153 protein-coding genes and 9 pseudogenes (2 of these 162 cut by a window edge) are annotated in these 230686 nt (G+C 61.3%); 76 read left to right on the top strand and 86 right to left on the bottom strand.

All coding sequences use genetic code 11. The features are described 5' to 3' along the window. The 4 genes from NUH87_RS01595 to NUH87_RS01580 form a co-directional block, all read right to left on the bottom strand. Nucleotides 1-13067: the 5' portion of an amino acid adenylation domain-containing protein gene (locus tag NUH87_RS01595; RefSeq protein ID WP_338527047.1), read on the bottom strand. 3406 nt of this gene lie to the left of the window's left edge; the window shows 13067 of its 16473 coding nt (coding positions 1-13067); it begins with the start codon at nt 13065-13067; its stop codon lies beyond the left edge, outside the window. 38 nt (nt 13068-13105) lie between these two features. Next, a complete protein-coding gene (sypA, locus tag NUH87_RS01590; RefSeq protein WP_422393966.1) occupies nt 13106-29173 on the bottom strand; it encodes a syringopeptin non-ribosomal peptide synthetase SypA in 16068 nt (5355 codons plus the stop codon). A gap of 187 nt (nt 29174-29360) precedes the next feature. Next, a complete protein-coding gene (locus tag NUH87_RS01585) occupies nt 29361-31067 on the bottom strand; it encodes a cyclic peptide export ABC transporter (protein WP_338524411.1) in 1707 nt (568 codons plus the stop codon). A 76-nt stretch (nt 31068-31143) separates the two neighbouring features. Further along, nucleotides 31144-32205 (bottom strand): TauD/TfdA family dioxygenase, encoded by a 1062-nt coding sequence (locus NUH87_RS01580; RefSeq protein ID WP_338524410.1) that lies wholly within the window; start codon nt 32203-32205, stop codon nt 31144-31146. 346 nt (nt 32206-32551) lie between these two features. On the opposite strand from NUH87_RS01580, the gene NUH87_RS01575 reads away from it, so the two are divergent. Genes NUH87_RS01575 through syrC form a run of 3 tightly spaced genes read left to right on the top strand, consistent with a single transcriptional unit; the run spans nt 32552 to nt 36836 of the window. Beyond that, complete coding sequence (locus NUH87_RS01575) at nt 32552-34615, top strand: amino acid adenylation domain-containing protein (protein WP_338524409.1); 2064 nt, start codon at nt 32552-32554, stop codon at nt 34613-34615. Nucleotides 34616-34632: 17 nt separating this feature from the next. Next, nucleotides 34633-35568, top strand: coding sequence for a syringomycin E biosynthesis L-threonyl-[L-threonyl-carrier protein] 4-chlorinase SyrB2 (gene syrB2, locus NUH87_RS01570; RefSeq protein WP_338524408.1), 936 nt, complete (start codon nt 34633-34635; stop codon nt 35566-35568). A 56-nt stretch (nt 35569-35624) separates the two neighbouring features. Then, on the top strand, nt 35625-36836 hold the full coding sequence (gene syrC / locus NUH87_RS01565; protein ID WP_338524407.1) for a syringomycin E biosynthesis aminoacyltransferase SyrC: 1212 nt from the start codon (nt 35625-35627) through the stop codon (nt 36834-36836). A 79-nt stretch (nt 36837-36915) separates the two neighbouring features. Here syrC and NUH87_RS01560 read toward each other — a convergent pair whose 3' ends face one another. The 3 genes from NUH87_RS01560 to NUH87_RS01550 all read right to left on the bottom strand — a co-directional run bounded on the left by NUH87_RS01560 (nt 36916) and on the right by NUH87_RS01550 (nt 40064). After that, on the bottom strand, nt 36916-37527 hold the full coding sequence (locus tag NUH87_RS01560) for an aspartyl/asparaginyl beta-hydroxylase domain-containing protein (RefSeq protein ID WP_040069805.1): 612 nt from the start codon (nt 37525-37527) through the stop codon (nt 36916-36918). Between the two features lie 165 nt (nt 37528-37692). Beyond that, a complete protein-coding gene (locus NUH87_RS01555) occupies nt 37693-39063 on the bottom strand; it encodes an MFS transporter (RefSeq protein WP_338524406.1) in 1371 nt (456 codons plus the stop codon). Continuing rightward, on the bottom strand, nt 39060-40064 hold the full coding sequence (locus tag NUH87_RS01550; protein WP_338524405.1) for a cupin-like domain-containing protein: 1005 nt from the start codon (nt 40062-40064) through the stop codon (nt 39060-39062). Before NUH87_RS01550 ends, NUH87_RS01555 begins: the two co-directional genes overlap by 4 nt. Before the next feature lie 246 nt (nt 40065-40310). Here NUH87_RS01550 and NUH87_RS01545 point away from each other — a divergent pair, with 246 nt between their 5' ends. From NUH87_RS01545 to NUH87_RS01525, 5 genes are all read left to right on the top strand, one after another. After that, the gene (locus NUH87_RS01545; protein WP_338524404.1) at nt 40311-56450 is read left to right on the top strand and encodes an amino acid adenylation domain-containing protein; all 16140 of its coding nucleotides are present in this window, start codon (nt 40311-40313) and stop codon (nt 56448-56450) included. Between the two features lie 4 nt (nt 56451-56454). Continuing rightward, a complete protein-coding gene (locus NUH87_RS01540; RefSeq protein WP_338524403.1) occupies nt 56455-70056 on the top strand; it encodes an amino acid adenylation domain-containing protein in 13602 nt (4533 codons plus the stop codon). A 283-nt stretch (nt 70057-70339) separates the two neighbouring features. After that, nucleotides 70340-71170, top strand: a complete 831-nt coding sequence (locus NUH87_RS01535) for a helix-turn-helix transcriptional regulator (RefSeq protein ID WP_040066384.1) — start codon at nt 70340-70342, stop codon at nt 71168-71170. Further along, nucleotides 71167-72585 carry an AdeC/AdeK/OprM family multidrug efflux complex outer membrane factor gene (gene adeC, locus NUH87_RS01530; protein WP_338524402.1) on the top strand — a complete coding sequence of 473 codons (1419 nt, stop codon included), beginning with the start codon at nt 71167-71169 and terminating at the stop codon, nt 72583-72585. The genes NUH87_RS01535 and adeC overlap by 4 nt, the downstream gene beginning before the upstream one ends. A gap of 11 nt (nt 72586-72596) precedes the next feature. After that, the gene (locus NUH87_RS01525) at nt 72597-72806 is read left to right on the top strand and encodes a hypothetical protein (RefSeq protein ID WP_338524401.1); all 210 of its coding nucleotides are present in this window, start codon (nt 72597-72599) and stop codon (nt 72804-72806) included. Between the two features lie 19 nt (nt 72807-72825). On the opposite strand, the pseudogene NUH87_RS01520 reads toward NUH87_RS01525, so the two are convergent. The 3 genes and pseudogenes from NUH87_RS01520 to NUH87_RS01510 form a co-directional block, all read right to left on the bottom strand. After that, nucleotides 72826-74165 (bottom strand): annotated as a pseudogene (locus tag NUH87_RS01520) (MFS transporter). A 41-nt stretch (nt 74166-74206) separates the two neighbouring features. Further along, nucleotides 74207-75748, bottom strand: a complete 1542-nt coding sequence (locus NUH87_RS01515; RefSeq protein ID WP_338524400.1) for a class I adenylate-forming enzyme family protein — start codon at nt 75746-75748, stop codon at nt 74207-74209. A gap of 2 nt (nt 75749-75750) precedes the next feature. Next, nucleotides 75751-76929 (bottom strand): acetyl-CoA acetyltransferase, encoded by a 1179-nt coding sequence (locus NUH87_RS01510; protein WP_338524399.1) that lies wholly within the window; start codon nt 76927-76929, stop codon nt 75751-75753. A 149-nt stretch (nt 76930-77078) separates the two neighbouring features. On the opposite strand from NUH87_RS01510, the gene NUH87_RS01505 reads away from it, so the two are divergent. Next, complete coding sequence (locus tag NUH87_RS01505; protein WP_338524398.1) at nt 77079-77651, top strand: LuxR C-terminal-related transcriptional regulator; 573 nt, start codon at nt 77079-77081, stop codon at nt 77649-77651. Nucleotides 77652-77668: 17 nt separating this feature from the next. On the opposite strand, the gene NUH87_RS01500 is transcribed toward NUH87_RS01505, so the two are convergent. The 10 genes from NUH87_RS01500 to NUH87_RS01455 form a co-directional block, all read right to left on the bottom strand. Beyond that, a complete protein-coding gene (locus tag NUH87_RS01500) occupies nt 77669-78475 on the bottom strand; it encodes a class I SAM-dependent methyltransferase (protein ID WP_338524397.1) in 807 nt (268 codons plus the stop codon). 331 nt (nt 78476-78806) lie between these two features. Next, a complete protein-coding gene (locus NUH87_RS01495) occupies nt 78807-79250 on the bottom strand; it encodes a hypothetical protein (RefSeq protein WP_338524396.1) in 444 nt (147 codons plus the stop codon). Between the two features lie 520 nt (nt 79251-79770). Further along, a complete protein-coding gene (locus NUH87_RS01490) occupies nt 79771-80292 on the bottom strand; it encodes a DUF2846 domain-containing protein (protein WP_338524395.1) in 522 nt (173 codons plus the stop codon). A 73-nt stretch (nt 80293-80365) separates the two neighbouring features. Continuing rightward, on the bottom strand, nt 80366-80968 hold the full coding sequence (locus tag NUH87_RS01485) for a hypothetical protein (RefSeq protein WP_338524394.1): 603 nt from the start codon (nt 80966-80968) through the stop codon (nt 80366-80368). Nucleotides 80969-81308: 340 nt separating this feature from the next. Beyond that, on the bottom strand, nt 81309-81806 hold the full coding sequence (locus NUH87_RS01480) for a contact-dependent growth inhibition system immunity protein (protein WP_338524393.1): 498 nt from the start codon (nt 81804-81806) through the stop codon (nt 81309-81311). Then, a complete protein-coding gene (locus NUH87_RS01475; protein WP_338524392.1) occupies nt 81807-82181 on the bottom strand; it encodes a hypothetical protein in 375 nt (124 codons plus the stop codon). A gap of 83 nt (nt 82182-82264) precedes the next feature. After that, nucleotides 82265-82747 (bottom strand): DUF6985 domain-containing protein, encoded by a 483-nt coding sequence (locus NUH87_RS01470; RefSeq protein WP_338524391.1) that lies wholly within the window; start codon nt 82745-82747, stop codon nt 82265-82267. Continuing rightward, nucleotides 82744-83082, bottom strand: coding sequence for an HNH endonuclease (locus NUH87_RS01465; protein ID WP_338524390.1), 339 nt, complete (start codon nt 83080-83082; stop codon nt 82744-82746). Before NUH87_RS01465 ends, NUH87_RS01470 begins: the two co-directional genes overlap by 4 nt. Before the next feature lie 990 nt (nt 83083-84072). Then, nucleotides 84073-85170: a site-specific tyrosine recombinase XerC gene (gene xerC, locus NUH87_RS01460; protein WP_338524387.1), complete on the bottom strand. Its 1098-nt coding sequence runs from the start codon at nt 85168-85170 to the stop codon at nt 84073-84075. Nucleotides 85171-85182: 12 nt separating this feature from the next. Then, nucleotides 85183-88242 (bottom strand): CHC2 zinc finger domain-containing protein, encoded by a 3060-nt coding sequence (locus tag NUH87_RS01455; protein ID WP_338524386.1) that lies wholly within the window; start codon nt 88240-88242, stop codon nt 85183-85185. Nucleotides 88243-88352: 110 nt separating this feature from the next. On the opposite strand from NUH87_RS01455, the gene NUH87_RS01450 reads away from it, so the two are divergent. Then, complete coding sequence (locus tag NUH87_RS01450) at nt 88353-88787, top strand: helix-turn-helix transcriptional regulator (RefSeq protein ID WP_338524385.1); 435 nt, start codon at nt 88353-88355, stop codon at nt 88785-88787. 156 nt (nt 88788-88943) lie between these two features. Here the strand turns inward: NUH87_RS01450 and NUH87_RS01445 are convergent, their stop codons facing one another. The 4 genes from NUH87_RS01445 to NUH87_RS01430 all read right to left on the bottom strand — a co-directional run bounded on the left by NUH87_RS01445 (nt 88944) and on the right by NUH87_RS01430 (nt 94699). Beyond that, nucleotides 88944-89243: a hypothetical protein gene (locus NUH87_RS01445; protein WP_338524389.1), complete on the bottom strand. Its 300-nt coding sequence runs from the start codon at nt 89241-89243 to the stop codon at nt 88944-88946. 8 nt (nt 89244-89251) lie between these two features. Then, nucleotides 89252-89611: a hypothetical protein gene (locus tag NUH87_RS01440; RefSeq protein ID WP_338524388.1), complete on the bottom strand. Its 360-nt coding sequence runs from the start codon at nt 89609-89611 to the stop codon at nt 89252-89254. A gap of 918 nt (nt 89612-90529) precedes the next feature. After that, a complete protein-coding gene (gene xerC, locus NUH87_RS01435; protein WP_338524387.1) occupies nt 90530-91627 on the bottom strand; it encodes a site-specific tyrosine recombinase XerC in 1098 nt (365 codons plus the stop codon). A 12-nt stretch (nt 91628-91639) separates the two neighbouring features. Further along, nucleotides 91640-94699 carry a CHC2 zinc finger domain-containing protein gene (locus tag NUH87_RS01430; protein WP_338524386.1) on the bottom strand — a complete coding sequence of 1020 codons (3060 nt, stop codon included), beginning with the start codon at nt 94697-94699 and terminating at the stop codon, nt 91640-91642. A gap of 110 nt (nt 94700-94809) precedes the next feature. Between NUH87_RS01430 and NUH87_RS01425 the strand changes: the two genes are divergently transcribed. Further along, complete coding sequence (locus NUH87_RS01425; protein ID WP_338524385.1) at nt 94810-95244, top strand: helix-turn-helix transcriptional regulator; 435 nt, start codon at nt 94810-94812, stop codon at nt 95242-95244. A 49-nt stretch (nt 95245-95293) separates the two neighbouring features. On the opposite strand, the gene NUH87_RS01420 is transcribed toward NUH87_RS01425, so the two are convergent. Both NUH87_RS01420 and NUH87_RS01415 read right to left on the bottom strand, forming a co-directional pair. Continuing rightward, entirely contained in the window at nt 95294-95701 is a 408-nt protein-coding gene (locus NUH87_RS01420) for a hypothetical protein (protein WP_338524384.1), read from the bottom strand. 8 nt (nt 95702-95709) lie between these two features. Then, nucleotides 95710-109581 (bottom strand): filamentous hemagglutinin N-terminal domain-containing protein, encoded by a 13872-nt coding sequence (locus NUH87_RS01415; protein ID WP_338524383.1) that lies wholly within the window; start codon nt 109579-109581, stop codon nt 95710-95712. A 275-nt stretch (nt 109582-109856) separates the two neighbouring features. Between NUH87_RS01415 and pnuC the strand changes: the two genes are divergently transcribed. The 6 genes from pnuC (at nt 109857) to NUH87_RS01385 (ending at nt 115290) form a co-directional block, all read left to right on the top strand. Further along, nucleotides 109857-110468 (top strand): nicotinamide riboside transporter PnuC, encoded by a 612-nt coding sequence (gene pnuC, locus NUH87_RS01410; RefSeq protein ID WP_338524382.1) that lies wholly within the window; start codon nt 109857-109859, stop codon nt 110466-110468. A gap of 164 nt (nt 110469-110632) precedes the next feature. Then, on the top strand, nt 110633-112216 hold the full coding sequence (locus NUH87_RS01405; protein ID WP_338524381.1) for a lactate dehydrogenase: 1584 nt from the start codon (nt 110633-110635) through the stop codon (nt 112214-112216). 506 nt (nt 112217-112722) lie between these two features. After that, nucleotides 112723-113073, top strand: coding sequence for a hypothetical protein (locus NUH87_RS01400; protein ID WP_338524380.1), 351 nt, complete (start codon nt 112723-112725; stop codon nt 113071-113073). A 96-nt stretch (nt 113074-113169) separates the two neighbouring features. Further along, nucleotides 113170-113655, top strand: coding sequence for a Spy/CpxP family protein refolding chaperone (locus NUH87_RS01395; protein WP_338524379.1), 486 nt, complete (start codon nt 113170-113172; stop codon nt 113653-113655). 114 nt (nt 113656-113769) lie between these two features. After that, nucleotides 113770-114330, top strand: a complete 561-nt coding sequence (locus NUH87_RS01390; protein WP_338524378.1) for a YSC84-related protein — start codon at nt 113770-113772, stop codon at nt 114328-114330. Between the two features lie 510 nt (nt 114331-114840). Next, complete coding sequence (locus NUH87_RS01385; RefSeq protein ID WP_040068701.1) at nt 114841-115290, top strand: hypothetical protein; 450 nt, start codon at nt 114841-114843, stop codon at nt 115288-115290. A gap of 24 nt (nt 115291-115314) precedes the next feature. Here the strand turns inward: NUH87_RS01385 and NUH87_RS01380 are convergent, their stop codons facing one another. The 5 genes from NUH87_RS01380 to NUH87_RS01360 form a co-directional block, all read right to left on the bottom strand. Next, nucleotides 115315-116046, bottom strand: a complete 732-nt coding sequence (locus NUH87_RS01380) for a Crp/Fnr family transcriptional regulator (RefSeq protein WP_338524377.1) — start codon at nt 116044-116046, stop codon at nt 115315-115317. Nucleotides 116047-116184: 138 nt separating this feature from the next. Continuing rightward, complete coding sequence (locus NUH87_RS01375; protein ID WP_338524376.1) at nt 116185-117768, bottom strand: MFS transporter; 1584 nt, start codon at nt 117766-117768, stop codon at nt 116185-116187. Nucleotides 117769-117786: 18 nt separating this feature from the next. After that, nucleotides 117787-118215, bottom strand: a complete 429-nt coding sequence (locus NUH87_RS01370) for a DoxX family protein (RefSeq protein ID WP_338524375.1) — start codon at nt 118213-118215, stop codon at nt 117787-117789. Nucleotides 118216-118283: 68 nt separating this feature from the next. Continuing rightward, entirely contained in the window at nt 118284-118937 is a 654-nt protein-coding gene (locus NUH87_RS01365) for a hydrolase (RefSeq protein ID WP_338524374.1), read from the bottom strand. 177 nt (nt 118938-119114) lie between these two features. Next, nucleotides 119115-120011 (bottom strand): LysR family transcriptional regulator, encoded by an 897-nt coding sequence (locus tag NUH87_RS01360; protein ID WP_338524373.1) that lies wholly within the window; start codon nt 120009-120011, stop codon nt 119115-119117. 160 nt (nt 120012-120171) lie between these two features. Here NUH87_RS01360 and NUH87_RS01355 point away from each other — a divergent pair, with 160 nt between their 5' ends. Then, the gene (locus NUH87_RS01355; protein ID WP_338524372.1) at nt 120172-121188 is read left to right on the top strand and encodes an alpha/beta hydrolase; all 1017 of its coding nucleotides are present in this window, start codon (nt 120172-120174) and stop codon (nt 121186-121188) included. Nucleotides 121189-121321: 133 nt separating this feature from the next. Here NUH87_RS01355 and ycaC read toward each other — a convergent pair whose 3' ends face one another. The 4 genes from ycaC to NUH87_RS01335 form a co-directional block, all read right to left on the bottom strand. Further along, entirely contained in the window at nt 121322-121948 is a 627-nt protein-coding gene (ycaC, locus tag NUH87_RS01350) for an isochorismate family cysteine hydrolase YcaC (protein ID WP_338524371.1), read from the bottom strand. Between the two features lie 67 nt (nt 121949-122015). Next, nucleotides 122016-123854, bottom strand: coding sequence for an amidohydrolase (locus tag NUH87_RS01345; RefSeq protein WP_338524370.1), 1839 nt, complete (start codon nt 123852-123854; stop codon nt 122016-122018). Next, the gene (locus tag NUH87_RS01340) at nt 123851-124486 is read right to left on the bottom strand and encodes an antibiotic biosynthesis monooxygenase (RefSeq protein WP_338524369.1); all 636 of its coding nucleotides are present in this window, start codon (nt 124484-124486) and stop codon (nt 123851-123853) included. The genes NUH87_RS01345 and NUH87_RS01340 overlap by 4 nt, the downstream gene beginning before the upstream one ends. 202 nt (nt 124487-124688) lie before the next feature. Further along, nucleotides 124689-125612, bottom strand: a complete 924-nt coding sequence (locus NUH87_RS01335) for a LysR substrate-binding domain-containing protein (RefSeq protein ID WP_338524368.1) — start codon at nt 125610-125612, stop codon at nt 124689-124691. A 213-nt stretch (nt 125613-125825) separates the two neighbouring features. Here NUH87_RS01335 and NUH87_RS01330 point away from each other — a divergent pair, with 213 nt between their 5' ends. Continuing rightward, complete coding sequence (locus NUH87_RS01330) at nt 125826-126266, top strand: AraC family transcriptional regulator (RefSeq protein WP_338524367.1); 441 nt, start codon at nt 125826-125828, stop codon at nt 126264-126266. Between the two features lie 122 nt (nt 126267-126388). Here the strand turns inward: NUH87_RS01330 and NUH87_RS01325 are convergent, their stop codons facing one another. Both NUH87_RS01325 and NUH87_RS01320 read right to left on the bottom strand, forming a co-directional pair. Next, entirely contained in the window at nt 126389-127213 is an 825-nt protein-coding gene (locus NUH87_RS01325; protein ID WP_338524366.1) for an alpha/beta hydrolase, read from the bottom strand. Nucleotides 127214-127256: 43 nt separating this feature from the next. Then, nucleotides 127257-127829 carry a flavodoxin family protein gene (locus tag NUH87_RS01320; protein WP_338524365.1) on the bottom strand — a complete coding sequence of 191 codons (573 nt, stop codon included), beginning with the start codon at nt 127827-127829 and terminating at the stop codon, nt 127257-127259. A gap of 334 nt (nt 127830-128163) precedes the next feature. Here NUH87_RS01320 and NUH87_RS01315 point away from each other — a divergent pair, with 334 nt between their 5' ends. Continuing rightward, a complete protein-coding gene (locus NUH87_RS01315; RefSeq protein ID WP_338524364.1) occupies nt 128164-130959 on the top strand; it encodes an ATP-binding protein in 2796 nt (931 codons plus the stop codon). Here NUH87_RS01315 and NUH87_RS01310 read toward each other — a convergent pair. Both NUH87_RS01310 and NUH87_RS01305 read right to left on the bottom strand, forming a co-directional pair. After that, complete coding sequence (locus NUH87_RS01310; RefSeq protein ID WP_338524363.1) at nt 130924-132402, bottom strand: ATP-binding protein; 1479 nt, start codon at nt 132400-132402, stop codon at nt 130924-130926. The genes NUH87_RS01315 and NUH87_RS01310 overlap by 36 nt on opposite strands. Nucleotides 132403-132588: 186 nt before the next feature. After that, entirely contained in the window at nt 132589-133539 is a 951-nt protein-coding gene (locus tag NUH87_RS01305; RefSeq protein WP_338524362.1) for a GlxA family transcriptional regulator, read from the bottom strand. Between the two features lie 223 nt (nt 133540-133762). Here NUH87_RS01305 and NUH87_RS01300 point away from each other — a divergent pair, with 223 nt between their 5' ends. Beyond that, nucleotides 133763-134485 carry a pirin family protein gene (locus tag NUH87_RS01300; protein WP_338524361.1) on the top strand — a complete coding sequence of 241 codons (723 nt, stop codon included), beginning with the start codon at nt 133763-133765 and terminating at the stop codon, nt 134483-134485. Nucleotides 134486-134542: 57 nt separating this feature from the next. Here NUH87_RS01300 and NUH87_RS01295 read toward each other — a convergent pair whose 3' ends face one another. Further along, on the bottom strand, nt 134543-135445 hold the full coding sequence (locus NUH87_RS01295) for a LysR family transcriptional regulator (RefSeq protein WP_338524360.1): 903 nt from the start codon (nt 135443-135445) through the stop codon (nt 134543-134545). Between the two features lie 106 nt (nt 135446-135551). Between NUH87_RS01295 and NUH87_RS01290 the strand changes: the two genes are divergently transcribed. The 4 genes from NUH87_RS01290 to NUH87_RS01275 all read left to right on the top strand — a co-directional run bounded on the left by NUH87_RS01290 (nt 135552) and on the right by NUH87_RS01275 (nt 142628). Beyond that, nucleotides 135552-136535, top strand: a complete 984-nt coding sequence (locus NUH87_RS01290) for an aldo/keto reductase (RefSeq protein ID WP_338524359.1) — start codon at nt 135552-135554, stop codon at nt 136533-136535. A 351-nt stretch (nt 136536-136886) separates the two neighbouring features. Next, a complete protein-coding gene (locus tag NUH87_RS01285) occupies nt 136887-138335 on the top strand; it encodes an efflux transporter outer membrane subunit (RefSeq protein ID WP_338524358.1) in 1449 nt (482 codons plus the stop codon). A 17-nt stretch (nt 138336-138352) separates the two neighbouring features. Next, the gene (locus NUH87_RS01280) at nt 138353-139543 is read left to right on the top strand and encodes an efflux RND transporter periplasmic adaptor subunit (protein ID WP_338524357.1); all 1191 of its coding nucleotides are present in this window, start codon (nt 138353-138355) and stop codon (nt 139541-139543) included. A gap of 13 nt (nt 139544-139556) precedes the next feature. Beyond that, nucleotides 139557-142628, top strand: a complete 3072-nt coding sequence (locus tag NUH87_RS01275; RefSeq protein ID WP_338524356.1) for an efflux RND transporter permease subunit — start codon at nt 139557-139559, stop codon at nt 142626-142628. Here the strand turns inward: NUH87_RS01275 and NUH87_RS01270 are convergent. Next, entirely contained in the window at nt 142597-143466 is an 870-nt protein-coding gene (locus tag NUH87_RS01270) for a LysR family transcriptional regulator (protein ID WP_338524355.1), read from the bottom strand. The genes NUH87_RS01275 and NUH87_RS01270 overlap by 32 nt on opposite strands. Before the next feature lie 105 nt (nt 143467-143571). Here NUH87_RS01270 and NUH87_RS01265 point away from each other — a divergent pair, with 105 nt between their 5' ends. Then, nucleotides 143572-144633 (top strand): alkene reductase, encoded by a 1062-nt coding sequence (locus NUH87_RS01265; protein ID WP_338524354.1) that lies wholly within the window; start codon nt 143572-143574, stop codon nt 144631-144633. 110 nt (nt 144634-144743) lie between these two features. Here the strand turns inward: NUH87_RS01265 and NUH87_RS01260 are convergent, their stop codons facing one another. After that, on the bottom strand, nt 144744-146234 hold the full coding sequence (locus tag NUH87_RS01260) for a PLP-dependent aminotransferase family protein (RefSeq protein ID WP_338524353.1): 1491 nt from the start codon (nt 146232-146234) through the stop codon (nt 144744-144746). Nucleotides 146235-146354: 120 nt separating this feature from the next. Between NUH87_RS01260 and NUH87_RS01255 the strand changes: the two genes are divergently transcribed. From NUH87_RS01255 to NUH87_RS01245, 3 genes are all read left to right on the top strand, one after another. Next, complete coding sequence (locus NUH87_RS01255) at nt 146355-147452, top strand: flavin reductase family protein (protein ID WP_338524352.1); 1098 nt, start codon at nt 146355-146357, stop codon at nt 147450-147452. A gap of 95 nt (nt 147453-147547) precedes the next feature. After that, on the top strand, nt 147548-148177 hold the full coding sequence (locus tag NUH87_RS01250) for a M24 family metallopeptidase (RefSeq protein WP_338524351.1): 630 nt from the start codon (nt 147548-147550) through the stop codon (nt 148175-148177). An 89-nt stretch (nt 148178-148266) separates the two neighbouring features. Then, nucleotides 148267-148962 (top strand): type 1 glutamine amidotransferase, encoded by a 696-nt coding sequence (locus NUH87_RS01245; protein ID WP_338524350.1) that lies wholly within the window; start codon nt 148267-148269, stop codon nt 148960-148962. A 31-nt stretch (nt 148963-148993) separates the two neighbouring features. Here NUH87_RS01245 and NUH87_RS01240 read toward each other — a convergent pair whose 3' ends face one another. The 4 genes from NUH87_RS01240 to NUH87_RS01225 all read right to left on the bottom strand — a co-directional run bounded on the left by NUH87_RS01240 (nt 148994) and on the right by NUH87_RS01225 (nt 152105). Then, nucleotides 148994-149869: a DNA/RNA non-specific endonuclease gene (locus NUH87_RS01240; RefSeq protein WP_338524349.1), complete on the bottom strand. Its 876-nt coding sequence runs from the start codon at nt 149867-149869 to the stop codon at nt 148994-148996. A gap of 136 nt (nt 149870-150005) precedes the next feature. Next, on the bottom strand, nt 150006-150566 hold the full coding sequence (locus NUH87_RS01235) for a DUF4123 domain-containing protein (protein WP_338524348.1): 561 nt from the start codon (nt 150564-150566) through the stop codon (nt 150006-150008). Further along, nucleotides 150563-151030: a hypothetical protein gene (locus NUH87_RS01230; protein WP_338524347.1), complete on the bottom strand. Its 468-nt coding sequence runs from the start codon at nt 151028-151030 to the stop codon at nt 150563-150565. Before NUH87_RS01230 ends, NUH87_RS01235 begins: the two co-directional genes overlap by 4 nt. Before the next feature lie 229 nt (nt 151031-151259). Then, complete coding sequence (locus tag NUH87_RS01225; RefSeq protein ID WP_338524346.1) at nt 151260-152105, bottom strand: alpha/beta hydrolase; 846 nt, start codon at nt 152103-152105, stop codon at nt 151260-151262. A 79-nt stretch (nt 152106-152184) separates the two neighbouring features. Here NUH87_RS01225 and NUH87_RS01220 point away from each other — a divergent pair, with 79 nt between their 5' ends. Further along, nucleotides 152185-152787, top strand: coding sequence for a CGNR zinc finger domain-containing protein (locus NUH87_RS01220; RefSeq protein ID WP_338524345.1), 603 nt, complete (start codon nt 152185-152187; stop codon nt 152785-152787). Nucleotides 152788-152838: 51 nt separating this feature from the next. Here the strand turns inward: NUH87_RS01220 and NUH87_RS01215 are convergent, their stop codons facing one another. From NUH87_RS01215 to NUH87_RS01165, 11 genes are all read right to left on the bottom strand, one after another. Further along, entirely contained in the window at nt 152839-153138 is a 300-nt protein-coding gene (locus tag NUH87_RS01215) for a Dabb family protein (protein ID WP_338524344.1), read from the bottom strand. Nucleotides 153139-153174: 36 nt separating this feature from the next. Continuing rightward, nucleotides 153175-154368 (bottom strand): multiple monosaccharide ABC transporter permease, encoded by a 1194-nt coding sequence (gene mmsB / locus NUH87_RS01210; protein WP_338524343.1) that lies wholly within the window; start codon nt 154366-154368, stop codon nt 153175-153177. After that, complete coding sequence (gene mmsA / locus NUH87_RS01205; RefSeq protein WP_338524342.1) at nt 154365-155900, bottom strand: multiple monosaccharide ABC transporter ATP-binding protein; 1536 nt, start codon at nt 155898-155900, stop codon at nt 154365-154367. Before mmsA ends, mmsB begins: the two co-directional genes overlap by 4 nt. A gap of 60 nt (nt 155901-155960) precedes the next feature. After that, on the bottom strand, nt 155961-157031 hold the full coding sequence (chvE, locus tag NUH87_RS01200) for a multiple monosaccharide ABC transporter substrate-binding protein (RefSeq protein WP_338524341.1): 1071 nt from the start codon (nt 157029-157031) through the stop codon (nt 155961-155963). A gap of 107 nt (nt 157032-157138) precedes the next feature. Further along, nucleotides 157139-158230 (bottom strand): Gfo/Idh/MocA family oxidoreductase, encoded by a 1092-nt coding sequence (locus tag NUH87_RS01195; RefSeq protein WP_338524340.1) that lies wholly within the window; start codon nt 158228-158230, stop codon nt 157139-157141. 50 nt (nt 158231-158280) lie between these two features. Then, the gene (gene iolG, locus NUH87_RS01190; RefSeq protein WP_338524339.1) at nt 158281-159276 is read right to left on the bottom strand and encodes an inositol 2-dehydrogenase; all 996 of its coding nucleotides are present in this window, start codon (nt 159274-159276) and stop codon (nt 158281-158283) included. Between the two features lie 63 nt (nt 159277-159339). Continuing rightward, nucleotides 159340-160212 (bottom strand): sugar phosphate isomerase/epimerase family protein, encoded by an 873-nt coding sequence (locus NUH87_RS01185; protein ID WP_338524338.1) that lies wholly within the window; start codon nt 160210-160212, stop codon nt 159340-159342. A 40-nt stretch (nt 160213-160252) separates the two neighbouring features. Next, nucleotides 160253-161149, bottom strand: a complete 897-nt coding sequence (locus NUH87_RS01180; protein WP_338524337.1) for an intradiol ring-cleavage dioxygenase — start codon at nt 161147-161149, stop codon at nt 160253-160255. 71 nt (nt 161150-161220) lie between these two features. Then, nucleotides 161221-162654, bottom strand: coding sequence for a sugar porter family MFS transporter (locus NUH87_RS01175; RefSeq protein ID WP_338524336.1), 1434 nt, complete (start codon nt 162652-162654; stop codon nt 161221-161223). A 167-nt stretch (nt 162655-162821) separates the two neighbouring features. Beyond that, nucleotides 162822-164159, bottom strand: coding sequence for a carbohydrate porin (locus tag NUH87_RS01170; protein ID WP_338524335.1), 1338 nt, complete (start codon nt 164157-164159; stop codon nt 162822-162824). 216 nt (nt 164160-164375) lie between these two features. Then, nucleotides 164376-165290, bottom strand: coding sequence for a LysR family transcriptional regulator (locus NUH87_RS01165; RefSeq protein WP_338524334.1), 915 nt, complete (start codon nt 165288-165290; stop codon nt 164376-164378). 170 nt (nt 165291-165460) lie between these two features. Here NUH87_RS01165 and NUH87_RS01160 point away from each other — a divergent pair, with 170 nt between their 5' ends. The 3 genes from NUH87_RS01160 to NUH87_RS01150 are packed head-to-tail and all read left to right on the top strand — an operon-like array spanning nt 165461 to nt 167802. Next, nucleotides 165461-166285 (top strand): dioxygenase, encoded by an 825-nt coding sequence (locus NUH87_RS01160; protein ID WP_338524333.1) that lies wholly within the window; start codon nt 165461-165463, stop codon nt 166283-166285. A 31-nt stretch (nt 166286-166316) separates the two neighbouring features. Next, nucleotides 166317-166760 carry a nuclear transport factor 2 family protein gene (locus tag NUH87_RS01155; protein ID WP_338524332.1) on the top strand — a complete coding sequence of 148 codons (444 nt, stop codon included), beginning with the start codon at nt 166317-166319 and terminating at the stop codon, nt 166758-166760. After that, nucleotides 166735-167802 (top strand): maleylacetate reductase, encoded by a 1068-nt coding sequence (locus NUH87_RS01150; protein WP_338524331.1) that lies wholly within the window; start codon nt 166735-166737, stop codon nt 167800-167802. The genes NUH87_RS01155 and NUH87_RS01150 overlap by 26 nt, the downstream gene beginning before the upstream one ends. A 25-nt stretch (nt 167803-167827) precedes the next feature. Here NUH87_RS01150 and NUH87_RS01145 read toward each other — a convergent pair. Beyond that, nucleotides 167828-168040, bottom strand: a pseudogene (locus NUH87_RS01145) (LacI family transcriptional regulator); the annotation flags it as partial. A gap of 2 nt (nt 168041-168042) precedes the next feature. On the opposite strand from NUH87_RS01145, the pseudogene NUH87_RS01140 reads away from it, so the two are divergent. Beyond that, nucleotides 168043-168405 (top strand): annotated as a pseudogene (locus tag NUH87_RS01140) (phytanoyl-CoA dioxygenase family protein); the annotation flags it as partial. A 13-nt stretch (nt 168406-168418) separates the two neighbouring features. Here NUH87_RS01140 and NUH87_RS01135 read toward each other — a convergent pair. Continuing rightward, entirely contained in the window at nt 168419-168889 is a 471-nt protein-coding gene (locus tag NUH87_RS01135; RefSeq protein ID WP_338524330.1) for an Lrp/AsnC family transcriptional regulator, read from the bottom strand. Between the two features lie 176 nt (nt 168890-169065). On the opposite strand from NUH87_RS01135, the gene NUH87_RS01130 reads away from it, so the two are divergent. After that, nucleotides 169066-170322: a Zn-dependent hydrolase gene (locus tag NUH87_RS01130; RefSeq protein ID WP_338524329.1), complete on the top strand. Its 1257-nt coding sequence runs from the start codon at nt 169066-169068 to the stop codon at nt 170320-170322. A gap of 73 nt (nt 170323-170395) precedes the next feature. Beyond that, a complete protein-coding gene (locus NUH87_RS01125; RefSeq protein ID WP_338524328.1) occupies nt 170396-171622 on the top strand; it encodes a diaminopropionate ammonia-lyase in 1227 nt (408 codons plus the stop codon). A gap of 26 nt (nt 171623-171648) precedes the next feature. On the opposite strand, the pseudogene NUH87_RS01120 reads toward NUH87_RS01125, so the two are convergent. Next, nucleotides 171649-172169: pseudogene (locus NUH87_RS01120) on the bottom strand (GGDEF domain-containing protein). A gap of 89 nt (nt 172170-172258) precedes the next feature. Then, nucleotides 172259-173212 (bottom strand): cache domain-containing protein, encoded by a 954-nt coding sequence (locus NUH87_RS01115; protein WP_338524327.1) that lies wholly within the window; start codon nt 173210-173212, stop codon nt 172259-172261. Between the two features lie 238 nt (nt 173213-173450). On the opposite strand from NUH87_RS01115, the gene NUH87_RS01110 reads away from it, so the two are divergent. Next, complete coding sequence (locus NUH87_RS01110; protein WP_338524326.1) at nt 173451-175172, top strand: hypothetical protein; 1722 nt, start codon at nt 173451-173453, stop codon at nt 175170-175172. Between the two features lie 137 nt (nt 175173-175309). Here the strand turns inward: NUH87_RS01110 and NUH87_RS01105 are convergent, their stop codons facing one another. After that, on the bottom strand, nt 175310-176299 hold the full coding sequence (locus NUH87_RS01105; protein WP_338524325.1) for a hypothetical protein: 990 nt from the start codon (nt 176297-176299) through the stop codon (nt 175310-175312). Between the two features lie 265 nt (nt 176300-176564). After that, nucleotides 176565-178466 carry a MobH family relaxase gene (gene mobH / locus NUH87_RS01100; RefSeq protein WP_338524324.1) on the bottom strand — a complete coding sequence of 634 codons (1902 nt, stop codon included), beginning with the start codon at nt 178464-178466 and terminating at the stop codon, nt 176565-176567. Nucleotides 178467-179035: 569 nt separating this feature from the next. On the opposite strand from mobH, the gene NUH87_RS01095 reads away from it, so the two are divergent. The 3 genes from NUH87_RS01095 (at nt 179036) to NUH87_RS01085 (ending at nt 181107) form a co-directional block, all read left to right on the top strand. Then, nucleotides 179036-179602 (top strand): DUF3577 domain-containing protein, encoded by a 567-nt coding sequence (locus tag NUH87_RS01095; protein WP_338524323.1) that lies wholly within the window; start codon nt 179036-179038, stop codon nt 179600-179602. 103 nt (nt 179603-179705) lie between these two features. After that, nucleotides 179706-180200, top strand: a complete 495-nt coding sequence (gene radC / locus NUH87_RS01090; protein WP_338524322.1) for a RadC family protein — start codon at nt 179706-179708, stop codon at nt 180198-180200. A 556-nt stretch (nt 180201-180756) separates the two neighbouring features. After that, entirely contained in the window at nt 180757-181107 is a 351-nt protein-coding gene (locus NUH87_RS01085; RefSeq protein WP_338524321.1) for a hypothetical protein, read from the top strand. A gap of 219 nt (nt 181108-181326) precedes the next feature. Here NUH87_RS01085 and NUH87_RS01080 read toward each other — a convergent pair whose 3' ends face one another. Continuing rightward, complete coding sequence (locus tag NUH87_RS01080; protein WP_338523686.1) at nt 181327-181521, bottom strand: hypothetical protein; 195 nt, start codon at nt 181519-181521, stop codon at nt 181327-181329. 452 nt (nt 181522-181973) lie between these two features. Here NUH87_RS01080 and NUH87_RS01075 point away from each other — a divergent pair, with 452 nt between their 5' ends. From NUH87_RS01075 to NUH87_RS01065, 3 genes are all read left to right on the top strand, one after another. Then, entirely contained in the window at nt 181974-182450 is a 477-nt protein-coding gene (locus NUH87_RS01075; protein WP_338524320.1) for a GNAT family N-acetyltransferase, read from the top strand. 484 nt (nt 182451-182934) lie between these two features. Further along, entirely contained in the window at nt 182935-184422 is a 1488-nt protein-coding gene (locus tag NUH87_RS01070) for a Shedu immune nuclease family protein (protein WP_338524319.1), read from the top strand. A 217-nt stretch (nt 184423-184639) separates the two neighbouring features. Beyond that, nucleotides 184640-185089, top strand: coding sequence for a hypothetical protein (locus tag NUH87_RS01065; RefSeq protein WP_338524318.1), 450 nt, complete (start codon nt 184640-184642; stop codon nt 185087-185089). Between the two features lie 35 nt (nt 185090-185124). Here NUH87_RS01065 and NUH87_RS01060 read toward each other — a convergent pair. Beyond that, nucleotides 185125-185303 (bottom strand): annotated as a pseudogene (locus tag NUH87_RS01060) (IS5/IS1182 family transposase); the annotation flags it as partial. 150 nt (nt 185304-185453) lie between these two features. Between NUH87_RS01060 and NUH87_RS01055 the strand changes: the two are divergent. The 18 genes and pseudogenes from NUH87_RS01055 (at nt 185454) to NUH87_RS00970 (ending at nt 201960) form a co-directional block, all read left to right on the top strand. After that, nucleotides 185454-186080 carry a PilL N-terminal domain-containing protein gene (locus NUH87_RS01055; RefSeq protein ID WP_338524317.1) on the top strand — a complete coding sequence of 209 codons (627 nt, stop codon included), beginning with the start codon at nt 185454-185456 and terminating at the stop codon, nt 186078-186080. Continuing rightward, on the top strand, nt 186080-186754 hold the full coding sequence (locus NUH87_RS01050; protein ID WP_338524316.1) for a hypothetical protein: 675 nt from the start codon (nt 186080-186082) through the stop codon (nt 186752-186754). Before NUH87_RS01055 ends, NUH87_RS01050 begins: the two co-directional genes overlap by 1 nt. A 10-nt stretch (nt 186755-186764) precedes the next feature. Then, nucleotides 186765-187502, top strand: coding sequence for a TIGR03759 family integrating conjugative element protein (locus NUH87_RS01045; protein WP_338524315.1), 738 nt, complete (start codon nt 186765-186767; stop codon nt 187500-187502). Continuing rightward, nucleotides 187487-188059 carry a lytic transglycosylase domain-containing protein gene (locus tag NUH87_RS01040; protein ID WP_338524314.1) on the top strand — a complete coding sequence of 191 codons (573 nt, stop codon included), beginning with the start codon at nt 187487-187489 and terminating at the stop codon, nt 188057-188059. Before NUH87_RS01045 ends, NUH87_RS01040 begins: the two co-directional genes overlap by 16 nt. After that, the gene (locus NUH87_RS01035) at nt 188056-188616 is read left to right on the top strand and encodes an integrating conjugative element protein (RefSeq protein ID WP_338524313.1); all 561 of its coding nucleotides are present in this window, start codon (nt 188056-188058) and stop codon (nt 188614-188616) included. The genes NUH87_RS01040 and NUH87_RS01035 overlap by 4 nt, the downstream gene beginning before the upstream one ends. A 2-nt stretch (nt 188617-188618) precedes the next feature. Further along, nucleotides 188619-190748 (top strand): annotated as a pseudogene (traD, locus tag NUH87_RS01030) (type IV conjugative transfer system coupling protein TraD); the annotation flags it as partial. Between the two features lie 338 nt (nt 190749-191086). Next, nucleotides 191087-191836 (top strand): TIGR03747 family integrating conjugative element membrane protein, encoded by a 750-nt coding sequence (locus NUH87_RS01025; RefSeq protein WP_338524312.1) that lies wholly within the window; start codon nt 191087-191089, stop codon nt 191834-191836. Between the two features lie 154 nt (nt 191837-191990). Further along, on the top strand, nt 191991-192881 hold the full coding sequence (locus tag NUH87_RS01020) for a tyrosine-type recombinase/integrase (RefSeq protein WP_338524311.1): 891 nt from the start codon (nt 191991-191993) through the stop codon (nt 192879-192881). A 408-nt stretch (nt 192882-193289) separates the two neighbouring features. Further along, nucleotides 193290-193790 carry a hypothetical protein gene (locus tag NUH87_RS01015; RefSeq protein WP_338524310.1) on the top strand — a complete coding sequence of 167 codons (501 nt, stop codon included), beginning with the start codon at nt 193290-193292 and terminating at the stop codon, nt 193788-193790. Nucleotides 193791-194386: 596 nt separating this feature from the next. Then, entirely contained in the window at nt 194387-194677 is a 291-nt protein-coding gene (locus NUH87_RS01010; RefSeq protein ID WP_338524309.1) for an RAQPRD family integrative conjugative element protein, read from the top strand. Then, a complete protein-coding gene (locus NUH87_RS01005) occupies nt 194674-194913 on the top strand; it encodes a TIGR03758 family integrating conjugative element protein (protein ID WP_338524308.1) in 240 nt (79 codons plus the stop codon). Before NUH87_RS01010 ends, NUH87_RS01005 begins: the two co-directional genes overlap by 4 nt. 40 nt (nt 194914-194953) lie before the next feature. Continuing rightward, nucleotides 194954-195316, top strand: coding sequence for a TIGR03745 family integrating conjugative element membrane protein (locus tag NUH87_RS01000; protein ID WP_338524307.1), 363 nt, complete (start codon nt 194954-194956; stop codon nt 195314-195316). A 12-nt stretch (nt 195317-195328) separates the two neighbouring features. Beyond that, nucleotides 195329-195733: a TIGR03750 family conjugal transfer protein gene (locus NUH87_RS00995; RefSeq protein ID WP_338524306.1), complete on the top strand. Its 405-nt coding sequence runs from the start codon at nt 195329-195331 to the stop codon at nt 195731-195733. Beyond that, nucleotides 195730-196407, top strand: coding sequence for a PFL_4703 family integrating conjugative element protein (locus tag NUH87_RS00990; protein ID WP_338524305.1), 678 nt, complete (start codon nt 195730-195732; stop codon nt 196405-196407). Before NUH87_RS00995 ends, NUH87_RS00990 begins: the two co-directional genes overlap by 4 nt. A gap of 2 nt (nt 196408-196409) precedes the next feature. After that, nucleotides 196410-197306: a TIGR03749 family integrating conjugative element protein gene (locus tag NUH87_RS00985; RefSeq protein WP_338524304.1), complete on the top strand. Its 897-nt coding sequence runs from the start codon at nt 196410-196412 to the stop codon at nt 197304-197306. Beyond that, nucleotides 197296-198768: a TIGR03752 family integrating conjugative element protein gene (locus NUH87_RS00980; RefSeq protein ID WP_338524303.1), complete on the top strand. Its 1473-nt coding sequence runs from the start codon at nt 197296-197298 to the stop codon at nt 198766-198768. Before NUH87_RS00985 ends, NUH87_RS00980 begins: the two co-directional genes overlap by 11 nt. Continuing rightward, nucleotides 198749-199168: a TIGR03751 family conjugal transfer lipoprotein gene (locus NUH87_RS00975; protein WP_338524302.1), complete on the top strand. Its 420-nt coding sequence runs from the start codon at nt 198749-198751 to the stop codon at nt 199166-199168. The genes NUH87_RS00980 and NUH87_RS00975 overlap by 20 nt, the downstream gene beginning before the upstream one ends. After that, a complete protein-coding gene (locus NUH87_RS00970; protein ID WP_338524301.1) occupies nt 199168-201960 on the top strand; it encodes a conjugative transfer ATPase in 2793 nt (930 codons plus the stop codon). The genes NUH87_RS00975 and NUH87_RS00970 overlap by 1 nt, the downstream gene beginning before the upstream one ends. Before the next feature lie 269 nt (nt 201961-202229). Here NUH87_RS00970 and NUH87_RS00965 read toward each other — a convergent pair whose 3' ends face one another. Next, complete coding sequence (locus NUH87_RS00965) at nt 202230-202973, bottom strand: hypothetical protein (protein WP_338524300.1); 744 nt, start codon at nt 202971-202973, stop codon at nt 202230-202232. Nucleotides 202974-203409: 436 nt separating this feature from the next. Next, nucleotides 203410-204684, bottom strand: coding sequence for a DUF1173 family protein (locus NUH87_RS00960; RefSeq protein ID WP_338524299.1), 1275 nt, complete (start codon nt 204682-204684; stop codon nt 203410-203412). Between the two features lie 573 nt (nt 204685-205257). On the opposite strand from NUH87_RS00960, the gene NUH87_RS00955 reads away from it, so the two are divergent. The 3 genes from NUH87_RS00955 to NUH87_RS00945 all read left to right on the top strand — a co-directional run bounded on the left by NUH87_RS00955 (nt 205258) and on the right by NUH87_RS00945 (nt 207008). Next, nucleotides 205258-205599, top strand: coding sequence for a DUF1640 domain-containing protein (locus tag NUH87_RS00955; protein WP_338524298.1), 342 nt, complete (start codon nt 205258-205260; stop codon nt 205597-205599). A 185-nt stretch (nt 205600-205784) separates the two neighbouring features. Further along, nucleotides 205785-206423: a hypothetical protein gene (locus NUH87_RS00950; RefSeq protein ID WP_338524297.1), complete on the top strand. Its 639-nt coding sequence runs from the start codon at nt 205785-205787 to the stop codon at nt 206421-206423. Between the two features lie 228 nt (nt 206424-206651). Then, the gene (locus tag NUH87_RS00945) at nt 206652-207008 is read left to right on the top strand and encodes an HNH endonuclease (protein ID WP_338524296.1); all 357 of its coding nucleotides are present in this window, start codon (nt 206652-206654) and stop codon (nt 207006-207008) included. A 191-nt stretch (nt 207009-207199) separates the two neighbouring features. Here the strand turns inward: NUH87_RS00945 and NUH87_RS00940 are convergent, their stop codons facing one another. Further along, on the bottom strand, nt 207200-207562 hold the full coding sequence (locus NUH87_RS00940; protein ID WP_338524295.1) for a hypothetical protein: 363 nt from the start codon (nt 207560-207562) through the stop codon (nt 207200-207202). Nucleotides 207563-207991: 429 nt separating this feature from the next. Between NUH87_RS00940 and NUH87_RS00935 the strand changes: the two genes are divergently transcribed. From NUH87_RS00935 to NUH87_RS00920, 4 genes are all read left to right on the top strand, one after another. Beyond that, nucleotides 207992-209368 (top strand): AAA family ATPase, encoded by a 1377-nt coding sequence (locus tag NUH87_RS00935; RefSeq protein ID WP_338524294.1) that lies wholly within the window; start codon nt 207992-207994, stop codon nt 209366-209368. Continuing rightward, entirely contained in the window at nt 209365-210093 is a 729-nt protein-coding gene (locus NUH87_RS00930) for a retron system putative HNH endonuclease (protein ID WP_338524293.1), read from the top strand. Before NUH87_RS00935 ends, NUH87_RS00930 begins: the two co-directional genes overlap by 4 nt. Beyond that, nucleotides 210090-210422 (top strand): phosphotyrosine protein phosphatase, encoded by a 333-nt coding sequence (locus NUH87_RS00925; protein ID WP_338524291.1) that lies wholly within the window; start codon nt 210090-210092, stop codon nt 210420-210422. Before NUH87_RS00930 ends, NUH87_RS00925 begins: the two co-directional genes overlap by 4 nt. Nucleotides 210423-210590: 168 nt before the next feature. After that, nucleotides 210591-210986 (top strand): hypothetical protein, encoded by a 396-nt coding sequence (locus NUH87_RS00920; RefSeq protein WP_338524290.1) that lies wholly within the window; start codon nt 210591-210593, stop codon nt 210984-210986. An 84-nt stretch (nt 210987-211070) separates the two neighbouring features. Here NUH87_RS00920 and NUH87_RS00915 read toward each other — a convergent pair whose 3' ends face one another. The 12 genes from NUH87_RS00915 to NUH87_RS00860 all read right to left on the bottom strand — a co-directional run bounded on the left by NUH87_RS00915 (nt 211071) and on the right by NUH87_RS00860 (nt 216963). Continuing rightward, nucleotides 211071-211481, bottom strand: coding sequence for a hypothetical protein (locus tag NUH87_RS00915; protein WP_338524289.1), 411 nt, complete (start codon nt 211479-211481; stop codon nt 211071-211073). Between the two features lie 88 nt (nt 211482-211569). Beyond that, nucleotides 211570-211797: a hypothetical protein gene (locus NUH87_RS00910; RefSeq protein ID WP_338524288.1), complete on the bottom strand. Its 228-nt coding sequence runs from the start codon at nt 211795-211797 to the stop codon at nt 211570-211572. Nucleotides 211798-212290: 493 nt separating this feature from the next. Beyond that, nucleotides 212291-212464 (bottom strand): hypothetical protein, encoded by a 174-nt coding sequence (locus NUH87_RS00905; RefSeq protein WP_338524287.1) that lies wholly within the window; start codon nt 212462-212464, stop codon nt 212291-212293. Nucleotides 212465-212492: 28 nt separating this feature from the next. After that, nucleotides 212493-212810, bottom strand: a complete 318-nt coding sequence (locus NUH87_RS00900) for a hypothetical protein (RefSeq protein ID WP_338524286.1) — start codon at nt 212808-212810, stop codon at nt 212493-212495. Nucleotides 212811-212962: 152 nt separating this feature from the next. Then, nucleotides 212963-213187 carry a hypothetical protein gene (locus tag NUH87_RS00895; RefSeq protein WP_338524285.1) on the bottom strand — a complete coding sequence of 75 codons (225 nt, stop codon included), beginning with the start codon at nt 213185-213187 and terminating at the stop codon, nt 212963-212965. Nucleotides 213188-213778: 591 nt separating this feature from the next. Then, nucleotides 213779-213901, bottom strand: a complete 123-nt coding sequence (locus tag NUH87_RS00890) for a hypothetical protein (protein ID WP_338524284.1) — start codon at nt 213899-213901, stop codon at nt 213779-213781. 24 nt (nt 213902-213925) lie between these two features. After that, nucleotides 213926-214813, bottom strand: coding sequence for a GNAT family N-acetyltransferase (locus tag NUH87_RS00885; protein ID WP_338524283.1), 888 nt, complete (start codon nt 214811-214813; stop codon nt 213926-213928). A 92-nt stretch (nt 214814-214905) separates the two neighbouring features. Beyond that, nucleotides 214906-215097, bottom strand: a complete 192-nt coding sequence (locus tag NUH87_RS00880; RefSeq protein ID WP_338524282.1) for a hypothetical protein — start codon at nt 215095-215097, stop codon at nt 214906-214908. 315 nt (nt 215098-215412) lie between these two features. Continuing rightward, on the bottom strand, nt 215413-215634 hold the full coding sequence (locus tag NUH87_RS00875; protein ID WP_338524281.1) for a hypothetical protein: 222 nt from the start codon (nt 215632-215634) through the stop codon (nt 215413-215415). 14 nt (nt 215635-215648) lie between these two features. Next, nucleotides 215649-216077, bottom strand: a complete 429-nt coding sequence (locus NUH87_RS00870; RefSeq protein WP_338524280.1) for a hypothetical protein — start codon at nt 216075-216077, stop codon at nt 215649-215651. A 44-nt stretch (nt 216078-216121) separates the two neighbouring features. Beyond that, nucleotides 216122-216370: a PapB/FocB family fimbrial expression transcriptional regulator gene (locus NUH87_RS00865; RefSeq protein ID WP_338524279.1), complete on the bottom strand. Its 249-nt coding sequence runs from the start codon at nt 216368-216370 to the stop codon at nt 216122-216124. Between the two features lie 68 nt (nt 216371-216438). Beyond that, nucleotides 216439-216963, bottom strand: a complete 525-nt coding sequence (locus tag NUH87_RS00860) for a site-specific integrase (protein WP_338524278.1) — start codon at nt 216961-216963, stop codon at nt 216439-216441. Between the two features lie 294 nt (nt 216964-217257). Between NUH87_RS00860 and NUH87_RS00855 the strand changes: the two genes are divergently transcribed. The 5 genes from NUH87_RS00855 to NUH87_RS00835 are packed head-to-tail and all read left to right on the top strand — an operon-like array spanning nt 217258 to nt 221920. Then, the gene (locus tag NUH87_RS00855) at nt 217258-217662 is read left to right on the top strand and encodes a TIGR03757 family integrating conjugative element protein (protein ID WP_422393895.1); all 405 of its coding nucleotides are present in this window, start codon (nt 217258-217260) and stop codon (nt 217660-217662) included. Next, nucleotides 217659-218606 (top strand): TIGR03756 family integrating conjugative element protein, encoded by a 948-nt coding sequence (locus NUH87_RS00850; RefSeq protein WP_338524277.1) that lies wholly within the window; start codon nt 217659-217661, stop codon nt 218604-218606. Before NUH87_RS00855 ends, NUH87_RS00850 begins: the two co-directional genes overlap by 4 nt. Before the next feature lie 47 nt (nt 218607-218653). Beyond that, the gene (locus tag NUH87_RS00845) at nt 218654-220051 is read left to right on the top strand and encodes an integrating conjugative element protein (RefSeq protein ID WP_338524276.1); all 1398 of its coding nucleotides are present in this window, start codon (nt 218654-218656) and stop codon (nt 220049-220051) included. Next, complete coding sequence (locus NUH87_RS00840) at nt 220048-220392, top strand: hypothetical protein (RefSeq protein WP_338524275.1); 345 nt, start codon at nt 220048-220050, stop codon at nt 220390-220392. Before NUH87_RS00845 ends, NUH87_RS00840 begins: the two co-directional genes overlap by 4 nt. A 1-nt stretch (nt 220393) precedes the next feature. Further along, the gene (locus tag NUH87_RS00835) at nt 220394-221920 is read left to right on the top strand and encodes a conjugal transfer protein TraG N-terminal domain-containing protein (RefSeq protein ID WP_338524274.1); all 1527 of its coding nucleotides are present in this window, start codon (nt 220394-220396) and stop codon (nt 221918-221920) included. A gap of 7 nt (nt 221921-221927) precedes the next feature. On the opposite strand, the gene NUH87_RS00830 is transcribed toward NUH87_RS00835, so the two are convergent. Then, nucleotides 221928-222296 carry a DUF3742 family protein gene (locus tag NUH87_RS00830; protein WP_338524273.1) on the bottom strand — a complete coding sequence of 123 codons (369 nt, stop codon included), beginning with the start codon at nt 222294-222296 and terminating at the stop codon, nt 221928-221930. A 202-nt stretch (nt 222297-222498) separates the two neighbouring features. After that, entirely contained in the window at nt 222499-222993 is a 495-nt protein-coding gene (locus tag NUH87_RS00825; protein ID WP_338527043.1) for a DUF3742 family protein, read from the bottom strand. A 78-nt stretch (nt 222994-223071) separates the two neighbouring features. Between NUH87_RS00825 and istA the strand changes: the two genes are divergently transcribed. Beyond that, entirely contained in the window at nt 223072-224097 is a 1026-nt protein-coding gene (gene istA, locus NUH87_RS00820; RefSeq protein WP_338524272.1) for an IS21 family transposase, read from the top strand. Next, nucleotides 224094-224877: pseudogene (istB, locus tag NUH87_RS00815) on the top strand (IS21-like element helper ATPase IstB). The gene istA and the pseudogene istB overlap by 4 nt, the downstream one beginning before the upstream one ends. Nucleotides 224878-224899: 22 nt before the next feature. Here the strand turns inward: istB and NUH87_RS00810 are convergent. Further along, nucleotides 224900-225361, bottom strand: coding sequence for a cold-shock protein (locus NUH87_RS00810; RefSeq protein WP_338524271.1), 462 nt, complete (start codon nt 225359-225361; stop codon nt 224900-224902). Between the two features lie 644 nt (nt 225362-226005). On the opposite strand from NUH87_RS00810, the gene NUH87_RS00805 reads away from it, so the two are divergent. Continuing rightward, nucleotides 226006-226353: a DUF6124 family protein gene (locus NUH87_RS00805; RefSeq protein ID WP_338524270.1), complete on the top strand. Its 348-nt coding sequence runs from the start codon at nt 226006-226008 to the stop codon at nt 226351-226353. A 147-nt stretch (nt 226354-226500) separates the two neighbouring features. On the opposite strand, the pseudogene NUH87_RS00800 reads toward NUH87_RS00805, so the two are convergent. From NUH87_RS00800 to NUH87_RS00795, 3 genes and pseudogenes are all read right to left on the bottom strand, one after another. Then, nucleotides 226501-229820, bottom strand: a pseudogene (locus NUH87_RS00800) (VPA1262 family protein). Between the two features lie 96 nt (nt 229821-229916). After that, a pseudogene (locus NUH87_RS31170) lies at nt 229917-230099 on the bottom strand (IS66 family transposase); the annotation flags it as partial. Nucleotides 230100-230133: 34 nt separating this feature from the next. Continuing rightward, nucleotides 230134-230686, bottom strand: the final stretch of a protein-coding gene (locus NUH87_RS00795) for a hypothetical protein (RefSeq protein WP_338524269.1). Its footprint extends 3602 nt past the window's final position; 553 of the gene's 4155 nt are visible here — the last part of the coding sequence; its start codon lies off the right edge, out of view — the gene reads right to left on this strand; its stop codon occupies nt 230134-230136.

Here is a 230686-nt window from a genome sequence, read left to right as displayed (position 1 = left end):
TCGAAGAAGTTGTCATGCCGCCCTACACGCTCGACCTTGAGCAGCTCGGCCCACAGTTGTGCCAGCACGCTTTCGGTTTCGCCTTGTGGGGCTTCGTATTCACGGCTGATCAGTGCCGCCCCATCCGGTGCCGGCAGCGCCTTGCGGTCCAGTTTGCCGTTAGGCGTGAGTGGCAGAGCATCAAGCTGTACGTAGGCCGCCGGGACCATGTATTCCGGCAATGCGCCTTGCAGATGACCGCGCAGGCTTTCGATCTCCAGCAGCGTTTCAGGCTGCTGCGCCGTGACATAAGCCACCAGGCGTTTTTCGCCGGGGTTGTCTTCCCGTGCCAGCACCACGCTTTCCTTGACCCCAGGGTAAGCGGCCAGGCGGGCTTCGATTTCACCCAGTTCGATACGGAAACCACGGATCTTCACCTGGTCGTCGTTACGCCCCAGGTATTCCACCGTGCCGTCCGGCAGGTAGCGAGCCAGGTCGCCGGTGCGATACATGCGCCCGCCTTGCACCGTATTGAATGGGTCGTCGAGAAAACGCTCGGCGCTCAGTTCCGGGCGGTTCAGGTAACCGCGGGCCACCTGCACGCCGCCGATATACAGCTCGCCTGCCACACCCAGTGGCACTGGCTGACGGCTGGCATCCAGCAGGTAGATCTTTGTATTCGCCACCGGCTTGCCGATCGGCGTGTTGTCCGGCGTTTCGTCCAGAGGACCGGCACAATCCCAAGCCGTAACGTCGACGGCTGCTTCGGTCGGACCATACAGGTTGAACAAGCCAACCTCCGGCAACTGCTGCTTGAAGCGTCGTACCAGATGCCCTGGCAAGGCTTCACCGCTGCACATTACCCGCAGCAAGCCACTCTCCCCGGCCTCGCCATGGGCCAGGAACAGGTCCAGCATCGACGGCACGAAGTGCAAGGTGGTGATGTTCTGCTCACGAATCACTTCACGCAGGTAGCCCGGATCACGATGACCACCCGGACGCGCCATCACCAGCCGGGCGCCGTTGAACAGCGGCCAGAAGAACTCCCAGACCGAGACGTCGAAGCTGAACGGGGTCTTCTGCAACACGCTGTCCGAAGCCTCCAGACCGTATTCGTCCTGCATCCACAGCAGGCGGTTGACCACGCCACGGTGTTCGTTCATCACGCCTTTCGGTTGGCCGGTCGAACCCGAGGTGTAGATCACGTAAGCCAGATGCTCGGGACGCACCTCGGCCCGCAGCGGATTGCTATCTGGTTGTGCGAGGAAACCTTCACGCTCGGCATGCTCAGGATCAAGCAACAGCACCGGTACGTTGCTTGCTGGAAGCACCGCACGCAAAGCTTCCTGAGTGAGAACCACCGCCGGAGCGCAGTTCTCCAGCATGTAAGTCAGGCGATCAATTGGATAATCCGGGTCCAGCGGCACATAAGCCGCGCCAGCCTTGAGAATCCCCAACAGCCCCGCCACCATTTCCAGGCTACGGTCGACACAGATCGCTACCCGATCATCCGGACCGATGCCCAGGCCGATCAGGCGATGGGCGATGCGGTTGGCCTGACGGTTGAGTGCGTCATAAGTCAGGCTGCCCTGCTCGTCGACGACCGCTACCGCGTCACCACTGGTGGCGACGCGAGCTTCGAACAAGCCATGCAGGGTCAGATCCCGCGGATAGTCGACGGCGGTCGCATTGAAGGCTTCCAGCAACTGCCGGCGTTCAGCCTCTGGCAACACCGACAAGTCCTGCAACGACGCTTCGGCGCCCTGCTCCAGGGCATCGACCAGACTGTGCAAGGCCCGCTGCATATAGGCGCAGATCCGCCCGGCCGCAATCACCGGAACGGTCTGGGCGGTCAACAGGAAGTCCTCGCCCTGATCGTCGACGTTGAGGGTCAACGGATAGTTGGTGCGTTCCTCACCGCCCAGGGCCTGCATGCCGTGCCAGGCCGTCAACGCCTCGTCGGTCACCACAATGCTGCTGTGGCGATAGTTGAGCAAGGCGCTGAACAACGGCAGCGGCGCGCTTACGCCGCTGCAACGCTGGGCCAACGCCAGGGACGCATGCTCATGGCCGAGCAACGCGGTCAGTTCGTCGTGGGTGGTCTTGACCCCTTCCCGCGCGCTCCGACCGCCGAGGACCACCCGCAGCGGCAAGGTATTGATAAACATGCCCAAGGCACGGTCGGCACCTTCGCCGCCCTGCATCCGGCCCATCAGCACGGTGCCGAACACCACGTCGTCGCGTGCCGAAACCCGGCCCAGTACCTGGGCCCAGGCCAGATGCACCAGGCTGGCGGCACTCACCCCCAGTTGGCGGGCCTGGGCCCGCAAACGGCGACCCAGCGCAACGCCCACAGGCAGGCGGGCTTCATCGATACCTTGAACATCAACCTGCTGCAAGCCGAATGGCAAGGTCGGCTCGTCGACAGCAGCGAGTCGTTCGCGGAAGAAACGCTCGTGCTCTTCCTGGCTCACGCCCAGGCGGGCCTGGGCCACATAGTTGCGATACGGCACCGGCGCGCCCAGTTGCGCCTGCTGGCCCAGCAGATAGGCCTGCATCTCGTGCTGCACCACATCCATCGCGGTGTGGTCCATGGCCAGGTGATGGAACAGCAGCAAGGCCAGCCAGCGCTGGTTTTCCGCATCCCAGGCCTGGATCAAGCGCAGCATCGGTGCCTGGCGGATATCCAGGCGATAGTGCCGCGAGTCGAAACGCTGCTGCAGTTGGCTCGCCACAGCACCGCCCCGCGAGTCCGGCTCCAGGCTCTCGCGCACCAACTGCGCCTCACGCCAGACCACCTGCACCGGTTCGTCTAGTCCTTCCCAGACCAGCGCGGTACGCAGGATGTCATGACGCTGGATCACGAACTGCAAGGCGCTGGCGAATTCGTCCAGGCGCTCTTGGCTGTCGAAGGCGAACTGCGATTGCAGCACGTAGGGGTCGCCCTGCTCCGCGCTGAGGTGGTGATAGAGAATACCGGCCTGCAACGGCGCCAGGGCATAGATATCCTGGACGTTGGCAACGCCACCCGGCACCGTGGCGACGATCCGGTCGATGGCGGCCTGGTCCAGGTTCGCCAGCGGTAGCAGGTCCGGGGTGATCCGCGCGCAATCGAGGGTGATGCCATTGGCCGGCACGCGGATTTCACGGCCACTGCCCACCGCCGCGGCCAGCGCGGCCAGGGTTGGCTGGCTGAACAGCACCCGCACATCGGCGCTCAGGCCGGCCTGGCGCATACGCTCGATCAGCGTCACCGCCAGCAATGAATGCCCGCCCAGTTCGAAGAAGTGGTCATGTCGACCGACCTGCTCGACCTTGAGCAGTTCGGACCACAATTGCGCCAGCAGGGTCTCGGTTTCCCCCTCGGGTGCCTCGTAGCCACGGCTGATCAGTGCACGTTCGTCCGGCGCCGGCAGGGCCTTGCGATCCAGCTTGCCGTTGGCCGTCAGCGGCAGGCGCTCAAGGCGCACATAGGCCATGGGCACCATGTATTCCGGCAACTGCGCGTGCAAATGCCCGCGCAGTGTGTCGATCCGCTCCACCGCCCCTTCGAAGGCCGGGGTGAAATAGGCCACCAGGCGCTTGTCGCCGGGGACCTCTTCGCGGCACAGGACCACGGCTTCCTTGACCTCGGGATGTTCGGCCAGGCGTGCTTCGATCTCGCCCAGCTCGACCCGGAAGCCACGGATCTTCACCTGGTCGTCGTTGCGCCCCAAGTATTCCAGGTTGCCATCGGCACGCCAGCGTGCCAGGTCGCCGGTGCGATACAAACGCGCCTGCGGGTCGCTGTCGAACGGGTCGGAGACGAATTTTTCCCGAGTCAACTCATCCCGGTTCAGGTAACCCTTGGCCACGCCCAGGCCGCCGATATACAGCTCGCCCACCACGCCCAGCGGCACGGGCTGGGCCTGGGCATCGAGCACATAGAGACGACCGTTGCCCACTGGCCGGCCAATCGGCAGGCTGCCGCTGTCCGCCTTGGTGATTTCATAAGTCGCGGAAAAGGTCGTCGCTTCGGTCGGACCGTAACCATTGAGCAGGTGTTCTGGGGCAGAGTTCGCCAGTACTCGGGCAATCACCGCCGGGTCCAGCACATCGCCGCCGACAATCAGGTAACGCAGGCGCGAGAAGGCGTCGCCCAGGCCCGCGGCGTATTGATGGAACAGGCCGGCGGTCATCCACAGCACCGTCACCGACTGCTCCAGCAACAGGCGCTGGAAATTTTCCGGGGAGAGCAAGTCGGCCTGGCCGATCACCACCACGCAGCCGCCATTGAGCAGCGGCGCCCAGACGTCAAGGGTGCTGGCGTCGAACGCCGGGTTGGAGGCGAAGGCCACGCGGTCCCGGGCATTGAAATCGGCATAACCGTTGTTGATCACCAGGCGGCTGATGGCCCGATGCGGCACCAGCACACCCTTGGGCGTGCCGGTGGAGCCGGAGGTGTACATGATGTAGGCCACGCTTTCGCTGGACTGCGGCATGGTCAGGTCATCGCCGTCCAGGCGCTCCAGACTCTGCCGGTCGAGGTCAACGCGCTGCACGGGGGTGTCCAGCGGCACCTGGCTGCGAGTCAACAGGACCCGTGCCTGGCTGTCCTCGATCATGAAGCCCTGGCGTTCCACCGGGGCGTTGATATCCAGCGGCACATAGACCGCGCCGCACTTGAGCGCCGCCAGTTGGCTGACCAGCAACTCATGGGAGCGCTCCAGCAGGATCGCCACGCTGTCGCCCGGTTGTACACCGAGACCGCGCAGATGGCGGGCCAGACGGTTGGCCCGGGTATTGAGTTCGGCATAACTCAGCGACACACCCTCGTGGATCGCCGCGCAAGCCTCGGGCCGCGCCCGCACCTGGACTTCGAACAGGCCATGGACGGTTTGCGCCCGAGGGTAATCGCGAGCACTGGCATTGAACCCTACCAACAGTTGCTCGCGCTCGGCGGCGGGCAGGATCGACAGCTGTGCCAACGGCAAGGCCGGCGTCTGTTCGAGGGCCTCGACCAGGCTTTCCAGGGCGCTGAGCATATAGCCGCACACCCGTTGTGCCCCGGTACCGGCCAGGGTGCCAACGTGCAGGGCGAAGTCTTCACCCAGATCGTCCACCGACAAGGTCAGCGGATAGTTGGTGCGCTCTTCGCCACCGAGCATCTCGATGCCGTTCCAGGCCGGCAGGTCCGCGCTGCCACTCGCCAGGTGTCGATAGTTCAGCAATGCGCTGAACAACGGGGTCGGCGCCGCCACGCCGCTGCAACGTTGCGCCAGGGTCAGCGGTGCATGTTCGTGACCGAGCAAGGCCGTGAGGCGTGCGTGGGTAGCCTTGACCCCTTCGCGCGCACCCAGTCCGCCCAGCGCCACCCGCAGCGGCAAGGTATTGATAAACATCCCCAGGGCACGATCAGCGCCCTCGCCGCTTTGCAGGCGACCGAGCAGGACGGTGCCGAACACCACCTCATCCTTGCTAGAGACGGCACCGAGCACACGGGCCCAGGCCAGGTGGCAAAGGCTTGCGGCACTGACGCCCAATTGCCGGGCCTGGGTCCGCAGGCGGCGGCTGAGGCCGTTGTCCACGGCACAGCGGGCCTCTTCGATATCCTGGCCGTCGCCCTGCACATCCTGCAGGCCGAAGGGCAAGGTCGGCTCGTCGATATCACCGAGCATCTCGCGGAAGAACTGCTCGTGCTCGGCCTGACTCACCCCCAGGCGCGACTGGGCCACATAGTTGCGGTAAGGGATCGAGACCGGCAGTTGCGCCTGGCGATCCTGCATATGCGCTTCGATTTCCGCCACCAGCGCCCCCAGCGAGGTGGCGTCGTTGACCAGGTGATGGTATTGCAGCAGGCCGATCCAGCGTTGATTGGACGGATCCTGCCCATAATCCAGGCGCAGCATCGGCGCCTGGCGGATATCCAGGCGGTTCTGGGGCGAGTCGAGGCACCCGCGCAGTTGTTCGGCGATATCGTCGGCGAGCGGGTCCGGTGACACTTCGTTCAGCGCCAGGGTCGCCTGGCGCCAGACCACTTGCAGCGGCGCGTCGAGACCTTCCCAGACCACGGCGGTGCGCAGGATATCGTGACGTGCGATCACCCCTTGCAATGCCTGGGCGAAGGCCTCGAGCCGGTCGCGGCTGTCGAAGGCGAACAGCGCGTGTTGCAGATAGGGGTCGGCGTGGTCCACGGCCAGGTGATGGTGATAGAGGATGCCTTCCTGCAACGGCGCCAACGGGTAGATATCCTGCACATTCGCCGCGCCACCCGCCACGTTCGCAACAATCTGCTCGATGGCGGCCTGGTCGAGGTCGACCAGGGGCAGCATATCCGGGGTGATGTGCTCACAGCCTGCCGGGATGGCATTGGCCGGGACGACGATTTCACGCCCACCGCCCACGGCAGCGGCCAGGGCCGCCAGGGTCGGCTGGCTGAACAGCACTCGTACGTCGGCGCTCAGGCCGGCCTGGCGCATGCGTTCGATCAGGCTGACCGCCAACAACGAATGGCCACCCAGGTCGAAGAAGTGATCGTGGCGCCCGACCTGCTCGACATTGAGCAGTTGCATCCAGATCCGTGCCAGGGTGGTTTCGGTTTCGCCCTGGGGCGCCTCGTAGCCGCGGCGGATCAGCGCATCACTGTCCGGCGCCGGCAGGGCCTTGCGGTCCAGCTTGCCGTTGGGGGTCAGCGGCATGGTCTCAAGCAACACGTAGATCGCGGGGACCATGTACTCCGGCAACTGCTCTTGCAGATGGCTGCGCAGGGCTTCGATATCCACCGAGGTTTGCCCAGTGGCCAGGGTGTAGTAGGCCACCAGGCGTTTATCGACCGGGATATCTTCGCGGGCCGTGACCACGGCTTCGTGGACGGCTGGATGTTTGGCCAGACGGGCGTCGATCTCGCCCAGTTCGATACGGAAACCACGGATCTTCACCTGGTCGTCGTTACGGCCCAGGTATTCGATATTGCCATCTGGCAGGTAACGACCCAGGTCGCCGGTGCGGTACATGCGGGCCGAGGCATCCTGGTTGAATGGGTCCTTGAGGAAACGTTCAGCGGTGAGGTCGTCACGGTTCAGGTAACCTCGAGCCACACCAGCGCCACCGATGTAGATTTCGCCGGGCACGCCCAGTGGTACCGGTTGTTGTTGCTCATCCAACAGGTAGAACTGGGTGTTGCCGACGGGTTTGCCGATATGCGGGGCAAAACCGTCTTCGCGATCCATCGCTACCCAGCTTGAGTAGGTGGTGGTTTCCGACGGGCCATAGAGGTTGCACAGGCGCTGCACGCCGGTCTTTTCGAACAGCGATTCCACCAGGCTGCGCTTGAGGGCTTCACCGGCAACGTTGACCGTGTGCACCGATTCCGGCAGGCCGTCGACCTCCAGCAAGGCCTTGAGGGCTGACGGAACGGTGTTGATCAGGCCGATATCGTGTTCGCCGTGTTGCAACTCCAGGACGTTTTTCACTACTTCGATGCTGCCGCCCGAGGTCAGTGGCGCGAAGCACTCGTAGACCGCCAGGTCGAAGTTCAGCGACGTCGAGAACAAGGTCTTGTTCAACGCCGAACCCGGTCCCTGTAGGAGCTGGCTTGCCGGCGATGAGGCCCGAGAGTCTTGCATCGCCTGATCGGACGCCATCGCTGGCAAGCCAGCTCCTACAGGGTTTGTGTGATTCAGGGGTGTCGTGTGATCGTTGATGCCGTTGAAAGCAGCGTGGGCCCAGGTGAGGAAGTTCACGGTGTTGCGGTGTTCGATCATTACGCCCTTGGGCAAACCAGTGGAGCCCGAGGTGTAGATCAGGTAGGCCAGGTGCGCCGAGGTCAGCCCTGGTACTTCTGGATTCTGGACGGACTCGTCCTGCCAGGTGCCTTGGTCGAGATTGATAACAGGCACCGAAACGCCCGCCAACAGCGCCTGGGTAGCCGACTGAGCCAGCACCGCCGCCGGAGCGCTGTCCTGCAACATATAGGCAATCCGCTCCGCCGGGTAAGCCGGGTCCAACGGCACATAACCGCCACCCGCCTTGAGAATCGCCAGCAGGCCAACGACCATCTCGGCCCCGCGCTCAACACAGATCCCTACCCGCGAATCCGGCTGCACACCTTGTTTACGCAGAGCATGCGCCAATCGGTTGGCCTGCTCGTTAAGCTCGCGATAAGTCAGGCGCTTCCCGCTATGCACCACCGCCAAGGCCTCCGGCGTGCGCTGCACCTGCGCTTCAAACAAACCATGAACCGTCTGCGCCTGCGGATAATCCAGCTCCGTCGCGTTGAACCCCACCAGCAACTGCTCACGCTCACCAGCCGGCAAGATAGACAGGCCACTCAGTGGCGCTTCGGGATTCTGCTCCAGCGCCTGAAGCAGATGCTCCAGTGCCGCCTCCATGTAGGCACAGACCCGCATGGCCCCCACTTCAGCGTTGACCTGCACATTCAGGCTGAAGCCCTCGCCCAGGTCATCGACGTTCAAGGTCAACGGATAGTTGGTGCGCTCTTCGCCACCGAGGGTCTCGATCCCCTGCCAGGCCAGCGCGGTTTCTTCGGAAACACTGGCGACGGCACTGTGGCGGTAGTTGAGCAAGGCACTGAACAGCGGTGTCGGCGCGGCCACGCCGCTGCAACGTTGAGCCAACGCCAGGGACGCATGTTCGTGACCCAGCAACGCGGTCAGTCGCGCGTGGGTCGCCTTGACCCCGGCGCGCACGCCCTGCCCGCCCACGGCAACCCGTAGCGGCAAGGTATTGATAAACATCCCCAACGCCCGATCGGCACCCTCGCCGCCCTGCATCCGGCCCATCAGCACGGTACCGAACACCACCTCCTGCTTGCCAGAGACCTTGCCCAGTACCTGCGCCCAGGCCAGATGATGCAAGCTGGCGGCGCTCACGCCCAACTGCCGTGCACGAGCCCGCAGGCGCAGGCTCAGCGTCGGCGACAGAACCCGGGTGGCGTCCTCGATGGAATGACCGTCGCCCTGCACATCCTGCAAGCCAAATGGCAAGGTCGGCTCGTCGATATCGCCGAGCATGTCGCAGAAAAACGCTTCGTGTTCCTCCCGACGCCCGCCCAGGCGCGCCTGAGCCACATAGTTGCGGTACGGCACCGGGCTGCCCAGTTGCGCGGCCTGCCCCAGCAGGTGCACCTGGATTTCATGGCGGACCACCTCAAGAGCGGTATGGTCCAGGGCCATATGATGGAACCGCAACATCGCCACCCAGCGCTGCTGGGCTTCGTCCTCGGTAAAAACCAGTTGCATCAGTGGCGCACGGCTCACGTCCAGGCGCGAGTGACGGCTGTCGAAACGTTCCTTGAGCTGGCTCGCCACGTCACCAGTACGTGGATCGAACGCCAGGACCTCGCACTGCAACCGGGCCTGACGCCAGACCACCTGGACCGGCTCGTCCAGGCCTTGCCAGAGCACGGCGGTGCGCAGGATGTCATGGCGATCGATCACCCGTTGCAGCGCCTCGGCAAAGGCATCCAGGCGCTGCCGGTTCGGCACGGTGAACAGGGCGTGCAGGACGTAGGGGTCGCCGGTCCCGGCTGACAGATGGTGATAGAGAATGCCTTCCTGCAACGGCGCCAACGGGTAGATATCCTGCACATTCGCCGCGCCACCCGGCACGTTCGCGACAATCTGCTCGATGGCGGCCTGGTCGAGGCTGACCAGGGGCAGCATATCCGGGGTGATGTGCTCGCAGCCCGCCGGGATGACATTGGCCGGAACGACGATTTCACGGCCCCCGCCCACGGCGGCGGCCAGGGCCGCCAGGGTCGGCTGGCTGAACAGCACCTGGACATCGATGCTGAGCCCGGCCTGGCGCATATGGCCGATCAGGCTGACCGCCAGCAGCGAATGGCCGCCCAGTTCGAAAAAGTGATCGTGCCGCCCGACCTGCTCGACCTTGAGCAAATCGCTCCAGATCCGTGCCAGGATGATTTCGGTTTCACCCTGGGGCGCCTCGTAGCCACGGCGGACCAATGCGCCGCTGTCCGGCGCTGGCAGGGCCTTGCGGTCGAGCTTGCCGTTGGGGGTCAGGGGCAGCTTGTCCAACGCTACGTAGATGGCCGGGACCATGTACTCCGGCAATTTTTCCTGCAGATGGCGGCGCAGGCTGTCGATATCCACCGAGGTGTGCTCGGCAGACAAGGTGTAATAAGCCACCAGGCGTTTATCGCCCGGGATGTCTTCACGAGCGGTGACCACCGCCTCGTGAACCGCTGGGTGTTTGGCCAGACGGGCGTCGATCTCGCCCAGTTCGATACGGAAACCGCGGATCTTCACCTGATCGTCGTTACGGCCCAGGTATTCGATATTGCCGTCCGGCAGGTAGCGGCCGAGGTCGCCGGTGCGGTACATGCGTGCCGAGGCTTCCCGGCTGAATGGGTCCTTGAGGAAGCGTTCAGCGGTCAGGTCGTCGCGATTCAGGTAGCCTCGGGCTACGCCGGCACCGCCAATGTAGATTTCACCCGGCACACCCAAAGGGACGGGCTGTTGCTGCTCGTCCAACAGGTAGAACTGGGTGTTGCCCACCGGCTTGCCGATATGCGGGGCGAAACCATCTGCACGGTCCATGGCCACCCAGCTTGAGTAGGTGGTGGTTTCCGACGGGCCGTAGAGGTTGCACAAGCGCTGGACGCCGGTTTTCTCGAACAGGGTTTCCACCAGGCTGCGCTTCAGGGCTTCACCCGCCACGTTGACCGTGTGCACCGACTCAGGAAGGCCGTCGACTTCCAGCAGGGCCTTGAGGGCCGAAGGTACTGTGTTGATCAAGCCGATATCGTGTTCGCCGCGTTGCAGTTCCAGGACGTTTTTCACCACCTCGATGCTGCCGCCGCAGGTCAAGGGGGCGAAGCATTCATAGACCGCCAGGTCGAAGTTCAGCGAGGTGGAGAACAAGGTCTTGTTCAACGCCGAACCTGCAAACGCGACGTGGGCCCAGGCCAGGAAGTTCACGGTATTGCGGTGTTCGATCATCACGCCTTTCGGCAGGCCGGTGGAACCCGAGGTGTAGATCAGATAAGCCAGATGCGCCGAAGTCAGCCCCGGCACCTGCGGATTCTGGACGGACTCGTCCTGCCAGGTGCCCTGGTCGAGATTGATCACAGGCACCGAAACGCCCGCCAACAGCGCCTGGGTAGCCGACTGAGCCAGCACCGCCGCCGGGGCACTGTCCTGCAACATATAGGCAATCCGCTCCGCAGGGTAAGCCGGGTCCAATGGCACATAACCGCCGCCCGCCTTGAGGATCGCCAGCAAACCAACGACCATCTCGGCGCCACGCTCAACACAGATCCCCACCCGCGAATCCGGCTGCACCCCCTGCTTACGAAGAGCATGGGCCAAACGGTTGGCTTGCTCGTTAAGCTCGTGATAAGTCAGGCGTCGTCCGCCATGCACCACTGCCAAGGCCTCCGGCGTACGCTGCACCTGCTCCTCGAACAACCCGTGAATGGTCTGCGCCTGCGGATAATCCAGTGCCGTGTCGTTGAACCCCACCAGCAACTGCTCACGCTCATCGGCCGGCAGGATCGACAGGCTGTTAAGTGCCGAGGTCGACGCCCGTTCCAAGGCCTGGACCAACTGCTCCAACGCCGTCTGCATATACCCGCAGACCCGCTGCGCACCGATACCGGCAACCGCCTGCACATTCAGGCTGAAACCTTCGCCCAGGTCATCCAGGGACAGGATCAGCGGATAGTTGGTGCGCTCTTCGCCACCCAACACCTCGATCCCTTCCCACAGTTGAATCGCCTCGCCCGTCACCGCCTCAGCCGAACTGTGCCGGTAGTTGAGCAAGGTGCTGAACAACGGCGTCGGAGCGGCCACGCCGCTGCAACGCTGGGCCAGGGACAACGAGGCATGCTCGTGTCCCAGCAGCGCGGTGAGCCGCGCATGGGTCGCCTTGACCCCGGCCCGTACATCCTGTCCGCCCACGGCAACCCGCAGCGGCAAGGTATTGATAAACATGCCCAGGGCCCGGCGAACCCCTTCGCTGCCGCGCATCCGTCCCAGCAGCACGGTACCGAACACCACATCGTCGCGCCCGCACAGGCGCCCGAGCACCTGGGCCCAGGCCAGGTGATGCAGGCTCGCCGCACTCACCCCCTGCTGCCGGGCCTGGGTGCGCAGGCGCCGGCTCAGATCGGCGGGCAAGACCTGGGTCGCTTCTTCGACACCATGGCCGTCGCCGCGCACATCCTGCAGGCCGAACGGCAGGGTCGGCTCGTCGACATCACCGAGCATCTCGCGGAAAAACGCTTCGTGCTGCTCGCCGCTGACCCCGAGCCGGGCCTGGGCCACATAGTTGCGGTACGGCACCGGCTCGCCCAGGGTCTGGGCCTGGCCGTACAGGTACGCATGGATTTCCTGCTGCACCACTTCCAGGGCCGCGTGGTCGATGGCGATATGATGGAACAGCAGCATCGCCACCCAGCGCTGGTTGGCCGCATCGTGGGCGAAGGCCAGGCGCAACAACGGCGCCTGGCTGATATCGAGACGGTAGTGCCGCGGGTCGAAGCGTTGTCTCAGCTGCTCCGCAGCCGCGCCGGCGGCGGGGTCGATGTCGATTTCAGTGAGGACCAGCCGCGCCTGGCGCCAGACCACCTGCACCGGTTCGTCCAGGCCTTCCCAGACCACGCTGGTACGCAGGATGTCGTGACGGTCGATCACCTGCTGCAAGGCCGTGGTGAACTCGTCGAAACGAGCACGACTGGTAATCGCGAACTGAGCCTGCAAGACGTAGGGATCACCCTGCTCGGCGGCAATATGGTGATAGAGAATGCCTTCCTGCAAGGGCGCCAGCGGGTAGATGTCCTGCACATTGCCGACACCGCCGGGGACACTGGCGACGATATGCTCGATGGCCGCCTGGTCGAGCTTGACCAGGGGCAGCATGTCCGGGGTGATGCGCGCGCAGCCGACAGGGATCGCCTGGGCCGGAATCTCCACGTCGCCGGCCTTGCCACTGGAATACTCGCCGGCGTTGATCAATTCGATCAGCGCCGCCTTGTTCTCGCGCAACATCGCCAGCACGGCGGGCTCGGTGAGGGACTGTCGCCTGCCGCTGACGACCAGCTGGTCGCCCTTGACGGCAAGTTGCACATCTTTCTCTTTCAGTACTGCCAACAGTTCGATCACGCTCACAGAACAATCTCCATTCTTTCCGTCGTTGCCGCGTATTCCGAGAGGGTGGGATGTTCGAACAGGGTCCTGACATCGGCTTCCAGGCCTTCCTGGCGCATGCGTTCCATCAGGCTCACGGCGAGCAGCGAATGGCCGCCCAGTTCGAAGAAGTGGTCATGCCGACCGACCTGCGCGATACCCAGCAAGGTTTGCCAGATCTCGGCGATCAGGGTTTCGGTGTCGCCTTGCGGGGCCTCAAAGCCACGGCTGATCAGCGCGCCGTCGTCCGGGGCCGGCAGGGCCTTGCGGTCGAGCTTGCCGTTGGGGGTCAGTGGCAAGGCGTCGAGCCGCACATACGCCACCGGGACCATATAGGCCGGCAGTTGCCCCAGCAGCCAACCGCGCAGGCTGTCGATGGCCGGCTCGGTGTCCGTCGATTGGACGGTGTAATAGGCCACCAGGCGTTTGTCGCCCGGAACGTCTTCACGGGCCGTGACCACCGCTTCGTGGACGGCCGGGTGTTTGGCCAGACGGGCGTCGATCTCGCCCAGTTCGATACGGAAACCGCGGATCTTCACCTGGTCGTCGTTACGGCCCAGGTACTCGATATTGCCGTCTGGCAGGTAGCGACCGAGGTCGCCGGTGCGGTACATGCGGGCCGAAGCTTCCCGACTGAACGGGTCGGTGAGGAAGCGTTCGGCGGTCAGGTCGTCGCGGTTCAAGTAGCCTCGGGCTACACCAGCGCCGCCGATGTAGATTTCTCCCGGAACACCCAGTGGGACGGGTTGCTGCTGTTCATCCAACAGATAGAACTGGGTGTTGCCCACCGGTTTGCCGATATGGGGCGAGAAACCGTCTTCGCGATCCATCGCTACCCAGCTTGAGTAGGTGGTGGTTTCCGACGGGCCGTAGAGGTTACACAGGCGTTGGACGCCCGTCTTTTCGAACAGTGATTCAACCAGGCTGCGTTTCAGGGCTTCACCGGCAACGTTGACCGTGTGCACCGATTCCGGCAGGCCGTCGACCTCCAGCAGGGCCTTGAGGGCTGACGGAACGGTGTTGATCAGGCCGATATCGTGTTCGCCGTGTTGCAACTCCAGGACGTTTTTCACCACCTCGATGCTGCCGCCACAGGTCAAGGGGGCAAAGCACTCATAGACCGCCAGGTCGAAGTTCAGCGAAGTCGAGAACAGCGTCTTGTCCAACGCCGAACCTTCGAAAGCGGCGTGGGCCCAGGTGAGGAAGTTCACGGTGTTACGGTGTTCGATCATCACGCCCTTGGGCAGACCAGTCGAGCCCGAGGTGTAGATCAGGTAGGCCAGATGCGCCGAGGTCAGCCCCGGCACCTGCGGATTCTGGACGGACTCGTCCTGCCAGGTGCCCTGATCAAGATTGATCACGGGCACCGAAACGCCCGCCAACAGCGCCTGGGTAGCCGACTGAGCCAGCACCGCCGCCGGGGCGCTGTCCTGCAGCATGTAGGCAATCCGCTCTACCGGGTAAGCCGGGTCCAACGGCACATAACCGCCACCCGCCTTGAGGATCGCCAGCAAGCCGACGACCATCTCCGCCCCGCGTTCGACGCAGATCCCAACCCGCGAATCCGGCACCACACCCTGCTTACGAAGAACATGGGCCAAACGGTTGGCCTGTTCGTTGAGTTCGCGATAACTCAGACGCTGTTCACCATGGACCACCGCCAAGGCCTCCGGCGTACGCTGCACCTGCGCCTCGAACAACCCATGGATCGTCTGCTGCCGTGGATAATCCAGCGCCGTATCGTTAAGCCCGAACAACAACTGCTCACGCTCGGCGACAGGCAGGATCGAAAGGCTGTCGAGTGCCGTGGCCGGTGACTGTTCCAGCGCACCCACCAGACTTTCCAGCGCCGTCTGCATATAGCCGCAAACGCGCCCGGCGCCGACGCTGCCGGTGACCAGCACCGTCAGCTTGAAACCGTCGCCCAGGTCGTCGACGTTCAAGGTCAACGGATAGTTGGTGCGTTCCTCGCCACTGAGCACCTCGATACCGCGCCAGGCCTCAAGGGCCTCACCCGACTGTTGCGACGCGGCACTGTGCCGATAGTTGAGCAGCGCACTGAACAGCGGCAGCGGCGTGGCCACCCCGCTGCAACGCTGGGCCAGCACCAACGGTGCATGTTCGTGGCCGAGCAGCGCGGTGAGTCGCGCATGGGTCGCCCGGACCCCGTCCCGCGCGCCCTGCTCGCCCAGGTCCACCCGCAGCGGCAAGGTATTGATAAACATCCCCAGGGCCCGGTCGGCACCCTCGCCGCCCTGCATACGGCCCATCAGCACGGTGCCGAAGACCACCGTACGCTTGCTCGAAACCTTGCCCAATACCTGGGCCCAGGCCAGGTGCACCAGGCTGGCGACACTCACCCCCAACTGACGGGCCTGGGCCCGCAGGCGCAGGTCCAGCCGGCTGTCCAGCGCCAGGCTGCTTTCCTCGATATCGCGACCGTCACCCTGCACATCGAGCAGGCCAAACGGCAGGGTCGGTTCATCGATATCGCCCAGCATCTCGCGGAAGAACCCTTCATGGGCCTCGCGGCTCACACCCAGGCGGGCCTGGGCCACATAGTTGCGATACGGCACCGCGGCACCGAGCTGGCCGGCCAGGCCGAGCAGGTGCGCCTGCATATCCTGGCGCACCACGTCCATCGCGGTGTGGTCCAGGGCCATATGGTGGAACAACAGCATCGCCACCCAGCGCTGGTTCGGCACGTCCTCGGCGAAGACCAGGCGCATCAGCGGCGCCTGGGTCAGGTCCAGGCGCGAATGACGGGCGTCGAAACGCTCATGCAGTTGCTCGGCGATCTCGCCCTCGGACGGATCGAGTTCGACCTGTTCCAGATACAGCCGAGCCTGGCGCCAGACCACCTGCATCGGTGTCTCCAGCCCTTGCCAAAGCACGGCGGTGCGCAGGATGTCATGGCGCTCGATAACGCTTTGCAAGGCATCGATAAAGGCGCTCAGGCGCTCGCGACTGGCCATCTCGAACAGGGTCTGCAGGACATAGGGATCGCCCTGCTCGGCCGTCAGGTGGTGATAAAGAATCCCTTCCTGCAACGGCGCTAGCGGGTAGATATCCTGCACATTGGCCACGCCGCCCGGCACGCTGGCGACAATATGATCGATAGCCTCCTGGTCGAGATCGGCCAGGGGCAGCAGATCCGGGGTGATCCGGGTACAGCCGGCCTGGATGACATTGGCCGGGACCTTTATTTCATTGCCGCCACCGACGGCGGCCGCCAGCGCGGCCAGGGTCGGCTGGCCGAACAGTACACGCACATCGGCGCTCAAACCGGCCTGGCGCATACGCTCGATCAGGCTCACGGCCAGCAGCGAGTGCCCGCCCAGTTCGAAGAAGTGATCATGACGCCCGACCCGCTCGACCTTGAGCACCTCGGCCCAGATCGCCGCCAGGGTGGTTTCGACCGCGCCTTCAGGCGCCTCGTAACCACGGCTGACCAGTGCCTGCGCATCCGGTGCCGGCAGGGCCTTGCGGTCCAGTTTGCCGTTCGGCGTCAGCGGCAGCGCATCGAGACGCACGTAGGCCGCGGGCACCATGTAGTCCGGCAAGCGAGCCTGCAAATGGCTGCGCAGGGTTTCGATATCCAGCGTCTGTTGCGGCTCGCGCAGGGTGAAATAGGCCACCAGGCGTTTCTCACCGGCCTCCTGCCGCGCCAGCAGCACCGCGTCCTGTATCGCCGGGTGCGTGACCAGGGCGGCCTCGATTTCACCCAGTTCTATACGGAAACCACGGATCTTCACCTGACCGTCGTTACGGCCGAGGTATTCCAGGTTACCGTCCGCCCTCCAGAGACCGAGGTCACCGGTGCGGTACAGCAGTGCCCCTTCCAGATCGCTGAACGGATCGGCGACAAACTGCGTCGCGCTCAATTCCGGCCGGTTCAAATAACCCTTGGCCACGCCCTGGCCGCCGATATACAGCTCACCGGGCACGCCTACCGCCACCGGTTGACGGCGGGCATCCAGCACATAGACCCGGCTGTTGCCGATCGGTCGACCGATGGGAATAGCGCCGTTACCCACCGAAGTGATCTCGTAGGTCGCGGAAAAGGTCGTGGCCTCGGTCGGGCCATAGCCGTTGAGCAGATGCTGCGGTGCGCCTTGCACCAGTACCCGGGCGATGACCGCCGGGTCCAGCACGTCGCCACCCACTATCAGGTAGCGCAAGCGAGCGAAGACCTCCATCAGGCCGTCGGCGTATTGATGGAACAGGCCGGCAGTCAGCCACAGCACGCTGACCGACTGCGCCAGCAGCAGCGCCCGGAATTCATCCTGGGACAGCAATATCGAGTGCTCGACCACCACCACGCAACCGCCATTGAGCAACGGTGCCCAGACATCCAGGGTGCTGGCGTCAAAGGCCGGATTGGAGGCGAAGGCCACGCGATCCTGCGCATTGAAGTCGGCGTAGCCGTTGTCGATCACCAGGCGGCCGATGGCCCGGTGCGGAACCCGCACCCCCTTGGGCGTCCCGGTTGAGCCGGAGGTGTACATGATATAGGCCACCGACTCGGCGGTTGCCGCTGGATCCGGATTGGCCGCCGGCTCTGCGCTGACAGACCGGGTGTCGAGGTCGAGACGCCGTACACCCGGATCCAGGGTTTCAGCGCTGTAGGTCAGCACCAGCACGGCCTGGCTGTCCTGCACCATGAAGGCCTGGCGTTCGCGCGGGGCATTGATGTCCAGCGGCACATAGACTGCCGCGCACTTGAGCACCGCCAATTGACTGACCACCAGGTCGATGGAGCGCGGCAACAGTAGCGCCACGCTATCCCCCGGCTGCACGCCGAGGCTAGCCAGTTCAAGCGCAAGCAGGTTGGCCTGGCGATTCAGTTCGCGGTAGCTCAGGCTCGTCGCGTCATGTGCCACCGCCGATGCATCAGGAGTGCGCTGCACCTGGGCCTCGAACAGAGCGTGCACGGTCGTGTGCCGTGGCGAATCGGTGGTGGTGGCGTTGAAGCCCACCAGCACCTGCTCGCGCTCTGCCGGTGGCAGGATCGACAGACTGTCCAGCGTCGCCGCAGGCGTCTGTTCCAATGCCTGGACCAGTTGCGCCACCGCCGCCTGCATATAGCCACAGAGGCGTTGCGCACCGACCTCGGCGGTGACCAGCACCGACAGCTTGAAGCCATCGCCCAGGTCATCGACGTTCAGGGTCAGCGGGTAGTTGGTGCGTTCCTCGGCGCCGAAGGCTTCAATGCCGCGCCAGGCCGCTTCATGCTCGGCCGTGGTCGCCGCCACCACACTGTGGCGGTAATTGAGCAGCGCGCTGAACAACGGTGCCGGTGCGGCCACGCCGCTGCAACGCTGGGCCAGCACCAGAGGCGCATGTTCATGCCCGAGCAGTGCGGTCAGTTGCCCGTGGGTTGCCTTGAGCCCGGCGACCACCGTCTGCGCACCGACATCGACCCGCAACGGCAAGGTGTTGATAAACATGCCCAGGGCCCGGTCGGCGCCCTCGCCGGCCTGCAGGCGGCCCAGCAGTACCGTGCCGAACACCACTTGCTCGCGGCCCGAGACACTGCCCAGCACCCGTGCCCAGGCCAGGTGCATCAGGCTCGCGGCGCTGACCCCGGCCTGCCGGGCCTGAGCCCGCAGGCGCAGGTTCAGCTCGGTCGCCAGGGTCAGGCTGGCCTCTTCAATATCACGTCCGCCGTCCTGCACATCCTGCAGGCCGAACGGCAGGGTCGGCTCGTCGATATCGCCGAGCACCCCACGGAAAAACGCCTCATGCTGCGCCTGGCTGACACCCAGGCGCGCCTGGGCCACATAGTTGCGGTACGGCACCGCTTCGCCCAGGGTATGGGCCTCGCCGAGCAGATGCGCCTGGATTTCGTGCTGGACCACATCCAGCGCGGTGTGGTCGAGGGCCATGTGGTGGAACAGCAACATCGCCAGCCAACGGTCATTGGCTGCGTCCAGGGTAAAGACAATGCGGATCAACGGCGCCTGGCGCACATCGAGGCGGTAGTGGCGCGGATCGAAACGCTGGTGCAACTGCTCGGCCAGCGGACCGGCCGCCGGATCGAGGAACAGCTCGGTGACTTCAAGCGTGGCCCGACGCAACACCACCTGCAACGGCTCGTCGAGCCCTTCCCAGAGCACGGCGGTACGGAGGATATCGTGACGGTCGATCACCCCTTGCAAGGCGCTGCTGAAATCCTTCAACCGCGCGCGGTCCCGCAGGCCGAACAGCGCTTGCAGGACATAGGGGTCGCCCTGTTCGGCGCTGATATGGTGATAGAGGATCCCCGCCTGCAACGGTGCCAGCGGATAGATATCCTGCACGTTCAGCGCGCCGCCCGGCACGCTTACCAGTACCTGGTCGATCTGCGCCTGGGTCAGCTGGATCAGCGGCAGCAGGTCCGGGGTAAGGTGTGCGCAGCCCTCCGCAATCAGATTGGCCGGCACCACGATTTCCGTGCCGCCGCCCACCGCTGCGGCCAGCGCGGCCAGGGTCGGCTGGCCGAACAGCACGCGTACGTCGGCGCTCAGGCCGACCTGGCGCATGCGTTCGATCAGGCTGACCGCCAGCAACGAATGGCCGCCCAGTTCGAAGAAGTGGTCATGGCGTCCGACCCGCTCGACCTTGAGCACATCTGCCCAGATCGATGCCAGCAGGGTTTCCACCTCCCCTTGCGGCGCCTGGTAATCGCCGCGGGCCAGGGCGTCCGACTCCGGCACCGGCAGTGCCTTGCGGTCGACCTTGCCGTTCAGGGTCAGCGGCAATGCGTCCATTTGCACATAGGCGCTGGGCACCATGTACTCCGGCAACAGGCCTTGCAGGTAGCCGCGCAGGGCTTCCGCCGTGGCCGGCTCGCCGGTCGCGGTGATATAGGCCACCAGGCGTTTGTCGCCGGGAACGTCCTCGCGGGCCAGCACGATGCACTCGCGCACCTGCGGATGGGTGCTCAGGCGCGCCTCGATTTCCCCGAGCTCGATCCGGAAACCGCGAATCTTCACCTGGTCATCGTTACGCCCCAGGCACTCCAGCTGGCCATCGACCGACCAGCGGCCGAGGTCGCCGGTGCGATAGAGCAAGGCGCCCTGCTCATGGCTGAACGGGTCGGCGATAAATTTCTCGGCGGTCAGGTCGGCACGGTTGAGGTAACCCTGCGCCACGCCCTTGCCGCCGATGCAGATTTCACCGCTGACGCCCAGGGGCAGCAACTGCTGGCGGGCATCGAGGACATAGACCTGGGTATTGCCGATAGGACGGCCGATCGGTACGCTTTCGGCATCCTCGGCCACTGCGGTCACGTGACAGGTGGTGGCGTAGGTGGTGGTTTCGGTTGGTCCGTAGCAATGCACCAGGCGCAGTTGTGGCGCCAGCGCCAGCAGGCGGCGGAACGACGCCGGGTCGCTGCGCTCGCCCCCGCACAGGAGGATCCGCAAGCCCTTGATCGCCTCCGGGATCAGTTGCACGTACTGGTTGAACACCGCCGTGGTGACAAACAGCACCGTGGCCTTGGCGCTGATCAGCAGCTCGCCGAAGCGCGCCGGTTCGAGCAGCGTGTCATGGTCCACCACCAGCACCTGGCCGCCATTGAGCAAGGCGCCCCAGACGTCCATGGTGCTGGCGTCGAACGCCGGATTGGAGCTGAAGGCGATCCGATCCTGGTCATTGAAGTCGGCGTAACCGTTGTTGATCACCAGGCGCGTGATGGCCCGGTGCGGCACCACCACGCCCTTGGGCACCCCGGTGGAGCCGGAGGTGTACATGATGTAGGCCGGGCTTTCGCTCGATTGCGGTAATTGCAGGTCTACCGTCGGCAAGGCGTCCAGCGCCAGGACGTCGAGATCGACCCGCGCCGCCGTGCCGCTGGCCAGTGCGAAACCGCCCTGGGTCAGCAGGACCACGGCCTGGCTGTCTTCAAGCATGAATTGCTGGCGCTCCAGCGGCGCCTTGGTGTCCAGCGGCACATAGACCGCCGCGCACTTGAGAATCGCCAACTGGCTGACCAGCAGGTCCAGGGAGCGCTCCAGCAGGATCGCCACCCGCACCCCTGGTTGAACACCAAGACCGAGCAGATGGGCGGCCAGTTGGTTGGCCCGGCTGTTCAACTGCGCGTAGCTCAGGGCCTGGCCGTGGTGCACAGCCGCCGTCGCTTGTGGCCGCAGGCGGGCCTGGTCCTCGAACAGGCTGTGCACGGTGCGGGTCATCGGGTAATCGAACGCCGTGGCATTGAAGTCCAGCACCAATTGCCGACGTTCATCCTCCGGCAGCACCGCCAGGTCGCGCACCGTGGAGTCCGGCGCGGACTCCAGGGCCTCGACCAGTTGGGTCAAGGCCGTCTGCATATAACCGCAGACCCGCTGACCGTCGACTCCACCCGCCACCTGCACGCTCAGCAGGAAGCCTTCGCCCTGGTCGTCCACCGACAAGGTGCAGGGGTAGTTGGTTCGCTCGCGAACGCCAAGTACCAGGGTATCCGCCCAATAATCGCCACCGCTGGCTTCGAGCGCCGGGCTGTGTCGGTAGTTGAGCAGCGCGCTGAACAGCGGCGACGAAGCCGCCACCGCACTGCAACGCTGGGCCAGCACCAACGGCGCATGCTCGTGACCGAGCAATGCGGTCAGCCGGGCGTGGGTCTGGCGCACCGCCTGGCGTACCGCGCAGGCACCAACGTCGACCCGCAACGGCAAGGTGTTGATGAACATACCGAGTGCGCGATCGGCCCCCAGGCCGCTTTGCATACGACCCAGCAGCACGGTGCCGAAGACCACGTCGTCACGGCCGCTGACGCTGCCCAGAACCCGGGCCCAGGCCAGATGATGCAGGCTGGCGGCACTCACCCCCAGTTGCCGGGCCTGGCTGCGCAGGCGTTGACACAGCTCAGCCGGAAGATCGTGGCGGACCTCCTTGACGCCCTGCCCGTCGCCCTGCACCTGCAGCAGGCCGAACGGCAAGGTCGGTTCGTCGATATCACCGAGCATTTCGCGGAAGAACGCTTCATGTTGCTCGCGGCTCACCCCCAGGCGGGCCTGGCCCACATAGTTGCGGTACGGCATCGCCGCCGGCAGTTGTCCGGCCGCGCCATGCAGATGGGCGAGCATCTCTTCGCTCATCACATCCAGGGCGGTGTGATCGAGGGCGATATGGTGGAACAGCAGTATCGCTACCCAACGCTGGTTGGCCGGATCCTCGGCGAAGGCCAGGTGCATCAGCGGCGCCTGGCCGAGGTCCAGACGGCACTCCCGGGGATCGAAACGACGCTGCAACTGGCCGAGGATATCGCCCTCGGCCGGGTCCAGCGCGATCTGTTCCAGCGGCAGTTCGACGTGGCGCAGGACCACTTGCTGCGGTTCTTCCAGGCCTTGCCAGACCAGCGCCGTGCGCAGGATGTCATGGCGGTCGATCACGGCCTGCAAGGCTTCGGCGAAACCACGCAGTTGCGCCAGGTCCTGCAGGGCGAAGGTCGCCTGCAGCAGGTACGGATCGCCCTGTTCGGCGGCGATATGGTGATAAAGAATGCCTTCCTGCAAAGGTGCCAGTGGATAGATATCCTGCACATTGCCGGTGCCACCGGGCACACCGGCGACAATGCGGTCGATACTGGCCTGGTCCAGGGTGGTCAGGGTCAACATGTCCGGGGTGATGCGTTCGCAACCGGCGGGAATACCGTTGGCCGGAACCACGATCTCGATCCCGCCGCCTACCGCTGCCGCCAGCGCCGCCAGGGTCGGCTGGCCGAACAGCACGCGCACGTCGGCACTGAGGCCGGCCTGGCGCATGCGCTCGATCAGCTTCACCGCCAACAGCGAATGGCCGCCCAGTTCGAAGAAATGGTCCTGGCGACCGACCCGTTCAACACCGAGCAGCTCGCACCAGAGCGCGGCCAGGGTGGTTTCGGTGTCACCGAGCGGCGCCTGGTAGTCACGGCTGGCGAAGGCGTCGGCCGAAGGCTCCGGCAGCGCGCGGCGATCCAGCTTGCCGTTGGGTGAAACCGGGAGTTTTTCCAGGTGCACATAGGCCGCCGGAATCATGTAGTCGGGCAACAGCGCCTGCAGATGCAGGCGCATCTGATCGGCTTCCGGCGCCGCTTGGCCGGCCTGCACACTGAAATACGCCACCAGGCGCTTTTCCCCGGGGCGGTCTTCGCGGGCCAGCACCGCCGTGTCCCGCAGGCCCGGATATTGGCCGAGGCGCGCCTCGATCTCACCCAGTTCGATACGGAAGCCACGGATCTTGATCTGGTCGTCGTTGCGCCCCAGGTAGTCGATCTGGCCGTCGGCCTGCCAGCACCCCAGGTCGCCGGTCTTGTACAGCCGCGCGCCTTCGGTGGCGGCGAACGGATCGCAGATAAAGCGTTCGGCGGTCAGCCCGTCGCGGTTCAGGTAGCCACGGGCGACACAAACACCGCCGATATAGAGTTCTCCCGCCACGCCCACCGGCACCGGCCGCAAGTGTTCGTCGAGCAGGTAGATCCGGGTATTGGCCACCGGTTTGCCGATGCTCGGCAGGGTCGGCCAGGCCTGCGGGTCGCCCCTCAGGGTCAGCGCCGTGACGACGTGGGACTCGGTCGGACCATAGTGGTTGTGCAGACGCGCCTCTTCCAGGCGCGCGAAGAAGCGGCGCATCGGTTCGGTGATCCGCAGTTGCTCGCCGGCGGTGATCACGTCCTGCAACGCACAGGCCGGTTGCTCCGTCTCGGCCACCATGGCTTCGGCCAGGGCCTGCAGGGCGATGCACGGCATATACAGCCGCTCGATGCGCTGCTGGCAGATATGCTGGAACAGGCGGCGGAAATCCAGGCGGATATCGCCATGGATCAGCGACAGCTCGCCGCCGGCGCACAAGGTGCTGAAGACCTCCTGGAAGGCCACGTCGAACCCCAGGGCGGCGAACTGCAGGGTCCGTTGCCCGGGTCGGCCGTGCTCGAAGGTCTGGGCGATCTGCCAGTGCATCAGGTTGACCAGCGGCCCGTGGGGCATGGCCACGCCCTTGGGCTGGCCGGTGGAACCCGAGGTGTAGATCAGGTACGCCAGGTGCGCCGAAGTCAACCCCGGCACCTGCGGATTGTGTCGGGGCGCGGCATCGATCCCGCTCTCGCCCCGGGCCTCGGCCTCCAGCAACAGCACCGGCATGGCCGCCTGCGGGAAGCGCTCGCGCAAGCCGCGCTGGCTCAGCAGCACCTTGGGCGCGCTGTCCTCCAGCATGTAGGCCAGGCGCTCGGCCGGATACGACGGGTCCAGCGGCACATAGCCGGCGCCGGCCTTGAGAATGCCCACCAGGCCGGCAATCATTTCCAGGCTGCGCTCCACACAGATTGCCACCCGATCGTCGGCACCGATGCCCTCGGCGATCAACCGATGGGCAATCTGGTTGGCCCACTGGTTCAGTTCGGCGTAGCTCAGGCGCTGGCCTTCATAGGTGACGGCCACCGCCTCAGGTTGCGCCGCCGCGTGAGCCTCGAACAGTTGATGGAGCAGCAGGTCGGTCGGATAGGCGCAATCGAAGGCGTTGAAGTCTTCCAGCAACTGCCGGCGCTCGCTCGCCGGCAACCAGCCGAGGCTGTGCAAGGGCGCATCGGGCCGACGATCCAGCGCCTCGGCCAGTTGTTCCAGCACCGTGTGCATGTAGCCGCAGATGCGTTCGGCACCGACCCCGGCCACGGCCTGTACGGTCAGGCCGAAGGACTCGCCCAGGTCGTCCACCGACAGCGACAACGGATAGTTGGTCCGCTCCTCGCCGCCCAGCACCTCGACCCCGGCCCAGATCCTGGCCTGGCCGGCGTCCTTCGGTGCCTGGGCGCCGACGGCGGCGTGCCGGTAGTTCATCAGGGCACTGAACAAGGGCGTCGGTGCCGCCACCCCACTGCAACCCTGGGCCAGCGACAACGGCGCGTGTTCATGACCCAACAGAGCCGCCAGCCGCGCGTGGGTGGTACGGACCGCTGTCCGGATACCCTGCTCACCCGCCGCGACCCGCAACGGCAAGGTATTGATGAACATGCCCAGCGCCCGCTCGGCACCCTCGCCACTGTGCAAGCGGCCCATCAGCACGGTGCCGAAGACCACATCCTGGCGACCGGACAGGCGTGCCACCACCTGGCCCCAGGCCAGATGATGCAGGCTGGCGTTGCTCACCCCCAGGCGCCGGGCCTGGGCCCGCAAGCGCTGGGCCAGCGCCGGGTCCACCGGCAACAGGGCTTGCTCGACGCCGCTGCCGTCGCCCTGCACGTCCTGCAGGCCAAGCGGCAAGGTCGGTTCGTCGACATCGCCGAGCATCTCGCGGAAGAACGCCTCGTGTTGCTCGCGACTCACCCCCAGACGGGCCTGGGCCACATGGTTGCGATAGGGTACGGAAGCGGCCAGTTCGGCGCCGCGGCCCTGGCTGAACGCCTCGATCTCCTTGCCCAGCAGGGCCAGGGAGGTGGCGTCGTCGATCAGGTGATGGAACAGCAGTACCGCGACCCAGCCGCCGTTGGCGGCGTCCTCGGCATAGTGCAGGCGCATCATCGGCGCCTGGCGCAGATCCAGGCGCATCCGCCGCGGATCGAAATGCGCTTGCAACTGGGTGGCCACATCACCTTGATCCGGATGTGGCAAGAACGCCTCGACCCGCAGCCGCGCCTCACGCCAAACCACCTGCACCGGCTCGTCGAGTGCTTCCCAGGCCACGGCGGTGCGCAGGATATCGTGGCGGTCGATCACCGCCTGCAGGGACTCGGCAAAACCCAGCAACTGCTCGAAGTGGTCGACCCGCAACAGGGCCTGCAACAGGTACGGATCACCCTCATCGCTGGACAGGTGGTGATAGAGGATGCCTTCCTGCAACGGCACCAGCCCATAGATGTCCTGCACATTGCCCATGCCGCCGGGCACGCCAGCCACCACGCGGTCGATCTCGTCCTGGCTAAGGGACGCCAGGGGCAGCATGTCCGGGGTGATGCGCTCGCAGCCCTCGGGAATGCCATTGAGCGGCACGACCACCGCACCTTGGTTACCGCTGGCCGCCGCCAGCGCGGCCAGGGTCGGCTGGCCGAACAGCACGTGCACATCGGCATTCAGGCCGACTTCGCGCATGCGTTCGATGAGTTTCACCGCCAGCAGCGAATGCCCGCCGAGTTCGAAGAACTGATCGTGACGACCCACCTGCTCGACACCGAGCAACTCGACCCAGAGTCCGGCCAGGGTGGTTTCCGCCGGGCCCTCGGGGGCTTCATATTCGCGCCGGGCATAAGACTCGGTCGACGGCACGGGGAGCGCCTTGCGATCGAGCTTGCCGTTGGCGGTCAGCGGGAAGGCCTCCAGGCTGACAAAGGCGCTTGGCAGCATGTATTCGGCCAAGGACTGACGCAGTTGCTCGCGCAATTGCGCGGCGTCCAACTCGACGCCAGCCGTGCCGATGACATAGGCCACCAGGCGCTTGTCACCCGGTTCGTCCTCGCGCACCAGTACCACTGCGTCACGTACGCCCTCGCAGGCGGACAACTGCGCTTCGATTTCCCCCAGTTCGATGCGGAAACCGCGGATCTTCACCTGTTCGTCGTTGCGGCCCAGGTATTCCAGGCTGCCGTCGGCCAGCCAGCGGCCAAGGTCGCCGGAACGGTACATCCGCGCGCCGGGAGCCGGGACAAACGGATCGTCGAGGAAGCGCGAAGCGTTCAGTTCCTCGCGGTTGAGATAGCCCCGGGCAACCCCGGCACCACCGACATACAACTCCCCTACCATGCCTGGCGGCACGGGTTGGCCGTAGCTGTCGAGCAGGTACAGGCGCAGATCGGGAATCTGCCTGCCGATGGGGCTCGCGCCCACACGCTGGGCGTCTTCGGCCTGCAACGGGTAGTAGGTCACGTGCACCGTGGTCTCGGTGATGCCGTACATATTCACCAGTTGCGTGGCGGCGTTCAGGTCCCGGGCGTACCAGGGCTTGAGCAGCGCGGTGTCCAGCGCTTCACCGCCGAAAATCACCTGGCGCAACGAATGTGGCTGGCCGTTTTCACCCTGGGCCGCGATCAATTGACGGAACGCGCTCGGGGTCTGGTTGAGCACCGTCACCCCGGCACTGCACAGCAGCTTGTAGCAGTCCTCGGGGGAGCGGCTGACCAGTTGCGGCACGATCAGCAAACGTCCGCCGTGCAGCAGCGCGCCCCAGATTTCCCAGACCGAGAAGTCGAAGGCGAACGAGTGGAACAGCGCCCAGACGTCCTGCTCGCCAAAGCCGAACCAGGCCTCGGTGGCCGAGAACAGCCGCGCAACATTGCGGTGTTCGACCATCACGCCCTTGGGCAGGCCGGTGGAACCGGAGGTGTAGATCACATAGGCCAGGCTGGAGGGCGTTAGCCCCGGCACCTGCGGATTCTGGACGGATTCGTCCTGCAGATCCGCATCGTCGAGATTGATGACCGGCACCTGCACCGCCGGCAAGGCTTCCTGCACCGCCTGCTGGCTGAGCAACGCCACCGGGGCGCTGTCGCCGAGGGTGTAGGCCAGGCGCTCGCGGGGATAGGCCGGATCCAGCGGCACATAACCGGCGCCGGACTTGAGGATACCCAGCAGACCAATGATCATCGCCGGGCCGCGTTCAACGCAGATCGCCACCCGATCGTCCGGGCGCACGCCCAGGGCCAGCAGGCGATGGGCAACCTGGTTGGCCCGGGCGTTGAGTTCGCCGTAGCTCAGGCTGTGCTCCTGATACACCAGCGCCACGGCCTCCGGCCGCTCGGCGGCACGCGCCTCGAACTGCTGGTGGATCGTGTGATCCTCGGCGAACGCCTGCTGGCCGGCATTCCATGCCTGCAACTGCAGGGTTTCGGCGGCGGTGGGCAGAGAGAAACCGCGAATCGGCAAGCGTGCATCCGCCAGCCCCTGCTCCAGCACGTGGTGCAGGCGCTCGGCCATGGCCTGGATCTCGTCCGCCTGGAAATATGCCTCGTTGTAGATGTAGTGCAACCGGGCTTCATCATCGTGGACATTGGTCCGCAGATGGATGGCCAGCGGCGTCTGTTCGTGATTGTTCGAGCACTTCACCGTACGGACCGTCGCCTGCCCGAAACGGAGCAGATGATGGTGTTGTTCGTAGGAAAACGTCAGGTCGAACAGTTGCGCGCGATCGGCGCGGCGCAACTCCAGCAAACGGTTGAGATCGCTGACCGGGAAACGCTGGCTGCGGTAATCGCGCTTGACGGCGCGGGCGATGCCTTGCACCAACTCGGCAAACGGCAGCTCGGCAGGAAACTGCAGACGCAGCACGCTGAGCTGGGCGAACAACCCGAGGGTTTTCTTGAAGCCGGCATTGGAGCGGTTGAGGATCGGCAGGCCGATCACCAGCTCATCGCGCTGGTGGGTCCGGGTGAAACAGATATACAGCGCCGCGAGCAGGACATGAAAACGCGAAGCCTGCAGCTCCTGGGACAAGTCGTCGAGGCGATTCTCAAGGTCCCGGGAAAAACCGCTTACGCTATGGCCGCTGCGGCTCGGGCCGTCGCCCTGGGCCTGGCGGTAGCGCGGGAGCAGCAGGGGTTCGGGGATGTCGCGGTACTTTTCCAACCAGTAGGCCTGGTCCCGCAGGAAACGCGCTGATTGCCGGTAGGCGCGGTCGTCCTGGATAAAGTCGACATAGGATGGCGCTGACAAATCGGGCGTGCGCTGATCGTGCAAGGCGTTGTAGATCTGGCTGAGGGAGGCAAAGAGTTCGTCGATGCCCCAGCCGTCGAGCACGATATGGTGGGCATGCACGGCAAAATAGAAGCGCTGTGCCTCGAGCTTGAGCAGATGGAAACGGAACAGTGGGCCGCCATCGAGCTTGAACGCGCGTTCGAACTGGCGTTGCATCCAGCCCACGGCGACCTGGTGCGGATCCGCCTGCCCCTGCAGGTCAAGCGGTGCCACCCACACCGGCAGTGTCGCGGCGAAGGTCTGAAGCGGTACGCCCGCCTCGTCACGTTCGTCGAGCAAGACCATGCGCAAGGCATCGTGCTTTTCGATCAACAGATCAACGGCCCGCTGGAACACCTCGGGATCGAGGTGCCCCTCGATCTCCAGGTAGCCCCCGATGTTGTACAACGGCGAGTCGCCCTGGGTCATCTGGTCCAGCCAGATATTGCGTTGGGCAGCGGTCAGGGCAAGTGCCATACATTTCTTCTCGCAAAGGGTCGGCCTCGCCACGACAAAAAGGCGGCGACAGCTGGAAGTTGAGTCGAGTCCTGGGGCCGACCGACTCCGCCCGGCGTGGCGAAGGGTCGTCCCTGGAAAAGTTAAACAGCGCTGGAAATCAGGCGCGCTTGCCCTGCACCGCACAATTCACGTCGGAGACGATCTTCCCGTCCACCAACTTGATGATGCGGTCGGCCAACTGGAAGTACTGGTCATCGTGAGTGATGATCAGCACGGTCTTGCCGCGACGCTTGAGGTCCGGCAGCAGCTCCTCGTAGAAGAAGCGCTTGAACGGCGGGTCCTGGTCGGCGGCCCATTCGTCGAGCAGGTAGATCGGCCGGTCTTCCATGTAGGCGCAGACCAGCGCCAGGCGTTTCTGCTGGCCGTAGGACAGGGCCTTGGTGGTGGAGTAACCGAGCCCCTCGATCTTGATCTTGTCTTCCAGACCCAGGGTCTCCAGGTATTTCTGCGCCAGTTCGGTGCTGGCGTCCTCTTCTTCATCGGGACCGATCAGCCGGTTGAACAGATGGAAGTCGGAGAACACCGCAGAGAACAGGTCACGGTAGTCGCTGCGCGACTCCTCGGTGATCAGCGTGTCGTCGAGCAGCACCTGCCCGCCCTGCGGGATGTACAGGCCACAGATGACCTTGGCCAGGGTGCTCTTGCCGCAACCGTTGCCACCGACGATGTAGATCAGCTCGCCGGCACGTACCGTCAGGTCGATGGGCCCCAGGCCAAACCCGGTGCCGGTGAGCGGGTCCTGGTAGTTCATGTGCACGTCGCGCAACTGGATGCTGTCCCAGGACTTCTTGTGATCCAGGAGCAGCACATTGCCGGCTTCGCTGGCGAGGGCTTCCGGCTCCGGATGCGGGTCGTTGATCGAGAAACCGAAATCCGCCAGGCGACCGCCGGCGATACGGCCCTGGGCCAGCAACGGCATGGCGCCTATCAGCAGCGACAGCGGGCCCATGATGTACAACACCACCAGCACGCTGGCGGTCATGGTTTGGGTATCGATCACCCCAAGCATGGGGGCGACGAACAGCAGGCAACCGATCAGCAGCGACAAGGTCAGTTGGCCGACGTTGTCGGCGGCGGTGTACCAGAGCCGCTCGATAAAGTTGTAGCGCGCCACCTGGGTCGAGGATTCCTGGATCGCCGAGCGGCTGAACCAGCGGCGCCGGATACCGTTGAGCTTGAGTTCCTTGAGACCGAACACCAGGGCGTGGGTGTATTCGTTGAACGAGGTGAATTCGTCACGCACTTTGTTCGAGAAGGAGATACCGCCCAGGAAAAAGAACAGGTACAGCGCAACCCCCAGCACCATCAGGCCGACGGTCACCGCGAACACCACCCAGGACAGGTAGGCCAGGTAGGCGATGCCGAACAGGAGCACCGACAGCTCCACCAGCACCGACGGCATGATCACCAGGGTGCTGTTGAGTTGCGGAATATCACTGGTCAGCATGGTCAGGACGTTGGGCGCCCCCCGGCGGTCGACTTCTTCCAGGGGCGTGGCGAGGATCTTGCGGCACAGGGCAATCCGCAGGCGGGTCATGATGCGCATGCTGGCGTAGGCCGGAAACAACGCGGCACCGTTGCGGAACAACAGCGCCACCGCACTCAGGCCGACGAACCAGTACAACGACTGCAGCTGGAAGCTTTCCTCATGAATCGCCTGGTTGATCACCTTGATCACCGCGATGGACGCCACCCCGCTGATGATCCCGGTCAATAGGGTCATCAGCGTCAGCCAGGGATGGTTGCGCCACAGCAGACGCATGACCGAGCCAGGTTTGGCCTTCTTCTCTTGCTCGTTTTTCATTGGTTGCTGTCCTTGAATGCATTCGCCCGCGCTGCGGCCGGTCATTGAAAGTCCTGGATCACCCGATGGCGATCACTCAGGTCGGTTGCCAAACGTCGTCCCGGACCGTCATTTCACCCATGGCGACGACGATCAGACGGGGTTCTTCATAGGGGTCACGGGCATGGGCGGCGAGCATGTTGTCGAGCATCACCACATCGCCCTTGCGCCAGTCGAAGCGCACCGCACAGGCCTCGTAGGCTTCGCCGATCAGGGTCATGACCGAGTCCTCGATTTCTGAACCGTCGCCGTAGCTGACCAGTCGTGGCAGGCGGTCGGCGCCGAACATGTCCAGCAGGTCCTCGCGCATTTCCTCGCCCAGGCAGAACGGGTGGTGCAGTTGCACCTGGTTGAAGAAGCAGCGTTCACCGGTGAACGGATGGCTGATCACCGCCGGGCACTGGGTGCGAATCTGCAAGGTCTCGCTGTCGAGCCATTCGAAGTCGGTGCCCTGTTCGCGGCAACGCTGTTCGACGACGCTGCGTTCAGTCGTACCGAAGAACGACTCCCAACCCGGCTCGACGCCGGCGGTAAAGGTGCGGCTGTACATCAGGCCCTTGCTCTCGAAGCGCGCGACCACCTCGGCCGGCAGGCGCTGGAGCACCTGGCGGATGTCCGCCAGCGGCGTCGCGCCACCGACCCGTGACGGCTGTTCGCAGAAGAACCACTGCTTGCGCGGCCAGCTTTCCAGGTGCGAGCTCTCGTTGTGATACAGGATCATCTCGCGCTCGGGATAAGGCGTGGAGCGATAGACATTGCGCCCACCTTCCTTCTTCGGCAGGTCGCCATAACTGCCATGCAGGCCGGGCGACAGCGCCTCGGCAAAGGCTTCGAAGGCCGCGACCGACGCCAGGTCGAAGCCACGGAACAGCACCGCGCCGTGACGGCACAGCAATGCCTCGATCGCCTCGCGTTGCGTGGCGGCCCACAGCATCGGATCGACACCGGCCACGGCCGGTTCGATCACCACCGGCAGGCTCATGCCCGCGGCCAGAAAGGACAACCGCACCGACGGATCAGCGGCCTGACCTGGCCAAGTCGGCGAATCCGCGCGCTGTTCATCGGTGAAAACAGGCGCAGCGTTAGCTTGAAGACTCATGAAAAAACTCCTGGACCACAGCCCCTCACATCCACGTTGTACGGGGCCAGACCAACCCGCTCCGCCGCCGCGCAAGGATAAAAACACCGATGGCGGGGGGCTGTCTGTCACCGCAAACCGGGACAGCGACCGCGCAGTCCGCCGATCCGTCCTGATCGGCCAGGTCACGCTTTTGTCCCCATTTCCCGCGACAGACGCAGGCGACCTGCCAATGCTGAAATGCGGCAACTGCGGATCGTGCCGGCTCTTCGAATGGATCCTCCAGGCCGCAGGGATGTCTCGAGTGCAGCGCATTTGGCCACGGCAAAAATGCGTTGCATCTGGTTATTACACAGGAGCGTTAGTCATGCCGATCAAGAACACTGGCGATTCGGTCCACACCGCGCCAGCCCCTCTCACGCCCGGTGCCTTCCTGCATGAGATATTCAGTGCCCGGGCGCGTGAGTTTCCCGAGCGAACGGCGGTGTCCGACGCCACTCGGACATTGAGCTATGCCCAGCTCGACGCGCTGTCGTCGAAGCTGGCGGCGCGCCTGCGCCATGAAGGCGTCAAGGATGGCCTGCGGGTGGGCATGTACCTGCCGCGCAGCGTCGATCTGGTCATCAGCCTGCTGGGCATCCTCAAGGCCGGTGGTGCCTATGTCCCGGTCGACCCGCAGTACCCGGGCAAACGCGTCGAGCACATCGTCCGCGACAGCGGCCTGGGCCTGGTGATCGGCGATGCCGCGAACCTGCCGAAGAGCCCTTCCCTGCGCGTGCTGGACCTCGACCAGTTGCTGTCCGCGCCGGAGCTGGAACTGAGCGTCGATGGCAGCCGTCGCGATCCGGACCAGGCCACCGCCTACGTCATCTACACCTCCGGTTCCACCGGTGAACCCAAGGGCGTACAGGTCGCCCACGGCAACGTCAGCCGCCTGCTGGAAAGCACGCAACGCAACTACGGTTTCAACGCCCAGGACGTCTGGTCGATGTTCCACTCCATCGGCTTCGACTTTTCGGTCTGGGAAATCTGGGGTGCCCTGGCCCACGGCGGCCAGGTGGCCGTGGTTCCGTATGAGGTCTCCCGCTCTCCCGTCGCCCTGCGCCAATGGCTGTCCGACCAGCGCGTGACCGTGCTCAGCCAGACCCCGTCGGCCTTCCGCGGCCTCGACGAGGCCGATCGCGACGCTACCGCGCCCCTGGCCCTGCGCTATGTGGTTTTCGGTGGCGAAGCGCTGCCGGCTACCGTGCTGCGTCCCTGGGTCGAGCGCCATGGCGACCAGAAGCCGGCACTGATCAACATGTACGGGATTACCGAAGCCACGGTGCACACCACCTTCAAGCGCGTACTGGGCCAGGACCTGGAAAACGCCGCGACGGTCTCCGTCGGCAAGCCGCTGGATGGCTGGCGCCTGCACCTGCTCGACAGCAACCAGATACCGGTCCCCCAAGGCACGGCCGGCGAGCTGTATATCGAAGGGGCCGGCGTGGCCCAGGGTTACCTGAACCGTACCGCGCTCAACGCCGAACGCTTCATCCAACTGCCCGGCACCTCGATCCGCACCTACCGCACCGGCGACCTGCTGGTCCTGGACCCTGACGGTGAGTACCGCTATGCCGGCCGTTGTGACGAACAACTGAAGATCAGCGGTTTCCGCATCGAGCCGGGCGAGATCGAAGCCTGCCTGCAAACCAGCCCGAGCGTGGCCGCCGCCCATGTCGCCGCACACGACTACGGCGACGGCGACCTGCGCCTGGTGGCTTATGTGGTCCCGACCCAGGGTCTGGGCGCCTGGACCGAGCAGACCCGTGGCGAAGTCGCCGCCCTGGCGGCCGCCAGCCTGCCGGACTACATGCGTCCCTCGGCCTACCTGGCACTGACGCAACTGCCGGTGACCGCCCACGGCAAGATCGACAAGCAACAGCTGCCCTCGCCGACCACCGGCGTCACCCCGTCCCATGCGACCGGCACCCAGGGGGTCAGCGAGCCAGAGCAGTTCGTGCTCAAGGTGTGGAGTGAAGACCTGGGCCTGAAGAACATCGGCCTGAATGACGACTTCTTCGACTTCGGCGGCACCTCCCTGGCCCTGATCCGCTCCCTGGGCAAGCTCAAGGCCCACTACCAGATCAACCTCGATCCGGGTGTCCTGGCCAACGGCGCGACCGCCAAGGTCCTGGCCGACTACATCGCCCGCACGCTGGCTCCGCAGCAGTTCGTGCTCAAGGTCTGGAGTGAAGACCTGGGTCTGAAGAACATCGGCCTGAACGATGATTTCTTCGATTTCGGCGGCACCTCCCTGGCCCTGATCCGCTCCCTGGGCAAGCTCAAGGCCCACTACCAGATCAACCTCGACCCGGGTGTCCTGGCCAACGGCGCGACTGCCAAGGCCCTGGCCGACCACATCTCCCGCACGCTTGTTCAAGCCCATTGACCGAAAAGGAAAAGCCCATGAGCAAAAAATTCGCCTTGACCCCGGAAGAGCGCGCCTCCTTCGAAAAGAATGGTTTTATCGGTCCGTTCGATGCCTATTCGCCGGAAGAAATGCAGGAAACCTGGAAACGTACCCGCCTGCGCCTGCTCGACCGTAGCGCCGCGGCTTACCAGGACCTGGACGCCATCTCCGCCGGCACCAACATCGCCAACTACGACCGCCACCTGGATGACGACTTCCTCGCCAACCATATCTGCCGTGCGCAGATCTGCGATCGCGTCGAAAGCATCCTCGGCCCGGATGTACTGTGCTGGCGCACCGAGTTCTTCCCAAAATACCCGGGTGATGAAGGCACCGACTGGCACCAGGCCGACACCTTTGCCAACGCCTCCGGCAAACCGCAGATCCTCTGGCCGGAACACGAGGACTTCGGCGGCACCATCACCGTCTGGACCGCGTTCACCGACGCCAACATCGCCAATGGTTGCCTGCAGTTCATCCCGGGCACCCAGAACAGCATGAACTACGACGAAACCAAGCGCATGAGCTACGACCCCGAAGCCAACAACAGCTCGGTGGTCAAGGACGGCGTGCGACGCGGCTTCTTCGGCTATGACTATCGCCAGTTGCAAATCGACGAGAACTGGAAGCCCGACGAATCCTCCGCCGTGCCGATGCAGATGAAAGCCGGCCAGTTCATCATTTTCTGGTCGACCCTGATGCACGCCTCCTACCCGCACAGCGGCGAATCCCAGGACATGCGCATGGGCTTCGCCTCGCGCTATGTGCCGTCGTTCGTGAAAATCTACCCGGACTCCGAGCATATCGAGGAGTACGGCGGTCGCATCAGCCTGGAGAAATACGGCGCTGTACAGGTAATCGGTGACAAGACACCGGACTACAACCGCCTCGTGACCCATACCACCCGCGGCAAGAAATTCGAAGCGGTCTGACCTACACATGCCAGGCGACAGTTGGCCTGGCGATGTGCCTGCAGGAGTTGAAATCCATGACTATTTCCACCGACGCCGTGATGCGTCTGTGCGAGACCGTGAGGATGCTTAGGCACCTTGCCATCCATCTGCCCGACCCCGTCTGCCTGAGCTTTCTCGCCCAGGGCGATGGCCCGCTCCCCGAGCAGGCCTCGCCCAGCGTGCGAGCCACGGAGCGGGCGATCAATGCCGCCTTCGCGCGGATCGGCGTGCGCGCCGTGCAGTACCTGCACGGTGGCGAGGCGCAACTGTCGTCCTTCGAATTCTTTATCAGCCGGAAAATCTGCCAGGCGCTCGATTACCGCTACGACCACTTCGACGATGCCGAAGAGGCCAAGGCGTTCGGGCGACTGCTCAAGCATTTCGATTTCAGTGGTGCCGTGCCAGAAGTCGAGACACTGCACCTGACCACCCGCGACAACGTCTCCCTGTCGGTGCACGCCAGCATCGACCGGGAGCGCCCGGCGATTGTCCTGGCCCTGCCCTGCGGCATGCCCTTCGACCTCTGCCGCGACTGGTTCAACGCCCTGAGCGAGCGCTTCTTCGTGGTGACCTGGGAGACCCGCGGGTTGTTCGGCTCCTGCGCGGCCTTCGACCAGGTCGCGGTGGACACCGAGGCCCAGGTCGCCGACCTGATCAGCGTGATGAATCACTACCAACTGTCGACGGCGCACCTGATGGGCATCTGCGGCGGCGCGGTGATCGCCCTCAGCGCCGCTGCCGCCCACGGCAACCGGGTCAACTCCCTGAGCCTGTGGCACGGCGACTACAACCTGGGCGACAACGACCTGCGCACCGCGCATCAGCAGAACTTCGAATGGCTGATGGAAGCCGCGGCCTATGACCGTCACGAGGCCAGCGACCTGCAGGCGATGTTCCTCGACCAGGCGACGCTGGCCACCACGCCGGAGCCGATTGCCCACGTGGTGCTCTACCCCTACGTCAACCCGGAGCTGTTCTATCGCTATGCGCGACTGAACGATGCCCTGAACAAGACCGAACTGGCGTCGCGGCTGGCAAACATCACCGTGCCGACCCTGGTGGTCGCCGGCGATGCCGATGAGACCACGCATATTGGCGGTTCACGCTATATCGCCGCGTCGATCGACGATGCCGTGCTGCACGTGGAACAGGACGGCAGCCACCTGGCGTTCTTCGCCTCCACGCAGTACTCGAAACAGACCGCCTTCCGCTTCCTCGAAGCGACCCTCCAGCCCGCTGTCGCCTGACAGTCTCCCAACAAAAAAGGGGGCCTATGCCCCCCACGCCGTAAAAGCGGTCCGATCACTCGAACCGCCCTGCCCGCTATCAGGCAACCATGTGTTTTTCGCGATGGAACTCGAGGTACAACACGGTGCGGTGTGCCCGCGAGGCGTTGAGCGCGAAGTGATCGAGCGAACCGTCGAAGATCACCAGGTTGCCGTTGGTGCTCTGGTTGAAGCTGCCGTTGACGTTGAGGTAGGCATAGTTCTGGGTGGTCGGGGCGTCGATGGTCAGTTGCATGTGCAACAGACCCTCTTCCCAGGTGCCGGTATGGGAATGGGTGCCGAGGAACACGTTGGGTTCCATGCGCAGCAAGGCACAGAGCTTGATCCCGGGAATCTGCTTCAACAGTTCGATGGTCCCCGGCATGGCGGCCTGGGCATAGGGGATCGGCTTGTCATAGGCCACCAGGCCGTACTGGGTCCACTCGGGCATGACGTCCATGTCGTCGCCCCAGCCCCAGAGCCAGCCATATTCGCCGCCGGCCTCCATGTGCTCGGTCACCTCATCGACGATCTCGGTGATCGACTTGCCCACGCGGTTGATGGTCAGGGTCGGTGCATCGAGGGCGAGAAACTCTTCACGAATCACTTCCCAGTTATCGGCAAGGTGCTGAAGCTTGGGGAAGCGGCTGGGGTCATAAAACGACGGACGCATAGGTCCTCCTTTATCGATTGTGGTCGGCTCGGATAGCGGTGCGGGCGCAGTCCTGTCGGATCCGGGACGCTGCGCGGGAGCCTGGAAAGGTTGACCCAGCGGCCGGTGCCTGTCTGTCACGGGAATCCGGTACAACAGGCCGGCCACAGGGCGCCCAAGGCGCCTTCACAGGGCCTCGACCTGCGCCGTATCGCCCGCGCGCGGGGATGCCAGCTCGGGCTGCGCACCCTCCAGGCGGCGCATCGGTCCATAGCACAGGACACTCAGGGCCAGCAGCGCGAAGCAGGCGCCGGCCACCACGAAGAGCATCCCCACGCCGCGTCCCGGACCGACCCCGAGCCAGTGCCCGATCGACTCGGCATAGGCCCCGCCGGGCACCAGCGCCGGCTGGAACCAGTGGTCCACCAACAGGCCACCGACAAAGATCGACAGGCTCGTGGTGGCAATGGTCAGCATGCTGATCAGCGCAAAGACACTGGCGCGGTTGCCGCCGGGGATCTTGCGCATCCACAGCGAATTCACGCTGGCGTCGGCCACGCTCGCCGCGGTGATCGCGACAAAGGCCAGCGCGCAGTAGGCCACGGCGTGCGAGACCACGCCCAGGGCGATGACACACAACGCCAACAGCAGGTCCGCCACCGCCACCAACGCCATCAATCGACGCGGGTTGCCCATGGAGATCAGCACCCCGGCACCGGCGAGCCCGCCCAGGGCCGCCCAGGTGTAGGCCATGCCCAGGGTCTGGCTGCCCAAGGTAGACAGCAGCAAGGGCGTCATCATCAAGGTCGCCAACGACAACAGCGCACTGCGCAGCATGGTGTAGACCAGCAGGCCGGCCATCAGGTGGCTGGCCGCGAAGAACTTCAGTGCGCCGGCGACGTTGTCCAGCGCGCCGCGCAGCACCGAAGCCTTGTCGGGGCCGTCGTGCCGCCCGGACGAACGCCGCACATGGGCAAAGGCCTTGATCACCAGCAAGGTGCCGGAGCAGAAGGTGATCAGGTCCACCGCCAGGATGGTCACCAGCCCCGCACGGGCCATGATCGCCCCCGCCAGCAGTGGAGCGACCAGCGCCGAAGCGTTCTTGCTGATGCCCATCAGGCCCGAGGCGCGGGTGAACTTTTCGGGGGCGACAATCGAGTTGACAGCCGCCTGGTAGGCCGGCTTGCGAAAGGCCGAGACGATCGAGGCCAGGCAGTTGAAGAGATACAGGTGCAGCGGTTCCAGGCGATCGAACCAGAGCAGGCCCATGACCCCGAAGAGCAACAGCGCCAGGCTCACGTCGCAACAGACGATGATCAACCGATGACTGACCCGGTCGGCCAGCCCGCCGGCCAGCGGCAGGAACACCACTGCCGGCAAGGTCGCTGCCAGCACCACGTTGGCGAAAGCCACCGCCGAGCCGGTGTGGGAATAGACCCAGACCCCCAGGGCGAACTCCATCAACGCCGTGCCGACGATCGCCAGGGACTCGCCGCACCACAGGAAATAGAAACTTCGCCCCAGGTCGAAGGATGGCTGACGGCGCTTGCGGCTCATGGGCGCACATCGCGGAGCGTGAACAGACCGCTCACCTTCTGCGCCAGGCGCCAGGCCAGGGAGTAGGCCACCGCGCCCAGCACCACTGGCGCCAGACGGGAAAACAGATAGGTGCGCAGCACCCGCCTGGCGATGGGCGAGCGGATATCGCCACTGACATGCAAGGGCGTCGGGAACGTCGCCGCAACGGTAGCACCGAACGCGTCGTCCATGGATTGCACCGCGTGCCACCAGTACACCGGGATGTACAGCGCATCGCCCGGTTCCACCACCGTGCGCAGCGCCCGCAAATCGCGGGTGCCAGGGAAGCGCCGGGTATCGATGTCGTACAGGTAGCCCGCCTCTTCGATGACCGGGCGCAGCGCCCGCCAGCTGGTCTCGTCGGGTGGCAGCAGCAGGACCTCCTTGGCGCCCACCACCTGGGCCATGAAGGTCTCGTCGACGACATGGAAATGCCAGTCGGTGTAGGAGTTGCGGTAGAGGAAACTGCGATGGGGTGGATAGTGCCGGGACTTGGACAGTTGCGGCATGAACGGCAGGCCGCCGACGTCATCCTTCATCTGCTCGATGGCCGAGCCTTCGGAAAAACGGCAACTGTCGGCCACCAGGGGGTCGTGCCCGTGGCCCAGGCCGTCGAGAAATTCGTGGAACGGCATTTCCCGGTAGACCGTGTTCGCGTACTCGGTCAACGCCGCCTTGACCTCGGGCTTGGACCAGCCGATGACCTCCGAGACGATCTTCGAACGCACCACCACCGGATTGTTGCGCGAATGCGTCTTGAAGTAATCCAGCCGCTGCCACTTCTGGAACGCCGGCCAGTGGCGCACGGCATTTTTCACCAGGCATGGGCGGTTGTGATTGACGTAGCGGCGGGTGAACTCCTCCCTGGAAATGCTCAACGCATCGATCACTTCGACGGGACCCGCCTGGGGATGATTGGGAAAACGCGACAGGCTCCAGAACTTCGACTCAGGGCGATCCACTTCGGCGATCAATGACATTGTGCGACCCTCGCAAGAACACTCAGGGCCGTTGATATAACAGACTCGCGCGCGCGTTCCCAAGCGCACCGGTGGCCCGTCCCGCGTGGTTGTCCCTGCTTCCCATGACAGACACCGCCCAGTGGATGCTCTAGTTTTTTCCCACGCTTTTCCTTCGTCCCGCCGACTGGCAGTCGTCCAGCCCTTGCGCCCCGCTGCCCTTCGATCGGAGACGAACCCACTGATTCTGCAAACAGGTGCTCCGAAATGGATTCGTCGACCGACAAGCTGTCCGCGCAAGCCTGCGCGTCCCACGAACTGGCCTCGGTCCAGCAGGGCATCTGGCTCGATCAGATCGCACACCCGGACCTGCCCTACTACAACATCGGCATGTCCCTGGAGATCAAGGGCGAGATCGATATCCCGTTGTTCGAGAAGGCCATCGAGATGGTCGCCAACCGCAATGACACCCTGCGCCTGAGCTTCAGCCACGAAGGTGGCATCGGTCGCCAGCGGGTCCTGCCCGAGGTCAAGGTCAAGCTCGAGGTGGTGGAATTTTCCGAGGCTGAAGACGATGCCGGGCTGGCCATGGCGTACCTGCGCGAAGCCTTCCGCCAACCCTTCGAATCACTCACCGGACAACTCTGGGAAGCGCGCCTGGTACGTTGCGGGCCGCAGCGGCATTACTGGCTCAACCGCTACCATCACCTGGTCACCGACGGTATCGGCGTGGCCCTGATCGGCCATGCCGTGGGCGCCGCCTACAACGGCCTGCTGGCCGGCAACGAGGAGGTCGCCGAAGGCCACTCCTACCTGTCGTTCCTCGAAGAAGACCGGGCCTACCTGCAGTCCTCGCGCTACGAGCGCGACCGCCAGTTCTGGCAGGACACCTACGCGCAACTGCCGCCGTCGCTGCTGCAGCGCCGGGCCGACTTCAAGGCCGGCAAGGCCAACGAACTGGCCCCCAGCGAACAGGTCCAGGCCATGTTGCCGCGTGCCCTGTACAACGCCCTGACGCAGTTCGCCAGCGAGCGCGGCCTGTCGGTGGCCCATGTGCTGATCAGCGTGGTCAGCACCTATTTCTGCCGCACCGTGGGGGTCGATGAGATCGTCATCGGCATGCCCGTGCATAACCGCACCACCGCCCGCCAGAAGGCCACCGCCGGGATGTTTTCCTCGGTCAGCCCGATTCGCCTGGCGGTGGATCCGCAGGGCTCGCTGCTGGACCTGATGAACGCCGCCGGTGGCCAACTGCGCCGCTGCTATCGCCACCAGCGTTTCCCCATCGCCGAGCTCAACCGCACCCTGCGCCTGGCACAGACCGGGCGGCGGCAACTGTTCGACGTCTCGCTGTCGTTCGAAAGCCTGGACGGCGACGATCAGTTCGGCGGTACCTCGTCGCGGGTCATCACCATGGACAACGGCTACGAGCAGACGCCGATGGCGATCTTCGTCCGTGACTACCACCCGTACGAAGACGTGCACCTGGATTTCAACTTCAACACCGCCTATTACAGCCTCGAAGAAGCCCAGCGCCTGCAACAACGCATCTTCGCCATGCTCGAAGCCGTGCTGGAGCAGCATGACACCGCCGTGGCGCACTTCCCGCTGATGGCCGCGGACGAACGCCGGCGTCTGCAGGTCGAGTTCAACGCCACCGCCCGCGACTATCCCCGCGACGTGCTGATCCACCAGTTGATCGAACAACAGGCTGCCCAGCGCCCGGACGCCTGCGCCGTAAGCGGTGATAGCGGGCCGTTGCTGAGCTACGCGCAACTCAATCGCCGGGCCAACCAACTCGCCCACCGCCTGATCGCGCTGGGCGTGGAACCCGATGCCCGGGTCGCCGTGAGTCTGCGCCGTGGCCCGGAAATGGTCGTCGCGCTGCTGGGGATTCTCAAGGCCGGCGGTGCCTATGTGCCGATCGATCCGGACCTGCCGACTGCCCGCCAAGCCTATATGCTCGGCGACAGTTCACCGCGTGCCGTGCTCACCGGCCTGGCGCTGCTGGACGGTCTGCCACCGTCGAACGTGCCGGTACTGCTGCTCGACGACGCCGCCGACAGCGCGCAACTGGCCGCGCAACCCACCCACAACCCGGACACCCGGGCCCTCGGCCTGCTGCCGAGCCACCTGGCCTATGTGCTCTACACCTCGGGCTCCACCGGCACGCCGAAAGGGGTGATGAACGAACACCTGGGCGTGGTCAACCGCCTGCTCTGGGCCCGCGACGAATATGCGGTCGATGCCAGTGACCGGGTGCTGCAAAAGACCCCGTTCGGCTTCGACGTGTCGGTCTGGGAGTTCTTCCTGCCGCTGCTCGCCGGTGCCGAGCTGGTCATGGCCCGCCCGGGAGGTCACCAGGAGCCTGACTACCTGGCCCGGGTGATGCGCGACAGCGGCATCACCCTGCTGCACTTCGTACCGTCGATGCTCGACCTGTTCCTCGAACACCGCGACGCCCGCGACTTCCCCGCGCTGCGTCGGGTGCTGTGCAGCGGCGAGGCCCTGCCCCGTGGCCTGCAACGGCGCTTCGAACAGCAACTGGCCGGGGTCGAGTTGCACAACCTCTATGGTCCGACCGAAGCGGCCATCGACGTCACCGCCTGGCAGTGCCGTCCCGGCGATCCGGGCGAAAGCGTGCCGATCGGCCGCCCGATCGCCAATATCCAGATGCATGTACTGGATGCCCTGGGCCAGGTACAACCGCTGGGCGTGGCCGGGGAGCTGCATATCGGCGGCATCGGCGTGGCCCGGGGTTACCTGAACCAGCCACAACTGAGCGCCGAACGTTTTGTCGCCGATCCGTTTTCCAGCGAACCGCAGGCGCGCCTGTACAAGACCGGCGACCTCGGCCGCTGGCTGGCCAATGGTGCCCTGGAATACCTGGGACGCAATGACTTCCAGGTGAAGATTCGCGGCCTGCGCATCGAGATCGGCGAAGTCGAGGCCGCCCTGGCCCTGTGCCCCGGTGTTCGCGAAGTGGTGGTGATCGCCCGCGAGGACGATCCGAGCCAGCCGGACAGCAAGCGCCTGGTCGCCTACCTGTGCGGCGAACCGGTACCCGCCGAACAGCTGCGCAGCGAATTGCTCAAGCACCTGCCCGAGTACATGGTGCCCAGCGCCTTCGTCCATCTGGACAGCCTGCCGCTGACCGCCAACGGCAAGCTCGACCGCCGCGCCCTGCCCGCCCCGGGCCTGGAAGCCCTGGCCAGCAAGGCCTACGAGGCCCCTGTGGGCGACACCGAAGTCGCCATCGCCGACCTCTGGAAAACCCTGCTCGGCCTGGATCAGGTCGGCCGTCACGACGGTTTCCTCGAACTCGGCGGTCACTCGCTGCTCACCGTGCAACTGCAAGCCCGCCTGCATCAGGACCTCGGCGTCGAAATCGACCTGCGCACCCTGTTCGGCCTGACCTCCCTGCAGGCCCTGGCCGAGTGCGTGGACCAGGCAACCCAGTCGCGGGTCCACCCGATTGAAGCGGTTTCCCGCGACCAGCACCTGCCACTGTCCCTGGCCCAGCAACGGCTGTGGTTCCTCGACCAACTGGACCATGCCGCCAGCATCGCCTATCACATGCCGGCGGCCCTGCGCTTGCGCGGCCAGCTTGACCGCAATGCCTTGCAACGCGCCCTGGACCGTATCGTCGCCCGTCACGAAAGCCTGCGCACCACCTTCGAACGCCACGAAGGCGAAGTCCGTCAGCGCTTCGCCGCCCCCGATATCGGCTTTGCCCTGGGCGAACATGACCTGCGCCTGCTGCCCGACGAAGCCCGTGAACACGCGGTCGAGCAACTGACCCGGAACGAGGCCCTCGCACCGTTCGACCTGAGCCAGGGCCCGCTGATTCGCGGACAGCTGCTGCAACTGGCCGAGGATGACCATATCCTGCTGGTCACCCAGCACCACATCGTCTCCGACGGCTGGTCGGTGGCCGTACTGATCGGCGAGTTCAATCGCCTGTATGCCGCCTTCAGCCAGGGCCTCGACGATCCGCTGCCACCGCTGGCCCTGCAATACGCCGACTACGCGGTCTGGCAGCAACAGCACCTGCAAGGCGAACGCCTGCAAGCCCAGACCCGTTTCTGGAGCGAACACCTCAGCGGCGCGCCGGGCCTGCTGGAACTGCCAACCGACCATCCACGTCCCCAGGTGCAGAGCTACCTCGGCGCCACCCTGGCCCTGGAACTCCCAGCCGGGCTGAGCGCCAGGCTGCGCCAGTTCAGCCAGCAACAAGGCCTCACCCCGTTCATGACCCTGCTCGGCGCCTGGTCGATCCTGCTCTCGCGCCTGAGCAACCAGGCGCAGGTCGTGGTCGGGACCCCGGTCGCCAACCGTCCGCGCCAGGAAACCGAGGCACTGATCGGCTTCTTCGTCAATACCCTGGCCCTGCGGGTCGATATCCAGGCCGACAGTCGCGTCGACCAGTTGCTCGCGCAGATCAAGGCCACCACCCTCGATGCCTACAGCCATCAGGACCTGCCCTTCGAACAAGTGGTCGAAGCCCTGCAACCGGAACGCAGCCTCGGCCATAGCCCGTTGTTCCAGGCCATGCTGGTGCTCGGCAATACCCCGCGTGACCAGGCCCTGGCCCTGCCCGGCCTGGAGCTGACCCCACTGCCCCAGGTCACCGGCACCACCCAGTTCGACCTGAGCCTGTCGCTCAACGACGACGGCGAAACCATTCACGGCCAGTTCGAATACGCCACCGATCTGTTCGACGCCAGCACCATCGCTCGCTGGAGCCGTCATCTGCTGCACCTGCTCGACGCCCTGCTGGAAGATGCCACGCAACCGCTGGCAAGCCTGCCGTTGCTGGATCACCAGCAGCGCCGCGAGTTGCTCGGCAACTTCAACCCGGCCCTGGTGCCGTTCCCCGAAGGCCTGCTGTTGCAGGAGGTCTTCGAGCAGCAGGTCAAAGCGCGTCCCGAGGCCATTGCCGTACAGGCCGAAGGCATCGCCCTCAGCTATGCCGAACTCAACGCCCGGGCCAACCGTATCGCCCATCGCCTGATCGCCGCCGGCCTGAATCCGGACGAACGCGTGGCGTTGCTGGTGGAACGCAGCCCGGAAATGATCGTCGGCATCCTCGCCATCCTCAAGGCCGGCGGCGCCTACGTGCCGCTCGACCCGAACTACCCGCAGGACCGCCTGCAACATATGCTCGACGACAGTTCTCCACGGGTACTGTTGAGCCAGGGCGACCTGGCCGAGCAGCTGCCGCCACTGTCGATCACCCATCTGCGACTGGAAGATGCACCCGGCAACGACGCCAATCCGCGAGTCGCCGGCCTGACGTCACGGCACCTGGCCTATGTGATGTACACCTCAGGCTCCACCGGCAAGCCGAAAGGGGTGATGCTCGAACATCGTTCCGTCTGCAATCAGATCGGTGCCCTGCAGGAACGCTACGGCCTCAATCCGCAAGACCGCGTCCTGCAATTCGCGACCATGACCTTCGACATGTCCGTGGAAGAGATCTTCGGCGCGTTGCTGTCCGGTGCCACCCTGGTACTGCGCAGCGATGCCTGGATCGGCGGCACCGCGGCCTTTGCGGCGCTGTGCGAGCAGTACGCGATCACGGTCGCCAACCTGCCCACCGTGTTCTGGCAACAGGTGAGTCGCGATGCCCATGTGCCGCTGCCGAGCACCCTGCGCCAGTTCATGATCGGCGGCGAAGCCGTCGGCAAGCAGGCCGTGGCCCAGTGGTTCGACCGTGAGGGTCACCGCCCAGCCTTGTTCAACGCCTATGGTCCGACCGAAGCCACGGTCAACGCCTCGATCCGCCTGATGGAGCGCGACAACGAGGATTTCCGCTCCATCGGCACACCGGTGCGCAATACCCAACTGCATGTGCTGGATGCCGCCGGCAATCTCGCGCCGCTCGGTGTAGCCGGGGAACTGCATATCGGTGGCGTCGGGGTCGCCCGTGGCTACCTCAACCGTGCCGAACTCAGTGCCGAGCGCTTTATCGCCGACCCGTTCACCACCGATCCGGACGCCCGCCTGTACCGGACCGGCGACCTTGGCCGCTGGCGCGCGGACGGCACCCTGGAATACCTGGGCCGCAACGACGACCAGGTGAAGATCCGCGGTTTCCGTGTGGAACTGGGTGAAATCGAAGCCGTGCTCGCCACCTGCACCGGTGTCCGCGAAGCGGTGGTGGTCGCCCGGGAAAGCAAGCCCGGCCAATCCGACAGCAAGCGCCTGATCGCCTACCTGTGCGGTGAACCGGTGCCCGTCGAGCAACTGCGTGCGACCTTGTTGGAGGCACTGCCGGATTACATGGTGCCCAGTGCCTATGTGCACCTGGAAACCATGCCCTTGACCCCCAACGGCAAGCTCGACCGTCTGTCCTTGCCTGCTCCAGGCCAGGAAGCCTTTGCCAGCCGCGCCTACGAGGCACCGCGTGGCGAGATCGAGCAGATTGTCGCCGGTGTCTGGCAAGAGCTGCTGGGCATCGAACAGGTCGGCCGTCACGACCGTTTCTTCGAACTCGGCGGTCATTCGCTGCTGGCCGTCGGCCTGATCGACCGCCTGCGCCAGCATGGCCTGAACGCCAGCGTACGCACGGTGTTCACCGCCCCCAGCGTGCGCGAAATGGCCCAGGCCATCAGCCGCGACAGCCAGGCCCTGTTCCAGGCCCCGGCCAACCGTATCCCGGCCGATTGCACCCAGCTGACGCCGGACATGTTGCCATTGGTGGAGCTGAGTGCCGCACAGCTGGAACGCATCGTCGCCGCCGTTCCCGGCGGGGCTGCCAATATCCAGGACATCTACCCGCTGGCACCGCTGCAACAAGGCATCCTCTTCCATCACCTGCTGGGTCACGAGGGCGACGCCTACCTGGTGCGTTCGATGATCGAGTTCGACGACCGCCAGCGCCTCGACGCCTTTGTCGCCGCCTTGCAAAGGGTCATCGATCGCCATGACATCCTGCGCAGCGCGGTGCACTGGGTCGGCCAGCCGCAGGCGGTGCAGGTGGTCCATCGCCAGGCGCAACTGCCGGTGGAAACCCTCAGCCTGACGCCGGATGAAGATCCGCGCGCCCAGCTGGAACGCCTGAGCGATCCACGGCACCTGCGCCTCGACCTGCAACAGGCGCCGCTGATGCGTGCCTGCATCGCCCGCGATCCGCACTCCGAGCGTTGGCTGCTGGCCTTGCTCGACCACCATATGATCAGCGACCACGTGTCCCTGGGCATCGTGCTCGAAGAAATCCGTGACCTGATGCAGGGCCGGGCCAGCGATCTGCCAACCCCGCAGCCTTATCGGGAGTTTGTCGCGCAGATCCTCGCCACCCCGTCCGAGGCCCATGAAGCCTATTTCAGCCGCCGGCTGGCCGATGTCGATGAGCCCACCGCGCCGTTCGGCGTGCTGGATGTCCAGGGTGATGGTGCGCGGGTGACGGAAACCAGCGTGCGGCTTGACTCGGCCTTGAGCCGCAAGGTCCGCGCCCGGGCGCAGGCCGCCGGGGTCACGCCGGCCGTGCTGTTCCATATTGCCTGGGCCCAGGTGCTCGGGCGCTGCACCGGGCGTGACGATGTCGTGTTCGGTACCGTGGTCGCCGGACGTCTGCAAGGTTCGGCGGGTGCCGACCGCGCCCTCGGGGTGTTTATCAATACCCTGCCGGTGCGGGTACAACTGGCCAGGTTCGGCGTTGGCGCACTGGTGGACGAAACCTATCGCGACCTCAGCGAAATGCTGGTCCACGAACAGGCCTCCCTGGCCCTGGCCCAGCGCTGCAGCGGCGTGGCCGCGGGCCTGCCGTTGTTCACCAGCCTGTTCAACTATCGCCATCAGACCGATGGCGGCTCACTGGCCAACCAGGATCAGGTACTGGCCTGGGACGGCGTGCGCTTCCTGAGCAACGAAGCGCGCACCAACTACCCGATCGAAGTGGCCGTGGCGGATGAAGGTGTCGACTTCTCCCTGACCGCCCAGGCCATCGAAGGCATCGATCCGCAACGCCTCGCCGCCTATCTCGGCCAGGCGGTTGCCGAACTGGTCGACGCCCTTGAACAGGATCCCGCGCGCCTGGCCGCCAGCCTGGAAGTGCTACCCGCAGCCGAGCGCACGCTGTTGCTCAACGACTTCAACAACACCGCGACAGACTTCGGTCCGGCCGAGCCGATCCATGCCCTGTTCGAAACCCAGGTCCGCGCCAACCCCGACGCCGTGGCCCTGGTCTGCGAAGACCGGCAACTGAGCTACCGCCAGCTCAATCGTCGCGCCAACCACCTGGCCCGCCAGTTGCTGGCCCTCGGCGTACAGCCGGACGAGCGTGTGGCGATCTGTGCCGAACGCAGCCTGGAGATGATTATCGGCCTGCTCGGTGTGCTCAAGGCCGGTGCGGCTTACGTACCGATCGACCCGGCACACCCGGCCGATCGCATGGCCTTCATGCTGCAGGACAGCCAACCCCGTGCCCTGCTGACCCAGACCGCGTTGTCGCTGCCGTCTGGCGATACGCCGCTGTTGCTGCTCGACACCGCCGAGTCGCTGCGGGCCGCCGACGATCAGGCCTTCGACGCCAACCCAGTGGTTCCGGGCCTGACGCCGGAACACCTGGCCTATGTCATCTACACCTCCGGTTCCACCGGCCAATCCAAGGGCGTGATGGTCGAGCACCGTTCGGTGTTCAACTTCTGGCAGGTGCTGACCCGCACCACCCACCAGCATTGCCCGACACCGGCCACCGTGGCCCTCAACGCCGGCTTCTTCTTCGACATGTCGATCAAGGGCATCTCGCAGCTGTTCTCCGGCCACACACTGGTGATCATCCCGCAACTGATCCGGGCCAGCGGCAGCGAACTGCTCGATTTCCTCGAGCAGCATCAGGTGCACGCCTTCGACTCGACCCCGTCGCAGCTCGATACCCTGCTCGCCGCCGGTCTGCTGGAACGTCGCAGCTACCAGCCGGTCAGCGTGCTGCTGGGCGGTGAAGCGATCAACGCCAGCACCTGGGAGAAGCTGCGCAACTGTCCGACCATCCGCTTCTACAACATGTACGGCCCGACCGAATGCACGGTGGACGCCACGATTGACCTGATCCGTGATCTTGGCGACAAACCGAGCATCGGCCGGCCGTTTGCCAACGTCCAGGTGCATGTGCTGGATGCCCGTGGCGAACCGGCCCCCTTGGGCGTGGCCGGGGAAATCCATATCGGCGGGGCCGGTGTGGCCCGGGGTTACCTCAACCGCGACGAGCTGAGTGCCGAGCGTTTTATCGTCGACCGCTTCTCCCAAGCCCCGAACGCCCGTCTGTACAAGACCGGCGACCTGGGTCGCTGGCTGGCCGACGGCACCCTCGAGTACCTGGGCCGCAACGACTTCCAGGTGAAGATCCGCGGTTTCCGGATCGAGCTGGGGGAAATCGAGAACGTGCTACTGGGCTGTGCCGGCATCACCGAAGCCGTGGTCATCGCCCGTGAGGACCAGCGTCTGGTGGCCTACCTGTGCGGCGAACCGGTACCCGCCGAACAGCTGCGCGGCGAATTACTCAAGCACCTGCCCGAGTACATGGTGCCCAGCGCCTTCGTCCATCTGGACAGCCTGCCGCTGACCGCCAACGGCAAGCTCGACCGCCGCGCCCTGCCCGCCCCGGGCCTGGAATCCCTGGCCAGCAAGGCCTACGAGGCCCCTGTGGGCGACACCGAAGTCGCCATCGCCGAGATCTGGAAAACCCTGCTCGGCCTGGATCAGGTCGGCCGTCACGACGGTTTCCTCGAACTCGGCGGTCACTCGCTGCTCACCGTGCAACTGCAAGCCCGCCTGCACCAGGACCTCGGCGTCGAAATCGACCTGCGCACCCTGTTTGGCCTGACCTCCCTGCAGGCCCTGGCCGCGTGCGTGGACCAGGCGACCCAGTCGCGGGTCCAACCGATTGAAGCAGTGGCGCGCGACCAGGACCTGCCACTGTCCCTGGCCCAGCAACGCTTGTGGTTCCTCGACCAACTCGACCACGCTGCCAGCGTCGCCTACCACATGCCGGCCGCCCTGCGCCTGCGCGGCCGGCTCGACCGCACTGCCTTGCAACGCGCCCTGGACCGTATCGTCGCCCGCCATGAAAGCCTGCGCACCACCTTCGAACGTCGCGAGGGCGGAGTCCGCCAGCATTTCGCCGCCGCCGATATCGGCTTTGCCCTGGGCGAGCAGGATTTGCGCCTGCTGTCCGACGAAGCCCGTGAACAGGCCGTCGCGCAACTGACCCGGGACGAAGCCCTCGCACCGTTCGACCTGAGCCAGGGTCCGCTGATTCGCGGCCAGTTGCTGCAACTGGCCGAGGACGACCACATCCTGCTGGTCACCCAGCACCACATCGTCTCCGACGGCTGGTCGGTGGCCGTGCTGATCGCTGAATTCAACCGCCTCTACAGCGCTTTCAGCCAGGGGCTCGACGATCCGCTGCCAGCGCTGGCCCTGCAATACGCCGATTACGCGGTCTGGCAACAACAGCACCTGCAAGGCGAACGCCTGCAAGCCCAGACCCGTTTCTGGAGCGAACACCTCGGCGGTGCGCCGGGCCTGCTGGAACTGCCGACCGACCATCCGCGTCCCCAGGTGCAGAGCTACCTCGGCGCCACCCTGGCACTGGAACTGCCGGTGGAATTGAGTGCCAGGCTGCGCCAGTTCAGCCAGCAACAGGGCCTGACGCCGTTCATGACCTTGCTCGGCGCCTGGTCGATCCTGCTTTCACGCCTGAGCAACCAGCCGGAAGTGGTGATCGGTACCCCAGTCGCCAACCGCCCGCGCCAGGAAACCGAAGGGTTGATCGGCTTCTTCGTCAACACCCTGGCCCTGCGCGTCGATGTCCAGGCCCACAGCCGGGTCGACCAGCTGTTGGCCCGGATCAAGGCCATCACCCTCGACGCCTACAGCCACCAGGACCTCCCGTTCGAGCAAGTGGTCGAAGCCCTGCAACCGGAGCGCAGCCTCGGCCATAGCCCGCTGTTCCAGGCCATGCTGGTATTGGGCAATACCCCGCGGGACCAGGCCCTGGTCCTGCCCGGCCTGGAACTGACCCCGCTGCCCCAGGCCAGCGGCACCACCCAGTTCGACCTCAGCCTGTCGCTCAACGACGACGGCGAAAGCATTCGCGGCCAGTTCGAGTACGCCAACGACCTGTTCGACGAAAGCACCATCGCCCGCTGGAGCCGCCACCTGCTGCACCTGCTCGACGCACTGCTCGGCGATGCCGCGCAGCCGCTGGCAAGCCTGCCGCTGCTGGATCACCAGCAGCGCGAGCAACTGCTGTCGTCGTTCAATCCACCTCGCGCGCCCCTGGACGAACATCCGCAGCGCCTGCCCCACCGGGTATTCGAAGCACAGGCCGCACTCACCCCGGACGCAGTGGCGCTGGTCTGCGCCGGGCAAACCCTCGGCTACGCCGAACTCAATGCCCGGGCCAACCGCATCGCCCATCGCCTGATCGCCCTCGGTGTGCGTCCCGATGACACCGTCGGCCTCTGCGCCCGGCGCAGCCCGGAGATGGTGATCGGCCTGCTGGGCATCCTCAAGGCCGGCGCCGCCTATGTGCCGCTGGACCCGCAATACCCGGCACAACGCCTGGCCCACATGCTGGCCGACAGCGCACCGCGGGCCCTCGTGCACCAGCAGGGACTGGACGAATTGCCGCTGCCCGAGGGCCTGGCGACCCTTGAACTCGGCGACCCGGCGCACCGCCAGGCCCCAGAGCACAACCCAGAGGTGCCGGCGCTGGACTTCAGCCATCTGGCCTACGTGATCTACACCTCCGGTTCCACCGGCCTGCCCAAGGGTGTGATGGTGGAGCATCGCGGCCTGCGCAACCTGCTGGACTGGTACCTCGACGACCTGGCGTTCCATGCCGGCGACGCGGTGCTGCTGGCGTCTTCCTACAACTTCGACCTGACCCAGAAGAACATCCTCGCGCCGCTGATGGTCGGTGCCACGCTGCACCTGGCCGAAGAACCGTTCAACCCCGGCGCCATCGTCGCGCAGATTGCCGAGGCCGGTGTGACCCACCTCAATATGTCGCCCAGCGCCTTCCACGCCCTGGTGGACGCCGACCGGCAGCAGGCCATGGCCTGCCTGAAACGGGTGGTGCTGGGGGGCGAGCCGATTCAGATTGCCATGCTGGAAAAACTCGCCCAGCCACGGCCGGCGGTGATCAACAGCTACGGCCCGACCGAGTGCAGCGACGTCGTCGCCTGGCACACCGCGGACACCGACCTGACGACTTACCGGGATCGCTCGATGCCCATCGGCAAACCGATCCGCAACATGCAGCTGCATGTGCTGGACAGTCACGCACAACTGGTGCCTGTGGGGGTCCGCGGCGAGATCCATATCGGCGGCGTCGGGGTCGCCCGGGGTTACCTCAATCGCCCGGAACTCAGTGCCGAACGGTTTATCGCCGACCCATTCTGCGAGCTGAGCGGCGCACGCCTGTACAAGACCGGCGACATCGGTCGCTGGCTGCCCGACGGCACGCTGGAATACCTCGGCCGCAACGACGACCAGGTGAAGATCCGCGGCCTGCGCGTCGAACTCGGGGAAATCGAGGCCGCCCTCGCCGCCCTGCCGGGGGTTCGCGAAGCGGCGGTGATCGCCCGCGACCCGCAGGACGGACAAGCCGACAGCAAGCGCCTGGTGGCCTATCTGTGCGGCAAGCCGGCAGCGGCCGAGCAGCTGCGTGCCGAGCTGCTTCAGCGCCTGCCCGGCCATATGGTGCCGAGCGCCTTCGTGGTGCTGGACAAGTTGCCGCTGACCCCCAACGGCAAGCTCGACCGCCGGGCCCTGCCGGAGCCGGGCCAGGAGGCCTACGCCAGCCGGGCCTATGAGGCTCCCCAGGGGCCGGTGGAACAGGCCATCGCCGAGATATGGCAGCAATTGCTCGGACTTGAACGCGTCGGGCGCCACGACGGCTTCTTCGAACTCGGCGGTCACTCGCTGCTGGCCGTCAGCCTGATCGAGCGGCTGGCCGCACAGGGTCTGCACGCCAGCGTGCGCACGGTGTTCAGCGCCCCCAGCGTGCGGGAAATGGCCCTGGCCATCAGCCGCGACAGCCACATCCTGTTCCAGGCGCCGGCCAATCGCATCCCGGCGGGTTGCACGGCACTGACCCCGGACATGTTGCCGCTGGTAGCACTGAACGCCACGCAACTGGAGCGTATCGTCGCCGCCGTTCCCGGCGGAGCCGCCAATATCCAGGACATCTACCCGCTGGCACCGTTGCAGGAAGGCATTCTCTTCCATCACCTGCTCGGCCATGAGGGCGACGCCTACCTGGTGCGCTCGATGCTCGAGTTCGACGACCGCCCGCACCTCGATGCCTTTATCGCCGCCCTGCAGCGGGTGATCGAGCGCCATGACATCCTGCGCACCGCCGTGCACTGGGAGGGCCTGCCCCAAGCGGTGCAAGTGGTGCAACGCCAGGCGCGTCTGCCGGTGCACAGTGTCACCCTCGACAGCCACAAGGACCCGCTGGAGCAGTTGCGCAACCTCAACGATCCGCGGCAACTGCGCCTGGACCTGCGCCAGGCGCCGCTGATGCGTGCCTGCATCGCCCGCGACCCGCACTCCGAGCGCTGGTTGCTGGCGCTGCTCAACCACCATATGGCCAGCGACCATGTGACCTTGGAAATCGTCCTGGAAGAAATCCACGCGATCCTCCATGGCCAGGGCGACCACTTGCCGACCCCGCACCCCTATCGCGACTTTATCGCCCAGACCCAGGCCACCCCGGCCGACGTCCATGAAGCCTACTTCCGCCGCCGTCTGGCCGACGTCGATGCGCCCACCGCGCCCTTCGACCTGCTGGAAGTCCAGGGCGACGGCAACCACGTCGACGAGGCCGAAGTGCACCTGAGCAGCGAGCTCACCCGGCGCATCCGGGCCCAGGCCCGCGAGCGCGGGATGACTCCGGCGGTGCTGTTCCATGTGGCCTGGGCCCAGGTGCTGGCCCGCTGCACCGGACGTGACGACGTGGTGTTCGGCACCGTGGTCGCCGGGCGCCTGCAAGGTTCGGCGGGCGCTGAACGGGCCCTCGGGGTGTTTATCAATACCCTGCCGGTGCGGGTGCAACTGGCCACGCAAGGCGCCCATGAGCTGGTGCTGGCGACCCACCGCGACCTCGGCGAGCTGCTGGCCCACGAACAGGCGTCCCTGGCCCTGGCCCAGCGCTGCAGCGGCGTGGCCACGGCGTTGCCGCTGTTCACCAGCCTGCTCAACTATCGCCACCAGAGCGATGACAGCCAATTGCAATGGCCGGGCATGCGCATGCTCGACAGCGCCGAGCGGACCAACTACCCGCTGACCCTGTCGGTCAACGATTACGGCGAGGCCCTGGGCCTGACCGTGCAAAGCGTGCGGCCGGTGGACCCGCAACGCCTCTGTGGCCTGATGCAGCGCGCCCTGGAGCAACTGACCCAGGCGCTGATGTACACGCCGAAAATCCCGCTGACGCAACTGGATGTGCTGCCTTCCGCCGAACGCACCCTGCTGCTGGAAACCTTCAACCAGAACCGCCTGGACTACCCGACGGACGCCTGCATCCAGCACTTGTTCGAAGAGCAGGTACGCTGGACACCCGAGGCCATCGCCCTGGTCGATGCCCACGGCAGCCTCGACTATGCCGGGCTCAACGCCCGCGCCAACCACCTGGCCCGACGGCTGATCGAGGACGGTACCCAGCCGGGTGAGCTGATCGCGATCTGCGTCGAGCGCGGCGCAGCAATGATCGTCGGCATCCTCGCCATCCTCAAGGCCGGTGCCGCCTACGTGCCGCTGGACCCGACCTATCCGGCCGACCGCCTGGCCGCCATCGTCGAGGACGCCCGGCCGCGCCTGCTGCTGGCCGATCCGGTCGGACGCGCGGCGGTGGGTGAATTGAGCGGCCAGACCCGCTACCTGGCACTCGAACAGGCGCTGGCACCGGTGCCGGCAGCCGACGCGGAGAATCCACAACTCGCCGCCAACGCCCTGACCTCGGCGCACCTGGCCTATGTGATCTACACCTCGGGCTCCACCGGCAAGCCCAAGGGCGTGATGATCGAACAGCGCAACCTGGTGGCCTCGACCCTGGCCCGCTGCGCGGTGTACGCACCGAACGAGGCGCGGCGCTTCCTGCTGCTCTCGTCGATCGCCTTCGACAGCTCCGTGGCGGGGATCTTCGGCACCCTGATCAGCGGAGGTACCTTGTGCATCCCGGATGCCGAGACCGCCCGCAACCCCGAAGCCGTCGCCCGCTTCATCGGCGAGCAGGCGATTACCACCCTGCTCTGCGTGCCGTCCCTGGGCCGCCTGGTGCTGGGCAGCCTGGCCAGCCGCAAGGGCCACACCCAACTGCGCGAGATGATCGTCGCCGGCGAAGCCTGCCCGCCGCTGCTGGTGCAGGAATGCGCCGGCTTCGAACCGGCCATCACCTTGTACAACGAGTACGGTCCCACCGAAGGCACGGTCTGGGCCACGGTGCACCGCTGCAGTGGCGCTGAACAGGGCACGGTGCCGATCGGCCGAGCGATCCCCAACACCCGCCTGTATGTGCTCGACCCGCAGGGCCAACCCGTTCCGCTGGGCGTCTCGGGCGAGCTGTACATCGGTGGCGAAGGGATTGCCCGTGGCTACCTGAACCGGCCGCAGTTGAACGCCGAACACTTCCTCGCCGACCCGTTCGGCCTGAGCGACGACGCCCGGATGTACCGCACCGGCGACCTGGTGCGCCAGCGCGGCGACGGTGTGCTCGAATTCCTCGGGCGCAACGACCAGCAGGTGAAGATCCGCGGCTTCCGTATCGAGCCCGGTGAAATCGAAGCGCTGATGCTGACCCTGCCGGGGGTACGCGAGGCGGCGGTGATCGCCCGCGAAGAGGTTCCGGGCAGCACGCGTCTGGTGGCCTACCTGAGCGTCGAGCCGCACCTGGCCGGACGCAATGCCAGCCAGACCCTGCGACCGTACCTCAGCTCGCAGTTGCCGGACTACATGGTGCCGTCGGCGTTCGTGCTGGTGGAACAGCTGCCACTGAGCCCCAACGGCAAGCTCGACCGCCGCGCCCTGCCGGCCCCGGGTGCCGAAGACTTCGCCCATCGCGAGTACGAGGCGCCCAACGGCGAGACCGAAGAACTATTGGCCGCGATCTGGGCCGACCTGCTGGGCCTGGAAAGGATCGGCCGCCACGACGACTTCTTCGAACTCGGCGGTCATTCGCTGCTGGCGGTGCAGGTCACCCTGCGGGCGCGGGAGACCTTCGATGTCGAAGTGCCCCTGAGGGGCCTGTTCGAACACCCGTCGCTGCAGGCCCTGGCCGACCTGGTCACCACCCTGCAACTGGCGCAGTACGAGTCGGACGAACTGCTGGACCTGCAACAAGAAATGGCTTCGCTGTCTGAAAGCGAACTGCTCGCTATCGTCTCCAAGGATGCTTGATAAATTGAACTCACATAACGATAGTCTCGACCAGTTGAAACGTGCCGCACTGCTGCGCCTGCTCAAGCAGCGCGGCGCCACGCGGACCGTCGATACCGCCCCTGACGACATGGTTGCCGTGGACCGCGAAGGTCCGCTGGCGCTGTCGTTCGCCCAGCAACGCCTGTGGTTCCTCGATCAGTTGGACCCGACGGCCAGCGCCGCCTACCACATGCCGGCGTCGTTGGTGCTGCGTGGCAGCCTTGACCAGGGCGCACTCAAGGCCGCCCTGGATCGCCTGGTGGCCCGCCATGAAAGCCTGCGCACCACCTTCCGCCGTGACGGCGAGCAGCCGGTGCAGGTCATCGCCCCGGCCGACTGCGGCTTCAGCCTGGTGCAGCACGACCTGCGCCACCTGCCCCGGGAACAGGCCGAAGAACAGGCGGCCCAGCTGAGCGAGCGCGAAGCGACTGCCCCTTTCGACCTGCTGCACGGGCCGCTGATCCGTGGCAGCCTGCTGCGCCTGGCCGACGATGAACACCGGCTGCTGATCACCCAGCACCACATCATCTCCGATGGCTGGTCGATCGGCGTGCTGGTCAAGGAATTCGCCGCGCTGTACCAGGCGTTCAGCACCGGCCAGGCCGATCCCCTGCCCGCCCTGGCCCTGCAATACGCCGACTACGCCGCCTGGCAACGCCAACACCTGGAGGGCGAACGCCTGGGCCAGCACGTGGAGTTCTGGCGCAGTCACCTGGCCGGCGCCCCGGCCCTGCTGTCGCTGCCCACTGACCGGCCACGGCCGGCGGTGCAGAGCTACCGTGGCGAGACCCTGGGCTTCGACCTGCCGGTGGCACTGTCCGGCGCCATCACCCGCTTCGCCCAGTCCCGCGCGGCGACCCCGTTCATGACCCTGATGGCGGCCTGGGCCGTCCTGCTGGGCCGGATCAGCGGCCAGCAGGACGTGGTGATCGGCACCGTGACCGCCAACCGCGACCGCCAGGACGTACAGGCGCTGATCGGTTTCTTCGTCAACACCCTGGCCCTGCGCGTGCGCCTGGACGCCAACCCGACCCTCGACCAGGTGCTGCAACAGGTCAAGGAGCTGATGCTGGAGTCCTCCAGCCGCCAGGACACGCCGTTCGAACAGATCGTCGAAGCCCTCAAGCCGCCGCGCAGCGCCAGCTACAGCCCGGTGTTCCAGACCATGCTCTACACCAACGCCGGCGGTGCCGGCGGGCAGTTGCAACTGCCGGGGCTGAGCCTGGAGTTCCTGCCGTCGCACAAGGACAACACCCAGCACGACCTGTCGTTGCATATCGACGAAGGCGGCCCGAGCCTGTCCTGCAGCCTGTCGTACTCCACAGCGCTGTTCGACGCCAGCACCATCGAACGCCTGGCGGCACGCTTCGAGCGCCTGCTGCGCTGTTTCACCGAAGCCCCGCAAACCCGCATCGGCGCCCTGGAGCTGGACCCGGCCCTGGCCCTGCCCGAGGTCAGCGCCCTGGCGCCGGCCCCGGCACGGCTGCCGCTGTCCTATCACCAGGAACGGATCTGGTTCGTCGATACCTTCGAAACCGGCTACCTGTACGAGGCCAACCCGGTCTACCACAACGTCGCCCTGCTGCTGGAGCTGTGCGGCGAACTGCAGGTCCCGGCGCTGCAAAGCGCCCTCGACGGGCTGCTGGCGCGCCACGCCATCCTGCGCTGCCGGGTGCATTCCGACGGTGCCAGTGCCTGGCAGAGCTTCGACGGCCCCGCAAACCTGGTGCTGGAGCAGTTCCAGGGCACCTTGGGCGATATGCGCGCCCTGGCCCTGGCCGAAACCCGCCGCCCGTTGGACATGAACGGCGGCAGCCTGGTGCGCGCCAGCCTGGTTCGTGCTGATGAGAAAAACGCCGTGCTGGCCCTGGCCGTGCATCACCTGCTGGCCGACCGCACGTCGATGCAACTGATCAAGCGCGACCTGCTGGCCCTCTATGAAGCCGCCTGCGCCGAGCGCGAGGCCGCGCTGCCGGCGCTGGCCCTGGGTTACGGCGACTTCGCCGCCTGGCAACGCCAGTTGCCGGCCGCCGTGCGGGAGAACCTGCGGGCCTACTGGAGCTATCAACTGCGCGGCAAGCTGCAAGCCCTGGAGCTGCCGCTCAATCGACCACGGGCGGCGGTCCACGTCTTCAGCGAAGCCACCCATGAGTTCGTCATCGAGGCGGCGCTGGTCAAACGCCTCGGCGACCTGGCCCGGGAGGTCGGTGTCAGTGCCGACAGCCTGGCCCTGAGTGCTTTCACCGCCCTGCTGCGGCGCTATGCCGGGCACGATGAATTGGTGATCGGCACCACGGCGGCCTGCCGCGAACCGGCCCTGCAAGATGTGGTCGGGCCGCTGGACAACCTGCTGGTGATCCGTGGCGCCTGCGACAGCGAGACCACCCTGCAAGCCCTGCTGGAACAGACCGCCGGTACCCTGGCTGACGCGCAGCGACATCGGCACATGCAGTTCGACCAACTGGTCCTGGCCCTCAACCCGGCCAAGGACATGAGCCGCACCGCGCTGTTCGACGTGCTGTTCAACTTCCAGCAGGCCGGCGACAGCCGCACCTTGATCGCCGGGCTTGCGGTCAACAACCTGGAAACCAACCTGGGCTACGGCAAGAACGACCTGCACCTGCTGATCAGTGCCGACGCGCAACAATGGAACGGCCACCTGGCTTACAACGCCGACTTCTTCGACCCTGAATTTATCCAGCAACTGATGCTTCATTACGTGCGCTTGCTGCAGGCCTTTGTCGAGACCCCGCAACAGCGGGTCGACGACGTTGTCCTGCTGGATGCGGCCGAGCGCCAACGGCAGATCCTCGACTTCAACGACACCGAGGCGGCCTGGCCCGACAGCCTGACCCTGCACCAGATCTTCGAGGAGCAGGTCCGCCAGACCCCGGACAATATTGCCGTCAACCTCGGCGAGGAACGCCTGAGCTACCGCCAGTTGAACGAACAGGCCAACCGCCTGGCCCATCGTTTGCGCGCCGCGGGTGTGCAGCCGCAAGACCTGGTGGCCATCGTCCTCGACCGCTCGCTGGCGATGATCGTCGCCACCCTGGCGGTGCTCAAGGCCGGTGCCGCCTATGTACCGATCGATCCGGCATCACCGGCTGAGCGTATCGCCTATGTGCTTCGCGACAGCGGCGCACGCAAGGCCGTCGCCCGCCAGGACATGAGCCCGGCGCTGCTGGCGCTCGGCATCGAGGTCTTCGCCCCCGAGTCGACCGAAGCGGCGCGTAACAATGCCGAGGGTGCGACCAACCTGCCCAACGTCAACGCCCCGGATCATCTCTGCTATGTGATCTACACCTCGGGTTCCACCGGCGAACCCAAGGGTGCGCTGCTGGAACACCGCAACGTCGTGCGGCTGATGCACAACAATCGCTCGGAGTTCGCCTTCAATGCCGAGGACGTCTGGTCGCTGTTCCACTCCAACGCCTTCGACTTCTCGGTCTGGGAGATGTACGGCGCCCTGCTCCATGGTGGCCGCCTGACCCTGGTCCCCGAGGCCCTGCGCCGCGATCCGGCAGAACTGCTGGATTTCCTCGAGCGCGAGCAGGTCAGCGTGCTCAACCAGACCCCGTCGGCCTTCCTGCAGCTCAGCGCCGCCGCCCTGGCCCGCGACGATGTGCGCCTGGAACGCCTGCGTTATGTGATCTTCGGCGGTGAAAGCCTGGAGCTGGGCAAGCTCGACGCCTTCCATCAAGCCTTCGGCCATGTGGCGCTGGTGAACATGTACGGCATCACCGAAACCTGCGTGCACGTGACCTACAAGGCCATCGAGAGCGCGGATATCGCCGCCGGTATCTCCAACGTCGGCCGGCCGATCCCGACCACCGTGGCCTATGTCCTCGACGCCCAGCAGCGTTTGCTGCCAATCGGCGTGGCCGGGGAAATCTGCGTCGGCGGCCTGGGTGTCGGCCGTGGTTACCTGAACCGCCCACAACTGAGCGCCGAACGGTTCATCGCCGACCCGCTGCGTCCCGGCGAGCGCCTGTACCGCTCCGGCGACCTGGGCAAACTGCTGGACAACGGCGAGATCATCCACCTGGGCCGGATGGACGCCCAGGTGAAGATCCGTGGTTTCCGTATCGAACTGGGGGAAATCGAGGCCAAGCTGCTGGCCTGTGACGGCGTGCGCGAAGCCCGCGTGCTGGCCCGCGATGACGCCAGCCAGGGTAAGCGCCTGATTGCCTATCTGATCGCCAAGCCCTCGGTACGCCTGGAAGTGGCGGCCCTGCGCAAGCAACTGGGCGCCACCCTGCCCGACTACATGATCCCCAGCGCCTTTGTGACCCTCACGGCCTACCCGCTGACCGGCAACGGCAAGCTGGACCAGGACGCGCTACCGGCACCGGACCTGGACGCCATGTCCGAGCGCGGCTACACCGCACCGGAAGGCGCCACCGAACAGGCCCTGGCGCAGATTTTCCAGGAACTGCTGGGCCTTGAACGGGTGGGCCGTCACGACGGTTTCTTCGAACTCGGCGGCCACTCCCTGCTGGCCGCGCAACTGGTTTCCCGGGTGCGCCAACAACTGGGCGGCGAGATGATGCTGCGCCAGCTCTTCAGCCATCCGACCGTGGCCGAACTGGCGCGGGTGGTCGGCGGCCTGCAAACGTCGGAGACCGACAGCATCGAGCCGATCGAGCGCAGCGCGCCGTTGGCGCTGTCCTTCTCCCAGCAACGCCTGTGGTTCCTCGACCAGCTCGATCCCGGCGCCAGCAGTGCCTACCACATGCCGATGTCGCTGCTGCTGCGCGGCGATCTCGACCGGGACGCGCTCAAGGCCGCGCTCGACCGCCTGGTGGCGCGTCATGAAAGCCTGCGCACCACCTTCGAACGCCACGGCGAGCAACCGGTGCAGATCATCGCCCCGGCCGACTGCGGTTTCGCCCTGGCCGAGCAGGACCTGCGCACACTGTCCTACGAACAGGCCGGCCTCAGCGCCTCGCGTATCGGCAACAGCGAAGCCACGGCGCCCTTCGACCTGCGCCAGGGTCCGCTGATTCGTGGGCGTCTGCTGCGCCTGGCCGATGACGAGCACATCCTGCTGATCACCCAGCACCACATCATCTCCGACGGTTGGTCGGTGGGGGTCCTGGTCAAGGAATTCGCCGCTCTTTACCAGGCCTTCAGCCAGCAACAGGACGACCCGCTGCCGGCCCTGTCGATCCAGTATGCCGACTACGCCGCGTGGCAGCGGCGCACCTTTACAGGTGAGCGCCTGGCCGAGCAAGCCGAGTTCTGGCGCGGGCACCTGGGCGGTGCCCCGGCGCTGCTGTCCTTGCCCACCGACCGCCCCCGCCCGGCGGTGCAGAGTTACCGTGGCGGCGACGTAGCGGTGCAGATCGACCCGGTGCTGCGCGAGCGCCTGGAGCGCTTCTGCCAGGCTCACAACATCACCTTGTTCATGGCGCTGCTCAGTGCCTGGTCAGTGCTGATGGCGCGCCTGGGCAATGAACGCGATGTGGTGATCGGCGTACCGACGGCCAACCGTGGTCGTACCGAAACCGAAAACCTGATCGGCTTCTTCGTCAACACCCTGGCCCTGCGCGTGGACCTGAGCCAGAACCCGAGCGTGGAACAACTGCTGGAACAGATCCGCCAGACTACCCTGGCGGCCCACGAACACCAGGACATTCCGTTCGAGCAAGTGATCGAGGCCTTGCAGCCGCCGCGCTCGCTGAGCCACAACCCGCTGTGCCAGGTCGCCCTGTCGCTGGACAATACCCCGGCGACCGTCGAGCTGAGCCTGCCGGGGCTGAGCCTGGTGCCCGTGGCCCAGGCCCATGAAACCGCGCAATTCGACCTGATGCTGACACTGGGCAACACGGACGGCTCGCTGGCCGGGGTGATCGAGTACGCCAGCGACCTGTTCGACCGCTCGACCGTGGAGCGCTTCGCCCAGCACTTCCAGATCCTGCTCGAAGCGATGGTCGCCGATGTCACGCAACCGGTGCTCGGCTTGCCATTGCTCAGCCCGGCACAGCGCCAGGCCTCGCCGGCGCTGCTGCCGCCGAAGGCGGTTTTCGCCGTGGAGCAACTGATTCACCAGCGCTTCGAAGCCCAGGCGGCGAAGCATCCGCAACGCACCGCCCTGGTCTTCGGCGAACAGACGCTGACTTACCAGGCCCTCAACCGCCGCGCCAACGGCATTGCCCGCGCCCTGCTCGCCCAGGGGGTGCGCCCCGACGATCGGGTGGCGATCCTCGCCCTGCGCGGCGTCGACATGCTCTGCGCGGTGCTGGCCGTGCTCAAGGCCGGCGCGGCCTACGTGCCGCTGGACCCGGCCTACCCGACCGAACGCCTCGGCTACCTGCTGGACGACAGCGCCCCGGTAGCGCTGCTGGCACAGTCGGCCTGCCTCGACGCCCTGCCGGCACACAGCGTACCGGTCCTGACCCTCGACGAACTGAACCGCGAAGACGCCGCCAACGACAGCGCTCTGGACCTGAACCCGCAAGCCGGTGACCTGGGCCTGGCGCCACAGCACCTGGCCTATGTCATCTACACCTCGGGTTCCACAGGCTTGCCCAAAGGCGTGCTGGTGGAACACGGCAACGTCGCCCGCCTGTTCGATGCCACCGCCGGGCTGTTCGACTTCGACCACAACGACACCTGGACGCTGTTCCACTCCTTCGCCTTCGACTTCTCGGTCTGGGAAATCTGGGGTGCCCTCAGTTACGGCGGCAAGCTGGTGATCGTGCCGAGCGACGTGGCCCGTTCACCGGATGACTTCTACGCGCTGGTCTGCCGGCAGCAGGTCACGGTGCTGAACCAGACGCCGAGCGCCTTCCGCCAGTTCATCGAGGCCCGCGCCCGCAGCGAGGAGGACCACGCGCTGCGCGAAGTGATCTTCGGCGGCGAGGCCCTGGACTTCCGCAGCCTGCGCCCTTGGACGGCCACCACTCCACTGTCGCGCACGCGCCTGGTGAACATGTACGGCATCACCGAGATCACCGTGCACGCCACCTACTACCCGGTCAGCCAGGCCGAGATCGACACCGCCGCACCGAGTCTGATCGGCCCGGCGCTGCCGGACCTGTGCCTGCGCATCCTCGATGACTACCTGCAACCGGTGCCGGTGGGGGTCAATGGCGAGATCTACATCGGTGGCGCCGGCGTGGCCCGGCATTACCTGAACCGTGACGCGCTGAACGCCGAACGCTTTATCGCCGACCCGTACTCCGATGCACCAGGCGCGCGGCTCTATCGCACCGGCGACGTGGCCCGTTACCGCACCGACGGCGGCGTGGTCTACGTCGGCCGCAATGACTCGCAGATCAAGATCCGTGGCTTCCGTATCGAACTGGGTGAAATCGAGGCGCAACTACTGGCCTGTGCCGAGGTCCGTGAAGCCCTGGTGATCGTGCGTGAGGACCAACCGGGTGACAAACGCCTGGTGGCCTACCTGATCGCCGAAGACGGCTGCGCCCCCGAGTCCTCGGCCCTGCGCAGCCAACTGGCCGGCGTGCTGGCCGAGCACATGCTGCCGAGTGCCTTCGTGACCCTGACGGCCTGGCCGCTGACCACCAACGGCAAGCTCGACCGCGCGGTCCTGCCGGCACCGGACCTGTCCGCGGCGGTGAGCCGTGACTACGAAGCGCCGCTGGGCGAGATCGAAATCACCCTGGCCGGTGCCTGGCAGGAACTGCTTGGCGTTGAACGCGTCGGTCGCCAGGACCACTTCTTCGAACTCGGCGGTCACTCCTTCCTGGTCATCAGCCTGATCGAGCGCCTGCGCCAGGCCGGCCTGCAACTGGATGTACGCACGGTGTTCTCGGCGCCGACCCTGCAGGCCATGGCCACCGTCCTCGCCGGCGGCAGCAGCGCCGAACGGGTGGTCCCGGCCAACCTGATTCCCGCCGATTGCACCGCGCTGACCCCGGACATGTTGCCGCTGGTGACGCTGAGCCAGGCGGAGATCGAGCAGATCGTCGCCGATGTGCCCGGTGGTGCCGGCAATGTGCAGGACATCTACCCGCTGTCGTCCTTGCAGGAGGGCATCCTCTTCCACCACCTGCTGCAATCCGAAGGCGACGCCTACCTGATGCGTACCGTGGTGACCTTCACCACCCGCGCGTTGCTCGACAACTTCCTGGCCGCCGTGCAGGTGGTGATCGACCGCCATGACATCCTGCGTACCGCCCTGCGTTGGCAAGGCCTGCCGCAACCGGTGCAGGTGGTCCATCGCCGGGCACAGCTGCCGGTAGTCAGCCTGGACAGCGTGCCCGGTGAAGACGCCTTGCAGATGCTGCGCGAGCGTACCGACACCCATCACCTGCGCCTGGACCTGCAACAGGCGCCGCTGATCGCCGCGTACGTCACCTACGATGCCCAGCGCGAACAGTGGCTGCTGGCATTGCTCGACCATCACCTGGTCAGCGACAACGTCACCCTGCGCCTGATCATGCTGGAGATCCAGGCGGTGCTGGCCGGCCAGGCCGACAGCCTGCCGCCGTCGCAGCCGTATCGCAATTTCATCGCCCAGGCCGCCAGCGTTTCCCAGGCCGAGCATGAAGCCTACTTCCGCCGCCTGCTGGCCGATGTCGACGCCACCACCGCGCCTTATGGCGTGCTGGATGTGCGCGGCAACGGTGCCGGCATCCAGCGCGCGGTGGAGCACCTGGGCGAAGACCTCAGCGCCCGGGTCCATCGCAGCGCGCGGGTCCAGGGCGTGCCGACCTCGGTCCTGTTCCACGCGGCCTGGGGCCTGGTGGTCGCGGCCACCAGCGGCCGCGACGACGGGATCTTCGGCACCGTGCTGTCGGGGCGCTCCCAGGGCACCACCGGTGCCGACCATGCGCTGGGGATGTTCATCAATACCCTGCCGATGCGCATTCGCCTGCAACACCACAGCGTGCGCGACATCGTCCAGGACGCCTACCAGCAGCTCAGCGAACTGCTGACCCACGAACAGGCGCCGCTGGCCCTGGCCCAGCGTTGCAGTGCGGTGGACGCGTCGTTGCCGTTGTTCACGGTGATCCTCAACTGCCGTCACGGCGACCTGGTGAATGCCTCCGGGGAGAACGTCGAGGACATGGGCGAGCATGAAGGCATCCACTTCATCGCCTCGGAAACCCGCACCAACTACCCGATCGAAATCGCCGTGGCTAACGTGGCCGGCGGGTTCTCCCTGACCGCGCAATCCATCAGCGGCATCGATCCACGACGCATCGCCGCCTACCTCGGCCAGGCCGTTGCCGAACTGGTCGACGCCCTTGAGCAGGATCCGTCACGCCTGGCCGCCAGCCTGGAAGTGCTGCCTGAAGCCGAGCGCACGCTGCTGCTCAACGGCTTCAACAACACCGCTACGGACTTCGGCCCGGCCGAGCCGATCCATGCCCTGTTCGAAACCCAGGTCCGCGCCAACCCCGACGCTGTGGCCCTGGTCTGCGAAGACCGGCAACTGAGCTACCGCCAGCTCAACCGTCGCGCCAACCACCTGGCCCGCCAGCTGCTGGCCCTCGGCGTGCAGCCGGACGAGCGTGTAGCGATCTGTGCCGAACGCAGCCTGGAGATGATTGTCGGCCTGCTCGGTGTGCTCAAGGCCGGGGCCGCCTATGTGCCAATCGACCCGGCGCATCCCGCCGACCGCATGGCCTTCATGCTGCAGGACAGCCAACCGCGTGCCCTGCTGACCCAGGCCGCGTTGTCGCTGCCGTCTGGCGACACGCCGCTGTTGCTGCTCGACACCGCCGAGTCGCTACGCGCCGCCGACGATCAGGCCTTCGACGCTAACCCAGTGGTTCCAGGCCTGACACCCGAAAACCTGGCCTATGTCATCTACACCTCCGGTTCCACCGGCCAGTCCAAGGGCGTGATGGTCGAACACCGTTCGGTGTTCAACTTCTGGCAGGTGCTGACCCGCACCACCCACCAGCATTGCCCGACACCGGCCACCGTGGCCCTCAACGCCGGGTTCTTCTTCGACATGTCGATCAAGGGCATCTCGCAGCTGTTCTCCGGCCACACGCTGGTGATCATCCCGCAACTGATCCGTGCCAGCGGCAGCGAATTGCTCGACTTCCTCGAACAGCATCAGGTGCACGCCTTCGACTCGACCCCGTCGCAGCTCGATACCCTGCTCGCCGCCGGTCTGCTGGAACGCCGCAGCTACCAGCCGGTCAGCGTGCTGCTGGGTGGTGAAGCGATCAACGCCAGCACCTGGGAAAAGCTGCGCAACTGTCCGACCATCCACTTCTACAACATGTACGGCCCCACCGAATGCACGGTGGACGCCACGATTGATCTGATCCGTGACCTTGGCGAAAAACCGAGCATCGGCCGACCGTTTGCCAACGTCCAGGTGCATGTCCTGGATGCCCGTGGCGAACCGGCCCCCTTGGGCGTGGCCGGGGAAATTCATATCGGCGGAGCCGGTGTGGCCCGGGGTTACCTCAACCGCGATGAGTTGAGCGCCGAGCGCTTTATCGCAGACCGGTTCTCCGCAGTACCGAACGCCCGTCTGTACAAGACCGGCGACCTGGGTCGCTGGCTGCCCGACGGCACCCTGGAGTACCTGGGCCGCAATGACTTCCAGGTGAAGATCCGCGGTTTCCGGATCGAGCTGGGAGAAATCGAGAACGCCCTGCTGGCCGTTCCGGGTATCCGCGAAGCAGTGGTGATCGCCCGCGACGACAGCCAGGGCGAGTCGGACAACCAGCGCCTGGTCGCCTATGTCTGCGGCGAGCCGGTGCCGGCCGAGCAACTGCGCAGCGCCCTGCTGAGCGGGCTGCCCGAGTATATGGTGCCCAGCGCCTTCGTCCATCTGGACGCCCTGCCGCTGACCGCCAACGGCAAGCTCGACCGCCGCGCCCTGCCCGCCCCGGGGCAGGATGCCCTGGCCAGCAAGGCCTACGAGGCGCCGCAAGGCGACACCGAAGAGGCCATCGCCGAGATCTGGAAAGGCTTGCTGCACCTGGACCAGGTCGGCCGCAACGACGGTTTCCTGGAGTTGGGCGGCCATTCGCTGCTGGCCGTGCAGTTGCTCTCGCGACTGCGGCGCAAGCTCGGCGCGCGGATCAGCCTGCGTGAGCTGTTCGACGCACCGACGGTGCGGGGCCTGGCCGCGCTGGTCAACGCCACGGCGCCGAGCGCGGCGCAGTCGATTCCGCTGGCCAACCGATCGGGCCGGCTGCCGCTGTCGTTCTCCCAGCAACGCCTGTGGTTCCTCGATCACCTGGATCACGCGGCCGGTGCCGCCTACCACCTGCCGATGGCCTTGCGCCTGACCGGCACGCTAGACAAGGCGGCCCTGCAAGCGACCCTCGATCGCCTGGTGGCGCGTCACGAAACCCTGCGCACCCGCTTTGAACTGGTGGACGGCGAGCCGCTGCAGAAAATCGCCCCGGCCGATACCCGCTTCCCACTGGTGCAGCAGGATCTGCGCGAACTGCCGGCCGAAGAGCGCGAGGCGACATTGGCGCGCCTTGGCCAGGACAATGCGACGCAACTGTTCGACCTGAACCAGGGACCGCTGCTGCGCGGCCAGCTGCTGCAACTGGCGGAGGCCGAGCATGTGCTGCTGATCACCCTGCATCACATCGTCTCCGACGGTTGGTCCAACAGTGTCCTGGCCCATGAGGTGAGTGTGCTGTACAGCGCGTTCAGCCAGGGTCACAAGGACCCGTTGCCGGCCCTGGCCCTGCAATACGTGGATTACGCCGCCTGGCAGCGGCAGTCCCTGGACGGTCCGGCGCTGCAGGCACAGGTCGACTTCTGGCGCCAGCACCTGGAAGGCGCGCCGAGCCTGCTGAACCTGCCGCTGGATCGTCCGCGCCCGGCCATCCAGAGTTATGCCGGCGGGATCGTCAACTGCGTCCTTTCCCCAACCTTGAGTCGCGATCTGCGAGCGTTCAGCCAGGCCCAGGGCAGCACGCTGTTCATGGTGCTGCTGGCCGGCTGGTCGGTGCTGATGAGCCACCTGAGCGGCCAGGCCGATGTGGTGGTCGGTACGCCGGTCGCCAACCGCCAGCGTCCGGAGCTGGAACCCTTGATCGGCTTCTTCGCCAATACCCTGGCACTGCGCGTCGCCACCGGCCGCGACACCCGGGTGAGCGAGATGCTGGGACGCATCAAGGAACTGACGCTGGCGGCCTACAGCCATCAGGACCTGCCGTTCGAGCAGGTGGTCAGCGCCTTGCAGCCAACCCGCAGCATGAGCCACAGCCCGTTGTTCCAGGTGATGCTGAGCCTGGACAACACGCCACCGGCGCCGTTGCAACTGCCCGGACTGCACGTGGAGTCCCTGGACAGTGCCCACCGCACCACGCAGTTCGACCTGTCGTTGTCGCTGGTCGACACCGGCGAACGTATCGGTGGCAGCCTGCAATACGCCAGCGATCTGTTCGACACCGCGACCGTGGAGGCCATCGCCGGGCTGTTTGCCAAGGTCCTGGAGAACCTGGTGGCCGACGCCCGGCAGTCGATCGCTCAACTGCTGGAGAACACCCCGGCGTTGCCGCGTTCGGCCCATGCCGTGGTGGTCCCCGCCGCTGCCGAAGAGGCGCAGCCCGAGGCACAACCTTACGAAGCGCCCCAAGGCGACACCGAAATCGCCATCGCCCACCTCTGGAAGGACCTGTTCAAGCTCGAACAGGTCAGTCGGCATGACGACTTCTTCAGCCTGGGCGGCATTTCGCTGATGGCCGTGCAGATGACCTCGCGCTTGCGCAAGATCCTCGGCAAGCCGATCGCCGTGCGCGATCTGTTCGTCGAACCGACCATTGCCGGTTTCGCCCGAGCCCTGGACGGCCAGGCGCGCCCCGGTCAGCGCAGCAACCTGGTACCGATCCGCCGCACGGGCTCGGAACGGCCGCTGTTCCTGGTCCATCCGCTAGGTGGCGAGGTGCAATATGCCCGCGATCTGGCCCCTGTGCTGGATCCCCAGGTGCCGATCTACGGCTTGGCCGCCAGTGGCCTGGTCGCCGGTGAAACACCGTTGTCCGATGTGGCAGCCATGGCGACACGCTACCTGGCGGCGATTCGCCAGGTCCAGCCGCAAGGGCCCTACCGGATCGCCGGCTGGTCGGCCGGCGGCCTGATCGCCTATGAGATGGCCCGTCAACTGCAGGCCGGCGGTGAGCAATTGGCGTTCGTCGGCATCATCGACGCCTCGGCACGCCCTGGGCCGGCGGTGCCGGAATCCTTGAGCGAGGGACAATTCCTGATGGCCTGGCTGCCCGAGCAGGTCGATCCCGAGGTGCTCCGGCAACTGAACGGGCTGGCGCAAGAGAATGCCATCGAGGCGATGCTGGCGCTGTGCATGGAGCACGATCTGCTTCCGGAGGAACTGCCCCGGGACGTCGACGCTGGCTTGCTGCGCAGCCATCTCGCCGTGGCCTACGGGATACGCCTGGCCATTGGCGCCTATGTCAGCCCGCCCGCCCCGCTCGAGGTGACGCTGTTTACCGCCAATGGGCAGGAACGCAGCGACCCGCTGCTGGGCTGGGGCGCGCTGCTGGAGGCCCCGATCCGCGTCACGGCGCTGCCCGGGACCCATAACACGCTGGTCAAGGCCCCCCACATCAGCGCACTGGGCCAGGCGATTTCCCAGGCACTGAAGGACGGTACCTCGTCATGAACTTTATGAAGAAGTGCTTTTCATTCTCAAAAAAAAGTGTCAATTAAGCATCTCCTGGTCAGACCTGTAGGATGTCCCTGTTTTCCACTACAGACTTTTCCCACATAACTGAGCTTAATTATCACTACTGACTGAATCGTTTATGTGAAGGGATTCACGGGTGATACCCGAATGTCCGGGTATCAAGACAAGAAATGGCTTGAGCGTCTCGGAGGGGACGGACGGATTTCGCCCCCTCCGACGACAGGATCGCAAGCGACTTCTGAATATGCAGGATCAGCATATGAACCAACAGACGAATGCTAGAGATGTAGAGAACGCCCACATTTACCTGGAACTGGGAAAACTGGTTTCCAGCGTCGGCAACGAGCAGTTCCTGGGCAACATGCACCAATTGATCAACGCCTCGGTGTCGGTCAGCCGGGTCGAACTCAGTGAATGGACCGTCGACGACACCCAGTCGGCCGTTGTCGATGTGCAGCTGCTGGGCTACGCCGGTCTTGAACTGAGCCCGCAAATGCAAGCGGTCTGCCCGACCAATGCCAAGCACCGCAACGACCATCCCCTGGTCAAGCGGGTGCTGGAGGTGGAGGACGCACTGCTGATCCACCTGAATGCACGGATGAAAAACGAAAAGGACAATAACTGCCTCGGCACGTCCCACCAGTGCAGCCTGATTTCGCGCAAGGCCAATCGCTGCTGTGTGATCTCGCTGCACCGCCCCCGGGTGGAGCGCGACTACTCCCTACAAGAGCTGTCCTTCTTGAAATACCTGTCGGAGACCTTGTTGCCCCTGGCGGAACGGCATGCCCGTGCCCATCGCCAATCCAGTGTCAAAAGCGCTGGAGGGACGACACCGCGCACCTTGATGGCCATGGAACAGACGCAGTTGCAACGCGAGTTCAATGAACGCCTGAGTGCCTGCGACGTCACCCTCTCGGCCCGAGAAAAAGAGGTCTGCCTGGGGTTGCTGGCCGGCGGCACCGTACCTGAGATCGCAGAAAAACTCTGCGTCAAGAACAGTTCCATCGAAACCTACCTCAAGCGTTCCGCCGCCAAACTGGGTGTCAGCGGGCGACATGGGTTGGCCAAGTGGATGATAGGAGCATCATGAACAAATCCCTGAGCCCCTGGCTGGTTGCGGCGCTGGCCTTGAACGGTTGCTCGCTGATTCCGGACTACCAGCGCCCGGCGTCGCCGGTCGCCGCGCAGTACCCGCAGACGCCCGCCTACGCGCCGGCCCTGTCGGGTCCGTTGGCGGCGGACATGGGCTGGCGTGAGCTGTTCCGCGACCCGACGCTGCAACAACTGATCGAAAGCGCCGTGGCCAACAACCGTGACCTGCGCGTGGCAGCCCTCAACGTCGAGGCCTATCAGGCGCAATACCGGATCCAGCGGGCCGACCTGTTCCCGGCGATCAGCGCCAATGGCACCGGCACCCGCCAGCACGTGCCGGCCAGCCTGACGCAAACCGGCAGCTCGGTGACCAGTGGCAGTTACTCGGCGACACTGGGCATCAGCTCGTATGAACTGGACCTGTTCGGGCGTATCCGCAGCCTCACCGACCAGGCCTCGCTGACCTACCTGTCCAGCGAAGAAGCCCGTCGCAGCACCCAGTTGAGCCTGGTGGCGAGTGTCGCCAACGCCTACCTGACGTGGCGCGCCGACCAGGAACTGCTGGCGTTGACCCAGAGCACCCTCGCCTCCTACGAGCAAAGCCTGCGCCTGACCGAACGCAGCCAACAAGTCGGCACCGCCTCGGCCCTGGCCCTGGCCCAGGCACAGACCTCGGTGGAAAGCGCGCGGGCCAGCCTTGCGACCTTCCAGCGCCAGGTCGCCCAGGACCTCAACAGCCTGACCTTGCTGGTGGGCACCTCGGTCGCGGACAGCCCTTCCAATCGCCCGTTGGCCTCCGAGTGGCTCGCCGAAGTACCGGCGGGCCTGCCTTCGGACCTGCTGCAACGGCGCCCGGACATTCTCCAGGCCGAATATCAGTTGCAGTCGGCCAATGCCAGCATCGGCGCCGCGCGCGCGGCGTTCTTCCCGAGCATCACCCTGACCGCCAACGCAGGCACCTCCAGCAATGAATTGTCCGGGCTGTTCAAGGGCGGTTCGGGGGGCTGGCTGTTTCAACCGCAGATCAATATCCCGATTTTCAACGCCGGCAGCCTGCGGGCGAGTCTGGATTACTCGAAGATCCAGAAGGATATCCGCGTCTCGCAATACGAGAAATCGATCCAGACCGCCTTCCAGGAAGTCTCCAATGGCCTGGCGGCACGCCAGACCTACAAGGCTCAATTGAAGGCACAGAACGATCTGGTGCAGGCCAACCAGGCGTATTACCACCTGGCGGAACGCCGCTATCGCATCGGTGTCGACAACAGCCTGACCTTTCTCGATGCACAGCGCTCGCTGTTCAGCGCCCAACAGACCCTGATCACCGACCGGTTGGCCCAACTGACCGCCGAGGTCAATCTGTACAAGGCACTGGGCGGTGGTTGGACGGAACGCAGCCAAAAAACCTTGTGAGATCACTGAAGATGGTCACATTCGAACCTGGTACACGTGTGCGACTTCGCTCGGGCGGCAAGATCATGGTGGTCCAGCACGGCTCGACCGCCTCCCATCTCCCCGATACCTTGCTGGTGCTGTGCGAGTACCGGGCCAAGAACCGGCTGGTGCAGGGCTTCTATTCCGCACGGGACCTGGTTCCCGCGCCCCGGGAGCCGATGCCGGCCTCCCTGGGCTAGTGGCGCTTCCCCCTCCTCCTTATCCGACCGGCATCGGCGTTGCTGCACCCGGCGCGACCTGCCGGGCCGGCGCAGCACCGGTGCTGGCGACAAAGTCCCCCTGGCGCAACAGCACCAGCGCGATCAGCGACACCACGCCCGTGCCGATGTAGAAGTACCAGGGTGAGGTGATGTCTCCGGTCAGCTTGATCAGCCAGGTCGAGATCAGCGGCGCGCTACCACCGAATACCGCCACCGGGATGTTGTACGCCACCGCGATGCCGGTCGAACGGATGCGCGTGGGCAGCAACTCGCTCATCAGCGCATAGGTCGACGAAGCATAGAGCCCGAAAAGGATCGCCACCGCCATCAACGGCCAGAAAAACGACGCCTGGGTGGCCGTCGGCGCCGACTTGAACAGCCAGTACATCGCCAGGGTGGCCAGGGTGCCCACCACCAGCAGGAACGGCTTGCGTCCGTAGCGGTCGGTAAACGCCCCGCCGAACGGCATGACGAAGGCTGCCGAGAAGCTGGAGACGAACACGTAGAGCAGGATCGTGCCGCTGTCGAACTTGAGAATGCTCGACATGTAGGTCGAGGCAAAGGTCAGCACCAGGTAAAAGATCGAGCTGTGCAGGGTGATGATGAAGAACACCAGGGCAATCGCCCGCTTCCACTGCCAGACTTCCCGCAGCGGCGCCTTCGAGGTCTCACCGGCCCGCAGCAAGGCGAGGAACTCGGGGCTGTCTTCCAGCTTCAGGCGGATGTACATCGAGATCAGGCCCAGGGGCGCGGCCAGCAGAAAGGGGATGCGCCAGCCCCAGGCCTGCATCAGGTCGGCGCCCAATGCCCAGGTCATGCCGTTGGCCACCGCCCCGCCGAGCAACAGGCCGAGCACCGCCGTGACCATCAACCAGCAGGTGGCGAAGCCGCGACGCCCGGGCCCGGCGTACTCGGAAATGAAACTGGTGATGGTGCCGATCTCGCCGCCCGCCGAAAAACCCTGCACACAGCGAATCAACACCAGCAGGATCGGCGCGGCGATGCCGAGCGTCGCATAGGTCGGCAACAACCCCAGCAGGCAGGTGGAACCAGCCATCATCACCAGTGCCGCGATCAGGGTCTTGCGCCGACCGATCCGGTCCGCCAGCGGACCGAAGAACAGCCCGCCCAGGGCCGGATGAAAAAGCTCAGGGCAAAGGCGGCGAAGCTGGCGAGCAGGCTGGTGGTGGGGTCGTCGGAGACGAAGAACGACTTGCCGATATAGACGGCGAGAAAGCCATAGACACCGTAGTCGTACCACTCGATCAAGTGGCCGGATGTCGCACCGATAAACGCCCGACGCCGTTGCCGGGCCGGGTCTGTGTGTTGCATGCCCATGAGAGGGACTCCTGTCTGATGGCTATCCGTAAAAACGTTCGTCAGGGAACGCGGGTGTCATTGGCGCTGCTTTTCAACCACAGGCGCAGCTCGGTCTTGAGGACCTTGCCATAGCTGTTCCTCGGCAATTCGCTGCGAAAGACATACTTCTTCGGCTTCTTGAACGAAGCCATGCGTTCGACGAACCAGGCATTGAGCGACGACTCGTCGAGCGTCCCGGCAATCCGCGCAACCACGAACGCTACCACCGATTCGCCCCACTGTGCATCCCGTTCGCCCACCACGCAGACTTCAAAGACCCCGGGGTGCTGCGCCAGCACTTCCTCGACTTCCCGGGGGTAGACGTTGCAACCGCCGGAAATGATCACGTCCTTGGAACGGTCGGTGAGCGTCAGGTAACCGGCATCGTCGACAAAGCCCACGTCACCGGTCAGCAGCCAGCCGTCCACCAGGGTCTGGCGCGTCGCGGCCTCGTTGCGCCAGTAGCCTTGCATGACGGTGGGTCCGCGCACGGCGATTTCGCCCATCCGGCCGGGCGGCAGCGGCTTGTGCTGGGGGTCGAGGATGCGCACGTCCACGCACGACTGGGCCCGGCCCACGGACGCGGCCAGCGTGGCCCAGTCGGGGCGCTTGCGATCGGCGATCACCTTGCGGGACAAGGCGCTGATGGTCATCGGGCTCTCGCCCTGGCCATAGATCTGCACCAGCCGCGGCCCGAAGGTCTTGAGCGCTTCCTTCAGGTCCGCCAGGTACATGGGCGCGCCGCCATAGACGATGGTCTTGATGCCCTCCCCGCTATAGCCTTGACGACGGGCCTGCTCGACCATGCGCTTGAGCATGGTGGGCGCGGCGAACAGACTGACATTGCCCAGCCAGTTCGCCAGCCCGAACAGTTCGTCGGCCTGGAAACCACGGGACTCAGGGACGACATGGCGGGCGGCCCGGCGCACGTGGATGAAGTTGTAGAGACCGGCGCCGTGGGACATCGGCGCCGCATACACCACCGCATCCTCGGCGCTGACCGGGTCGACATCCACCGGATAGCACAGCGACATGGCCGTCAGGTTGCCATGGCTCAGCATCACCCCTTTGGAGCGACCGGTGGTGCCGGAGGTGTAGAACAGCCAGGCCAGGTCATCGGCCTGACGCAAACAAGGGGTCGCCAGCGCCGTCGAAGCGATCGACTCGAACGCGCCCATGTCCTCTCGATCCAGCTCTCGACAACCTGGCAGCGGGATATCGGGCGCGAACACCTCGCCACCATCGGTGAAAATCAGCCGGGCCTGGGCGTCGTCGACGATTCCGCTGACCTCGACGGGGTGCAGCTTGCAGTTGATCGGCACCGCCACGGCGCCGACCCACCAGATGGCGTAGAGCAGTTCGAGGTATTCGCAGCAGTTCTTCATGAACAGCGCGACGCGGTCGCCGGGGACGATGCCGTGCTCGTTGACCAGGTACGCGGCCCGGTGCCGGACCAGGGCGACGAAAGTGCCATAGTTGGCGACCTGCCGCAGCCCCTCGAACAAGGCCGGCTGCTCCGGGCAACGCAGGCCGGTATCTTCCAACCAGTTGGCGATATTCATCCTCAGCTCCTGCGTGCCTGAAGGACCGAGGCGTAGTTGGCGACCGCCATGCCGCCCATGTTGAACACCAGGCCGAACTCAGGATTCGCCGCGGCCAGGCCGATGGGCTCACCGGTCAGTTGCCGAAAAGCCAGGGCATGCATCGAGACCCCGGTCGCGCCCACCGGGTGGCCCTTGGCCTTGAGTCCGCCGGACAGGTTCACCGGCAGGCGGCCGCCCGGGCGCACGGTGCCGTCGTCCAGGGCCCGATGCCCCTCGCCCCGGGGCGCCAGGCCCATGGCTTCGTAGATCAGCAGCTCGGCGATGGTGAAACAGTCATGGACCTCGGCAAAGCCCAGGTCGCCCAGGGTCACACTGGCGCCGCGCAGGGCCGAGTGGATCGCGCGCTGCGGCCCTTCGAAGGCAAGGATGTCGCGGCGCGCGATCGGCAACACATCGTTGACCTGGGCCACCGAACGGATCAGTACCTCACGGCGAAACTGCCGGGCGCGCCTGGCCGAGGCCAGCACGATGGCCGACGCACCGTCGCTGATCAGCGAGCAATCGGTCAGGCGCAACGACGGCGCGACATAGGGATTGCTCTGGGAGACATTGTTGCAGTGTTCGAAATCCATCACCTTGTGCATCTGCGCCAGGGGATTGGCCATGGCGTTGGCATGGTTCTTCGCCGCGATAGCGGCCATGGAGGCCATGGGGCAGTGGTAGCGCTGGCGGTACTGCTGCGCGGCGAGGCTGAACAGTTGCGGGAAACTGAGCCCGGCCTCCTCGCTATCGTTCTGGTAACCGGCACCGGCCAGGGCCCGGGTGACCTCGGCCGTGGAGTTGCCGGTCATTTTCTCGGCGCCCACCACCAGCACCAGTTCGGCGGAGCCTGAGAGAATCGCGTTGATCCCCGCCTGGATGGCCGCAGAGCCCGAGGCGCAGGCGTTTTCACAGCGGGTAGCGGGCTTGAAGCGCAGCCCCGGGTCGGCCTGCAGCAGCAACGAGGCGGCAAACCCGTCCGGGACCATGCCCGAATTGAAATGCCCGAGGAACAGCGCATCGATTTCCGCAGCCTCTATCGCGGCGTCCGTCAGCGCCTGGCGGGTCACTTGAACGATCAGATCTTCCAGGGTGGAACCGGCAAGACGGCCAAAGGGCGAGTGGCCGGCCGCAACAATGGATACGCAATCATTCATCATGGTGATTTTCTTCTTGGTTTGAATCAGGCATTGATTACAATGGCGCACCGCCGGGATCGCTCGCCAGTTAGTACAATTACGTACTTGGGTACGTAGCCGACCCGAGGGCGATATCGCCCGTACAGGATCCCTACCGAGGCAGGATGCCAATGACCGTCTTCACGCAGCAACTGAAAGACCTTCAGCGCCTGGCATTCAAGGTGTCACCGGCAGCGCAGTTGATCACCGGCGACCGCGTGATGCTCGACTGCAACGAGTCCTTCCTGGAACTGTTCGGCTATCCGCGCGAGGAGTTGCTGGGGCAGTTGACCCTGCTGATCTACCCGTCCCAGGCGGACTACAAGACCATCGGCAATCGCAGCCGTAACTGGTTGCTGTGCAGCAAGACCGGTTCCTACTCTGATGAGCGCTTCATGCAGCACAAGAACGGCGAGGTGTTCTGGGCCCGGTCGCAAGGCTATACCCTGACCCCGGGCGATCCGTTCAAGCTGATGGTCTGGCACTTCGAGCGCCTGGACCGGGCGAACCACGCCACGGTGGACCTCACCCCCCGCGAACGTGAAGTGTCGATGCATATCGTCAACGGCCTGACCTGCAAGGAAGTGGCCAGGAAACTGGCGATTTCCCACCGGACCGTGGAAGTCCACCGCGCCCGGTTGATGAAGAAGCTGCAGGCCAAGAACAGCGCGGAGCTGGTGTCGAAGATTATTTTTGTTGATTGATGTAAGGCCACGGCCCCCTACCCCATCGCTTTGATGGCCGTCAGGATGTAACACATCGGCACGTCCCAATAACCTTGCTCATAGATGTCATAAAGCTCTTCTCTGTTGGAGTACGGATACTCCGAGAAATGGCTGATGCGCAAACCGGCACGGATAGCGCCCGTGATGATTTCACCCAGGCCATGGGGGTGCCAGTAGCTACTCACTCCGTTGGTCTCTGCCTGACCTTCGTAAACGATGACTTTGTCTTCAACCACTGGCCCTGTCTGGAAGTAGGAGCTGGCAACTCTCCAGGGATCGGTAGATTCAGGGTCCAGCATTTCCAGGAAGGGATGCGTTTCGTAGATCACCATCGTGCCGCCCGGTCTGAGGGTCTTTGCCGCGTGCGCAAAGAAGGCCTTGATGTCCGGCATCCAATTCAGGACCCCGATGGTGATCAGGGCGACATCGAAAGCTTCGCAAAGGTTGGCAGGCAGCTCATGCACGTCCGCTTCGACGAATGTCGGGGTATATGGCGATCGTGCGGTCAGCTCAAGTGCCTGATCGAGGAACGCGGCGGCCTGGTCCACGCCCACGACGGATCGTGCGCCCAAGGCAAACAACGAAAGTGACTCGCGACCGTTGTTGCAGCCCAGTTGGATAACATCCTTGCCGGCAAGACCTATGTCACGCAGTTGCTCAGTCAAGGTTGCATCCAGACAGGAAAAGTCCGACGTGCCGACGGACTCGACAAGACGCTTCCAGGTGCGACTACTTCTATGGTGCTCGGCGGAAGCGTTCCAGGCGTCTCGATTGCTGGCAATGACGCTCTTGGCAGATGGCATGTTCTAGTTCCCTTAGAGTGATTCGTCGTCTGTAGTCAATCTTGACCGGGCTGTCTGGCCTGCGTCTTACCCGCAGGTCGGCGCCGGTCATCAAGCCGGTCTAATTCAGAGTTGAAAAGTCTTCGAAGACTACGTCAATTATCAAATACAAGGAAGGCAGCCAGGCTCGCGCCTCTCCGGACTGTCAGGATGCGCACGATGGTTTGGAGGTTGGACTTGAGCAAAACCACGACGCCATTACCCTTTACGCGGCCCTTAAACGAAAAAGAGACCAAGCGGCCAAGCGCTTGATCCCTCTAAGTGGAGAAACGGCTTTTATTTTCTCAGGACCTCAATCAATCGGTGGGTTGTCCGCTACGGGGGATAACTGATTGGATGGGGACGCGCCCTCAAGCAGCGCATCCACCACCGCACGTGCCACCTCCACCGAATGCAGCATGCCCCAGAACAACGCCCGCTCGACGGGGTTGGTATGTAGGCTGATTTCGTCACCATTGAGTTCCGCCGTTTCGAGCAGACTCGAAACGTAGGTCAGTGCGTCCTGGGCATTGATACCGGGTTGGATGGCAAACAGTATGGGTTTGTAGGGGGCTTCGGGGGTGACGGGTTTGGAGCAGGTGAACGCGAGGGTATCGAGCAAGCGGGGGGTGTTTGCCGGGGCCGGCTCAGGCTCGTTGGAAGGGGTATCAGAGAGTTTGCGCAGGTAGATGCCTTTGTCGGCGGTGCTGAGAGCTTTGCGAGTGTGTGGCGGATCGGGGGTGATTTTCTTTGACATGGTGACGCTCCTTTTCATAAATGGAAGTTCGTCACCCACGCTGCAAAACGAAAGGTGGCGAGCCGTACACAGGTTTGCAGACCGGGAAAAGGACCGGCAGGCCGAAGCCTCCTGCGCACAGCTCGCCATAACACGAGCGTAAAAATGCCGCATACGCGGCGCTGTGCGCCTTTTCGATCCGGGCTGCAAAACCCGAGTCGCTGAATTTGCAGCGACACGTGAACAGTAGCCCTGGCGTTTAGCGCACGCAATATTCTCCCATGCCTGAAGCATGTGGGAAATATGAGTTTTTTCAGAAGGCCATTTCGCGTATTGATTGAACGCCGCTGAGCTGCGCCTGAGGCACGAAAAGCGGTCTATTCGAAGCCCTACGGTGCACTCGACCTCATCGACGAAACGACTCGTCCCGGTCAGTTGCCCGCTCTGTGGAACTACTATACGGAACAGATTTGTTTAACCCCGAAGAGAGCCATCGAGCATCAGTAGCAGACAACTGGGGAAATAAGTATGACGTTTTGCATCATAGGTCGCCGACAAGAACGCTTTGACACCATTTAATCGATTGCAGAGCCTGTTCGGCCGGCACCAACGCGTAGCGAGAAAAGTAGTGGTTAGGTCTGAAATAAGATTCGTCTACTTGCCCTAGCGTTTGCCCATCCTGGTGGTCCACAGTGTTAACCTGATCGGCAATGAAATAGTTCCTGCCCTTCTCGACGTCGAGATCGAATTGTTTGTTGACCATATTGGTGATGATGGGCGGTGAGGTCGACTCGACGTGATAGTGGCCAGCAGGAAGATTTACTTTGAAGTAGCTGCCGGAGGGCAGGCGGCTGATTGCTTTACCATTGATAAGGATGGTGGGGCTTATGAGCCGCCCTAAGGAGACAGCATTTCGGTAAAAGTAGAGAGTTGCTTGGTCTGGGCTTGTCTCTGCCGGGGGATGGAAGAATGGTCGGTTTTGCAAAGAGGGGCCGTTCACACAACCTGCCAGAAGGGTTAGGCCTGCGATCAAGCAAGCCTGGACAATAGTAAAGTGCTTCATGAGAGACATATTCCTTGAGAAATGATGCTGCGTCTGGGGATTGGCTGATGGGTCCACCTCGGGCACGTTGCCGTCAGAACTTACACAATCCTTTACCGTTATCCTGGGAGTCTGAACTGGGCCAAGGTCCGAAGCCGCTTTGCGCGGTCAGGTTTATGATTTTCCGGTCTTTCAGCATCGGATACTTGTGTTTGAGGCCTTCCAGTGTCACGCTCTCGTGATTGACGTTGTATAGGCAAACGGTCGCAGCATGGGCGTAGAAATCACCTATATAAGCCACTTCTCCAGCTTTTACCTTGAAGACCGTCGGAGTCGGTAATGTTATCCCACTACCACTGTAATACACATAGTTCCAGCTCGTGACTTTGTACTCACCAGCGGGCACTTCATACATGAACAAATTTCCCAGCCGATGAGACGTTCGCAAGTCGAGTTCTTTCCCCATGGTTTCGAGAACAACGATTGCACTGGGCTCGCTATTTTTCTCTATCTCGACTACTAGCCCGTTGGGCTCTGTGATGAAGCCCTCGGTGATGGAGCCGATGATGATGGCTTTACTTGGGTCTGGTGACCGCGTACCGTCATATCGTGGGACTCGTGCGCACGCTGTCAGAAGCAAGGCTGAAAGCGCTATGGTGGTCCAACTCGTGATACGACATCCGATATTTTGTGACATAAGTGCTCCTTGCTTTCATGATAAGAAACTTATTTTGCGATTACTATATAGATACCGTTAGCAGCCTTTGTACCAGCCAACTCAGCTAAATCGAACTCAACCCCTCGCCAGCAAAAACTGCTTCTGAACTCCCCTCACAAATAATAAGCTCATCGCCTAATCCAGCCCACCACAGATTTATTTTCTGTGGCTACCTACTGTCGATGCTTGCTGGCCTTCTGCAAAATCAAATAAATCCGGTCCCATTTTGCTTCCTCTCCCGCATCGATAATCGATGCAGGAGAGCTAAACTCTACATTTTCGCCCGCGCGTTACTCACTAGATAAAGCTAAAACCAAGCTCACGTACAACGACTAAAGGCTAAACGGAGAGACGCGCCAATTTCATCAGGAGAACTGCTAGAAGAGATAACGACATAGTCTTTTTCAGTTATCCCCTTTCCACTCCAAGCTTCTAGCTTCTCATGATGACTTGGGCGTATCGTTACAACACCATCAACAGCTTCCATCGAGCAGCTTTTCATGTCTTTAAATAATGCACGCTTAGTTTTGTAGCCAAACCTCACCATCACATTGGCTATCCACTCATTATATTTAATAGCAACGCGACCTCTAAAATCAAAAAACTCTGGGTTTTCCTTCGGATCAATCATTCGACTAACCGCCAAGGCCTCCAAAACACTCCGTCCTAGCTCACTATCAGCAGATGAGTGCGACAGAAAAAGCCCCACCCCCTCAGGATCCGGGAGACAATTGAAGTAGCCAGAGTAGGTCTCAACAAAAATAAAATCATTATTAAACCTGACATAAGCCCAAGACTTTTTATTCAGCTCACTCACTTACTTCACCGTACTTATTATCAATTTCACGCCTTGAGATTTACCGTACTCTACTGCACGGCTTATTTGAGCCCATTGTGCTGGCGTTGTTCCCGATGGGATAGCAACACGTAACTCACGAGCCGCAATCATGCCACTTTCCAAAGGAACACTACCGAGAGTATACGTTTCAAATGCAGCAGCCGCATCGATATTTCCTTTTAATGAACTGTAAACCTGAGACGGATTTGCCAACTTGGCCGCAGTAGTCGTGTCTAGCGTTTTTGCGCTAATCGCCGTCCCCGTTGACGGGTCATAAAAGTCGAACGTTTTGAAGTTCGGCGGCAGTCGAGAGCCTGCTGGCAGCTGCGTCCCCAGGTAATCCTCCCAAGGCATTCCTTGACCTTGAATACCCTTACCCCACTCAATCCCTGTTACAGCCTGGTCTATTGTTTCAGCTGCTCCTGCACCTTAGAACATCAACCTAGCAAGATGTCCTGCGTATCTACGGTTTCCACGGAACCGTTAGTAACTAGAACCCCCAGGCCAAGCTGAGGGTCGAAGGTCGCGTCAAAAATAAAACCAATTTGACGCGATCCTGCGTCAAAAGGGGACATCACCTTAATACACCTCAGAAAAACCAAATCCTGCATATCATCAATGGCATGGACCTTGGGTACTTTGATTTCAGCCTTATCAGCATCAAAGCTCTCTCGGTATTCATCAACCCTACAAAGGTAATAGCTAAAGACTGCTTTTTCTACAACCGAAGAAACAGTAGATTTATTTAAATTAAACTCTCGAAACGCAAGCCTCTGATCTTCAGAGATAGAAGCACCATCAAAAGTTTGAACAACAAGCGGCACCTCATACGCCCTTCCAAAAATCAATATTTCACATATTCCTGTCCAAGCTCCATCAAAATGCAACTGACCAAAATCTTTATCTGATTTACCAATCATTTTTTAAGCTCCTCCAACAAAGCTCTCTCAGCGACCCCGCCCAGGTGACCATATTTTACACCAAAATCCATAGAGCCAACCTTTCCAGTATGGATAAACGATGGCACCAACTGCAGCGTCCGCATATCTTCAACCTCATGCCATGTATATTTCTGCTCTCTCATGAATCGAACCACATCCGCTTCTTTCACTCCCAACTCACTCGCCAGCATCTGGTTAGCAGCGCGAAAGTTAGAATCTCGATTTGTAGATATCAAGCCAGGAAGTCTTACCTCTTGAACTGCAATTGGAGAGAAATCTGGGTAGCCATTTTTGTATGAGATACCATCAGGCAAGATACTCCTTAACTCTGGATTATCGAACACAAAATTTGATTCACCTCTAACTCCTGACCACGCCCCTCCGTTGACTGGTGTTAATTTAATTCTGTCTTCATACCGACTGAGTTGAGGTACAAACGGCCCCATCTCCACTGAGGCTGTATCGATGGTCCCAATTGTCGCTTTTGCACCAACAGTATCACCCGACGCGATTTTCGTTGTCTATACGCGCAACGCCAGACGGGACGTGGCCTGCAAGACGGTCGGCCCAGGTGATCCGCTGTCACCGCATAAATCCACCCCGACGCGGGTTTTCAGCCCGTCACAGCAGCCCCTGGACGACCTAAACCAGCCGACGACAAAAAGCCCCTGGCGGTTCGGTGGCGAAGCCATCGGACGGCCAGGGGCCAACAAGCGCAGCGCGTTAGGCTTCGGGGTTCAAAGGGGCCTCCCCTTTGGTACGGTCGATTGTTTACGAATGGCGCAGCTCATTTGTAAACAGTCGGTAACGTGCCTCACCAAATTACCCGCAGGCTCTGCGTTCAAGGGAAATTGCTCTGAGTTGCACTAAATCGCTCTAAATCGCTCTAAATTTCTCTGATTGGCTTTAAGTTGCACTAATTTGCACTAATCGAGAAAAACTCACATTCCTGAAAGACGCTAATCCAACGGGGTATCGGGGCGCAGCCCTGATCAGGGTTTTGTATGGATGGCCTGTGTGCAGGCCGTCCGTACAAAACATTTCCGGTCCTACATTTCACTTGGATTTATCACTCGACTCGTAGAGGCGGCTTCTCGGGATTCAAAGGGCACCCCTTTGGCACCGGATGTGTATACATCCATAGCGTGCCTGTATTTTTCGCCGTTGATTGAGGCCGCTGCGCGGCCTGCGGGGGTGTCAGGTATTGGTAGGAACTTTGTGGGGAGTTTGCAGGCGATTTGTCAGGCCGTTGGGCATCTGTAGGGAACTTGCAGAGAGTTTGTCAGGCCTTTGCAGGCAACTTGTCAGGCCTGATCGATCTCTTCATCCGCTTCGGCGTCCAGGGCCGTTAACAGAGCCGCGATGGGGTCATCTGGCAAGGTTTCAGCCGTGGTTTCGCTGGCCGAATGTGGCCGTTGCAACCGTGCCGGATGGGTCGCGGTGTGAATTTCCTTGAGCGCCCGGATACTGACCTGGGTGTAAATCTGCGTGGTGTTCAGACTGACATGACCGAGCATGGCCTGGATAAAACGGATGTCTGCGCCGTTCTCCAGCATCAGCGTGGCCATGGTGTGGCGGAATAAATGGCAACTGCCGCCCTTGCCGATGTTGGCTTTGTCGATGTGCTCGCGCACCAATTGGCTCAGGCGATTGGGGCTGAACACTTCACCCTGCTGGGTCAGGAACAACGTGCCGTCGTCCTGGGCCAGCGCAAACTGGGGCCGGACGTCGTCGCGGTATTTGGTGATCCAGGCCAGAGCCCGTTCACCGATGGGAATCATGCGGTCTTTTTTGCCCTTGCCCTGGCGAATCATCACCGTGCCGCGCTCGTAGTCGATGGCGCTCCAGCTCAGGCCAATCAACTCCATGCGGCGCATGCCGGTGCTGTAGAGGGTTTCGAGCATCGCCCGGTCGCGGATGCCGGTCGGGGTTTGGGTGTCCGGCACATTGAGAATACGTTCGGCTTCGTCGCTGCTGAGGATATGTTTCGGCAAGCGCTGCTCCATCCTCGGTAGATCGAGGTCGGAAGCCGGGTTGTACAGGATGCGATTGGTTTTGGTCAGCCACTTGAACCAGACCCGAATCGGTGTGATGCGTACCGTTTGGCTACGAGCCGACAACGGTTCGCCATCGGCTTTTCGGTAGAGAAAAAGATGGCGCTGGTAGCGCTCTAAAATCGGTCGGGTGATTTCTTGCGGCCGGGTCAAACCCCGCTCATCACACCAACGGATAAACGCAATCAGCAGGTGTTCACGGTTGCCCACGGTGCGTTCGGAGTAGCTGCGCTCGCGCTGGTATTGCAGGAACTGTTTCATCTGAAAATACAGGCTGCCAGGGTCGCCCAGCGGGCCAATGATTTGCTCGACAACACGCTGTTTTTTGTTCTCGCCTTTTTTCGGCATAACCACCTCGACTTAGACGGCGCTGGACAACGCGGAGTGGTTTTTTTGTGGCTGCTGGATCAGTGGTTTTTCGTTCAGGCCGACCGCTTCGACCTCAAGACCAGAAGCCGCGTGGCTTTGCGCATGGTTCAGGGTGTCCGACTGAGTACCGACCATGGCCCGACCTGAGCCCGACCGCTGTTCTGCTTCCCCCGACCGGACGGATTTGTTGTCAAGCCGGTCGGCATCGATCAGGCCCATCAGGTGCGGTTGATTACCGCTTTTGCCGTCATACGTGAGGGTGTATTCATGGGCCAGCCCCTTGCGGTGCAGCAGCAGGTATTCCAATTCGGTCAGTCGGCCCAGGTGGATTTTTAACTGGGTGTCACCCCAGCCGGTGGCTTCACGCACGTCCTTGCGACCAAACCGAAACTCATTTTTTTTGAGTCCCTGCGCCTGGCTTCGGGCCTCGACCCAACCCTGTAGCAACTCCAGTAAACGCCGCGTTTGCGGCGGCAGTTCGTCCAGGGTGCGCCCAAGAATGTCGTGGGCCAGCCGGTTGGCCAACACGATGTCGCCCTGCGTGACCTCGATGTACGCCAAGGATTTGCCTCGGTGCTCGATGTGTTTGACCGGGCGTTGATGCTGATGCAGCAAGGCAATGCAGCGAATCAACGTCAGGTATTTCATGTGGTCACGCCGGGTCCGGGTTTTGTCCGAGAGAAAGGTCAACTGATCGGCGAACGGATTGACCACCGCCACGGTTTTAATCAACCGCTGGGCGTTCTGGTGCAAACGGGTAATGGCCTGTTTTTCGGCGTCGGCCAGCAGGCCGTCGAGAGTTTGTTTTTTACGTTGGGCAGCGTGAATGGCTTCGGTTTGCTCGCGGCTTTCGTTGATGGTCAGCACCAAACAACGGTTGAGCAACTCTTCGTCCACGTCGATCGCGGTGGTGGTGAGCATCAGCATCACCGGGCCTTTGACCGTGTATTGTTTGGTGATCAAGTTGCCGGTGGCTTCGTCCTTGCCGGTGCTGGCAATGGTCAATTCGCCGTCCGATTGCAGCAGTTTCAAGGCATAAGCCGCTTGGCGCACGCCCTCTTCTTCGGCGATGGCCAGGATCTTGTGTTGCAGATCCGTTTCGCCGAGATAAAACAAACTCTGCCCGGTCATGGCGCTGTACTGGATGCGTTCTTCTTCCGGCATCAGATTTAATACCGCGTCCATCAGCGAGCTTTTACCCGCCGCGCTCGATGACTGAATTAGGACCGCCAAGGGCTGATCCAGTTTTCGGGAAACAGCGGCCAAGTACCCGGCCAGCAGGTTGTAGGATTCACCGACGACACCGCAACGGGTCAAGTCAGCCTCGATGCGCTCGATCAGGTTTGGCGCACGCAGAAGGCTCAACGCGGCCAGTTCGTCCTCTGAGCTCAGCGTCGGGGTGGGATTTTTCGGGGCCAGCGCTGCCTGGATTGAGGCTTCCTGCAAACCTTCCAGCTTGAGCAACAGTTTGCCCAGGTCGCGCTTGATGATTTCTTCCGGCACGCCCAGCTCGATGCCGGCCTGTTTCAAATAGCTGTAGCGGGCCTTGGCCGCGTACAGGTCGAAGCTGTCCACGTAATAGGCCGCTTCGCGGCCCAGTGCGTGGTCTTCTGCGACCTCGCGGCGCACCTGCACATTGACCCGCATCTGTTCCGGGCCAAGGTTCTTTTTCCAGCCGCGCACCCGCCATCGGCGGTCGGCCACGGCCAACAACAGATCGCCCTGGGCGTTTTCCGAAAACTGATCGGCCTGCGTTTCCGACTCGGGAGCTAGCCCACCGACAACCAAAGTTTCCGAATCGGAAACGCCCGGCACCGGTGGCAACTCGGTGGTTGCCTGCGGCGCAGCGGCTAAAGAAAAAGTGGTTTCTGGCTCGACCGAAACCGGCGTGCCTTTGCCCTGCCACAGCGCCTGTTGCAACAACTCGCCCAACGCCTGGGCCGGGTTTTCCACCTGCAAGACGAAAGCGTTGGCGTCCATGCCTTGCGGAAACAACAAACGAAACACTTCGATGCCGGCTGAACGCAGTTCCTCGGCCAATTTTTCTGCCGCCGTGTCTCCTGCTGCATCACGGTCGAAAGCGATGACCACCCGTTGGGTGCCGTGGTGTTTCAGGGCCTGCCAGTGGTCTTGGGAAAAACCGTTCACGCCATAGGCGCTGATGACATTGCGAAAGCCTGCACACCAAAAGGTCATGGCGTCGATCAGCGATTCGCAGAGAATAATTTCCAAACTAGCCCGCAACGCAGTCTCGTTCCAGACTCCGCGCAACGGCGTGGCCAAGTACAAATGCCGGGGCTGATTGTGCAGTTTGTTGTTCGGCTGCATTCGCCGTCCGTAAAGCTGCATCACTCGCCCGGATTGCTCTGGCTCAGCGCCGTCTTCCAGGCTCAGCACCGGCACGACCAGACAACCGTTCAAATGTTCATGCCCGGTGGACCGCAGAACACCCAAGGTCTGCAACTGCTGACGCACTTGGCGACCCGCCTGGGTATGCCCGGCGGGCAAGCGGTAAGTCAGGGTTTTGTTGGCATAGCCCAACTGGAAATGCTCGATCAGCTCGGGATGGTTCAAGCCGCGAGATTCCAGATAGGTCAGCGCTTCCGGCGACTGCTTGAAATTGCCGTGGTAGAACTCGACCACCGAACGTAGTAGCGCCGCATCTTCAACCTCGGACGTAGCCGCAGCAGAAGGCGAAGAGCCCGCGGCTAAAGAAGGAAGGTGTCGAGCATGGCTGCGCGACACACCGACTTTTTCCGTGTTTTCCAGCGGTGCGTCGTTGCGCAACAGTTGGACCGCGTGCGGCAACGACACGCCCTGGGTTTTCATCACCCAATCGAGCACCGAACCTGCGGCCCCGCAGCCAAAGCAGTGATACAGGTTTTTCTCGTCGGAGACCGACAGGCTGGGAGTGCTTTCATCATGGAAAACGCAGTGCATCACCCAATCCTTGCCGCGCTTTTTCAGCTCATGGCCCTGCGACTGGATCAGCCGAACCAGCGACACCTCACGCTTGAGGCGTTCCAGTTCGGCTTCGGGGATGCGGGCCATCGGGTTTTCTCCAAAAAGCTGTCAAGAGGGAAAAGCAAAAACAACTCGACGGCAATATACCACCAATAGTAGTATTTACAACAAGCAGTGGTAAACCATGGAGTACGTTAATGGCTGTCCTATTACAGATCGCGTCGACGACAGCCATGAGCATCACCAGCGAAGAACGTGAATTTTTCATCGCCCTGGGCGAACGCATTGCCCGCCTGCGCAAAGAACACGGCATCACCCAAACCCAACTGGCTGAACGCCTGGGCGTGTCCCAGCAGACCATTCAAGCCTATGAGTCCGGCAAGCGGCGTATCCAGGTAGCGGCGTTGCCGGAGCTGGCCCGGCTGCTTTCGACCACACTCGAAGAACTGTTTGGTCAGCAGCAGGAAACCACTGTGCGTAAGCGTGGTCCTGCTCCGAAATGGCAGCAGCAATTGGAAGCCATCGACCTGCTACCTAAGAGCCAGCAGAAATTCATTGCACAGACGCTCGATGCCTTGATCGCTCAGGCCACGACTAAAGCGAGCAGTGAAGGAAGGGAATTGTTGCAGTAAGTAGATAAAACAACACCGGCGCAAGGCCGGTGCTGAGGGTGAGCAGTGCTCAAGAGAACTCTATTTTACAATCTGACAGAGGGATCGAGCGGCCATCGGAAATAACAAATTGATCGCCTTTGATTTGAGCAAGTAATAGACCAAGGCCATTTGCCCCTACCTCAATATCTTTTCTCCAACCGTCAAGATCACCATGATAGGAAATCGCGTAAAAAAGAGGCCCGAGGGCGGGGTGACTTTACACCCGCGATCATTTACCCCTCCACGAACGGCATTCGGAGGCTCAGAAAAGCACGTAATGTTATTAAATTGTTTTCGGAATTTGTTTTTCCCATCATCCGAAAAATAAACAACTTGCTGCCCATCGACAACCGTAACACCAGGTACATTTCGAGAGTTCGACTGCTCGATTTTTCCACCCAGAATTTTTTCTAACGTCTCCCGATCACCACTCATTTCACACCTCACTTTGTTGCCGGGGTAATTACAAACTTAAAGTTTGTGACACCCGCGTCGGTAAACACCTTCGAATAGTAACTAGCTAGTTCTGGGCTGTTCGTGTGATAAATAGCACCGCCATCGAAACCAGAGGAGTATTTCTTCGCCTGATCAACCATTTTCGTCTGTTCAGCTACCGACCATGGCTTCGAGCCAGCCGGGCTTTCTGGGTTTCGAATAGAACTAGCCCAGTCATCGACAAATTTGGCTTCAATAGCTGTGGGTTTCCCGCCGATCACTGCCACTTCATCAGCGACACCTTTGACACGTTGCCCATCGACAAGCGCCGTGTATTGACGTTCAGCAAATGGAGTATCCCCATACATCCCGCGCACACCACTTTCATAGCTCTGCGCCTTGTCGATGGCCCGACTACCATTCACAACAACAGGATTGGTAGTTTCTAGCGCAGTACCTGCCTCTTTTGCACCAACAGTATCACCCGACGCGATTTTCGTTGTCTATACGCGCAACGCCAGACGGGACGTGGCCTGCAAGACGGTCGGCCCAGGTGATCCGCTGTCACCGCATAAATCCACCCCGACGCGGGTTTTCAGCCCGTCACAGCAGCCCCTGGACGACCTAAACCAGCCGACGACAAAAAGCCCCTGGCGGTTCGGTGGCGAAGCCATCGGACGGCCAGGGGCCAACAAGCGCAGCGCGTTAGGCTTCGGGGTTCAAAGGGGCCTCCCCTTTGGTACGGTCGATTGTTTACGAATGGCGCAGCTCATTTGTAAACAGTCGGTAACGTGCCTCACCAAATTACCCGCAGGCTCTGCGTTCAAGGGAAATTGCTCTGAGTTGCACTAAATCGCTCTAAATCGCTCTAAATTTCTCTGATTGGCTTTAAGTTGCACTAATTTGCACTAATCGAGAAAAACTCACATTCCTGAAAGACGCTAATCCAACGGGGTATCGGGGCGCAGCCCTGATCAGGGTTTTGTATGGATGGCCTGTGTGCAGGCCGTCCGTACAAAACATTTCCGGTCCTACATTTCACTTGGATTTATCACTCGACTCGTAGAGGCGGCTTCTCGGGATTCAAAGGGCACCCCTTTGGCACCGGATGTGTATACATCCATAGCGTGCCTGTATTTTTCGCCGTTGATTGAGGCCGCTGCGCGGCCTGCGGGGGTGTCAGGTATTGGTAGGAACTTTGTGGGGAGTTTGCAGGCGATTTGTCAGGCCGTTGGGCATCTGTAGGGAACTTGCAGAGAGTTTGTCAGGCCTTTGCAGGCAACTTGTCAGGCCTGATCGATCTCTTCATCCGCTTCGGCGTCCAGGGCCGTTAACAGAGCCGCGATGGGGTCATCTGGCAAGGTTTCAGCCGTGGTTTCGCTGGCCGAATGTGGCCGTTGCAACCGTGCCGGATGGGTCGCGGTGTGAATTTCCTTGAGCGCCCGGATACTGACCTGGGTGTAAATCTGCGTGGTGTTCAGACTGACATGACCGAGCATGGCCTGGATAAAACGGATGTCTGCGCCGTTCTCCAGCATCAGCGTGGCCATGGTGTGGCGGAATAAATGGCAACTGCCGCCCTTGCCGATGTTGGCTTTGTCGATGTGCTCGCGCACCAATTGGCTCAGGCGATTGGGGCTGAACACTTCACCCTGCTGGGTCAGGAACAACGTGCCGTCGTCCTGGGCCAGCGCAAACTGGGGCCGGACGTCGTCGCGGTATTTGGTGATCCAGGCCAGAGCCCGTTCACCGATGGGAATCATGCGGTCTTTTTTGCCCTTGCCCTGGCGAATCATCACCGTGCCGCGCTCGTAGTCGATGGCGCTCCAGCTCAGGCCAATCAACTCCATGCGGCGCATGCCGGTGCTGTAGAGGGTTTCGAGCATCGCCCGGTCGCGGATGCCGGTCGGGGTTTGGGTGTCCGGCACATTGAGAATACGTTCGGCTTCGTCGCTGCTGAGGATATGTTTCGGCAAGCGCTGCTCCATCCTCGGTAGATCGAGGTCGGAAGCCGGGTTGTACAGGATGCGATTGGTTTTGGTCAGCCACTTGAACCAGACCCGAATCGGTGTGATGCGTACCGTTTGGCTACGAGCCGACAACGGTTCGCCATCGGCTTTTCGGTAGAGAAAAAGATGGCGCTGGTAGCGCTCTAAAATCGGTCGGGTGATTTCTTGCGGCCGGGTCAAACCCCGCTCATCACACCAACGGATAAACGCAATCAGCAGGTGTTCACGGTTGCCCACGGTGCGTTCGGAGTAGCTGCGCTCGCGCTGGTATTGCAGGAACTGTTTCATCTGAAAATACAGGCTGCCAGGGTCGCCCAGCGGGCCAATGATTTGCTCGACAACACGCTGTTTTTTGTTCTCGCCTTTTTTCGGCATAACCACCTCGACTTAGACGGCGCTGGACAACGCGGAGTGGTTTTTTTGTGGCTGCTGGATCAGTGGTTTTTCGTTCAGGCCGACCGCTTCGACCTCAAGACCAGAAGCCGCGTGGCTTTGCGCATGGTTCAGGGTGTCCGACTGAGTACCGACCATGGCCCGACCTGAGCCCGACCGCTGTTCTGCTTCCCCCGACCGGACGGATTTGTTGTCAAGCCGGTCGGCATCGATCAGGCCCATCAGGTGCGGTTGATTACCGCTTTTGCCGTCATACGTGAGGGTGTATTCATGGGCCAGCCCCTTGCGGTGCAGCAGCAGGTATTCCAATTCGGTCAGTCGGCCCAGGTGGATTTTTAACTGGGTGTCACCCCAGCCGGTGGCTTCACGCACGTCCTTGCGACCAAACCGAAACTCATTTTTTTTGAGTCCCTGCGCCTGGCTTCGGGCCTCGACCCAACCCTGTAGCAACTCCAGTAAACGCCGCGTTTGCGGCGGCAGTTCGTCCAGGGTGCGCCCAAGAATGTCGTGGGCCAGCCGGTTGGCCAACACGATGTCGCCCTGCGTGACCTCGATGTACGCCAAGGATTTGCCTCGGTGCTCGATGTGTTTGACCGGGCGTTGATGCTGATGCAGCAAGGCAATGCAGCGAATCAACGTCAGGTATTTCATGTGGTCACGCCGGGTCCGGGTTTTGTCCGAGAGAAAGGTCAACTGATCGGCGAACGGATTGACCACCGCCACGGTTTTAATCAACCGCTGGGCGTTCTGGTGCAAACGGGTAATGGCCTGTTTTTCGGCGTCGGCCAGCAGGCCGTCGAGAGTTTGTTTTTTACGTTGGGCAGCGTGAATGGCTTCGGTTTGCTCGCGGCTTTCGTTGATGGTCAGCACCAAACAACGGTTGAGCAACTCTTCGTCCACGTCGATCGCGGTGGTGGTGAGCATCAGCATCACCGGGCCTTTGACCGTGTATTGTTTGGTGATCAAGTTGCCGGTGGCTTCGTCCTTGCCGGTGCTGGCAATGGTCAATTCGCCGTCCGATTGCAGCAGTTTCAAGGCATAAGCCGCTTGGCGCACGCCCTCTTCTTCGGCGATGGCCAGGATCTTGTGTTGCAGATCCGTTTCGCCGAGATAAAACAAACTCTGCCCGGTCATGGCGCTGTACTGGATGCGTTCTTCTTCCGGCATCAGATTTAATACCGCGTCCATCAGCGAGCTTTTACCCGCCGCGCTCGATGACTGAATTAGGACCGCCAAGGGCTGATCCAGTTTTCGGGAAACAGCGGCCAAGTACCCGGCCAGCAGGTTGTAGGATTCACCGACGACACCGCAACGGGTCAAGTCAGCCTCGATGCGCTCGATCAGGTTTGGCGCACGCAGAAGGCTCAACGCGGCCAGTTCGTCCTCTGAGCTCAGCGTCGGGGTGGGATTTTTCGGGGCCAGCGCTGCCTGGATTGAGGCTTCCTGCAAACCTTCCAGCTTGAGCAACAGTTTGCCCAGGTCGCGCTTGATGATTTCTTCCGGCACGCCCAGCTCGATGCCGGCCTGTTTCAAATAGCTGTAGCGGGCCTTGGCCGCGTACAGGTCGAAGCTGTCCACGTAATAGGCCGCTTCGCGGCCCAGTGCGTGGTCTTCTGCGACCTCGCGGCGCACCTGCACATTGACCCGCATCTGTTCCGGGCCAAGGTTCTTTTTCCAGCCGCGCACCCGCCATCGGCGGTCGGCCACGGCCAACAACAGATCGCCCTGGGCGTTTTCCGAAAACTGATCGGCCTGCGTTTCCGACTCGGGAGCTAGCCCACCGACAACCAAAGTTTCCGAATCGGAAACGCCCGGCACCGGTGGCAACTCGGTGGTTGCCTGCGGCGCAGCGGCTAAAGAAAAAGTGGTTTCTGGCTCGACCGAAACCGGCGTGCCTTTGCCCTGCCACAGCGCCTGTTGCAACAACTCGCCCAACGCCTGGGCCGGGTTTTCCACCTGCAAGACGAAAGCGTTGGCGTCCATGCCTTGCGGAAACAACAAACGAAACACTTCGATGCCGGCTGAACGCAGTTCCTCGGCCAATTTTTCTGCCGCCGTGTCTCCTGCTGCATCACGGTCGAAAGCGATGACCACCCGTTGGGTGCCGTGGTGTTTCAGGGCCTGCCAGTGGTCTTGGGAAAAACCGTTCACGCCATAGGCGCTGATGACATTGCGAAAGCCTGCACACCAAAAGGTCATGGCGTCGATCAGCGATTCGCAGAGAATAATTTCCAAACTAGCCCGCAACGCAGTCTCGTTCCAGACTCCGCGCAACGGCGTGGCCAAGTACAAATGCCGGGGCTGATTGTGCAGTTTGTTGTTCGGCTGCATTCGCCGTCCGTAAAGCTGCATCACTCGCCCGGATTGCTCTGGCTCAGCGCCGTCTTCCAGGCTCAGCACCGGCACGACCAGACAACCGTTCAAATGTTCATGCCCGGTGGACCGCAGAACACCCAAGGTCTGCAACTGCTGACGCACTTGGCGACCCGCCTGGGTATGCCCGGCGGGCAAGCGGTAAGTCAGGGTTTTGTTGGCATAGCCCAACTGGAAATGCTCGATCAGCTCGGGATGGTTCAAGCCGCGAGATTCCAGATAGGTCAGCGCTTCCGGCGACTGCTTGAAATTGCCGTGGTAGAACTCGACCACCGAACGTAGTAGCGCCGCATCTTCAACCTCGGACGTAGCCGCAGCAGAAGGCGAAGAGCCCGCGGCTAAAGAAGGAAGGTGTCGAGCATGGCTGCGCGACACACCGACTTTTTCCGTGTTTTCCAGCGGTGCGTCGTTGCGCAACAGTTGGACCGCGTGCGGCAACGACACGCCCTGGGTTTTCATCACCCAATCGAGCACCGAACCTGCGGCCCCGCAGCCAAAGCAGTGATACAGGTTTTTCTCGTCGGAGACCGACAGGCTGGGAGTGCTTTCATCATGGAAAACGCAGTGCATCACCCAATCCTTGCCGCGCTTTTTCAGCTCATGGCCCTGCGACTGGATCAGCCGAACCAGCGACACCTCACGCTTGAGGCGTTCCAGTTCGGCTTCGGGGATGCGGGCCATCGGGTTTTCTCCAAAAAGCTGTCAAGAGGGAAAAGCAAAAACAACTCGACGGCAATATACCACCAATAGTAGTATTTACAACAAGCAGTGGTAAACCATGGAGTACGTTAATGGCTGTCCTATTACAGATCGCGTCGACGACAGCCATGAGCATCACCAGCGAAGAACGTGAATTTTTCATCGCCCTGGGCGAACGCATTGCCCGCCTGCGCAAAGAACACGGCATCACCCAAACCCAACTGGCTGAACGCCTGGGCGTGTCCCAGCAGACCATTCAAGCCTATGAGTCCGGCAAGCGGCGTATCCAGGTAGCGGCGTTGCCGGAGCTGGCCCGGCTGCTTTCGACCACACTCGAAGAACTGTTTGGTCAGCAGCAGGAAACCACTGTGCGTAAGCGTGGTCCTGCTCCGAAATGGCAGCAGCAATTGGAAGCCATCGACCTGCTACCTAAGAGCCAGCAGAAATTCATTGCACAGACGCTCGATGCCTTGATCGCTCAGGCCACGACTAAAGCGAGCAGTGAAGGAAGGGAATTGTTGCAGTAAGTAGATAAAACAACACCGGCGCAAGGCCGGTGCTGAGGGTGAGCAGTGCTCAAGAGAACTCTATTTTACAATCTGACAGAGGGATCGAGCGGCCATCGGAAATAACAAATTGATCGCCTTTGATTTGAGCAAGTAATAGACCAAGGCCATTTGCCCCTACCTCAATATCTTTTCTCCAACCGTCAAGATCACCATGATAGGAAATCGCGTAAAAAAGAGGCCCCGAGGGCGGGGTGACTTTACACCCGCGATCATTTACCCCTCCACGAACGGCATTCGGAGGCTCAGAAAAGCACGTAATGTTATTAAATTGTTTTCGGAATTTGTTTTTCCCATCATCCGAAAAATAAACAACTTGCTGCCCATCGACAACCGTAACACCAGGTACATTTCGAGAGTTCGACTGCTCGATTTTTCCACCCAGAATTTTTTCTAACGTCTCCCGATCACCACTCATTTCACACCTCACTTTGTTGCCGGGGTAATTACAAACTTAAAGTTTGTGACACCCGCGTCGGTAAACACCTTCGAATAGTAACTAGCTAGTTCTGGGCTGTTCGTGTGATAAATAGCACCGCCATCGAAACCAGAGGAGTATTTCTTCGCCTGATCAACCATTTTCGTCTGTTCAGCTACCGACCATGGCTTCGAGCCAGCCGGGCTTTCTGGGTTTCGAATAGAACTAGCCCAGTCATCGACAAATTTGGCTTCAATAGCTGTGGGTTTCCCGCCGATCACTGCCACTTCATCAGCGACACCTTTGACACGTTGCCCATCGACAAGCGCCGTGTATTGACGTTCAGCAAATGGAGTATCCCCATACATCCCGCGCACACCACTTTCATAGCTCTGCGCCTTGTCGATGGCCCGACTACCATTCACAACAACAGGATTGGTAGTTTCTAGCGCAGTACCTGCCTCTTTTGCACCAGCGCTTCCTAACTCAAGTGCTGTATCCGCCCCAAACGTCCCCAAATCCATCGTGGAGGGTAGCGCACGGCCAGCTGCGCTGCCAGCCCCCACCGCCTTCCCCAAACCAATTGCCCCTACTGCCGCAATCCCCGGCAATTCCTCCACAGGTAGGAAAACCATCTGCCCGATCTCAGCGTCTTGCTCCTGTGCTTTGGCTATCTGTGCGCTGTGTCCGATGCTGTTGTAGAGCTTCTCGTCTTCGCTGGGTGAGCGAAACGCAGTCTTCAAGAAGTCCAAAGGTGTCTGCGAATTAGCCGCCGTCCATGCAGCCTTCTGTTCTGCTGTTCCGGCGAATGGGAAATCGTATGACTGGATGGCACCGTTCTGCTTCAAATTGTCTAATGCTACTCCAGCCAGCCCGGCGCCAACCCGGGTAGCCATTTCGTCGTAGTATTCTTGATAAGAGTCGGCCAGAAAAACACGTTCTGCATTGGTTAGCGGTAATCCCGAGTCAAGTTTCCATTGTACATAGTTGCTTCGCTGATCTTGTTGTTGGAAGGCCCGGTATTCAGCACCCTGCTGATCCGTCGCGGTTCCATTTTCCAGTGCCTGGCGGTCTGCCTCCAGACGGGCTAACGAGTTAGGGCCCAGGAAATTGTTCTGCGTTGTATTTTCAGCCACAGAGGCGGCGATTGCCGCATTGCCGCCCGTTGCCGATGCAGCAAGTACACCCACCAGCCCCGAAAGCGCGACAAGCTTGCGGCGCTCATCCGGTGTGGCGTCGGCAGCAGCCATGGCAGGATTTGGCATGACCAGACTGGCCAGTGTCTGAACCGCAGCCTCATCGGCCCCCGCTGCTAATGCACCGGTTTTAAAATCACCGCCTTGAGCAACGGAGAGAACACCGCCGAGCACTGCATGCAGGCCTACCTTGGTTAATGAACCATTGGAGAACGAGGTCCCGCCGATATCGTTCGAGAGAGTGGCACCTCCGACGCTAATAGCCGCGCCAGCCAGCGAGCTGGTCAGGTTGTCTTTCAAACTTCCGCCTTCAATGGCGGTTTTCGCGACTGAATTGACAGCTGACGTTAATGCCGCTTTTTCCAGTGTCTCCGCGCTGAATATCGCGGGATTGTAAGGGACCAAATTGCCGACTCCGGCGGAGATCCCTGCTAATGCATAACCTTTCAGGCTGGAGGAAGAGGTCACATCGTTGAACGTTGCCCCGATATTTCCGCCATTGTTGATAAAACTGACCGCAGCATTGCTGGCCATGGAGGTCATGGCAGCACTCAATGCCGTGTTGGCCCAACCCGCAGCCGTATACTCAGCACCAGCCGCAACAGCGTCAGCCGTTGTGGCCGCAGCCATGGCCGTACCAGACCCGGCCTCCGCGCTAGCCATCGTGCCTACTGCACTGCTGGCAGCCCCCGCCGTCAGCACCGTGACAATGATGATGATCGCCAGCATGGCCCCGGCCCCAAGGCCGGAATGGCTGTAGTCATAGGAGTCGTGCAGTTCCTTGATCTGCTTCCAGTCGACATCCCCGCGTTTCTCGGCATCCTTGAGCCAAGCCAGTTGCGGGTCAGCCTGGACCATTGCATCGATGGTCTGGCTGACAGTCTTCTGATCGATCTGCTTGACGTCGATATGCAGCCCATCGACCGCCTTGATGACAACCTGTCCTTTGGCAGTCATCTCGGTCTGCTTCAGAGTTTCGTCGGTGCTGCCGTTACCGCTCATGCTGGTCCAGGCAAAGCTGCTGTCACTCTTGGCGTGGTCCTCCTTGTGCAGATCCTTCACCCCTTCGAAGGTGATGGTTCCACCGCTCTGCAAGGTCAGGTCCTTGTTGCTGTCCAGCTTGGCGACCTGGTAACGCTGGTCGCTGCCGCTGATCAGACCGATATCACCGCCGGCTTTGATCTCACTGCCGACGTTGGTGAGCTGGGTGACTTCATCATGCCGGGAGCTGCCGCCACCCCAACCACCGCTGTCATCTTTCTTGTCGTACAGCGAGTAATCGGTGTTCTGTGCAGCCAGCACATTCAGTTTCCCGCCGGCCACAAGATACGCATCGTCGCCGGCGCTGATCTTGCTGGCGATCAGGCCCAGGTCCTGACCGGCGCTGAGCCGCACTCCACCGCCCGCATTGACGCTGGTCGCCACCTGGCCAACATGGTCCTCCTGCGTGGTGCTATCACTGTCCTTGGAGTAGAAGTGACCTTCATTGGCCGCTGAAGCCAGTACCAGGTTTTCCTTGGCGGACAGGGTGATGTCACGGGAAGCATCGATCTGGCTGGCAATGGCCGAGAGATCACGCCCCGCGCTGATCGAGAGGTCGCGACCTGCGGTAACAAAGTCGGTCAATTGCGTGACGCTGTCAGTGAGGAATTTCTTACCGCCGGTGAATTTGCTATCCGTCTGCACAGCCAACAGATTTACATCACGCCCCGCCGTGATGCTGGTGTCGCGACCGGCTTGCAGCACACTGCCGGCGTTATTGACGTCACGCCCGGCCTTGACCGTAAGATCGTTTGCGGCCTCGATACGCGCGGCCGTGTCGGCATAGGCGTAGCTGGTAGACGTATAGCCGTCGGAGGCGGCGGAAGTGGTCACCGTACGCTCGTTGAGCACATCGCCGCTGACAGCTGTCAACGCCACATCCCGCCCGGCAATGATGCCCCCGGCGGTGTTGGTCAGGTTGTTGCCGGCCAGCAGGTCCAGCCGATTGCCGGCTTCGACCAGACCGCTGTTGACCAGGTTATTGCCGGCCATGGCGGACAGGTTGCTGCTGGCACGCAAGGTACCGACGTTATTCAGGTCCTGGCCGGCAATCAGGGCGACATCGTTGCCCTCGATCAACGCGCCATTGGGGGCCAGACGGTTATTGGCCTGGGCCAGGTAAAGCACCGGCACCATGACCTCTTGACCATTGACCACCTGTTTTTCCATCCAGACGATGTCGTGGGTCAGGGCCGCGACCTGCTCATTGGTGAGGCCGACACCGTAGCTGAGGTTGAGCTGCTTCTGGCTGCTGATGGCGTTATCCATCAGGTATTTGAACTGGGCGTCGTCCGAGGTCTGGCCGTCGATGAAACGTTGCCCCGTCCGGGCCGCCACCGCCTGGTCGATCAGGCGCTGCTCATAGAAGCCATCACCCAGGCGCTTGGCGCTGGTATCCGGGTTGTAACCCAGGTTGGACAGCAGGTAGTCCGAACTCATGAATTGCTTGAGGTCAGTCAGTACCGGGTTGGTTTCGACCAGGTACTTCTGCGGGTTGGACTTGACCGACATATCCGGTAAGCCCTGGACGCGGGCCAGGGTCGATATGCTCGTGGACGCACCAGCCAAGGCGACCGGGGCGATCGCCGGAATCAGCGGGTTGCGCTGAGTCACCGGCAAGGTCGTCGTCACACCGGGAACCACCACGGCCACCGGCTGATGAGCGGCATCGACCTGGACCGCCCCTGGCTGGGTGATGGCGGAGGTGCTGCTGCTATAGCTCGGCAGTTGGATAAGGTTGCTACCGGTATCGACAGGCACGGAGGCATTGATGACACTGGCACCGACGCTACTGCCAGTGGTCTGGGTCAGTTGCAGATTATTGGTGGCAACCTGCGAGATATCACCGATCTGGAAGTTGCGCGCCTGGACTTGCGGCAGGCTTTGTTGACGCAGGGCGGTACTGACCGCAGCGCCCCCCATGCTCCAATTTTGCGAACCGAGATTGGCCTGACTCGCCTGCTGAGCCGAGCCACCCTGCCCGCTCAGCCGGAACAGACCGTTCTGGCCGCTCGGTAGGCTAAATCCCGGCAGGGTGGTCGGGTTGACCTGCTGCTGAGCCAGGTCAGGGCTCAGTTGAGCATTGAGGCTGACCACGGTAGGCGCCGGCGAGCTGCTGACCTGGGTCGAACCGACTCGTGAGGCTCCACCAGTCAGAGCGACGCCCTGGCGGACCACACTGTTGGTGAGGTTTTGTGTAGCGGTGATATTGACCGCGCCACCGGCCTGCACGATGGCATTGGCATAGGTCGATGGGGTGTTGTAGGTCAGGGTGTTTTCGAAGAAGGCCGCGTTCTGAACGACGGCCGGGGCTGCGGCTCGTGGTTCATTCGGGTTGTAATGTGGTGGGTCAAGATCTCCGCCGTAGTAGTTATCGTCTACATGAACGATGCCGTATGAGGTGTAGGGAGAACCGTTACGCCCGCCTTGCCAATGTAATACGCTGCCTATTGCCTCAACATTGTTAGCGTTCCATTCATGTAGGGTGCTACGCCCGTATGGATCGGTGTAAATGGGGTCATTGGCGGCGTTGTAGTTCATCACCGACACCCAGAAAGACGCACTGTAAGGGTCATCGGTTAAGAAAGAGCGCCGTACGCTGTAATCGCCTACGGAGGCGCCTTGATTAGTGAACGTCTGAGCGTTCACGGTCAGGTTGTTACCGGCGCTGACCGTCGAGGCCTGGTTGATAAATTCTTGACCGCTGGCGAGAAAGTTTCTCCCGGCAGTCATACTGGCTGAGGCTGAGTCCTGCACGATCTGTGACTTGTAGTTTTCTACCCAGACCAGATAACCGTCGTATTGATAGCCAACGGCTTGGACAAATTCGTCACAGGCGTAACAACGCACCCCGATATACCCTGAAACCAACCCTCCGGTCGTTTGAAAGACGTCCTTGCGATTCTCGATATGGTCAGCCGACAGGCTCAGGTCACCGACACTTTCCATCGTCGAGGAAATGTTGTTGATCGAAGCGCTCGCGCCGTTGTTGTCATCCTTGGCAATGCTGATATTTCCAAGGCTGTAGACGTCGGCATAACGGTTGGTGAAGTTATTGGTACGCAGCGCCATGTCGCCGCCGCTGAAGATCAGGCCGTTCTGGTTGAGCAGCGTGTCGGCATTGACCCGCAGATTCGCGGAACTGCCCAGGGTGCCCTGGTTGGTCAGCGTCGCGGCGTTGACGGTCAGGTCGCCGATGGCCGTCACTCGACCATTGTTGGTCAGACTGCCGCTGCTGCTCAGCACGCCTGTGTTGCCCGCCGTGACGCTCGCTGTCGATCCCAGATCAATTTGCGCGGCGCTCAAGCCCAAGCTACCCAGGCTGCTGACCTTACCGTTGCCGCTGTAACCGCCCGACAGGTTCAACGCAAGGCTGCCACTGCTGGCGATCAAGCCATCGTTGCTCCAGTTGCCGCCGGTGCCGGTGAGGCTGTCGGTAGCCAATAGCTGCCCACTGCCGGTCTGGGTCAGGTTGTTGATGTTCAACGTCAAGCGACCGACCTGAAGCACGCTGCTGTTGGTCCAGCTATCGGCGGTCAAGGTCAGCCCACCTCGGGTGACCAAACTGCCGCCCGCGTTGGTAATGTTGGCCGTGGCGATATCGAAGGTGCCGTTACCCACATGCAACAGGCTGCCGCCCTGGTTCAGGAAACTGCCGGCATTGAGCGTCAGATCGGTGTTGGCGGTTTCCAGCTTGCCGTTGCGGTTGTCGAACAGCCCACCGATCTGGAAGTCGGTCTTGCCGCTGCTGCCCAGCGCCCGCAATTGCCCGGTCTGGTTATCCAGGCTGGCGGCCCGCACGCTCAGGGTGCTGTCGCTTTCGATAATCCCCAGGCGGTTGTTCAGGGCGCCGTTGAGGCTGAGGTCGATCCGTTGCCCGGCGATCTGCCCGTCGTTGTCGCCGCTGTTGTCGAAGTTGTTGCCGCTGACCTGGACCAGGCCCTTGGCGTACAGCCCGCCGTTGCGGTTGTCGAAGTCGGCGGTGGTGATGACGGCATCGCCGCCTTGCGCCGAGATCCGCCCACCGTAGTTGTCGATTCCGCCCCAGGCTTGCAGGTCCAGGCGCTGGGCCTGGGTGATGCCGCCCTGGCGGTTGTTGTTCAGGTCGTAGCCGTTTTTCAGCACGCCGACGATCCGTGCTTCCAGGGCCGCCTTGACGCTGGCCAGGGTGCCGCCGCGGTTGTCGAGGTTGGCGGCGCTGACCTGCAGGTCGCCGTTCTGGGCGATGAGCTTGCCGCTCTGGTTGTCGATATCGCCGGCGATCGTCAGGTTCAGCGCGCCCTGGCCTTGCACGGTGCCCTTGCCGTTGGCGAGGCTGGCGGCGCTGAGGGTGACGTCGCCGTTCTGGCTGTAGATCAGGCCGTCGCCGCTGTTCTGCACGGCGCCACCGGTGGTCAGGGTCAACGCGCCGTTGGCCGCCACGGTGCCGCGATTGCGGTTGTCGAGGCCGCCGCTGAGCAGGCTCAACAGCCCCTGGCTGACCAGTTGCCCGCCCTGGTTGTTGAGCTGGCTGCTGCGGCTGACCACCAGCGGCCCGCCACTGGCCAGCTTGCCGTTGGTGTTGGTGAGGACACCCAGCAGGTCGAGAGTGACTGCGCCATTGCCGGTCAAGGTGCCGCCGCTATTGTCCAGGGTGGTGCCGGTGAAGCTCAGGGCCTGCTGGGCGCTGAGCGTGCCGCTGTTGGTCAGCGCCAGGGCGTTCAAGGTCAGGGCCGCGCCGCTGTCGATGGAGCCGCCCGCTGCGTTGTTCAGCAGGCCGCTGATCGTCAGTTGCTGCGCCGCGCCGCTGGACAGGATACCGCCGCTGTTATCCAGACTGGCGGCGCTGACGGTCAGGTTGTTCTGGCTGACCAAGGCCCCGGCTTGGCCGTTGAGCAACGCGCCCGTGACGCTCGCCGCGAGATTGCCGTTGCGGCTGGACAGGGTGCCGCTGTTACGGTTGTCGAGACTGCCAGCGTTGACGGCCAGACCCTGCCAGCCGGAGATCAGGCCGCCCTGGTTGAGGAGGCTGTTGGCAGTCACGCCCAGTTGGTTATTGCTGATCAGCTTGCCGCCGCTGTTGTCCAGGGTCCGGCCAGCGAGATTGAAACTCTGGCTGCTCGACAGTTCGCCGTTCTGGTTGTTCAGGTCGCGCAGGCGGTTGAGGCTCAACGCGCCCTGGGCGTTCAACAGACCGTTGCGGTTATCCAGGTCGCCGCCGGCCAGGTCCAGGCTGAGCGCCTGGCTGCCCAGCAGGCGCCCGCCGTTCTGGGTCAGGGCGCCAAGGTTCAGGCCGATATCGCCCTTGGCCGAGACTTCACCGCCGTTGCTGGAATCCAGGCTGCTGGCGCTGATGGTCAAGCCACCCTGGCTGTTGATCAGGCCGTTGGCGCTGTTGTTCAGGGCCAGGGCGTTGAGGGTCAGCGCGCGGCTGCCGAGCAGCGTGCCACCCTGGTTGTCCAGGTCGGCGCTGCTGATGGTCAGGGTTTGCGCGGCGTTGATCAGGCCCTGGTTCTGGTTGGTCAGGAGACCGCTGGTGCTCAGGCTGAGGTCGCTGCGACTGGTGACGGTCCCGCCGCTGTTGTCCAGGCTGGCAGCCTGCACGTCGAGCGCGGCGGCGGCGATCTGGCCCTTGAGGTTGCTCAGGGCCTGGTTCACCCGCAGGGTCAACGCCTGGTTGCTCAGCAGCTTGCCGTTGCTGTTGTCCAGGCTGTCGGCGAGCAGGCTGAAGGCCTGGGCACTGGAGAGCTCACCGCCCTGGTTGTTCACGCCCTTGAGGTTATTCAACACCAGCGACGGCGCGTTGATCAGGCCGTTCTGATTGTTCAACTGACCGTGGTTCAGGTCCAGTGTCAGTGCGGTATGGCTGAAGAGCTTGCCGCCCTGCTGGTCCAGGCCGCTGACGCTGGCGGTCAGGGCCTTTTCGCTGCCGAGGCTGCCGCCCTGGTTGGTGACCTGCCCGGCGCTGAGGCTCAGGCTATCGGCGCTGCTCAGGCTGCCGTTGCTGTTGTCGAAGGCCCCGGTGGTCACGCTGACCGCGCCCTTGGCGCTGATCACGCCTTGTTGGGTATTGGTGAGGCTGGCGCTGGTCAGGGTCAGTTGGTTGTCGGTGACCAACCGGCCGCCCTGGTTGATCAGTGCACCTGCGCTGGTGAGGCTCAAGGCTCCCGCGCTCGACAGGCTGCCCGTCGAGTTGTCCAGGCTGGCAACCTTGAGCGTGAGGTTGCCTTCGCTGCTGATCAGACCCTGCAGTTGGTTGGTCAGGGCATTGTCGAGGGTGATGACCAGGCCCGATTGGGCACTCAGGGTGCCGCCACTGTTGTCCAAGGTACTGCCGTTGAGGTTGGCGCTGCCCTGGCTGCGCAACTGGCCCAGGCTCTGGTTGATGACCTGGACGACCTTGAGGCCCAACGCCGTGTCGGCCAGCACCTTACCGCCGGCGCTGTTGTCCAGCCGTGTGCCGCTCAGGCTCAGATCGGCGCTGCTGGAGAGTTCGCCGCCGCGGTTGTCGACCTGGTCGACGTTGAGTTTCAGCGCTTTTGTCGCCCCCACCAGACCACCCTGGCGGTTATCCAGGGTGCTGCCGTTGAGGGTCAGCGCGCCGCTGGCGATCAGTTGGCCGTTCTGGTTGTTCAGGCCGGCGATATTCGCCGTCATGTCGGCCTTGCCGGACACCGCACCGTTGCGGTTGTCCAGGCTGTTGGCGGCCAACAGCAGCGCACCGTCGCCGATCAGGGTGCCGTTCTGGTTGCTGAAGGTGTTGCTCACCCCCAGGTCGACCGTGCCCCGGCTGCTGATCAGGCCCTGGCTGTTGTCCAGGCTGGCGCTGCGGCTGTCGAGAGCCGCGGCGGAAATCAGGCCGTTGAGGTTGGTCAGGCTATCCGCGAGGCGCAGGGTCAGGCCCTGCTCGCTCAGCAGCTTGCCGTTGCTGTTATCCAGGCTTTGCGCGGTCAGGGTATAGGCCTGGGCGCTGGAGATTTCGCCGTTCTGGTTGGCCACTCCGTTGAGGTTGTTCAACACCAGCAGCGGGCCGTTGATCACGCCGTGCTGGTTGTTCAACTGGCCGTTGTGCAGGTCCAGGCTCAGGCGGGTCTTGCTGAACAGTTCGCCGCCTTGCTGGTCGAGGCCGCTGACGCTGGCGGTCAGGGCCTTTGCACTGGCGATACGACCGGAGGCGCCGTTGCTGACCTGGGTGGCGCTGAGGTCCAGGCTGTCGTCACTGGTCAGGTGGCCGCCCTGGCTGTTGTCCAAGGTGCCCGTCGTAACGTGGGTCGCGCCTGTGCCGTTGATCACGCCTTGTTGGCTGTTGTCGAGGCTGGCACTGGCCAGGGTCAAGCCCTGATCCGCGAGGATCGAACCGCCCTGGTTGAGCACGGTGCCGAGACTGGTGATCGACAAGGCCGCGCCACTGCCGAGTTGGCCCGCGCTGTTGTTCAAACTCTGGCTGCTCACCGTGACGCTGCCAGCGGTGCTGAACAGTCCACCGGACCGGTTGTCGATCTGACCGACATTGAGGGTCAGGGCCTGGGTGCTGGCCACCGTACCGCCGTTGCGGTTGTCGAGGGTCTTGCCGGTCAGCAGCAAAGAGCCCTGAGCGACCAATGCCCCGCCCTGCTGGCTCAGGCTGTCGATGTTGGCGCTGAGGTCGCCCTGGCTGGCAATGCGGCCCGCGGCGTTGGCGACTTCCTGCGCCTTGAGGGTGACCGGGCCGACCGCGCTGAGCAGGCCGCCGCTGTTGTCCAAGCGCGTGCCTTCGTAGCCGATGGCGGCCTGGCCGATCAGGTTGCCCTTGTCGCGGTTGTCCAGTTGATCAACCAGCAGTTGCAAGTCCCTGTCGGCTTGAATCACACCGCCACGGTTGTCGGCCGAGGCGCTGCGCAAGGTCAGTCGGTCCTTGCCCGCCAGGCTGCCGCCACGGTTATCCAGGCTGCCGGTACTGAGGTCGATGGCCTGGCCGGCGCGCAGTTTGCCCTGCTCGCGGTTGTCGAAGGCGCCGCTGATGGTCGCGCTGAGCGGGCCGTCGACCGCTAGCAGGCTGCCCGCCGCCCGGTTGTCCAGGCTGGCGGCGCTCAGGCGCAGGGCCTTGCCGGAACCGAGGTTGCCGGCATGGTTGTCCAGGGCGCCGCTGAGGTCGATGCTCAAGCCCAGGTCGCCGGTCAGTTGGCCGCCGGTGTTGTCCAGGCTGGCCGCCTTGAGGCTCGCCTGCCCGGCGCTGGACAGGGTGCCGTTACGGTTGCTGACCGCGCCCAGCACCGTCAGGCCCAGGCCCGCATCGCTGCCGAAGGTGCCATTGGCGTTGTCGAGGCTCGCGGCGTGCACGTCCAGGCCGTTGGCCGTCACCAGCCCCTTGACGTTGCTCAGCGCCTGGTCGATGCGCAGGAGCAAGGCCTGCTGACTGATGACCTTGCCCTGGGTGTTGTCCAGGCTGTGGGCGGCCAGGGTAAAGCCCAGGTCGCTGGAGATTTCGCCGCTGTTGTTCAGTACGTCCTTGAGGTTGTTTAACGACAAGGCGCCGCGGGCATTGATCAGGCCGTTCTGGTTGTTGAGTTGGCCGTTGCCCAGGTCCAGGCTCAGGCTACTGCTGCTGAACAGCTTGCCGCCCTGCTGGCCGAGACCGCTGACCCGCGCGGTCAGCGCCTTGGCGCTGGACAGGCTGCCACCGGCACCGTTGTTGAGTTGGCCGCTGCTAAGGTCGAGGGTATCGCCGCTGGTGAGGCTGCCGCCCAGGTTGCTCAGGCTGCCAAGGCTGTTGAGGGTCATGCCCTGGACGCTGGAAAACTGGCCGCCGTCGTTGTTCAGGCTGCCGGTGTTGAGCAGGATCGAGCCGTCGCCCTTGAGGGTGCCCTGGGCATTGAGCAACTGGTCGCTCAGGGTCAGGCCCAGGTTGCCCTTGGCGTACAGGTTACCGCCCTGACGGTTGTCGAGCAGGTTGGCGCCGAGGCTCAGGGTGTCGCCGGCGCTCAGGCTGCCGCCGCGGTTATCCAGCGGCCCGCCGATCGTCAGGCCCAGGCCGCCCTGGCTGACGACGCGGCCGTTGAGCCGGTTGTCGAAGCCGAGACTCTGGAGGCTCGAGGGACCGACCGACGACACCAGCCCGCCCTGGTTCAGCCATGGGCCGACGAGGGTTGCCGTCAGCGCGGCATTGCTGGTCAGCGTGCCCTGCGTGTTGTCGAGGCTGGCGCCGCTCAGGGTCAGGTCGGCCCCACTGCTGATCTGCCCGCCCAGGTTGCTCAGCGCCCCGGTTGCGCCGAGGCTCAGGCGCCCCTGGCTGGAAAGCGTACCGCTAGCACTGTTGTCCAGGCTGCCGAGAGTCAGGTCCAGCACGGACTGGGCTGTGGCCCGCCCGCCCGTGTTGAGCAGGCTGGCCGTCTGGATCGCCAGGCTGTTGCCGGACAGCACGCCCTGGGCGTTGTTCAAGGTCTGGTTGAGCAACAGGGCCAGGGCCGCATCGCTCAGCACCTTGCCGCCGGCGCTGTTGTCCAGGCTGTTGGCCGCCAGGGTGAAACCCTGATGGCTGGAGATTTCGCCGTTCTGGTTGACCACCGTGGCGAGGTTCTTGAGCAACAGCGCGCCCGGGGTGGTGATCAGCGCGTTCTGGTTATTGAGCAGGCCCTGGTTCAGGTCGAGGGTCAGGCCCGTGGTGCCGCTCAACTGGCCCTGGCTGTGCTGGTCCAGGCCGCTGACGCTGGCGGTCAGGCTCGTGGCACTGCTGATGTGCCCGCCTTGGCTGTTGTCCACCAGGCCGCTGCTCAGACTCAGGGCGCTGCCGCTGCTCAGTTGGCCGGATTGGTGATTGTCCAGGCCGGTGGAGTTGAGGGTCAGGGCCATGGCGCTGGTGATACGACCGCTTTCGCTGTTGTTCACCTGACCGCTGCTCAGGCTCAGGGTGCTGCCGCTGCTCAGCAGGCCGGATTGGTGATTGTCCAGGCTGGCGCTGTTGATCACAGCGAGTCCATTGCTCTGGATCTGGCCGGATTGATGGTTGTCCAGCACGCCGTTGGTCGTCAGGCCCAGGTTGCCCTGGCTGACGATCGAACCTTGCTGGCTGTTGTCCAGCCACGCCGCGTTGACTTGCAGGTTCTGTGGCGCGGCCAGCCGTCCGCCCTGGTTGTTGAAGGCTCCGCTGGCATTGATGTTCAGGGTGCTGCCGGCCGCGATCAGGCCGGCGACGTTGTCCAGGCTGGCGACATTCAGGTTGACGTCGGCCAGGCTGGAGATTTCGGCCTGGCCGTTGCTCAACGCGCCCAGGTTAGCGCTCAGGGAGCCATTGCTGTGAATCAGCCCACCCTGGGTATTGAGCAGCTGCCCGGCGGCCACGCCCAGGCTGGTCGCGCTCAGGATCCGGCCTTTGTTCTGGTTGTCCAGGGTCGACGCCGCCACGCTGACCTGCCGCTGCCCGCTCAAGGTCCCGCCCTGGTTGCCCAGGGCCTGCGTGGCGCTGACACTCAGGTCGCGACTGGCGATCACGCTCTGACCGGTATTGGTGATGTTCTGCGCGGTGACGCTGACATCGCCGCTGCTGTTGCGGGTGTTATCGGCATTGACCCCGGCCTCGATGATCGCGAGGTTGGTCAACTGGCCGCCGCTGTTGAGGGTGATGCTGTCCCGGGCCGCCAGGTTGTTCCGGCTGGTCAGATCCCCCGTGGTCTGCACGCTCAAGCTGCTGCCGGCGTAGACCGGACCTTGCGCATCGAGGCTCGCGGCCTTCACGTTGACCGCGCCACTGGCGGTGGCCTGGGCCAGGCTCAGTTGGCCGTTGGCATCGAGCTGGATATCACCGCCACTGGCCGCCAGGTTGCCGGCCAGTTTGACCCCGACCCCGGCCTCGGTACCGACCAGCTTGATCGCCCCGGCATACATGCCGCCCAGGGCCGAGGAGTCGATGGCCACTTGTGGCTTGGCACTGCCATCGTCGGCCCGCGCCGTGGCCTTGAGGCTCTGGGCATCGACGTCGTTGCGACCGGCCACGATCGTCAGTTGGTTGGCATTGATCTGCGCGTTGATCGCCGCCGCGCGGGTGATGATTTCAAAGCGGTCGACGTTGTTGGCATTCAGCCCCGCGCCGTCGATGGACACGCTGCCCTGGTCGACCTGATAGCCGGTGACCTGGCCGTTGGTGATCACCGCCTTGCCGGTGGTCAGGGTCGCTTGCGGGGTGTTGATGAAGCCGCAGCCATTGCAGCTGATGCCATAGGGGTTGGCGACGATGACGTGGGCCGACTGCCCCGCCACCTCGGTGTAACCGCGCAACTGGCTCGGGCTGCCGCCATTGACTTCGTTGAGGATGACGTTGGCCGCAGCACCGCTGAAATTCGGGTTGCCGACGATGATCCCGCCCAGTTGTGTCGACTGGGTCCGCGCCGTGGCGTTGTTGAGGATGACCCCGTTGGCGCCGACGTTGTAGTCATGGAACTGGTTATGCGACAGCCCTTGGGCATTCGGCGCGGCGATGTTGACGATGGGTACGCCATTGCCCGCCTGACCCAGCGTGGTGCCCGGCGCACTGACCACGATGCCGTCCGCCTGGGCCAGCAACGGTTGCCAGAACATCGCGTTCGCCAGGATGAAGGCCAGTCCGCGCTTGGGCAGTCCGCAGAAGTGCTCACGGTTTTTCAGGGCAGCAGAAGGCTGGCGAGCCAGGAAGGCAAACTGACGAACGTCCATGTAGGGCTCTCGACACAACGCAGGCGACGAGGCGCCCTTAAGATGGCACCATGCCATCAACCGGCCGCGATACTAGGGTGGCATTTCCATGGCGTCAATTTGTCAAACGTGAAATATTTCAAAATATTTCACGGTGTTTTTTTGACCAGGACCGGTCACTTCCACAAAACTCCCCGCTAATTCATTGATAAGTATCAATTTCAATACCAAACTAGCCCGCTCTTCTCCTCGCTCCCGGTCAAGGCACCGCTACCGTTTCCGTCAAGGAACCCTGCATGTCCACGCTTGAAATCATCGCCGTCCTGGTCAACGTCCTCGGCGTCTGGCTGACCGCCCGACGCATTCGCTGGTGCTGGCCGGTCGGCGTCGTTGCGGTGCTGCTCTACGCCTGGATCTTCTACGACGCCAAGCTGTATTCCGATACGTTGCTGCAAGGCATCTTCGCCGTGTTGCAAGGCTATGGCTGGTGGCGTTGGAGCCAGGGCGAGCTGAGCGAGGGCAAGGTCCACGTCGCCCGGCTGTCCTGGCGTGAAGGCCTGCTGGGTCTGCTCTGCGGTGCGTTGGGCGCGGGGCTGCTGGGGACCCTGATGTACCGGCTTACCGATGCGGCGGTGCCGTGGATGGATGCCTCGCTCACCGCCTTCAGCCTGGTGGCCAGTGTCTGGGCGGCGCGCAAGTATGTGGCCAGCTGGTGGCTGTGGATCGTGCTGGACGTCCTCTACGTCGGCCTGTTCCTGTTCAAGGACCTGCAACTGACAGCGGCGCTGTACGCCGGCTTCGTGGTGCTGGCGATCTATGGCCTGCGGGCTTGGCAGCAGGACCTGAGCGGCCAGGAGCAGCGACCGCTCCCAGGATGCGACTCGATGACGGGCGAGCTGATTCGTTAGTGCCGGCACCTGCGCAGGGCATCGCCTTCGAACACTTCGCTCATTGACGCCCGATACGCCAGGCCGAAGCCGTCCGGCCCGCCCCCCGGGCCCTCCTCAAGTTTTATGTGTCGTAGTCGATACACTCCTGTACATAGAATAACTTTCTTGACTCAGGAGGCTCCATGACAGGGATATCGTCGATCAGTGCTTTGACGCTGACCCCTTCCCAGGTTACTGGCAAACTGCTGGCTGGCGTACAGCCTGCCGACGCAACCGCTGCGGTTTCCTCCCCGGCTTCCAGCGTGATGATTGGCCAGAACACCGTGGTCGAAATCAACACCTACAACGCCCGTGGCGCCTTGTCTGACGCCGCGGCGGCGCCTGCCTGGGAAAACAGTCCGCTGGACAGGGTATCGTTCACCATGGGCGGCAACCTCGCCAGCCGGTCCAACGCCAACCGCTTTGCCGGCCTCGGCGCGGCGTTGTTGGCGCAACTGGCCGAAGGCAAAAAGGACATCTCGCAGTCGGTTATCCAGGCGCCAGGCAGCAAACCGCTCAACGCCACCGAGCTGTCTGCCGCTCAATCCAAGCTGCACAGCATCAATGCCGACAGCACCATCAGCCTGACCCTCAAGACCGCCAGCGGTAAAACCGTGACCTTGAGCCTGGCGAACCAGGACAATGGCCTGGCCGTGCAGGCCCACGTGGATGGCGGCGAGCTCAGTGATGAAGAGAGTGCCGCCCTGGCCAAGATGGCCGACGGCTTCCAGTCCGCGCTCGACGGTCTGACCGCCGAACCGCCCCAGCTGAAGCTGGGTGCCCTGACCTCGTTCGATTCCAAGGTGTTTTCCTCGGTCGACCTGAGTACCAAGCTCAAGCTTGAGGACAATCGCACCCAGACCCTGAGTTTCCATGCCGACGGCCAACAACGCTCGGTACGCATGAACGGGCCCGCGGGTGACCTGCAACTGTCCGTGGACCTGAAGAGCCAGGCGATTCGCGGCAATGCCAATCAACAGCAGAAGGCGCTCCAGAGCTACCTCAAGCAGATCGACGCCGCCACCAGCCGGGGTAACGGCGACCGGCAACTGATGTCGATGTTCAAGGATGCGTTCTCCACCCTGAATAGCAACTATCCCGGCACCCGCGCGACCACTACGCCGGCCACCGTCGATCCGCTGGCCCCGAGCGATATCGACCGCAACCTGTTGACCGGCCTGGCTGACTTCTCCGCGTCGGTGAAACAAACGGCCCAGGCGAGCAACCCGATGCGTCCCGGCGAACGGGATACCTTTGCCTACGACGTGTCCCAGTCCACGCGACTCAAGGGCCGCGATCCGTTCAATCGCTCGATTGAGCAGGACCAACAATCGCACCTGTCCGCCAGCTATCACCAGTCGCTGTACCCGGGCCAGAAACTGAGGCTGACCAGCGCGGCCGAGTCGCAGAACTACCGGTTTTACCAGATCGACGACCAGGCCAGCAGCCATACCACCCTCAGCTATCACAAGGGTGAGTTGACCAACGCCTCGGTGACACAGTCGGCCAGCCAATCCACGCGGGTATCCAGATACGTGATGGGGCGTCTGCTGGAGCAGACGGTCACCCCGCTCAATTCATCGAGAACCCGGAGTTTCAGGGACGTGCTGGAACACGCCTTGCACCCGGACAATACGCCGACGGGCGCCGCGCGATTGAAACAAGCCCTGGCCGAGCTTCAGGACAAGGCGCTGTTACAAGCGGACCCGGCAAAACTCAAAGGCTGACCCTGGCGGTCAGCTTTCTCCCACGTCACCTGGGATAACAGGGCGGGTGCCGGGACCCGCCCTTGAGCCGTGGCTTTACCTGCTATATCCCTGACTCCCTCCTCGATCGTCGCCGAAGTAGCGGCCATGCTCATGCCCGCCGTGACCTTCGTGCCAATAAGGCCAACACCCCCCCAGCAGGAGGGCACCGGAAAGTACCAGGATCCATAGGGTCGTGCGTTTCATTTGATCGTTCTCCAATGCAATGGATTAGCGGCTGCTCTCATTGCCATGGGCGAGTGTCGTCGGCACAGCAAAATCCCTGAATGCCGGGTAAAAGAACGATGACATGCCCTCGGCAGTTCGTCGGTTCGCTGCCGCGCATAGTGGCCTCGAGCGCTGACGGTTCGGGCACAGGTGTCACGCCGACGGCCCAGCGTGCGCCACCGAACAGACTGGCCCCGGCCATGGGGTCAACCTGATGCAAGGCAGATCGCTGCCAGCTGATGATCGGAGAGGCATGACTTATGACTCACACATCGAAAATATCTTTGTACCGCCGACTGGCAGTCATGGTTGGCGCCATTGCCGTGTTGTCGGCATCCGTGTTACCCGCACAGGCGGAGCATGACCATTACCGCGAGGGCCACGGGCGGCCGGTTTACCATCGCGACTATCGCGGCGGTCATGGCGACTATCGCGGTGATCGCGGTGACTATCGCGGCGGCGGTGACGATCTGGGCGGGATCATCGCCGGCGCGCTGCTCGGCGCAGCGGTCGCCGGTGCCCTACGGCCGCCACCCGCCGTGATTTACAGGGAGGCGCCACCACCGCCACCGCCTGGGGTCAGGTACTACTACCCATCACCCGGCTATTGAGTTCCATGACCGCATGCCCCAGGCGACCGGCTGAGCTCACCGATAGATCCCCTGCCACCGTCGTCAATTCGCCCCCCTTAATCCGGATATAACGACATGAAAAACTTCGTACTCAAAGCGGCCATGCCAGCCGTGTTGATGCTGGCATTCCTCACGACTTCCGTCTCGGCACAGACGACGGCAGCGAGCAGTTCCGACGCCGTCGCACAGGCAGCCGCCCGTCATGCGAAAAAACACGCGGACTTTGTAGAAAAGAGGGTCAACGAGCTACACGCCAAACTGAAGATCACCGACCAGCAGTCGGCACAATGGGAGGCCTATGCGAAAACCATGCGTGACAATGCAAATGCCACCGATAAGGCCTTCCTGGATCGTGCACAGAAACTGTCATCGTTAAATGCCGATGACGCGATGCAGTCCTATGCCAAATTGGCCCAGATGCACGCCGACAATATGCAGAAGCTTGCCACGGCGTTTAGCGCGCTATATGGCACGCTTTCCCCCGTTCAGAAAAAAACCGCCGATAAACTGTTCCGTAATGAGCGGGAGGAGCGGCGCGAAACGGCCAGTAAATCTCATTGATATGCAGTTTGTTGTGCGCTACCGAACAGACAGGGTCGGTAGCGACTCCTAACCTGACCCAAGGTAGATACGGCCAGCCTGGTTCATCTCTATCGCTGGCATTGGAGGACCACCATGATCACTTCACTACGCTCACTTATGTTTATCGCTGTCACAACCCTGTCGTTGGTTTCGACAGGTCTGTTCAATAGTGCAAGCGCCGCCACGGCCGAGGATCTGGAAAAAGAGTCCCGGCAGGCCTTGCAAATGCTCTACAAGACTCAACCATTTGCCGAAACCCTATCCCACAGTGCCAAAGCTGTACTGGTATTTCCCAAAGTCGTCAAAGCAGGCTTGGTGTTTGGTGGCAGTTATGGCGAGGGGGTGATGCTCAGTGGCCCGAAAGTGGACGGTTACTACAACTCGGTGACCGGTTCATGGGGACTGCAGGCCGGCGCCCAGTCTTATGCCTATGCGGTGTTCCTGGTGACTGACAAAGCGGTCAACTATGTCCGTACAACCAAGGGTTGGGAGCTCGGTGTAGGCCCCACCGTTGTCCTGGCTAACCAGGGGCTCTCGAAAAACCTGTCGACCTCGACCTTGAAGGACGATGCCTACGCGTTTGTCTTTGACCAGGAGGGCCTGATGGCGGGCGTCAGCATCGAAGGTACCAAGATTTCGCTGATCAAACGTTGAATCGAGGCGGACATCGGGAAAGTGTCGGTAGCCTGGTCTATAGCAATGCAGTGATGATCGACAAACGGGGTTGGCGAAACGCTGTTCAAATCAACCTTTCCCAGACGTCCCTATTGGCCAACTCCGTATCGGTCGCGTGTATTGAACGGCCACTGATAGGACTTAGTTCATAAGTACCGCCGGCCTCACAGACTGCCAAATAGCGCACGCCACTTGATTTGTGAAGGTAGCGTAGCAGTGGATGACACTGTGCATTGATACGTCGTACCAGAGCTGAATCAGTCATGGCGTTCATGATTAGACCTGCTGCAGCGATGGCTGCTCTGTTGTTGTTTTTATTCTGTGCTGTCTCGCGGCAATATTCTGTACGCCATCCCACACAGTGCAAACTATCACTTTATGACTCCCCTTTCTGAGTCTATGTGCACTAGCGCACAGACCCACTCCGTCCATTCCTTGCAATCTGGCAGTACATGCATTGGTTCGAGTACGAACCAAGGAGTATTGATCATGAAATTCATTTATTCAGTGAGGTTTTCAAGGCTCGCCTTGGCCCTGTTGATGGGTGTATCTCCCGTGGTGCTGTCTGCAGCCAACAATGAACCGGTCGACATGTCGGCGGTACAATTGGAACCGCATGAGCAGAATGGAATCCGCTATGTGGCAGGTGGCATTGGCCAGGATGAGTCAAAGGCCCTGTTGCAGACCCAGGGCTACAACCTTCATCTCGTCTTTTCAACGGGGTCGGGCAACAAGTACCTGAGCGATGTCGACGTACTGATCCAGAGCGAAAAAGGTGACGCCCTATTGTCGCTGAACCAAGTGGGTCCCATTCTCTACGTTCAATTGCCGGCGAACAAATACCGGGTAGTGGCAAAGGCCAATGGACATGAAGAGCGCCGCACCGTTGCCCTCAACGGTAAATCTATCGATACGGTGAACATACACTGGAGCGATTAAGGGCATGCTGACGCTGGCCCGCGGCTATTCGTCGGCAGGCGGCAATGGCTCACTGGGTAACAGGCGGTCGGTTTCCTTTTTGACCACGGCATAGCACTCGCAACTCAGTTGCTCAAGCGCGGCCCTGTCCAACACCGTGATGTGGCCGCGGCTGTATTCGATAACGCCCAGGCGTTGCAGCTTGCCAGCGGCATCGGTCACGCCTTCGCGGCGGACACCGAGCATATTGGCGATCAACTCCTGGGTCATGGTCAGTTGATTGTCCTGCAGGCGGTCGAGAGACAACAGCAACCAGCGGCACAGTTGTTGATCGATGGAGTGGTGCCGGTTGCAGACCGCGGTCTGGGCCATCTGTGTAATCAGCGCCTGGGTATAGCGCAGCATCAACTGGAGCATCTCCCCGTGGCGGTTGAACTCGTCCTTGAGCCGCTGGCAGGGTAATCGGTAGGCATGTCCTGCACTCTGGACAATGGCCCGGCTGGGCGTACTTTCCCCGCCCATGAAAACAGCGATACCGATCAAGCCCTCATTGCCGACCACGGAAATCTCCGCCGAGGCACCGTCCTCCATCACATACAACAGGGAAACGATGGAGTCCGTGGGGAAATAGACATGGTGCAGGGTATCGCCGGATTCGTAGAGCACCTCGCCCAGCGGCAAGGGGATCAATTCGAGGTAGGGCAGCAAGCGCTCCAGCGATTGCGCGGGAAGGGCCGCCAGAAGATGGTTCTGTTGTGGTTTGGGAACATCGAGCATATCCGCCACCTCTCCAGGAGAAGTACCCCAACTACTAAAGATTAGGCCAACGTACGCTGTGTGCGTTACCGCACACAGCCGCTCATCGGGTTTTGGGACTGTCGAGACGTTGATTGCAACGGAGAGAGACTGCCCCCGTCAGCCTTTGAGCAGGTGCCGAATACGTACAGGCTTTCCAGCGATCTGAAAGCGCCGGGCGGCTGATTCGATTTTCAACTCTGCGCGAGTGACTCTACCGTGATGGCGTAGATGATCGTGCCAGGACTCGTCAAAAAACAGCTCTATCCACAGCTGCGGATTTTCGGTGTCCTGCATCAACTGCCAGGAAAAAGAACCGTTGCGGTGGCGCATTCTGCGCACTTCTTCCATGGCCTCCTTGAAGGCATCGGCATCCGCCGTGCCAATCTCATACTCGAGCGTGATCATGACGGGCCCACGTTCACCATCAGCGTCGACATTGATCAACGGTTGAGGCCAATGCAGCGAAGGGGCCAGGTCTTCCGCACTCAGCGCAGGCAATTTGACCCACCAGCCCACCCCTACTCCCGCCATCATGATGACAGCGGCAAAGCTCAGCGATATCGAGATCGAAAGCCAGCTGGCGATCAGGCCCCACATCAAACCGCCCAGGGCCATGCTGCCAAAGAACGTCAGAATGTAGACCGCCAACGCCCTGGCCCTTACCCACGCCGGTACCGATGTTTGCGCAGACACCTGGAGGCTGGACAATACCGCGATCCAGGCAGCCCCACTGACGAGCATCACCGGAATAAGCAGATAGAAATCCTGAATCCATGCCAAGGCCAGCAGTACTGCCGCATAGATAAGGCTGGCCAACGTCATCAGCCGATTGACAGCCATCAGACGACGAATTCGGGGTAGAAACATTGCACCCGCGACCGCCCCGATCCCGACGCAACCGAGCAGGATCCCAAATTGCTCGGCGCTGCCCTTCAGCTCACCTCGCACGATCAGTGGAAGCAAGGACATACCGGCGCTTGCCCCCAGAAAGAAAGCCAGGGCGCGCACCAGAACTCGCTGCAGGTGCCGTGAACTACGGGCATGACGCCAACCCACACGTATCGCGCCAAACAGGCGTTCTGCCGGCAATACGCTCTGTTGTGGCGTGCGATGCCACAAGGCGAGCACCGCGATAACGCCAAAGAAGGACAGGGCATTGACGGCAAAGGTCGCCCATGGCCCTACCAGGCTGATGATGATACCGGCGATGGCCGGTCCGAGTGCCCGGGCAACGTTGACCCCCACGCTGCTAAGCGATATCGCGGCGGGCAGATCACTGGCTGGAACCAACTCAGGTGTCAACGCTGACCACGCCGGCATGGTCAGCGCCGTTCCAATCCCCATAGCCAGCGTAAACAGGAGTAAAAGCGTAGCGCTCATCAGGCCCGCAAAGGTGATCAAGGCGAGCGCAAGTGCAACGACGGCCATCCCTGCCTGGACAACCAACAGGTAACGTCGTTTGTCGACGATGTCGGCCAGCGCGCCAGCGGGTAGCGCCAGGAGGAACATGGGAGCGGCACCCGCTACTTGTACCAGAGACACCATGAAAGGGCTGGCCGACAAGGAGGTCATCAGCCAGCCGGCACCGACTTCATGCATCCACGTCCCTATGTTGGAGGCAATGCTGGCGAGCCACAGACTGCGAAACAGTCCATGGCGAAGCGGTTGCCAGGCCGAAATCGGGGCCTGCTCTTTAGTCATCGTACCCACCCTTTCCCCCTACAGTTTGCTCAGGAGCGGCCAACGATGTGACAGACCCGTACCCAAGGCCAATCTCCCAGATCCGCCGACAAGGATCGTCGAGAAAATGATCAGCAGCAGCCAGGCGAACTGGCCCTCGGCCAGGCTCCACTCGGGATGCACCCAGATGACCGATACCACCAGCAAAAATAGAACAGGCAGTGTCGCAAGACGCGTCAGAAGCCCCACTGCGATGAATATCGGACAAAACACTTCCGCAAAAATGGCCAGGGACAAGGTCAACCGAGCCCCCATGCCAAACGGGTCTTCGATCAACCCCAGTTCGTGCTCAAAATTGAGAAGCTTGGGCAATCCATGCACCAGCAACAGCATCAGTACACCGGTGATGCGTAGCCAACACAGCGCCACATCCGGTGCAGTCGTCGTATTCCTATCAGATGTGGACATGTTCCATGGCCTCCCAACGCTTACCTGAGTGCGCCTCTTCCCTCAACAAGGAAGAGGCGCGATACAGATCAGTGACCTTCCGATGCGTTGAACATGGTCTTGGCATAAATCAAACCAAGACCATAACCGCCACCGTGAGTGATAGCGGTTTTCACCGTCTCGTTATAGGTGTCACCGCGAGCCCAGTCACGCTGCAGTTCCAGGAGGTATTGAAGCGAGGTCATCGGACGCGCACCGGCTTGAATCATGCGTTCGATAGCGCGCTCATGGGCCTCGTCTGAAACGTCACCACACGCATCGCAAATGACGTAGACCTCGAAGCCTTGTTCGAGAGCCGAGATCGCGGGTCCAACGATGCAGACGGAGGTCCAGAGGCCGGCAAGAACAATGCGGTTGCGACCGATCTTGTTCACGGCGACGGCGATACGCTCGTCCTCCCAGGTATTCATGCTGGTCCGATCGATCAGCTCCTGGCCGGCGAAAACCGAAGTAATCTCTTCAAACATCGGGCCCGAAAAACTTTTTTCGGCGACGGTGGTAAGAATGGCAGGAACACCAAATTCCTTCGCTGCTTTCGAGATCAGCGCAGCGTTGTTACGGAGTGAGACAGCGTCGATGGATTTGGTCGCAAATGCCATCTGTGACTGAAAGTCGATCAAGATCAGGGCGTGGTTGCTCGGATCAATCAGGCCTTTGCCTGGTGCTGCTTTTGCGGTTGCCATAACACTTCTCCAGATAGATTTGAGAGGTGCTATTTTCGGCGGCGCTGGAGCAGAGCGATTGTATGGGTGTGCGAATCTTGAAAATGGCTGCCGAGAACATTGCTTTCGCCAAGTATCAGGAGGCTTGACCACCCACCGGCATCAGGCCCCCGCTTCGACTGCGGGGCGCCGTTGTATTCAACGCCCGTCTTCGGTCCGATCCAGCCGTTCACGCAGGAACTCGATCAGCGCCTGCACCGGCCGCGAGCCCTGACGATGCTGCGGATAGACCGCCGATAACGTCAACGGCTCAGGGCGGAAGTTGTCCAGCACCTGCACCAACCGCCCGTCCTTCAAGGCCGACCCGACAATGAAGGTCGGCAAATAGGTAATGCCCATGCCGGAGATGGCCGCATCCTTGAGCAATTCACCGTTGTTGACCCGCATCCTTCCGGTGACGTTCACGGTCAATGGTTTGCCCTGCCCTTCGAAACGCCATTGCACCTGACGACCGTGGCCGTAAGGCAGGCAGTCATGACTATGCAAATCCTCAGGGTTGACCGGCGTACCGCGCTCGGCCAGGTAGGCCGGGCTGGCGCAGTACACCCGGTGGATGGAAGCGAGGCGTCGGGCGATCAGTGTCGAATCTTCCAGCACGCCGATGCGCAATGCCAGGTCGTAGCCCTCACTGAGCAAGTCCACCGGACGATCACTCAAGTCCACTTCCACCGCGACGTCGCGATAGCGCTGCAAAAACACCGGCAGCAGACAACCCAAGTGCGCCACCGCGAACGACAGCGGTGCGCTCAAGCGAATGGTGCCGCGAGGCTCGCTGGTCTGCCCGGCGATCCCCTGCTCCACTTGCTCGACTTCGCTGAGCAGGCGCAAGGCCGACTCGTAATAACTCTGTCCCAAGGGGGTGACGTCCAGCCGCCGGGTCGAGCGATTGAGCAGCCGTACACCCAGGCGCTCTTCCAGTTGCATCAGGCGTCGGCTGACGAATTGCTTGGACAGCCCCAACTGATCGGCCGCCGCCGTGAAGCTGCCGGAGTCCATGACCTGGCAAAAAATACGCATGTCTTCGAATGGGTTCATTGTCACTCTCTGGTTGACAGTTAAACGCTTTATAGCCGCTTTTTCACTTTCAGGCACCTTATTAATCTGTGCTCACGGTGTTGCTGAGGCCTGAACCCCAGTGCCACAGCAGCCCAATCCCAAGGCATAAAAACTCAAACGATTGAAAAAGGAATTGACCATGAGCATCAAGAGAACCCTCACCGCCTCCCTCCTCGCCCTGTCCATCGGCAACGCTTTCGCCGCCGGTAGCCCCGGTGTCGAACACAACACCCAGGCCTTCCTCGAAGCCCTCGCCGCCGGCGGTGGCAAACCGCTGGAACAACTGAGCCCTAAAGACGCCCGCGCGGTGCTGACCGGTGCCCAGGCCTCGGTGAAGGTCGATCTGTCCGGTGTTGAAGTCAGCGACAAGGCGATCCAGGTCGACGGCCAGACGATCAACCTGAAAGTGGTGCGCCCGGCCAAGGCCAAGGGCGAATTGCCGGTGTTCATGTTCTTCCACGGGGGCGGCTGGGTGCTGGGCGACTTCCCGACCCACCAACGCTTGATTCGTGATCTGGTGGTGGGCTCCGGGGCCGTTGCCGTGTACGTCGATTACACCCCGTCGCCGGAAGCGCACTACCCGACCGCGATCAACCAGGCCTACGCCGCCACGAAATGGGTGGCCGAGCACGGCAAGGACATCGGTGTCGACGGCAAGCGTCTGGCGGTGGCCGGCAACAGTGTCGGCGGCAACATGGCGGCGGTGGTGGCGTTGAAGGCCAAGGAACAGAACACCCCGGCCCTGCGCTTCCAGTTGCTGATGTGGCCGGTGACCAACGCCGGGTTCGATAACGGCTCGTACCAGCAGTTCGCCGAAGGCCACTTCCTGACCAAAGGCATGATGCAGTGGTTCTGGGACAACTACACCACCAACCCGGCCGAGCGCGCGCAGATCCATGCCTCACCCTTGAATGCCAGCGCCGAACAGCTCAAGGGCCTGCCCGCCGCGCTGGTGCAGACCGCAGAATTCGACGTGCTGCGTGACGAAGGCGAAGGCTACGCCCGCCACCTCGACGCCGCCGGCGTGCCGGTGACCTCGGTGCGCTACAACGGGATGATCCATGACTTCGGCCTGCTCAATCCGCTGAGTCAGATACCTGAAGTGAAGGCAGCCGTGCGACAAGCGGCGGCTGAGCTCAAGACGCATCTGAACTGAGTCAAACCTCTCGCCACACCCCAGGGTGTGGCGAGTTTTTTTGCCTGCCGGAATGCCGTTTATTGGGGGGGGGGGGTTGCAAAAACGCTGGACGAAAAAATGCCCGCACATCGGCGGGCATTTTTTCAGCCAATCACTTGGCAGTGAACTTGGTGTAGCTGTTGATCAGGTTGCGATAGTTCGGCAGGCGCTGGGACAGCAGATTCGCCAGACCTTCCATGTCATTGCGCCAGTCCACTTGCAGCTCGCAGGCCACCGCGAACCAGTTCAACAGATGCGCACCGGCGGCCGACATCCGCGCCCACGCCGCTTGTTGCACGGTGGTGTTGAAGGTGCCGGAAGCATCGGTGACCACGAATACCTCAAACCCTTCGGCAATCGCCGACAGGGTCGGGAATGCCACGCACACGTCAGTCACCACACCGGCGATGATCAGTTGCTTGCGGCCGGTGGCCTTGACGGCTTTGACGAAGTCTTCGTTGTCCCAGGCGTTGATCTGGCCAGGGCGGGCAATGAACGGCGCTTCCGGGAATTGCTCTTTGAGTTCCGGCACGATCGGGCCGTTCGGGCCGCTGTCGAAACTGGTGGTGAGGATGGTCGGCAGCTTGAAGAACTTGGCGATGTCGCCCAGCGCCAGGACGTTGTTCTTGAACTCGTTGGGTGAGAAATCCTGCACCAGCGAGATCAGACCGGTCTGGTGGTCAACCAACAGCACAACAGCATCGTCTTTGTTCAGGCGCTTGTAAGGAACGTTGCTCATGTGAAACTCCTCGGTGGATGGTTATTGCAGGGAGCGCCGGTCACGAAGGCCGGCGCTTTTTTCGGAATCAGAAGGCGAAGCAGGAGCAGCCGAACGCGCCCCAGAAACCGGCGAAATCGCTGACCGGCGCATTCGACAGGCGCGCCTTCTCATGGCTGTGCGTATGCACCGCGCACGGGCCGCTGCACTGGTGCACCTGGGCCTGCAACGGCGAATTCGGGCGCCAGTGGCCGGGAACTTTCAGCACCGGCGACCAGTCCGGCAGCACCGGCACGCTGGCCGGCCCGAGTTTTTCGAAGTCGCCGGCGGCGTACACCACCTTGCCGCCGACCACCGTCAGCACCGACTCGATCCACTTGATCGCTTCTTCCTCGACGCTGAAGAAGTCCGCGCTCAACGCCGCCAGGTCCGCCAGCTGCCCGACCTTGATCTGGCCCTTCTTGCCCTGTTCGGACGAGAACCAGGCGCTGCCGTGGGTGAACAGTTCCAGCGCGGTGGTGCGCGGCAAGCCTTCCTCGTACAACGCCAGACCACCGACGGTGCGGCCGCTGACCATCCAGTACAGCGAGGTCCACGGGTTGTAGCTGGAAACTCGTGTGGCGTCGGTGCCCGCACCGACCGGCACGCCCTCGGCGAGCATGCGTTTGATCGGCGGTGTGGCTTCGGCGGCTTTGCTGCCGTAACGGTCGACGAAGTATTCCCCCTGGAACGCCATGCGGTCCTGAATCGCGATGCCGCCACCCAGCGCCCTCACCCGCTCGATGTTCTGCGGGGTGATGGTTTCAGCGTGGTCGAAGAACCACGGCAAGCCGTTGAACGGAATGTCGCGATTGACCTTCTCGAACACATCGAGCATGCGGCTGATGGATTCGTTGTAAGTGGCGTGCAGGCGGAACGGCCAGCGATGCTCGACCAAGTGGCGAACCACCGGTTCCAGTTCCTGTTCCATGGTCTGCGGCAGGTCCGGACGGGGTTCGAGGAAGTCCTCGAAATCCGCCGCCGAAAACACCAGCATTTCACCGGCGCCGTTGTGGCGCAGGAAGTCATCGCCCTGATGCAGGGTGACGCTGCTGGTCCAGTTCTTGAAGTCGGTCAGCTCTTCCTTGGGCTTCTGGGTGAACAGGTTATAAGCAATGCGGACCGTCAGTTGCTGGTCCTTGGCCAACTGCTCGATCACCGCGTAATCGTCCGGGTAATTCTGGAAACCACCACCGGCATCGATGGCGCTGGTCAGGCCCAGACGATTGAGTTCACGCATGAACTGACGGGTCGAGTTGACCTGGTATTCCAGCGGCAACTTCGGCCCTTTGGCCAAGGTCGAGTAAAGAATCATCGCGTTCGGACGTGCCACCAACATACCGGTCGGATTGCCGTTGGCGTCGCGCACAATCTCGCCACCCGGCGGGTTCGGCGTGTCGCGCGTGTAACCGGCGACCTTGAGCGCTGCGCGGTTGAGCAAGGCGCGGTCGTACAGGTGCAGAACGAACACCGGCGTATCCGGCGCAGCCTGGTTGAGTTCATCAATCGTCGGCATGCGTTTTTCGGCGAACTGGAATTCGTTCCAGCCGCCGACCACGCGCACCCATTGCGGCGTCGGCGTGCGGTCGGCCTGGTCCTTGAGCATGCGCAAGGCATCGGCCAGGGACGGCACGCCTTCCCAGCGCAGTTCGAGGTTGTAGTTCAAGCCCCCGCGAATCAGGTGCAAGTGCGAGTCGTTGAGCCCTGGGATGACGCAGCGGCCCTTGAGGTCAATGACCTGGGTGCCCGAACCACGCAGGGCCATGGCCTCGGCATCGGTACCCACGGCGACGAAGCGGCCGTTGGTGATCGCCACCGCACTGGCAAGGGGTTTTTCACGGTCAACGGTATGAAATTGGCCATTGAATAGAATCAGATCGGCGTTCATCGGGTTTCCTCAGGCGGAGTGGAATGAGGCTGTCCAGCTTGCAGCCACGGCGCGAACAAGCGCGTTGCCATGGGCATGAACAGGTACACCACCGAAACCACGATGGTCACGGTGATCAGAAACGTGGCAACCACGTAATTGGACAGAAAGGCGTTGAGCTTGAGCAGCGGGCCCCAGATCAGCGGCACCAGCAAGGTATGCGGCAGGATCACCAGCAACGTCACCACGGCCTGCTTCCAGCGCGGCGGTGGCGAAGCGGCATCGGCCTGTGGCGCGAACCAGAATTCCTTGACCGGATTGACCTCGGTCTGGTCCCCATCCGCCAGCATCGGCGCGGCTTCGTTGACCAGCTCCTGTCGTTGCGGCGAATCGAGCCAGCGCTGCATCGCCTCGGTGGAGCAAAAACGCAGCACGCAGGTAAACATGGCCAGGCCGGCGCTCTTGCCGCGAACCACATCCACCCCCAAATGCCCCTCGCTCTGCCCGGCAATACCGACAATCCGTCGCAGCCAGGCTTCATAGGGCACTTCAAAACCGGCCTTGACCCGGTGCTTGACGATCAGGGTCACGACCTCTTCGAAGCCCCGCACCGGGTGGGTGGCTGCAGGGTCGAGTCGATTGGAATCAGGCATGACGAAAGGCTCCGGCGAAACGGAAATTGTGTGCAAGCACAGGTGAACAACCCGCGGCGTCGATGCGCCGGGACTGGATTCGATAATGCCGCTGCGAGGGAGGGGAAAATTGAACGTATGTGCTCTCTTTACGAGCGAACTACCCAGGTGCAGGTAGGTCTGCCAGACGAAAAAACGGCCTCTGTGAAGGCCGTTTTTTCCCCTATGAAGCTGGAATATTCAGGGGTTCGGACATGAACTGGGTAATCCGCGAGCGCAACCATCGCTCCGCCGGATCATTGTCGTGCACCCCGCTCCAGGCCATCGACAACTGTGCCTCATCGATCGGAAACGGCGGATCTTCGGCCCTCAAGGCACAGCCTTCGACCAGCGCGCAAGCGGCGTAGTCGGGAACGGTAGCGATCATCTCAGTCCCGGCGAGCAACGCCCGCAATCCACTGAACTGCGGCACCCCCAACACCACCCGCCGGGTGCGCCCCACCTTGGCCAGATCAAGATCGATGTTGCCGCTCAAATCCCCCGAAAACGACACCATCGCATGGGGCCGCTCGCAGTATTCGTCCAGCGTCAGTGCTCCAGGCCGGTTGTCTGCGCGCAGCACCTTGCAGGGGATATCCCGCAGTTTCTTGCGCTTGGCATTGGCCGGCAGTTCAGTGGTGTAGCTGACCCCGACTGAAATCTCCCCGGACGCCAGCAACGTCGGCATCAGCAGGTAGTTGGCCCGACGCACCACCACAATGATCCCGGGCGCCTCCTCCCGCAGATGGCTCAACAGCGACGGAAACAAGCCAAACTCGGCGTCATCCGACAGACCAATGCGAAACACATCGCAACTGGTCGCCGGATCAAACTCCTTGGCCCGGCTGACCGCCCCGGAGATGGTGTCCATCGCCGGCTGCAGCTCCTTGAGAATCGCCAGCGCCCGCGCCGTCGGCTCCATGCCGCGGCCGTTACGCAGCAGCAACGGATCGTCGAACAGATCACGCAAGCGCCCCAACGCGGCGCTCACGGCCGGCTGCCCCATGAAGAGTTTTTCGGCGACCCGGGTCAGGTTCTTCTCGAACATCAGAGCCTCGAAAATCACCAGCAGGTTCATGTCGACGCGGCGCAGATCGTTACGGTTCATAGGTACGGATCCATTATGTTTTCAGTCAGGCACCAGTCTTTTGGACTTTACTCAATCATGTGCGCTTAACAAGAGGAATTAACAACGTTTAACTCGCAAGCCCGCGCCCTGCACTCAAGAATCAAGCCATCTACGCAAACCTGTTTTTCCAAAAGGGATGATGCAGGCCCACCGTGCCGTGTGTCGGCGCATCCCCATCAACGGATATTTGTCATGGCTCACACTCAGCACTTCGCCACGAAAGCGCAAAAAGCCACCACTGGAGCCCTCACGCCCTGGCGGGAAAGCCTGGTCAAGCAATTGATTCTCGACCGCCTCAGCGAACCCCTGGAAGTCACTGAACTGGCCCGGGCTTGCGCGATGTCCCGCAGCCATTTCTCCCGCACCTTCAAGTGCAGCACGGGCCTGTCCCCCCAGGACTGGATTCGTTGCCAGCGCATCGCCCGGGCCAAGCAACTGATCCTGGACACCGACCTGACCCTGACGCAAATCAGTCTGGAATGCGGCTTCTGCGATCAGGCGCACTTCTGCCACATTTTCACCCGCAGCGAAGGCATCACGCCTTTCGCCTGGCGCTGTCAGGCGCTGCGATCCGCGCCCCCTATCACAGCACAAGCCGCCCCCTCACCTCTCGCTCAACGTTACGCCCAATAATCAAGCCGAGCGGCATGACCGCTCGTTTCCAGGGATGATAACCGAGCATCACCCCGGCGCCGGAATGCCACTCATGCAGGGGCAGAAAACCGGCGCGGGCCGAACGCCCGCGCCGGGGCCAATCAGGCCCGGAGGAACGCCAGCAGGTCGGCGTTGAGCTGATCCTTGTGCGTATCGGTCAGCCCATGGGGCGCGCCAGGGTAGACGAGCAGTTTCGAGCCCTTGATCAATCTGGCCGAGGCGATGCCGGCAGCTTCGATCGGCACGATCTGGTCAGCGTCGCCATGTACCACCAGGGTCGGCACGTCGAACTTTTTCAGGTCTTCGGTGAAGTCGGTTTCGGAGAACGCCTTGATGCAGTCATAGGTGCTCTTGTGACCGGCGGTCATGCCCTGCATCCAGAACCAGTCGATCATCCCCTGAGAAGGCTTGGCGCCAGGCTGGTTGAAGCCAAAGAACGGCCCGCTGGCGATGTCCTTGTACAGCTGCGAACGGTCCGCCAGGGACGCCTGACGCAAACCGTCGAACACTTCCATCGGCAGGCCGCCTGGATTGGCTTGGGTCTTGAGCATCTGCGGCGGCACGGCGGAAATCAGCCCGGCCTTGGCCACGCGACCGGTGCCGTGTCGACCGATGTAGCGCGCCACTTCGCCGCCGCCGGTGGAGAACCCGAACAGCACCGCGTTCTGCAGATCCAGCCGCTCGATCAACTGCGCGAGGTCGTCGGCATAGGTGTCCATTTCATTGCCGGACCAGGGCTGGCTGGAACGGCCGTGACCACGGCGGTCATGGGCGATGACCCGGTAGCCCTTGGAGGCCAGGAAGATCATCTGCGATTCCCAACTGTCGGCATTCAACGGCCAACCGTGACTGAAGACGACGGGCTGACCGGTGCCCCAGTCCTTGTAGTAGATCTCGGTACCGTCGCGGGTGGTAAATGTGCTCATGGCGATGACTCCTCAGGTAAGACGTCGGGGGTGTTTGGGTGAATCAAACTGATGGCCCCATTCGTTCGGCCAGACGCGCAACCCGCTCGCCCAAGTGCGCGGCGGTATCACGATCTTCGGGGGGTGGCGCATGGTCGGGGGACTGCTCGACATTCGACTGGGCCATGGCGCCCAGGGAGCTGCCCAAGCGATTCAATTGCCCATCGAACACGCCGATGCTGGAACGCGCTGGCAGCAGGTCGAGGCCAACCCAGATCATCGAGTGCTGGGCGGCGAAGACCGCCATCTGCACCAAGGTGTTGAGTTTGTCGCCGCACAGGCAACCGGAATTGGTGAACCCGGCGGCAAGCTTGTCGCGCCAGGGCTGGGCCAGGTAGAACGACCCGGTGAGCTCCATGAACCGTTTAAAAGATGCCGAGGCGCTGCCCATGCAGGTCGGGGCGCCGAAGATAATCGCGTCGGCCTGGTGCAAGCGCTCCCAATGGTCGTCCACTTCCTCGACCGGAATCAGCCGACAGGTACTACCCGGGTGCCGTTCCACCCCCTGGGCCACGGCCTCGGCCATGACCCGCGTATGACCATAGCCACTGTGATAGACCACCGCCACGTTGCTCATTCCGGCATCCTCCTGAAGTGCTGATCCCTTTTGCGGCACGAAACACGAAAGCCGATGCCTGCAGTTGATGGACTTGAAGTATCAGGATTTTTGGGCGTAACCCGGACGCAGGACGAGTTAAACGTTGTTAATTCTCAACGGTGCGCCAAAAGACCCGACACACCCCTTTGCTACCGCCACGTCCAGTCAATACGGAGCTTGCGAGTGGCGCCGGAAACCCGGCGGTCGATGCGCATGCCGGACAGTCGCCCGGCCATCGCGTTGCACTGACGAAAAAATCCAAGGAAAATGCTCGGATACCGCGTGATGGGCGGATGCAAGCAGGAGTATCCCGTTGACCCTTCCCCCCGAACAGGTTGTGCATTTCGGCCCCTACCGGATCTACCCAGGACAACGTCTGGTGCTGGAGGGCGACCAGCCCCTGCGCCTGGGTCGGCGTGCCATGGACATTCTGTTGATCCTGCTGGAGCACGCCGGGAATGTGGTCAGCAAGCAGCAACTGATCGCCCGGGTATGGCCCAAAAGCGTGGTGGAAGACATCAACCTGCGAGTGCACATGGCGGCGTTGCGCAAGGCCCTCGGCGACGGCCAGTCCGGCCAGCGCTACATCGTCACCGTGGCCCAGCGTGGCTACAGCTTTGTCGCGCCGTACTCGCTGGAACAGGTCGACCAACGTCCCGCGAGCGGTGAGCACGAGCAGAGCGGCCATAACCTGCCCATTCGCCGGACGCGCATGATTGGTCGCCAGACCTTGGTCGACAGTCTTGTGACGCAATTGCCACGCCAGCGCTTCATCACCCTCGTCGGCCCAGGCGGTATCGGCAAGACCACCGTGGCGCTGCGCGTCGCCGAACAACTGATCGGTCGCTACCGGGACGGTATTCGCCTGCTGGACCTGGCCCCGCTCAACGACCCGTTGATGATCACCACCCACCTGGCGACTCTGCTCGGCCTGTCCTTGCACGACGCTGAACCGATGAACTGTTTCGCGAGCTTCCTGCGCGAGCGACAGATGCTGCTGGTCATCGACAACTGCGAGCACCTGATCGACGCCGTTGCGCTGCTCAGCGAAAGCCTCCTGCGCAGCGCGCCCGAGGTGCACATTCTGGCCACCAGCCGCGAGAGCCTGCGGGCCGAAGGCGAATTCGTCCAGCGCCTGGAGTCTCTGGACTGCCCACCGCCCATCGCCGCACTGGACCGCACCCAAGCCTTGACCTTTTCGGCGGTACAACTGTTCGTCGAGCGGGCGATGGCCAGTCATGACAGTTTCGAACTGACCGATGACGAGCTGCCTCTGGCGATCGAGATCTGCCGCCGCCTGGACGGCATTCCTTTAGCGATCGAACTGGCCGCGGCGCAAGTGGGCAACCTTGGCCTGAGTGGATTGCTGACGCAACTGCAAGGTAGTTTTCGTCTGCTCACCCAGGGCTGTCGGACGACGCTGGGCCGGCATCAGACCCTGCGCGCCACACTCGACTGGAGCTTCGAGCTGCTCAGTGCCTGCGAACAAACCTGCCTGCGTCGACTCGGTGTGTTCAGGGGAGGTTTCACGCTGGAGTCGGCGGCCGCAGTGATTGTCGGCGAACACATCGAGCCGGGCGAGGTGCTTGGCTCGATTACGCAACTGGTGGCCAAGTCGTTACTGAACGTGGAGGTGGGCGACGAAGAGGTGTTCTACCGTCTGCTCGACACCACCCGCAGCTACGCCTTGGAAAAACTCGACCAGACAACTGATCTGCCAACTACCCTGGAACGCCACGCCGAGCGTTGCCTGGCATTGATGCATCAGGCCCAGAACGACTGGGAGCATATCCAGGCCTGTGTGTGGATCGAGCGCTACGCCCGCAGTCTGGAAGACATTCGCTCGGCCCTCGATTGGAGCTTGAACGCTCAAGGGGCGCAGGCACTGGCGATCCGACTGGCTTCGGTTTCGACACCCCTCTGGCAGGAGCTGTCGCTGCTCAAGGAACACGGCGTGTACGTGCGCAAGGCCCTGGCACTGCTCGAATCGACGCCAGAGCCCTGCCCTCGTCTGAAAATGGCCCTCAAGCTCGCCCTCGGCAGCTCCTGCTACCATACCCAGGGCGGCACCGCCGAAACCGTCGAAGCCTTTGTGAGCGCCAGGACCCTGGCCGAACGCTGCAACGACGTAGCCGGTCAGCTCAAAGCCGTGTCCGGGCACATGGCGGTCAATCTCAGTTGCGGCAACTACCAGGCGGCCCTGGAACAGAGTCTGCAATTCGATCGGCTGGGTTTGCAAGACGATGCCATTGCGTCCCTGAGTACTCACCGTTTGCAGGTACTGGCCCTGCACTTTGCCGGGGATCAGCCACTGGCGCGGGAGAATGCCGAACAGGTCATTCAGCGTATGGCCCAGAGCGGACACCTCAATCGCTTCACCCACGGCTTTGGCATCCAGTACGACCAGAGCGTCGCCGCCCTGACCATTCTGGCGCGAATCCTCTGGTTGCAGGGCTATCCCGAACAGGCCTGGTGCACCGCCCGTCAGGCGTTGGACATTGCGATCCGGATCGACCACGGCACGTCCATCTGTTACACGCTGGCACTGTCCGGTTGCCTGATCGCCCACTACAACGGCGACACTCAAACTGCCCGCGAACTCTTGCGCCTGCTGCTCGAGCAAGCGCAAAAACATTCAGTGCTGCTGTTCCACAACTGGGCCCGGCACTACGCGCAGGTGATCGATGGCAATGAGGCACACTCGAACCCGCAACCCGGCACCGGGCTGATCAAGGAAATCATGGTCACCCTGAATACCGGCTTCGTCGATGACGCCTTGCTGGCACGGGCCGAAAACAGCGCTGCTGGCTGGAGCACGGCGGAAATCCTCCGGGCCAGCGCGGTTGCTCTGCTTGCGGAAAACCGCCAGAGTGCAGCCGAGGCCGTTCTGCTCAAGGCGCTGGGGGTGGCAAAAGCCCAGGGGGCTCTGGCCTGGGAACTGCGTACTGCCACATCACTGGCCCGGCTTTGGCAGCGTCAAGGCCACTTCCAACAAGCCCATGACCTGTTGGCGCCGATCTACGATCGCTTCACTGAAGGCTTTGCCACGCCAGACCTGACCAAGGTCCGTTGGCTACTCGACGAGTTGCAACGACACAGGTCCGCGTAACGCCCGGCGGGCCCGGCTGAAGTAGCGGGCATAACGCATTTCAAACACCCGCAGCAATCCACTGCGCTCAAGTTTCTCCCGAGCGTAGGTGCGGGTGGTGTTGAGAAGCCGGTAACGTGTCATGCCATTGCCCCGCTCGACCGACAGCAGCGATTTGCGCGCCAGCCGCTCCAGCACGTCCGCCAGACGGGTGGGGCGCAGCACCGCACAACCGATGACGCCGACGGCCGCCTCCAGAGTAAAGGCCATTTTGAACACCGCCAGCCCCTGCAACACGGTTTGCTCCAGCGGGCTCAGCCGCTGATAGCTCCAGTCCAGCGCGGATTTAAGGGTTTGCTGCCGCGCAACGGCGGTGCGCCGCCCGTGGGTCAGCAGTTGCAGGCAGTTACCCAACTGGGCTTGCAGCCCCACCAGCGCCAGCGCGTCGATCTGCGCCGCCGCCAGCTCGATGGCCAACGGCAAACCATCGAGTCGGCGGCAAATTTCACGCACCGTCTTGAGGTCCCGCTCGCGCAAGGTAAATTCCGGCTGACGGGCCCGAACCCGGCTGACAAACAGCTGCACCGCCGAATAGCCCATGACTTGGGCCACACTGTGCAACGCCGATGCGGGCGGCACGGCCAAGGGTGGCAAACCCAGCACCGTTTCACCCGATGCCCGCAGCGGCTCGCGGCTGGTAGCCAGGATCGACAACCGTGGCACCGATACCAGCAACGTCTCCACCGCTGTTCGACAGCCTTCGAGCAGGTGCTCGCAATTATCGAACACCAGCAAGGCATGCCATGGCACCAGGGCGTCCACGCCGCCGTCCAGCTCAAGGGTTTGAATCAGAGACTCGATCACCCGTGCCGGATCGTCGATCATCGCCAGATCCATGATCCAGACACCGTCGCGATAGTGATGCAACAGCAGCTCGGCCACACGCAAGGCCACCGTGGTTTTGCCGACGCCGGCCGGACCGACCAGGGTCATGAAACGGCGAACCGGCAGTTGCCGGACCACACCGCCCACTACCGAGTCTCGACCGGTGACCGGGGTCAGCCGCACTGACAGGTTATGCTGGGGCTTGCGTATGGTGTCGATCGAGGCCGATGCGCCCTCCAGAATGCACTGCACCGGGGCAATGAAGCTATAACCGCGCTGGGGAATGCTGACGATGTAGCGCTGCCCACCCAGGCCGTCGCCGAGGGCCCGGCGCAAGGCGGCGATGTGCACACGCAGGTTGATTTCCTCGACCACCGAGGTTGGCCATACACAAGCGATCAGTTCGTCCTTGCTGACCACGTTGCCGGCGCGATCGACCAGCACCTGGAGGATATCCAGTGCCCGCCCCCCCATGCGCAGCGGCCGATCACCTTCCAGGACCAACCGTTGACGCGGGTGGAACGCGTAGGGGCCGAACCGCAGCACCGTATCGCTGTTCAAATCTCTGAGGTTGTTCATACAGGGCCACATGCTGAAAACCTGGCCCGGCTCAAGGTACGGCATCACCCGTTGCGCGAGTTCGCCCAGGCTCCCGCATCTCTATTGCCAAGCGTTCGCGACTATCTTGGCAGGCTTGGGTGACCGTACAACCGCCCCGGGGGGAGCGTCACGGCCATCCCGGTGCGCAGAACGGACAAGAACATCCTAGCTGAACTGTTCCCGGTACTGGGTGGGGGTCAAGCCGAGTTTTTCACTGAACAGAAAACGCATGTGCCGCACGCTGCCGAAGCCGCTCTTGTAGGCGACGGTCTTGAGTGGCAGCTCACTGGTTTCCAGCAGGTTTCTGGCGCAGTCGATACGCGCGCTTTGCAGAAATTCCATGGGTGTCATGTTCACTTCCCGGGCAAATACCCGGGCGAAATGCCGCGCACTCATGTTCGCCAGGCTGGCCATGCGTTCGATGCTGAAGGCTTCATCGAGGTGTTCGAGCACATGATGCTGAACCCGGGTGACCGGGGTTTCATGGGACGCCACCGCAGACATCAACGGGCTGAACTGCGCCTGCCCACCCTGGCGCTTCATCACCACCAGCAACACCTTGGCCACGTCCTGGGCGATTTTCTTGCCGTGATCCTGGGCGACCACCGCCAGTGCCAGGTCGATGCCGGCGGTGACGCCGCCGGAGGTGATCAGGTTGCGATCCTGAACGTAAATCTGATCGGTCTCCACCGTCGCCTTGGGAAACCCCTTGATCAGCCGCTCCGTATAATGCCAGTGAGTCGTCACGCGATAGCCGTCCAGCAAACCGGCATTCCCCAACACGAAAGCGCCCGTGCAGATCGAGCCATAACAGGTGCTCCGGCGGACGGCGTGCTGGAGCCAGGCGAGCAGCGACGGATGTCTTTCGTTGTAGGCCCCGGGACCGCCCGGTACCAGCAACAGGTCATAGCCCTCGCACGCCTGATCAATATGCACATCGGCCTGAACGCTGACACCGTTGGAAGCACGCAGGGGGCCATGCTCGGTGCCGATCATTGACAGATGATAGTGATCGTCCGAAGCCAGATAACGATTGGCGATGGAGAACACCTCCATGGGCCCGGCCATGTCGAGCAGGAGGAAGTCCGGGAACAGCACCATTGCCACGCTTTTCATGATTTGTAAGTCACTGATATCAAAGAAATGGAAGCGTCACACCGACGTTGAACGGTCTGACCGTGGGTGGCGTGCTCATGGGGTAAGCATACGTGATTCGCTGGACAAAATTGTCAATCTGAAAGAGACAGTATTTCAGTTTTCACCTACTTATTGCACCAAACGGTAAACATTAACCTTCTCCTCACTCGGACGAGTTCACGTCCCTACAGGAGATTTCATCATGCTGACCCTTCGCAAAGCCTCTGATCGTGGCATGGCCAATCACGGTTGGTTGAAGTCGTTCCATACCTTTTCCTTTGCCAACTACCGCAACCCGCGGGAGCAGGGTTTTTCCGACCTGCTGGTGATCAACGATGACCGGGTGGCCGCCGGTAAAGGTTTCGGTCAACACCCGCACCGGAACATGGAGATTTTTTCCTATGTGCTCGAAGGTGCCCTGGAACACAAGGACACCCTCGGCACCGGCTCGGTGATCCGCCCCGGCGACGTCCAACTGATGAGCGCCGGCAGCGGCGTGGCACATAGCGAGTACAACCACTCGGTGACCCGGCCGGTGCACTTCCTGCAAATCTGGATCGTGCCGAACGTCTGCGGCGCCAAACCTCGTTATCAGCAAGAACACTTCAGCACCCAGAAGAAACGCGGCCGTCTACAACTGATCATCTCGCCTGACGGGGCCAACGGCTCGCTGAGCGTGCGTCAGGATGCGCGGGTTTATGCCGCGCTGATCGACGGCAAGGAAAGCGCCAGCCTGGAATTGGCCGCTGATCGCTACGCCTATGTGCACGTGGCCCGGGGCAAGGTCGAACTCAACGGCGTGCAGTTGCAGGAAGGCGATGGCGTGCGGGTTCGGGATGAACAGGTGCTGACCTTGAGCAACGGCACGGATGCCGAGGTGCTGGTGTTCGACCTGCGTCCTCAGGAGCTGCCGGAAATGCCATGACCGTAATCGGCCTGGGGGCTCTGTGCCCCCGGGCTTCAGCGGCACCGCTGATGACGCTCACGACGTTTGACTCGCCCACTCCCTGACAGCCTGGGCAAACAATCTGAGCGCCATGGGCGGGTGCCGATTGGCCGGGTAATAAAGACAGAGTCCGGGATAGTAAGGGCTCCACTCCGGCAGCAGCCGAACCAACCGCCCCGCCGCCACGTGCTCCGCCACTTGCACCTCGGGTACCCAGACGACCCCAACGCCGGCCAGGGCCGCTTCGACCATCAGGCTGACGTTGTCCATGGTCATCGGGCCGTCGACGTCGAGGCTCGCGCTCTTGCCCATGTGTTCCAGGTCCCAGCGCAACAGTGCCCCACTGGCAAAGCGAAAGCGGATGCAGCGGTGCTGCTTGAGGTCATCGGGCGCCTTGGGCGCTTCGTTCCGCTCAAGGTAGACCGGTGACGCAACGGCGGCAAAACGGACATCAGGACCAAACCGCACGGCGATCATGTCGCGCGGGACATCGTCATACAGACGGATGCCGGCATCAAAGCCGTCGGCGACAATGTCCACCAATCGGCTATCGGCAACACATTCGATATGAATCTGCGGGTTGGCGGCGAGAAAGCCTGGAATCACGTGACGGATCAGCGGCCGGAAGGACGATTCCGATGCGCTGAGGCGAATGGAGCCCGACGGTGTATTGCGCGCCGAGGTGACCTCGTTCACCGCGCTTTCCAGATCGCCCAGCAAGGGCCTGACCCTCTGGAACAGCTGGTCCCCCGCTTCGGTCAGCGCCACCGATCGCGTCGTGCGGTTGAACAGGCGCAGTTCCAGGCGGGCCTCCAGGCCACGCATCGAATGGCTCAGCGCCGATGGCGAAACACCCAATACGCGCGCCGCAGCGCTGAAACTGCGTTGTTCGGCAATGGCAACGAACGCTGTCAGCTCGGGTAACCCTGCACGAATCATTCATGAACTCCTCTCAATAGCCCATGAAACGCTAGCCTAATTGTTGAGGTTGATACAGCAATTTAAGCTGCCTTCATTCGTCCCATTGTTGTGAAGGAGATAGAGCATGCACAAACGTCAATTGGGTAGCAGCGGCCTGGAAGTCTCGGCCATGGGCCTGGGCTGCATGAGCTTGAGCTTCGGCTATGGGCCGGCGCAGGAAAAGACAGTGGCGATCCAGCTGATTCGCGAGGCTTTCGACAAGGGCGTCAACTTCTTCGACAGCGCCGAAGCCTATGGGCCCTATGCCAATGAGACGCTGCTGGGTGAAGCGCTGGCGCCCATTCGCGACCAGGTGGTGATCGCCACCAAGTTCGGCTTCAGGAGCGGCCTGGTCTCGGACGGCCTGGACAGTCGCCCGGAGACAATTCGCGCGGTGACGGAAGCCGCGCTCAAGCGCCTGCGCACCGACCGTATCGATCTGCTCTATCAACACCGGGTCGACCCGAACGTCCCGATCGAAGACGTGGCCGGGACCGTCAAGCAACTGATCGAAGCCGGCAAGGTCAGGCACTTCGGACTGTCCGAGGCCGGTGTGCAAGCGATTCGCCGGGCCCACGCGGTTCAGCCAGTCACCGCGTTACAGAGCGAATACTCGCTGTGGTGGCGCGAACCGCAAGCGCAGATCTTGCCGACCCTGGAAGAACTGGGTATCGGCTTCGTGCCGTTCAGTCCCCTGGGCAAGGGTTTTCTCACGGGCAGCATCGACGAGCGGACCACGTTCGCCGCCGATGACTTTCGTAACCTGGTCCCGCGCTTCTCGGAAGAGAACCGCAAGGCCAACGCCCATCTGGTTGAAGTGCTCGGGCAGATCGCCGAGGGCAAAGGCGCCACCCGCGCACAGATCGCCCTCGCCTGGCTGCTGGCGCAAAAGCCCTGGATCGTGCCGATACCCGGCACCACCAAACGCCATCGACTGGAGGAAAACCTTGGCGCTGCCGAGATCATCCTGACGGCTGCGGACCTGGCCTCCATCGAGTCGGCCCTGGCACGGATTACCGTCGTGGGTGATCGTTATCCGGCACACTTGCAGCAACGGGTCAATCGCTGATAACGCGCCCTTGTTCCCTTGTTTTCCGGCCCCCACGCGCCCTGCGTGAGGGGCTTGAAAGTGTCTCGGCGACATGAAGTGGCTTGCTCAAGAAATTTCACTTGACTTGCCGCCCATTAACTCAGCAATTAGTCTTCTGATGGGCCGTCACGCCTTGAGTGGGTGCCGCCCGCCTCCCGAATCTTGCGCGTTAATCCTTGTCCAAGGAGGTAAAGAGCATAGGCTTGGTCTATTCATAAACTAACTAATTGATCAATTAGAGAGCCCATGAAAGAGCCAGAGCAATCCCAACGGAAGGCGACCTCTCGCATCTGCCAGGCTCTTGCTCCTGCGAGTGTGCTTTGCATCGCCATGCTCACGGGCTGTACCGTAGGGCCGGACTTTGTTCGGCCCAGTGTCGCCAAGAACGCCGGCTATTCGCGGGAGAAACTCGACACGACGACGGCCTCGGCGGACGTGGCGGCGGGAGGCGCTGCGCAAAAGCTGGTCGCGGGCATGGATATCCCCGGCCAATGGTGGACGCTGTTCCGCTCGCCGGCACTGAACGCGCTGGTGAAAGAAGCGCTGAAGGCCAATCCGGATGTTGCCGCCGCCCAAGCCGCCCTGCATCAGGCCAACGAACTGGTTTACGCCGATCAGGCGGCGCTGTTTCCCTCCCTCAGTGGCAGCTTGTCCAAGACTCGAGAGTTGCCATCGGCGGCCACGACGCCTGGTTTCACCCCTAGGATTCTCACCGTCAACTCAGCGTCGCTGAGCGTCTCTTACGCCCCGGACGTTTTCGGCGGTACCCGCCGGCAGATTGAATCGTCCACCGCGCAGGCCGAATATGAGCGCTACCAATTGGAAGCGACTTACCTCACGCTGACCTCGAATGTCGTCAACACCGCCGTGACCCTGGCCTCCCTGCGCGATCAGGTGACGGCCACCGAGGCCATTATCCGGCTCCAGAGCGACCAGCTGGCGCTTCTGCAGGCACGACGGCGGCTTGGGGCGATCGCCAATACCGACGTGCTCACGCAGCAGGCGTCACTGGCACAAACCCGCGCGACATTGCCGCCCCTGCAAAAGCAGCTCGCGCAAACCCGCAACCAGTTGATGGCCTATCTCGGCCGCTTTCCTGACCAGGATCGGGGTGAACATTTCGAACTGGCCTCCCTCCAGCTACCAGAGCAGTTGCCGCTCAGTCTCCCCTCGGCCATCGTGGAGCAGCGCCCGGATGTGCGCTCCGCCGAGGCACAACTGCATCAGGCCAGCGCCAATATCGGCGTTGCCGTTGCCAATCAACTGCCTCAATTCAACATCACCGCCGCGCTGGGCTCCAGTGCGAGCGGTGGTACCAAGCTGTTTTCCTCGGGCACGGGGTTCTGGAGTCTTGCCGGATCGGTCAGCCAGACGATCTTTGACGCCGGCGCCTTCGAACACCGCAAGCGGGCCGCCGTGGCCGCGTACGACGAATCGGCCGCCCGTTATCGCAGCACTGTGATCGCGGCCTTCCAGGATGTCGCCAATGCCCTCAGGGCGCTGGAAGCCGATGCCGATACGCTCAACCAGCAAGTGCAGGCCGAACAGGCAGCCCGCGACAGCCTGACGCTGGCGCAGGCGCAGTTCCGCCTGGGCGCCGTTGGATATCTGACGCTGTTGACGGCGCAACAGACCTACCAGAACGCGGTCCTCACCCGCGTCAGGGCGCAGAGTGCCCGCTATAGCGACACCACCGCCCTCTTCCAGGCACTGGGCGGTGGCTGGTGGAACCGAACCGATGTGGCCCATGCCTCCCTGGGAAGCCCCGACCGTTATTGAAACAGTGAGAAAACACCATGGCCGATGCCAAGACCGCCTCTGCTCTATCGACCCCGCCGACTACACCTGGTGGTGTCCGTAAACGACGGCTGCTTCGGCCCACGCTGATCATGCTCGCGGTGGTGCTGGTGATCGTCGCAATCATCGCCGGCGTGAAATTCATGCAGATATCGAAGGTGATCGCCCAATCCAAGATCCCCCTGCCGCCCTCCGTGGTGACGGTCACCCGCGCGCAATTGGCCGATTGGCAGCCGAGCGTTTCCAGCGTGGGGTCGATGAAGGCGGTGCGGGGTGTCGATGTCACCACCGAGGTCGGCGGCATCGTTCGCACGATCGGCTTCAAACCGGGCCAGGAGGTGGCCGCCGCCGACCTGCTGGTCCAGTTGAATGCGGACTCGGACATCGCCCAGCTTCACTCGCTCGAGGCCACCGCCAACCTGGCCGTCACGGTCCTCAAGCGCGACAAGGCTCAACTCGCGGTCAGCGCCGTGTCCCAGGCACAAGTCGATGCGGACGACGCCGACCTGAAAGCGAAAGTGGCGGCGGCAGAGCAGCAACGGGCACTGGTGGCGAAGAAAACCATTCGCGCGCCCTTTGCCGGAAAGATCGGGGTGACCAGTGTCAATCCCGGTCAGTTCCTCAACCCTGGCGACAAGATAGCCACCCTGCAGACCTTCAACCCCATCTACATCGACTTCAACGTCCCGCAGGCGCAGCTGGAAGCGATTGCCCTCGGTCAAGCCGTCTCGGTCACGGCAGGCGGCCTGCCCCAGCAGACCTTCGCCGGCAAGGTCACGGCCATCGACACCAAGTTCGATCCGACCACGCGCAACGTCATCGTCGAGGCCACCATCGCGAATCCGCAGCAACGCCTGGTGCCCGGCATGTTTGCCCAGGCTGTCGTCGAGTCCGGTACGAAGCAGCGCTACCTCACCGTTCCACAGACCGCCGTCACCTATAACCCTTATGGGACGACGGTGTTCATCGCGGTACCGAGTGACCAGGGTAACGAGGTGCTTACCGCGCAGCAGACCTTCATCAAGACGGGGCCGACCCGCGGCGACCAGGTGGCCATCCTGTCCGGCGTGAAGGAAGGCGACCAGGTGATCACCAGTGGCCAGATGAAACTCAAGAACGGCTCACCCGTGAAAATCGACAACCGTGATGCGCCGCTGAACGACACGTCACCGACGCCACAGGAACAATGAGGCCCGCCCGCCCATGAAACTCACCGATACCTTCATCAAGCGACCGGTCTGGGCCGTTGTCGTCTCGATGTTTATCCTGATACTGGGGTTGCGGTCGATCTTCGGGCTGCCGGTCAACCAGTGGCCACGCACCGAAAACACCGTGGTCACCATCACCACCAGTTACTACGGTGCGGACGCGGCCACCGTCGCCGGCTTCATCACACAACCTCTCGAATCGGCCATCGCCCAGGCGCAGGGCATCGATTACCTGTCCTCCTCGAGCATTACCGGGCTCTCGACCATCACCGCGACCCTGCGGCTCAACTACGACGCCAGCAAGGCCCTGACGGAGATCAATACCCAGGTCAACTCGGTGAAGAACCAGCTGCCGGCGCAGGCCCAGGAGCCGGTGCTCACGGTTGCGGTCGGACAGACCACGGACGCCATGTACCTGGGCTTCTACAGCGATGCACTGCCCACCAACAACATCACCGATTACCTGTTGCGGGTGGTCAAGCCCAAGCTCGACTCGCTCGAAGGCGTACAGACGGCCGAGATTCTCGGCGGGCGCCAATTCGCCATGCGTGCCTGGCTGGACCCGGACAAGCTGGCCGCCCACAACGTTTCGGCACAGGACGTTTCCGTTGCCTTGTCCAGCAACAACTACCTGTCCGCCCTGGGTTCGACAAAAGGCCAGATGGTGACGGTCGACCTGACCGCCGGAACCGATCTGCACACGGCGGATGAATTCAAGCAGCTGGTGGTCAAGCAGAACGGCGATGCCCTGGTGCACCTGGAAGATGTGGCAACGGTCACGCTGGGGGCGGAGAACTACAACACCAGCGTCGCGTTCTCCGGTAAGCGTTCGGTGTTCATCGGTATCAAGGTGGCCCCCACTGCCAACATCCTGACGGTCGCCGCCGAGGTCAGAAAGGCCTTCCCAGACCTGCAATCGCAACTGCCGGCCGGCGTCACGGGCGAGATCGTCTACGACTCCACGGAGTTCATCAATACCTCGATCCGCGAGGTGGTGAAGACCCTCGGCGAGGCCATGATCATCGTCTCGATCGTCATCTACCTGTTCCTCGGCTCCTTTCGCGCGGTGATTGTGCCCCTGGTGGCGATACCGCTGTCGCTGATCGGAACCTTTTTCATCATGTTCCTGCTGGGGTACTCGATCAACCTGCTGACCCTGCTGGCGCTGGTACTGGCCATCGGCCTGGTGGTCGATGACGCGATCATCGTGGTCGAGAACGTCGACCGCCATATCAAGGAAGAAGGCAAAGCGGTCATGGAGGCCGCCATGGTCGCGGCCAGGGAACTGGGGGGGCCGATTATCGCCATGACGGTGGTGTTGATTGCCGCCTACGTCCCCATCGGGCTGCGCACCGGTCTCACCGGCGCACTGTTCAAGGAGTTCTGTTTCTCATTGGCCGGCGCCGTGACCGTGTCGGCCGTGGTGGCGTTGAGCCTCTCGCCGATGATGACGTCGCGACTGTTCAAGCCAGGGCAGGAAGAAGGTCGATTCGCCCGCTGGCTGGATCGCTGTTTCGACCTGCTGCGCAGCCGCTACCACCGGGTACTGTCAGCCGGACTCGACAGCTGGCCGGTGCTGGTCACCTTTGGCTTTATCCTGTTCCTGCTGGTGGCCGCCAGCGGCATGACCGCCAAGAGCGAGCTCTCGCCGACCGAAGACCAGGGGCTGGTGTTCATGCAGGTCAAAGGGGCGCCGACGGCCTCCCCGCAGCAGATGGAGCGGCTGGCTGACCAGGCCTTCCAGATCTCGAAAACGGAGCCCGAGTACGCGCAGATGTTCCAGCTCACGGGGGTGCCATCACTCAATCAGGGGCTCGGCGGCGTGCTGCTCAAACCCTGGGGACAACGCAGTCGCTCGCAAGCGGAATTGATCCTGGACCTTCAACAGAAGTGGAACCAGGTGGCCGGTGCCAAGATCGCGGCCTTTCCATTACCGTCGTTGCCGGGCGCCCAGGGCTTGCCGATCCAGTTCGTCATTACCACCACCGAGTCGGTCCAGAACCTCAATGAAGTCGCCCAGGCGGTGATGAACGAGGCACAAACGCAAAAGCTGTTCTGGTTCTCCGACCTGGACTTGAAGATCGACAAGCCGCAAGCCACGCTGGTGGTCGACCGTGACAAGATCGCGGCCCTGGGGATGACCCAGGCCGACGTCGGCGCGGCACTCTCGGCGGCGCTGGGTGGGAACTACGTGAACTATTTCTCCACCGCCGGGCGCTCGTACAAAGTCATTCCCCAGGTCCTGCAGGTCAACCGTCTCAACCCCGAGCAGATTCTCGACTACTACATCCGCACGCCCTCCGGCGCCATGATCCAGGCGCGTACGGTGGCCCATATCGAGACGTCCACGGAGGCGGAGTCGATCAACCACTTCCAGCAGCTCAACTCCGCCACCCTTTCCGGCGTGAGCAGCTTGTCCCAAGGTGAACTGCTGGCGAAGCTGGACAGCATCCTCAACAGCGTCGCGCCGTCAGGCTACACCTCGGATGCGTCGGGTGAGTCGCGTCAGTTCCTGCAGGAGTCGGGCGGCTTCGTCGGCCTTCTGCTGTTCTCCATCCTGATCGTCTACCTGGCGTTGGCGTTCCAGTTCGAGAGCTACCGGGACCCCGTGGTGATCCTGTTTTCGGTGCCGCCAGCGCTGTTCGGCGCACTGGCTTTCATCACGATGGGCTTCGCCTCCATCAACGTGTACACACAGGTCGGGCTGGTGACCCTGCTCGGGCTCATCACCAAACATGGGATCCTGATCGTGCAGTTTGCCAACGAACTGCAGCGCGCCGGTCGCGGCAAGCGCGAGGCCATCGAAGAGGCCGCGGCGGTACGCCTGCGGCCGATCCTGATGACCACCGCGGCCATGGTGCTGGGCGTCGTGCCGCTCGTCCTGGCCTCCGGTGCCGGCGCGGCCGGGCGTCACGACATGGGCCTGGTGATCTTCTCTGGCCTCTCGATCGGCACCCTGCTGACGCTCTTCATGGTGCCGGCCATGTACATGTTCATTGGCACCACTCACCATCAGGAGGCGCCCGAACAGCCGCTCACTCCAGCCGAGCTCGAAGGAACTCGATGAAACGTTGGGTCTTGGCGGGCAGCAGTCGCGTCTCGGTGACGGCATAGACCGTCACCGGTTTTCCCCTCCACTCGGGCAGGACCCGACGAAGCTGGCCATTACGCAGTTCATCAACAATGATTTCGTCGTGCATCAACACAATCCCCTGGTCCAGCGTCGCCAGCCGTCGCAGCAACCCGACGCTGTTGACCATGAAACGTCCTCCCACCGCCACCGAGAGGGTTTGCGCACCATTGTTCAGGGTCCAGGTCCCGTCCCTCAGGATATTCAGACACTGATGCCGTTCGAGATCGCTCGGTGTATCGGGTACGCCCGCCACTTCGAGATAACGCGGCGAGGCGTACAAATACGGCACCAGCGTGATCAAGGGGCGTGCGATCAGTTGGGAGTTTTCCGATTCGCCAATCCGAATGGCGACGTCGAAGGGCTCGCTCACCAGGTCGACTCGCCGCGGGCTCAGATCGAGATCGAAGGTGATCCCCGGATAAAGGCCGGCAAACTCGGCGATCAGGGGCGCCAGGTAAGTGATCGCAAAGTCCACGGGAAGCGAGACCCGCAGCACACCGCTGGGTTGCGCCAGCATGTCGCCAAGCTGCTCATGGGCCAGCCGGGCTTCATCGACAATGCGCTTGCAGCGCTCGAAGTAGATCTGCCCGGCTTCAGTCAGCTCGACCTTGCGTGTTGTTCGATGCAAGAGCCGCAAGCCGATCGCCTTCTCCAAGGCACTGATACGCCGCGACAGGGTGGAGTTCGGCATGCCCATCACCTCGGCAGCCCCGCGAAACCCTTTCGCCTTGACGACCTCGACAAACAACGCCATATCGTTCAGCAGTTCCACGAACATTGCTCCACAGATGGATCAATCAAATCCATAAAACCCCATTTATCCCAAAAATAATAAGACGGATGATGCGTTCCTCGCAATTCATTTGAGGGTCGCACCATGAGCTCACTCTTCACGCCCATACGCGTTGCCAAGGCAACTTTTTCAAACCGCCTGGTCATGGCCCCGATGACCCGCAGTCGCGCGGAGTTCGATGGAACGCCGGGGGAACTGGCCGCCGAATACTATGCCCAGCGCGCCAGCGTCGGCCTGATCGTTGCCGAAGGCACACAGCCTTCCGCTGATGGCCAGGGCTACCTCACCACGCCGGGCATCTATAGCGACGCGCACGTGGCGGGCTGGAAGAAAATCACCTCGGCGGTACATGCCCACGGCGGTCATATCTTTATCCAGCTGATGCATGCCGGTCGTATGTCGCACCCCGATAACACGCCCCATCATCGCCAGGGTGTGGCGCCGTCCGCCATTGCGCCGAACACGCCCATGTTCACCGCCACCGGCATGCAGGACATCCCTGTACCCCGCGCGCTGAGCACTGAAGAAGTACGCCAGACAGTCGCCGATTTCCGCTTCGCCGCGCGTCGAGCGATTGAGGCCGGCGCCGACGGTGTCGAGATTCACGGCGCCAATGCCTATCTGATCCAGCAATTCTTCGCCCCGAGCGCCAACACCCGAACCGACGAATACGGTGGCTCGATCGAGAACCGCGCACGCTTCGCCATTGAAGTCGCAACCGCCATCGCCGAGGAAATCGGAGCCGACAAGACCGCCATCCGCCTCTCGCCCGGCACCGCCATGTGGGGCATTGACGAAGGCGAAGAAGGCCCGAGCCTCTACCGCTACCTGGTCGCCGAGCTGAACAAGCTGGGCCTTGCCTACGTGCATCTGCTGCATCAAGGCGACGACGCGCTGCTGGCCGATATCCGCCAGGCGTGGAAGAGCATACTCATCCTGAACCGCCCAGGCCGCGCACGGGAGCACATTGGTGCCGACCTGGCTGCAGGGCTTGCAGATATGGAGGCCTACGGCCAGATGGTCCTGGCCAACCCGGACTTTGTCGAGCGCTTGAAAGCGGATGCGCCGCTGAATCAAGCAGACCACACGACCTTCTTCGGCGGCAGCCAGAAGGGCTACACCGACTACCTCGCCTTGAGCGCTTGAGGTCAGCGTAGTTCCCAGGAGAATAGCCAGGGCAGACAGGACGTATTGCGGCCTTGGCTACACCGCCCCAGTCGAAAGCCCCGAGCGCGCCAACCAAGCCGCCTTGGGGCTCATCTCGGCAACACCCTCCCCTTCACCACCTGGCTCAGTCGTTCGATGCCGTGACGAAACTCTCGCTCATCCAGACTGCCATAACCCAGGCGCATCGCCTGGACCGGCGAGTCATCGTCGCCGAACAAATGCCCGGGCAGGATGCGGATGTTTTGCGCCATGGCCTCCTGCGCCAGGAGCGCCATATCCAGCGGCTGGGTGAACTTGATCCACAGCGCCAGACCACCGCTGGGTGCGGTGACGCTGGCCACGTCGCCCAGGTGCTCATGCACGGCCTGGACCGCCAGCCGACAACGCTGTTCGTAAACCCGTAGCGCTCGCCGAATATGGCGCTTGAGCTGGCCGCTTTGCAGCAGGTGCGCCGCTGCACGTTCGGTGACGGTGTTGCCTTGCCTGTCGACCAGCAGGATTTCGTTTGCCAGGCGGTTGATGATGACCGGTGGCGCCACGACGTAACCGATGCGTAGACCCGGTGCCAGTATCTTGCTCAACGACCCGATGTAGATCACGCGTCCGCCTTGATCCACGCTCGCCATGGGCAACATCGGGCTGTGTGAGAAGTGGAACTCATGGTCGTAATCATCTTCGATGATGACAAAATCGAATTGCTCCGCCAGCGCCAGCAGGCGCATGCGGCGATCTATCGGCATGGTCACGGTGGTTGGAAACTGATGATGCGGCGTCAGGTAAATGGCCCGTATGCGCTGAGCTCGACAAACCCGCTCCAGTGCATCGGGGATCATGCCGGACTCGTCCTGCTCGATACTGTGAATCGAGCCGCCACAGGCGCGGAACGCGTCCCTCGCCGGAGGGTAGCTCAGGCGCTCCATGGCCACCCCGTCGCCGGGGCGCACCAGCATTTTCGCAGCCAGGTAGATGCCCATCTGACTGCCCCGCACCAGGCACAAGGTATCCGCGTCGGCATTGAGGCCCCGCTCCGCGCGCAACATGGCGGCCAGCTCCTGACGCAACAGGCCCAGGCCGCGAGGATCGCCGTAGCCCATCCGATTGCCGCGCGCCGACTCCAGCAGGGCAATACGGAAAGCCCTCGACAGCTCCTCGAACGGCACAAGGCGTGTGTCGGGCGCGCCGTCACTGAAATCGAATACGTCGTCCCCGACCTGAACCACCGGCGGGCGCACACTGCCGTAAGGCTGGTAGCCAGGCTCTGGCAGGCGCCCCGAAAGACGCTGGGCGACCGCCGCGACACGGGCCTCCTGCTTGACCACCGGCAGTTCCGGCGACACAAAGGTCCCGCGCTTTTGCTGGGTGATCAGCCAGCCCTGCGCCGTCAACTCTTCGTACGCCAGAACGATGGTCTTGCGGTTCACGCCTAACCGAACAGCCCATTCACGAGAGGTCGGCAACGAATCGCCGGGGCGTAACAACCCCGAGCGTATCCGCTCCGTGAGGGCCGCCACGAGCTGTGCATTCAGCGAAGCGGTCGCCGTTCGGTCGAGTTCGACACTGATATCCCATCGTTTAACCATGGACGTCCACGTTGCCTCGGATTTTTCTGGACCATCAGACTTATCAAATCTGGATGATTGAATAGGGCCAGACAGACGATAGCATTTTGATCACGACCTAACACCCAGGCTGTCTCAAAAATGACTATCGCTGCGCACCGCTACGCTCTTACGGCTGACTATCGAGTCGCCAAACGGGAGGACGTGACCGACCAGGTTGTGAGGTTGGTACTGCTCCCGGTCAGCGCCCGGCGTTTGCACTACCGCGAAGGCCAATACATCAGCATCGAACTCGCCAATGGCGAACTGCGTAGCTACTCGCCCGCCACGGCGATGGCGGCTGACGGCGCGATCGAGTTGCACGTGCGCCTGCATCCGCAGGGGAAATTCTCGACGCTGCTGCGTGAGCGCAACAGCGTCCTGAGTTCGCTCAAGGTTTATGGACCCTATGGTGACTGTGTCTGGCAAACGCCGACATCGCCCGATGCACCGATACTCTTTCTGGCAACCGGCACCGGCATCGCCCCCATCAAGGCGCTGGTGCAGGCAGCCCTGTCGAGTGGTTGCACGAACCCTGTGTGGCTGTACTGGGGAGCCCGCCATGTCGAGGAACTCTATGAGTCGGCTGCGTTCGAGGCGCTTGAATCACGCCACCCCAATTTCCATTTCCGCACGAGCGCAAGTGCCTCGGACAGGGACCATGGCGAGCCGCGCTACGTTCAGGATTGGGCGGCGCGGCAACATCCGGATCTCGCCGATGCGCTCGTTTACGCCTGCGGCCTGCCCGCCATGGTGGATGCCGCGCAAGCCCTGCTGACGCAAAACAACGGGCTGCGCGCCGAACGTTTTTTCGCCGATGCTTTCGTCAGTGCAACGGTACCGGCGGCCGCCCCTCGGCCTCCCGCCGACACCCTGTCGGTCAACGCCACCTTCGATACCCAGCAGCCGCAGCAAGTGACCCGCAACCGCCTGCAGCTTGAACCCGGCACGTCGCTACTGCATGGCTTGCGGGCCGCGGGTGTACTCAAAGGCGTTTGCGGCGGTCGGCAATCCTGCGGGACCTGCCGGGTCAGCCTGGCACCGCACTGGTTCAACCAGATCCCGCCACCTGCCCGTTCAGAACAGCGGCTGCTCCAGGCGCTTCCCGAAGCGGGCCAGTTGGACCGACTGGCGTGCCAAATCATCATCGAGCCCGCGTTGGACGGGCTGCATTTCAGCATTCCGGCACTGGCCGTTTAACCCTGTCCACTACCCTGATCGAGAGTCCCCCCATGACATTGATACATGACCGCCAAACCGTGGAAGCCGTAGGACCAGCCTACAGCGAGAGCCAAATGATGACCGTGCGCCAGATGACGCGTTATGCGATTCAGGAGATCGCGCGCAGGGTCCAGCCCGGAATGGTCGAAGAAGACGCGGTGGAAATGGCCAAGGACGTGCTCGCCGAGCACGCCATGCTCCGGGGTTGGCATGAGATCTATGTTCGCTTTGGCAGCAATACGACCAAGACCTTTGGCGAAGCATCCGAACCTGGAATGGTCTTGGGCGCGGACGATATTTTCCTGATTGACATTGGCCCGACCTGGAAAGAATGGGAAGGCGATGGTGGCGATACGTTCGTGACGGGCAGCAACCCGGACATGGCCCGTTGCGCCACTGACGCGCGGGAGATATTTCACGACGTCCGCCGCCACTGGCTGTCCACTCAAGCAACAGGCAAGGCACTTTATGAGTTTGCGCTCGCATGCGCCGAGCAACGTGGCTGGGAGCTCAACATGGATCTTTCCGGACACCGCCTGGCGGACTTCCCCCACGCGTCCATCTACCCAGGCCCCATGGCGGACATCACCTTCACACCGTCTCGACAGTTGTGGGTGCTCGAAATACATATCCGCAATAAAGAACACACCTTCGGCGCCTTTTTTGAGGACATGCTGCTCGAAGATACCTACTTCTTCGCCTGACCCCGGCAGCCCTGCCGACGATAGATCTGCTGTAATGCAACCATTATCAAGTCAGGGCAGCCCTGTCTGCTTGGAAAGGGAGAGTCAATATGCGCGTCCACGTTTTGCAACATGCTTCGTTCGAAGGCCTGGGAAACATCGAAACCTGGCTTCAGGAACACGACGCCCAGATCACTTACACCCGTTTCTATGAGTCCGCCGAGCTTCCGGCATTGACGGGGATTGATCTGGTCATCGCACTGGGCGGCTCGATGAGCGTGAATGACGAATCCGAATTGCCGTGGTTGATCCCTGAGAAACGCTTTATCGCCCAGGCCATCGACAACGGTGTTGCCGTCCTCGGTATCTGCCTGGGCGCACAGCTCATTGCGGCGGCGAAAGGGAGCCGTGTGTATCCGGCACCCGAGAAAGAAATTGGCTGGTTTCCCATTTCAGCAACCCCTCACTCGTCCGGCAGGTTCAACTTCCCGGCGGCGACCGAGGTCTTGCACTGGCATGGCGAGACCTTCGATTTACCTCAGGGTGCCCTCCACCTGGCGAGCAGCGAGGCCTGCAAGAACCAGGCATTTCAGTGGGGTCATTGCGTGATCGGCCTGCAGTTCCATATGGAAATGACACGGGCAAGCGTTGACGCAATGTTGAAGCATTGCGCCAGCGACCTGGTTGAACAGCGATACGTACAAGCGCAAGAGGTGATTCGTGCCGCATCGGACGAGCGCTATGCGGCGACGAAACGGGTGATGAGCGACGTCCTTGCGTACATCACGCAGCATCGAGACCGTTGAAAAATCGATGCACCGCTATCACGCCCGACACTCAGGAACGCACCACCGAGCCCGAGACCGGTAGCTGGTCCAGCAGCTTGAGCCCGGTGGTTTTCACGAACGTCTCATAGTCCATCGGTTTCTCGATGCGGGTTTCTGTATTGGGCAGCACGTAGGCCCAGGCCCGTTTCGACGATGCGTCGTACACCAGCTTGAACAGGCGCGTGGGGACCCAGACCTGGTCGTCGCCGATGGTGGTGTGGCCCTCGTCAAAGATCGGGCCGGTAAAGACGAACACATTGCCCTCGGCGCGCATCGCGAACTTTCTGACGTCGGCCTCGACCTTGCTCCAGATCTTGCGGTTATTGGTCGGGTCCTGCGGCACCATGTTCGACAGCGCGAAGGACTGGGCCATGGCGTTCGAATTCGGGGCATCGGCCGCCGGGGCCTGATGGCCGCGATCCATGGCCGGATGTTGAGCCCGGTAGTCGCTCAGCTCGGCTCGCGCGCCCTTGGGAATACGCGGGTCCGGGTAGAACTGATTGGTACGCTCCTCCCCCTTGGCATCCTGTAGCTGCGCCGCGCTCAGGCGCTCCACCACCACCAACGGGGTCTTGCTGGTTTGCGAGTACAGCACCGCAAAGCTGTCGGAACACAGCGCCATGGGTTTCATCGTGGCCGGCACACTGGCGGTGCTGATCGGCCGGGCGCCCGGGAACAGGTCTGCACAGCCGTCAAAGGAGGCCTGCTGCTGTTTGCTTGAATAGAGATCAATCGCTGCGCTCTGGCTGATGGAGCCCGAACGGTGTCCTTGTTTCTCGTGCTGGCTGGGGGGATCGATGAGGTCCAGCAGGTTGCGCGCTTGCGCCGCGCCGGTCGAGAACAACACAAGGGCCGACAGCCCCACTGCGATATTGCGTAGGTTCATGCTTGAATTCTTCGGATTGGAGTACGGGGATGCAGATGACAAAGCCCTCTAGATGAGGGCTTGGAGGGGCGTTTTACGCGTTATGAGCGGAAATTGCCAGAAGCGCTTGAGTCGATGCTGGCGGCATCGTGGTCTGTCAGGCCGACACGATCCGCAGGCTGCGATCCTCCAGGTCGAAGATGTTCCATCGCTCACCTTCGTCCAGCTCGACCAGCAGGCGGTTCAATGGCCCGAGGAATTTCGTGAACTCCTCATCGGTGCAGGTGGGCAGGAAGACCGACAAGACCCGTGGATCGTAATAACGAAACATGAGCAGCTTTTTATCTTCGGTCCGGACGCGGAGGAACTTCTTCAGATGCAAGCGTATGGCGAGCATCGGCAATGCCGCAGGGGCAAGGATGAAGATCCCCCAGGCGCGCCCCCAGCCTCGCTCAAGCAGCTCCCGGGTGACCGGAGACTTGGGCATGAGCTGTACCAGGTACGGGGCTGCCGCCTCAAGACTCGGGGTCATCTGACCCGAATACAGGCACGAGAACCTGAGTTCGCCGGATCGAAGCCACTGTACGATCCCGGGATCACGCGCCCCGTCGAGTAACCAATAGACGCCATCACCTGAAGCGTCATCGCCGTTCGGCCATAGCAGCATCATCAACCGCTCGAGTGTGGTCGGATTCATCCGGTCGCCGTCGCTGTTCAAGACTCGGCCTTATTGAGTTCACATATTTCACAAAAAGGCGTCCCGCTCTTGGCGGCTTCCACCAGTGTCGCGGCCTGATTATCCTGTACGGCATTGATACTTTTCTGGCCCTCGGATTCGGCTTGAACGGCAGGTGGCGGGCCAGGTGCGGGCGTGTCGGTTTCTACACTGGGCTTTTTCGGCAGACGACGCGTCGGGGGCCTTGCTCTCGGCGTATCAATCCGAGCCATTGCGTCCGGCGCAGGCACTCTTGTACGCGGCATCGGTACGTATTTATAAACGTAGGCACACAACTGCCCATTCTGGAGGTGGCTGGACAGTTGTCTCAGGACTTCTTCGTCGGGTAAGCGGTAGTCATGGGAAAGCTGGCTGGAGAGCAGGGAGCGCAAGCGGTGCATCTCGCCGGCCCCCTGAAAATATCGGCGAACAAAACGTTCCACCTGCCACGCTTCATGCAGATCCATCTTGACCGCTGGCTGGTCGTAGACTCTGTTGCCCGTCCTCGTATCGAACGGGTCATGAGCAAACCCGGCCCTGTCGCCCACTTCGATGCGGTCTGATCCGTCAAAAAAACATAACCGCATAGGCTACCGGCCCTCGAACGCAATGATACGAGTGTCAGTTGTAGCACAGGCCGCCAGAGGAAGCAGCGAGGTTGGCCGGCATGACTGTCACCTTCCCCCTCGACGGCCCTTAGCGCTTCGTTATGGAAGACCAGACGCCCTCCAAGAAGCCCAACAACGCATTCAAGATAGCCTCCGGTGCATCCTCCTGCACCAGATGCCCCGCATGGGGAACCCGTACGAATCGGGCGTGTGGCACCCTCGAGACGAAATCTTCACCCCGCTCAACGGGAATCCATTGGTCATTCTCGCCCCAGATCAGCAATACCGGACAATCGATCTCCTGGTATCGGTGTTCGACTTCATCCGTATAGCGGCGGTCCATCTGGGCGATCTGTCTGTAGAACGCGGCCTGGCCGATCTCGCCTGTCCATGGGGCAGTATGGATGGCCATGTCCTCGGTCCGAATCGGCTGATGCGCGGCGCCGGCGATATAGGCCGGTAATATGGCCTCGTGGATATAGGCCGGCAGCTTCGCAAAGGCCTGCTCATGCTCGCGTACATGTTGCACGAACGGCGACCCCCAAGGGGCCAGCGCCACGGGGTCGATCAGCGTGAGCGTTGCGTAGCGACAACCGCCGAGCACAAGCGCTCTCAACGCCGTTGCGCCACCAAAGTCATGGGCCACCACGTGTGGGCGAGTCAGCCCCCAGTGATCGAGCAACGCGGCCAGCAATCGATTCTGCACACCCAGCGAGACGTCTTGCCCCTCGCCCATCGCAGACTGTCCGTAGCCCAGCAAGTCGAAATAGTGGACACGGTAGCGCTGCGCCAGAAGAGGCGCCAGCCGTCGCCACACTTGCGAGGAAAACGGTGTGCCATGAACCAGTACCATGGGCTCCCCTTGCCCCTGAACCCCGTAACGGACCGGCTGGCCTTCGAAGAGAAAGGTGTCTTGCAACGGGAGCGTCAGCATTTTAAACCTCATAAAGGCCTTATAAAGGTTAGAATTCACACACTACCTAACCTTTAAACCAAATTAAAGCGGTTATTTTATGCTGACTAACACCACCTGGACCGCGACCGCCTACGTCGGCGGTGCCCTGACCCTGGATTTCTTGAACACGGCCGGAGGCAAAACCAAGAGTCGCGTCCCGGAGCGGCTGGTTGATCTGCAAGCGCTGGTGAGCTGGTCACTGACGGGCCAGCTCATCACCGAGGTGGAAGCCCAAACACTGCAAACGCTGGCCTTTCAAGAGCCGGTAAATGGAGCGCAAGCGGTTGCGCACCTCACCCGCCTGCGCGAAGCCACCCATGATTTTCTCAACGCGGTGATCGCAGCCGAGTCCCCCCGGGACATTCCCCAAGACATTGGCGACTGGATACACCAGGCTTATGCCGCCGCCGAACTGAAGCTGCGTCCCGGACAACCGATGGACTGGAACATCCAACTGGAGAAAACCGGCCTGGCGACGATCGGCCTGCGCCTGGCACTTTCACTGAGCGATTTCCTGCGCAGCCCTGAACTTCAGATGACCAAGGTGTGCAAGGCCTGCTCCTGGATGTTCGTCGACAGTTCCCGCAGCCGTCGACGCCAATGGTGCTCAATGGCGACCTGCGGAAATCGGGCGAAGGCACATCGTCACTATCACGGGTAGCCGCGCCGATCATCCCACCGTTGACGCGCCCGAATCGGACGCCCGTACCTGCTAGACGACATAATCCACTTGATGCCTGGCAATTCGTGAATTGCCCAACTCATCCCTGACCCTCAAGTGCTCAGGGTGTGTGGCATAGGCAGCCAAGGCCTCGAGGGAAGCAAACTCGGTATAGAGCACCACATCGCAGGCATAGTCGATCCGGCTGATATCGACGCCGACCTCGATCTTCAGCAGCCCCGGAATCAATCCGGCAAGCCCTTCGAAGCGCTCCTTGAGAAACTGGCACGCCTGGCGGTTCCTCTCCGGCGTCTCCCCCGCAAGGTTCCACATCACAATATGCTTGATCATCGCGGCCTCCGTGCGGTGTCATTCATGCCTGACATATCAACCCTTGCTTTTCTGATACACATCGACGAATACCGCTGCGAGCAACACAGCGCCCTTGATCATTTGCTGGTAATCAATGCCGATACCCATGATCGACATGCCGTTGTTCAGCACGCCCATGATGAACGCCCCGATGACTACGCCCACGACCTTGCCCACGCCCCCGGAGGCCGACGCGCCGCCGATGAACACCGCCGCAATCACATCCAGTTCAAAGCCGGTGCCGCCGCGGGGTGTGGCGCTGTTGAGTCGGGCGACGAAGATCAAGCCGGCGACGGAGGCCAGTACGCCCATGTTGACGAAGGCGAAAAAAGTTACCCGTGCCGTATTGATACCCGACAGCCTGGCCGCCTTGAGATTGCCCCCCACCGCGTAGATCCAGCGACCGATCACGGTGCGGTTCATGACGAAGGTGTACACCCCGATCAGCACGCTCATGATCACCAGTACCGTGGGGATGCCACGGTACGTCGAAAGCAGGTAGCAGAAGTACACGATGAGTGCGGCCACCACGCCGTTCTTCAACGCGAACAGGGCCAGCGGCGCAACACTGCCGCCGCTTTTCAGGGTGCGGAGGCGACTGCGATATTCGACCACCCAGAAGGCCACGGCCACCGCGATACCCAGCAGCAAGGAGGTGATTCGCAGGTTTTCATTGGCGAAGACGTCTGGGATAAAGCCCGAACTGATCGCCGAGAACGCCGGCGGAAACGGCCCGATTGATTGCCCTTGGGAGATGGCAATGGTCGCGCCTCGAAAGATCAGCATACCGGCCAGGGTCACGATGAACGAGGGCATACCCCAGACGGCGACCCAATACCCTTGCGCCGCGCCGATCAGCGCGCCGCAGAGCAGGCAGATCAGGGTCACGCTGAAGAAATCCAGGCGGTACTGGACCATCAGCACCGCCGCGATCGAACCGATCACGCCGACCACCGAGCCGACTGACAGGTCGATATGCCCGCAGACGATCACCATCAACATGCCCAGCGCCATCACCACGATGTAGCTGTTCTGCAGCAGCAGGTTGGTCAGGTTCAGCGGCTGCATCAACGCGCCGCCGGTGGCCATCTGGAAAAACACCATGATGACGATCAGCGATGCCAGCAGGCCGTATTCGCGGGCGCCACGCTTGAATGATGTCAGGGCACTGGGTTTGTTGGATGAGAGAGGCATGCTGACTTCGTTCACTGGATCACCTCGTTTTTCATGATTGCGTGCATGATTTTTTCCTGCGATGCCTCGGCGATTGGAAACTCGCCGACAAAGCGTCCTTCGTTCATCACATAGATACGGTCACAGGTACCGAGCAACTCCGGCATCTCCGAGGAAATCATGACCACGCCACGACCTTCGCTGACCACTTGATTGACCACCCCGTAGATCTCGTACTTGGCCCCCACGTCGATACCGCGGGTGGGTTCGTCGAGGATCAACACCTTGGGATCGGAGAACAGCCATTTGCCCAACACGACTTTCTGCTGGTTGCCACCGGAGAGTTTCTCCACCGACTGGGTCACGTCCGGGCTGCGAATCCGCAGGCGCGCGCGGTAATCCACGGCCACCGCCGTCTCGGCCAGTTCGTTCATGATCCAGCGCTTGGAAACGGCGGCCAGGTTGGCCATAGAGGTGTTGCGGGTGATGCTCTCCCCCAGCACCAGGCCGGCGCCCTTGCGGTCTTCGGTGGCGTAGGCCAGGCCTTGATCGATGGCCTTGCGCACCGTGCCGAGGTCGACTTCACGGCCTTCGATGCGCGCCTTGCCACGGATATTCACGCCATAGGAACGACCGAAGACACTCATGGCGAACTCAGTGCGGCCCGCGCCCATCAACCCGGCAATTCCCACCACTTCGCCTCGACGTACATGAAACTTGATATCGCGGATGCGATCGCGGCCAGGGCGCTCGGGATCGCCGACCGACCAACCCTCGACCTCGAACAAGGTCTCACCGATCTCGGCCGCCCGCGACGGGTAGCGATCCGATAACTCTCGGCCAACCATGGAACGAATCACCCTCCCCTCATCGATCTTCCTGGCGCGGCAATCAATGACATCGACGGTGCTGCCGTCACGGATCACGGTGATTTCATCGGCGACCCGCCCGATCTCGTTGAGCTTGTGGGAAATGATGATCGACGTAATGCCGCGCCCCTTGAGTTCAAGCATCAGCTTGAGCAAGGTGTCACTGTCCCTTTCGTTGAGACTCGCCGTCGGTTCGTCGAGGATCAGCAAGCGCACATCCTTGGCCAGCGCCTTGGCGATCTCCACCATCTGTTGCTGGCCGATGCCGAGGTTGCCCACCAGCGTCTGCGGCCGGGCGTCAAGACCGACCCGGGCCAGCAGCTCGCGGGCCCGCAGGTGCGCCTCGTCCCAGTCGATCACGCCGTACCGGGAGATCTCGTTGCCCAGAAACAGGTTTTCGGTAATCGACAACATCGGCACCAGCGCCAGTTCCTGGTGAATGATGCAGATCCCCAGCGCCTCGCTGTCGCGCAAACCCTGGAAGGTCCGCGGCACGCCGTCGAAGACGATGTCGCCGTCGTAGCTGCCATGGGGATACACGCCACTGAGGATTTTCATCAAGGTCGATTTGCCGGCACCGTTTTCACCGCAGATCGCATGGATTTCCCCATCGCCCACCTTGAGATTGACCCCGCTGAGCGCCTTGACCGGGCCGAAACACTTGCGGATGTCGCGCATGTCGAGAATCGTTTTGCTCATTTTCTCTCTCCTGCCAGGCGGGCTGCCGAATCGCGCAGCCGCCGGCACAATCACAATCGACTAGCGCAGCTGCTCAGGGGTGTAGAACTTGGTGTCGTCGACCAGGACTTTCTGCCAGTTCTTGCCATCGACCAGTTGCGGGGTCAGCAACTGAGTGGGGACAATCATTGAGCCGTTATCGTAGGACGTGGTGTCATTGACGCTCACCGTCTTGCCGCTCAACGTCGCGTCCATCATCTGCGCCGCGGCGCCAGCCAGGGCCCGGGTGTCCTTGAAGATGGTCGAGGACTGGTCGCCGCGGATGATCGACTTGATGCTGGAAATTTCCGCATCCTGGCCGGTGACAATCGGCATGACCATCTTGCCGCTGCCATAACCCACGCCGCGCAGGGATGAGACGACCCCGGTGGCGATCTGGTCGTTCATCGCCAGCACCGCGTCGAGGTGGGCCGTGCCATAGAAGGCGCTGAGCAGGTTATCCATGCGCGCCTGGGCCTGGGCGCCATCCCAGTTCGGGGTGGCCACCTTGTCGATGTCTTGCTGGCCGCTGCGGATCACCAGCTTGCCGCTGTCGATAAAAGGCTTGAGCTGTGACATCACGCCGGCATAAACCACATGGGCGTTGTTGTCGTCGGTGGAGCCGGCGAAGATCTCCAGGTTGAACGGCCCCTTGCCTTGCTTGAGTTCCAGCGAATCGACGATTGACTGCCCTTGCAGCACCCCGGTGCGGTAGTTGTCGAAGGTGACGTAGTAATCGAAATCCTTGGAGTTGCGGATCAGCCGGTCATAGGAGATGACCTTGATGCCTTTTTCCTTGGCCTGCTTGAGCACAGCAGCCATGGTCGTACCGTCAATGGGCGCGACGATCAGCCCCTTGACGCCCTTGACCATCATGTTTTCGATCTGCGACAGCTGAGTCGGCGCTTCGTACTGGGCGTATTGCAAATCGGTGTCGTAACCAAGTTTCTTCAACGAGTCGACGATATTGCTGCCATCGGAAACCCATCGGGCTTCGGTTTTCGACGGCATGGCGATGCCGATAGTGCCTTTGCTGCTGCTCTCCTGCTTGGAGCAAGCGCTGAGCGCCACCCCCAACAATACCGCTGCGGCAACCTTGATGATCGTGTGCATAACGCCCTCTTCTTTTTGTTGTTGTCATTTTTCAGGGACGCAGAGTCCCTTTCGGCTCGAACAGCTGAGCCGAACGGGTCTCCTCGTCTATCGGGACTGCGGGTTATCTACAACGCCAGCTGGACTTCCTGGCCATTCGCATCGGCGGACTCGAACAGCGCTTCGAGGATGACGTTGATGTCATGGGCCTGGGTGGCCGGCACCGTCGAGGCGCTTCCGGTACGCAACGAGGTGACGAACGCGGCGGCCTCGCGGTCGAAATACACGGGGTTGCCGATCTCGGCGATTTCCGGGGAGTAGACGGTCTTGCGCACCGCCCAGATCTCCGGAAAGCTGTTCTCGTTCCAGTGCGTCCAACCTGGCGGGTGACCGTTCTTGCCGTCGTGGTAGAGCTTGTACGACGCCGGCATCGGCGTGGAGTGCATCACCCCATGGGTGCCATAGGCGGTGATGTCCCAGCTCTCGGTCCAGGGCATCGGGTCCCAGGACATGAAGTCGATGGTGACCAGCTTGTCGTCGTAGTTGAGCACCGCACCCACGGCGTCCTCGCGGGCCGAGTCACTCATCTGCCCGGCAAACTTGGTGATCCGCGCGTTGACCGACCTGGGTTTGCCGAAGTGCAGCAGGATCCGGTCGATGGTGTGGCAACCGATCACATAAAACGCCCCGCCACGGTCACCGGGCTGCTTCATATGGTTGGTATCGGCCTCGTCATGGGAACAACCGGCGTGAGCGCGAACCTGCAAGACCTTGCCGATTTCGCCGCTCTTGAGCACCTGCTGCATCTTTTCCACCGACGGCGCGTAACGCCAGCAGTAACCGACCTGGAACAATCCGCCGGTGCGCTCGACAGCCTCGACGATGCGCCGGGTGTCCTGGGTGCCACGGCCCGCCGGTTTCTCGCAGAGCACGGCCTTGCCGGCCTCCAGCGCTTCGATCGCCCAGTCGGCCATCAGGTAGCTCTTGGGGTGCACCAGCACCACATGCACATTCGGATCGGCCAGGATCTCTGCCTTGCTGCGGGCCTGCAGGCCCAATGCATCACAGAACGGATCGAGCAACGGGCTGTCGTCATAGGCGCCGAGAAACTGTACGTCGGCCATGCGCTGGAAGGCCTTGACCCGGCCCGAGGTGTGCGGGTGGGTAATCCCCAGGCAGGCCACACCGATGCGGGTACCTTGCTCAAGCTTGTAGGACATAACGATTCTCCTGATGTTCTTGTCCAAAAATCCGAACCACTAAGCCTGCGTCAGAGCTTGACGGCGCGCCCGCTCTTGACCGACTCCACGGCGGCATCGGCCAGTTGCAGCGCCTTGAGCCCGTCCTGCACGGTGGTCGGCATGGGTTTGTCATGGGCCAATGCGTCGATATAGGCATCCAGTTCGGACTTGTAGGCTTGCTGATAACGTTCGAGAAAGAAGTTCAGCAGTGGTTCCCGGGCGTCGGTGACGTCCTGGCTCCAGCGGCGAATGGTGGTTGGGCGCAGGTTGTCCATCTGCAGCATGCCCTTGGAGCCAAACACTTCGATGCGCTGGTCGTAACCGTAGACCGCGTTACGGCAGTTGTTGATGTGGCACTGCTTGCCGGAGGCGGTTTGCATCTGCACCATCGCGGTGTCGTAGTCGTCGTACTTTTCCATCATTGCCGGGTCGATCAGGCGGCTGCCGATGGCACTCAGTTCGACCGGCTCTTCGCCCAGCAGCCAGCGGCCGATGTCCAGGTCGTGGATGGTCATGTCGCGGAAAATACCGCCGGAATGCCGGATGTAATCCTCCGGCGCCAGCCCTGGGTCGCGGCTGGTGATGATCACCTGGCGGACGTCGCCGATATCGCCTGCGTCGATGGCCGCACGCATTTGCGCAAAGGTGGTTTCAAAACGGCGATTGAAGGCCAGCATCACCCGCCCGTTCAACCGCTCAACCTCCTCCACGGCCGCCAGGCTCTTGGCCATGTCCAAGTCGATGGGTTTCTCGCACAGCACCGCCTTGCCCTGGCGCACCGCGCGCAACATGAGGTTGATATGGGTGTGCGTCGGGGTGCCGATCACGATGGCGTGGACATCGGCCCGATCAATCGCCGCCTCACAGTCGGTCATGGCCTCGGCGCCGAGCTCATCGGCCAACTGGCCGGCGGCATCGGCGAAAGGGTCGGCGACGACGACCAGTTTGGCAAACTTGCTGGCCGCCACGTTGGCGGCGTGGATCTTGCCGATACGCCCGGCGCCCAGCACTGCGATACCCACCATATTCCTATCTCCTGAACTCAATGATTTGTTGTAGAGGAAAAAACATCACTGCGCAGCCAGCCATCAAGCCTGGAACCTGATGTGCTCGAACTGTGCAATCGTTGTGTCAAAGGCTTTCCTGGCGGCCACTTCAAGGGGCAGCTTGCGCAACTCGGCGCTGATCAGCTCGACACCCCATGGCCCGCGGTAACCGACATTGACCACCTGCTGGATAAACGCCGGAACATCCAGTTCACCCTCGCCGCAGCATTTGCGGTGGTGAGTCGAGTCGTTGAACAGCGACTCGACGATGGCGTGGTTGGCATCGTCCAGTTCGATGGACTTGATCAGCTCCAGCGGGAGCTTGGCGATTTCATCGAAGCTCATGCCACCACGCGCCACGTGCCAGGTGTCCACCAGCAAGCCACCGTTGGGGCGCACGTCCTGGGCCACGGCAATCGCCCGGTCGATGGTGTTCACGCTGGAAAATGGCAGGAATTCGATGACCACATTGACGCCAAAGGGCTGGGCGCGGTCGCACAGGATGGCGAAGGTTTCGCGCATGCGCGGCACGTCCGGCGGGCCGTCTTCGAATAAACCACCAGCGACCTTCAGGCTGCGGGCGCCCAGTTCTCCGGCGACTTCCAGCAACTCATCGCGGACCTTGTCGGAGGCCGCACGCGGGGCGCCGTCCAGGTGCCAGTCGGTGAGGAACTCGACTTCCACATGCTTGATGCCGTTGTCCTGGAGAATATTGCGGACCGTGGGAATACCCAGCTTGGCGACGTTATGCACGAGGTCGGCATGCACGAAGCCCATGCCACGCCAGCCGGCCTTGGCCGCTGCCTCGGCCCGGGCCTGCAGCGAAAACGGGCTGATCTCGCTGGGCGCGCCAGGGTAGGTATCACCCGCGAGGGTCCAATAAGCGGCAAGCAGTTCAATCGTGTTATTGGGCATGACATTCACTTATCTGAATAGGGAACGGAGGGTCGATCAATCAGGCCGGAGTCAGGACAAAGTCCCAGTTGACGGCCAAAAATGGTACCGGCAAGTCATAGCGCTCGGCCGTGGCCGCGTCGGTTTGCGTGGTGAACTCGGCAATCAGTTCTTTCTTCACCCCGAATACCGTGTCCTCGTGCAGGTACGGGCAATCGGGGGTGAAGATGTGGGTGATGACCTGGTCGTAATCCGGAGCCGTGACGATGAAGTGCAGATGCGCGGCGCGGTTCGGGTGCCGCCCCAGCTGCCCCAGCAACTTGCCCACCGGGCCATCGGCAGGAATCGGGTAATGGCGCGGTTTAACCGTGCGAAAGGCATAGAAACCGTCGGCATCGGAGGTGAACAACCCGCGCAGGTTGTAGTCCGGTTGCAGGCCTTTTTGCTGCACGTCGTAGAAGCCATCGTCGTTGGTCTGCCAGATATCCAGCGTCGCCCCGGCAATCGGGTTTCCGGCGGTGTCCAGCACCCGGCCGCTGACCAGGGTCGGCTGGCCCTTGCCGTCCAGGCAGATATTGGCGCCGTTTGCGTAGCGCGGTGCATCGGCCACATAAAACGGACCGAGGATGGTGTTGGGCGTGGCGCCCTGGGGCCGACGGTGGTTGATCGCATCCACCAGCATGGTGGCCCCCAGCACGTCCGAAAGCAGGATGTATTCCTGGCGCCAGTCGGTGCACATCTGCCCGGTCCGGGTGAGGAATTCGATGGCCTTGAACCACTCATCATGGGTCGGCTCGATTTCCTTGATCGCCGCATGCAGGTGCCGGGTCAGCACCGCCATGATCTCGTGCAGGCGCGGATCGGCATCGACACTGATCCGGGCGTTGACGATTTCAGCGGAGCGTTCTTCCTCGAAGAGTCCACCAATAGGCGTAGCGGTATCCAGGTGCGCAGTCATGAAGTGATGTCCTTGATCGTTATTCTTGAAAGCCGGCGTGCAGGTTGCAACGTCGCGCGCCGGATCGACGCTCAGTACACGGCGGCTTCGCCGGCCCGCCATGGGCGGCCGCTCAGGCGTTGTTTCATGTGCTGTTCGATCTCTTCCAGGGTCAGCCCCTTGGTCTCCGGCAGCCACAGGGTGCAGAAGAGGATCGAGCCGATATTAATCACCGCGAAGAGGAAGAAGGTCATGCCCCCCAACGTGCTCAGCAGGACCGGGAAAAGGAAGGCGACAATGGCATTGAACACCCAGAACACACTGACGCAAATGCCGTTCATCAAACCCCGGACATGGGTCGGAAACAGCTCCGACATCAACAACCAGTACACCGGGCCGATGCACATTTGCATGAAGAACAGGAACACCAGGACACCGGACAAGGCCAGGTAGCTTTGCAGCAGCGAGTGCGGTATGAAGTTGATCACCAGGCCCAGGAAGATCTGCGCCATGACCACCACGGTCAGCCCCATCAGCAGCATGGAACGGCGGCCCATGCGATTGATCAGCCACATCCCGATCAAGGTGGCGATGACCGACACCAGGCCATTGCCGATGGTCGCGATCAGGGCCGCGTGGGTGCCCATGCCGGTTTCCTTGAGAATCATCGGCGTGTAATACATGAAGGCATTGACGCCGGTGAACTGGATGACGAAGCCCAGGCCAATACCAATGGCCAGCAACTTCAGCAACCAAGGCTCCTTGAGTGTGCTCAGGACACTGGCATGGCGCTGCTCCGCCGCACATTGGGCGATGATGGCCTTCAACTCACGGTCCACTTCCTGAGCGGTATCGCGAATACCGGTCAGCGTGGTTTTCGCCTCGGCGATGCGCCCGTTGCTGACCAGCCAGCGTGGCGAGGTGGGCACGAAGTGCATGCCTATATACAGCAGCGCAGCGGGTATCAGGGCGATCGCCAGCATGTAGCGCCAGATCGACGGACTGTCGAACAGGTGCGCCAAGCCGGCGCTGGCGATATAGGCCAGGCACTGCCCGGAGACGATCATCAATTCACTCTGGCAGACCAGCCGTCCACGGTGCCGCGGTGCCGCCAGCTCGGCGATCAGCACCGGCACGGCAGAGGATGCGCCACCGACCGCAATGCCCAACACGAAGCGGGTGGCAACCATGGCCCACAGTGTCGGCGCGAGCGCGGTGCCCAAGGCGCCCACGGCAAAGAGCATGGCCAGGGCCTTGAGCACCACCAGGCGACCATGGCGATCGGACAGTTGCCCGGCGAACAGCGCGCCAAAGGCGCCGCCGAAAATCAGTGCCGAGGCCACCAGCCCCTCGGAGACCGGATTCAAGCCCAACCCGCCGTGACTCGCATCGAGCACCATGAACGGCAGCGCACCAGAGATGACCCCGGTGTCGTAACCGAACCCCAGCGAGCCCATGGTGGTGATGGCAGCGATACGCCAGAGAATTTTCGACGATGCACGACCGGCGGTGTGGTTATTCGACATGAGGTCAACCTTTATTGAAATTATGTGTACGCTCAGTGGAAGTGAGACTACTGCGATTGAATCGGAAAACAAATGCTTGAATGGCAAATGTGTTTTCCGCTGGATGGAAAACTGCGCCGCTTGCTGGCGACGCCCTCTTCCACCCGCGGTGGTGCCTGTCACAGGCTCTAGAACTTGGCCTGCACCTTCAGGCCAGCAATCAACGCCGCATCGATTTCATGTACGCCGCCGGGGTTCTTCACGTATTGCAGGTTCGGGCGTACGGTCAGCCAATTGCTGACATGCACGCCGTAGTAAATCTCGCTGCTGATTTCGTTGTACTGCAACGGCAAGTAGCCCGGATTGTTGTAGTCACTGATGCCGTTTTGCTCATTCTGCAACCGGGCACGCTCACGATAGGCGGGGTTGGTGTGGACCTCGCCGATCCCGACACCCAGGTCGTCCAGGGGGCGACTGTCGAAAACACCCTTGTAGACAATCCCCGCCTGGATGAAATGGTCGACGCGGCTGGTGGCCTTGTCGTGGGCGGTGAGGTTGGCGAACACCGACAGGCCACGGCGGCTGTCGCCCCCACGGACGGTCAGTTGTTGCTGGGCGACCACCCAGTAGCCATGGCGGCTGGAATGCTGCTGGAAGGCATCGCCGCTGAGGGGTTGCGGGTTGCCGTTGACATCATCCAACACATCGTCGGCCTTCGCTGTGCTCTTGTAGTAACCGAGCCGATATTCACCCGCCAGCCCATTGACCTTCGGGCTCCAGACCACCTCGATGGGAATCACCGCGCCCTTGGTGCCGCTGCCGCTGAGCTTGAAGCCGTTACCGCTCTCCAGATAGGACGGGTTTTGCTCGAAGGCACCGATCTGCGCGTAGACCTCGGGGGTGAACTGATAACGGGCGCGCAAGGCCCATTGGCTGACGGGCCAGTTGTACCAGATGTCGCCGATCCAGTTGGCCGCCTGGGCACCGCAGAAGGGTGTGCTCTGAAAGTCGCAAGGGAAGCTGTTGAAGTCCGAGCCCTCATCGAAGCGACCGGCCTTGATATCCAGGGAGCCATCCAACCAGGCCTTGCTCATCCACATCTGGGTCAAACGCCAGGTCTGCCCTCGGCCATACACTTCCTGTGAAGACGAATAACCACCGACTCGCGGATCGGCCACCCGATCGTTGGTCAGATTGCGCCCGTCGCGTTCAGTGACGGTGAACTGAAACTGGGTATTTTCCCAATCGAGCATTTTTTGCAGGTCGGCCTTGAAGCCGATGGCGTATTGCTCGGTCCAGCGCGCGGTGGCGTCTTTGTTGTAGCCGCCGTGAACATTGGCGGCCATTTCTCCGGTGTAACCCAACTCGACATCGACCCCCTGGTCTAGCCACTTGCTGCGCTGCCCACCCCAGTCACCGGTCATCCATCGGGAGTCCTGGGCAAAGGCTTCATTGGCGGCGCAGGCAAAACCGGGAATCAGCAGGCAAAAGCTGACCGCAACCGTGCTCTTGGCAAAGTTTTTCATGGCGTGACGTTTCCTTATTGTTAGTTTTGTTGTTAACGCGCAGGCGAATTGAAGCCGGGCTCAATAATGCCGGCTTAATAGTCGTTCAAAGAAAGCCAAGTACCGTGTTGAACATAAAAGTCCTCCAGCACTCGCGCCACGGATCATAGGAGGTGAACGGGGAAGTGAATACCCGGCAAAACTATAAATGTGAATTCCGCTTAGCGGAAAACTGCCTTAGCGTGTCCAGTAACGTTCGTATTCATGTTCGTTAAAGTCGGCCAACAGAAACTCGATGAAGACACGTAACTTGGCGGGCATATAGCGACGGCTTTGAAAAGCCATATTGATGGTCAACCTGGGCAGATCCCAATCGTCCAACACCGGGATCAAGCGCCCGGCCACCAGATCGGCGTTGATGATGTATTTGGGCTGCACCAGGATACCGCCACCGGCCAGGGCGGCGGCCCTGACAATCTGCCCATCGTTGGTTTCCAGAATCGGCTCGACCTTCAGGGCCACCTCCTCCGCACCCTTGGTAAAGCGCATCACCCGAGGCTGGTTGGCGTGGCTGTAGATCAACAGGTCGTGCCGGGAGAGATCGTCGATGGTTTTCGGCGTGCCCTTGCGCTGCAGATAACCGGGCGACGCGGCCAGGACCCGGCGCGTTTCGGCCAGGCGGCGAATGGTGATATTGGAGTCGGGCTCGTATTCGCGGGTTCTGATCGCCAGGTCGATTTCGCTGTCGATGATGTCGAAATAGCGGTTCTCACCCAGCACCTTCACGGTGATATGAGGGTACATTTTCCGAAAGGCCGGGATCAGCGGGGCAATGTGCAGCATGCAGAACGAAATCGAGCTGGTAATGGTCAGCGTGCCGACCGGCTGGACCAACGACTCGCTGAGCGACGCCTCGGCCTCTTTCAACTCCCCCAACAGGCTTTTGCAACTGGTGTAGAACTGATGGCCCGAGTGGGTCAAGGCCAGGCGCCGGGTATTGCGGTCGATCAGGCGGACATTGAGCCGCTGCTCCAGCGCCACCAGATGCCGGCTTGCAGCGGCATTGGACAGGCCCAGTATTTCCGCGGCCTTGCTCAAAGTGCCGACTTCCGCAGTCAATACAAAAAGCTCCAGTTCAGTCAGTCGATCCAAGGTGTGCTCCCTTCTTATTTTTTCACATATGAAATAAAGAATTCCAGAAACGGACTTTTCTTACATCCAGTGGAACTATAACGTGCGGCGCAGTGGCCTGAGAAGTGGAGTTGCCGGCATTGCAAAAAATGCCGAAGCGCCAATAGGCCGGAAAAGTTCGGGGAGTCGAAATGCGCAATTTGGACGAAATGACCATCACGCAAGCGGTGTTGGCCAATAACAGCGGTACGACCGATGCGCGTCTGTGCGCCGTCATGACCAGTCTGGTGCAACACCTGCACGCCTTTGCCCGTGATATCAAATTGACGGAAAACGAGTGGTCGCGTGGCATCGACTTTCTTAGCCGAGTCGGCAAGGCCGGCTCGACCGACCAGCAGGAATTTGCGCTGTTATCCCACGTGCTGGGGCTATCGACCCTGGTGCTCGCACAGAACGACAAAAAGCCCGTCGGATGTACCGAGGCCGCGGCATTTCACGTGTTGCCCGAGCACGCGCCCATCGTCCACGACCTGGGCGCAGACCTCAGCGCAGAGTTGGACGGCCCGAAAGGCTACGTACGGGGTGCCATCCGTGATGTAAAGGGTAATCCCATCCCGTACGCATCCCTGGAAGTCAGTTTGGCCGGCGGCGCCAGCGCCCTGTTCCAGGCCGATGAACGTGGCCAATACCACTTCAGTACCTTGCTACCGGACAACCAGCGCATCCCCCATGACGGCCCCGTCGGCCAGATGCTCACGGCGCTTAACCGCCATGCCTGGCGGCCCGCCCACCTGGAATTCACCGTCAGCGCCGCCGGTTATCAACGCTTGACCACCCAGGTGTTTCGCGAAGGTGATCCCTATCTGGACTCAGATGCCGTATTTGGCGTGCGCTCTTCGCTCATTACCGAATGGGAGCCACAGGCCGCCGGCATGACCCCGGCGGGCACGCTCAGCCGCGAACCGTTTTATACCCTGGCCTTCGATTTCGTCCTGGCGAAGGGCCCGGTCATCTAAGTGCATTGTCATATCCCGTTTCGAGGTCAGCATGAACGACGACGTGTCTCTTATTGCTTTAATCAGTTCATTGGAACGCCAGCGCTACGAGGCGATGCAACGAGGCGACCTCGAAACTTTCCAGCGCCTGGCCCATAGCGAGTTGGTGTATGTGCACTCCAATGGCGTCCAGGACACGCTGGCCAGTTATCTGAATAAATGCCGCAACGGTCTTTATCTCTATCACCGAATAGAACATGTCGTGCATGAAGTGCGCACTGTCGGCGATACCGCCCTGGCCTTTGGCGAAATGTCCGCCGATATCGTTTCCCACGGCGTAGCCAAAACCCTCAATAACCGAACAATCAGCGTCTGGTTCAAGACGGCGGCGCACTGGCAGTTGCTTGCCTATCAACCCACGCCCATCGTCCAGCGCCCAGCACCTGCATCCACCCCAGGAGACCTGCCCCATGTCAACGCCCCCCTTCATCTATAACGGCCAGCCGTCGCGCGTCATCTTTGGCAAAGGCTCGCTGCAGCAACTGGAGGCGGAAATCGATCGATTAGGCGCCAAGCGGGCGCTGGTCCTCTGCACCCCGGAACAACGTGCCCAGGCGGAAAACATCGTTCGATTGCTCGGCAGCCGCGCCGCCGATATTTTCGACAAGGCGGTCATGCACGTCCCTATCGAGACGGCACGTGAGGCACGTGAAGTTGCACGCAAACTGGGGGCTGACTGCGCCGTGGCCATCGGCGGCGGTTCAACCACGGGACTTGGCAAAGCCATCGCCATGGACTCCGGCCTGCCGATCCTGGCCATCCCGACGACCTACGCCGGCTCCGAGATGACACCGGTCTTCGGCCTGACCGAGAACGGCCTCAAGCGTACCGGCAAGGACCCTCGGGTGCTGCCCAAAACGGTTATCTACGACCCGGAGCTCACCGTCAGCCTACCCCTCGAGATGTCGATCACCAGCGGCATGAACGCCATCGCCCACGCGGCCGAAGGCTTGTACGCCCAGGACGGCAACCCGGTCATGTCGCTGATGGCCGAAGAGGGCATCAGGGCCCTGGCCGAAGGCATGAAAAGCATTCATCACAATCCGGCCGACCTCGATGCCCGCGGCGATTGCCTCTATGGCGCGTGGCTGTGCGGCACCGTGCTCGGCAACGTCGGCATGGCCCTCCATCACAAGCTTTGTCATACCCTGGGCGGCAGTTTCAACCTGCCGCACGCCCAGACCCATACCATCGTGCTTCCCCACGCCATCGCCTACAACCAATCCGCGGCGCCAGGCTTGTCACGTATCTGCCGGGCGCTGAACGTCGACGATTGCAGCCCCGCGGCCGCCCTGTTCGATCTCTCCAGTTCCCTGGGGGCACCGACACGTCTCAAGGATCTGGGCCTGACCGAGGCCGACCTGGATCGCGCCACGGACATTGCCCTCTCCAATCCTTACTGGAACCCACGGCCCATCGAGGCAACAGCGATCCGGCAACTGCTGCAGGATGCTTTCGATGGCGTTCGCCCACGGTAAGCCCCCTGGGCTGCACGGACTCGGCTCAGTAAGGCAGGTTGAACGGCGTGACGATCTGCACCTGGGAGGGTGCGATCGGCCCGTCCTTCCACAGCCGATGAAATTGCAGGATGTGCAGGATCACATGGCGAGCATCGATCTGCAGGTTATGGTCGATGATCGCGGCGATTTCTTCCTCGGCCAGCAGTTGGCGGTTTTCCTCGTCCAGGTCATGGCCGATAAACACCTCCAGCGGTCGCCTACGCCAACCCGTTGTTGGGGCTGATTGCCGAGGCCTGGCTGGGCCCGTACTTTCAAGTCACGGCCCAGGTCAACGTGGTGCACCCCGGCGGCCAGGCCCAACAGCCGCACCGTGACTATCACCTGGGGTTTCAGACGGTCGATGAGGTCGAGCGCTTTCCCCTGCCCCTGCATGTGCTGTCCCAGTACCTGACGTTGCAGGGGGCCGTGGCCCACTCCGACATGCCGCTGGAAACCGGCCCGCCCCTGCCCGGCCTGACCCCGCAGACCGGGCAGCAACTGATGTTGCAGGCACTGAACGAACGTTGGCCCTATGCGACCTTTGCCGAACGTGTGGCGCATCTGCGCGCCAAACGCCAGGCCAGCCGGGAAACCATCAGCAAGGATCCGTTGCCGGGACAGCCAGCCCGACCTTCACATTGCTCATCGAGACCAATGTCTTGAAGCGCTTGACGTTATTGCTCTGGAAAAACAGCGTCCGGGTCAGTTCGGTGTATTGCTCCATGTTCCTGACCGCCAGGATCAGGACGAAATCGCACTCGCCGGCGACGTAGTAGCACTGCTGGACCTGCGGGCAGGCCAGGAAGGTACGCTTCATCGCATCCAGCAGGTCCAGGCGCTCATTTTCCACCTCCACCTCGGCGATGACTGTCAGCCCGTAGCCCAGGCGCACCGGGTCCACCAGCGCGACGGTCTGGCGGACCAGGCCGTCCTCCTTCAGCTTTTTCAACCGGCGATTCACGGCGGCGGGCGACAGGTTTACCCGCGCGCCGAGGTCCTGCTGGGAGGTGGTGGCGTCCTGCTGGATGGCTTCGAGCAGGGCTAAATCGAAATGATCAAGGCTCATGGGTAGAGGCTCTTCAATGGGCAAGCGCAAGTGGCGCTGAAAACGGAATAAAAATTCATTCGGCAGCCGAAAATCAAGAAATAAGTGTGCCGCATTGCAATAGGATTTACCCAGCAACCGTGATCCACCCACGAACCTGTCGGGCCTTCAGCCGCCCGTAGCGCCCGGAGAACCCTATGAGCCCCTTTCCCGATCTTCGCCTGAGCGGCGCGACTCTCCTTCAGCAGATCCGTGCCCTGGGCGAACTGGGGGCTGACCCCTTGAACGGCGGCCGCACCCGCATTGCACTGACCGATACGGAAAAGTCCGGGCGCGACCAGCTCGTGGCCTGGATGAAAGAGCTGGACCTGGAGATCCAGGTTGATCGTATCGGCAACATTTTCGGCACACTCCGCGCTGTTGACGACCAGGGCGAACAAACCCCGCTGATGATCGGCTCGCACATCGATACCGTGACCAATGCGGGTGCATTGGACGGTTGCTATGGCGTGTTGGCCGGCCTGGCCGTGGTCCGGGCATTTCGTCAGGCCCGTGTGCTGCCAGCGCGGCCCATTACCATCGGCGCCTTTACCAATGAAGAAGGTGTTCGCTATCAGCCGGACATGATGGGCTCACTGGTCTACGCCGGGGGACTGTCGGTCGAAGCGGCCTTGGCCACCATCGGCACGGACGGCACGCGCCTCGCCGACGAGCTGGAGCGCATCGGCTACGCCGGCGATCTGGAGCCGGGCTCCATTGTTCCCCACGAATACCTGGAACTGCATATCGAGCAAGGGCCGATCCTGGAAGCCGAGAACACCTTGATCGGCGTGGTGGAGAACCTCCAGGGGATCTCCTGGCAACGGGTGATCGTGCAAGGCAACGCCAACCACGCGGGCACCACCCCTACCCGCTTGCGTCATGACGCCGGCTATGTGGCCAGCGCGGTGGTTGCCGAGTTGCGCAAGATCGCCAACGACTCGGACGCAACCACCCTGGCCACGGTCGGCTGCATGAGTTTCGAGCCGAATGTAATCAACGTCATACCGCGCAAGGCCAGCTTCACCGTGGACCTGCGCGATCCCGATGACGCGCGGCTGGCGAACGCTGAAGCGCGGCTGTCCCGGTTCCTTGCCGAGATCTCGGAGGCCGAAGGCGTGCACATCGACACGACGCAACTGGTACGCTTCCAACCGGTGATCTTCGATGCCGGCCTGGCCGACGAAATCGAGGCATCGGCCCGACGCTTCGGGCTCAGCCACAAGCGCATGACCTCGGGTGCCGGGCATGACGCGCAGATGATCGCGAGGATTGCGCCGGCGGCAATGATCTTCGTGCCCAGCCGTGGCGGCATCAGCCACAACCCGCGCGAACACACCGATGACGACCAACTGATCAAGGGCGCCGAGGTGCTCTTGGATGTGGTGGTCCGCCGCCTGAACAGCCACCCGTAATTCCCCCATTCAAACCACCCGCTACCGGTGAAGACCGGCGGTGATGGCCCTGCCTTGCCCTAAGGAGTCAGTGATGTTGCTCGCCAATCCCAACGCAAAACGTGAGACCTACCCCGATGCCCTGAAACGCATCATGAATGTCGAGAAGGCCGCTGAGAGTCGTGCCTGGCTGTCTCAGTGGTCGCGGCTGAATCGCGGCGCCACGCCCTTGTACTCGCTCCCCGATCTGGCCACGGAACTGGGGGTCGCGGAGATTCGACTCAAGGATGAATCGCAACGTTCGCAGTTGGGCAGCTTCAAGGCGCTGGGTGCACCGATTGCCCTGCTGCGTCTTATCCTGCGCCAGTTCCCGAACCAAGGCTTCGAACCGCAGGGGTTGCTGGCGGGGCGATACCATCCGGCGCTGCGCGATTTCACGGTCATCAGTGCCACTGACGGCAACCATGGTCGCGCCTTGGCGGCAGCGGCGCAGAGTGTCGGTTGTCACTGCGTCATCGTGCTCCATGCCCACGTCAGCCTCGAGCGCGAACAGGCGATTGCCGCCTACGGAGCCGAGATCGTCCGCATCCGTGGCAACTACGACGAGTCGGTGACAGAGGCCGCCGCGCTCGCGCAAAGCAACGGATGGTGGGTGGTTTCCGACACGTCCTATGAGGGTTACGAAGAGATTCCCCGCGACGTGATGCAGGGTTACGGCACGATCGCCGCCGAAATCGTCGAAGCGCTCCCCCTGCGTCGGAGCGGCGACGGCGCGTTCACCCACGTGTTCCTGCAAGGTGGGGTGGGCGGTCTGGCGGCCGGCATCGCCAGCTATCTCTGGGAGTTGCAGGGCGAGCAGCGCCCGACCTTCATCGTCGTCGAACCGGAGCAAGCGGACTGCTTGTATCAGAGTGCGCTGGCCGGAACAGCCGCGAAGGCCACGGGCTCGGTGGACTCGGTCATGGCCGGACTCGCCTGTGGCGAAACTTCGCCCCTGGCCTGGAAGTTCCTGCAACCCAGCGTCGACTTCTTCATGACCCTCCATGACGAAGAAGCGGTGAGTGCCATGCGTCGCCTCGCGGCGGGTAGTCGGCGCGATATTCCGGTGGAAGCCGGCGAGTCAGCCGTTGCCGGGCTGGCAGGGCTGATACGGCTTGCCGCAACACCGAGCCTTGCCGCTGAAGTCGGCATCGACGCCCAGTCGCGCATCCTGCTGATCAGCACCGAAGGCGCGACGGCACCCGGCGTCTACGCCGAGCTGGTGGGAGAGTCCGATGCGTCGGTTCGGGCTCGCCAGCAGGCTTGGCTGGCGAGCGCTTGAGCGGCGTCGACCCGAGGCTTATCCGTTCAAGCCATGGCATCAAGATAATTGGAAATAACGGTCCGATTCCTGCCGTTGGATTTTGCGACGTACAGTGCTTTGTCAGCGATATCGATCAGGTCCTCGGGCGTGTCGGATTTCGAGCCGGACAACGTACTGATACCAACGCTGATGGTGACGACGTTGGCCGGCGATTCGCTATGCTCAATTGAACTTTTCTCCAATTCAGTTCGAATTTTCTCAGCGATAATAAATGCCCCACATAGTCGGTATTCGAGAGGACGATGGCAAACTCCTCCCCTCCGTACCGGGCAGCCAGGTCGCCTTCCCGGGTTATATTTCTCTTGATGATGGCGCTTACCGACCTCAAGCATTCATCGCCCTGTACATGACCGTAATGGTCGTTGTACTTCTTGAAAAGGTCGACATCGATCATGATCAGCGCCACATCATCGGATCTTCGCCTTGCCTTGTTTATTTCCGCATAGATAAACAAGTCGAATTTACGGCGATTGGGCAGTCCCGTCAGTCCATCTTCAAGCGCCATTTGCCCGAGCGCCTTGTTGGCCTCGATATAATTTTCTTCAGAACGCAGCAATTCATGTTGTGCTTGTATTTGCTGACTCATCAACTTGATCAGTCGATACCCAGGAAACTGAGTGTGAGCAGCAAGACCGATGAGATGAGAAAGCTCGCGAAGGATTCGCTGCGCCAGTCCGCCAGGATCTCGTTTCTATCAAAGGCCGCGATGATCACCAGGGGGTAACCATTGACACGTTGAAAGCTGATGACCCGCTCGGCATGGTCAATAAATGATCGGATGGTGGCGGTGCCCGAACTGACCCCGGGCTTCAACAAGGCGAATACCTCTCCCGTTGAAATATCAGTACCGATGTCAGCGTCGTGAAAGGGTTTGCGTACGACGATATGCCCAGTCGAAGAGGTCAGGTTGATAATTCCATTTTCCCCCATGTCGATACCGTCGTAGAGGCCGAGAAAATACTTGAGATAGATCGTGGCGATGGTCACGCCGGCAAAACTGCCGTCAGGATGATTGAGTCGGCGCGAGATGCTGATGATCCATTCGTTTGTCGAACGGCTGAGGATAGAGGGGCCAATATAGGGCTCTAGACTGGCATGGTCGCGATGGTAGGTAAAATAGTCGCGATCCGAGTTATTGGCGCCGGGGGGGACTTTACCGTTCGAGTTGAATAGCCGGAGCCCCTGCTCATCATAAATAGAAAAACCATGTACCTGCGGCAGGCTTTTTTGTTGGTTTTTCAGTACCTCCCCCAATCGATTCAGGGTCTCCGGACCCGTGCCTTCGATTCCCACCTGCCCCTGGATCCCCAGTATCACGGTGTCGGCTTGAGCGAAGGTCGCCGCTATGTTGGATGACAACGCCTTGGAAAGGTTTGACATCTCGATTTCTTTGTCATGCAGGTGATACTGCAGGGAGTTGAACACCCCCCAGATACTGATGCCTATCAGTGAGATACACACCGCGGCCACAAAGAGCACCACATGGCCAATCTTGAGCTTGGCATCCGCCCACTCGGCCTTGAGAAACGAGGTCGCTGCAGTGATCATGAAACCCTTCCCTGTGGTCGAGATGATGCCCTGTAGCTTATGCGATTTTCACGCGGGCCTCACGTTTCTGACAATGATAGACACTCAACGGCACTGGACACCCGGTTTAATCGGACGGACTACACTGGCCCACGGCGGTGGCCCCAAACCACCGCGCTTGCTCCGGTGCCACGAGGCAATTGGCAAGGGAGACATTCCATTCATTTGACCAGCGTACGGATGACTTTGGAGAAAAATGATGAGCAATGCAGCCGCCAGCAACAACGGATACACGGGAACGATATGGCGTGGCGTCGACTACAGCCCGACTTGGCCGGCCTGGACCGTGGGTGCGCCAAACACCCAGACCACCGACTCCGACTTTGCCAACGATGCCTTCCAATCGCTGTGGAGCAATCAGTACCAACCCGCCCCGGAGGGCGACCAAAGCAGCCCAAGCAACAATGGCGGCTACTATCGTGACGACCTGAAGACGATCAGCGGGTATGGATTCAACCTCATACGCCTGTATAACTGGAACATGAATCGCGGCGCCGGCGAAGGGAGCCTGCCGCTGGACCATATCAACTTCCTCAACTACGCCCAGAGCCTGGGTCTCTCGGTCGTCGTTCCCGTGTCCGACTATTTTCTGAGCGACGATCAATATGCGTGGGCTGGGGCATCGCTCCCGGACTACCAATTCTCTTCGGCGCCGCAGTTCATTCAAAACGATTTCAATACCTTTATCCAAAGCATCACCGACCCGACGACGGGCAAGATCCATACGGCCATTCAGTCGATCAGTGTCGGTAACGAAGGCGATATCGGTGAAGGGTTGGAGGGTGCCAGCCCTTCGAACTTCCTCGCCCGCACGATCTGGTGGATCGTCAACCTGAACCAGAAACTCAATGGAACCCGCGGGACACCCGCTACGCGACTGAGTGCGACATTCTCCAACGCGGACCAGGGTGGAAACACCGGGAGCTGGTTCAACTGCCTCATCAATGGGGTGGTGGCCAAGCAACAAACCCCAAACGGCGCGACAGCCTCGACGTTCAGTTCCACGGTTTCAGGTCTGAGCACAGCAGACCCTTCCTATACCCATTACTATTACAACAGCGTCAACATCAGCCAGGTCAGCCAGGTTTCGCCGTACCCGAATACCCTGCAACAGACCCTCGCCCTCTACGATCAAGGTGCGGCCACATGGCCCGGGGCAAAATTCGATGTGCCCCTGCTCTTGATGGAGGTCTTTGCTCCCAATCGTGTCAACAGCGGTCCATACGACCAGGCGGCAGCCGCCGTGGGGCAGTTTTCCTCGTTGGAAACCTACCTGCTCGACCACAATGGCGGCACCGACACCAGCACCACATGGTTGATGGGCTACAACTATTTCGAATTCAACGACGAGCAGGAACTGAATAAGCTCGTCGGCCTCTACCAGTACTCGGCGACTTCGACCAACGTACAAACCGGCACCACGGTGATCCCCTACTCGCCCTATAGTTTCCCGAGCATGTCCTATCCGCTTTGCACCTTGAGCGCCACAGCGGGGCCAGGGAATAAAGGGACACTGATCGGCGCCCTTCAAGCGCTCTTCAATTCAATCAAGGTCAACCTCAGCGCCACGGCGCCAGTCGAATCCATTACCTTGGCAGCCGCGACCAAGGTGACGGTGAAGCCTGGCAATGCCACCTCGACGATCTGTCAGACAGGTCAAGGTTTTACCCTGAGTGCCGTCAGTGCCTCCGGCTTTACGACCCCGCCGATGACATTGACATTCGAACTCAAGGGGCCGTCGAAGTTTGTCGCAACGGTGCTTGATGCGAACGGGTGGGTTTACGATCAGTACTTCTCCGGTAACCAGCTCATCTTGCAATACTTCTATAACCCATCGACGCCCACACAAAACCTGATGGTGACGATTCCATTGCAATTGAACACGCCGTACTTCTCTGTCGCCGCCACACAAGTCGAGTAGCGGCCCAGTTCGATATAGGCGGATTTAACAAAGACGTCTAGAAACGACAGCCACGCTGACGGACGCCGGCCGCCTGGCCGGCCGGCGATCCGCTATTGCCACGGAACCTGAACACTCAGGGGGTAGAACACCATGAATCAGCTTTCAACGATGGCCCGGTAGTCATAGGCGGCGTAGCTGACTTCGCTTCCGAAGAGGGCTGTTCGGATCTCCGCCGCAGATTTGTATTTGTCGATCTCTGCAAGGTATGAAGTGAGGGATATATTGAGGGCCTTGGCTTTGGAGTTGGGCGCGAACGTGAATCCGAGAGCCGCTCTGACTTCCGCGTCAGTCGCCTTGGCCCCTGTCGTACTGGCGGTCGAAAAGCCGGATGCCCGAGCGGGAACCACAGGCTTGGTGGTCACCCACGCAGGAAGACCGACCAACGAATAGCCGGCGGTCTTGAGTCCTATCAGTTCTCTGCCGAGTACACGGCACCGCGTTGCGGCAGAGTCCCACAGCAGGTCGTCTTCGACACTGGCCAGCGTGAGGTGAAAAATTTTCAGTTGGTGAAGGGCGCCAAGAACCCAGGCGTCGTTAATGAAGGGCCACCAAAAGCCGTCATTCAGAATACTGCCCTTGTAGAGTAACTCGCTTCCCTCGTTCGGTTTCACCAGGCTATCGGTGCTTTTGCTCAATCTGACGCCCTCGGCAATAGCCGCGGTGTATTGCGTTTTCTGCTCGATCAAGGACGCGTTTACCATGTCCTCGGTAATGGTCACTGCACCGTTCTTTAATAATCCGCGAGCCATCATGGTTTGGGTTCCGGCCGTGGTGCCGAAGTTTTGCAATATCGAAAGTTCGGACCGGAGCTTGACATCACCCAGCAGCATTTCCTTGAGCGTGCTGGAAGAAGCGTTGTGATAGACGCTCCAGCCGTTGGCGATAGCGGCTGTGATGTCAGGGTCGTAGTCCTTTCCGGGTTTTCTTTTACTGGGATGGAGCTTGTTCCATATCGGCAAGTCGTTCTCGATACGACCCCACTGGGTGTTGGCTTCCGTCTTGAATGCTTGCTCAGTGTAAATCGCCATCTTCAGACACCCCTTATGAGCCGTAGTCCAGTTGAGAAGAAAATACGGACGCTCCACGGACGAATCCTGCTGTGCCGGGCAGGTTCACGCCAAACCGCTGTCCATTGAACTTTACCCCACCCTATCCTTTGCAAACGCCCTATGCGTCTTTGCCGAGATGGAGCGTAGTTCATACCGGGCTTTGTCTCACCATAACCTCGCTCCGGACGCAGGCTCGAATCCTGGCACTGCTACGACGCGACATAAAGGACAACCTCTCGGGCCGCTCGCAGAGCAACCGGTCCAAATTCGTGTCCTCCAGCTCCTGAGTCAGAATCGCAGGTCAGGCGCTGGGCCTGGGGCCTCCACTGCTGGAGCCCTTCAAGGCCAGATACGGGTTGTCATACGGTTTCTCGGTGAAAATCAGTTCGGGGTCCTTGAGTAAATACCCCTTGATGCTCCGGGTTTTGCGCGGACCTTTGACCTCACAGAACCAGATGTTCAGGCGCTCTTCACTCTTGTGGTGCAAGCCCAGTTTCTCAAAGCAGCGTTGAATCCAACGCCAATCGCTGGTCCCCTGCTCCTTCGCCAGTCGTGCGGTTTCGGGGTGTTCCTGGGCATAGCGCTGAAAGATCTTCGGGGTCACCAGAAAGGCTGTGCCGGCGACGCTATGAATGGGGGCCTGGGCGTCGTTGACGGTGATCGTGTGCTTCAAGATGCCTTGACGAAGCCACCTCATGAAAGCTTCTCCCAGGTCATTCCCCTTCACGTCCAGAACTGGCAAACGGGCTGGCGGGTAGGACTCGCGCGCAGCAGGCGGCTGACGAACAGGCGATGGAGTGGCCTCGACGCTGGAGGGTTCGCCGGTCTCATGGCGGTGCGTGCCCATCAAGTGGTCCTCGTCCAACATCCGAAACCACTCGGGTGGCGCTTCAAGCTCAGTTTCCTGCACCTGTATGTCCATACGGTGACCTGACCCTTCGTCTTCGGTGAAGCGGGCCTGAGCAGCGCCCTGCATCCAGTCCGGCTCAGTGTCCCAGAGTGATACCGGCTCGAGCGACGAACGATCCACGGCGGCCGTATCACGGACTTTCTCAGCGGCCTCGGCCGCCGTTTCAACCGTGATCGTGCCACTGAACACTGGAGGACGCTTGCCCTCCTCCCAGAGCAACGCCGGGGAGACTTTGAGGAACGTGAGGGTCTTCTTCCATTTACCGCTCTGCACGGTGGCGGTCCAGATCGCTTTGCCCTCCGTGTTGATCTGAATGATCGCGTTGTCCTGAAGCACGTTGAACAGCGTGGCATTCGAGGACGGAATCCCATCCGCACCTTGGGACAGCAAGTGAGCGCGCAGCTTGTCCGCTACCGTTTTGCTGACCAGCCAGACGCTGTCGTCGGTGAGCCAGCCGTCCGACGCACGTGGCTGGTTTAGCTTGAGCTGCTCGTTGACGAGGTAGCGCAGCCCCTCAATCAATTGACGCTGCAAGGAGCTCTTCGGCGCGGCCAGTGCCCGAACGGGATTACCCCCCAACTCTTGCGCCACCGAGGCCTGGTCCGCCTGACTGACCAACTCGCCCAAGGTGCCTGCATGCTCGTATTGCCCAGCCAGCACGTAGATCAGTGCACTCCAGGGTTCAGGATAGGTGCAGAGCCAATCGAGGATCGACGGTGGCAGCACTTGCAGGGAGAGCAAGCCCGTTGCGGCGCTGTGGAGTTTGTAGTGGCGCCCCTTCAGGTACTTGAAGCGATACGCGCGGTTCACCGGGCCCTGCCACGGACGCCACACCGATCCATCCTCCAGGTGCACTTCCACGTCGACAGCGACTTTCCCAAGGTCGTGCAAAAGAGCTGCATACGCGATGGTCGCAGTCCAGGCTTCGGTTTGTGCCGCTTGGGTTTCAGGGGTGGCTCCCATGGGCAGCAGGTGGGACTGCCGAATTTTCAACGCATAAGCCACGATCTCCAGGCCATGATCAAGCATGCCGCCGAGGTAAGCATGGTGGTGGTTTTCGGAGGCCGGCAGTTGTTGAACCAGTTCGGCGTAGCGTTCGATGGGGCGTAGATAGAGGTCGGCAAACTGTTTGCGTGACAGCGAGGTGCGCTGCCAGATGTGCTCCAGGAGCTTGCGCCGGCGCGGGGTCGACAGCAGCTCTGTAGCGGTCTGAGGTGTGAGGTAGTCGGGCACCCCGGTCTTGCGGGTTGGCTCGTGATCAGCCGACTTTTTCAATTTAAATCGCCAGAACATTCAGCCTGCCATCCGTGTGGTGTGAGGGAGCCTTTTGGCTGTTCAGTGCACGGATGACCTTTTGTGGGTAAGCCCTTTGCCCTTCGTTTTGCTTCCCTTAGCCCCTTCCGTTTCGCCGTTCCTTTTATGGCCTTTTGGGCGCGGGGTTCCAGAGGAAAACAGGATTGCGCCCCTCTGTATTTTTCTGTCGAAGGTGGGACCCAGACGAGTCAGTCGGTAGGTGCACGGGAAGTGACAGACGCGGGATGCTTCGCCAAGCCCACGGTGCTCAAGTGGAAAAATCCGACACCCTCTGTCTAAAAAGGAGGACTGGACCGCCAAGGGCTCTTTTCTCATGCTGAAGGGGTGTCCTGCTGACGTTGTCAGCAACATGCCCAGGTAGCCCGGATCTAAAAGGCTACGACGCGATGATCGCGTTGATCACCACCCGACCGCTCTCGCATTCATCACCGCGGTCAGTCGTCAGAACCGTTGACGACCGAATGCCTACTGCACCACCACCCAATGGGGAATCACTTTCCCTTGGGGATGAGTGCTTCCCCATTTTCTTAATGAAACTGGAGACACTCATGACTACTCAGAATCAGTCCGCTACTGAAGAAAAAAAGTACTTCAACCTGTACATTCAGGGATTTGGTTACCTCAACAATGTCAGAACGTTCACTCACCGTAGGAAGTCGTACCTAAAAGTTACGGTTACCGCGCTCCAAGGCCCCGCCGACGAAGTCGATTACAAGTACTTCCACTGCACCGTGGTCGGCACTGAGGCGAAACAGCTCATCAGCCACTGCGCAGAAGAAATCAACTCAGGCCAAACTGTCTTCGTGCGCTTCACTCTCAGCGAGCTTTTGGTCTTTACTACCAATCAGCAACATGGTGAGCACCGAGGTCAGCCTACTGCCGCTTTAGGAAGCAACTTGCTCTCCCTCTCCATGATCAAAATCAACGGTGAAGTGGTGTATACCGCGCCGCCCAAGGAGCCCAGCTCAAACGTCGGTCCAGCGAACACAACGGATATACCCGATGCGTTGGATACAACCGATATGCCGGTGACTGCTCATGACTGGGAGGCCGCTGATAGCGGTGACCCAATCGACACCACCGAGCCCTCAGCAGTCTCGCATCACGCGGGCTGATCCATCACCCAGGCGCCCTGACCGGCGCCTTCTTTCACCTACGGGGGCATACACGTCCCTCGGGGATGGCGTGCCTCCATGACTGGACACAGAGGTTGACGTCATGAGTTCTAACCGAGCCTTGAACGACACGCAGGCACCCGAAACACAAAGCCCTGCCCAGGAAGATCTGTTGATCGAAAGGGCCATGCAGATTCTGGATCGAAGGCTATTCACTCGGGGTCCTAAACTTGAGAGTCCGTCAGAGGTTAGGGACTTCTTGAAGCTGAAACTCGCGGGGATGGATCACGAGGTCTTTTGCGTCATTTTCCTGGACATCAAACACCAAGTCCTTGCGTTTGAAATGATGTTTCATGGAGACATTGGCCACACCAGTGTTCACCCCCGGCAAGTGATCAAGCGTGCGATCGCCAATAACGCCTCAGCGGTCATCGCGGCTCACAATCATCCTTCAGGGTGTACCACACCCAGTAACGCCGATCGTGAGCTCACTCGACGATTACGTGAGGCTCTGGCGCTCATTGACGTGAGGTTGCTGGATCACATCATTGTCGGTGCCGGTGATCCGTTGTCCATGAGCGACTACGGGTTGATGTAACCCTTATCAAGGCGCCCTCTCCGGGCGCCCACTTTTCGGGCTCCACCTCTGCCTCTGCCGTGGCGGATCCGAACTCGTAGCTCACACTCAGCCCGACCTTGTCGGGCTTTTTTTCGTCCAAGGAAAAGCCCCTGTGATTTCACCCATTTTTTGCAATGGAGGATCATCGAGAGCCGGCTCTGCACCGAAATGGGGGCGAAAGTAGGACCGTTCTGACATGAATCGGCCAAGTGCTTGATTCGCCCCTCCCTTCATGCACCTACAGGCATCAAGTCAGCTTTTGGCCGACTCAATCGTGGGAAATGCCTGACTACCTCAGCCAACGGGATTGATCGACCATTTACACGGGGTCGCTGTCGAGGACAGCCCCTCATCAGGCGGTCATGATCTACAAGGCTACGACGTACAGGAGTGCGTTGATCAGTGCAGTACGCCGGGCATTCATAAGCGAGGGCAGTCGTCGACACCCTCGCCGACTGAAGACCCGATTTTCACACTGACGGGGGCTCGCCGACAGGCCTTGCCGCCGGACAAATGATCGATTGCAGGAGATACGATGAAGTCCTCAAAACGCCTGGAAAATGCGCTCGAATCTACCAGCTGTATTGAAGAAAAACTCAAAACTGCGGTGGCTGCTTGGGGGGCCGACATTGACCGTTTCGCCTCAAGCTATGAACTGAAAGGGGTCGATCACGAATTAAGGTCAACCATCAGGCAGCGAGAACACCAGCTTCATTCGTCCATCCGTTCTCAGAGCACTGAGTTGACCTGTTTGATCAGAAACGTAAGGTTCGAACTGGATATGATCAAGTTCGATAAACAGTTGTGGAACTCCACCCTTTTCGCGATCGTCGCTCCCCCCTTCACCGCGATCTCTGTCTTGGCATTGATCGATACATTCAAATAGGCCACAGCGTATACAACGTGCCCTGGCAGGTTGGCGTCTGTGCCCCCCCTTTGCTCGGCACGGCCTAAGTGCTGATTCACAGCCACTCATCCTGTACGGGGGCACGCCTCCGTACAGGCGCACGGCCTCATCACATCAGGCATTCAGGGCCTAGCCGCCGCTACAGATGGACAAAAAAAGGTCCCTGGGCCTCAAATACGGATCGATCGTTTTGCTGTGTCAGTCGTCGAGGTTTTCAGCCAGAAAAGCGACCAGATCCATCGGGCTGCGGCTGTTGATCACGTTGTAGATCAGGTCGCGCTTGGACCGTGGCAGCTTCTTCACGCAGCTCTTGGCCGATGCCCTCACCGCCTCATCCGTACCATGAATGCGTGCCGCCAGGAGCAGCACAAGAACGACGTCAGAGAGATTCATAGCGGGGTCCAAAACAGAGAGCAGGGAGTGTAGCGGCTCTTGAGCGCTCGTAAATCCCCAACAACACGTCAGATGGGAATTCATACGCCGTTCGAGTCGGCGCGCCAGGCGCGAGCTTTCAGGGCACATCGTGAACAGAAGTCATCCATTTTTGGCACAGAATCTTACGCGGAGCGGACTTGAAGCCGAAACGCTGCCGGGACGAGCAACGCCAATTGCTCTGCAGCCTGTAAAATCGACTCAACGGCAACCTTTTCAAAGAACCTCTCAGGCGCCAGGGAAATGGTAAGCCTAATCACCCGCTGACCATGCGATACCGCTCAGTTGGACACCCTCACAACCGAATTCAGGCAATACGACACCGCACAATGACCAGGGCCAAGCAGGCCTTAATGCAACCGGCAACTTCCCGTCTACACTTCGCTCTTCTTCCTTAGGACAGGAGCAGAACAATGCATGACCTTCCCGCTGCCGATGCTAGTGACGATGAGTGGTACGAGTTCTCCGAAGCACGGTGTGAGGATCTCATACCACACCTGAGGGAGTTCATTCTTGAGCGGTTCACCTATAAGCCCAGGTACGTCCAGCAGCGCGTCTGGAGATCATTCGGAACCGTCTCAGCTTTGAGCAGGCAATTCGACCTCTACTTCCGTTTGTTCGCAAGGCCAAACGCGATCTGTCCACGAGACAGTCTCGTGATCGCTCGTATTGGATTCAAACATCAACGTGCTGGACATGGCCACGCCTTGGTAAAGCGACTGGTGGATTTGGCACCGAAGTTTGGCTATCGCCACCTAGCCATCGAGTGTGCGAACGCGAAAGCATCTGCATTTGCCGAGCGGCTGGGCTTCACCCCTTACGAGAATCGCCAGCATTGGGTGGGCTCTGTCGATGCCATCCGAGAGGCACTGGAGCAGCAGATAGCCTGATCACCTACCAAGGCCATTGTCAGTCGCCCCTCTTTAGCTTGATCATGAAGCGTACTTGCAGTTGGAGGGGTAGAAATGAAGACCACCCAAGAAACCGCAGCAGATGTGGTTGACGTCCGCTGTAATCGATATGGACAGAACACCTACATAGCGGGAGCTGGGCATCAGTTTGGCTCCCTGACAGCGAACTAGGCCCATGGCCTGCTAGCATTCCGGTGAGCAGTACGAAATACACCTGTGTGAGCGCTGCTTTTTTACTCTGCTTTCAGCTATCAAGCGGGAGCGATGGTCGCCGGTCATATTCAACGACGAGGCGGATGCCATTGCGGCCAACGACACGTTTGGCCTATTACCATAGCCTCCGCTTTTCTACGTTTACCGCACCCTATAAACTCCTCTCCTCCTGTCGTTCAAAGTCAGAGCCTGGCAATCACGGCAGAGCATCCAAAAGGAATGTCTTTTTTTCGTTTTGAGGACAACTCAGATGGCCTCCATGCGCCCCTCCCAGTACACGATGCAGCAGCGCACGGACGGAGGCCCCTTCCTTCGTTTTGAACGCGATGACATCGAGTACGATCCAGCAGAGGACGATGCCCCGGCAGGCGACGATGAGTTTGAATGGGACGCGGATGAAATTTATGGCAGCTCCCGCGTGTACTACAGCGACGTGGCGCTACCTGAAAACTCTCCTGATTGGCATCTCCTCCTGCAGGTGACGCCGGAAGATTTGACCATCTACCCAATCTACCCACGGGCAGGTCACTCAGAGTATGGGGAGCCAAAGTATTACACCATCAAGTCGATCCTAATCACTCGCCCGGTTTACCAACCTTATGCTCATCCTGCTGATCAGTATGGTGTCGAAGAGTTACTTGAAGGTCTACCGACAGGACTCGCCAAGGACTGGCGCTTTGGTCTCGGGTTTCATTATGAATACCGGTATATTGCTCAAGCCGTCGCCTCACTAGAGGGTGTAACGGAAATCGTGCTTCATGGCGGGCGAGGCCATAACGATGCCCGGGTGCAGGGCAGCACCTATTACCTCGGGATAGGTCAGTTTGAGCTGTTGAGGAAGCGCCTCGATCAACTGACACAGCGTCATCAGCGGGAAACTGCTGCGGATAAAAAGCTCGTTTGCTATACCGGCCTACTCCACCAGGCGGCCCCCGAGCTGTATCCGCCACGAGCACGGAAACTACCACCTGACCTGCTGGCTAATCTTGTGTCACTGGGCTCAGCCACTCCCCAGCTCTCTCCAAAAGACCAGCAGCAGGCAGCAAAGCTCGCTCAGCAAAGCGTCCCAAGTTTGGCGAAGTCCGAACCTAGCACCCTGTTCAACCTCAAAGCGGAGATCGAGCTCGTCACCCTCGGCCAACTGATCGATGTCTATCGGAGAATGATAGATAGCAATGCCAACGAGACTCGATGGCAAGCGTTCCTAAGTAAAAACCCCTTTATCCTAGACATGGCGTTTGGGTACCCCGTAAAGAAAATCGCAGATCAGCCCTATGTAGGTGGTAAGAGCTTCAGTGGACGAGGTGGCCAATATTCCGACTTCCTCATGGCAGCAAAGGCGACCGGAAACCTGGCGCTGATCGAGATCAAGCACCCCCAGCATGACCTTCTCGGAAAGCCGTATAGGAAAACCTATACCCCGTCCTACGAGCTCAGCGGCGCGGTCGGTCAGATCATTAGCCAGCGCAGCAATGTACAGCGCGAAATCTTCGGCCTGGCGCATGATCTGAAGGAACGTGTTCACGCTCATGCGGTGGCGGCCATTGTCATCATTGGCCGGACCCCCGATGAGGAGGACAAACAGGAAGCCTTTGAGCAGTATCGGAATAGCTTGAGAGATGTGCTCGTAGTTACCTTTGATGAGCTACAGGAGCGCCTTGAGAGCATTCACCAAGCGCTGACGCCATCACCGCCAGTGGTAGCTGAGCCGATTGCGGATGAAGACCTGCCCTTCTGATTCAATGCAGCGTAAGGAAATCGATGGCTTACCTGATGGAGCCCAAGTCAAACTCCACGTTACAGAATAGCTCCGTCAGTGGAGCATTTGACCTTCACCCCTGGACCACCTGCCGTGGATCGTAAGCAGCCATCCGACTTCAGCCAGACGGTTTCATACGGAAGAATGCAAGATCCGCCGTTACAGTTGTTCAGAAATGATTGACCATTAGGGCATTATGAAAATTACGCGAGACGACAGGCCTGAAGATTTTCTCAGGCTGGAACAGCTTTTGTACGGCTACAATTATTGCGTATGGGTCAACGTCTACGGCCCTCTGGACGCTAGCCAATCATTGGCCGAGGCCCTCACACACGCAGTATCCCGAGACAGTGTGGTGGGCGGCGCCACAGACGTTTCAGTTAGCGAAGTTCAACAGCAAGTGATGGAGCTACTGCTTCATCCTGGCGATGAAGGTTCAGGGCCGGTGGATTTGGCTACCAAGCTAGATGAAATCACGCTCCTCGCTGAAAAACTGATGCAAACCGCACACGTCCATGAGGCTGACGACATAAAAGCCTTCTGGTTCAAAAAAGGTCACCCCGCCTACCCGGTATTTTGGGAGTTTGCCTACGACGTCCACGCTCAAGGTAAGCGCTGGATCCTTGTGGGCAGTAGCAGCGACTAGCCACATGAGTTGTGCGCCGTCGGTGCGCGCGATGGCCGTTGGGCTTCTTGCTCCAGGCACTGGCTCGACTGATGTGGTTGAGACAGCCATCGATGTAGATCTTCAGCTGGATCGCGGGGTGGTCAGGAGGCCGGCCTATGTCAGCTGCAATAGCGTCGTCAAAACCCAAAAAGGCCAGGTCGAGTTTGTCAACGAAGGCATCGACTACGTGCACCCTCCGCATTGATATTCGCTCTCTAGGTTCTGCTCAGAACTCCGTTGCATCGCCCACCTGAAAAATACCTTCGCCCCAAATCCTGTTTGTTTGCGGCGCCGCCGGCTCTGATTTGCAACTGTGTCCTCACCACTGCGTGAGGACACATGGATGTTTTTTCCCCCTACTCGGCCGCTGGCCACCGCTGTAACACTCGCCTTGCCGTTGACCGTGATTGCGCTGTCGGGCTGCGCATCGTTGACGACTTCATCTGCCCAGACGGAGGTTGTACGCCCTTCCGTTTCGAAGGTTTCACACCGGTCCCAGGTTCAGTGGCTGCAGCCTGAACGTTCGCCTGTACAGCGAGAGGGCCGTTACACCCTCGCCAGCACGCTGCCCCGGGCCGAGCAGTTGGATCTGCTGAGCCAGGTGATCGATATCCATCTGCCGGAGGCCTTGAACCCGACGGTTCAGGAAGCCATGCGCTACGTTCTGCGCCACTCAGGCTATCGGTTGTGCCCGGCGGACGGTTCAGGGACGGGCGATGTGCAGGTGCTGTATGCCCACCCTTTGCCCGCTGCTCACTACCGGCTGGGGCCTATCACTGTGCGCAATGCACTGCTGGCGTTGGCTGGGCCGGCCTGGCGAGTGGAGGTTGACGAGAAAACCCGAAGCATCTGCTTTGTGGCGCGAGACAAGGGTTCGGAACGGCTGCCGGCAACCGTAGTGGTTGGCGCGAAGACGAGTACAGCAGGAGCGGTTTCCTCACCTGCGGCGCGCCCGCTGGGAGGTGAGTGATGAAGCGTCCCACGCTGTATTCAGCCATTCAGGGCGCCACGCTGATTCTGTTGGTGAGCACCGCGGTCTACCTGGGAAGCAAACTCTCGACGCTCTCCACCGTTGTGGCCTCGACGCCCTCTCACGAAGGTCTGGACAGCATCCAGCTGCATCTGAAAAGGGTGGATGCCGAACTCAAGGGTTTGCAGTCGCTGAGCTGCGTGACAGAGGCCGATTTTCAGGTCGCGCAACAGGCACTCCTTCAGCGCGTTGAGGGACGGGCGGCGGACCGCTCCGTAGAGACCGTCGTCTCGGGACTCGCTGCGCTGACTACCCAGGTGGAAAACACAGAGGGTGCGTTACTGACGCTCAAGGCCGCCGTAGAAGCCCCTCCTGCTCCGGCCACTGTGCCGATCCCCTCCTCTGCTGTTGCACGGGGTTCTTCATCGACCGTGCCCAAGGCCATACGTCCTCGCAAAACCAGCGCACGACCACCCTTCAGCATCGTGGGTCTGGAGTCACGCGGCGGTGAGTTATTTTTGGCTGTGACACTCACAGAGGTACGGCGACTGGAGGACATTGAGCTACTTCGGCCGGGACGGGTGCTTTTGGGCTGGCGCTTGGAAGCATTGGAGCCGAACAAAGCACGATGGATTCGACCTGACGGTGGTTCGCTCACCGTCTCGATCCCGTGAGGGCTGCGCCATGAACGTATCCCCTCTCTGTCTGTTGTTCAGCGGCGCCTGTCTGTTACTGCCTTCGGTGGTGCAGGCCGAAACGCTGATCCCCCTGACCGTTGAAAACACGCCACACACGCAACACCAGGAACACCCGTCTCAAGCGCTTGAACAGGCGCTGGCCACCGAATGGGGCCTCAAGCCAGAAGAGTGGCAGCGCTACCGCCGCTTGATGCAAGGACCACTGGGTGTGTACTCGCCCAACCTCGATCCGCTGACGGCGTTAGGCATTGAGGCGAGAGATCCGCAGGAACAGCAGCGCTATGCCGAACAGCAGGTGCAGGCGGAGTTCGCTCGCGTGCAGAAGCTGCTGGCTTACCAGAATGCCTACAACGATGCCTTCCAGCGTTTGTACCCTGGGCAACTGCCGGTAAACCTGATGGGCACCGAGAGCCTGGCCCAGGCATCCCCTGTTACTTCATCGGCGCGATTGGCGGTGTTTGTCACCACAAACTGCAAGAACTGCCCGGAGCGCGTCAGGCAGCTTCAGCAAACGGCGCAGGGTTTCGATCTGTACCTGGTGGACAGCCGAGGCAAAGATGAGCGTCTACGCGCCTGGGCCAAACGGGCTGGGATTGAGCCGCAGAAGGTTCTCAACCGCGACATCACCCTCAATCACGACGCCGGGCACTGGGCCCGTCTGGGCGACAACGGAGCCTTTCCTGCCGTCATGCGGCAGGTCAATGGCCAATGGCAGCGGCAATGAGCCGGTGCCATTGGCCGTGTGCAGGCCTCGTGGGGGGTGGTCTGTTGGCCCTGCAGGTCAGCGCCACTGAGTTGCCACCGCCCGCTTACCAATGGGCCACCCGGGGCACGCCGGTCCCCTCACCCGTGCTGTACGCGCTGGCCCTTCAAGAAAGCGGTGCCCGCGTCCGTGGTCGGCTGATCCCCTGGCCCTGGACCCTGAACGTGGCCGGCCAGCCTTACCGCTTTGCGGATCGGCGCTCGGCGTGCAGTGCCCTGCTCCAGGCCCTCCAGATGGTCAGTGCCAAGCAGGTGGATGCCGGTTTGGGCCAGATCAACCTGGGCTGGAACGGTGAGCACTTTGCGCATCCCTGCGCGGCCCTCAACCCGTACCGCAACCTGGCTGTCGCCACCATGTTGCTCTTGAAACACAAATCCCCGGACAGCGACTGGACCGCCGCCGCGGGCCGGTACCACCGCCCGGCCGGCGGCGCTCCCGCCAAACGCTACCGCCGGGCCTTTGCCAAGCACCTGACTCGTCTCACCGCCCCCAACCTTCAAGGAATGAAGACCCCATGAATACGACCTTTACCTCCCCATCTCCTCTTGTCTTCCGTGTCCCGCTGGCCTCTCTGGCCCTGGGCGCACTGGCGAGCCTGTCGTGCTCATTTGCCCATGCCGAACTGATCGTCGTCGATGACCGGGGCGGCACCTCGACCCTGGCCTATTACCGCTCCCTCAACCTGTTGCCGGATGAGCAACCGGCCAAGGCCATGACCTTGCCGCCGGTGCGTATCACTGCGTACAGCGAGGCGGACATGTTGCCGGTGAAGTCCCCATCACTGAACCCAGGGTCCTTCGAGAGCCGCACGCATAACGCCGCCGGATTACGACCCGTATTCCTGGTAGGTGATGACGAGTTGTCAAGAGAGTGGCTGCAGCGTCGTGGCGACGTCTTGCGCGACCTCAAGGCCGTCGGGTGGGTGGTCAATGTGCAGCGGATGGCGGCCCTTGCTGAGCTGCGTGCCTTGGGCGTCGGATTGGAGATGGTGCCGGCGGCAGCGGATGACCTCGCGCAGCGGCTGGGGATTGAGCACTACCCCGTACTGGTGACGTCCACCGGTATCGAGCAGTAGTCATGACCCAGTCCCATACCATCGAGGCGCTGCTGCGGCCGGCGGTGGAGCTGTACACCGTGGCGGTGTGTGGTATTGGGGCGTACTTGAGTCTGTTCGCACCTTGGTCGCTGGCGTTGACACCGCTCTTCGGGGGGGTGTCGGCGTTGTTCTTTCTAGCGTTCGGCGGGATGCGCCTTCGTCAGGCGCTGGTGGTGTTGCGCTACCGGCGCAACATCCGTCGCTTACCGCGCTATGTGATGACCAGCAAGCAGGTGCCCGTGAGCAACCATAGGCTCTTTGTCGGAATCGGCTTCAGATGGGAACAGCGGCACACCCAGCGCCTGATGCAGACCTACCGGCCCGAGTTTCGTCGCTACGTAGAACCCACAGCAGCGTTTCAGGCCGCTCGCCGACTGGAAGCGCGTCTGGAATCAGTGCCCTTTCCGTTGAGCCTGGTGCCCCGCGTTACCGCCTGGGACAGCCCGCTCAATCCGGTGCGTCCGCTCCCGCCAGTGGGCGGATCCCCTCGCTTGCATGGTGTTGAACCCAATGAAGTCGAAGTATCTCTGCCCCTCGGAGAGCGCGTCGGTCACAGCCTGATTCTGGGCACGACCCGGGTCGGTAAAACCCGATTGGCGGAACTGTTCATCACCCAGGATATCCGTCGCAAGAAGATCGTCGACGGCCTGCCCATATTCGAGCCGGTGATCGTGATTGATCCCAAGGGTGACGCGGACCTGCTCAAGCGCATGTACATCGAAGCCAAACGCGCCGGGCGTGAGGGCGAGTTTTATGTCTTTCACCTGGGCTGGCCGGATATTTCGGCACGCTACAACGCCGTGGGCCGGTTTGGGCGCATCTCCGAAGTGGCCAGCCGCATCGCCGGCCAGCTCTCGGGTGAAGGTAACAGCGCGGCGTTTCGGGAGTTTGCCTGGCGTTTTGTCAACATCATCGCCCGGGCGTTGGTGGAACTGGGAATCCGCCCGGACTACCTGAAGATCCTACAACACGTGATCAACATCGACGCGCTGTTCATCGAGTACAGCGGTTACTACTTCGCCAAGTACGATCCCAGGGCCTGGGACGTAATTGTCACCCTGGAAGGCGCCCTCAACGAAAAGAACACCCCCTACAACATGCGGGGCCGGCAGAAGCGCGTGACGGCCATTGACCAGTACCTCTCACAAACCCGAGTGGCGGACCCGGTCATGGATGGACTGCGTTCGGCAATCCGTTATGACAAGACCTACTTCGACAAGATCGTCGCCTCGCTCCTGCCGCTGTTGGAGAAACTCACCACCGGGCACATGGCCGAGTTGATCTCGCCCAACTACACGGACCTCAACGATCCCCGGCCGATTTTCGACTGGATGCAGATCATCCGTAAGCGGGCCATCGTCTACGTCGGGCTGGATGCCTTGTCCGATCCGGAGGTGGCCGGGGCCGTGGGCAACTCGATGTTTTCGGACCTGGTGTCCGTGGCAGGCCATATCTACAAGTTCGGCATCGATGACGGCCTGCCCGGTGCCGTCCAGGATCAGAAAATCCCCATCAACCTTCACGCCGACGAGTTCAACGAGCTCATGGGCGATGAGTTCATTCCCATGATCAACAAGGGCGGCGGTGCGGGCATCCAGGTCAGCGCCTACACCCAGACCCTCAGCGACATTGAGGCCCGAATCGGCAACCGGGCCAAGGCCGGTCAGGTGGTGGGCAACTTCAACAACCTCTTCATGTTGCGAGTACGCGAGACCGCCACCGCCGAGTTGCTGACCCGTCAATTGCCCAAGGTGGATGTCTACTCCACCACGCTAGTCAGCGGTGCGACGGACAGTTCAGACCCCACGGGCAACACCGATTTCACGAGCAACACCCAGGACCGGGTCAGTTCCACCAGTGTCCCACTGATAGAGCCGGCCCATATCGTCAGCCTGCCGAAGGGGCAAGCCTTTGCCCTGATCGAAGGCGCCAATCTCTGGAAGATCCGAATGCCGCTACCCGCCCCCGATCCTGATGAATGCATGCCCAAGGACTTGCAAACCCTGGCGCAGCACATGCGCAAACGCTACATCAACGGAGGTGGCGAGTGGTGGATGGGCAGCGGGACGCGGGTGCTTGATGAATCGCTGCCCGCAGATCTGTTGGACGATGACCCTGCCCCAAGGACGCCTCCCTGGCCGCGGCCGATGCGACGGATACAGAGGAGGCACAGCCATGATAGGGCCCACCCGTTTAGAACTGCGCTTCGCTCAGCTTCGGGCGCCGGGCTCTTCGGTGAAGGCTATATCCAAGGTCCTGGGGAGATTGCTGAGAGAGACTCAGTTGGGGGTCCATGATGCGTATGAACTGTTTGACCAGTTGAATCAGCACGGCCTGTCTCCACGGTGGACCACCCCGATCCACATTCGGGTGGAAGACTCGGTCGCAGGTCCACTGCTGGTCTGCTTCGAACCCGTGATCGTCTCGGTGCACTGAGCAGGAGGGGACCATGGCCGCGAGCACTGACACCGCAAAAAGCCAGCAGGCGTACCGTGAAAAAGGCCTGATCAGCAAGGTTCTTGGACTGCCCTTCACCCTCCTCGGCATCCTGTTGGTGTCGCTGTTTTTCAGCGTGGTGACCGAGTGGATTGGGCTGTACTTTTTCTGGCCCGAGGAAGGCTGGCATCACTCGCGGGACATGCTGAACAGCGAACTTGAGTGGTTGTCGGCGGCATTTGTTCAGAGCCTGTTGGTCGAGCAACCCGGGCAAACCGCCCGTTGGATCATCGGTCTGGCGTACGAATGGGGTTTTGAGAAAACCGGCCTGATCCACTGGATCACCCAGTCCGCCGAACAGGCCCGGTTGAACAGCAATCGGAGCACCGGGTTGCAGTACTACCTGGGGCTGGCCTATGTGCACCTGGAAGACTACGGGCTGGCGGCGGTCTATGCGGTGTTGACCTTTTTGGCGCGAATCCTGATCTTGGTGCTGACGCTGCCCCTGTTCCTGATGGCGGTCTTCACGGGGCTGATCGATGGCTTGGTGCGTCGGGATTTGCGCCGCTTTGGCGCAGGCAGAGAATCCGGGTTCATCTACCACCGGGCGAAGCGGATGATCGTGCCGCTGTGGGTCGCGCCCTGGATCATATATCCCGCGCTGCCAATGACCGTGAGCCCTCTGCTCGTGTTGCTGCCCTGCGCAGCAGCCTTGGGCGTAGTGGTGAGTATCTCGGCTGGGAGTTTCAAGAAATACCTGTGAGTGCTGGGGCTTTGCTGCAGCCCATCACTCAGGTCAATCACGAGGACATATTCAGAAATACAGCCCCCTGAAACCAAAGGGTTCTTATCCGTTAAATTGGAACGCCCACTGCCGTACAGGCAGCTTTCAACTTCAGTGATGGAGAGAAGCTGCCATGCTCCAATTTCCCCCATTCGGTACAACGACCCTCGCACAGTGGTGCGATCTGCAGGAAGAGCTGATTCGTTCTCGCCCGCTCAAGCCTCGAACAATCAGCGACCGCCTCAATAACCTGCGGCACCTGCGCCTCGGGCTGGGAAATCGCCTCCTGCATCAGATCATGCCTCACGACCTTGAGCTGTTAATCAATAACATCGCGAACAGCGGCCGCCCTTTTGCTGCCCGGCGGGTATACATCGAGGCCAATGAGCTCTTCAACGCGGCGGTCTACTGCCGGTTGGTCATCAACAACCCATTATCTCCGGTTAAAGCACCTGCCCCTCGGCCTGCACGTGCCCGCCTGAGCTTGCGGCACTTCCTGAAAATTCGTGAGGTCGCAGAGTCCTGGAAGAGGCCGTGGTTTGCCAACTGCCTGAATCTAGCCTTGGTTACCGCGCAACGCCGCGCCGATGTGGCCGTGATGGCGCCTCCCCATGTCTTTGCCAGTCACCTGCACGTCACTCAGCAGAAAACGGGCGCCTGCGTCGCAATACCGCTTGAGCTGAAGCTCGACGCCATTGGCATGAGCGTCGGAGAGTCCATAGATCGGTGCCTTGAGGTGCAGCCCAACGGCAACACGTTCATTGCCCGGCGCGACGGAAAGCCCTACGTCACAGCCATGCTGACCCACTCTTTTGCGGCCTGCCGTGACGAGGCATTCCCACGCAGAACCTGGCGATCCCCGCCAACGCTCCATGAGATCCGCTCGCTCTCCGAACGCCTGTATCGAAGTCAGGGGATCAATACGCAAACACTCCTGGGTCATAAGCACGCCAGCATGACCGACTTGTACAACGACGAACGTGATGTAGAAGGTAGAACGTATCGATACGTGAACCTTTCGTAAGCAGTGAGCTTGAGTGGGCATCGGCGGTCTTTGTCCAGAGCCTGTTGGTCGAGCAGCCCGGGCAAACCGCCGGTTGGATCATCGGGCTTGATCCATATGGGTGACTGGCGCGACTCTGTCGTAGCCAAAAACGAGGAAACGGGTTCGATCGGCTCAACCGATCAGGTTTAACGAGGGAAACACCCTGCTGTTAAAAAAGCAGGGCGGGTAGGCTTTGGATATTGACGTAGAGCCGGCTAATGGGTGCCCTTAAAAACGCTGGCACTTTATCAAATAAACCCCGATACAAATATTGACAGAGTGAATAGACCAATCAAAAATACTAAACGCGCACCCAAAGTCTTGAGTCGCGTAGCAGGGAGAAGTTCTTGCCCAGAATTTCAGCACATACGAAAAAGGGAAATTAAAATGTCTGAAGCAATCAAAGAAAAAACCTCGAACAAAGACCAAAGTCCGGCTCAAACCTATACCCTCTTCGACCAGAATGACATCCAGATCACCTTAAATCTGCCCAGTGCATTGCAGTTGAACCCGGTCGGACAGGAATGCTACCCCCGCAACCCGACCCCTGAAGAAGGTGCTCCAATATTGCACAACAACACGCGTTCTCCTATCGAGTCAGTGACGTTCACCATCAAACTAGAGGACGTGATGGATGCCAGCAAAGTGATCGCGAACGTGCGGTGGTGGTACGACGATTTTGCCAATGGGCTACAGACCATGACTTTCACTTGTGAAGCGGTTCTTCCCGGCGAAACCGCCATATGTAGACCCACCAGGAGTGGATACTCTCAAGTCCGATGGAGCACCGAAGTGTCGATCGGGCGCGGCATGCAGAGCTTCTCGCTCACCTATGGGTCTCTTCCTCCAAGCCCAACCCTTACTGGGCCGATTGTCCAGATTGGCTAGCTGATCTGCCACCGCGGCGCCCAGTGGTCCGCTCCTCAGGCCGTCCCCGGCGCTGCGGTACCTCCGCTGCAATCATCTGAGACCTATAGTCATGAACCTCCAGGGGTGATTTTGGTTCCCATTGCTCAATCAAAACAAACTGGTCGTCGTTGCCAGCAACCCTATGAAGATCGTATTACAAACACCCCTCTTCATTTCTGACAAGTGGGGTAAATATTTTCAATATGTATCAACTTACGCTTGCCCTCGCCCCCCGTGCAGAAATAAAAAATGACTAGCTTCACTTCGCTCGGCATAGTAAGCACCCCTCTTTTGTGATCGCCAAGTCTATCGAGCAACCTGATACATATACTCCGCCTATCCGACGTACTAAATACCTATTGAAGTTGAGGCATGCGCAGAGCTCTATGGACCTCTGCGTTTCATTCTGGCCATAGCGCAGAGACGCAATTTTCAGGTCCTAGAAAAAAAGCCATTCGACCGAATCCTGTTTTCTTGCTGTCACCCGCTTCGCCTTTCGGCACGCTCTTTGAACCTTCTTCGAGCGAGCCAACTCCATGCCCTATCCCATACCCTCCCTTCGATGTATCGCGTTAATGGCGAGCCTCACCGTACCCACGGTGATGGCCGAGCCCACGGCCCACGAGCGCACCCAACTGAGCCTGGTACTGCGTCAACTGGAGGCCGTCACACGGCAGGTGAATGCCAGTGCCGCCCTCCCCACCGATGACCAGTCGCGCTTCACCTTTGACTACGCCCGCCTCTCTGAAGACCTGGAGCAGGTTCGCGGCGGCATTGAGGGCTACCTCACGCCCTCACGTGCTCAACCCCGCACGCCACCGGAGCTGACCGGCCACTACACCCGGTCCGCTGGGAGCTCCCCATGAGCATGAGTGCGCCGCAGCTCAGCGCCTTTCAGGCCATGGGCGGCTTTAGCCCACAACAAAGCACCACCTTGCTGATCGGCCTGGTCCTGGCCTGCGCGCTGATCTTCGCCGCCTGGGCCCTCGTCACAGGCTACCGGGGTTGGGCCAGCGGTCAGCTTTCCCAGGGGAAGTTCGCTGGCCTGACTGCGAAGGTGTTGTTGATTTACCTCTTGCTCACCTTTCTGCTGCTGCACTGACCTGTTTTTTTGGATTACCCACTGCCATTGGAGGCACCTGATGAAAAATCGTATCGGATGGAACCGCATCACCCACCTGTTCTCGCGCTGCACCTTGGCCTGCTCGGCCCTGTGGTCCTGCTGGGCCCTCGCGGCGCTCCCAGAAATGGAAGCCCCGAGTCGTGGCGAATCGGACAGCATGATCCAGACCCTGCAGGACCATGCCTTCGACATCGTCTCCCTGCTCGCCCTGGCCATCGCGGCCGCCGCTTTCTGTGGCGTGGCTTATCACGCCTACACCACCTACTCAGAGGTGCAAAACGGCAAGAAGACCTGGGGTCAGTTCGGGCTGACCTGCGGTGTGGGTGCTCTGCTGCTGGTGATCATCATCTGGCTGCTGACCAAAGGCACCGATGTGCTGTGAGGAGGCCCGGCCATGACACAAGACTCGGATCACACCCTCCACGACGGTACCCTTCGGTTTCTGCCATCACGCCTCAATCGCCAACCGGTCATTGTGCTGGGGCTCACGGCCGATGAGATGTGGATCACCGTCGTCTTGGGCGCGGTGATCGGCGCGGGCCTAGGGTTGGGCATTGCGATACTGTTTCAGAGCGTCGCCCTGGCGCCCACTACATTGGTGAAGTGCACAGCCTTGAGCCTGATAGTGGGCGGCAGATGGCTGCGCCGCCACAAGCGCGGCAAACCCGAGACCTGGCTGCACCGTTACCTGCAATGCGCCATCGCGTCACGCTGGCCGCTGCTCACGGCTTGGGTCGGCGGCGCCGACCTGGTGAGGCGCTCAGGGCGCTGGAGCACTCGACGGAGCCCACGCCCATGAGCCGTTTCAAGAACGAGGTGGCCCGACTGGAGTCCCACCTCCTCTCGCTGCGCATTGGGTGTGGGTTGCTGTTCGGGGTGGCTTTGGTCATGGGCCTGGGGTGGTGGGACGCCCCCCGAAACCTGACCATCCACATTCCTCCGGACCTGCGCTCCGGCAGCACCCGCAAATGGTGGGAGGTGGCACCGGAGTCGGTGTACACCTTTGGTTTCTACATCTTCCAGCAGCTCAACCGCTGGCCCGTCGACGGCGAGAAGAACTACCCGCGGGCCATTCAGAAGCTCTCGGCCTACCTGACCCCGCAGTGCAAGTCCCATCTCGAAGGCGACGCCCAGAAACGCCAAACCGCCGGCGAGCTGCGCGGCCGAACCCGGGGCGTATTCGAGATGCCCGACCGGGGCTACGGCGACGCCCCGGAACTTCGGGTCAAGGTGCTGGGGCGGGACCGCTGGGTGGTGAACCTGGACCTGGCGACCGAGGAGTTTTACGGTTCGGAACGCGTCAAGCAGGCCTTCGTGCGCTACCCCCTTCAGGTAGTACGCCTGGACGTCGACCCGGAGAAAAACCCGTTTGGCCTGGCCCTTAACTGCTACGACAGCGCGCCGCAACGCATCACCCCACCGCCCGACCCTGTCCCCTCCCACAGCCCCGCCACTGCTATGCAAGGAAGCTAGTCATGCGTCGATTAAACCTCCTCCTCCCCCTCTGGCTGAGCTGTACGACGGCCCAAGCCGTTGAGCTCATGCCGTGGGCGCGATTGCCCCTGGTCGTGCCGCTGTACGTCGACCAGGAGCGCATCGTCTTCATCGATCAGAACGTCAGGGTCGGCGTCCCTCGCTCATTGGGTGACACGCTGCGTATCCAAAGCACGGGCGGCACGCTTTACCTGCGAGCAAATGCGCCGATCAAGTCAACTCGCCTGCACCTGCAAGACGTGCGCACGGGCGAAATCATCCTGATCGACATCACCGCCACCGACGGCCAGGGGCAGCCTGCGCTCGAACCTGTCAAAATCGTGAAAGCGTCTGGCTCGTCCATGAGCTACGGCGATACCGCCGAGACGTCCCCGTCGGACACCGAGGCTGAGGCGGCCCTCACCGCTGCGAACAGCCCTCCCGCGTCGCAGCAAACGCCGATCCCGGTGGCCCTGACTCGCTACGCAGCGCAAAACCTCTATGCCCCTTTGCGTACCGTCGAGCCCCTGCCCGGTGTATTGCCGGTCAAATCGCACCGCGACCTGGACCTGACGGGCCTGATGCCCACACAACCGGTCATGGCCCAATGGCTGGGAGCCTGGCAGTTGGAGGACCACACCGTCAGTGCCGTCAAGCTGCAGAACCGCGCCATCACGCCCATCTCACTGGACCCGCGCGAACTGCAGGGTGACTTCGTCAGTGCAGCTTTCCAGCACCCGAACCTAGGGCCCACCGGCCAGGCCAGCGACACCACGGTGGTCTACCTGGTGACCCGTGGCCGGAGCTTGGCGCAAGCACTGCCTCCGGCCCTCAGCCCGGTGGATGCCAGTACCGCCTTCATCGCCTCCGCCGTAGCCGGAGGTGACCATGACCAGTAATGGCCTGCTCAAGTGGTTGCTCCTGCCCCTGATTCTGCTGGTGGTCTTCGGGGTGCTCAAGATGTGTTCCTCCAAGGACGTCCCGGCCGCCAAACCCAGGGGTACGGAGCAATCCCTGACCCCGGAGGACATGAAGCTGCTCGGCATCGACGGCGATACGCCCCAAGACACCGTGGCCACCTTGGTGGCCCAGACCAAGGCCATGCGCACGGAGCTCAAGGCCTTGCTCACGGAGAACAAAGACCAACAGAAGGAAAACGCTCGCCTGCGTCAGCGCGATAGCGACATCGACCAGCGTATCCAGAAAGCCCTGAGCACGGAGCTGGAGAAGGTGCCGCACAAAGGTCCTTCAAGCCTGAGCCCCCAGGATACCCAGAACCTGCTGGAAGACCTCAAGCAACAGCTCTCGACCTCGTTTCTGAACAAGGGCGCTGCCGACCTGCCCATCGGCCTTGGCCTGGAGCCTGGTGACGAGGCGTCGTTCCCCGGCACTCACGACGACCTCATCTGGACCGAGCCCCAGGACGCCGCTGCCGTCGATGCCAAGGGCAAGCCGCTGCCGGCCGGCTCCGGTAAACCCGCGAAGGGCTTCAGTTTCCCGACGGCCTTTGAGGACACCATCCATCAAGGCCAGAAGGCGCTCAAAGCCAACACCGGTGCAGTAGGCCGCAATATCAAAACCTCTGAAGACAAAGCCGCAGCTAAGCCCGTCTACACCCTGCCGGAGAACAGCACCCTGACCGGTTCCATCGCTATGACGGCGCTGATCGGGCGAGTGCCAGTAGACGGTGTGGTGAACGATCCCTACCCCTTCAAGGTGCTGATCGGTCCCGACAACCTCACCGCCAACGGTATTGATTTACCGGATGTGGCAGGTGCGGTGATCAGCGGCACCGCCGCCGGGGACTGGACGCTCTCCTGCGTGCGCGGGCAAATCGTCAGCCTGACCTTTGTGTTCAACGACGGACGTATTCGCACGCTCCCCGCGCCGCAAAAACTGGCCAGCCGCCAAAGCACGGGTAAGACCGGCCAGTCGCAGTTGAACAAGATCCAAGGCGGCATCGGCTGGCTCAGCGATCCGTACGGTGTGCCGTGCATTGCCGGTGAGCGGCGCTCCAACGCCCAGCAGTACCTGGGCACCAAAAGCCTGCTCACCGCCGCCGGCGCCGGGGTGGCCAAGCTGCTCGAAGCCGATAAGGCCGACGCCAGCACTGTGCTCACACCTAGCGGAGCCGCGATCGGGGCCGGTCCCTCGGCACTGAACAGCATTTTGTCCGGTGGCGTGAAAGACATCGGCGACTGGGTGAACAAGCTCTATGGCCAGGCCTTTGCCGCCGTCTACGTGCAGCCCGGCGCACCCGTGGCCGTGCACCTGGATAGGCAGTTGGAGATTGACTACGAAACCCTCGGCCGCCAGGTGCGGCATGTAACAGGAGGCGCCCATGCATCGACCCTCGATTAATTCCCTGGCCTGCCTATGGCTGATCACGCTGCTTACCGGCGGCTGCACCACTGACAAGGGCGAGCTGCTCCCTCACGGTTCCCAGACCATGACCGACCTCTGGGATCAGCACGCCGGGCCAGCCCCTCAAGGCGCCCTGAGCCGTCCTCTTCAAGCGGCACGCCTGGCGTTGCGTCGGCCTCTGGATGACACCGGCACCGATCAACTGACCTACACCCGCACGGCTCACAACGAGATCCATAGCCAATTCAAGCGCCTGCCCAACCCGGACCTCGTGATGTACGTCTTTCCGCATCTGGCGGGGTCGGACCCGGTCCCGGTGCCGGGCTACAGCACCGTCTTCCCCTTCTACCAGCGAGTGCAGTACGCCCTGCCCGGCGAGCGCACGGAGGCCTACTGATGGAGACGGACAAGACCGATCCCTGGACGCAGTACGTCGAACAGTTGAAGGCCCACGGCCTGCCGGAGCCTGGCGCCGCGAGTCGCCCCCGAAAGCGCCCCGCTACGAAGGCCGATGAGCAGGCGCTGTACGCCGTGACGCCGAGCTTTGTGGACTTGTTGCCCTGGGTCGAATATTTGCCTGACTCCAAGTGCCTCCTGCTGGAGGACGGCGAGTCGGTGGCAGCGTTTTTCGAGCTGACGCCGATCGGCACAGAAGGCCGCGAAGCGAGTTGGTTGTGCACGGTGCGCGATGCACTGGAAAACGCCCTGCAAGACAGCTTCGACGAGCGGGAGCAGCAGCCGTGGGTGGTGCAGCTCTACGCCCAGGATGAAACCGAGTGGGACGGCTATCTGCAAAACCTCAGGAACTATGTGCAGCCCCGCGCTCAAGGGTCAGCCTTTACCGAGTGCTACCTGAGCATGTTTAGCCAGCACCTGGAGGCGTTGTCCAAACCCGGCGGACTGTTTGAAGACACCGTGGTGACCCAACTGCCCTGGCGCGGCCAGCGTCGCAAAGTGCGGCTGGTGGTCTACCGGCGCAGCAAGGGCGCTGATGGACGTCGAGGCCAAACCCACGAGCAGGCCCTCAATAGCGTCTGCGACCGCTTGCTGGGAGGCCTGGGTAATGCCGGCGTCAAAACCCAGCGCATGACCGGCGCACAGATTCATCGTTGGTTGCTGCGTTGGTTCAACCCGCATCCGCGTCTGTTGGGCGAAACCCGGGCGGACCGTGAGCGTTTTTATCAGTTGGCGTCCTACCCCGAGGGCCCGCCAGGCGATGAGCTGGAACTGGCCAGCGGCACCGACTTCGCCCAGCGCCTGTTCTTCGAACAACCGCGCTCGGACCTAGACCAGGGGCTCTGGTACTTCGATGAGCAGCCCCATCGCGTGGTGGTCCTCGATCGCCTGCGAACGCCACCAGTCATCGGCCACCTGACCGGGGAAACGCCCAAGGGCGGCGATGCCATCAATGCCCTCTTCGATCAGATGCCCGAAGACACTGTACTCTGCATCACCCTGGTGATCTGCCCGCAAGACCAACTGGAATCCCACCTCAACCACCTCGCGCAAAAGTCAGTTGGGGACACGCTGGCTTCCGAGCAGACCCGCGCAGACGTGCATCAAGCACGCAAGCACCTTGGCAGCGCGCACAAGCTGTACCGGGGCTCGGTGGCGTTTTACCTGCGGGGTCAGGATGTCGAGGAGTTGGACCGCCGCACCTTGCAGCTCCACAACGTGATGCTCAACGCAGGGCTTCAGCCCGTGCGCGATGAGCACGAAGTGGCGCCGCTCAACAGCTACCTGCGTTGGCTGCCTTGCGTGTTCAATCCGGGGATGCGCCAGAGCGAGTGGTACACCCAGCTGATGTTCGCGCAGCACGTCGCCAACCTGGCGCCCATCTGGGGACGTAGCGAAGGCACGGGGCACCCTGGATTCACCTTCTTCAACCGCGGTGGCGGCCCGCTCACCTTCGACCCCCTCAATCGTCTCGATCGACAGATGAACGCGCACCTGTTCCTGTTCGGGCCGACTGGGGCCGGTAAGTCGGCCACCCTCAACAACCTGCTCAACCAAGTCATGGCGCTGTACCGACCGCGCTTGTTCATTGCGGAGGCCGGTAACAGCTTCGGGTTGTTTGCCGACTTCGCCAAGCGTCTGGGGCTGACGATCAATCGGGTCAAGTTAGCGCCCGGCTCTGGAGTGAGCCTGGCGCCCTTCGCCGATGCCTACCGACTGGTGGCGACACCCGACCGCGTCATGACGCTGGATACCGAGGATCTGGATGAGGCCGAATCCTCGGAGGACGATGAGCGTGATGTCCTGGGCGAGCTGGAAATCACTGCCCGCCTGATGATCACCGGTGGCGAAGACAAGGAAGAGCAGCGCCTAACGCGAGCCGACCGCAGCCTGATTCGTCAGTGCATCCTCAATGCCGCTCACACCTGCGTAGGCCAACACCGAACCGTGCTGACTCAGGACGTGCGTGATGCCCTCCGAGACCAGGGCAATGACGCTCACCTGCCGGAGCCGCGGCGCCTTCGTCTGCTGGAAATGGCCGATGCCCTGGACATATTCTGCCAAGGCGCCGAGAGCGAGTTATTCAACCGTGACGGTACACCTTGGCCGGAAGCGGATATCACCCTGGTGGACCTCGCCACCTACGCCCGTGAGGGGTACAACTCCCAGTTGTCCATCTCCTACATCTCGCTCATCAACACCGTGAACAACATCGCCGAGCGGGACCAGATGTTGGGACGCCCCATCATCACCGTCACCGACGAGGGCCACATCATCACCAAGAACCCGTTGCTGTCGCCCTATGTGGTCAAGATCACGAAAATGTGGCGCAAGCTCGGGGCCTGGTTCTGGCTCGCCACCCAGAACATCGATGACCTGCCCAAGGCCGCCGAACCCATGTTGAACATGATCGAGTGGTGGATCTGCCTGAGCATGCCGCCGGATGAGGTCAACAAGATTGCGCGGTTTCGGGCGCTTACCGAGGCACAGAAAGCCTTGATGTTGTCCGCCAGGAAAGAGTCCGGGAAATTCACCGAAGGGGTGATCTTGTCAAAGTCGATGGAGGTACTGTTTCGGGCCGTACCGCCGAGCCTTTACCTGGCCACAGCGATGACAGAGCCGGAAGAAAAAGCAGAGCGGTTCGCGCTGATGAAGGCGCACGGCATCAGCGAGTTGGATGCGGCGATAGCCGTGGCACAGCGGATTGATGAAAAGCGCGGGATTTCAGGCTAAACGGTGGGGAATGATCAGTAAGAGTTTCGACCCACTGGGTCCCGAAGAGCTGCGCACCTTGGCTGCGCAGCTGACGCAGGGGGCAAATGAGATTACCAACCTACGGCTGCATCGGTGGGCGCCCGATTAATCACGTAAGGTGAGTTGGCGGAATATTTAATTAATGTTTTCAAATCCCGCCTTCATAGGCACTTGCAGGAATCTATCAATGTTATGCGCGAGCGCATTCTTGTCAAAATCGGAAGACCAAAAGGAATCGCTATAAATTTTTATAAGTAAAATTTCTTTTTGATACCACCGGCAATTACATATTCTACAGCTTTTTCTTCTGCGACCAACGTGCACATCATCGTCAGATTCTTCTTAGTCAGAAAGGGAACTGCCTCTCCATTAAGCAGTTTCTCCTTAAAATTAAGCATCCGCTTAGGCTTGCATTGCAACTTGCTTTCAATCGCACTCATAACCTTGTTTACAAGCTGTTCATTGGTCGTTTGTTGGTTTCTGCGTTCAAGCTCAATTGCCCAGGCCACCTGTGCATCGTTATAATCTGCAAGGGAAATGCTGTTGCGCCTCATTCTCGGATGGAAAAGGCCCGCGCTATCGACGACTTGCAGTTCTTCTACTGCGTCCACATCCGAGCTGATGGAAACAATCTCCCAAATAAATCGAGCATTTTTGTCGTCCCCACCTTTTTTTCGACCCATAACGTTCAGGTGGTAGGTAATGCCGTTTGAATCAAGCTGTGCCGTAATATGTGCGGTGTACCGCTGATGTATACCCTTCTGGACGCGCAGAACGTTGGGGACCTGATCGTCGCAAGCTTTCTTGAACTCGCCCAATCTTATTTTTGAGGCATTACCGGTCAGTTTCTCCGGAGGATAAGCTGTGTTCCTCACTATTTGCAAAGCATTGGTGATCAATCGATCGTGCTCCGATTGTGGCACTTTCGATTCTAGATTAGGGAGCAGGAATTCTTTGCTATCCCAACCATTATCGTAGGTTATAGTGATCATGCAATACCTCTTCTGATGAACGCAAGCGACGTTCTCGACAGGCCAAGACTTGAAGGTTTTGAAAAACTTTCCCGACTAATTTATTACGAGACTCCGTTCTTTTTCAGCGAGTACAGCGTACTTGTTGAAGCTGGACATGTCGAATATCGCAGAGCTGGCACCGATGATGGGTAGCGCGTAAACGTAAGTGATCAAAACCTGAGCGTGAAAAGGCTCATCCTGATGAACCGCTCGAAACCATAGATCAGTAATATGAATCTGGAAAGGACCGCGCTGGTCTTTTTCCCATTCAAGGTAAAATCATGACCAACTCGGCCACTCACTGGCCCCTGCCCCCACTCGCCTGGGTGAGGAGCGATTGATCTTCCGGAGTTCTTCATTGCGTGAAGCGGGCGAAAGTGCCCGCAAATCAGAGTGGGACCTCGAACTTCGCCCGTTAAAACGAACGCAACACCTGAGGCATTGTGCAAGGTAACTCACGCATCCGCTGTTCTTTCGAATCCTCTGTGGCGTCCCAGCTCCACCATCCCTCCGTTCCGTAGACGCGGTCGTACCATTGGGTTTTTCGGGCCTTCTGCGCCAGGTACTCGGGCGTGTTCATCCCAAAGACTTCCAGGGGGAAATCTTGCTTCATGTCCAGGAGCCAGAAGTCCGGGAAGAACTCACACTCATCGGCGTCATAGCGAAGCGGTTTTTCAAAGCGGCGGCCGGCGGCAAACAGCTTGGCCTCCAGGATGGATTCGTAATCGGAGTCCAGCGGTATCCAGCGCTCACTGACATGCATCAGGGCCAGGTCCAGTACCTGGGCGCGAGCACCGGAGCTACCCGTTTCCACGTTGAGCTGAGCGATCGCCATGACCCGCTCTCCGCGCTTCCAGGCCGCGAGCTCCTGCTTGAATCGCCTCTCGGTGTCCTGCCAGAGCTCGGCGGGCATGTTCAGGTAAGGCATGCCAAAGGGCCCGGCCAGAGGTAGCTTGAAGATCACACCGTCGTGCTTGCCCTTGTCAAAGCGCGCCAAGGGCGAGACCGCAATCACTCGACGGTTGCGCTGGACCGCGTCCAGCACCACGCCTTCGTTGGAGACTTCAGCTTTGGAGCGAGGGGTCGCACTGACCAGTAACACGTCACTCAGCATCATGCGCCCGACCTTGATCCGGCCCGCTGTTTGACGCAGAGCGCTATGGACCAGCCCACTGGTTCGCTTACCCTCCATCGCCGGGTACCAGACGTTCAGCCGCGCCTCTTGCCACAGCAAATGGAGCAGCCCGAGCAAGGTCATCACCGGTTTGCGGAGGCTCGCCGCGGGCTTGTGAATGCCCACGCCCTTATCGGCACGCTCACCCTTCGCCGCTTGCTCAAGCAGGCCCCGCGCCAGACGCACACGCAAGGTGCCGTCATCACCCTCCTCGACCACGCCGATCTCATAGCCCTGCATGCCTGACCGCTCGGGTGCTGGCGCGTAAAAGCGGCATTCGTTGGCATGCTCGGGGCCTGTGCCGGCGAACCTGGCCAGGTGGAAATAGTCGGTTGTTTCCCGGCGTTTGATGGCCAGCTTACGCTCACCCTTGCCCGGGCAGCGGCACGAGGCGTGGGTGCGACCATAGGCCATCTCCAACACCGACTTCCAGCCCTTGGCGAACTGATCCTCCGTTTGAAATAGCTTCGAGAAGGGTTGGCCGTCGATCACGACCGTGAAACGCTCATTGAGCATGGAAACACTCTCCTTGTGCAGGCCCCTCGCGATGGGCCGTTGTCCTAACTGTCAGCGTTCTCGAGCAGGGGCTTGAGCAAATCCGTGAAGGCAGTTTCACGCACTCCGCCCCCTACCCTGCATTGACATCACCCAGACGCGCCGGGCCTTTCATCATGTTCGAGCGCACCTAGGCCACCAAGGCCAAAGTTGTCACTGAATGAAAGGGGGCTAACTGGATACCTCTCGGTCCACCGCCCCCTAGGGCCCCCCGCATCCCGGCGCCTAGGATCACTGACACTCAAAACACTAGGCAGGAGACCACGCAATCCGAGGAAACGTCCGACTATCCCGTCCAGCAGCTTTGGATCGACTATCTGGGCTGGTTCGCTGTCGTTGGCAGCACCTTCCCAGGTAGCCAGGACCTTCAAGGCTACGGTGGGCTTTCAAGCTCATGGGTCATCTGTAGTTCGCTCAGCATTCGGAAGCGCGAACAATCGACGAAATCCTCGTCGACCGAATGCCTCAACCCCACCGTGACGGAAATCCACCGTCGGGTGGGTCTCCTGATCGACTTTCCGTACAGGAGACAACATGACACTTGCGATAACGATCTACGACGCGTTGACAACCGCCAACGTTCCCCCTGACAAAGCCAAAGCGGTGGTACACGCTTGGGAGGCCGAAGTGGAAAAACTTGCATCAAAGGCTGACCTCAAACAGGTCGAGACCCATTTGACACAGTCCATCAATGCCCTGGGCACTGAGCTACGCGCCTCGATCAAAGACCTGCAATCTGCTTTGCGAGAACAGGGGGTTGAGCTGAGAGCCGAACTCAAGGACCAACGATCGTCTACCCGAGTTCTTCAATGGAGCATCGGGGTGACATTTCTCTGTGTAGCGGCGCCCCTGATCCGAAGCATGTTTGGGGTGTAGACCAGGTCTTCTTGGTTTGAACACCTGCATCAACCTTCAGCCACACGATCTTCATCGGTGGCCCATTCGTAACAAGGCGTCGGCACCGGCCACGCCCTGATTCATCACCTATTCAGCCCATGCGGGGAACACTCCCCCGTACGGGTGCAGTGTCTCTCCGTGTTGGGCTTTTTTGGAGAGATCCCATGCAACTGAATGCCCTTACCCCGCTGCAACAGCAGTTGATCAAACTTCCAGTCGTGCTCAGCGCACGCACCTGGCAGGAAGCCGTTTACACCGACCATCCCTTTGAGTGGATGGAGTTTGAACAACGCCTGACCGAAGTCATCAGGGCCGGCTATCGAGCCATTCTCCAACGGCCCGAGGTGTCGGTCCTTTGCAGTTACACCTACGACTTCGGCCTCTATCGCTTGCCACCTCAGCATCTGCAGGATGAGTTTCACTGGCTGGACCTGCGCCTGATCGTCGAGCGAGATCATGACGTACCGACGCAGCTGCGGATCATGCTCAGGAGCGAAAACACTCAATCGGCTCGGCACACTCAAAGCCTGCTCTTTGAGCCCGGCCAAATGGTGATGACTCGAGGTGTCAGTCAGCTTGAGCAACAAGGGCTGCTGGACATACTTCCATACCTGAAACGGCACCTCGCCGGTGATTGGGGCGAGTTGGACGAGGACGACAAGCTGAGCAACGTCCAGGCGCTGCAGAACGGCACCCGGTTGCTCTCGGCCTACAACATTGACGCCGGAGACCATACAAGACTCTGGATCATCACCGAGGCGGACAGGCGCGTCACCACTGTGCTGCTGCCCTATGAGTACTGACTCATTTCCCCTGCCCCAGCCTGACTGAGGCTCACCGACCGTCTGCTCACCTTCCCGGGTGAGTAGACGGTTTCTCCTTTGCCGCAACGTTATGAAACCGAGGTGCTGGGCTCAATGCCGATGCGGACACCGCATCGAGCACCACTCGCCATGATGCCTTGATTCCGTGAAGACGGCGCAAGACATCTGGCAGCACCGCGGACCTCTTCTGAAACCAGGAGGCCTTTAGTGTCCAACTCCATCGCAAGAGCGCGCGCCTATGCGTTCTATCGTCAGGAGGGTCGCTGCTGTTACTGCGACTACCCCATGTACGTCACCTCGCCCCAGAAATACGCACAGCTCTATGGCTGCTCGCACAGGCAAGCCCTGCAGATGCAGTGCACGGCCGAACATCTGGTGGCCAAGTGCGAGGGCGGCTCAAACCGTGCTTCAAACATCGCGGCAGCCTGCAAGCTGTGCAACCTCCGCCGGCATCAGGGCAAGATTGCTCTGCCGTCGCAAGCCTATCGGGACCTCGTCCAGAGCAAGGTGCTGGAAGGTCTCTGGCATCCATTTCGTCTGATGGGGTCAGTGGATCAGCCATAAGCAGGATCTAGCAACCACCCCATGGTCGTACTCACGACCATGGGGCGGTTGTCATTCAGTGCTCCGAGCTCAACACGATGCCCTCCACTGAATACCGAATTGCGAGCCGATTCAACGGAGGGCTCGCGTTAGCTCAGGCCGAGGAAAACTTAACGTCGTGTCCGGGATGAGTTGACCACTACCCTCCCATCTCAAAGATTTTTCAACGCCTCACTCACTGCATCTTTCGGTGACTTAATTTCATCTCGCCGGCCGTTCGCAAAAACCACATAGGTACTCCAAGGAGTACTCTCGCTAACTCCGTCTGCTGTCTTCAACTCAAATTTCGCTGTGCACTTGAAATCGCCATGCTCGATTTCGGCCCCATACCCTTCGGTCATACTCAAAACCTGATAGCCACGTTTCTGGGCCGACAAATCGGCATGCCCCCGGAGATGCTGGAAGCAATTGTCACGGGAGGTCATAGCAGACGCAGTTGCTGGCATTCCAGCGGGGACATCTGCGTGAGCGTATCCGGCACTCAATATCAAGGCCACTGCAAATACTTTCTTCATGACTCATCCTTTCGAATAACCGTTCACCCGTGCGCGAATAGTCGCGCCTCTCTACTGCTTCGGCCCCGCATGGCGGGGCTTGAGGTGTTTATCATTTTCAGGTGATGGGCCTCATTGGTCGTGGCTGAGAAGGTCGGACCGTTTTCCTGTCACTCGTCAATGTTTGGCCAAGACTCTGTCTCCGGACGCACCGACAAGCCACACGCCGCCTCCACACAGCCCAACCTAGCCAAGCTCCGAGCCCGGTATGTCAGCGAGCCTCGTCACCCAGTAGCAGTCCCCACTCTAGGTACCTAGACGCAACCTGTAACGCCCGCCCGCAGAGCTTTGCCTGGCATTTTTGTGGTTTGCATTTAGTATGCTGTTCCAACTGCAACACAAAGGCATCCCCCTTATGCTGGGCCAGGTAATGAAACCGGAGAAAATACTGTGAGGCTCGACAAGCTGCGCCTGCAGAACTATCGCTGCTTTGGAGCGTTCGAGATCGACTTCGATCCGCATCTGACCATATTGATTGCCTCCAATGGCGGCGGTAAAACCACCATTCTGGATGCAGCTCGGGTTGCGCTATGGCCTTTCATCAAAGGGTTCGACCTGGGCAGCCAAGCCGGTAACTCAGCCACGATCCAGATTGAGGATGTGCGACTCGCACAGTTCAGCCGTGGCAACATGGAGCCTCAGGTCCCCTGTGCGATCGAAGCCTGGGGAGCCTGGTCGGACAGTGCCCTCCAGGAACACTGGTTGCAACAGCGCGTGAGCTTGAAAAAGGCCACCAATACCCTCGGTGATGGGGGCACCAGAGCCCTGAATTCACATGGTAAAGGGCTTCAAGAGCAGGTGCGCAGCGACGCGCCGGTGACACTGCCGATGGTGACCTACCTGGGAACGTCCCGACTCTGGTACGAGGGGCGTTTCACTTCGGCCGCCGCGCAAACGACGCTCGACAAAAGCGAATACTCCAGAACGTCCGGGTACCTGAACTGCCTAGCCTATTCGTCCAGTTTCAAGACCTTCACCGCCTGGTACAGCTGGATCTATCGCAGCTACCGTGAAGCCCAATTGATTGGGTTGGAGCGTAATACCCAGTTGTCCGACACCGGACAGCGTTTTGAGCAAATCATCGCCGCCATCAAGGGCGCCATTGATCAGTTGCTCAAGAACTCCACCGGTTGGCACAGCCTGGAGTACAGCGCCAGCCATCAACAGCAACTGGTCATGCACCACCCTGAACAAGGGGTGCTGCCAGTAGACATGCTCAGTGATGGACTGCGCAACACCATTTCCATGGTGGCTGACCTCGCCTTTCGTGCTTGCAAACTCAATCCCCATCTCGGTGAGCGAGCACCGCTGGAAACCCCAGGCATCGCATTGATCGATGAAGTCGACATGTTTCTGCACCCCCACTGGCAACAGACAATCATCGGGTCATTGCGAGCCGCTTTTCCCGCCATGCAGTTCATCGTCACGACGCACAGCCCACAAGTACTCAGTACCGTCCGGCGTGAAAATATCCGGGTCATCGGCAAAGACGCCGAAGGCCAGCTCATTGCGTCCCAGCCGCTTGCCATGACCTACGGTGAGCCGAGCAATAGCGTTCTCCATAGCGTGATGCAAGTCGATCCGCAACCGCCGGTGGATGAAAAGAAGGACCTGCTGCAACTCACCGAGTGGGTGGACAAGGGCCGCTACGACGAGGGGCCGGCGGTTGCATTGATGCGCAAGCTGACCGAGGAGTTGGGTGAGCAACATCCTCAGCTTCAGCGCCTGCAACGCAGCATCAGACGGCAAAAGGCATTGAACGGATGAGGATGATTCGAAAGCGTGCAGAGGTTCCGCGTCAGTTGATCCAGGCACACGCCAACCCGCCAACAACCCACGATACAGCCACCAGCCGATGGAAAAGTTTTCGCAGACATAAGAAGCCGGTTCTGGACGCCCTGCTGGTTGAGCAGTACGGGTTGTGTTGCTACAGCGAAATTCGCCCGGACCGGGTGGGATTGGGCTTCCACATCGAACACGTCGAGAACAAAAGCCAACACCCCCAGCGTACTTTCGACTACAGCAACCTGGCGGCCTGCGCCCTGGATAGCCAAAACGATTTGCCGGCACTCAAAACGCAAGGCGCTGAAGTATTCGGTGGCCACGCACTCGGCAAGTCAAATGGCGTCGATATAACCCGTTTTATATCGTGTCATCAGGCCGACTGCTCGCGCTTCTTCGCCTACCTGTCCGATGGTCGTGTGGTGCCGGCTGACGGGTTGTCTCCTCAGGATGAAGACCGGGCTCGCTACACTATCGGCCTGCTCAACCTGAACAGCCCTTATCTTCAAGATCTACGTCAACGCTGGTGGGAAGAGCTGGACACTCTCATCGAAGAGCATCTTGATCAGGACATGGACCTGCGTTGCTTGGCGGGCATTGACCTCATCCCCATCGGAAACGACCTGAGCCCGTTCTTCAGCATCACACGCAACCTTTTCGGTCGCATCGCCGAGGAGGTCCTTGAGCAGGACGCTCCTGAGTTGCGATGACCAGGGTAAATGCACTGTTTGTCTGCGGTAAAAATCGGCTCCGCAGTCCGACCGCCGAGCACGTGTTTGCGTCCTGGCCTGGCGTAGAAACAGCATCGGCCGGTGTTGGCAATGACGCCGATGTCCTGGTGAATGCTGAGCTCCTGGCGTGGGCCGATCTGATCTTTGTCATGGAGCTCGTCCATCGCAGAAAGCTCACTGCCCGATTCCGTTCTGAGCTGGCCAGCAAACGCGTGATATGTCTCGACATCCCGGATGACTTTGACTACATGGCGTCCGAATTGATCGACCTTCTGCAGGCCCGGGTTCGCCGATTTTTACCCGCCTGATGATCGATTGGCCAAGCTGACTGCTACGATCTGCGGCAGACGGCCCTTCTACCAATCGAGGCATGAATAGTCTATCTAGCGGCTCGAAAATTGATGACGGTGAGGTGGCTAGGTATACCCTACCCTCTGATCAAATTTGATAGCCATGCGTAAACAGGGAAGATCGCAATGACCACGAATGAGAACAAGACGGAGCTTGACCAACTCATGCTTGAAGCGGCGGAAACCGGGTTGAGCATCGACGACATAGCGCCCATTTGCGCACGGCTAAAAGTCGACGCTCGTCACCTGGTTAACGAGCTCGCCTTAGCGGTGGCGAATGGTTTCATCTCGCAGGCCTTCGATTTCGACCTCTGCAGTCAGGTCATGAACGGTCTGGAAGGCGTTGTTGCTCAGTTGGCCGTCGATGGCAAAACGCCGGAGCCTGCCCTTTCCATCTATCTGGCTTTCGATGCCGGTGAATTCAAACGATCTGGCGACCCAATAGAGGTTTGTCCAGCGGAGAAATACACGAGGCCGATGATTGAGCGAATCTTGCTTGAGCGTATAGATGACCGGCGCTGACCCGCACCATCGTTGCGACTCTTTTAGTCCGGATTTGACTGGTGACGCCCCCATGAGCTGACTCGGATCCCTTTAGTCATCTACTCAGCCGACAGAAAGCGCCTCGGACAAAATGACGTCTTCTGCCAATACATTGAAGGCTAAATTTTCCGATAAAAAAAGAATGCAAAAGTGCCTCAGTAGCGGTGGCTGATGGCTCGATACCGATCGCCATGCCTTAGTCGTGCGCTCCAAGAATTCTGACTCCTCAAACTCCGTCAAATCGCCCATGCTCCATGCATCCGATTTACCGGAGAACTCAAACATTGCCTCCCCCGGAAAAGGTGTCTTCATAAAGCTTCGGGCGCCCTTGAAACGGAGCTCTCGCTTTAAGGAAGGTATTTCTTCCAGCCCATCAGTGCCGATATCAGCACCGTCATACTCGATCTCCAGCACGACCTGACCCAGCAGATCGAAACGAAACCCGCGACTCCCCATAGCCAGGTAACCACTCATAAGGGTCGAGAATTCGCTTGGGTTTTCCTATTTTCATACGCTCCACTTGTCGTTGCTCCACACCAGAATCTCACCTACTGCTCTCTGGCTATATGGCCTCTTTCGCTCCATACATGAATGCCCCAGCAATCGCTGCGCCGTCGGCATCGCAAAACTCGGTGTCGTACCAGACGGGAAAGACCCGGGCACCTGACCCGAGTGCTGTCAGGAGGCTTCGTTCTTGCTTTTGGTGCTCGTTCTCCAGCATGGGATGTCGACTGAAGATGAAGCTCTCACCCTCATGGAAAATCGTGAGGCAGAAAGCGTTCTCGTTCATCACGTATCCCTTCAATGCTCTCCCTTCGGCGACTTTGATCGTTGCGCGTATGAAAATGCGCATGCGCAGCGGGAACGGGTTGGGGAAATGATTGCAATGGTGATCGTCACTTTGTATCGTTCGGTCATATCTTGCCCTCCGGGACTTTCCTACATCGCTTGCAGAGTTGAAACGCTTTTGTTGGTAGGGGTGGCCCACACCAACCCAAGCAGCCGATGGCGACGTAAGCAGTAGGTGACCTGAGCCTTCGTTTTGCTTGGAACGCTAGCCACCTCAAAGCTGAACTGCTCCCCTGGTCGAGCCATTCGTTGCCCCTTGCAGGGGCCGTCGATGACCGGCAATTTCACTTCAACGTCACGTTCAAGCATCGTCGTCGTTTCCCTTAACTGGTGTGGGGCTCGATGCAGGCTGCTTTGCTCTCGAAAACCTGCTCGCTACCTGACAGGTCCAACGGGATACGAAGCCGATCCGCAAGGCGGACAAATGCGTTGGCCTAGCCGTTGATGAGCATGTGCCCGGCGCACTGCATGTCCGTCTTCTTGTGACAGACAAACGAGTCTGCGGCGAGAATTTCGGTCGCTCGATCCTTGCCCAGCCACCCTTGCAAGGTGTCCTTGCGAAACGGGCAGTCCCGGCATGGCTTCTTGATGTGGGGCAGTTTGGACATAGCTCTACTTTTCCTAGGCTACTCGTTGTCATTCACGCTGAAGCTCCACGTGCCACCGGTAGTTATCGGGTTTAAATGCATATCGCCAACCCGAACCTGCAATAACCATGATCCCTTCTTCGATATCCTCAAAGACCCGGCAGGTCAGAGTTGCCGTCTCGCCATCCGGCTGTGAAATGGCTGTCCCTTTGAACAAAGTCCCTTGGTGTCGTTTGATGTTTACGGTGTAGTAGTACCCATCAGAATGCTGGATATCGAAGGCAATCTCATCACCAGAGTCTCGCAAAATAAAATCTTTGATTGGCTCGCCTACGCCTAGGTCGTAATAGCTTCCAGTAACGTTCATTGTATGATTCCTGTCTGTTTTCGCGGACGCGAAAATGGGCGTCCATCTACTGCCCCGGCCCCGCGTGGGCGGGGCTTGGGCTGTTTCTCGCATGCGAGAAATGGTGTACCTGGGATTCTCCTAAACGTCCTGGATGAGACTGCGTAGTCGAGCTAGGTGGTAGCGCCTACCTTCCGGGCATGCAGGTTGCGCTGTCGCTCGATCATCTGCTCGGCGATAAATTTGGCCAGGTTGTGATCGCCCTTGGCCAGATAGCCCTCCAACTGTTCCGCATCACTATCACGGCCGCTGTAGTCAATCCGCTCCGCGTTCACCTGGTCAATCAGCGCCTGCAGCTGTAGAGGCAGGCCAGCGATTGTGCTTATGATTAAGGTCATTGTCTCTTTTTCCTATGGTCGCGGACTACCGCGTGCAGTGAAGTAAAATGCCAACACCACACCAATCAGGGGACTGGCGAATGCCAGGATTTCAGTGAAATACTGACTCTGGACGGCGGCACTTATCAAAACGGCCGCCATCAAGAAGTACAACGTCAAGATGGCCAAAATCGGCTGCATTCGCTTGTTGATTCGTTCTGTCTTCGGCTCGGCATGGCCTAGGCCGCCGCAGATGCCGCACGGAAGCCCAACGTGACCTGAGCCTTTGAGGTTGTTGTTCTTCACACATGCGGCGCATGCAGCCCCATTAGCGGCCCTACTGCATGTGCCGGTGCGCTCGCAGTGAGCGCATGGGTAAAGGTTGGCTTTAACGTCCATGGGGCATTCTCCTACTCGGCCTGAGCGGCTGCGCGACGCGCGGCTCACTCTTTAGCTCGTCTGACGTAAGTGCTTCGGTTCTCCCTCGCCTCCTGCATCGAACGGTTTGAAAAGGTTCCGGAGTTCTCACGGAACGGCTTTTCTACGCCATTCACCTGGGCGGACAGTGACCGAATACCCTGGGGTGGTGTAGCACTGGTTCAAATCGCGGATCTAGCTGCTGATGCTGCCGATGACCTCGCCGTCGACCTTGATGAACCAGTCTTTGCTGGTAACGTTGTCGCCAGGAGCCCGAAACTCGCTCCCATCTGGCTTGAAGGTAACGTTGATGGCCATCGGTCTTTTTCCTATACAAGCCGTTCAGTCAGCCGCCGAGCCCGGATTGCAGAGCTCACGCGCAACGCGCAACTCGGGTTCGTTGCGTTTATCAATGAAGTGCGCCGCCTGAATCCAGACCTCGCGCTCATTGCTGGACTGGCAATCAATCCCGTCTACACCCTGTAGTTCAAACAGGCCGGGTGAAACCTGGACAACAGTAGCGCCGGGGCGCCGGTACTCGACTATCTGCTCCGCCCGTGCGCTGACAAACTGCTCAGCCTTTCGTTTGAGCTCGTCGATCAGGCGATTCAACTTTCGCTCAGCATCACGCATTACTTTCATGCCGTGCTTCTGCACCAGTTTGCCTTGGACCTGCATAAACTCAGGCGATTTATAGATCGGGTCCGTCCAGAGCACCGCCATCGCACCCGGCGAAGGATCTGTGCGATTGTTCAAAACAATCTGGGTGTCCTTGTAGCCGATCACATGGAATCCCATGCTCTCGTAGACGGGTACCTTGTTAATAAAACAGGTCAGCTCAATGTGGGGGCATTCTGCCGCCACTGCTGCCATCATGTCCCTTGCAATACCTTTGCGGCGGTGTTCGCTGGCAACGGCCATATAGGTCAGGCCGCAGGCTTTACGGTCTTTGATCACCGGCAGGTAAAGAACGAAGCCGATAACGCTTCTTTGGGCCTCGTCAGCAAAAGCCACCACCAGGCGCACAGGCGCTTCTTCGTCGAGCTTCCCGACACGGCTAACGTACATGAGGATCTCGGTAGAGAGCGTGTACTGGTACTGCGGATAGAACGCATTACTTGGCGGCACACCGAGCATCGATAGTTCAGTGACGTTTTGCTGCGTTAGCTGCCCGATTTGTGCTGAGACCGTGCCCGGTACGCTATCGGTGTAAGTGACGATCTTGTGCATATGCGAGCGGTTCCTTCGTTCGTGTTCTGTTCAATCTTCGGCGCTCATAAGCCGCTTGTGGGTCATGCGCCGCCAGCGCGGCAATTCCGTGATCAGTTGACTTGGGCCGTGGGGTTAGCACACGCCTCATACATATCGGCCAGTTTCTTGTTCTGCTGCTCCCAGCGGTTAGTCGCCTTCTCCCAACAGTACTGATTCAGCGCCGTCAGCAGCGGACCATCCAGAGATAGGGGCAGTGGCTCGTTCAGGAGCACCGGCGCCGCAAAGGTTTGTTCGGATGTCATGGTCAATTTTTCCGTAACGGTGTCGGCGCTCCGTTTTCACGAGCCAATTCGTGCAGGATCCTGCGAGCTACACTTTCAGCGGCACGGCCGCCGCGCGCAGACTGTGACCCGCCTCCATCCATTCTGACCGTCATCCAGTCTGTCGCATCAACACGATATGAACCAGTCACCTCCGTCCCATCGACCTCAACCATAATTTTGTTCCAATCTGTAGGCGTGCTTTTATGTTTCATCAGTTGTGCTTCCTACTTGCTCGCGGTGACGTTCAGGATCGTTCCAACGGCTGGGCTTGGGCGTTGCTGCGACCTTTCCTTCCTATTCGCTTGGGTGCCACTGGCCTATGCCACCAGCCTCTATCAGCATGGCTTGGACTTGTTCGTAGGTGGCTGGCTCGTCCGCGTTGACCACGTAGGTGCTCGGGTCGGTTGCTGTCACCCAGTTGCTGCCCACGATCAATGTGATCGGCCAAAGTCTCCCTTCAACACAGTGCCAGACGAACTGAGCGACAGGCTCAGTGATTGGTGGAGAAATCGTCATGGCGCCCTTTTCCCTTAGCTCAGTTGTTCAACGACGCAGCCCGGCAGGCAGAGCCAAGTGATCCCATGTTCGTCGCTCATTTCAACACTGGTGAAGCCCAGCTTGCTCGCCAGCACGCCGCGCAACCGCTGAAACTCCCAGCTTTGTTCGCCTGCGTCCTCTGGCTCGCACGAGTCCAGCGATGGGCAGTCCAGCGACATGATGCTTTCGGCAACGGCCTCGTCGCCCTTGGCAACCTCTACCGCAGCCTCCCAGGCGCCGTCGATGCTGTAGTTCAGTTCGTAGTCTGTCAGCGGTCGCGGCGACGTAATGCGATGCAGCACCGGGCCATGACTCAATGCGGTGGCCTCTGAGGAGGCCCCAAACACCCCACCGAAAACACCTTCAGCACGGATCGCGCCGAACTGCTCGTGACTACCGTGAAAATGTTCCATGACTGCCATTTCCAACTCCTCAGTGATTCGCTTCAATGAGGATAAGTTTACAGTTAACGGTAAAAAACAGCGAGTTCCCGAACTTCCCTACTCAGCTTATTGAGGTCGGATACCTTCCTCGAAAGCGTGGTGTCACTTACGCCGAACTCTGCGCATGCAACGGTCTGCTTCTTGCCTTCAACAAAGTGGCCGTACAGCGCAGAAATTACCGACTCAGCGGTGATTCTGGTGAGGCCTATGAGGCGTCGAAGATGCTCTGGATCTACCTGGCCGGGAACAAGCTCCCGCTTTGCAACTGCCATCAAACACTCCCGTGGCGAAGCATGGAATTTACCTTTATCGGTAAAATTTCTCACGGATTGAGCCCGCATCATAGTGCCAACTCGAACGCCCGTCGCATGACCGCGAGGTCAACGCTCAGGTAGGGCTTGGAATGGTCCAGGCAGCTATGGCCGGGCATAGTTTGTACGGTCTCGACGTCGCCTGTCGCAGCCAACACCTTCGCCGCAAGCGAGCCCCTGCCGCTGTGTGATGACCCTTGCTTGATGCCGGCTTGCCGGTAGAGCCGGCTGATCGTCTGCTGGAGTGAATCACAGGCGCGATACACCTCCGGCCCGCTGTCCAGCTCGCGGTGCTTGAACGCCAGTTCAAAGGCCTGGCCTTTGTGAGTTGTGACCAGCTTTGAACCTGGGCGCAGGCCCCGGTATTCGTCAGCCCCGGAAAGGCCCCACCTGCGACGAAGGCGAACCCCGATCCAGGCTTCCAGGGCGGCCACGCAGCGTGCATGGGTCAGGTACACATTTCTCGGTCGACAACCCTTGGTGATTTCTGCGCGCAAATACACCTCAGGCTTGATAGCACCGCTCGGGTACAGCACATCGGCGACCTCCAGCAAGGCAAGCTCAGTGACGGATGCAACCCGGATCGGTGTTTGAACTGACCTGGACGGAGGGATGTAGCGCGGCGGGTGGTCATATGGTCTCACTGTCAGAATTACACAGGAATCGTGCTCGATCTGGAGAGAGTCAGGCCGAGGCCTCCTGGCAAGGGTATCAGCAGGTCCCGGGTGGTGTTCACGGAGAGTCCCACCACACCTTCCAAAAAAGCCCTCACCCGCGATCCTGTTTTATTGCGGTAATCGTGCGTCGTTTTGAAGACGATTCGGGTTTCTCTTACCCGGACCTTTGCCATGATGCTATCGCCCTCCTTTCGGTCGCTCGGCCTGACGGCCCTGCTGGCTGTTTCCCCCACCTGTTTCGCCAGTACCTGGGTCATCACGGACTCAGCCCATCCCGTTGAGGTGACGCCGGATGTTCGCGTGACTCACCTGGATCGTCTTGATCACCTGGAGGCTGTGCTGTCCGGTCAACTGCCGGCGGATCCTGCCCTGGCGCAGGCCTTCTTTCAGGAAAGCCTCACAGCCGAAGCGGCGGCCGAGATCAGTCAGGCCCACCAGGACGTGGTGGAAGCTTGGAGCCTCGGCGTCACCAAGATGCCAGCCGTTGTCGTTGACCAGCGTTACGTCGTCTACGGCGATCCGAACCTTGAGCGCGCGCTCGCGAAGATCGAGCAGTTCAGGAGGGCTCAGCCATGAGTATGGGTTTGCCGCGTAAGCGAGTTAGGTCGTGGGGAGCGGTTCTCCTGGCCCTTCCCTACTCGCCCCTGAGTCTGGCCCTGGACACCGCCACCATCGTCCCGTCAGTAACGTCTCCAAGCTGCCTGGAGTACCAGGTCGTAGGGGTTTGCTACTGGCTGCGCTGCACGCCCTTCGGCTGTAGCGTCAAGACATCGGCAAAAGTCCGGCATTACGTGCCCGATGCGGTGGTCTCCAGTTACTCCTCTACGGGTGAGAACCCCTGGAGGGAGGTCAAGCTCCTGAGTCCGGCCAACCCGACGGCCCAGGGCGGTGGCAGCGGCACCACCAACAACGCGAACGAGAACAACCTCTCGGTCTTCAAGAACGTCGATGTGATCGGTCACCCGGGCATCGCGGCGTTCAATGCCTTTGCCAGTGGGTCGGGTTACACCTGCGCAGGGGCCGGTACACCCTACGCCCCCAACCTACTCAGCACCCTGGACACCCTCGGCTGGCGCCATGGCATTCCGGAAAGCATCTACCCGCCCTCGCTGATCCCAGGCCTGCGTGAGATCGGCAGCCGGCTTTCCCTGAACCTATGGGGCAGCGTCTACCCGCGCAGCGGTTTTCTGCATCAGCCTGACGACTACAAAGCCTCTGCCGTGATGGCCCAACGCGCCGGCGACATCGTCACCCGCCCAGGCCAATTGCATGTCTACCGGCCGCTCCTGGCACTGCCCAGCCCGGGTTACTGGCCCGCGGGGGAACTGCGCGAATCCGATCCCCGCACGGGCAAGTGGCAGTCGCTGACGCCGGTGCTCAGTCAGTCCTGTTCGGTCTTTCCTCACCCGGGTCCTCACCTTCAGGCCCAGGACGGCGGTTACGCCTGGTCGCTGTGGCGCCCCTACACCTGCTGCAAGCGGGAGGGACAGACCTTTCTCGGCAGCACGGGCCCTCAATAACGCCTTTCCCGTCTTTCCATCGTCTCTTACGCTATGGAGCTTCACCCATGACTCGGACGTCAGTGTTTCAACGGTCTTCAGCCGGCCCCTGGCTGGTTCTCTTCGCGGCCCTCTCGGGCTTGCCTGCCTTCGCGGCGCCACCCAGTTTTAGCAGCACCGGCAGTGTGATCGGTGACGACGTGCTGTACCGAATTGGCGGCGGCAATGCGGTATCGATGGGACGTGCCGGCAACATGCGCAGCATCGGTGTCGGTGTGGGCTGGAACAGCAACCTCATGTGCGGAAACCTCGACCTGTCCACCACCCTGCACAATCAGCTCAATGGGCTCACCGATGGCTTTCAAAGCATCATGGGCAGCCTGATTCAGAACGCCACGGGTGCCGTGGCCTCACTACCGGCACTGATCATTCAGCGGGCGGACCCAGCCCTGTACAACTTGCTCACCAACGGCATCCTTCAGGCACGGCTCGACTTCGACCGCTCCAAAGCCAGTTGCCGTGCAATGGCCGAGCGCATGATCAACGTAGCCGGTAGCCAGAGCGGTTGGGGCTCTCTCGCCGAGGGACAGGCGCTCAAGGAAGCCATGGGACGAAACCGCGATGCCGTCGCAGTGACGGCCCAGGCCGAGTCGGACAAGGGCAACACCGGCATTCCATGGGTAGGTGGTGACAAAGCCGGTGGCCGAGGCCAGCCACCGATCCGGGTGGTCAACACCGTCACCAAGGCCGGCTACAACCTCCTCAATGGCCGTGGCGCTACGGAGACGGGGACCATTGCCCCCGTCGACTGCAACAGCGGCATGCTCTGCGGCACCTGGCGCTCACCGGATGAAGCCGCCACGTTCGCCAACCGTGTGCTGGGCGAAGTGGAGCAGCAGACCTGCGAAGGCTGCACCAAGAGCAGCACCACCGCAGGTGTGGGCCTAACGCCACTGATTCAGGAGGAGTACGAAAGCAAACTCCAGTCGCTGCAAGCGCTGATTGCCGGTACCCAACTGCCCAGCATCGAGAACCTCACAGCTGCCGGCAGCAGCTCGATGCCCATCACCCGGGGCGTTATCACCGCCCTGCGCGATGAGCCCGACCAGGAGCTGCTGGCCCAGCGCTTGGCCTCAGAGATCGCCGTCACCGGCGTGCTGGAAAAAGCGCTATTGCTACAGCGCGCCCTGCTGGCCGGCAACAAGGAACCTAATGTCGCCGCCAACGAGATCGCCACGACGGCGGTGAACCAGGAGCGCGAGTCACTGCAGCAGGAAATCACCAACCTGCGGACCGAGCTTGAACTGCGCCGCGCCCTCACCAGCAACTCCCCCGCCGCCATCATCGCCCGCCACACCGAGCGCAAGGACAACTCACGCACCATCTACGAAGGCGACCCGGACACCAACCGGCTCGAAGCGGTGGAGAAGGACGTCAACAGCGGCAGAAGGACTCAGCGACCATGAACACGCCCTTCTTCTCTCGCTTCAAAGGCTGGGGTGTCTGGGGCTCCATCGCCGTCGCCTTGTTGGTCATTCTCATCGCCGCCGCATTCAACCTGGGCGGTGTGTATGTGATGCAGGGGTTGCCGGCCTGGCAGGCCTGGAGAGCCCACACCTACTGGTATTTCTTTGCCTGGCGCATGGGGCTCTACAGCGTCGCCCTGCTGGGGTGGCTCAAATACCGCGCGCGCCTGTTCAAGCGAGAACCGGGCGCAAACCTGCGGTGGCCCAAAGCCGAAATCGCGGTCTTGCTGGCCTTGGCCCTGATGGAGTTGTCCCGCGCTTACACTCAGCTAGGAGGCTGACATGACGCTCTACACCAACGATTATTTGGAGTACTACCTGACCCTCGTGGGCTGGCTCGTCGGCAACGGCATCTGGGACGTGCTGATGGACTCCGGGCTCTTCGCCCTGCCAATGTTTGCGATCCTGCTTCAGGAATGGATCAGGGCCCGCGATGAAGGCGCCGATGAGGGCAACAAAGGTCTGCTGGCCGCCACCCGCATCGAAAATCGCCTCTGGTTGGCCACGGCCGTGATCATGTTTGCGGGCGTGCCCTTCATTGAGCTCAACCTCACGACCCTGCAGTTCGACGACAGCCGTTCACAGCAATGCCAGTACCAGGTGCCGGCACCCGAGGACACCGGCTGGGGTCGCTCCTTCACATCCCTGAACAACCAAAGCGCCCGCGTGCCGGTGTGGTGGTGGTTCGTGCACTCGATGTCCAAAGCGGTGACCGGTGCGGCTGTGGCGGCTATTCCGTGCGGCACGGATCTGCGGCAGATGCGCATGCAGGTCAACACCACTCGGCTGCATGACCCGGTGCTCACACAAGAGGTCGCCGACTTCACCAACGACTGCTACGGCTACGCCCGGGCCAAGCTGTTCATGAGCCGCCCCACCCTCACCGACGAACAGACTCATGACATCAACTGGATCGGTTCCCGGTACTTCAGCCAGCAATCCGGCTACTACGACACCTACCATTCCAAGACCCCGCGGGCCGAGTGGCCCTACGATCCGGTACGGGATATGGGGTTGGCCGAGGTCAGCCATGGTGGCGGTTACCCGACCTGCAACCAGTGGTGGGCCGACAGCGACCAGGGCCTACGGACGCGGTTGCTCACCCAGGTGGACAGCAGCCTGTTGGATCGATTTTTTCAGTGGGCCAACTTCCTGTCCCGGGAGGAAGTGAACGACGCAATCATCCGGCAGGTTATTTCGCCGAGTAGTCAACGAATGTCCTTGGGCAAGGTGTATAGCGACTACGGCGGACAGGTAGGCGGCTCAATGCTCAATGACATGAGCCGCGTAACCGGTGCCGTTGGGGTCGGTGCGGGAGCCATGGCGTACTTTCCGGCCATGGATGTGGTGCGCCAGGCGCTGCCCATGGTGATGGCGGCGCTGAAGATGGCGTTGGTCATCTGCATGCCGTTGCTGCTGATGTTCAGTACCTATGACCTGAAGGCCGCCATCACGGTGTCGGTGGTGCAGTTCTCCATGATCTTCGTGGACTTCTGGTTCCAGCTGGCACGCTGGATCGACACCACCATCCTTGATGCTCTGTATGGGTTCACCTCGCCTCACGCGAACCTGAACCCGCTGCTGGGCTTGAACAATATGCAGGCGGACTGGCTGCTGAATTATGTGATGGGGGCGCTGTTCATTGTATTGCCATCCTTCTGGATGACCTCGTTAACTTGGGCTGGGATCCAGGCTGGATCTGCTCTTCGAGGGCTAGCAGAGGGAACCAAAGATGCCCAGCAACAAGGAGGTAAAGGCGCAGGTATAATTAAGAGTAAATTTAAAAAATCACTATCCAAAAAAGCATAACTGACGACTACAAGTCACGATAAAATGCTGGATCGTTAATATTTTCAAGAGAGTAAGGATCAGGAAAGAGCTCCTCACCATCAAAACCTACTATTTCTTCTACTTCTTCACCAGAGTTCGAATCACTCATTAGCACTTCCTTGAGGACAAAAAAGCCTATTACAAAGACCGCAACCCAGAACGCCACATACAGGAAGCCTCCAATCAAGGCCAACCTAACCACCAGAAAAATCACAGTATTCAATGTCGGCGGCGAGCCTTTCTTACCCATCCAGGTAGCCGCCCTTTCTTCAAATTTCAGATAGCCAGCAGATGCCCCGCGCATCCATTGACCCAGATGATAGAAAAATCCATTTTTCTTCGTTTCGGCTGCCATGGTGCTGACCTCGTATTGAGATTCCGTACGTGTTCAGAGCAGCTTTGCAGATGATCCGCAGAAGAGCCTGTAAGGCTTTTCAGCAAATGCTGACGGATTGGCCTTTTAATAGAGACGTTGTTGAAATGACATCGCCCTTGCGGACCGTGATTCAGCAGGTCTCTTACCGTTGCGTGGTCGAATCGATCGATGGCGGATCAGGTCAAAGCTCCTCCACATCAGAGTCCACTCTCTCTGCGCCGCAGTCAGGATCATCTCTCCGAATGCCCACCAACACCCAGAGCCCAAGAATCAAGAGCGCTATCCAAAACGCCAAATACAAGAAACAGCCGACAAAGATCAGCCTCACCGACCACGTCAGGATCCCGGCCAGAACCGCGGGCACGCCTTTGTTCTTTAGCCAGTCCATGGCGTCATCCTCAGCCCTCCGGTAGCGGCCAGAAAACTGCCCCAGCCAGAAGCCCAGCCGATAGGACGGTCCACGATGGTGCTTTGCAGCAGAAGGCCCGTCCCGCTCGTGCGCTTTGCATTTTGCCCACCAGTCATTCAACGTCTGCATCTGCGCCTGCGAGGCCGCGATGAGTTGAGGGTCCGAGGTTGTTTTGATCACCTTCACAACAGCCAACTCGGCGTCAAACCGGTGCACCGTGTATTTGTAGTTGGAGCCGGCCTCTTCTTCCGTGTACCTGGATGTCACCGCCAATGTAAAACTGACCCCCTAACGCCAAGGCAAATTTGACCCCCTGGGCGATCATGGCAGCTTTGAGCTGCCGAGATGTTGACCCAGGAGCAGTCAGTGGAAATCAGGGTATTGGCCCGTCAGGGCATGGGCATCAAAACCATCGCGCGCACGCTTGGGTTGTCGCGCAACACCGTTCGTAAGTACCTGCGTGGTGAAGCAGAGCAGCCGCGCTATCAGGTGCGAGAGCTACGTCCGGCAAAGCTCGATCCCTTCAAGGGCTATCTGCAAGAGCGCGTGGAGGCAGCACGACCGCACTGGATTCCTGCTACGGTGCTGTTGCGCGAGATCCAGGCGCAAGGCTATGCAGGCGGCATTAGCCGGCTCAAGTCCTGGTTGGCGCCGTTCAAACGCCCGCCCCATGACCCGGTAGTTCGCTTCGAAACCTTACCTGGCCAGCAAGTGCAGGTCGATTTCACTACCATCCGCCGGGGTCGCGACCCGCTCAAGGCCTTCGTCGCCACGCTTGGCTACAGCCGTGCCACCTTCGTCCGCTTCGGTGCCCGCGAGGACAGTGATGCGTGGTTGGATGGCTTGCGTGAGGCCTTTGCCTATTTCGGCGGGGTGCCAGAGGAGGCGCTGTTCGACAACGCCGGCGCGATCATCCTGGAGCGCGACGCCTATGGCGTGGGCCTGCATCGTTGGCATCCCCGGCTGCTGGCACTGGCCGATGAATACGGCTTTCGCCCTCGTGTTTGCCGACCCTATCGGGCCAAGACCAAGGGCAAGGTCGAGCGCTTCAATGGTTACCTCAAAGGCAGTTTCATCACGCCACTGGCAGCCACGCTCAAGAGCGCGGGCTTGCCGCTGGACGTGGCCACGGCCAACGCGCACATCGGACGCTGGCTCGATGAGGTCGCACATCAGCGGATTCACGGCACCACAGGGGTGAAGCCGGCGGTGCGCCTGGCTGAAGAGCGTGATGTCTTGCTGCCCTTGCCGGCCGGCGGGGTTACAACAGCCCCAGCGATCACCTCGCTGCGGCTGGGACGGGTTCTACCGCATGAGAGCTTACAGCACCCGCTGTCGGTCTACGATGAGTTGCTGGAGTGGAACCGATGAACCTGCAGCATGCCCGCATCATCGATGCTGTGCCAGCAGCTTAAGCTTGAACGAATGGCAGCGGACTGGGCGGGCTTGGCCCAGCATGCGGCGACCCAGGAACAGAGTTTCGCCGACTTCCTCGAGCAACTGCTGCGTGCCGAGGCCGAAGCACGCACCGAGCGTTCACGGCAGACCTTGTTGAAGATGGCGACACTGCCAGCCCTCAAGACGCTGGAGCAGTACGACTTCGCTTTCGCCAGTGGCGCGCCGCGCGCGCAATTACAGGAGCTGGCAGGGCTGAGCTTCGTCGAGCGCGCCGAGAACATCGTCCTGCTCGGACCTAGTGGCGTAGGCAAAACACACTTGGCTTGCGCCTTGGCCTACCGCGCGACCCTGGCCGGTATCAAAACCCGCTTCATCACCGCCGCCGACCTGATGCTGCAACTCGCGGCCGCACACCGTCAGGATCGCCTGAAGGAGTACTTCAACCGCGCAGTGATGGGCCCTCGGCTGTTGGTGATCGACGAAATTGGGTACCTGCCTTTCGGCCGTGATGAGGCCAACTTGTTCTTCAACGTCGTTGCCCGCCGCTACGAGCGCGGCAGCATGATCCTCACCAGCAACCTGCCGTTCACCCAGTGGGCTGGCACCTTCGCTGATGACCAGACGCTGACGGCCGCGATGCTGGATCGGCTGTTACACCACGCACACATCGTGCAGATCTCCGGCGACAGCTATCGCCTCAAGGACAAGCGCAAGGCGGGTACCGGCCCAGCGCGTGCGATGAAGACCGTTTAAAACAGGCCGAGGGGGTCAAATTTCAATTGGCGAAAAATGAGTGAAAGGGGTCAGTTTTGGGTTGGCGTTGACACCTGGACAGGGTGACGTGTAATACAGCGTTCGCCCCCCACAGCCTGGCGGTCTCGATCAGCAGTTGGCGGGCCTTGCTGAGGTCACTGGATTCGCTCCAGCCTTTACCTGTGATCAGCACCGTCCTCATGCCTTTCGGTGGGCCTGCTTTGGACCAGACGAGATCGTATGGCTCAACATAAATGACTGTCGGGCCCAACCCAGGCATCACGCGCTTTGCTTTCGAGCCTTTGGCGGAAGGTGTCGGTATGAACGTGACATTCTGCCCAGTCACCAGAGGCGCTCGCCCCTCGACATCATGAAGGTGAAAAAAGTACCGCTCACCGTCCTCTCCTTTGATGAAACCGTACGCCTTGATGGGGACAAAACTGATGACGACACCTGCGATGCTCCCGGCGGTTTGACTGTCCATGTCTGCCACGTAAATCACTCCATAGTCATACGTCACTGGTAGGCGTCTGCTGCTTCATCAACCACGAAGCTCAGCAGAACGTTTCAAAGAATCCGCAGTCGTTACAGGCCTGCTGGCCCTCAGCTTTGCAGATAGATACGAGACATGCGCGTAGGGGAATTCGCAAAAACAGCGGGCATTTTTCAGCAGGCATACGCCGTCTCTGGAGAGCTCGCGGTGACCTTCAGGCGTGAAGTGGGCGCTGGCCGGATGATGGAAAAGGTTTGAGGCTCAGTGAGCCATCGAACGAGCGTTTCTCTGCAGTGATTTGCCATGGCCAGCAAGACAACTCGCTTTCCATCGAGTGAAATTTCCTAGAAAATCCTGGCCGCTTGTTTGCGCCTGATCTCGCGGCTAGGCTTCGACTCGTCACTGCTCATCAGTGATCGGGTTTGGTAGCCCGAGTAACTCCCAGGCGCATAGAGCGCTCATCTCCATACACGCGGGCGCTTTTTGTGCTCGCCCCGTATGTGTTATGGCGGCTGTGCGTAGGGCGCTCTTGAGCGCGCTGGGTTCCTGGAGTCCCGGTCTACCAACCTGCGTACAGCCACCACCCCATCGTTTGGTAGCGATGAGTGATGGCTCCACTACCCAGGAGCGTATCAATGTTCAAAGTAACCCCCAATCCACCTACAACACCCAACGTTGAAACCATAGACCCTCATATCGCCGACCGGGCTTTGTCTCACTACAACCTCAGTCCGGATGCTGGCTCAAAACCTGCCCCTATCACCGTGCCGCGTGATCATCTGAATGAGCCCAAGCATCACGAGGACGCTCTGGCCAACGTCTACTCGATTCTCCAATCCGCTGCGGCCACGGCCTATGAACACGCCGACAATCAAACCGGCTCGAACCGTAAGGTCGCAATGGGTGTGGTGCATCTGATTGAGCTGGCACAGTTGAAGATGGACTCGGTCCTAGATCAACAGGTAATCAGCGTCAGCGGTTAACGGTGCTCTACGGATGAGTGGAAAGCCTGGCTTCCCGCTCATCCGAGTCTGGAGTTCAACTGCCGGGTTAGCCCCCTCACTCGATTGCCTGCCCCCTCCTCGGACCGAGACAAGAAACCCAATGCAGTGTCCGATTCAGTTGAACCATTACAATTCGTCTCTTGAGGCTAGGAGCTCTTCCACTTGGTCGAGGAACCCAGCGAGCTCGCCCTGCTTACCCGTGCCCATCGACTGCCATTCGCTCATCGACCTAAACAGCGCAAGCTCGCGAGCCCTCCGCGATAGCTCATCCAGCTCACGATTGGTAATGCCGCGCTCGCCCAAGTAGTAATGACTCCATCGTGTATAGGTCAGGATCCACATCGAAACCACCAGGGCATCATCCCACCTCGTCCAGTCGGAGGTGCTCGCAAGGGGCTGTTGCAAAATCCGCTGCTGCCGCTTAAGGATCACCTCCAAAGACCTCAGGATGGCTTGCTGTTTCTCGGGGCTACTGTGGGCGAAGAGAAGTGCGGTGATGTTTGTCGTCTGGCCCTCGCGTGCTCGGTCAAAGAGCCGCGACTGGTATTTCAGTTCTGGCCCTAGCGAAGCAACCAGCTCATGAACCCATATATCGCACGCATCATCGGTATCGACTCGGCCATTTCGCAACAAGGGAAAGATCACATCCTGGAACAGCCACGGCTCAGCCCAAGCCAGTTGTCGCATATGCCCACGCATCGAATCTACCAAATACTTCAGCCCGTTCGAGGGAATCGTCGTAGGTAGTGCCTCATGCAGCGCCGTTACTAGGCCTTCGTAAATCGCGGACTTACTCGGATTGCCTGCCGCGTGATTAACCATCCATCCTAAGGCACGCACTCGTTCTGGATAGGTAAAGGCGGCAGTCAAATGCAGTACTGTTGCAAGCCCTCCCGGCTGCTCCAACTGCATTTCAATCATATTTAGCCCCATCCATTGCAGCAGACCGCTGCTGCTACGAATGAGGCGGCCTTGTTGCACTGCGCTGAGGTCGAACTGCACCGACAGCGCAATCTCGCTAATTATTTGGCTCAACAAGGAGAGCCGCATTACGTCCGACTCTTGAGGCGCCATTGGTACGCCAGCCATCTGGGTTTCGGCAATCTCTAGCAGAGAGTCTGAGGCATGCCACCACAGAAATTTGATGGCGAAGTATTCCGGCCACGTTAAGGCTTCGTACTTTGTCCCATGGAAAAAGTGACTCGGGTGATAAGAGGTATGTAGCAAGGACTCGATCGGTTCCCGAAAGAACCAAGCGTCCGTCACGGCTAATTCCTTGTCCAATTCATCATGCGTTCGACTGAACGATGCCTCAAGGAAGCGCGCCAAGAACTCCAGAAAGCAACGCTCGGATTCGAGCCCGTAAGAGCCATGCTCCTCAGTGCGGGAATGCGCTAGTACTTCTCCAAGCACTTCCCAGGTCGCAGTGTAGTCGGTGAAGTCGCCTGCCTGTTGGTTGAGGCAATTGCGCAAGCCATTTGTCTTGGGCAACTCGAGTGAGTTTTCATTGAGCTGTCCTAGCGCCACCATTTGCAGCTTCAAAGGGGCACCACTCAAACCTTGGAGCGACGGCTCAACGGTCCATACGCTCAGCACGTCACCAGCCAATGTATTCTCAAGGAATCGCAGAGGCTCATAGCGTCGCGGTGCCATCGGCGGCGCCGCGGAGTCAAAGAGAGGGAGTATGGAAGGATTCTCGATCTCGCCGATGGGCTGCGTGGCCTCCGCCTCTTGCACAAGCCCTGACATGTATTGCTCAACTTTCAGCAGGACATCTGCAGGGATCGGAGTTACCAGCAGTGGTTGGTGTTGAGCGGCAGCCTGAAACGAGTTGGAAAGGTTGAAGCCCGCAACTGGTAACTTATCCTGATCCATAATCAAGATGTAACGATCATGCAATCGGCCTTCTTTCAGCCCATAGATGCGCAGCTTTATACGTGCCAGCAGGTGTCGGCTCCGCTCGCAGTTCGCTAGTAGGTTGTTAACCCCTTCATTGACAGTCTTGTCGGATTTACGACGCAAGGGTATGCCTTCTTTGATAGGCTTCGGCAGGGACCTGAAGACGATGTAATCTGCCATCGGAGCAGCACAAAGAAATATCAGCCCCAAGCCAGCGGCATCGAAATAGGGATCAAAAATGATCACCTGGTGCTGCTGGTACTTGGCCAGCAGCGCCTTGAACCATTCGACAAACTGCAGTCGCCCCTCACCATCGCCCTGACCCCAGCGCAGGAAGAACCGCCCCTCCGACTGCGGAGGATGGAGCCGTGAAAAAAGGGAAACGAGATCATTGTTGACCGGAACCCAAGGGTCTGCCTCACGCCCGCCAATGCGGTTAGTGAATCCCTGATTATCACGAGTGATCACCAGGGCTGCTTTTACCCGCGCCGACACGGACGGTCGAGTGGTTCTTTCCAACCAGTCGAACTTGACTGCACGCGTGCCCCGGCCCACAACATGACCCTGGATGTGGATCTCCCGTATGTACCCGATCCGCCACCGACAACACAGTGTGCTCACGCTCGAATCGTCGCTGTGGAAGCCGAAGATCTCTATTTCGGTACAGTCGATCCTAGCGTGGAGCTCTTCGCTCAGCTCAAACCTGCATTCGAATACGTCTTCTGCATCGCGCTCTGCTGTGGCGATGCTCGCGTAGACGATCTGACCGCCGCTTTCGATGCTCAGTCGGAACTGGAAGCCGTTGAAGTACGGTACCTGCATCGGATTAAATCGAGCAATTAGGTATCGCGGAGCATCGGTCCAGCTTACATTCAGCAAGCCCCGCTCAAGGTCGTCCAACGCAGGAAATACCAGTAGTTCAAGATCGCCGAAACGAGCGGCGTCGGCCCCCCGAAGTCAAGGCCTGTATCCGCATCAAGGTGTCTGATCACCGATGCAGTCAAGGCGACGTCGTAGTCTTGACCTAAGCGGAATAACGCTTCCTTGTCGACCTGGATAATCGAAGCGCTGAGAGCCCCGGCACCACCATGCGGACTGGAGGGCGAGTGCCGGTCATGCGCATCACGGTTGAGAAGGTAGCAGACAGGGCGATAAACCAGCCCAGCGACAGCGAGGGACGAAGTTCCGAACTTCTTTAGCCGATCCGAGAACCCGAGTTTCAGGTCTTGACTGACCTCCAATATGGTCCGGCCGACACTCAATTGCCGCAGGAGATCCGCGCAGTGAACGCTTTCGACGTACAGGTTGAGCCGGATAACCTGCGCCTGGACTTCCCCGAACGTATCGAGTTTATCGTCATCACTAGATGACCATCTGCCATTGGAATGGCTGTAGGGAAGTAGGCGGCCGTAGATGACGCGATTTTCGATCGATTCCTCGGATTTAATCTGCAAGATCCAGAGCTGCAGCGCGCAGTGGCGAGCGTCCTTCGAGAAGAGCCGCGCCAGCCGGCCATCGTTTAGCAGAGCTTCTAGCGTAGGAGCCATAGATTCCTCATGAATATCTTTCCGTTCTTTCATGTTGGCACCAATGCTGGAGTGAGCCAGCTTATTTGAGGAAACCGCCGGCATCAGCGACCTGTCATCGAGCCTCTCGCTGACGTCTTCGCCGATGCTCTGAAGCTGGCAACCGCAAGTGCACTGGGTGTTTTCCGGTTCACGGTGGATCACTATGCGTGGGAACTGCGGCGGCGCACGCTCGGGCTGCTGACGTGGATTGGCCGACGTGGTCGGCAGACTGGCCGTCTTCAGCTCAGCTTCGATAGGTGACTTGGCTAGAGGGCTATCACTAGCGCCGGGATCAAGAAGGTACGTTGTCCGGGCGCTTACTTGGTTCTGGCTTTGGCTTTGGCTTTGGCTTTGGCTTTGGCTTTGGCTTTGGCTTTGGCTTTGGCTTTGGCTTTGGATCTGGCTTTGGATCTGGCTTTGACTTTGGCTTGCCAGCAGTGAGATCAAGCACCACCACCTCTATTTGCGATCGCCGCTGTACAGGTATGCGGTCAATCAAAAGCTCTTTCATTTCCTCGGCTGATTTAGGAGTTTCGAGACCTGCTGGTGGGACTTTCAGTCTCCTTCCGGAGGCCGTTGGCAGATCTCCGAACCAAAGCACGCAGTAAACTCCTCTGTCCTCCGAACGCCAATCGATAAGATATTGTTGATCTAGCTGAAGGGTTGCAGCGTCCCAAACCTCCGGATGCCATTGACCTTTGACTTCCATCGGCAATTGCAATTGGCCGCACGCGAATGCTAAATCAGCACGTTTGGTGTTTGGCATATCCGCTTCAGTCAGCTGGCGGACGCTATATTGCTCTAGGGCGGGTCTGATGAGGGCTGCTAGACGGTCGCGGCAGCGG

This window comes from Pseudomonas batumici (assembly GCF_036585405.1).
Classification (GTDB): Bacteria; Pseudomonadota; Gammaproteobacteria; order Pseudomonadales; family Pseudomonadaceae; genus Aquipseudomonas; species Aquipseudomonas batumici.
Note: the sequence above shows the minus strand (reverse complement) of the source record. Positions and strands in the feature narration are given on the sequence as shown.

Excerpts from the sequence above, each read along its gene's own strand:
- NUH87_RS00990 (WP_338524305.1), top strand. The coding sequence starts at position 195,730 with ATGAGCCGTTTCAAGAACGAGGTGGCCCGACTGGAGTCCCACCTCCTC.
- NUH87_RS01560 (WP_040069805.1), bottom strand. The coding sequence starts at position 37,527 with ATGCGTCCGTCGTTTTATGACCCCAGCCGCTTCCCCAAGCTTCAGCAC.
- NUH87_RS01240 (WP_338524349.1), bottom strand. The coding sequence starts at position 149,869 with ATGAACCTACGCAATATCGCAGTGGGGCTGTCGGCCCTTGTGTTGTTC.
- NUH87_RS01150 (WP_338524331.1), top strand. The coding sequence starts at position 166,735 with ATGTCAACGCCCCCCTTCATCTATAACGGCCAGCCGTCGCGCGTCATC.
- NUH87_RS01135 (WP_338524330.1), bottom strand. The coding sequence starts at position 168,889 with ATGAGCCTTGATCATTTCGATTTAGCCCTGCTCGAAGCCATCCAGCAG.
- NUH87_RS01495 (WP_338524396.1), bottom strand. The coding sequence starts at position 79,250 with ATGTCAAAGAAAATCACCCCCGATCCGCCACACACTCGCAAAGCTCTC.
- NUH87_RS01015 (WP_338524310.1), top strand. The coding sequence starts at position 193,290 with ATGTCTGAAGCAATCAAAGAAAAAACCTCGAACAAAGACCAAAGTCCG.
- NUH87_RS01285 (WP_338524358.1), top strand. The coding sequence starts at position 136,887 with ATGCTCACGGGCTGTACCGTAGGGCCGGACTTTGTTCGGCCCAGTGTC.
- NUH87_RS01070 (WP_338524319.1), top strand. The coding sequence starts at position 182,935 with ATGGCCTCCATGCGCCCCTCCCAGTACACGATGCAGCAGCGCACGGAC.
- istA (WP_338524272.1), top strand. The coding sequence starts at position 223,072 with ATGTTGACCCAGGAGCAGTCAGTGGAAATCAGGGTATTGGCCCGTCAG.
- NUH87_RS00975 (WP_338524302.1), top strand. The coding sequence starts at position 198,749 with ATGCATCGACCCTCGATTAATTCCCTGGCCTGCCTATGGCTGATCACG.
- NUH87_RS01330 (WP_338524367.1), top strand. The coding sequence starts at position 125,826 with ATGGCTCACACTCAGCACTTCGCCACGAAAGCGCAAAAAGCCACCACT.
- NUH87_RS01485 (WP_338524394.1), bottom strand. The coding sequence starts at position 80,968 with ATGTCACAAAATATCGGATGTCGTATCACGAGTTGGACCACCATAGCG.
- NUH87_RS01355 (WP_338524372.1), top strand. The coding sequence starts at position 120,172 with ATGAGCATCAAGAGAACCCTCACCGCCTCCCTCCTCGCCCTGTCCATC.
- NUH87_RS01545 (WP_338524404.1), top strand. The coding sequence starts at position 40,311 with ATGGATTCGTCGACCGACAAGCTGTCCGCGCAAGCCTGCGCGTCCCAC.
- NUH87_RS00830 (WP_338524273.1), bottom strand. The coding sequence starts at position 222,296 with ATGGCAGCCGAAACGAAGAAAAATGGATTTTTCTATCATCTGGGTCAA.
- NUH87_RS01220 (WP_338524345.1), top strand. The coding sequence starts at position 152,185 with ATGCTGACTAACACCACCTGGACCGCGACCGCCTACGTCGGCGGTGCC.
- NUH87_RS00805 (WP_338524270.1), top strand. The coding sequence starts at position 226,006 with ATGTTCAAAGTAACCCCCAATCCACCTACAACACCCAACGTTGAAACC.
- NUH87_RS01055 (WP_338524317.1), top strand. The coding sequence starts at position 185,454 with ATGTTTTTTCCCCCTACTCGGCCGCTGGCCACCGCTGTAACACTCGCC.
- NUH87_RS01280 (WP_338524357.1), top strand. The coding sequence starts at position 138,353 with ATGGCCGATGCCAAGACCGCCTCTGCTCTATCGACCCCGCCGACTACA.
- syrC (WP_338524407.1), top strand. The coding sequence starts at position 35,625 with ATGACTATTTCCACCGACGCCGTGATGCGTCTGTGCGAGACCGTGAGG.
- NUH87_RS01310 (WP_338524363.1), bottom strand. The coding sequence starts at position 132,402 with ATGAACAACCTCAGAGATTTGAACAGCGATACGGTGCTGCGGTTCGGC.
- NUH87_RS00890 (WP_338524284.1), bottom strand. The coding sequence starts at position 213,901 with ATGGCCATCAACGTTACCTTCAAGCCAGATGGGAGCGAGTTTCGGGCT.
- syrB2 (WP_338524408.1), top strand. The coding sequence starts at position 34,633 with ATGAGCAAAAAATTCGCCTTGACCCCGGAAGAGCGCGCCTCCTTCGAA.
- NUH87_RS01320 (WP_338524365.1), bottom strand. The coding sequence starts at position 127,829 with ATGAGCAACGTGGCGGTGGTCTATCACAGTGGCTATGGTCATACGCGG.
- NUH87_RS01420 (WP_338524384.1), bottom strand. The coding sequence starts at position 95,701 with ATGAGTGGTGATCGGGAGACGTTAGAAAAAATTCTGGGTGGAAAAATC.
- iolG (WP_338524339.1), bottom strand. The coding sequence starts at position 159,276 with ATGGTGGGTATCGCAGTGCTGGGCGCCGGGCGTATCGGCAAGATCCAC.
- NUH87_RS01305 (WP_338524362.1), bottom strand. The coding sequence starts at position 133,539 with ATGAAAAGCGTGGCAATGGTGCTGTTCCCGGACTTCCTCCTGCTCGAC.
- NUH87_RS01080 (WP_338523686.1), bottom strand. The coding sequence starts at position 181,521 with ATGAATCTCTCTGACGTCGTTCTTGTGCTGCTCCTGGCGGCACGCATT.
- NUH87_RS01500 (WP_338524397.1), bottom strand. The coding sequence starts at position 78,475 with ATGCCATCTGCCAAGAGCGTCATTGCCAGCAATCGAGACGCCTGGAAC.
- NUH87_RS00865 (WP_338524279.1), bottom strand. The coding sequence starts at position 216,370 with ATGGCAGTTGCAAAGCGGGAGCTTGTTCCCGGCCAGGTAGATCCAGAG.
- NUH87_RS01475 (WP_338524392.1), bottom strand. The coding sequence starts at position 82,181 with ATGCCTTGGGAGGATTACCTGGGGACGCAGCTGCCAGCAGGCTCTCGA.
- NUH87_RS01510 (WP_338524399.1), bottom strand. The coding sequence starts at position 76,929 with ATGATGAATGATTGCGTATCCATTGTTGCGGCCGGCCACTCGCCCTTT.
- xerC (WP_338524387.1), bottom strand. The coding sequence starts at position 91,627 with ATGCCGAAAAAAGGCGAGAACAAAAAACAGCGTGTTGTCGAGCAAATC.
- NUH87_RS01250 (WP_338524351.1), top strand. The coding sequence starts at position 147,548 with ATGATGACCGTGCGCCAGATGACGCGTTATGCGATTCAGGAGATCGCG.
- NUH87_RS01395 (WP_338524379.1), top strand. The coding sequence starts at position 113,170 with ATGAAAAACTTCGTACTCAAAGCGGCCATGCCAGCCGTGTTGATGCTG.
- NUH87_RS01245 (WP_338524350.1), top strand. The coding sequence starts at position 148,267 with ATGCGCGTCCACGTTTTGCAACATGCTTCGTTCGAAGGCCTGGGAAAC.
- chvE (WP_338524341.1), bottom strand. The coding sequence starts at position 157,031 with ATGCACACGATCATCAAGGTTGCCGCAGCGGTATTGTTGGGGGTGGCG.
- NUH87_RS01085 (WP_338524321.1), top strand. The coding sequence starts at position 180,757 with ATGAAGTCCTCAAAACGCCTGGAAAATGCGCTCGAATCTACCAGCTGT.
- NUH87_RS01230 (WP_338524347.1), bottom strand. The coding sequence starts at position 151,030 with ATGGATCTGCATGAAGCGTGGCAGGTGGAACGTTTTGTTCGCCGATAT.
- NUH87_RS01300 (WP_338524361.1), top strand. The coding sequence starts at position 133,763 with ATGCTGACCCTTCGCAAAGCCTCTGATCGTGGCATGGCCAATCACGGT.
- NUH87_RS00910 (WP_338524288.1), bottom strand. The coding sequence starts at position 211,797 with ATGAACGAGAACGCTTTCTGCCTCACGATTTTCCATGAGGGTGAGAGC.
- NUH87_RS01580 (WP_338524410.1), bottom strand. The coding sequence starts at position 32,205 with ATGAGTCTTCAAGCTAACGCTGCGCCTGTTTTCACCGATGAACAGCGC.
- NUH87_RS00985 (WP_338524304.1), top strand. The coding sequence starts at position 196,410 with ATGCGTCGATTAAACCTCCTCCTCCCCCTCTGGCTGAGCTGTACGACG.
- NUH87_RS00850 (WP_338524277.1), top strand. The coding sequence starts at position 217,659 with ATGAGTATGGGTTTGCCGCGTAAGCGAGTTAGGTCGTGGGGAGCGGTT.
- radC (WP_338524322.1), top strand. The coding sequence starts at position 179,706 with ATGAGTTCTAACCGAGCCTTGAACGACACGCAGGCACCCGAAACACAA.
- NUH87_RS00915 (WP_338524289.1), bottom strand. The coding sequence starts at position 211,481 with ATGAGTGGTTACCTGGCTATGGGGAGTCGCGGGTTTCGTTTCGATCTG.
- NUH87_RS01490 (WP_338524395.1), bottom strand. The coding sequence starts at position 80,292 with ATGAAGCACTTTACTATTGTCCAGGCTTGCTTGATCGCAGGCCTAACC.
- NUH87_RS01400 (WP_338524380.1), top strand. The coding sequence starts at position 112,723 with ATGACTCACACATCGAAAATATCTTTGTACCGCCGACTGGCAGTCATG.
- NUH87_RS01370 (WP_338524375.1), bottom strand. The coding sequence starts at position 118,215 with ATGTCCACATCTGATAGGAATACGACGACTGCACCGGATGTGGCGCTG.
- NUH87_RS00965 (WP_338524300.1), bottom strand. The coding sequence starts at position 202,973 with ATGATCACTATAACCTACGATAATGGTTGGGATAGCAAAGAATTCCTG.
- NUH87_RS01380 (WP_338524377.1), bottom strand. The coding sequence starts at position 116,046 with ATGCTCGATGTTCCCAAACCACAACAGAACCATCTTCTGGCGGCCCTT.
- NUH87_RS00855 (WP_422393895.1), top strand. The coding sequence starts at position 217,258 with ATGATGCTATCGCCCTCCTTTCGGTCGCTCGGCCTGACGGCCCTGCTG.
- NUH87_RS01025 (WP_338524312.1), top strand. The coding sequence starts at position 191,087 with ATGGCCGCGAGCACTGACACCGCAAAAAGCCAGCAGGCGTACCGTGAA.
- NUH87_RS01125 (WP_338524328.1), top strand. The coding sequence starts at position 170,396 with ATGTTGCTCGCCAATCCCAACGCAAAACGTGAGACCTACCCCGATGCC.
- NUH87_RS01325 (WP_338524366.1), bottom strand. The coding sequence starts at position 127,213 with ATGAGCACATTTACCACCCGCGACGGTACCGAGATCTACTACAAGGAC.
- NUH87_RS01455 (WP_338524386.1), bottom strand. The coding sequence starts at position 88,242 with ATGGCCCGCATCCCCGAAGCCGAACTGGAACGCCTCAAGCGTGAGGTG.
- NUH87_RS01335 (WP_338524368.1), bottom strand. The coding sequence starts at position 125,612 with ATGAACCGTAACGATCTGCGCCGCGTCGACATGAACCTGCTGGTGATT.
- NUH87_RS01295 (WP_338524360.1), bottom strand. The coding sequence starts at position 135,445 with ATGATTCGTGCAGGGTTACCCGAGCTGACAGCGTTCGTTGCCATTGCC.
- NUH87_RS00955 (WP_338524298.1), top strand. The coding sequence starts at position 205,258 with ATGACACTTGCGATAACGATCTACGACGCGTTGACAACCGCCAACGTT.
- NUH87_RS01440 (WP_338524388.1), bottom strand. The coding sequence starts at position 89,611 with ATGTATGGGGATACTCCATTTGCTGAACGTCAATACACGGCGCTTGTC.
- NUH87_RS00885 (WP_338524283.1), bottom strand. The coding sequence starts at position 214,813 with ATGCACAAGATCGTCACTTACACCGATAGCGTACCGGGCACGGTCTCA.
- NUH87_RS01405 (WP_338524381.1), top strand. The coding sequence starts at position 110,633 with ATGACAGGGATATCGTCGATCAGTGCTTTGACGCTGACCCCTTCCCAG.
- NUH87_RS00980 (WP_338524303.1), top strand. The coding sequence starts at position 197,296 with ATGACCAGTAATGGCCTGCTCAAGTGGTTGCTCCTGCCCCTGATTCTG.
- NUH87_RS01365 (WP_338524374.1), bottom strand. The coding sequence starts at position 118,937 with ATGGCAACCGCAAAAGCAGCACCAGGCAAAGGCCTGATTGATCCGAGC.
- NUH87_RS00895 (WP_338524285.1), bottom strand. The coding sequence starts at position 213,187 with ATGACCTTAATCATAAGCACAATCGCTGGCCTGCCTCTACAGCTGCAG.
- NUH87_RS01065 (WP_338524318.1), top strand. The coding sequence starts at position 184,640 with ATGAAAATTACGCGAGACGACAGGCCTGAAGATTTTCTCAGGCTGGAA.
- mmsA (WP_338524342.1), bottom strand. The coding sequence starts at position 155,900 with ATGAGCAAAACGATTCTCGACATGCGCGACATCCGCAAGTGTTTCGGC.
- NUH87_RS01585 (WP_338524411.1), bottom strand. The coding sequence starts at position 31,067 with ATGAAAAACGAGCAAGAGAAGAAGGCCAAACCTGGCTCGGTCATGCGT.
- sypA (WP_422393966.1), bottom strand. The coding sequence starts at position 29,173 with ATGACCCAGGGCGACTCGCCGTTGTACAACATCGGGGGCTACCTGGAG.
- NUH87_RS01290 (WP_338524359.1), top strand. The coding sequence starts at position 135,552 with ATGCACAAACGTCAATTGGGTAGCAGCGGCCTGGAAGTCTCGGCCATG.
- NUH87_RS01035 (WP_338524313.1), top strand. The coding sequence starts at position 188,056 with ATGAATACGACCTTTACCTCCCCATCTCCTCTTGTCTTCCGTGTCCCG.
- NUH87_RS01130 (WP_338524329.1), top strand. The coding sequence starts at position 169,066 with ATGAGCCCCTTTCCCGATCTTCGCCTGAGCGGCGCGACTCTCCTTCAG.
- mobH (WP_338524324.1), bottom strand. The coding sequence starts at position 178,466 with ATGTTCTGGCGATTTAAATTGAAAAAGTCGGCTGATCACGAGCCAACC.
- NUH87_RS00995 (WP_338524306.1), top strand. The coding sequence starts at position 195,329 with ATGACACAAGACTCGGATCACACCCTCCACGACGGTACCCTTCGGTTT.
- NUH87_RS01425 (WP_338524385.1), top strand. The coding sequence starts at position 94,810 with ATGGCTGTCCTATTACAGATCGCGTCGACGACAGCCATGAGCATCACC.
- NUH87_RS01010 (WP_338524309.1), top strand. The coding sequence starts at position 194,387 with ATGGCGAGCCTCACCGTACCCACGGTGATGGCCGAGCCCACGGCCCAC.
- NUH87_RS01450 (WP_338524385.1), top strand. The coding sequence starts at position 88,353 with ATGGCTGTCCTATTACAGATCGCGTCGACGACAGCCATGAGCATCACC.
- NUH87_RS01415 (WP_338524383.1), bottom strand. The coding sequence starts at position 109,581 with ATGGACGTTCGTCAGTTTGCCTTCCTGGCTCGCCAGCCTTCTGCTGCC.
- NUH87_RS00840 (WP_338524275.1), top strand. The coding sequence starts at position 220,048 with ATGAACACGCCCTTCTTCTCTCGCTTCAAAGGCTGGGGTGTCTGGGGC.
- NUH87_RS01095 (WP_338524323.1), top strand. The coding sequence starts at position 179,036 with ATGACTACTCAGAATCAGTCCGCTACTGAAGAAAAAAAGTACTTCAAC.
- NUH87_RS01575 (WP_338524409.1), top strand. The coding sequence starts at position 32,552 with ATGCCGATCAAGAACACTGGCGATTCGGTCCACACCGCGCCAGCCCCT.
- pnuC (WP_338524382.1), top strand. The coding sequence starts at position 109,857 with ATGTCCACGCTTGAAATCATCGCCGTCCTGGTCAACGTCCTCGGCGTC.
- NUH87_RS01265 (WP_338524354.1), top strand. The coding sequence starts at position 143,572 with ATGAGCTCACTCTTCACGCCCATACGCGTTGCCAAGGCAACTTTTTCA.
- NUH87_RS00950 (WP_338524297.1), top strand. The coding sequence starts at position 205,785 with ATGCAACTGAATGCCCTTACCCCGCTGCAACAGCAGTTGATCAAACTT.
- NUH87_RS01385 (WP_040068701.1), top strand. The coding sequence starts at position 114,841 with ATGAAATTCATTTATTCAGTGAGGTTTTCAAGGCTCGCCTTGGCCCTG.
- NUH87_RS01005 (WP_338524308.1), top strand. The coding sequence starts at position 194,674 with ATGAGCATGAGTGCGCCGCAGCTCAGCGCCTTTCAGGCCATGGGCGGC.
- NUH87_RS01175 (WP_338524336.1), bottom strand. The coding sequence starts at position 162,654 with ATGTCGAATAACCACACCGCCGGTCGTGCATCGTCGAAAATTCTCTGG.
- NUH87_RS01110 (WP_338524326.1), top strand. The coding sequence starts at position 173,451 with ATGAGCAATGCAGCCGCCAGCAACAACGGATACACGGGAACGATATGG.
- NUH87_RS01345 (WP_338524370.1), bottom strand. The coding sequence starts at position 123,854 with ATGAACGCCGATCTGATTCTATTCAATGGCCAATTTCATACCGTTGAC.
- adeC (WP_338524402.1), top strand. The coding sequence starts at position 71,167 with ATGAACAAATCCCTGAGCCCCTGGCTGGTTGCGGCGCTGGCCTTGAAC.
- NUH87_RS00900 (WP_338524286.1), bottom strand. The coding sequence starts at position 212,810 with ATGAACGTTACTGGAAGCTATTACGACCTAGGCGTAGGCGAGCCAATC.
- NUH87_RS01155 (WP_338524332.1), top strand. The coding sequence starts at position 166,317 with ATGAACGACGACGTGTCTCTTATTGCTTTAATCAGTTCATTGGAACGC.
- NUH87_RS00810 (WP_338524271.1), bottom strand. The coding sequence starts at position 225,361 with ATGGACAGTCAAACCGCCGGGAGCATCGCAGGTGTCGTCATCAGTTTT.
- NUH87_RS00940 (WP_338524295.1), bottom strand. The coding sequence starts at position 207,562 with ATGAAGAAAGTATTTGCAGTGGCCTTGATATTGAGTGCCGGATACGCT.
- NUH87_RS01180 (WP_338524337.1), bottom strand. The coding sequence starts at position 161,149 with ATGACTGCGCACCTGGATACCGCTACGCCTATTGGTGGACTCTTCGAG.
- NUH87_RS01390 (WP_338524378.1), top strand. The coding sequence starts at position 113,770 with ATGATCACTTCACTACGCTCACTTATGTTTATCGCTGTCACAACCCTG.
- NUH87_RS01020 (WP_338524311.1), top strand. The coding sequence starts at position 191,991 with ATGCTCCAATTTCCCCCATTCGGTACAACGACCCTCGCACAGTGGTGC.
- NUH87_RS01445 (WP_338524389.1), bottom strand. The coding sequence starts at position 89,243 with ATGAGTGGTGATCGGGAGACGTTAGAAAAAATTCTGGGTGGAAAAATC.
- NUH87_RS00905 (WP_338524287.1), bottom strand. The coding sequence starts at position 212,464 with ATGTCCAAACTGCCCCACATCAAGAAGCCATGCCGGGACTGCCCGTTT.
- NUH87_RS00880 (WP_338524282.1), bottom strand. The coding sequence starts at position 215,097 with ATGACATCCGAACAAACCTTTGCGGCGCCGGTGCTCCTGAACGAGCCA.
- NUH87_RS01050 (WP_338524316.1), top strand. The coding sequence starts at position 186,080 with ATGAAGCGTCCCACGCTGTATTCAGCCATTCAGGGCGCCACGCTGATT.
- NUH87_RS01505 (WP_338524398.1), top strand. The coding sequence starts at position 77,079 with ATGACCGTCTTCACGCAGCAACTGAAAGACCTTCAGCGCCTGGCATTC.
- NUH87_RS00875 (WP_338524281.1), bottom strand. The coding sequence starts at position 215,634 with ATGACGATTTCTCCACCAATCACTGAGCCTGTCGCTCAGTTCGTCTGG.
- NUH87_RS01115 (WP_338524327.1), bottom strand. The coding sequence starts at position 173,212 with ATGATCACTGCAGCGACCTCGTTTCTCAAGGCCGAGTGGGCGGATGCC.
- NUH87_RS01275 (WP_338524356.1), top strand. The coding sequence starts at position 139,557 with ATGAAACTCACCGATACCTTCATCAAGCGACCGGTCTGGGCCGTTGTC.
- NUH87_RS00870 (WP_338524280.1), bottom strand. The coding sequence starts at position 216,077 with ATGGCAGTCATGGAACATTTTCACGGTAGTCACGAGCAGTTCGGCGCG.
- NUH87_RS01160 (WP_338524333.1), top strand. The coding sequence starts at position 165,461 with ATGCGCAATTTGGACGAAATGACCATCACGCAAGCGGTGTTGGCCAAT.
- NUH87_RS00920 (WP_338524290.1), top strand. The coding sequence starts at position 210,591 with ATGACCACGAATGAGAACAAGACGGAGCTTGACCAACTCATGCTTGAA.
- NUH87_RS00930 (WP_338524293.1), top strand. The coding sequence starts at position 209,365 with ATGAGGATGATTCGAAAGCGTGCAGAGGTTCCGCGTCAGTTGATCCAG.
- NUH87_RS01430 (WP_338524386.1), bottom strand. The coding sequence starts at position 94,699 with ATGGCCCGCATCCCCGAAGCCGAACTGGAACGCCTCAAGCGTGAGGTG.
- xerC (WP_338524387.1), bottom strand. The coding sequence starts at position 85,170 with ATGCCGAAAAAAGGCGAGAACAAAAAACAGCGTGTTGTCGAGCAAATC.
- NUH87_RS00835 (WP_338524274.1), top strand. The coding sequence starts at position 220,394 with ATGACGCTCTACACCAACGATTATTTGGAGTACTACCTGACCCTCGTG.
- NUH87_RS01170 (WP_338524335.1), bottom strand. The coding sequence starts at position 164,159 with ATGAAAAACTTTGCCAAGAGCACGGTTGCGGTCAGCTTTTGCCTGCTG.
- NUH87_RS01185 (WP_338524338.1), bottom strand. The coding sequence starts at position 160,212 with ATGCCCAATAACACGATTGAACTGCTTGCCGCTTATTGGACCCTCGCG.
- NUH87_RS01470 (WP_338524391.1), bottom strand. The coding sequence starts at position 82,747 with ATGATTGGTAAATCAGATAAAGATTTTGGTCAGTTGCATTTTGATGGA.
- NUH87_RS01535 (WP_040066384.1), top strand. The coding sequence starts at position 70,340 with ATGAACCAACAGACGAATGCTAGAGATGTAGAGAACGCCCACATTTAC.
- NUH87_RS01550 (WP_338524405.1), bottom strand. The coding sequence starts at position 40,064 with ATGTCATTGATCGCCGAAGTGGATCGCCCTGAGTCGAAGTTCTGGAGC.
- NUH87_RS01075 (WP_338524320.1), top strand. The coding sequence starts at position 181,974 with ATGCATGACCTTCCCGCTGCCGATGCTAGTGACGATGAGTGGTACGAG.
- NUH87_RS01260 (WP_338524353.1), bottom strand. The coding sequence starts at position 146,234 with ATGGTTAAACGATGGGATATCAGTGTCGAACTCGACCGAACGGCGACC.
- NUH87_RS01255 (WP_338524352.1), top strand. The coding sequence starts at position 146,355 with ATGACTATCGCTGCGCACCGCTACGCTCTTACGGCTGACTATCGAGTC.
- NUH87_RS01040 (WP_338524314.1), top strand. The coding sequence starts at position 187,487 with ATGGCAGCGGCAATGAGCCGGTGCCATTGGCCGTGTGCAGGCCTCGTG.
- NUH87_RS01555 (WP_338524406.1), bottom strand. The coding sequence starts at position 39,063 with ATGAGCCGCAAGCGCCGTCAGCCATCCTTCGACCTGGGGCGAAGTTTC.
- NUH87_RS00845 (WP_338524276.1), top strand. The coding sequence starts at position 218,654 with ATGACTCGGACGTCAGTGTTTCAACGGTCTTCAGCCGGCCCCTGGCTG.
- NUH87_RS01340 (WP_338524369.1), bottom strand. The coding sequence starts at position 124,486 with ATGCCTGATTCCAATCGACTCGACCCTGCAGCCACCCACCCGGTGCGG.
- NUH87_RS01215 (WP_338524344.1), bottom strand. The coding sequence starts at position 153,138 with ATGATCAAGCATATTGTGATGTGGAACCTTGCGGGGGAGACGCCGGAG.
- NUH87_RS00960 (WP_338524299.1), bottom strand. The coding sequence starts at position 204,684 with ATGCTCAATGAGCGTTTCACGGTCGTGATCGACGGCCAACCCTTCTCG.
- NUH87_RS01360 (WP_338524373.1), bottom strand. The coding sequence starts at position 120,011 with ATGAACCCATTCGAAGACATGCGTATTTTTTGCCAGGTCATGGACTCC.
- NUH87_RS01225 (WP_338524346.1), bottom strand. The coding sequence starts at position 152,105 with ATGCTGACGCTCCCGTTGCAAGACACCTTTCTCTTCGAAGGCCAGCCG.
- NUH87_RS01515 (WP_338524400.1), bottom strand. The coding sequence starts at position 75,748 with ATGAATATCGCCAACTGGTTGGAAGATACCGGCCTGCGTTGCCCGGAG.
- NUH87_RS01045 (WP_338524315.1), top strand. The coding sequence starts at position 186,765 with ATGAACGTATCCCCTCTCTGTCTGTTGTTCAGCGGCGCCTGTCTGTTA.
- NUH87_RS00970 (WP_338524301.1), top strand. The coding sequence starts at position 199,168 with ATGGAGACGGACAAGACCGATCCCTGGACGCAGTACGTCGAACAGTTG.
- NUH87_RS01375 (WP_338524376.1), bottom strand. The coding sequence starts at position 117,768 with ATGACTAAAGAGCAGGCCCCGATTTCGGCCTGGCAACCGCTTCGCCAT.
- NUH87_RS01525 (WP_338524401.1), top strand. The coding sequence starts at position 72,597 with ATGGTCACATTCGAACCTGGTACACGTGTGCGACTTCGCTCGGGCGGC.
- NUH87_RS01000 (WP_338524307.1), top strand. The coding sequence starts at position 194,954 with ATGAAAAATCGTATCGGATGGAACCGCATCACCCACCTGTTCTCGCGC.
- NUH87_RS00925 (WP_338524291.1), top strand. The coding sequence starts at position 210,090 with ATGACCAGGGTAAATGCACTGTTTGTCTGCGGTAAAAATCGGCTCCGC.
- ycaC (WP_338524371.1), bottom strand. The coding sequence starts at position 121,948 with ATGAGCAACGTTCCTTACAAGCGCCTGAACAAAGACGATGCTGTTGTG.
- NUH87_RS01195 (WP_338524340.1), bottom strand. The coding sequence starts at position 158,230 with ATGTCCTACAAGCTTGAGCAAGGTACCCGCATCGGTGTGGCCTGCCTG.